Here is a 230686-nt window from a genome sequence, read left to right as displayed (position 1 = left end):
GCGGCCCTTGTTGACCAGGCGCAGCGTCCGGCCCTCGAAGCCACGGAAGTCGGCCAGCAGGTCGAAGCGCTCGGCCGGGGCCGCGGTCAGCGCCGGCAGGATCTCGTCGAAGTCGACCGGGACGGGGCGCGGCAGCAGCCCGCCGTCGCTGCCGATCTGGTGGAGGACGCCCGGGACCGGGTTGTTCTCCTCGTCGACGAGGACGAGGTCGTAGATGCGCGCGTTGGAGGCGTTGACCATCCGGAACCTGTACCAGCCGGCCTCGACGCCGGCGTACGGCCAGATACGGCCGTTGACCGTGGTGTACGGGCCGGTGAACGGGATGGAGACCGGCTTGCCCGTCTCCGGGTTCGCGTCCTGGACGATGACCGTCTTGTGCAGCAGCCGGCCGTTGAGACGGCCGTCCTCGTCGGTGTCGAGGTTGCGGTCGGCGAGCAGCAGCGGGATCTCCCGCTCCCCGGACGGGAGGTGCAGGGCGTCCTCCTCGTCGTCACGGACGAGGTAGGTGCCGTACAGGCCGGCCATCACGTTCCACCGGGTGATGTTCATGGCGTGGTCGTGGTACCACCACTGCACCGCCGGGTGGTCGTTCGGGTATTCCGAGAGCTGGGCGTCGCCGAAGGCGACCGCGTTGTCGGCCCAGCCGTCGTTGCCGCCTCCGGTCTGCGCGCCGTGCAGGTGGGTGACGGACCAGGCGGGCAGGGCCGTGACGTCCTTGTTCGGTTCGACTCCGTCGCGCCCCGGCTCGGTGCTCGACTGCGGGCGGCCGTCCCGGCGCAGCTTCACCTCGACGGAGGTGACCGGGTACTCGCTGTCCTTCGGGATGCGGTTGGTCCAGGCGATGCGCACCCGCTGTCCGCGCCGGACCTCGATGGTCGGGCCCGGCACCTGGCCGTCGTAGCCCCACATCAGGGTCGGCGGGAGCTGCGGGTGCAGGCGCACCCAGGTGGGGCGCAGGGCGATCTCGGTCTCGCGCAGGACGTCGCCGGAGGCGGGTCGCAGGACGGGCGGGACGGGCAGCGGCGCAACGTACGGCGTCAGTTCGGCCGGTGCGGGTGCCGGTGCCTGGTCCCCCGTGTCCATGGCGTCGGCCGGCTTGTCGATGATGTCGGTCAAGGTGAAACCCCCGTGTGGTGCGTTGTCTGTTCCTCTCCCTCAGGAAGACCCCCGGCGCACCACCGGGGGTTCCGTCATGTCCCGTTCCGAGTAGATCTGGCCGGAAAGTGCCGCCTCAGCGGAAGGCGGGCACGGGCACGGCCGGAGGCCGGTCCGGGAGGAAGCCGTGGGCACGCCGGGACAGCCACTCGTCTTTGTAGCGGTCCACCTCGCGGTGCCAGTTGAGGATGCCGGCCATCCAGTTCCGCAGGTCCGTCACATACGTCCCCATGGCCGCGCGCGCTTCCTCCGTGAGCTGGAAGTCGTCGTACAGGATGGGCAGTTCGTGCTCGACGACGTGCTCGAACTGGCGCATGCGCTGGCTCATCAGGTCGTGGACGATGCCGAGCCCGGTCGGGTAGTCGCAGCCGAAGAAGGTCTGCACGACGAGGATCGCGTTGTGGATCTCGCCCTCGAACTCGATCTCCTTCTGGTACGAGAAGACGTCGTTGAGGAGGCACGCGAAGTCCATCGCGGCGTTCTCCAGGGAGCGGACCGGGCCGCTGCGGTAGACCTCGGGCGGGACGGCCGGGCCGTGTCCCATCCGGCACAGGCTCAGCGTGAGGTCGGAGCCGAAGGTCGCGCGGCGCATCTCCAGGTAGTCGACCGGGTCGGGCACGCGGTTCTGGAGCTGGTTGGACAGCTCCCACACCCAGCTCTCGGTCATGACGTTGATCGCGTCCTTGAGCGTGCGCCGCGCGCCGGGCGTCATCTCCGCGGTGGTGCGCACCCACAGGTCGAGCAGGCCGCGCTCCATGGCGTTGACCGGGAGCAGCGGCTCATCACCGTCGATGGGCATGCAGTCGGACAGGCGGGCCGTGGTCAGCCGGGCGGCGGCCAGGTCGCGGCGGTGGCCGTAGACCAGCGGGTAGTAGTCGTCGCCGTAGGTGCCCCATGCGAGCCACTGCGCGCTGAGGTCGAGGGCCTCGGGGGTGGCGTCCGGGTCGAGGCCCGCCGAGCAGAGCGGAAGGTCGTAGGCCCTGAGCTTGTCCTCGTCCCAGACACCCTCGGCGAGGATGCCCATCCGCTCCACCCAGTCGCGCAGACTCCGGCGGGAGTTGTCCAGGTGCGGGCTGAGCTCCAGCGGGAACGGCATGCGGATGTCGGGGATCCGCGACGGCCCGACCTTCTGGTACGGCACGTGCGTGTAGGAGCGCAGCCGCTCGGCGCCGGCCGTGGCGAGCAGGGCGCGGACGTCGGCGGCCGAGGTGCCGATGCCGGTGCATCCCGGCCATGGGCTGCCGCCGCGCACCGCGTTCTCGTTCATGTAGCGGCTGGAGCGCAGATGCCACTCGTGGCCGCCGGACTGCCAGTCCTGGAGTCCCTTGGTGTACGCCGCCACGGCCGCGACCTCGCCGGGGGTGAGGCCGTTCTCCAGGGCCACCGCGGGCACTTCGGTGAACGCCGTGTGCTCGAACTGCTGGAGGCGGGAGGTGAGGATGTCGTTGACGGTGTCGGCGGCCTCCTGGGTGGTGCAGCCGAAGAAGGTCTCCAGGACGAGCACGCCGTTGCTGTTCTCGCCCTCGTCCTCCACCTCCCGCTGGTAGGAGAACAGGTCGTTGCGCAGGTGCACGGCGTCGGAGAACGTCTCCATCAGCACCCTGAGCGGCCTGGACTCCGCGACGGACGCGGGCACTTCGGCCGTCGCGTACTCCACGAGGCCCGCCGACCAGGGGGCGCCGCCCACCTTGCGGCGCATCTCGATGTACTCGACGGGGTTGGCGATCCGCCCCTCGTTGATGTTGGACAGCTCCCACAGGGACTCGTTCAGCAGGTGTTCGGTCGCCACGGCGAAGCGGCGGCGCCAGTCCTGCGACATCTTCGGCACCGTGCGCGCCCACAGGTCGGCCAGGCCCGCCTCGACCGGGTTCTCCGGCTCCGGTACGGGAGTCGAGAGGTCCAGCGGCATGAAGAGGGGCAGCCGGTCCAGGTGGGCCTTGCCCGCGACGCGGTCCTGGCTGCGCTTGTACTTCTCCAGGAAGTGGTCGTCGAAGAAGAAGACCCACACATACCAGTCGGTGATGAGGGAGAGGTCGGGGCCGTCGCAGTCGGGGTGGGTGTAGGCGCAGAGCAGGCCGTAGTCGTGCGCGTCGAGGTCGGCCTGGTCCCAGACGCCGGAGCCCTCCAGCATGCCCATATCGCGCGCCCACTCGGTCGAATGGGCCCGGGCCTCGTCGAGATGGGGGTTCAGCCGCGCGGGATGCGGCATGTAGAAGTGCGGGAGTTCGAACGGCTGCGTCATGGCCGGGCCCTACCCGGCGCCTCGCGGCGGCATCCGCCGGGCCGGACATGATCACACCATCGCGTGAATCGGGGCTGAATGCGGGTGTTCTCGCGGGAGGTTGTGTGACGCTGTGGGACCTCCTAGGGCGTCCGCAGCTGGATCAGCGCGTGCGTGCCGCTGGTGCGCCAGCGCTGGTCCTCCGCCGCGACGAGTTCCGCCTCGGTGCGGGCGTCGAGGCCGGTGATCACGTCGGACTTGAGGGTGCGCAGGGCGGCGACGGGGCCGGGGAAGTACGCGGTGACGTCCGGGAACGGCGTGGTCGGGGCCCAGAGGCGGTCGCCCACCAGGCGGCGGTAGTTGAGGTCGCCCTTGACGACGGTGAGCGTGGCCGAGGCGAAGTCGGCACGCAGGTCGGCGGGCATCTCCTCGTACGGCAGCGGGGCGCAGGAGAAGGGGTGGGCGCGGAGGGTCAGGCGGCCGTCTGCCAGGGCGGACCACAGGCGCTGTCCGTACGCGGCGGCCGCTCCCCCGGCACCGGTCAGCCGGCGCAGTGCGTCGACGACGTCGGCGGTGGTGGCGTCGGAGACGTAGTACGGATAGGGCTTGACGTGCAGGACGGCCCGTCCGATGCGCCCGTTAGCCAGGAGATGGGCGATGAGGAGCAGGTCGGGGACGAGTTCACGGCCCGCGTTGTCGGCGACGAGGCACAGGGTGCCCGTGCCGGTGCCGCCGAGCAGGGCCCACAGGCGGTCGCTGTCGTCGGCCACCAGTCCGGGGGCGGCGTCGGCGGCTCGTGCGCCCTCGGCGGAGAGACGGAAGCCGAGGTCGGCGCGGTTGCCCCAGAGGGAGCCGTGCAGCAGGGCCTGTGCCTGTTCGGCTGCGGGCAGTCCTGCGAGGTCGTCGAGCGCGGCGAGTTCCTCGTCGGTCTCGCGGGAGTCGAGTTCGGCCAGTTTGAAGGGGCGGAACGGGTCGATGCCCTGCCAGGGGCCCGGGCCGAAGTAGCCGACGGCCTGGAGCAGCCGGCGGTAGAACCAGCTCTCGGACCAGAGCCACGGCACGTCGAACCAGGACCGGCCGGTGTACTCGCGAAGCCCCCAGGTCTCCCAGAGGTCGCGGTCGTGCGCGTCGGCGGGGAGCGGTTCGATCTCGCCCTTGGTGCAGTTCGCCAGCAGGTCGTCGAGCGCGCGGTGCTGCCAGGGCTCGTAGGGGAAGGCCTCGCGCACCTGCCGGATGATGGCCGGGTGCCGCTCGGCGAGCACGCTGTGGGGGAAGGAGCCCGGCTGGTCGCCGAGGAGCACGGGTGCGGATGGGGTGTCGGGCATGCGGCTCACGGTAGCGCGCGGGCGCCGTGTCCCGGCCGGCCCGGTCGGGGCCGTGGCTCACCCGGAGCGCACTGTCCCGCCCGGGACCGTCAGACCGGTGCCAGTTCGCGTTCCAGGCGGGCCGCCAGGCTCAGGTAGCGGGCGCGGCGGGTCACCGGGACCAGGCCGCGGATGAGTATGTTCCACATCTCGGCCGTCCGGCGGGGCTGTCGCGCGACGGGCTCGCGGGAGCGGCCCACGACCCGGGTGCCGACGAAGAAGCAGACCAGGGAGTGGGCCACGACGTCGACATCGACGTCCGGGTGGACGTCGGCCTCCTTGACCGCGCTGACGAGCCGGGCCGTGACGATGTCCAGCCATTCCGTGAACGGATGGCTCAGCGGCGGACGGGGCCGGATCCCTCCGGTGGCGAGTCGCAGTCCGGCCCTGAGGACCGGATCCTCGACGGACATGCGAGTGATGCCGAACGTGAGGCGCATCAGCGCCTCGAGGGACGTGTGACCGCGATGGTCGGTCTCCGCCGCCAGCCGGCGGGCGGTGTGCGACTGGAGTTCGAGGATCGCGTGGGCGAGGTCCTCCTTCGCCGCGAAGTGGAAGTACAGGGCGCCCTTGGTGACCTGAGCGTGCTCCACGATGTCGCTGAGACTGGTCGATTCGTAGCCGCGACGGTCGAACAGGTCAGCGGCGGCCGTGATGATCGTCGAGCGGGTCTGCTCGGCTCGCAACTGCCTCGCCATCGACTGAACTCTCCCGGGACCGAAATGAACGGGTCATGCCGTTTGTTTTTACCCCGTGTACACGATAACTCACCCTCAGACGGTGTTCACCACACCAGTGTGCCGGAGTGCGGGTGCACATCCGGCAAAACAATCGCAACTGGTGAAAGAAAACAGCGCGTTCGGTATCTAACTGTGGGGGTTGTGCGGCCGCACGTAAAGGCGGGCCGGCCGGTGCCCCATCCGCACCGGCCGGCCCGCCCGCTTGTGAGCTGCCCGTTCAGCGTCCTCTTCGAGGGAGGACCAGGAGATTCAGAAGGATCAGAAGGTCAGCTTCCAGCCGTTGAGCGTGCCGGTGTCCTGCGCCGCGGTGTCCTGGACGCGCAGCTTCCAGGTGCCGTTGGCGCTCTCGCCGGAGGCGTTCACCGTGTAGGTGGTGTTCACGTTGTCGGCGGAGTCGGAGGCGGCGGACTTCAGACGGTACGCCGAACCGTCCGGCGCGACCAGGTCGATGACGAGGTCGCCGCGGTAGGTGTGGGTGATGTCGACGCCGACCTGGAGTGCCGACGGCGCGTTGCCGCTGCGGCCGGTGACGCTGATCGGCGACTCGATCGCCCCGCCGTTGTCCGGGATGGCGACGGCGGTGGTGCTGGAGAAGGTCGTGCCGGTGGACGTACCGCCCTTGACGGCCTGGACCGTCTTGGCGGCGTCCGCGAGACCGGCGCCGCAGCCGCCGGAGCAGGTGCCGGGCAGCGGACGGGCGTTGGCCTTGATGGCCGACTCGATCTGCGCCGGGGTGAGGGCGGAGTTGGCCGACTTCATCAGGGCGGCGAGGCCCGCGACGTGCGGGGTGGCCATGCTGGTGCCCTGGTAGTAGGCGTAGTTCTCGCTCGACGGCGTCTTCGTGCCGGAGTTCAGCGTGGACAGGATGCCGTTGGCGGTGGAGGTCCGGGTCTCGCCGCCGGGGGCTGAGATGTCGACGACCGTGCCGTAGTTGGAGTACGACGCCCGGCTGCCCGCGCGGTTGGTCGCGGCGACCGTGATGACGTTGTTGCAGTTCGCCGGCGAGGAGCTGCTGGCGTTCTGGTTCTCGTTGCCGGCCGCGACGACGACCGAGGTGCCGCGGTTCACGGCGCCGTTGATGGCGCTCTGGGTGGCGGTGGAGCACGCGCCGCCCCCGCCGAGGCTCATGTTGATGACCTTGGCGACGTTGGTGTTGGCGGGGACGCCGGAGACGGTGCCGCCGGACGCCCAGGTGATGGCGTCGATGATGTCGGAGTCGTAGCCGCCGCACTTGCCGAGGACGCGGACCGGGGAGATCTTCGCGCCGTGGGCGATGCCGGCGATGCCCTTGCCGTTGTTCGTGGCGGCGGCGATGGTGCCGGCCACGTGCGTGCCGTGCCAGGAGGAGTTGGAGGCCGGGATGCCCGCGCCGCACTCGCCCGCGTTGTACCAGTCGCCCGGGTCGGCCGGGTTGCTGTCACGGCCGTTGCCGTCGACGGAGACGGCGGTGTCGGAGATGAAGTCGTACCCGCCGACGATGTTCGCGGCCAGGTCGGAGTGGGTGACGTAACCGGTGTCGATGACGGCGACGGTGACGCCGCTGCCGGTGGTCGTGTCCCAGGCGGCCGGGACGTTCATGCCCGCGGTGGACTCGAACAGGTCCCACTGCTTGCCGTAGTCGGTGTCGTTCGGCGTGACGGCCGTCGGCTTGTTCAGGCGGTCCGGCACGACGTAGGCGACCTGCGGGTCGGCCTGGTACTGGGCGACGACGTCGGCGACGTCCGCCCGCGCGGGGTTCGTGCCCAGGTCGACGAGGGCGGCGCCGGTGCCGAGGCGGCGCTGGAAGTCGACGTCCTCGCCGGTCTTCTCGGCCTTGGCCGCGGCGTCGGCGGCGGCGGCCTTGTCGGACTTCGCCTCGGTCGCGCCGGACTTGTAGCCGACGATGAGCCGCTCGGCCGGGGTGCCGGGGGCGGCCTCGGTCTGGGCGGCCGGAACGGGGGCCGGCCGGGGTGCGGTCTCCTGGGCGACGGCGACCGAGGCGGGGGCGGCGGTCAGCAGGGCGGCGGAGACGGCGGTGACGGATATCAGCTTCCGTCTGAACTCTGGGGAGATACGCACGGTCGTTGCCTTTCGTGGCCGGACTCCGGGCTGGGCGGAGCGGCGGTGGATGCGCTTCCTCGCTGAAGCGGAGGGGGGTGGTTCGAAAGAGCGACGCGGTGGCCGGCCAGGCGTGTGGGGAGCGGACCCGTCCGGGGTTACCTGTGGGTCAGCTGTGGTCGAACGATAGGCAAAGTGAAGGTCATCGGGATACGGGGGAAACCCTCGATCGAGCCGGAAACCCACCCTCTATGGCGGGCAGTTGGCGGCGGATGACCCCCTTTTCGAACAGGTCGTGGCGCGGTGAACGCGCCGGGCCGGTTGCCCGTATTGCACTACCGACCGCTCCGGCCCGGCCGAGGAGACGCAGACGGATGCCCCGTACCACCGCACACCGCGCCGTGCTCACGGCCGCCCTCGTGACCCCGTTGCTGCTGCCGCTGTGGGCGGCGGGTCCGGCGCGGGCGCACGGCGCGCCGACGGATCCGGTGAGCCGGGTGGTGGCCTGTTCCCCCGAGGGCGGCGGGCGAGCGGGCTCGGCGGCCTGCCGCGCGGCCGTCGCGGCGAACGGAGCGCCCTTCACGGCGTGGGACAACCTGCGGGTGGCGAACGTGGACGGCCGGGACCGGCAGGTCGTCCCCGACGGGAAGCTGTGCAGCGGGGGCCTGCCCGGCTACAAGGGACTCGACCTCGCCCGCGCCGACTGGCCGGCGACCCGGATGACGCCCGGCCAGACGCTGACCATGCGGTACGTCTCGACGATCCCGCACACCGGCACGTTCCGGATGTACCTGACGAAGCCCGGCTACGACCCGGCCGGGCCGCTGTCGTGGTCCGACCTGCCCGAGAAGCCGTTCGCCGAGGTGGCGGACCCGGCCCTGACGGACGGCGCGTACCGCGTCGAGGCGACCCTGCCGTCCGACCGGACCGGGCGGCACGTGCTGTACACGGTCTGGCAGAACAGCAGTACGCCGGATACGTACTACTCCTGCTCGGACGTGGTGTTCCCGGAGAAGAAGGACAGGGCGCTCCCGGAGGAGAAGCAGGAGAAGGAGGCGTCGCGGGGAGGGGAGAAGCAGGCGTCGCGGGGAGTGGGGAAGGAGAGCACGCCGTTGGCCTCGAACTCCGGACCCGCCTCCGGACCCACCTCCGTGCCCACTCCCGGATCCGCCTCCGAATCCGCCTCCGGCCCGTCCACCCCCATGCTGGCGGGCGGCGCCGCGGCGGTGCTGTTGCTCACCGGCGGCGCCGCCCTGGCGGTACGGCTGCGTCGGCGCTGAACCGACGCTCGTCAGCGGTCAGTTGACGTTGACGGCGACGCCTCCCTTGGTCACCGGCGAGTACTTGGCGGTGAAGAAGGCGTTGGCGAAGCACAGCGACGAGCCGGACGCCTTCGTGAACTGCTGGTTGGTGAAGGAGATGCTGTTGTCGGCGTTGCTCGACTTGCCGGTCAGGCTGGGTGCCCGGTAGACGCAGTTGATGGTGCCGAGCAGGGTGCGCAGCCGGACCGTGGACTGGATGGCGGAGCCCGCGCCCGGGGTCACGGAGACCGTGCCGTCCGAGGACACGCTGGTGGTGTAGGGCAGGTTGTCGACGGTGATGCCGCTGACGCCGAGCACTCCGACGACGTTGGCGGTGCAGCCGCTGGTGTCGAAGCTGTGCGAGGTCAGGGACTCGGTGGCGGTGCCGGGAGCGGCCGGGTTGTCGTTGACGGTGGCGGCGAACGCCGACGAGGTGCACGAGATGCCGCTGGTGCCGGTCGCGCTGGAGTAGAAGGTGGCGGCGGTGCCGCTCGCCAGGGACGCGTCGAGGACGTCGCCGACCGCGACGGCCGCGCCGTCCGCGGTGGTCAGGACGGGGGTGTCGGCCGCCGAGGCGGGGGCGGTGAGGCCCAGGGCGGCGACGGCGGCGGTGAGGGTGAGGAGGGTGCGCGTACGCATGCGGGTGTACCTCTTCTCTGAAGCGGGGTGAGGTGCGGGGACGCGGTTCGGCGTCCGCCGTCGCCGGCCCGTTACGCCTTCTCCGTACGTGACGGACCGGCAACGGCAGACCGGTGACCGGCCGGAGGCGCGCAACGGGGACAGGCCTCGGGCCGGGCCGGGCGGGGGGTGGCTGGTGGCACGGCGCTCTGGGAGGGGCCCGTGCCGGTGCCGTGGAGGAGCGGACTCGGGCGGTGGAAAGCCCGTGCGGACACGCCGGGCGGCGAGCTGCCCGTACGGGACGAGCGGTCCGGGACACGCGGACGGTGCCGCGCGGCGGATCCGGCGCCACGGATCCGTTGAGACGAGGAGAGTTGTAGACCTGGGCGTCAGCCAACGTCAAGGGTTCGCAAGGGAGTTGTGCGTTCGTTGCGACTTTCCGAAGGGTGATGACTCACACGCGGCGCACATCCCGCACTCTTTGTTCACACTTCCCTTGACCCTTCATGTAACCCCCGGTAACTTCCGAGTCGGCTACTGCGGCGTAACGAGAAAGCCCTTGCAACCGCCGGGAGTTGCGGGGAGACGTGCGTACGCGGTCGGTGTCCGCGCCAGGGCAACCTGCCACCGAAGTCCGATCCGCACCGACACGCACCTGGAGCAGACATGACCTCCTCCGCCGAGCACACCTCCGAAAGACCGGAAGGCCCCGCCACCGCCGACGTCGGTGACGTTCCCGCGCGACGCGGGCGGGTCCGGGCACGCCGGGCCGCGGTGATGGCGGTGCCGGCCGCCGTGGTCGCCGCCGGCCTCGCGGTCCTCACCGCCGAAGGGGCGCTGGGCGTGCAGTTCGCCATCTCCGGCATGCCGTTCACGGTCACCGCCACCGAGCTGAACGGCACCGGCTTCGCACAGTTCGGCGGCCTGGACGAGATGGCCGAGGGCAGCCCGAACGCGGGTGACACCGGCGGTCAGGTGCTGGTCGTCACCTCCGTGATCAAGGACGCGACGCTCACCAAGCTGTGCCAGAGCGTGGACCTGGGCGGCACGAACCTGGTCATCAGGGCGGGTGGCGGCGCGCAGAAGGTCCGGGCCAGCGATCTGACCACCGACTCCACGGAGCTCTCGGGCGACGCGGCCTTCAAGAACATCGAGATCGGCAACGACGCCAGCACGCTCGACAAGGCCGGGCCGCTGGGCCGCGGGCCGAAGGGCGTGTTCAGCCAGCAGTCGGACACCGTGCGCATCGCCAACCTGCGGCAGACCAACTACGCCACGACGGCCGGTGTGTTCAAGCTGCCCGGGCTGAAACTGGGCTTCAGCGGGTCGGGTTGCTGATGCCCGGCGGACCGCGCGGGAAGGTCCGGCCCGCCTTCCGCCGGTGGCGGGCGGGCCGTCCCTTCTGGGGCGGGCTGCTGCTCGCCCTGGGCGGGGCGGAGGTCCTGCTCACCCTGAAGGCGTCGCTGGACGTCATCCTCCACGTCGGCATGCAGGGCCTGGCCGGCTACCTGCTCCCGGCCGTGATGCTGCTGTGCGGCGTGCTGATCCTCTTCAACCCCTCGCAGCGCCTGTTCTACTCGGTCGTCGGGGTGCTGGTCTCCCTGGGGACCTGGCTGACCTCGAACCTGGGCGGCTTCTTCGTGGGCCTGCTCCTGGGCGTGGTCGGCAGCTGCCTCACCTTCGGGTGGCTGCCGGACCAGGAACCGCGCGTCAGCCGGCGGCAGCGCAGGAAGCAGGCACGGGCCGCCAAGGCGACGGCGCGGCCCCTGGAGCGGGAAGCCGGCCACGCCGCCTGAATCCGGCCAGTGATTCCCCACCCTCTGGCGCCGCCCGGCCGCGGCCACTTGGCTGGACGTGTCGCGCACCCGCCCACGAGGCGCCCGCGTGCCATGCGAACCGCCGCCAGACCAGGGAGAGTCCATGCAGTTCACACACCCGATAGTGATCGACCCGACCGGCCGCGACATCCACGGCGAGGCCGACCGGATCCGCGAGCGCGGCCCCGTCACCCCCGTCGAACTCCCCCACGGTGTCCCGGCCTGGGCGGTCAGCAGCGCCCCGCTGCTGAAGCGGCTGCTCACCGACCCACGGGTGTCGAAGGACGCGCGCCGGCACTGGCACCGCTGGCTCGACGGCGAGGTCTCACCGGACTGGCCGCTGTACACCTGGGTCTCGGTGCGGAACATGTTCACGGCCTACGGCACCGAGCACAAGCGGCTGCGCACCCTCGTCTCCAAGGCGTTCACCGCCCGCCGCACCGCCGCGCTGCGGCCCCGGATCGAGGAGATCACCGCGACGCTGCTCGACCGGGTCGCCAAGGCCGGGGCGGGTGGTGGGGCGGACGGCCACGCGGTCGATCTGCGGGAGGAGTTCTGCTATCCGCTGCCCATCCAGGTCATCGGCGAACTGCTCGGATTACCCGATGAGTTGGGCCCCGAGCTGCGGGTCGTGGTGGACGGTGTCTTCCACACCTCGGCGGACGCCGCAGAAGTCGCCGACATCTACGCCCGGTTCTACGCCGTCCTCGGTGAGCTCGTCGCCGTCAAACGGGCGGCGCCGGGCGACGACCTGACCAGCGCGCTGATCGCGGCCCGCGAGGAGGAGAGCGGCACCCGGCTCAGCGAGCAGGAGCTGCTCGACACACTGATGCTGATGATCAGCGCCGGCCACGAGACGACGGTCAACCTGCTCGACAACGCCGTCCACGCCCTGCTCACCCACCCCGACCAGCTCGCGCACGTCCGGGGTGGCCGCGCCTCCTGGGACGACGTGATCGAGGAGACCTTGCGGGCCGAGGCACCGGTGGCCAGCCTGCCGCTGCGGTACGCCGTCGAGGACCTGCCCCTCGGTGAACTGGGCGGCCCGGACGGCCAGGTGATCCGCAAGGGCGAGGCGATCCTCGCCGCGTACGCCGCCGCCGGACGCGACCCGGAGCAGCACGGCCCGGACGCCGGCGCCTTCGACGTCACCCGCGCCGTGAAGGACCACCTGGCCTTCGGATACGGCGCCCACCACTGCCTGGGCGCTCCGCTCGGCCGACTGGAGGCGCGCGTGGCCCTGCCCGCCCTCTTCGAACGGTTCCCCGGACTCACCCTCGCCGTGCCGGCGGACGAGCTGCGGCCGGTGGACTCGTTCATCTCCCACGGCCATCGGACGCTGCCGGTCCTGACGGGCTGACGGACTGCGCGGCGGGCCCGGCCGGATCACCGGAGGCCGGGTCCGCGGCGTTCTCGTCCTCTTCCGGACCGCACCGTCAGCCGGCGTCCGAACCGCACGGACGGTACGGAAAACCAGGGGGTGACCTCGGACGTTCGACCTGTCGGACAGATCATCACGATGCGGCAGCGGTAACTCACTGCATGTGGCCGCTCACTTGACGCCCGGTGGTCACACAAGGTTGGCTCCGGGCCAGCGAGAGTCATCCGGTCCGTGCTCAGGCGCGGTCCGTGTGTGCTCTCCCCCCTGCTCTTGCTCGGCCGCACAGCGAGGTCCGCCCCTCATGAACACTCCTCCCCCGCCGCACACCTCCGCGAGACTCACCCGGGTCGCGGCCCTGGTGTCCGCCGTGTGTCTGCTGGTGGCCGGCTGCTCCGTCCTCGGCGCGAGTGACGACGGGTCGGACGCTGACCCGGTGGGCGGGCCGGGCGGTGGGATGAAGGTCGCCCTGATCACGCACGGCGGCAAGGGCGACGCCTTCTGGGACCTGGTGCGCAGGGGCGCCGAGGCGGCGGCCGCCAAGGACGGCATCGACCTGACGTACGCCAGCGACTCCGACGCGGCCGCGCAGGCCGCGCTGGTTCGGGACGCGGTCGGCGACAAGGTCGACGGCATCGCGGTGACGCTGGCCAAGCCGGCGGCGATGCGGGGCCCGATCGCCCGGGCCAAGGCGGCCGGCATACCCGTCGTCGGGCTCAACTCCGGCATCGACGCCTGGCGGCCGGCGGGCCTGCTGGAGTACTTCGGCCAGGACGAGTCCGTCGCCGGCCAGGCCGTCGGCGACAAGCTGGACGAGGTCAGGGCCAAGCACGCCCTGTGCGTCGTGCACGAGCGGGGCAACGTCGCGCTGGAGGCCCGCTGCGCCGGCGTACGGAAGACGTTCGACGGCGACACCGACAACCTGTACGTGGACGGCAGCGACATGAACGCGGTGACCGCCACGATCGCGTCCCGGCTGCGGCAGGACTCCAGCATCGACGAGGTCGTCACCCTGGGCGCCCAGTACGGGCTCAGCGCGGTCGAGGCCGTCGAGCAGGCCGGCAGCAGGGCCAAGGTCGCCACGTTCGACCTCAACAAGGACCTGGTCAAGGCGGTCCGGGGCGGCGACGTGCAGTTCGCCGTGGACCAGCAGCCCTACCTCCAGGGCTACCTCGCGGTGGACGCCCTGTGGCTTTACCGGACCAACGGCAACGTCAGCGGCGGCGGGACGGCTCCGGTGCTCACCGGCCCGGCGTTCGTGACCAGGTCCAACGTGTCCGCGGTGGCACGGTTCGCCGCCGCCGGGACCCGGTGACCGGGCACGTCCTGTGACGGTGTCGCCAAAGATTCGGTCAGGCCCGGCCCGCGCGGTCACTTGTACGGATAACATCCTGCGCATCCCATGTGCCGTAACCGGCACCCCCACACCCCCGCGTTCGTCCCCCACCCCCCGCCTCCACCGATCCGCCTCCCCGTTCCTCCCTCCCCGCTGATCGCCCTAGGACGACGATGTCTCGACGGACAGGTGCCCGGCGCCGTCTCGGATCCATACGCCTCTCCCTGGTGCTTCTGGCCCTGGTGCCCAGCGTCACCCTCGCCGCCATGTGGGGCGTGACGACCATCCAGATGTTCTCGGAGGGGCTCCGGCTGCGTGACCAGACGGAGCTGAGCCGGTCGACGGGTGCCATGGGCACGGACGCGACGCTCGCCCTCCAGCGGGAACGCAGCCTGTCGGCGGCCTGGCTGGCCTCGCCGCACGGCTCCCGGGCCGCCCTCGACGCGCAGCGCGAGGAGACCGACGCGGCGGTCGCGAAGCTGGTCGGGCAGGCGGACGCGATCGAGAAGGCGCCCTCCCGCGTCTCGGACCGGCTGTACTCGGTGCTGGGCTCGGTGGGCAGCCTGGAGTACTACCGGGACCAGGTCGACGACCCGACCGACATCACCCCGCAGCAGGCGCTGGACCAGTACTCCTCGATCATCGACGACCAGATCCACGCCTTCCAGGAGCTCTCCCAGGTCGACGACGGCGACCTCACCTCGCAGGCGGGGCCGCTGGTCGGGCTGGAGCACGCGGCGGAACTGGTCTCCCGGGAGGACGCTCAGCTCACCCTGGCCTGGCCCTCCGGGCATCTGGACGACAACGCCTGGACGCAGTTCACGGAGCTGGTGAACACCCGGCGCTGGCTGGTCAAGGACCAGGTCGTGCCCCAGCTGACCGGCACGGCCAAGGCACAGACCGAGCGGATCCTGGCGAGCCCGGAGTGGCAGACGCTCCAGGCGATCGAGGACCAGGTGCTGGCGGCCCGGAACGCCGGCGCCGCCGCGGACCGGATCGCCCTGCCCGACGCCCGGAAGCGGTGGAACGCCGCCATGGACAAGCTGTCCGAGCAGTACGCGAGCCTGATCCAGCGGCAGACCACGGGCCTGCTCGAACGCAGTGCCGACAAGGCGGACGGGCTGCTGCTCAAGGCGGGGATCCTGAGCGCCGGCGGACTGCTCGCGCTGCTGGTGTGCGTCGGCATGTCCTGGCGGATCACCCGATCGCTGTCCCGGCGGCTGCGCGGCCTGCGCCGGGCCGCCGTCAGCCTCGCGCAGGAGCGGCTGCCCGACGTGGTGGCGCGGCTGGAGCGGGGCGAGACGGTCGACCCGGAGTCCGCGACGCCCCCACTGGACTACGGGCACGACGAACTCGGCCAGGTGGCCCAGGCGTTCAACACCGCCCAGCGCACGGCCGTGCACACCGCGGTCGAACTCGCCGACACCCGGCGCGGCTTCCAGAAGATCATCCTGGGCATCGCCCGGCAGAGCCAGAACCTGGTCAACCTCCAGCTCAGCAGGCTCGACACGCTGGAACGCGAGCACTCCGACCCGGACATCCTCAAGGGCCTGTACGAACTGGACTCCACGGCCAGCCAGTTGCGCCGCTACGAGGAGAACCTCGTCATCGTCAGCGGCGAGCGGCCCGGCCGCAGCTGGAGCGAGCCGGTCGCGCTGATCGACATCCTGCGCAGTGCGGTCGGCGAGGTCGCCGAGTACCAGCGGGTGGAGGTGCACACCGAGGAGGAGGTGTACCTCGCGCCGCCCGCGGTGGCCGACGTCATCCATCTGCTGGCCGAGCTCATCGACAACGCGACCGCCTACTCCCCCGCTCCGAGCGCCGTCACGGTGCGGGCCGGGATGGTCTCCAAGGGCCTGGCCGTCGAGGTCGAGGACCGCGGCCTCGGCATGTCGGAGGAGGACTACGCGTCCTTCAACGAACAGCTCGCGGTGCCCCCGCAGTTCGACGTGGTGGCGCTCGCCGACGACCTGCGGCTCGGCATGTTCGTGATCGCCCAGCTGGCCCACCGGCACGGCATCGCCGTCACCCTGCGCGCGTCGCCCTACGGCGGGACCACGGCGATCGTGCTGGTACCGCACGACATCGTGGTGCGGGAACTCCTCCAGGCCGGTGCGCCGGGCGCGCGGGACGCCGGGGACGTGGCCGGCCCGAGTGGCCTGGCCTCCTCCGTCGGTCCGAGGGGGGCGGGCGGCAGCCCGCGGACCGGTGACGCTGGGGAGGACGGGCGGAGCCCGGCGGACGACGGGCGGAGTGCTGTGGACGTACCGGCTCCGGTCGGCGGGCGGAGCCCGGTGGACGCCGAGAGCGCCGAGAAGCCCAAGGACGCCGACGAGCCGGACGGTGTCGCGGGCACCGCCGGGTCCGCGCGCGAGCCCCTGCCCCTCGCGTCGGCCCGGACCACCCCCGACGCCCGCGCGGTCGTCCCCCGCCGGGACGGTCTCGCCCCGCTTCCCCGCCGGGTGCCGCAGACCAGCCTGGTGGAGGAACTGCGCGAGGAGCCCGCGTCCGCCGGCGACGACGGCTCCCCCGACGACTTCACCGCGGAAGCGGCCGCCTCCTCCCTGGCCGGCTTCCAGCGCGGCACGCTCCGGGCCCGTGACGACGACGCCGAACCGCCGTGCGACGAGGAGGCGGCCGCACCACCCCGCCAGGCCGCCGCCCCCGTCCCCTCGACTCCGCCCGCCGACCGCTGACTAAGGACACCGCAATGACACGCCCCATCCCCGCCACGCACACCCAGCTCGACCAGCTGCTGACCGGACTCGTGGAGCGGGTCGCCGATGTGAACCAGGCCGTGGTGCTGTCCGAGGACGGCCTGGTGGTCAGCAAGTCCACCGGATTCCTGCGCGACGACGCGGAGCGGCTCGCGGCGACCGCGTCCGGGCTGATGAGCCTCAGCAAGGGCGTCAGCATGGACTTCCGGGGCGGTCCGGTGCGCCAGGCGCTCATCGAGATGGCCAACAGCTATCTGATCCTCACCTCCGCCGGCCCCGGCGCCCACCTGGTCGTGCTCACCGGGCCGGGCGCGGACGTCGGTGTGGTGGCGTATCAGATGAACATGCTGGTGAAGAAGATCGGCGAGCACCTCAGCGCGGCACCGCGGGGCATGGCCGGGCCCGTCGTCGATCCCGGCGTGTGAGGTGGGCGGAGGCGACTCGGCGGGGCGGCTCGTACGGCCGTTCACGCTGACCGGTGGCCGGACCCGGCCCAGCCGCGCCGACTTCACGCTCATCGCGACGGTGACCGCGGTCGATCCGCAGCCCGATGCGGCGGCCCGGTGCCAGCCCGAGCACACCCGGATCCTCCGGTTGTGCGCCGAGCCGATGGCCGTGGCCGAGCTGGCCGCCCGGCTCGACCTGCCGGTGAGCGTGGTCGCCATCCTGCTCTGCGACCTGCTGGAGGCGGGCCGGATCACCGTCCGTCCGCCGCGCCTCGTTTCCCGTACCGCTCCGGATTTGGACCTGCTGAAGAAAGTGAGGGACGGCCTTGGCCGGCTCTGACGTCGCCACCGACGCGTCCTCGGCACCCGACACGGTCAAGATCCTCATCGCCGGGGGCTTCGGCGTGGGCAAGACCACCATGGTCGGGTCGGTCAGTGAGATCGTCCCCCTGCGCACCGAGGAACCCCTGACCATGGCCGGTCTGGGCATCGACGACCTGGACGGTATCGAGGCGAAGCGGGCCACCACCGTGGCCCTGGACTTCGGCCGGATCACCATCAGCCGGGACCTGGTGCTGTACCTGTTCGGTACGCCGGGGCAGCAGCGGTTCTGGTTCATGTGGAACGACCTGGCCCTCGGCGCGCTCGGTGCCGTGGTCCTGGTCGACGTCCGCAGACCCGAGTCCAGCTTCGCCGCGATCGACTTCTTCGAACGCCGGGGCATCCCCTTCGTCGTCGGGGTCAACGGCTTCCACGGCGAACACCCGTATCCGCCCGAGGACATCAGGGACGCCCTGGCGGTGCCGGAGCACGTGCGGGTGCTGCTGTGCGACGCGCGGGAGAGGGAGTCGTGCCGGGACTTGCTGATCGCCCTGCTCGACCAGCTGATCGCGACGGCGGTGCAGGGCTGAGCCAGGGATGTCTCAGCTCCGGCCGGGTGTCGGCCCGGGCCACTCGGTGTACGGCACCGGGCGGCCCGTGAACGCGTCCAGGACGACGCGGTCGCCGACCGGCCGGTCCAGCTTCACCGTCACCTTCTCGCCGCGCAGGTCACTCGTGCAGGGACCGTCGTCGGTGCCGGTCACGGAGGCGGACAGCACGACGCTGCCGCGCGTCTCCAGCGCCGTCACGACGGGGCCGTCGTCGCAGGATCCGTGGTGCGCCACCACGGTGACGGACCGGCCGTCCTCCGCCACCCCCGTCAGGCCGCCGAGCGGCGCCAGCACGTCCGTGGGTACGTCCTGCCCGAGCGGCGCGACGGGCGGCGCGGGCGGCTCCGAGGGGGTGACGGCGGCCGTCTTCAGGGGAGCGGCATAGCCCTCCAGGGTGAACAGCCAGGCCGGTACGGTCGCCGGCCCGCGACCGGTGAGCACGGTCATGTCCCCCAACTCGGCCTTGGTGACGGTCAGTCGGGGACCGGGGCCGCTGTTGCTGTCCAAGGTTCGGTAAGCCTGCTCGGCCGCCACGAGGGGCCTGGTGAGCGAGCCCCCTTCCTTCCACGTCACCCGGCCGCTCTTTCCCCGGGTGGAGGGGAGCGGCGCCTTCAGGTCGAAGGTGCCGGTCGCGTACGCGCGCCGGTCGGCGTCGTCGCGGAGGCCGCCCGCGGGCAGTTGGACGACCGGTGCGACGGGGTGGTAGCCCGCGCGCCACTGCGCGGCCGCGCGGGAGCCGTCCCAGGCTTCCGCGACCCGATGGGCGCGGTCCTTGGAGCGCGGGGACGGGGCCGGATCGGTGCGGCCGGCTTCCGCCGTGCCGCACCCCGCGGCGGCACCGGCTCCGGCGGCGGACAGGACGAGGACGAGGAGCAGACGGGCGGTGCGGGTCATGTCGGTACGCATGACTCTCCCAGGGGTTCGCGGTGACCGGGGATGGTTCCGTCCCTGTGACGCCCCACCCCCGGCCCGCGTTCGATCCACTGGGGATCCGCCCGAACCGTTACCGCATCGTGCCGGGCAGCCGGCTCGGACTCAGACCAGGCCCGCCGACTTCAGCCACGCCTTGGCCACGTCCAGCGGGTCCTTCTTCTGGAGCTGCACCTGTGCGTCCAGGTCGAGCAGCGTCTTCGTGTCGAGCTTGGCCGAGACCGCGTCGAGCGCCTCGGCGCCCTCCTTGGACAGCTCGCCCTTGCGGACCAGCGGCTGCACGTTCTGGAAGCCGAAGAGGTTCTCCGGGTCCTTCAGGACGACGAACTTGTCCCGGGCGATGGTCGGGTCGGTGGTGAAGAGGTCCGCGGCCTGCACGGTGTTCTTCTTCAGCGCCGTCTGGGTCAGCGGCCCGCCCGCGTCGAGGGACTTGAAGGACTTGAACTCCAGCCCGTACACCGACTTCAGGCCCACCAGGCCCTGGTGCCGGGTCTGGAACTCCGGGGAGCCGCCGAACACTATGTCCTTGGCGACGTCCTTGAGCTCCCCGATGGAGGAGTCGGAGGTGAGCTCGTACCTCTTCGCGGTCTCCGCGTTGAGGGTCACGGAGTCCTTGTTCTGCGCGGCCGACGGCTTCAGCAGCTCCAGCTTGGAGTCGAGCTTGCCGTTGATCGCGGTCGTGGTCTCCTCGACCGTCTTCGGCTTGGCCTTGGCGTCGAGGTACGCCAGCAGGGAGCCGTTGTACTCCGGCAGCAGGGTGATGGCGCCGTTCTTCATCAGGCCGTACGTCGTCTCACGGCTGCCGATGTTGGGCTTGTAGGTGACCTTGATGCCCTTGGCCTTGAGGGCCTCGCCGTAGATGTCGGCGAGCAGGATGCTCTCGGCGAAGTTGTTGGAGCCGACCACGACGGTGCCGCTCTCCGCTCCGCCGCCCTTGAGCGGGTCGTCGGAGGTGCCGCCGGAGGAACAGCCTCCGAGAAGAGCCGCCGCCGCGGCGAGCGCGACCGCTGCCGCGCCGGGGTGCCTCGTGATGGACCGGGTGCTGCTCTTCGCCGTAGTAATCACCCACTGATCCAAGCCAGCCGCTGATCGGTCAGTCAAGAGCAGCCTGGTTACAATCAGTGTCGATCTGCGGCAGATTGCGGCACTCCGTCTCTCATCTCCTGCGCACTCCGGGCGACACCGCGACCCGCGCGACCGCCCAGAACAGCGCGAGCGTGACCAGCGCCAGGACGGCGACCAGCGTCGCGCCGCCCACCACCTTCTCGTAGTTGCGCTGGTAGAGACCGTCGACGATGTACCGTCCGAGGCCGCCCAGGCTGACGTACGCGGCGATGGTCGCCGTCGACACGATCTGGATGGCCGCCGAGCGCAGGCCGCTCAGGATCAGCGGCAGGGCGACCGGCAGTTCCACCTGCAAGAGGATGCGGGACTCCTGCATGCCCATGCCCCGGGCGGCGTCCACCGGTGAGGGGTCGACGGAGCGCATCGCCTCATAGGTGGTGACGAGGATCGGCGGGACGGCGAGGACGACCAGCGGGATCATCACGGGCAGCATCCCGAACCCCAGCAGGGTCGTCATCAGCACCAGCAGGCCGAAGCTGGGCAGGGCCCGCCCGGCGGTGGCGACCAGGGACAGGGCGTTCCCGCCGCGCCCGTAGTGACCGGTGACCAGGCCGACCGGCAGTCCGATCGCGGCGGCGAGGGCGAGCGCCTCCAGGGTGTACTGCACGTGTTCCCCGAGGCGGGCCGGGATGCCGTCGTAGCCGTGCCAGTGGGCGCTGTCGCTGAAGAAGGCGTTGACGAAGTCGAGTACGTTCACCGGGCTGCGTCCTTGAGGGCGGGCGCCTGCTTGCGGCCGGCCGTGCCGCTGGGCATCCACGGCGTCAGCAGCACGCGCACGAGGACCAGCAGGGCGTCGACGAGAATCGCCAGGAGGGCCGTGGTGATCACGGAGTTCCAGGTCAGTTCGGGCCGGTTGTAGATCTGCGCGTCGTGCAGCAGGTTGCCGAGCGCGCCCTGGTTGCCGATCAGCATGCCGACGCTGACGAGGGAGATGCTCGACACGGTCGCCACCCGCAGACCCGCGATGATCGCCGGGACCGCGATCGGCAACTGCACCTGGAAGTACCGCCGTACGGGACCGAAGCCCATGGCGGTGGCCGCGGACAGGGTCTCCGGGGGCACCGAGCGCACCCCGTCGACGATCGCCGGGACGAGCACCACCAGGCTGTACACGGCCAGCGGGATCATCACGGTGAGTTCGGTCTGCCCCGTGTAGTTGATGAGGACGACGAAGAACGCCAGCGACGGGACGGCGTACAGCACGGTCGTGACGCCGAGGACGGGCGGGTAGAGCCAGCGGAAGCGCACGCAGAGCTGGGCGATCGGCAGCGCCAGGAGCAGTCCGGCCACGACCGGCAGCAGAGCTTCCCTCAGGTGCAGTCCGACCAGTCCGATCCAGCTGTGCTGGAGGTCGCTCGGCATGTCGAAGAAGTCGTGCAGGTAGTCGCTCATCCGGCGACCTTCTCGTCGTCGCGCCCCGCGGCGTGGGCGCTGCGGATCGCCTCGCCGATGGTCTGCTGCGAGACCACGCCGGTCACCCGCCCGCCGGTGTCCACCGCGACGGCCCAGCCGGCCGGCGACAGCACCGCGCAGTCGAGGGCGTCCCGCAACGAGTCGGTGCCGGGCACGAACGGCCGCCCGTAGGAGAGCAGTCGCTCCGGCCGGATGTCCCCCGCCACCAGGTCCCGCGGCTCGCTCCAGCCGAGCGGCCGGCCGTCGGCGTCGGTCACCAGGAGGTAGGGCGCGTCGGGGGCGGCGATCTGCTCGGCGGTGGCGTCGAGCGGTATCACCGGGTCGCTCGTCAACTCCAGCCGCGCGGAGGGGAAGAACGACAGGCGCCGGATGCCGCGGTCACCGCCGAGGAAGTCCTCGACGAAGGCGTCGGCGGGGCGGGACAGCAGCTCGGCCGGGGGCGCGTACTGGGCGAGGTGACCGCCGGTGCGCATCACGGCGACCATCGTGCCGAGCTTGATCGCCTCGTCGATGTCATGGGTGACGAAGACGATGGTCTTGCCCAACTCGTCCTGGATGCGCAGCAGTTCGTCCTGGAGTCCCTTGCGCACCACCGGGTCGACCGCCGAGAACGGCTCGTCCATGAGCAGCACCGGCGGGTCGGCGGCGAGCGCCCGGGCCACGCCGACGCGCTGCTGCTGGCCGCCGGAGAGCTGGTACGGGTACCGCTTGGCGAGCGCGGCGTCGAGCCCCACCCGCTCCATCAGCTCCGCGGCCCGCGCCCGGGCCTTCTGCTTGCCCCAGCCGAGCATGCGGGGCACGGTCGCGATGTTGTCGACGATCGTGCGGTGCTGGAAGAGGCCGGCGTTCTGGATGACGTAACCCATGGACCGGCGCAGGGTGGTGACGGGCTGCCGCAGGATGTCCTCGCCGTCGAGGAGGATGGTTCCCTCGCTCGGTTCGACCATCCGGTTGATCATCCGCAGGGTGGTCGTCTTGCCGCAGCCCGACGGTCCGACGAGGACGGTGATCGAGCGGTCGGGTATCTCCAGCGACAGCCGGTCGACCGCCACCGTGCCGTCCGGGTACCGCTTGGTGACTGAATCGATCCGTATCAAGACGCCGGGCCCTTCGGGTTGGCGGAAACTTTGGCCATGGTCGTACGGGCTGTTGCCGGTCGAGTCTAGACGGCGGTCGTTTCCGGCCCCGGGGCGGCCGGGAGCGCCGCCCCGTTCAACGGCAGGCGCACGGTGAACACCGTCGCCCCCGGTTCGCTGTCCAGCTCGATGCGGCCGCCGTGGGCCCGGACCAGGGAGTGGGCGACCGCCAGGCCGAGGCCGCTGCCCCCGCGGTCGCGGCTGCGGGCCTTGTCGACGCGGTAGAAGCGGTCGAAGACGCGCTCCTGGTCCTCGGGCGGGATGCCGGGGCCCGCGTCGGCGATCCGGACCACGGCGGTGTGGGAGGCGACGGTGACGTCCACGGACACCGGGGTTCCGGGCGGGGTGTGCACGGCCGCGTTGGCGAGGAGGTTGTCCAGGACCTGCCGGACGCGCTGCGGGTCCAGGCGCACCTTGAGCGCCCCCGGGCCGGCGGTCACCGTCAGCGGGTGGTCCGGCCGGCTGGCCCGGAAGGCGTCGGCGGCCTGCTGGACCAGCCCCGCCAGGTCGGCGTCCTCACACCGCAGCGGCGCCTCCACCTCCGCCGCGTCCAGCCGGGCGAGCAGCAGCAGGTCGTCCAGGAGGATTCCCATCCGGGCGGCCTCGGCGCGCAGCCGGGCCAGGTGCCGGTCGCGTTCCTCGGGGGCGTTGGCGGCGGCGTACTGGAACAGGTCGGCGTAGCCGCGTACCGACATCAGCGGGGTGCGCAGCTCGTGCGAGGCGTCCGCGACGAACCGGCGCAGCCGCTGCTCGGCCTCCGCGCGCACGGCCAGGGAGTCGTCGATGTGCTCCAGCATCGTGTTGAAGGCGGTGCGCAGCTCGTCCACCTCCGGGCCGCCGTCCCGGCCGTCGGCGCGCAGCGGCAGCCGGGCCGCCGACTCGGTCAGGTCGTGCGAGGCGATGCCGTGCGCGGTGGACGCCATGTCGCTGAGCGGCTTCAGCCCGCGGCGCAGCATGCGGCGGCCGAAGACCACCAGGGCGAGCAGCGCGAGCGCGAAGGTGACGACCTGGATGGTGATCAGCTGCCCGACCGTGTCCTCGATGTCCTCCATGGGCGCGGCGCTCACCAGGATCACCCCGGGTTCGACCTCGCAGGCGCGCAGCCGGTAGGTGCCCGCGCCCCTGAGGTGCTCGGTGCGCAGCAGCTCCGTGTGCGCGGCGCTCTGCGCCGAGGCCAGGGCGGTGAAGTCGTCGACGTCCTCGGGCAGGTCGGCGGGGTCCTCGGGCCTGCGGAGCTCGGGCGTGCCGTCCGAGACGTCGTACACGGCGTAGAACCAGCTGTAGTACTTCTTGCCCGAGAGCGTGCCGTAGTCCGCGATGCTCTTGGACTGGGCGATCTGGGCCTGCGCCAGCTGGGTGTCGAGCTGGGCCGACAGGTAGTCGCGCATGTAGGTGGTGAGGGCCGTGCCGACGACGGCGAAGACGACCAGCGACAGGGCGCCGAGGCCGAGGGCCAGCCGGGTGCCCAGGCGCATCCCGCGGTAGGCCCGCCGCAGCCGGGCGATCACTCGGAGGCCTGTCGCAGGACGTACCCGAATCCCCGCACGGTGTGGATCAGCGGCGCACCGCCGTCGTCCGTCTCGTCGAGCTTGCGGCGCAGCCTGCTGATGACCAGCTCGACGACGTTGGAGCGGCCGCCGAAGCCGTACTCCCACACGTGGTCGAGGATCTGCGCCTTGGTGAGGACGGTGGGCGACTTGCGCATCAGGTAGCGCAGCACCTCGTACTCGGTCGGGGTCAGCGACAGCAGTTTCTCGCCGCGCCGCACCTCGCGGGTGTCCTCGTCCATGGTCAGGTCGCCGACCTGGAGCACGGACCGCTGGAAGGCGGGGCCGGCGCTGCGCCGCAGCACGGTGCGCAGCCGGGCCATCAACTCCTCCACGGCGAACGGCTTGACCAGGTAGTCGTCACCGCCCCGGGTCAGGCCCGCGACCCGGTCGGCAACGCCGTCGCGCGCGGTGAGGAACACCACCGGCACCATCGTGCCCGAGGCGCGCAGCCGGTCCAGGACGCCGAAGCCGTCGACGCCGGGCAGCATCAGGTCGAGCACCACGATGTCCGGGTGGAACTCGGCGGCCCGCTTCAGTGCGTCCTCGCCGGAGTACGCCGTGACCGCTTCCCAGCCCTCGTAGCGGGCGACGGTCGCGACGAGGTCGGCGATGGGCGGGTCGTCGTCGACGACGAGGAGTCGTACTTTTTCCACCCGCTCATAGTGCTTCACCCGTCCCGTGCCGCCATAGCCGCCCGGGCCTTCGCCGCCGGATCGATAAACACTTGAAAGTCGGGCGACAGTATTCCGACAGCTCCCCCGCGACAAGCTCGGTGTCCCAGGATCCGATCAAGGAGCTGCCGATCGTGACGACCCTCCAAGAACCCCCCGCGGCGACCCGGCCGGGCGTGCGCCCGAGAGTGGTGGGCCGCTCCGGCCTGTACGCGTTGCTGCTCGCCAACGCGGTCGTGGTGACCGTCTTCTTCGTCCAGGCCGGTTTCGCCTCGAACACGCTGATCGTGCTGGGGCGGCTGGCGGGGCTGTACGGGGCGCTGCTCATGGCGTTCCAGCTGCTGCTGGTGGCGCGGCTGCCGTGGTTCGACCGGCGGATCGGCATGGACCGGCTGACGTCCTGGCACCGCTGGACGGGCTTCTCGGTGCTGTGGCTGCTGCTGGCGCACGCCGTGTTCATCGTCTTCGGCTACGCCCGGTCCTCGTCGCTGGACCCGGTCAACCAGCTGGTGGATCTCGCGGAGACCGTCGAGGGTGTGCTGCGCGCGATCGCCGCCCTGGTGATCATCATCGTGGTCGGCGCGGTCTCGGCCCGCTACGCCCGGCGCCGGCTGGCGTACGAGACCTGGCACTTCATCCACCTGTACACGTACGTCGCGGTGGTGCTGGCGTTCACGCACCAGGTCGCGGCGGGTACGTCGTTCACCTCGTCGTCCGTGGCGCGGACGTACTGGTACGGCGTGTGGGGCGTGGCCCTCGCCTCGGTGTTCCTCGGCCGCCTGGTGCTGCCGCTGTGGCGCAATCTCCGCCACCAGCTGCGTGTGACGGCCGTGGTCCCGGAGAACGACGACGTGGTCTCGGTCTACATCACGGGCCGCGACCTGGACCGGCTGCCCGCCCGGGCGGGACAGTTCTTCCTGTGGCGGTTCCTGACGAAGGACCGCTGGTGGCAGGCCAACCCGTTCTCGCTGTCCGCCGCGCCGGACGGTCGTACCCTGCGCCTGACCGCCAAGCGGGCGGGCGACGGCAGCGCGGCCCTGCGGCACCTGAAGGTCGGCACGCGGGTCTTCGCCGAGGGCCCCTACGGCGCCTTCACCACCCTGCACCGCACCCGCCCGGACGCCCTGCTCATCGCCGGCGGCGTCGGTGTCACCCCGATCCGGGCCCTGCTGGAGGAACTGCACGGCCACGCGGTCGTGATCTACCGGGTCGCCACCGACCAGGACGCCGTCCTCTACGACGAGCTGCGCGCACTCGCGCTCGCCAAGGGCGCCGAGCTGCACCTGGTCACCGGGCCGGCCGTGCCCGACCGGCTGGCGCCGCGGGAACTGGCGCGTCTGGTCCCGGACATCACCGGCCGGGACGTGTACCTGTGCGGCCCGCCGCCGATGATGAACGCGGTGCTCGGCAGCCTGCGCGAGCTGGGCGTGCCCAGGACGCAGACCCACTTCGAGCGCTTCAGCCTGGCCGGATGACGAGGAGAGATTCGTGAAGCGAGCCATACCCGTCCTCGTCCTGAGTGTCGCGGGCCTGATCCCGCTCTGGCGGTACGCGCCGTCGCCCGACACCGGGCCGGCGTCGTCGTCCGCCGCCGGGGCCGCCGCGCCCGCGTCGACACCCTCGGTCTCCTCGTCGGGCGGCACGACGACCACGGTCGTGTCCGGCTCGGCCATCGACACCGAGAAGGGGCCGGTGCAGGTCGAGGTCACGTTCGACGGCGACGAGATCGCCTCGGTGCGGATGCTCCAGCAGCCGAACCATCCGCAGACCACGGCCGCCGTGCCGAAGCTGATCGAGGAGACGCTCCAGGCGCAGAGCGCCGACATCGACACGGTGTCCGGTGCCACGATCACCAGCGACGGCTACAAGGAGTCGCTCCAGGCCGCCATCGACGCGAGGGGCTGACGGCATGCGGCGCGTGGAGCACGTCATGGGGTTCCCGGTGTCGGTACGGATCGACGACGAAAACTTCCCCGAGGCGCCGGTGGACGGCCTCTTCGCCTGGCTGCACGAGGTCGACGCGCGGTTCAGTCCGTTCCGGCCGGACAGCGAGGTGTCACGGCTGGACCGAGGCGAGGTGCGCGACCCCGGCCCGGAGCTCCGCGAGGTCCTGGACCTGTGCGAGGAATACCGGATCGCGACCGGCGGCGCCTTCGACGTCCGGCCGCCCGGCCGCGGCCTCGACCCGTGCGCCGTGGTGAAGGGCTGGTCGGTGCAGAAGGGGGCGGAGCTGCTGTGGGCGGCCGGCGCGCGGCGCTTCTGCCTCAACGCGGGCGGCGACGTGATCGCCTCCGGCGGCCCCTGGCGCGTCGGTGTACGCCACCCCGAAAACGCCGACCGGCTCTGTACGGTCCTGGACCTCACGGACCGGGCCGTCGCGACCTCCGCCCGCTACGAACGCGGCGACCACATCCTCGACGCCCGCACGGGCCGCCCGGCGACGGGCCTGGTCAGCATGACCGTCGTGGCCCCGACCCTGACCGAGGCGGACACGGTCGCGACGGCGGCGTTCGCCCTGGGGGCCGAGGGCGTCGAGTGGGCGGCGGCCCGTGAGCACTGCGAGGTGTTCGCGGTGGACGCGGACAGGCGCGTGCTGCGGAGTCCGGGGTTTCCGGTGGCGGGGGCGGGGGCGGGGTCCGTCGCGGCGTAGACACATTCGCTCATGGAACCGGCCGTGTCGCTCTCCCGCCCTTCTCGCTTCCGCTGCCTGACACCCCCGCGTCACACCGGCCGGGCACGTTTCCGGCGTCCCCCTGACTCGCCCTGCATCGTCCGCCCCGTCCCCGGGTGTGACGCGGAAGGACGACGTACGCCGTGTCCCAGCCCCGGCTCGAAACGCTCCCCGCCCCGCTCCCCGCCACACCCCGCCGCCCCTCCCTCACCGCACGGCTCGTGCGGCCGGTCCTGGCCCTGCTGCCGCTGTTGCTGGTCGGGGGGTGGGCCCTGGCCGACCGGCGGGCGGTGTACGAGGGGGCTGCCCGGCTGGCCTCGGCCGACCCCGGGTGGCTGCTCGTCGCGTTCGTCTGCACCTGCCTGACGTGGGTGGCCGCCGCCTGTGTCCGGCAGGGCGCCCTGCCGGAGCGGCTGCCGCCCGGGCTGCTGGTGGCCTCGCAGTTCGCCGCCGGTGCCGCGAACCAGGTGCTGCCGGCGGGCATCGGCGCGCACGCCGTCACCCTGCGCTTCCTTCAGCGCCGCGGCATCCCCCTGCCCCGGGCCACCGCCTCACTCGCCCTGTACTCCCTGGTCAAACCGGTCGCCAAGACGGTGGTGCTGCTCGCGTTCCTGGTGGCGTTCCCGGACGTCCTGCGTCTCGGCGCGCTCGTCCCGGACGACCGCACGCTGCTCCTCGCGGCGGGCGGCGCGCTGCTCGCGCTCGCCGCGACCGCCGTGACGCTGGCGACCGTAGGGGCACTGCGCCGCCCGGTCCTCGGCTTCCTGCGCACGGCGCTGACCGACGCCCGCGAGCTGCACACCCGGCCCCGCCGTGTGCTCGCCCTGTGGGGCGGGGCGGCCGCCACCCCGCTGCTCCAGGGCAGTGTGATCGCCACGGTCGGTTTCTCGCTCGGGCTGCCGCTGTCCTGGGCGCAGGTGGTCCTCGCGCTGCTGGTGGCGGGCACCGCGGTCGGGGCCGTGCCCGCGCCGGGCGGCATCGGCCCCGTGGACGCCGCACTCGTCTTCACCATGGCCGCGTTCGGCGCCCCGGTGGCCACCGCCACGGCCACCGTCATCGGCTACCGCGTCCTGACCGTGTGGCTCCCTCTCCTGCCGGGAGCCCTCGTCCTGTCGGCCCTTCTGCACCGCAAGGTGCTCTGACGGCAGCCGGGGTGGTCAGCTCTCCGGCAAGGCCTCCAGGAAGCCCGTCGGCGGCACGAAGAAGAGGCTGCCGGTGACGGCCCGCGAGTAGTCCAGCAGCGGGTCCGGGCCCGAGCCCGGACCGCCGAGGAACATCTTGCGCAGCATCGTCTCGGGGATTCCGGGCGTGCGCGCGTAGGCCACGAAGTACGTGCCGAACTCCCCGTGGCCGGGCCTGCCGAAGGGCATCGCCGCCCGCAGTATCTTCTGCTCCGAGCCGTCCGGGCCCAGGACGGTGTTGACGTCCTTGTGCGAGCCGGGCGCGTCGAGTTCGAGGTTGGTGAGCTTGCTCCGGCCTATCACCTTCTCCTGCGCCTCGACGGCGAGGGCCTCCCAGGCGTCCACGTCGTGCAGGTACTTCTGCACGAGCGCGTAACTGCCGCCGCGGAAACCGGGATCCTCCGCGCCGACCAGCGCCGCGTCGGCCGCCGCCGGGCCGACGGGGTTCTCGGTGCCGTCGACGAAGCCGAGGAGGTTGCGCGAGTCGAAGTACGAGAACGCCTGTGTCTCGTCCCGCACGGTGATCGTGCCGCGCAGCCGCCGCACCAGCTCGGCGGCCAGCGCGAAGCACAGGTCGGTGCGGGCGGCCTTGATGTGGAAGAACAGGTCGCCGGGGGTGGCCGGGGCGTGGTGCCGGGGCCCCGCCAGCTCGCGGAACGGGTGCAGTTCGGCGGGCCGCGGCCCGCCGAACAGCCGGCCCCAGGCCCGGGATCCGACCCCGGCGACGCAGCCGAGGCCGCCGTCGGGGCTGGGGAAGCCGACGGACCGTACCAGGCCCGCGAGGGAGCCCAGCACCTCGCGTACGACGGCTTCCCCGCCGGAGTCGATCGTGGCGACCAGGAACACCGCGACCGACGCCGGCGGATTCAGCACCGGCTGCGACAGCGTCTCTCCCGGGGGCAGCGGTGACGTCATGGCTTCCCATCCCTTCGCCGGCCGAACGGCCCGCCCGCTCCCCCTCCGGGGCGGCGCGGCCCACGCCCCTGACACGATGCCCAGCGAACGGGCGGCCGGAACTTTCCGGCTGGAAGCGACGGTTGCTAGATCTGCTCCTCCAGCAGGACCTTCACGTCCCACGGCCCGAGCGGCACCGCGTCGCCGTACACGGTCTCCGACAGCACGTCCCGCAGGGCGGTGGGTACCGGCACGGACACCTCCTCCCACGACCAGTTGTGCAGGAAACGCACGCGGCGGCCGTCCCGGGCGGTCGCCGAGGTGGCCGTGACGCTCGGGTGCGCGGGGCGCCAGACGCCCTCGGGGGCGTACCGGTCGAACAGGGCCCGGGCGAAGACGGGGTCGGGGACGGTACCGACGTAGGTGACGCGCCCGGCGCCGTGGCGGCGTGTGGTGACCGCGGGCCAGCGTCCGAAGTGCGGATGCGTGTACGCCGCGAGCGTCTCGGCGCCCTGTGGCCGCAGCCCGTCCGCCCAGTGCAGGGCGTGTGCGTCGGCCGGGAGGGGGAGGGAGTCCGTGCCGGTGACGGGCAGCGGCTCGCCCAGGTTGCCGAACTCGTCGTACGTCACCCCGGCCGCCTCGGCCAGCCGGCCCGGCTGGAGGTCGGTGCGGGCCCTGGCCTCGGTGTCGGCGTAGCCGGTGCGGGGGCCGAGCACGAGATGGCCGCCGGCCTCGGCGTAGGCGCGGAGCCGGTCCAGGACGGAGTCGTCGGCGGCGTAGTAGGCCGGGACGACCAGGAGGGGAGGCAGCTCGGCGTCCGGGAGCTGCCCGGGGTGCAGGACGCGGGCCTGGAGACCGGCGTCGAAGGCACCGCGGTAGAAGGCGTCGAAGATCCTCTCGTACGACCGCCCGTCCGGGCCTCCGTCGGGGGCGGCGAGCGGCGGCTGGCCCTGGAGCGCCCACTTGCTGGGCCCGTCGTAGAGGAAGGCGACGTCGGCGTCCGGGGTGAGGGACGCGACGAGATCACCGGCCCTCTCCAACTCCCCTCCCAGAGCCGCCAGTTCGCGGTAGACGCGGCCGGGGCGCCCGTTGTGCGGGAGGATGCCGCCCCAGTAGGTCTCGGTGCCGAAGTGCAGGGTGTGCCAGTGCCAGTACTCGATCATCGAGGCACCGCGGGAGATCAGCGCCCAGGCCGCCTGCCGCCACTGGCCGTCGTAGGCGGGGCGGTTGTCCCACGGCCCGCCGATGGCCTGCGCGTTGGTCTCGGTGACCAGGAACGGCTCCTGGCGTGAGGAGTACATGCGGTCGGCGCTGCGGTACAGCGCCCAGGTGCCGTTGGTCGTCCAGTCCTGCCCGGCGGCGCCCCTGTCGGGCAGGGTGAGGGCGTCCTGCATCGTGTAGTACGGGTTGCCCGCGGTGACGTCGAGGCGGTCGGTGAGCCGGTCGTCCTCGACGCCCTGGCGGTCGTAGGAGATGCAGGTTGTGACGAACTGGCCGGGCCGGGCGTACTCGCGGACGATGTCGGCCTGCCAGGCGATGAACTCGGTGGTGAGCCGGGCCTGGAAGCGCCGCCACGCCAGGTCGTACTGCGGCTGGGCGTTGCCGTCCGGGGTCCACAGGTCGGCCCAGGTGGACAGCCGGTGCGACCAGTAGACCAGGCCCCACTCGCGGTTGAGGGTCTCCACGTCGCCGTACTGCTCGCGCAGTTCGTCGGTGAAGCGCTGGAAGACGCCGTGGTTGTGGAAGAGGTGCAGGCCCGGTTCGTTGTCGACCTGGTAGCCGATGACCGCCGGGTGGCCCGCGTACCGTTCGGTGATCCTGCGGATGATCCGCTCGGCGTGGAAGCGGAACGCGGGGTGGGTGAAGTCGACCTCCTGCCGGGCGCCCCAGCCGATGCGCTCGCCGGTGCGGGTCTCTCCCGTGATCTCCGGGTACTGCCGGGCCAGCCAGGGCGGTACCGCGTACGTGGGCGTCCCGAGGATGACCGAGATGCCCCGCTCGTGGGCACCGTCCAGGACGGGCTGGAGCCAGTCGAGGTCGAAGCGGCCGTTCTCCGGTTCCCAGGTGGACCAGACGGACTCGCCGACCCGGATCACCGAGAAGCGGGCCTCGGCCATCAGGTCGAGGTCGTCCTTGAGACGTTCGTACGGCTGGTACTCGTGGTAGTAGGCGGCACCGAACAGGACGCGCCGGGGCAGCTCGAACATGCTTCTCCTCAGGTGAGTTGATGGTGCGTCAGCCCTTGACCGCGCCCGTGGACAGGCCTTCGAGGAGCTGTTTGCGCAGCAGCACGAAGAGGGCGACGGCGGGCAGGACGGCGAGGACGGCTCCGGCGAGCACGAGGTCGTACTGCCGTTGCTCCGACACGAACAGGGTCTGGAGCCCGAGCGGCAGGGTGTACTGGGAGCTGTCGGAGACCAGCACCAAGGGCCACAGGAAGCTGTTGTAGCTCTGGAGGAACTGCCAGACGGCCAAGGCGCCCAGTGAGGGCCGCAGCAAGGGCAGCACGATGGTCCGGAAGATGCCGAACTCGCTCGCCCCGTCGATCCGGGCGGCCTCCAGCACCGAGTCCGGGATGGACTGCACGATGTACTGCTGCATCATGAAGATCCCGAACGCGGGCGCCACCCAGGGCACGATCAGCGCGAACCACGGGCTGCCGAGCCCGGTCTTGACGAGGATCACGAACAGCGGCACGAGGATCACCGCGAACGGGATCGACAGGGAGCTGAACATGACGTCGAACAGCAGCCGCCTGCCCGCGAAGCGGAACTTGGCGAAGCCGTAGCCGGCGAGCGCGCACACGAAGACGGACACCGTGGTGGCGACGACGGCGACGACCGTGCTCATCAGGAACCAGCGGCCGAAGGGCTGGTCGGTGAGCAGGGTGCGGTAGTTGGCGAGGGTGAACGGGTCGGGGACGAGCCTCGGCGGGTAGCCGAAGATGTCGCCGCGCGGTTTGAACGAGCCGCTCAGCGCCCACACCAGCGGGGCGAGGAAGCCCAGGAGCAGCAGGACCAGTGCGCCGTACAGAGGTACGCGGGTGCGGGTCATCAGGCGGCCCTCCCGATGCCGAGGAAACGGTTGAAGAGCCGGCTGAGACCGAAGACCAGCACGAAGAGGACGACGGCCGCGGCGGCGGCGTAGCCGAACTGCTGGCGCTGGAAGGCCGCCCGGTAGATGAACATGGTCACGGAGAGGGTGGACTCGGCCGGCCCGCCGCCGGTCAGCAGGTACGGCTCCTCGAAGATCTGGGCCGCGCCGATGAACGACGTGACGACCACGAACGCCGTCACCGGCTTCAGCGCCGGCAAGGTGACGGTGACGAAGGTGCGCAGCCGCCCGGCCCCGTCGAGGGCGGCGGCCTCGTACAGCTCCCTGGGCACGTTCTGGAGTCCGGCGAGGAAGAAGACGGTGAGGTAGCCGGTCCAGCGCCACAGCATCACCAGCGCGATGCTCACCTTCGCCAGGCTCGGATCGCCGAGCCAGTCGACGCCGCCGGTGCCGAACAGGGCGCGCAGCACCGCGTTCGCCAGCCCGAACTGCCGGTCGAAGACCAGGCCGAAGACGAGGGCGACGAGGATGGGCGAGACCACGATCGGCACGAAGTAGGCGGTGCGCCACAGGTCCCGTACGCGCAGGCCGCGGGTGTTGACGGCCTGGGCGATCAGCAGCGCCAGCGGGACGACGACGCATACCGCGACCAGCACGAACACGGCGGTGTTGCCGAGGGCCCGGTGGAAGCTGATGTCGGTGGCGAGCAGCCGGTAGTTGCGCAGCCCCACCCAGTGCGGGGTGCCGAGTCCCACCCACTCGGTGAGGCTCAGCCACACCGAGGCGCCGACCGGGATCAGCATGAACAGGACGTAGAGGATGTAGAAGGGCGAGACGAAGAGGTAGGGCGCCCAGGACTTGCGGGGGCGGTGTTCTTCCCGGCCCGGGACGTTGTGCGTGCGTGCGGTGCCGGGCGGCCCGGCAACGGTCGTGGTCATGGTGGGTTACTCCTGATCCGCCGAGTTCGGCAGCGCCCTCAGGGGCGCGGGGAACTGCGCGACAAGCCACAGCGGCGCCGCGGACGAATTACCGCCCGGCCTGGTCATGGAAGTCCGCCGCGGTCTGCCGCAGCGCCTCCCGCGGCGACAGAGCCCCGCGGTACGCGCGCAGCAGGTTGCCGGCGAGGACGTCGTAGAGGATCGACTGGTCGGGGCTCTGGTGGAACGGCGGTACGTCCGGCAGCAGGGAGCGGTAGAGACGGAAGAGCCGCTGTCCGCCGCAGAAGTCGTCCGCGTAGCCGCCCAGGCGCGGATCGTCGTACACGGACCGGCGGGTGGGCAGGTAGCCGGTCTCGGTGAAGCGGCGGACCTGGCCGTCGTGGGTGAGCCAGGTCTTGAAGAGGAACTCCGTGGCCGCGCGGGTGTTGGCCTTGTCCTCGACGACGCCGAAGCCGGTGCCGCCGAGCGCGGCGGTCACCCCGCCGCCCTTGGTGAACCGCGGCAGGGAACGCACCCGCCACTTGCCCTTCTGCTCGGGCACGTTGGGCACCAGGCCGTAGTTCTTGTACCAGATGGCCATGGGCAGGCCGATGACCCGGCCCTGTTTCAGGGCGGTCTGCATGGCGGCCCCGTAGTAGTCGGAGACATCGACGACGAAGCCGTTGCGCAGCCCCTCGCGCAGGAAACGCAGCACCTCCTCGGCCTCCGGCGAGTCGAGGAGCAGTTCCCCGTCGGCGCCGAAGAACGCGCCGCCGCGCTGGTAGAGGAGCATCTGGAAGGACTGCACGACCTGGGTCGGGTCACTGCCCGCCGTGGAGACGACGCACAGCGAGGCGCGGTGGTCCCGGTACACCCGGGTGCCGGCCTCGGCGAACTCCTCCCAGGTCGCCATGTCCGCGGGGAGGTTGTATTCGTCGAAGAGGTCGTCGCGGTAGAAGTAGACGACCATCGGGGTGTCCGAGTCGAAGGCGTAGACACGGCCGTCCTTGCTGAAGGGGGCGGTGCGGGCCGGCAGCAGGTCGTCCTTCAGGCCGGGTACGGCCTCGATGTCGGGGGTGAAGTCGTGCAGCAGCCGTTCGGAGATGTCGCCGCGCAGCATGCGCGGGAAGCTGCCGATCTCGAAGCCCACCAGGTCGGGTGTGCCGCGTCCGGCGACGGCCTGCGCGAGCAGCTTGGTGACGATGTCCGGGGGGCCGGAGCGGGTCACCTTCAGGTGGTAGCGGAAGTCGGTGGCGCGGTCGGCCTCCGGGACGCCCTTGACGAAGAAGTCCTCGTATCCCGGGTCGTGGGTCCACAGGGAGAGGGTGACGTCGCCGGAGGTGCGGGGCGTGGTGCTGCCGCCGCCGCAGGCGGAGAGTGCGGCGGCCGTACCGAGGCCGAGGGCACCGCGCAGCAGGGTGCGGCGGGTCGGGGGGCTGGGGGACACGGAGGTGGACACACGTGACTCCTCACGTGGTGCGGCTACGGGTGGGCGGGGCGTGCGGCGGCCGTCCCGGACGGCGCACGCGGGCAGGGCGGACCGCACCGGCCGGCGGGGGTGCCGTGGCGGTGGGACTCTGGCGGTCGTAGGGGCGGGCGGTCAGGGAGCAGGCACGGGGTGGGGTGCGGGGCCCTGGTCGCGTACCGGCCCGGTGGAGGCCCGTACGGTCAATTCGACTGCCCGGCCGGGTGGTCCGGCCGGGGCGGGGCAGCCCTCGATCAGGGCGATCAGTACGTCGACGGCGCGGTCGGCGACGGCGGCGAAGTTCTGCCGGACGGTGGTCAGCGGCGGGGAGAGATAGGCGGCGGCGGGGATGTCGTCGTAGCCGACGACACTCACGTCGCCGGGGACGGCGCGGCCCGCGTCGGCGAACGCGCGCAGGGCGCCGATGGCCATGTCGTCGTTGGCGGCGAACACGGCCGTGACGTCGGAGAGTTCGGCGAGCTGCCGTCCGGCCGCGTAACCGGAGGCCGGACTCCAGTCGCCCGGTGACGGCAGCGGTGGCTCGGGTGCGCCGGCGGCGGCGAGGGCCTCGCGCCAGCCGCGCAGACGGTCGCGGGCGGCCCACCAGTCCTGCGGGCCGGGCAGGTGCCAGACGGTGCGGTGCCCCAGGGAGAGCAGGTGCTCGGTGGCCATCCGGGCGGCCGCGACACCGTCGCCGCCGACCACGGCACTCGTGCCCGGCGTCAGCTCCACGCCCTCGCCGAGGCTGACCACCGGCACGTCGGCGCTCAGTCTGAGCGGAGTGCCGTCGTCGATGGGCTCGGACAGCACGATCCCGTCCACGCCCTGCTCCAGCAACGCGTCCACGGCGGCCGAGACCTTCTGCCCTTCCAGGGTGCTGGCCAGGGCGACGGAGTACCCGGCGCGCTGCATCGCCCGCTCCAGGGCGATGAGCAGGGTCGACGGGCCGTAGAGCGAACTGCCCAGCGAGACCACGCCGATCCGGCGGTAGCGGCCGAGGAGCAGGGCGCGGGCGGCGGTGTTGGGACGGTAGTCCAGTTCGCGGATGGCCCGCAGGACGCGGTCGCGCACCTCCGGGCTGACGTGCGGTTCGCCGTTGACGACCCGCGACACCGTCTTCTGCGACACGCCGGCGGCCCGCGCGACCTCGGTCATCCCGGGGCCACGCCGGCGTCGCCCGCCGGCGGCCGGGAGGCCTCCTTCGGCTCCGCTGGCGGACATGCGCGCCTCCCGGCTCTCTGACGGTCGTGGACTACGTAGTCACCGGAGGCCGCCAGGCGGGCGGGCGGCTCATGACTACGTAGTCAGGCCAGTGTGTGAGTCCTCGGGGGGCGCGTCAATGGTCCGGACGGAAACGGTTCGCCGGCTGCCGGGCCGGGCTCACGGCAGCGGCTGCTCCGTCACGCCCTGGGGGGCGCGGAAAGCCGGTCCGGCTCAGCTCGCCGTGCGACGGATCCGGCCGGCGTACTTCTTCTCCAGCTCCAGGTTGCCCTCGAAGCCGCCGGGCACGTTGGCCGAGACGTAGACCGGCGGGCGCTCTCCGGCGGCGAGGAGGCGGCCGGCCGCCTCGGCGACCGTCATCTGGACCAGCATCACGCCGGTGAGGGTGGACAGGGCGCAGACCGAGCCGCCGCCGGGCAGTGCGAGCAGGGAGTCACCGGGCGGGGCCGCGTTGTCGAGGACGACGTCGGCGATGTCGGCGAGCTTCCGGCCGCTGGGATGGGCGGCGGGGACGGCCCGGGTGTGGGCCAGGGAGGTGAGGGCCAGGACGCGGTGGCCGTGTTCCTTGGCGTGCAGGGCCATCTCCACGATGACGCTGTTGACGCCGGAGTTGGAGATGACGACGAACAGGTCCTGGGGGTTCGGGGCGGCCAGGTCGTAGAGCCGGGCGGCCACCCCGGCCCGGCGTTCGAGGAGCGGGTCGTCGAGCACGGCCGGGTCCTCACCGCCGTAGAGGACGAGATCGGCGATGCTCAGCCGGTTGGTGGGGACCAGTCCGCCCGCGCGGCCCGCGAGTTCGAGGACGAGGGCCTGCGAATGGCCCGTGCCGAAGGCCTGGACGACACCGTCCGCGCGTACGCACTCGGCGACCAGGTCCGCGGCGGCGGCCACGTCGCCCCGGGCGGATTCGATGACCTGCTGGAGGAGGGCGAGGCTCTCCCGCGCGAACCCCTGGGCGCTCACAGACTCGACGGACACGCGACACACTCCTCACTGATGGATTGAATCACCCTACACTTCCCTGTCGGTGAATCAATAAATCACACCTCGCCCAGGCTGTCCGTCGGGTCCTGGTATTCAATCCGCGTGCGCAAGGGTGGCTGCTACCTTCTCCCCATGCCTCCCACGGACGTCACCACACTGATCCGCACCGAACTGCCCCGGCTGGCGGGGTCCCTGCGGAAGGTCGGCGAGCTGATCCTGGAGGATCCGGCCGCCGTCACCCACTGCTCGGCCGCCGAGCTGGGTCGCCGCACGGGCACCTCCCAGGCGACCGTGACCCGCTTCTGCCGGGCCGTCGGGCTGGACTCCTACCAGCACCTGCTGATCGAACTGGCCCAGGAGCGCGGCCGGGGCGAGGTGTCCGACTGGGGGACCGCCGAGATCGGTCCCGACATCTCCCCGGACGACAGCCTCGAACGGGTCGTCCAGGTCGTCGGCACGGCGGACCTGCGCGCCATCCAGCAGACCATCGACCGGATCGACCTCGACGCGCTGGAGCGCGCGGCCCAGGCCCTGGCCCGCGCCCGGCGCATCGACGTCTACGGCGTCGGCGGCAGCGGGGCGGTGACCCAGGAGACCGAGACCCGGCTGTTCCGCATCGGCTGCGCGGTCCGCGGCTGGACCGAGGTGCACGCGGCCGCCACCTCCGCGGCCCTGCTCACCCCGGCGGACGTGGCCATCGGCATCTCCCACTCGGGGGCGACCCGCGAGACCCTCGAACCGTTCGAGACGGCCAAGGAGCGCGGCGCCACGACGATCGCCCTGACCACCGATCCGCGCTCGCCGCTGTCCAGGTCCGCCGACATCAGGCTCATCTCGTCCTCCTCGGAGACCAGCTTCCGGGCCGAGAGCATCAGCAGCCGGCACTCCGTCCTGATGCTCGTCGACTGCCTGTACGTCCGGGTCGCCCAGCTCACCTACCAGCGTGCGAGCGCGTCGCTGGCACTGACCGACCACATCACCCCGCAGCACGCGGTGAAGTCCCGGCGAGCCAGGTGACCCGACCGGCCGTGCATGGATGAACCACCAAGTTGACGTGAAGATGGTTGTTTGAATCACTCCTGCCGTGCAGGATGGGGCTCCCCAGAGCACTCGTAGGAGCCCCATGCGCGTCACCTCTGTCGAGTCGACCGAGCTCTTCACCGGGACCACCGAGCAGCCGCGACAGGTGGTGGCCGTCGAGCTGAGCCACACTCCGGGCCGGACCGTGCGGCTCACCGTCGAGGGCCCGGGCCTCACCGGCACCACGGAGACCGCCGTCGGCGAGGACGGCACCGTACGCGCCGAGATCCCCGTCACCGGCGAGGACCTGGTCCCCGGCGACCGCCGCGCGATCACGGTCACCGCGGCCGACGGCGACGAAGTCACCTCCCGCACGGGCGAGTTCACCGCGGCCGAGCCCGGCTGGACCATGTTCATGGTCAGCCACTTCCACTACGACCCGGTCTGGTGGAACACGCAGGGCGCCTACACGGAGACCTGGGACGTCGCCGACGACCCGGGGAGCAGCGGACTGCCCGCCCGCACCTTCGACTCGCGCGGCCAGTCCGGCATGAGCCTGGTCCGGGCCCACTGCGACCTGGCACGGCGCGACCCGGCGTACACGTTCGTGCTCGCGGAGGTCGACTACCTCAAGCCCTACTGGGACGCCTTCCCGGAGGAGCGCGCCTTCCTGCGGCAGCTGATCCGCACCGGCCGCGTCGAGATCATGGGCGGCACCTACAACGAGCCCAACACCAACCTCACCGGCGCCGAGGCGACCATCCGCAACGCCCTGTACGGGGACGGCTTCCAGCGCGGGATCATCGGCGCCTCCCCGGAGACGGCCTGGCAACTGGACGCCTTCGGGCACGACCCGCAGTTCCCGGGGCTGATGGCGGACGCCGGGGTGAGCTCCAGTTCATGGGCGCGCGGGCCGTTCCACCAGTGGGGGCCGACCCTGTCGGTGTTCGGCGAGGAACCGAGGGACCCGGGCCGGATGCAGTTCCCGGCCGAGTTCGACTGGATCGCCCCGTCGGGGCGCGGCCTGCTGACCGCGTACATGTTCAACCACTACGGCGCCGGCTGGGCCATCGACAACGCGCCCGCCCTGCCCGAGGCGGAGGCCGCCGCGTACACGCTCTTCCAGCGGCTCAAGCAGGTCGCCCTCACCCGCAACGTGCTGCTCCCGGTGGGCGGGGACTACGCGCCGCCGTGCCGCTGGGTCATGGACATCCACCGCGACTGGAACGCCCGGTACGTCTGGCCGCGCTTCATCAGCGCGATCCCCCGGGACTTCTTCGCCGCCGTCCGCGCGGAACTGGAGGCGGAGGGCCGCAGGGCATCACCCCAGACCCGCGACATGAACCCGGTCTACACCGGCAAGGACGTCTCCTACATCGACACCAAGCAGGCCCAGCGGTACGGCGAGACCCTCCTCGCCGACGCGGAGGCCTGGGCGACGCTCGCCTCCCTCGTCACCGGCCGGCCCTATCCGGACGCGGCCCTGGACAAGGCCTGGCGGCAACTCGTCTACGGCGCCCACCACGACGCCATCACCGGCTCGGAGTCGGACCAGGTCTACATCGACCTGATGACCGGCTGGCGGGAGCTGCACGATCTGGCCGTGAGCGTGCACGCCGACGCGACCCAGGCCCTGGCCGACGAGGTCGCCCCGGGCGACGGCCCCGACCTGGTCGTCTTCAACTCCGCGACCTGGGAGCGCCGTGACGTGCTGACGGTCGACGACCCGGGGCTCGTGCCCCGGGGGCTCCCCGCGGTCCGCGAGGACGGCCGGCTCCATGTCGTCGTCCCGGAGGTGCCGGGCATGGGCCTCACGGCGCTCCCGCTCACCGAGGGGTCCGCCCCCGGCTGGGCGCCCGGCGAGGGCCTCACCATCCGCAACGAGTTCTACGAGGTGACGGTCGACCCGGCGCGCGGCGGTGGCGTCAGCAGCCTGCGCGCACTGGCCGAGGGCGGCCGGGAGCTGCTGCGCCCCGGGGACATCGGCAACGAGATCGTCGTCCAGGAGGAGTACCCGAGGCATCCGCGCTTCGGCGAGGGCCCCTGGCACCTCACCCCGACCGGCACGACCGCGGCCCGCGGCCGGGACGTGACCGCCGAGGTACGCGTCGAGCACTCCCCCGCCGGTTCCCGTCTCACCGTCACCGCCGACCTCGGTCTCTTCCGCTGCACCCAGCGGCTGACGCTGTGGCAGGGCGTCGACCGGCTCGACCTCACCACGACCGTCGACGGGTACGACGGCGCCGACCGGCTGATCCGCGTGCGCTGGCCCTCGGACGTTCGGGGCGGGCTGCCGGTGCACGAGGTGGCGGACGCGGTGATCGGGCGCGGGTTCGGCTTCGTGGAAGTGGACAGCGAACGGTTCCCCTGGACGCTGGACAACCCCGCCAACACCTGGTTCGGTCTCGGCTCCACCGCCCGCGTCGCCGTCCACGACGACTCCGGCGTCCTCCTCGGACACCGCTCGATCGGCGTCGCCGAACTCATCCATGCCGACTGGGACATCGCGGGCGACCTCGGCACCCCGCTCGCGGCGGCCCTGGTCCGCGCCGGGGTCACGGCCACCTCGACGATCGCGGACGGCCCGCGCTACGGCGACCTGGAGGTCGACTCCAACCTCCCGGACCTCCGGATCGCCGTCGGCGGCCCCGACCGCAACGCCGTGGTCGCCGAGGCGCTCGGCTGGGACCCGGCGGCCGGGCGGGAACTGAAGCGCCAGTTGGCCGAACGGGGCGTGGCCGCCGTCTGGGTCGCACCGCGCGCCTGTCTGCGCGAGGAGTGGATCCCCGGGGCCGATCTGCGCGATCTGGAGCGCCTGCCGCTGCTGGTGGTGGCGGGCGCCCGCCCCGAGGACGACGCCGAGGCGGTCGACGCGCTGATCGCCGACCTGGACGACTTCACGGTGAGCGCCACGGCCGCCGGCGGCGGCGAGGCCCTGCCACCGGGTGACGCCTGGGACGGCCGCAGTTTCGCGATCCTCAACCGCGGCACGCCCGGCTGCGTGGTCACGGCCTCCGGCGACCTCTACATGTCCCTGATGCGCTCCTGCACCGGCTGGCCGTCCGGCGTCTGGATCGACCCACCGCGCCGTACGGCCCCCGACGGCTCGGGGTTCCAGCTCCAGCGCTGGTCGCACACCTTCGAGTACGCCGTCGTCGCGGGCACGGGCGACTGGCGCGCACTGCGGCTGCCGCAGGCGGGTCACGCGTACAACCGTCCGCTGACGGCACGGCTGCGGCAGTCCTCCGGTGCCCTGCCCCGGGAGGCCACCCTGCTCGGTCTGGAACCCGCCGGCGAGGTGCTGCTCGACGCGCTCAAACCGCTCGGCTCCCCGCTGGCCCGGGGCAGCGAGGCACCCGTGGATCCGGGGCGGGGTCTCGTCGTCCGCGTGCACGAGGTCGACGGCCGGCCGGTACGGGCACGGGTGGCCGGGCCGGTGGCATGGGCGGCGGGCGCCCGAGCCGACGTCCTGGAGAGGCCCGGGGCGCCCCTCGTCCCGGAGGAGACCGGCGGCCTCGGAGTCGACCTGACCGGCTTCGAGGTCGCCACCCTCCTCGCCACGCCGGCCCACGCGCCGGAAAGCGCGGTCGGCCCCGGTATCGCCGCCCACGAGCCCGCCCAGCCCGTCGCCACCCGCTACTGGCTGCACAACTCCGGCCCCGCGCCCCGCGGCAACATGCCGGTCGCCGTGTACCTCTCCCCCACCGCCCTCACCGCCGACGGCCCCGTCACCGCGACCGTCCGGGTCTCCTCGGAGCTCACCGACGCGCCGGTGTCGGGCACGGTGGCCTTCGAGGTGCCGCCCGGCTGGAGCACCGAGCCCGCCGAACTGCCGTACGCGCTCGGCCCCGGCGGCTTCACCCTCACGGACATCACGGTGACACCCCCGCCGGACGCCGCCCCCGGCCGGCACTGGCTCGCCGCCCGGCTGTCGTACGGCGGGCAGACGTACGAGGACGTGGTGGCCCTGGACGTCGCGGGCGGGCACAGGGGCCCGACTCTGGTGACAGAACTGGGAGTTCAGCGCGTGTCCGTGCGCCGGGGCGAACGGGCCCGGGTCCCCGTGACCCTGCGGAACCCCACCCGCGGCCCCGTCGACGGCACCCTGTGGGCCGTGTCCTCCTGGGGCACCTGGCCCGGGGTCACGCCAGGCTGCCAGGGCTTCACAGTGCCGGGTGGGGAACAGATCGAGTCCTTGATCGAGGTGAACGGCGACGCGATCCCACCGGGTTCGTACTGGCTGATGGCAAAGACGGCCTGGCACGGCTGCGTGGCCTACACGAGGGCAGTGGAGCTGGAGGTGACGCCATGAGGGAGGAGTACGCGGCTCTTGTTCGGGACAATCCGATCCCGAAGCAGCACGTGGAAACCTTCCTGAGCACCGTTGCCCCCAGGGGCGCGGGGCACTGCGCGACCAGCCACGACGCCGCCGCACAAGCAAGACGACACCGCCAACAACGACGCTGGGCAACCCAGGTCATCATCACAGACGAACTCGCCCGCCAAGCCTGCGCGGAACGCGGCCTGCCCCCACCGGACGACGTCCTGCCGATGCACCTGCTCACCATCCCGGAAACCGACGTCGCCGACCTGGGCAGCATCATCGCCGCAGCACTCGCCCACTCCCCCGCCGCCCGAGCCCTGCTGGCCGACCTGGAACGCGAGCAGCACATCCCGGAGACGGCCGTACGGGACTACTACGTCCGCAACCGGGACCGCTTCCTCACTCCCGACGCCCTGCGCCGCGGCGTCGACCCCTACGACGATCCGGCGCCCTCGGACATCCAGCCCTACGCGCACGTCCACGACGGCGTCGCACAGAGGCTGCGGCACGCCGCAGCCCGGCGCGCGTTCTTCAACTGGCTCGACCGGGCAAGGGCGGACGTCGTGTACGCCGAAGGCCACGAACACCCCGGCGACCCCTCCCATCCGGACCACGAACACCGCCACTGATCGCCGTACGCAACCGAACAGCAACACGGCAAACCATTGACCTCCGATGAATTCTGGTCCACATTTTCATCAATCAAAGTCCAACTTGGTGATTTGATCCAGCATGACTGGTCCCAGGAGGGCAGCAATGCGCGCAAGAAGACTCACCGGATCCCTGACCTGTCTGGTCGTCCTGACGCTGACGGCCGCCGGCTGCGGCCTGGCCGGCGGCGGTTCGGACGGCGGCGACGCCACCGCCGGCGGCTGCAAGGTCGACAAGGGCAACGTCGGTTCCGGGAAGCTCTCCGGCGAAGTCAAGGGAAAGATCACTTTCCAGACCACCAACCTGAAGAAGGACTTCGGGAAGTACTTCAACGGCGTCATCGACGCCTTCGAGCAGGCCCACCCCGGCACCGAGGTCAACTGGATCGACGACCCGGGCGACGCCACCTTCACCCAGCGCCTGGTCGCCGACGCGCAGGGCTGCACGCTGCCGGACGTGGTGAACATCAACGTCAACACGGCGGTGGCGCTGACGAAGAACGGCTACCTGCTGAACCTGGACGACAAGGCACCGGACGCGGGCAAGCCGTTCGCGCCCGCGCTGTGGAAGTCGAGCATGTACGCCGACGCGGACGGCAAGAAGGTGCACAGCGTGCTGCCCTGGTACTCCGGCGGCATCGTGCAGACCTTCAACACCGACCTGATGAAGAAGGCGGGCCTGGATCCCGCGAAACCTCCGACGACCGTGCTCGGCCTGTTCGACGACGCGGAGAAGATAGCCAAGGCCTCCGGCGGCGAGTACTACGCGTTCCTCGCCAACCCGCAGCTGCGCATCCCCGCCGACTGGCAGCAGATGGGCATCAAGATCCTCTCCCCGGACGGCAAGAAGTTCACCTTCGCCGACGATCCGAAGACAGCTCAGTGGGTCGAGGCCATGACGAAGCTCTACAAGGCCGGCGGCATGCCGAGGGACTCCCTGTCCTCCACGCAGGACCCGGCCAACGTCTACGGCCAGGGCAAGCTGGTCTACGGCCCCACCAACCCCAACTTCCTGCGGTTCATCCAGCAGAACAACCCGAGCGTCTACAAGAAGACGGGCGTGGCCCCCTTCATGCTGGACGCCCTCGGCCACACGGTCGGCGCCCCTCAGTACATCGGCACCGCGTCCACCAGCAAGAACGCCTCGACGGCGCTGGCCTTCGGGCGGTTCCTGACGAACGCCGAGAACCAGCTCGCCTGGGCCAAGGACCCGAACGTCGTCATCTTCCCGTCCACCACGGCCTCCCTGAACGACCCGTTCTTCCAGTCGGTCAAGGGCGATGACCCGTTCGCCGAGGCACGCAAGATCGTCGCCAGTGACCGCAAGACCGCCACGGCCGACGAGATCGCGCTGACGCCCGGTGAGCTGAACGCCATCTCGGCCCAGATCCAGCTGGCGATGCAGGGCAAGAAGAGCGCCGAGGACGCTCTGAAGGAGGCGCAGTCCAAGGCGAACCAGCTGATCGAGCAGGGCAGTTGAGGATGACCCAACCGACCGTCCACAAGGCGCCCGTTCCCGCTCCCCCGGGTGCGGGCGCCCGGCGCCCCGGCGCTTCCCCCTCGCGCGGCACGCCGGGGCCCCTGCGCCGCGCCCTCCGCTTCGTCACGCCCGGCGCGAGCGCCGACGCCGGGGGCGCGGCGCTCTACCGCCGCTGGTGGCTGCCCTGGCTGTGGATGACCCCGGCGATCATCGGCGCGACCGTGTTCGGGGTCTTCCCGTTCCTCAACACGGTCGTCGTCTCCTTCACCGACGCCAAACCGCTCGGCGGTGCCTACGACGTCGTCGGCCTGGACAACTACCGCCGGATGCTGGGCGATCCGGACTTCTGGGTGGCCACCCGCAACAGCCTGCTGTACGCGCTGTTCGTCGTTCCGCTGATGGTGCTGCTGCCGCTGCTGCTCGCGATCCTCGTCGAGAAGAACCTGCCGGGCATCGGCTTCTTCCGCTCGGCGTTCTACACGCCGGTCATCGCCTCCAGCGTGGTCGTCGGCCTGAGCTGGCAGTGGCTGCTGAGCGACCAGGGACTGGTCAACACCTGGCTCCAGAAGGCGCACCTCATCCGCGAGGCCATCCCGTTCCTGTCGGACTCGTGGCTGATCCTGCTGTCGGCGATGGGCCTGACGCTGTGGAAGGGCCTCGGCTGGTACATGATCTTCTACCTGGCGGCCCTGGGAAACGTCCCCAGGGAGCTGCACGAGGCGGCGGCCGTGGACGGGGCGGGCGCCGCGCGCCGGTTCTGGCACATCACCGTGCCCGGCGTCCGCCAGTCGATGATGCTGGTCGGCACCCTGACCGGCATCGGCTCGCTGCGGGTCTTCACCGAGATCTACATGCTCGGCGGTGCCACCGGCGGCCCCGGCGGCGCCGACCGCACGCTGCCGTTCTACATCCGCGACGTCGGCCTCGACCCGCTCACCGGCAACGCCGGCTACGGCGCGGCCGTCAGCGTCGCCCTGTTCGCACTGACCCTTGGCCTCACGCTGCTCGCCCAGCGCCTGACGAAGGAGGACGAGGCATGACGACCGCCGTCGACAAGCGCCGACGTCTGACGCCCCGCTGGCGCGACTACGGCCGCCCGCGCGAACTGGTCGTCCGCTACCTGCTGCTGGTGTTCGTCCTCTTCATCACCGTCGGCCCGCTGCTGTGGCAGCTGCTGTCGTCCCTCAAGGGCGCGGGCGAGGACGTCTTCGGCGCGGGCGCCTCCCTGATCCCCCGCGATCCGTCGCTGCGGGCGTACCGCGAGGTCTTCGACCAGGTGCCGGTGTGGACGTACATCAGCAACAGCGTGGTCATCGCCCTGCTGTCCATCACCAGCCAGCTCGTCTTCTCCACCATGGCCGGCTACATGCTGTCCAAGCCCGGCTGGAAGGGCCGCAAGCTGGTGTGGATCGTGCTGCTGGCCTCCATGATGTTCCCCTTCGAGTCGATCATGGTGTCGCTGTTCCTCAGCATCCGGGACATGGGCCTGGTCGACCACCTGGCCGGGGTCTGGCTGCCCGGCTTCGTCGCCGCGATCAACGTCCTCATCATGCGGGCCGCGTTCCTGGCCGTGCCGCGCGAGATCGAGGACGCGGCGATGCTCGACGGAGCGGGCGAGTGGAAACGCTTCCGGTACCTGTACCTGCCGTCCGCCTACGGCGCGATCCTCGTCGTCACCATCAACACCTTCATCAGCGCCTGGGACGACTTCCTGTGGCCGCTGATCGTGCTGCGCACCGAGGACCACTTCACGCTGACGCTGGGCCTGGCACGGCTTCAGACCTCGTCCTTCGGTTACGACCAGCGGATGGTGATGGCGGGCTCGGTGATCTCCGTGATCCCCGTGCTGGTGCTGTTCGTGATCACCCAGCGGTGGTTCTACAAGGGGGTTTCCTCGGGGGCCGTGAAGCTCTGAGTCGGTACGGCGGTCAGGGCGGCCCGCGCGGACGCGGCGACCCGGAACTCGACCACCGTGCCGGGCGGCACGGCGGTACGGAAGTCGGCGCCGAGCGGGAACGCGACCGTGCGGGTCTCGCCCGGCGCCAGGTCGACCGCCCGGAAACCGCACAGTTCCAGCGTGCGCGGCCAGACGGGGGTCCGCAGCCGGCGCAGGTAGAGCTGGACGACGGAACGGCCCCGGCGCCGGCCCGTGTTGGTGATGCCGGCCTCGACGCCGTGCCCTGACAGGCGGGGCGGGCCGTACGCGAAGCTCGTGTACGACAGTCCGTGCCCGAAGGAGTGGAGAGACCCGGCGCTGCCGTCCACGTAGCCGCCGTACTCGGTGTCCTTGTGGTTGTAGTGGACGGGGAGCCGGTCCGCGGAGCGGGGGACGGAGACCGGCAGCCGGCCGACGGGCTCGGCGAGCCCGAGCAGCACCTCGGCGATCGCCTCACCGCCCCACGGGCCGGGGTACCAGGCGGTGAGCAGCGCGGCCGCCGTGTCGGGCACGACGTGCGGGCGGCCCTGGATCAGCACGACCGCCGTCGGCGTCCCCGTCGCGACGACGGCGTCCAGGAGCGCGTACTGGGCGTCGCCGAGCCGCAGTCCGGCCAGGTCGACGCCCTCGCCACAGGTCATCTCGGACACGGCGGTGCGCGCGGCCCCGTTGGCGTCGAAGCCGGTCCCGGCGGAACGCGCGCTGCTGCCGCCCAGCACCAGGACGGCGACATCCGAGGCGGCGGCGTGGGCGATCGCCTCGGGGAGGCCCGACAGGTCGCCGCCGGTGAGGGCGCAGCCCTGGGCGTGGCGTATGTCGATGCCGGGCGGGGCGAGCTCGCGCAGCCCGTCGAGGACGCTGGTGCCGGTGCCGGGCCGCTGCGGGGCGGTGTAGTCGCCCAGTTGGTGGGCGACGGTGCCGGAGTGCGGGCCCAGGACGGCGATCCGGGAGACGGTCGCCGGGGATATGGGCAGCAGGTCGTCGTTGTGGAGGAGGGTGACGGCGGCGCGGGCGAGGGCGGTGCTCAGGTCGCGTCCGACGGCGGGGAGTGGTGACGGGCAGGTGCTGTAGGGCTGTTCGAACAGTCCCAGGCGGAATTTCAACCGCAGGACGCGCGCCACGGCCTCGTCGAGAGCCGCCTCGCTCACCAGCCCCCGCTCGACCGCCGCCTCCAGATGCGTGAAGCCCTCGTCCCACAGGCTCAGATCCACACCCGAGTCGAGTGCGAGGGCTCCTGCGGAGACCTTGTCCCCGGTGATCCGGGCCAGCCGGTCCACAGCCAGTCCGTCCGCCATGACGAGACCCTGGAAACCCCAGCGCTCCTTGAGCAGTTCCCGGAGCAGGGCGCGGTTCCCGGAGCAGGGCAGGCCGTCCACCTCGTTGTACGCGGCCATGACGGCTGCGGCCCCGGCGCGGACCCCGGCACGGGCGGCGGGGAGGTGGATGTCGTGCAGTTCCCGGAGCCCGAGCTCGGACTCGGCGGAGTTGCGGCCGCCTACGGTCGCGCCCTGCCCGGCGAAGTGCTTGAGGACGACCGGGGCCTTGTCGGCGGGGAAGTACTCGGCGGGTGCGCCCTGCATGCCGCGCACCAGCGCCTCCGTCAGCCGTGCGGCCAGGTACGGGTCCTCGCCGAAGCACTCCTCGGTCCGCCCCCAGCGCGGGTCACGGGAGATGTCGAGGGCCGAGACCAGGGCGACGTGCCCGCCACGGGCGCGCAGTTCGGCGGCGGCGTGGGCGGCGGCCCGCTCGTACAGCCCGGGGGCCCACGTGGCGCCGACGGCCAGGTTGACGGGCATGACCGTGCCGTCGAGGGCCATGTGGCCGTGCGGCACCTCCTCGACGAACAGGGCCGGGATGCCGAGCCGGCTGCGCGCGACGACGTGGCGCTGGACGAGGTGCGCCAGTTCGGCGCCGTCGGACGCGCCGGAACCGGTGGCGTGGTCGACCCCCGACCAGGTGTCGGCGCGCAGCAGTCCGTACAGCGCGCCGAGTCCGGCGAAGCGCTCGGTCTCGGCGTACAGGGCGTCGGTGAGCTCGAAGCCTCCGTCGGAGGTGCGGCGGTAGGCGTCCCAGCCGTACATCCGCTGGTTGAGCTGACCGGCCTTCTCGCGCAAGGTCATACGGGAGAGCAGGTCGCGGACGCGGGCGTCGACCGGGGCGGCGGGGTCGCGGTACGGGGGCGTGCCCTGCCGGGTGGCGGTCACGTACGGCCGCCGTGGGCGAGGCGGGCCAGGGCGACGGCGCCCCGGCAGCCGTCGGGGACCCAGTCGAGGGTGAGGCCGAGGGCACGGAGGCGGGTTTCGAGGCGGTCGGTGAGCGGCCCGTCCGGCCCGAGCAGTCCGCCGGTGGCGACCACCCGCTCGCCGGGGCCGGGATCCAACGCCCGTACGGTCTCCGTGAGTTGATCCGCCGCCTCGTCGAGGATGGCCAGGGCGACCGGGTCCTCGGCGTCCCGGGCCGCCGCGACGACCAGCGGTGCGAGCCGTGCCAGGCGGATGGGTGGCTCGGCCATGACGGCGGGGAGCAGGTGCCTGCGGTAGGCCTCGCGCCGGGGGCGGGACCAGGGGGTGTCGTCGTGGGGCGGGAGGGGGCGCCGGCCGACAGCCGGAGAACCGGCCACGCCGCCGATCGCGGCCGCTGCTGGTCCGGACTCCCCCGGACCAACGGGCCCCCGCCCGCCCGCGGCTCCAACTCCTGGGGACTGCCCCGAACCGGCCGACGGCCCGCCCACGGCTCCAAATCCTCCGGACTCCCCCGAACCGGTCGACCACCCGCCCGCACCGGACTGCTCAGGACCGGCCGACCGCCCGCCCGCGGCCCCAGCCCCTCCGAACCGCCCCGAACCAGCCGACTCCCGCCCGCCCTCGCCGCTCGGCCCCGGGCCGGCCGGCCGGCCACCCGCACCTTCAGCCCCTCCCGACTGCCCCGGCCCGGTCACCCGCGGCACCGCCTCGTGCCACCCGTCACCCGACGCGCCCTCCGCGCCGCCGGGGACCACGTCGGGGGACAGTCTGCGCACCGCGCCACCGGCTGCGGCACCGCCGGGCAGGGCGTCGCCCGGCACCCCGAGTTCCCGGCCCACCGTCTCCGCCAGCACGGTCGGCGCGCCCCTGCCGTCGGCCATGCGCAGCGCGGCCCGTACCGCCGCGCGGCCGATCCAGAAGCCGCTGCCGTCGTCGCCGAGGAGCCAGCCGTCGCCGTCCACGGTGACGGCGCCGCGGCGGCCGGTGATGCGCATGGCCACCGCGCCCGTGCCGGCCACCAGGGCGAGACCGTCGGCCGGGGTGCCCGGGGCGGAGGCGAAGGCCGCCTCGATGTCGCTGCCGATGACGGGCGGGCCGGCGTCGATGCCCAGCCGGCGCAGGGCGGCGGTGAGGGCCGCCAGGGCATTGCGCCGCCCCGGCTCGTCGGCGGCGGCGCCGGTCGCGCCCGCGAAACCGCCGGCCACGGCCACGACCCGGTCACGGACCGCCTCCGGCACGGCCCGCCCGACGGCCTCGGCGAGGTGCTCGGTGAGCTGCGGCACAGGCACGGTCAGGGCGTTGCCGGGCCCGGCGGCGCCCTCGCCCACCGGACGCCCGTCGTCCGCCGTCGCCAGAACCGCCCGGGTCCGCGTGCCGCCCGCGTCGAGACCGACCACCAAGTCTCGGCACTCCTGGTTCAATTCATTACCCATCGCCGACTATGGTGATTGATGCATTCACCCAGGGCAAGACCCGACCCGAGGAGGATCCCATCCCTACGCTCCGCTTCGGCGTCAACTACACGCCCCGCCGCGGCTGGTTCCACTCCTGGCACGACTTCGATCCGAAGCACGCCCGCGAGGACCTGGACCAGATCGCCGCCCTCGGTCTGGACCACGTCCGGGTCTTCCACCTCTGGCCGCTCCTCCAGCCCAACCGCACACTCATCCGCACCGCCGCCGTGGACCAGCTGGCGCACCTGGTCGACCTGGCGGCCGAGGCCGGTCTCGACGTCCTGGTGGACGGTGTGCAGGGTCATCTGTCCAGCTTCGACTTCTACCCGGAGTGGACCCGCGGCTGGCACCACCGCAACGTCTTCACCGACCCGGAGGCCGTCGCCGCCCAGGCCGGACTCATGCGGACCCTCGCCCGCGCCCTCGCCGGACGCCCCAACCTCATCGGCCTCCAGCTCGGCAACGAACTCAACAACCTGGTCGAGCACAACCCCGTGACCCCGGACGAGGTGGACCACTACCTCGACACCCTGCTGGACGCCACCCGCGAGCACCTGCCCCACGGCCGGCTCGCGACCCACTCCGCCTACGACGCGGCCTGGTACGGCGACGACCACCCCTTCACCCCGCAGGCCTCGGCCCGCAAGGGCGACGTCACCACCGTCCACCCCTGGGTGTTCTCCGGCGACTGCGCCCGCCGCTACGGCCCCCGCTCCCCGCAGGTGCTGCACCTCGCCGAGTACGGCACGGAACTCGCCAAGGCCTACGCCGAGGATCCGGCCCGCCCGGTCTGGGTCCAGGAGACGGGCGCCCCGGAACCGCACATCCCGGCGGCGGACGCGCCCGACTTCGCCCGGGCGACCGTACGGAACGCGGCCGGGTGCGAGGGACTGTGGGGCGTGACGTGGTGGTGCTCGCACGACGTGGACCGCTCGCTGGCCGACTACCCGGAACTGGAGTACACCCTGGGCCTGTTCGACGCGCGGGGCGTCGCCAAGCCGATCGCGACCGCCCTCGCCGAGACGGTCGCCGAGGTCCGCGCGGGGCACCACCCGGCACGCCCCCGCGAGACGGCCCTGGTCCTGGACTGCACGCCGTCCACGCGTTCCGTGTCCGGCCCGGGCGGTGCCTACTTCGACGCGTGGATGGACCTGCGCACGGAGGGCGTCCGCCCGGCGGTGGTCCTGGCGGCCCGGGCGGACGACGCCGCGTACCTGGCGGCGCGCGGCGTCAAGGAGGTCGTACGGGTGCCGTAGGGCTCAACTGCCCGCCAGCACCTCGGCGACGGCCCGCAGGTTCACCCGCCCCCGCCCGTAGGAGCACAGCGCGCCGCCCTCCGGCAGCCCGGTGTCGACCCGTACGGCATCGGGCCGCCGGGCCAGCAGGGCGGCGCGCAGCCGTCCCTGCCAGGGGTGCAGCCCGGCGTCGCAGGTGGCGACGACCAGCGGTGCGTCACCGGACGCGCGCAGGACGGCGTCCACGACGGCGGCCGGATCCGCCGGCTCCCCGGTGACCGCCGTCCCGGTGGCCGCGGGGTCGGCGGCGCGCACCTCGGTCAGCAGGTCCTCGCCGCCCCAGTTGAGGGCGGGGTGCGGCGGCGGGAACAGGTCGACGACATGGGCGCCGCGCACGGCCGGCGGCACCGGCCGGCCGCGGACAGCCCGGCGCGCCGCCTCCAGCCCGGCCCCCGCGTCCCAGCCGTCGACCGCCCCGGACGGAACCGCGTACCGCCCGGCGAGCCGCCGCACCCGCCCGGCGGCCTCCCACAGCCGCTCCCCGGACAGCGCGCCGGAGCGCAGTGCGCCGAGCACCGCGTCCCGGCAGGCCAGGGTGACCTCCAGGTCCGGCACGGCCACGATCACCTGGTCGGCACCCGCCGCGAGGGCGATCCGCGCCCCGGCGGCCTCGCCGTAGCGGTCGGCGATCGCCTTCATCTCCAGCGCGTCACTGACCAGGACCCCGTCGAAGTCCAGCTCGTGCCGCAGCAGATCGCCCAGGATGCGGCGGCTCAGGGTGGCGGGCCGCTCGGGGTCCAGCGCCGGGAACACGACGTGCGCGCTCATGATCATCGGCACGCCCGCGTCGACGGCCGCGCGGAACGGTTCGAGGTCGGCCCGCAGTTCGTCGTACGGCCGCGGATCGACGGCGATGCCGTGGTGGCTGTCGGTCTCGGTGCCGCCGTGGCCGGGGAAGTGCTTGGCGCAGGAGGCGATGCCGCGCGCCTCGGTGGCGGCGATCCAGGCCCGCAGATGCCGGGCGGCGAGCGCGGGTTCGGCACCGAAGGAACGGGTGCGCACGATCGGGTTGCGCGGATGGTGCTGGAGGTCGGCGACCGGGGCGTAGGAGACCGTGATGCCGAGGGAGGCCAGGTGCCCGGCCAGGGCGTCGGCACAGCGGGCGGTCAGTCCGGGTTCGTCGACGACACCGAGCGCGAACGACCCGGGCACCTCGGGAGCGCCGGCACCCGCCAGGTGCCCGATTCCGCCGCCCTCGTTGTCGATCCCCACGAGCAGGTCCGGCCGGACGGCCCGCAGCTCCTCGGTGAGCCGCCGCACCTGCTCCGCGTCCCGCACGTTGCGGGTGAACAGGATGACCCCGCCGAGCCCCCGGTCGACGAGCCGCTTGAGCTCGTCCGGAACACCCGTGGTCCCGGCGAACCCCGCGACGAGACAGCGGTGGGCGGCCTCGTCGAGGTCGGCGGTGAGGCCGGCGGGGCTTGCGGAGGTGCGCGTGGAGGAGGTCACCCCGCACATCCTCTGGCTCACTCAGCCGTAAGTCAACGGCTCTACGGTTCAGCAATTCAGCATCCGAACGCGCGTCTGTCGGTCACCGGAAGGCGACAGCGCAGAAACCCACGAGGTAGGAGACGGCGAAGATGACCGGTACCCATTGCTCGACGTGCGTCAGGGGCATGTACTTGCGCCAGTCACGCCCCTCTCCGGACGCCTTCCACTCCGCCCGGGAGTACGCGTAGGCCGGGAGCCGCTCCTCCAAGGCCCCGATCACCGCCCACTTGGCGAAGTTGAGCTGCCGGTACGAACGCACCATGACGTACCACGCCGCGCACTGGGCGAGCAGGATGACCAGTCCGGCCAGCAGCAGCAGGACCGGAAGGCCGGCCACGCCCCGGGCCGCGACCGCCGCCAGGGCCGCCACGACCGCGCTGTTGAGCGACAGGAAGAAGGTGTTGGTCAGAGCGCGCCGCGAACTGACCCGGTCGGCCATCTCCACACAGAGCTTGTACTGCTCCAGTACCGCCTGCCGGTACCTGTCCTCCGCCTCCGTGTAGCCGGACGGCCCGACCGCCTCGTTCCACAGCACGTCCCCGATGTCGCTCATGCCACCAGCATGACGAAGGAGGTGAGCCGCTCACCCACGGCTGGCTCCTTCCGGCCACACCACGTCCACCGGGATGCCGGCCTCCCGGGCCGCGAGCACCGCGTCGGCGGTGCCCCCGCCCCTGCCGCTCGGGGGCTCGCCGTTCCATACGGCGACGAGCCGGTCGGCGCGTGCCAGCAGTACGGCGTTGGCGGCGTCGTACGCCTGCCGGCCGGCCCTCTCGTAGGACAGCGCGAGCACCTCGTCAGCGGCTTCGACGAGCCGGTCGAACAGCCGCGCATGGCCGGCCTCGGCGTGGATCCGGCGGTAGTCCCCGGAGGGGATGACCACGACCAGGCGTCCGCCGACGGCGAGGACGGCCTCGGCGAACAGGGAGTCGGCGCCTTTGGCGATGCAGGAGACACCGACCAGTTCGTCCGCGACGGCACGCCGCCCGAGCAGGTCGTCCAGGGCGGTGCGCACCAGAGGGACGCTGTCGTCGGTCAGGTCCATGTGCCCGGTCACGGCGAGGGTCGTCACGGTCCTCTTCCCATCGGTGCGTCAGCGGATCGTGGCTCACCCTGGCACGATCCGGTCACCTCGCACAGGCCGGGCGGCGCTCGTCGTCGACGCCTCGCCGACGGCGAGCCCGGTTCCGGGGTACGCCTCACGGGGGAATCGAATCCGGCCATGTCGTTCCCAGTGCCCCCAACTGGTGTGGATCGCCTCCAGGTTGCGCTCGAACCCCCCTAGAATCGGCGCGACATCACGGCCGCACACGGCCGTCCTGAGCCGAGTAGGACTGCGTCGAGCACGAGCCTCCCAGCCTTGTTCCTCGGCGCGCGGCGTTCGCGAACGGGGGATGTTGGGATGCCCGCTGCCAATGAGGCCGACGGGGCGCTGTTCGCGTTACCCGTGGTCGTCCCCAGGACGACCGAGTACACGCGCCTGGGGGCGCCGCCCGAAGCGACGGCCGACGAGATCCGCGCCGCGGCCAATCGCCACGACGCCCGGCTGAGGGCCCGGGGCGCGAGCGACGAGGAGATCGCCGCCGCGCACGCCGCCAGTATCGAGAACGCCGAGGCCCGTGCCGCTCACGACGCCCGGTTCCCACCGCTTGAGCTGCTGCGCCTCGTGCCGACCTGGGAGCCGATGTTCGACGCGGACGAGAAGGCGATCGGCCTGGCCGTACTGCGCAGGGAGATCGAGGCCTTCCTGACAGCGGCAGGCGAGTCCGTCCATCACCCCATGGACACCACCCGTACCGACTTCACCGGCGACTTCGCCCGCACCCATCTGCTCGACGGCTTCGCCGGCGAGTGAACCCCGGAGGTCCCCCATGGAAGACGAGCTGCACCGGGTCGTCGGCATCGACCTGGGCACCACCTACTCGGCCGTCGCCGCCTACCACGCCGACGACTACGCGCCCAAGATCCTCGCCGACCCCGAACGCGAGGGGGCCGCCGCCGTCGCCATGCCCTCGGTCGTCCGGCTCGACCCGGCCACCGGCGTCCTGGTCGTCGGGCACGACGCCAAGGACGCCATCAACGAAGGGCCCGGCACCGAGGGCACCTTGGTGGAGATCAAGCGCGAGATGGGAGCGGTGTTCGACGAGAAACTGCTCGACCGCTTCGGCGCGCGGGGCGTCTACCAGGTGGAGGACCCGGTGCGGGCCCGGCTCGGCGACGAGTGGCTGCGCCCGCAGGAGATCAGCGCCCTGGTGCTGATGAAGATGAAGTGGATCGCCGAACAGTCGCTGGGCGGAGAGATCCACGACGCGGTGGTCACCGTGCCCGCCTACTTCATGGAGCGGCAGAAGAAGGCCACCGAGGAGGCCGCGCTGCTGGCCGGCCTCTACCCCCGTCAGCTCATCCCCGAGCCCACCGCCGCCGCCATCGCCTACGGCGTCGACCGGGCCGAGTCCGAGCGGCAGGTCTACCTGGTCTTCGACCTGGGCGGCGGCACGTTCGACGTGTCGATCATCGAGACCCGGGAGGACGAGATCGAGGTCATCGCGACCGCAGGCGACCAGCGGCTCGGCGGCGGCGACTTCGACGACGCCGTCGCGGAGTGGATCAAGCGGGAGCTCGGCGACACCCTTCCGAAGGACGTCGAACCGCTCCAGATCAAGGCGGCCGCGGAGGCGGCGAAGCGCGAGCTGTCCCTGCGGTCCACGACCAGCATCGACCTCGGCGGCGGAACCACCGCGCTGGAGCTGAGCCGGGACACCTTCGAGGCACTGATCCAGCCGATCCTCGACCGGTCCCTTAAGCAGGTCGACGAGGCGCTGAAGTTCGCGCGGAGCGCCAAGGGTGTCCTGCCCGAGCACGTCAACGCGGTGCTGCTCGTGGGCGGTTCGACGCGTATCCCGCAGGTCAAGCGGATGCTCCTGAACCACTTCGACCGGGACGAGGGGTTCGTGCGCGGCGACGCCAACCCCGACACCCTGGTCGCGCGGGGCGCGGCGATCGTCGCCAACCGGTTCGAGGCCTCGCCCGCCTTCGACCTCGCGACCCGGCCCACCGCCGAGCGGTCCGCGGACGACCAGGACTACGCCGTCACGCTGATCACGGAGCACACCCTGGGCGTGGGCGTGCAGGACGGCGAACTCAGCGTGCTGATCCCGCGCGGCACCAAGATCCCGGCCCGCCAGGTGCGGACGTACACCAACCCCGATCAGGCCCCCCGCATCGAAGCGGTCATCTACCAGGGCGAGGACAAGTACGTCTACAACAACACCCTGATCGGCACGATCCACCTCGACGACATCGAACGCCGCCCGCAGGGCTACCACGAGTTCGAGGTCGAGTTCAGGCTCGATGTGAACGGGCTGCTCGGGGTGCAGGTCACCCACACCAACACGGGGCGGGAGTACCAGGCGACCTTCGACCAGAGCACCACCATCGGCAAGCTGGACGAGCTGGCGGAGCGGCGGGCGGCACTGGCGCGGCTGTTCGCGACGGTGCTGCCGGCCGGCACGGCGGAACCGGCGGGAGAACCGCAGGACGGCGGATCAGCGGAGTTCGCGGTCCCGTCACCGGTGGCCGCCGCGGTGCCCGGACCGGTCGCCGCCGGCCTGCCGGGCCCGGTCACCACGACAGTGCCCGAGCCGGTCGCCACCTCGGTCCCCGGACCGGGCACCACCACGGTGCCCGAGCCGGTCACCACGGCAGTGCCCGGACCGGTCACCGCCACGACCCCCGCCTCCGTCCCCGCTCAGGGCGGCCCGGACCCGTCCGTGGACGCGCCCGCCACCGGCATCGATCCCGCCGCCGTCCCGGCCGAGTACCGCCGCATGGTCAAGAAGGCCCTGCGCGCGGGACGGGACGGCCAGGCTCCGCCCGCTCTCACCGCAGCCCTGGGCGCGTTCTGGGAGGCTGTGCGCGCCGGTGCCGACGAGGACACGCTGGACGAGCTCGCCGACGTGCTCGAGGACGAGCTTTGACCACGACCCTGGAGGCCTCCCAGGCGGCCGTCGCCGCGGAACTCGACGCCGAGTACGTCGGCGTCGGCTGGTGGGGCACGCTCCACCGGGCGCCGCACCGCCGCCGCTGGTACCGGCTGATCCCGGTCGAGGAGATCGACGGCGACCAGCGCTCCGAACTGCTGGCCTGGCACACCCGGCCGCGCCGGCCCGAGCTGGTTCCCGTGGTGCCCGGTGAGCAGGGCGAGCAACGGCAGCTCGGCGGGCGCTGGTTCCAGGTCGTCAGCTACGAGACCGACGCGCCCCGCTCTCTCGCCGACGCCCTCGCCGAGCGGGCGGCGGCCGCACGGCTCGCGTCCGTGGCCGGGGCGCTGCGCGCGCTCCCGGCCTGGCGTGCGGCGATCGGCCCCGAACTGGTCGCCCTGCCCGGCGACATCGTGCTGAGCGGACACGGCCCGCTGCTGCTGCCGCTGCCCGCCTGGGGAGCGCCGTCCGTCGGGCAGCTCTTCGCGGAGCCGGAGCGGCTCGCGTACCTCGCGCCGGAAGCGGCTCGCGGTCTCCCGGCCGGTGACCGGGACTCCGGTCTGCACGCCCTGGGCGTCGCGGCGCTGCGCTGCTTCGAGTCACCGCCGGACGCCGGCACGGAGCGGCTCCTCCAACGGGCGGCCTGCGCCGCGGTGTTCGCTCCCCGGCCGCACGACAGCCGGCTGCCGTCCTGGACGCGGCGCGTGGAGCCGGTCCGCGCGGCACACGAACAGCTGCGGACCCTCGTCACGGGCCCCGGGAGCACCGATCCGGTGCGGCTGGCCGACGCCCTCGACGAGGCACGCCGCGCGATGGACCCCCTGGTCGCGGTGCGTTCCCTCCGTACCGCGGGCCGGCCTCGCAATGCCGTCGGACTCGCCCACGCCGCGCTGGTCGACAGCCCGGGCTACCCGCTGCTGATACTCGCCGCGGAGATCGCCCACCAGGATCTGCGCGACCCGCTGGAGGCGCTGTCCCTGCTGGAACGCGCGGTGCAGGCGGACCCGGGGCGCCCCGAGGCGTACGCGGCACAGCTGTCGATCATCGGCGGTCTGTGGGCGGTCGTGCAGGGGCGGCTCGCCGGGGCCACGGACGGCTCGTTCGCCCACCGGCTCCTGACCACGGCCCGCACGGCGTTCGACCGGCTGCCGTCCGACCGGCGCCGGGACCACGCCCACGAGATGGCCCTCTGTCTCATCGGCCAGGGCGAACTGGCCGAGGCCAACGCCTTCGTGCACCGGTGGCTGCACGACGGCACCACGCTGATGTGGTGGCGTCTCGACCTCATGCTCGACTACGCCGAGACCTTCCTGCTGCTGGGCCGCCTGGACGAGGCCGAGCAGGTCGCCGACCAGGTCCAGGCGGGGCTCCGGCGCCTCCGGGAGAACGGCCAGATGGCACAGCGCGACATCCATGAACACGGCATGAGGTACGCGGACCTCGTCCGGGATCTGCACCACAGGCGCGGCGGGGGGTCCGGGGCGTGATCACGATTCTGCTGGCGGTCGTCCTGCCCCTGCTGCTCCTTTCCGTCCTGGCCGGCGCCGGGTACTTCCTCCTGGTGCTGCCGAGCCGCTGGCGGTTGCCGTACGAGCGGTCACTGGTCCTGCTCGACAGCGACGACCGCGACGAGCTGGAGCGGGCCGACCAGCTGCTCGGGCAGGCCGTCAACGCGGGGCCGAGGGGGCGGGCGCTCGACCGGATCCGGTTCGCGCAGGCCTATGCGCGGGCGATGCTGGGGCGGCACGATCCCGCCCGCTACGGCGCCGCCGCGACCGTCCTCGACGAACTGATCGCCACCGAGGGCCGCACGGCGGACACCGCCTACCTCGAACTGTGGGTGCGGGCGCAACTGAAGAACCACGACCGCGTCACCGACCTGTACGCGGAGCACGCGGAGCTGCTGGACGCCCGCCCGCAGAGCCGTCGTATCGCCGCCGTCTCCCACCTCCAGCTGGCCGTCGAGCACTGGCGGCGGCGGGAGACCGAGGGGGCGCTGCACCACTTCGACCGGGTCCGGGAGCTCGGTGAACTCACCGACCGGATCCCGCCCGAGGTGAACGACCTCCAGCTCGTCAAGGGCGTCCAGTCGGTGTTCGACGGGCGCACCGACGACGCCCGCGACGCGTTCACGGGAGCGCGCGAGCGTGCCGGGCAGCGGGGACTGCCGACGGTCGAGGCCGAGTTGGGGATTCTCGTCTGCGACTGGGCGGACGGCGATCCCGCCGAGCTGGGGGAACGGCTGGCCCGGCTGTCCGGGCAGGTGGCGGAGCTCCCCGCCGACGAACCCACGACGGAACTGCTGCGCACCGGCGTCGAGGTGCTGCGACTGGTCGCGCTGGTGCGGGAGTGGCTCGGCAGGCCCGCCCTGTCCGGGGCACCGAGCCCGTCCGACTTCCTGGAGCTGGAGCGGCGGGCGGCCGCGGTGCGCGAGGCGGACCCCGACCTCGGCGACGCCGCGCTGGTCGAGGGCCTGGTCCGCTACTACTTCGCCCTGAGCCAGCCCGAGCGCCGGCAGGCTCTGGACGTACTGGACGAGGGCAGGAACCTCTCCAAGGGCATCACACTGCCCGAGGTGCTGGACCTGATGGAACGCGAACGTGCCCTCGGTGACGAGGGCGATGCCGTCTCCCGGTACCTCGTCCTCGTGGGCGAGTTCCTCGACGATCCGGACCGCTCCCCCGAGGACCGGGCCCACTACCGACGGCTGAAGGACAGGTTCCGGCAGTTCGGCGACCCGGGCGACCTCGACACGAGGGCCGTTCCCCGGCAACGGGCCCCGCAGGACGACGTCCGGCGCCGCAACGAGGCCCTGCGCCGCCGTGTCGAACTGATCGTGTACCCGCGACTGCGCGACCTCGCCGAGGACGCCCCCGCCAAGGTCGCCCTGCGGGCGCTGCTGGAGGAACTCGAGGCCGCCTCCCGGGTGTACGGCGACGGCGCGTCGGTCCTGCACGAAGCGGAGCACAAGCTGATCACCACCACCGGAGAGATCCTGCTGCCCGAGGAGACCGATGACCAGGATCGTGCCTAGGCGGCTCGCGCCCGGGCGACGGACCGGCGCACCCACGACCGGGCGGCTGGCCGGACTGCTGCCCGGGCGGGGCCGCACGACCGACCGTGCCGCGTTGCTCGACCGGCTCCCGGCCGTGGAGAGCCGGCCCGCGGCGGACGAGAAGCAGCTCTTCGAGCAGGCCGGACTGGCCCGGGTGTTGCTGCTGATGGCGAAGGTCGACCAGGAGTCCGAGTACCTGCTCTGCCGACGGCTGGCCGAACACGCGCTGGGCACGGTGCCCGATCCGGGCGAGGTGTCGGAGCTCGGGGAGTCGCCCGAGCCCGGAGGGGAGTACACGTGACCGGTACGTCGGAGAGCCGCCACTCGTTCCGGGACATCGACCCCGTCCAGTCGCTGCGGACGCCGTCGTTCGAGTTCGCGGAGATCGGCCGCCAGGCGGACCTCGCCGAACACGACCGGCGGCTGGACGAGCTGGCCCGCAGGGCGAACACCGCACCCGTCGCGGACCGCCTGCTGGACCTGTCCCCCGTCGCCGCCAGTGCCCTCGAGGAGATGTCGCTGGTCATCGGCGACGACGGCGAGGACCTGCTGGAGGACGGCCGGGCGAACGCCCACGCCGGTGAGTACGCCACGGCCCTGGAGCTCCTGACCGAATACCTGCGCGGCAGGCCGGAGCACCAGGAGGCCCGCTACCTGCGCGCGTTCTGCATGTACCGCCTGGACGGGCAGGACCAGGTGGAGGCCCTGCGCATCCTGCTGCCGCTGCGCGACGAGCCGATGGACGACGGCCTGCGCGAGCAGGTCCTCGAGCTCCGCCGCGAACTGCGCCGCCGTGTCACCCCACTTGAGGTCGGCGCCTACGCCCGCACGGCCCGCTCCGACCCCGAGGGAGCGCTGGAGCGTGCGGAGGCGTTCCTCGAACTGGTCCCGGAGGAAGGTTCCCTGTCCTGTCTCGTCGCCCTCGGCCAGGCCAAGGCCGGCGACCTGGAACGGGCCCTGGACACCGCCACCCGGGGCGCCGCGGACGCGGAGGTCGACAAGGAACAGGTCGCGGCGCTGGCGCGCAAGCTGCTCCTGCCGTATGTGCGCCCCGCCGCCGCTCGCGCCGTCGCGGCGTTCAAAGCACACGACCCGCGCCTGGCGCGGGTCGAGCTGTCCCGCATGGATCCGCGTTGGCGGCACAACGCCGTCATCGAGGATTTCGACGCCTACCTCGCCCTGTGCGTCACCGGCTGGAACCACACCTCACCACCCGCGCCGCGGCTGCCCGACGACCGCGCCGACGACCTCTACTCGCTGATCGCCGAGGCGGACGGCCAGCAGGCCGCGGCGCTGATGCAGGCCGGCCTCGTGGACGTGGCGGAGCAGGTGCTGTCCCTCGTACTGCCCCTGGTCCCGGGCTTCCGCTGGCTCAACTTCCTCTACGCCGCCTGCCTGTTGCGGCTGGGCCGCGATCCGGAGCGGGCGGCGGCGTGTGCCGAGATCGCCGTGCGGGACGCCACCATCGCCCAGGCCGGCGAACTGCTGGAGGCGATCAGGGGCTGGCAGGAGGCGGCGGTCATCAACCCGGTGGTCGAGGAGTACCTCGCCGCCATGAAGTCGGTGAGCGGCGGTGTGTCGCCCGATCGCCTGGCCAGGCTGCGCACCCGGCTGACCGTCCTGGAGCGGGGGCTGCCCGCGGTACGGGCGGCGGCGCGGAGCGAGTCGGGCAGGCAGGTCGTGCAGGAGCTGGAGAAGGCGATCGGCCGGCGGCTCGCCGAGATCGCGGACGCCGTCGTCGTGGCCGAGCTCTACGAGAGGTACGACGCCATCATGGCCCCGGTACAGGGCGGTGTCACCGGCACCGCGGCGGCGGACCGGCTGCCCCGGTCCCTCGACGACCTGGCCGCGCGGATCAAGGACAAGCGCCGGGCGGCCGGGAAGGGCGCCGGGCAGGAGCCGTTCGAGAAACTGACGGAGCTGGTCACCGCGCGCCAAGCGGAACTCGACCGGGTGCGGACGGGGTTGCGGGTGTCGGACCTCGTCAAGCGGTTCAACGAGCTGGTCGAGCCCCCTCGGACCCCGGATCCGTACACGGCGCGCACGAAGCTGGCCGGGATCCGCGAGGAGGCCCGCGGGCTCCGCCGGAGCCACAAGAAGACCCTGGACCCCCGGGAGACCGCACTGCTCGACGAGCTGATCACCACCATCACGAAGGTGCTGGGCCGATGACGGACACCACGGGGGCCGCGTCCGGCACCGACTGGGACGTGTTCATCAGTTACGCCCGCGAGGACTACATCCAGGCCAAGGACCTGTACGACGCGCTGAGCGGCTTCGTGACCGCCGACGGTGCGGCGCCCAGGATCTACCTCGACGTGTCCCGCACCAGCGGCACCCCGCTCGGCGCGGACTGGCAGACCTTCCTGGAGGAGGCGCTCCCCCGCAGCCGGCACATCGTGGCGCTCTACTCGCCGACGTACTTCGACAAGGACGTCTGCCAGTGGGAGCTGCACGAGGCGTACAAGCTGAACCCCCCGGAGGGCGGCCGGCTCATCCCGCTGCTCATCCACCCGGGGGCGGTGGCGAAGGTGCCGTACATCGTGCACCGGATCAACTGGATCTCCACGACACGGCCGCGCTGGATCGACGAGGTGTGCAAGGCGGTGGGGCTGCACCCGGCCGAGACCGGCGCCGTCCTCCGCTTCGACACCCCGGTCACCGGCGCGGTCGCCGGTCACACGCTGCCGTCCGTGAAGGTGACCGGCTCGGCACCGGACGGCATGTCCCCGTGGCCGTCCGGGGCGACGGTCACCCTGACCGCGCAGCCGGACACCGCCGAACTGACCGGGACGCTCTCCACGCCGGCCGCCGGCGGCACGGCGGTCTTCGGTGACCTCGCGTTCCGTACGCCCGCCCCGGAAGTACGGCTCGTCGCGACCGCCCCCGGCTGCGAGCCGGTGCTGACCCCGCCCTTCGAGGTGCGGGCCCCCGAGGAACAGCCGCCCTGGGACGACGAGCCCGACCGTCCCGTCCTCGCGGCGCGCGGGCACCCGGTCTTCTTCCCCGACGGCCGGGCGCTGGCCGTGCGCGACGGGCGGACCCTGACCGTCCATACGGCGGAGCACGAGGCCGCCGGCACGGCGGAACTCAGGGAGCGGCCGCGGCTGTGGGCGCGCGGGGAGAGCTGCGTCGCCGTCGCCGACTGGTCGGGGCGCGTCGTCCTGGCGGCGCCGGACGGGCGGACCCGGGTCGTGGACCTCCCGGCGTCCCACGGTGGGCGGCTCAACGTGCCGGGGGCGCTGGCCTTCGCCGGGGACGTGCTGTACGCGGGGACGTGGGGCGGGAAGGTCTGGTCGGTGTCGCTCGACACCGACGATCCGGAGCCGGTGCTGGAACACCGGGCAGGCGTCCAGGTGCTGGCGGCGGACGGCTCGGGACTGCTGGTGGGCGGCCTGGACGGCACACTCGCCCATTACACGGACGGCCGGGCCGGCGCCGAGCACCTGCTGGAGCCGGTACTCCTCGCCCTCACACGCGTACGGAACTTCGCCCTCGTCGTCGGGGAGCGCCACGTGTACCGGCTGGACCTGACCAGTGGACGGCTGCTCAAGGTCACCCAGCCGGTGAGGGCGGTCACCGGGACCCTGCCGGGCGGTGAACTCACGGCGATCGTGGACGCGTCCGGCCAGGGCGTGTGCTTCGACGCCGAGCTGGCGGTACGGGTCGGATTCGGCACGGTGCCGGGTGCGCGGCCGGTGGGTTCCGGTGCCGGGGGGCGGCTGCTGGTCATGGAGTATCCCGACGGTTCCCACGCCCTGGTCCGCGACGGCCGCACCACCTATGTCGCCGGGCATCCGATGACCGTCTCCCCGGACGGGTCGCGGGCGGCGGTGTCGGACGGCGAGCGGCTGCTGATCCTGTCTCCCGAGGAGCTGGAGGAGCCGTCGTGACATCCCGTACGGCGCTGGAGAACCGGCCCGAGGTGCTGCGCCGCCTGGCCGACGGGCTGTGGTCCGACCTGGAACAGGGACAGCCCCTCCCCCAGGGCCAGCTGGACGCGGCCGTCGAGGCCTGCTTCCGGATCGGCGTGCATCCCGCCACCGACCCGGCGACCGCGCTGACCATGCTGACGCGCGCCCACCGGCTGGACGACACGAACCCCAAGCACCCGTATCACGTGGGGCTGCTCTACCTGCGTCACGGCCTGCCGGAGGCCGCCGTCCCCTGGTTCAGGACCGCGGCGGCCCTGTCCCCCGGCAACCACCGCGTCTGGGCCCATCTGAGCCTCGCGTACCGCGCGATGGACCACCAGGGGAAGAGCGCGGACGGCGGCCATCGCGCGCGTGCCGAGGCCATCGCGGGCAAGATCCGGGAGGGCCGCCACGACTTCGCCCCGGAGGACGCGGAGGAAGGCGCGGAAGGCGGGAAAGGCGGGGAAGGCGAAGAAGTCATGGCAGGCGAGAAGGGCACGGAAGGCGTGCCGCCGACCGCCCAGCCGCTGCTCCGCCCCGGCGCGTGCAGGTGGACCGGCGTCCACGACATGACGGCAGACAGCAGGCTGCGCGGCAACACCACCACGCACACCCGGGACGTACTCGCCGCCGAACTGGAGAGCATCGCCGAACTGGCCGGCCGCCGCCGGGGACGGACGGCCGCGTTCACCGTCCTCGCCGTGCAGTGGATGGTGTACGGCTATCCGGTGACGACCGTCCGCCGCCTGGCGAAGCGGCTCCCGCCGGACGACGGCCCCGCGACACGGATGCTGCACCTGGTGTGCGACCTCTTCGAGACGGACGTCCACGAGCTGCCGGACCGGCTCGCCACCTGCCTCGCCGACCGCTCCCTGCCCGACGTGCTCATCGCGCTGATCCACCGCGGGCGCCTGTTCCGGCGCCCGCTGGTGTTCCCGGACCTGGGTGCCCACGCGGCGGCACGGGAGTTCACCGACGGCGATCCCGAACGGCACGAGAAGGCGCTGCGTTCGGCGGCGGAACAGCTCGCGGCCGCCCCGGCCGAGCCGATGGCGGACGTTCCGCGGGCGACCGGTCCCGCCGAACAGGACGCGCCCGGTCCCGACGAGCGGCTGGCCTTCTTCGAAATGGCCGCCGCCGGTCTGACCGACCTCGCGAAGGACGTCCAGGCGCATGCCAAGAGCCTGGCCGGGGCCACGGTGACGGACACGGCCGGCTACGCCCGCGTCGCCGGCGACCGGGACGTGCTGACGGATCTCGTCAAGCGCCTGGAGACCGTACGGCAGGCCCGGCTGGAGGAGCTCCAGCGGTTTCAGGAGTCCGAGCCGTCGGGTCTGGTGATGGCCTTCGAGGAGTTCCAGCGGCGGATCGGCGCGTGCCAGGCCTCGTTCCAGGAGCCGCTGGGCAGCCTGCGGACCATCCTGAACAAGCGGGTCGCCAAGCGGCTGGCCGCGAAGGAGAAGGATTTCGGGGCGGCCGAGCCCGCGCCGGGCGACCAGGTGCTGGAGCTGCGGAACCGCCTGTCCGCCCTGGAGACGGAGCCCGCCGGCACCCTCACCCCCGACGACCGGCTGGCCCTCTTCGAGGAGACGGCCACCCGGCTGGCCGGCATCACGCAGGACGCCCTCGACCACGCCAAGGCTCTCGCCAAGGCCACCGTCGCGCAGGAACCGGACTACGCCCGCGTTCTGGGAGACCAGCAGCTCCTCATCCACCTGGTCGACCGGCTGGAAGCCGTCCGGCTGGACCGGTTGGATGCGTTGCAGCAGCTCAAGGCCCCCGAGGCGTCGGCGTCCGGCCTGCTGATGTCCTTCGCGGAGTTCCACCGGCGGGTGGAGGAGTGCGAGACTCGCTTCCAGGAAGGCCCGGGCGGTATCCGCAACATCCTCAACAAGAGGGTCCGCAAGCAGCTGGCGCCGAAGCAGGCGGAGTTCGCGACCACCGCCCCCGCGCCGTCGCCGTCCGCCCTTGCGCTCGCGGAGCGCCTCGCCGGCCTGGACACGACGCCCGACGCCCCGGCGGCGACCGGGGCCCCGGTGTCGACCGACGCGTCGCCCCCTGCCCGGCGTCCCTCACCGCCGCCACCGGACGCCCTGGCAGGTCCCCGCGAGCGGGTGCGGCACGCCCTCGCCGTCGCCGAGCAGGCCCTCGACGAGAACTTCGCCGAGGCCTGGCGGACCCTGGAGGCCTATCCGGCCGAGTTGAGGCACCGGGACGCGGTCGTCCTGTTGCGGACCTACCTCGGCGGGAAGCAGGCGGAGGCCGACCAGCGGCTGGGCCGGTCGGCGGCGGCCCGGCGGCGCTGGAACGCCATGCTCGCCGACGACCCCCTGAGGCCGGCCGTACTGCGCAACCTCGCGGTGGCGCACACCACCGCGGGTGACCTGGGCCAGGCCGCGCACGCGTGGCGGCGCCACCTCGAAGCGCTGTACCTGGAGGCCGTGCTCGACGGGGACCTGCGCCGCGGCGCCGCCGAACGCGCCGAGCTGCATCGGGTGCTGGCCGCGTCCTTCGGTACGGCCGCGCTCTGTCCGCGCGCCACGGGCGACCGGGAGACCGAAGAGGACACGGCGCAGGTGGTGCCGCTGTTGGCCAGTGCCGGCAAGGTCACGGCCGCTGTCGCCCACCTGCGGCTGGAGGAGCTCAACCACATGCTCACCCAGCGCCGTCCGACCCTCCTGCTCGGCGTCGGCCGCTCCGTCGAGGACACCGCCCTGGCCGCCGCCCGGGACCGTCGCAAGGCCGCCGTCGAAGCGGCGGTACCGCTGCTCCCGCCCAGGGTCAGAGCGGTCTTCCGGAAACTGTGCGACGAGATGATCGACGCCGCGTACGGCGAGGCGTCGCAGACGCGGGGACGCACCCGGCGGGCCGGAGACGAGGCCGAGGACGAAGCGCACCTGGAATGGGCGCGGGACCGTCTCCTGTGGAAGCTGCGGCTCGACAACGCCGTGCGGGGCCAGAGCGCACAGTGGCCGCTCACCGAGTACTCGGGCGACGTCCTGGCGGGCCTCGACCGCGTCGACTCGCTGCTCCTGGACCCGGCGGACCCGGGGCTGCTGATCAGCGCCCAGAAGCTGGGCGTCCAGGGAGATGCCGCGCAGGTCCTCGAGAAGTACAACCAACTCGCGCGGCATGCCGCCGACTTCGCCCTTCAGTTCATCTACGAGGCCGCCGAGGAGGCGGCGTCCGGCCACGCGACGCGGAACTTCTCCGACCGGTTCCGGCGGACGACCCGCTCCTGGGGGCGCAACGACGACACCATCCCTGAGCGCTACTCCGGCCTCCTGGACGATCCGCAGAGCCTCTACCACCCCTCGGTGGAGTCGGCGTTCGCGCTTCTGGAGCGGTTGAGGCAGACCGGCCGCCCCGCCGACGAGAAGGAACACGGCATCCTCACGGCTGCCGTGACCGCTCTGGAACGCTGGGTGGAACGGCTCCCCGGAGCCACCGGCCCCGCCCGCACCCTGGCGGTGGTCCTCGGCGCCCTCGACCGGTACGACGAGGCCCACCGGGTGCTCGCCCAGGCCCAGCGGGAGGCGTTCAGTGCGCGCGGGCGACGGCAGGTCGCCCTGTCGCTGGTCCGGCTCGACATCACCCGCGAAAGGTTCGCCGAGGCCGTGCAGCAGGTGCGGGAACTCCTGCTCCGGGAGCCCGACGAGGAGTCGCTGCGCGCTCTTCTCATCGAGGCGTACGACAACTGGATCGCCTCGGGAAGGAATGTTCCCGGAACGTCGGACATCACCGGCGCGTTCGCGCGGTGGACGGACGCCGAGACTGTCAGGAGCCGCCGCCGGCTGGTCGTGAAGGCGGTCATGGCCAAGGACCGAAGCGGACAGGACCCCGAGAGCGCCGCGCGTTCGGTCGTCGACGACCTGCATGGGGTGTGCGCGGGCGACCCCGAGAACGTGGACGGCCGCGAACAGCTCGTCGTCGCGCTCTACCAGCATGCGGTGGCGGTCCGCACGGCGATGCGGTCCACCACGGGCAGGCAGCGCGCAATCATGGGCGAGCGGCTCAGGGAGATCCGCGACGAGTGCGCGGAGTCCGCGACCGGTCTCCTGGACTCCGGGCTCCTCGCCGACGAGGAGCGGCGCGAGCAGATCCGGAAGTTCCTCCGGGCCGTACGCCCGGAGGAAGCTCCAAAGCCGAGCACCTGAGACCGTGCCGTGTCATCGGCCGGGACGGTCTCGGTCCCGGTCCGGCCTCAGCCCCCGACCGGCGTCAGCCGCAGCGCGATGCTGTTGATGCAGTACCGCTGGTCGGTCGGGGTCGGATACCCCTCACCCTCGAACACATGTCCGAGGTGGGAGCCGCAGCGGGCGCAGCGCACCTCCGTGCGGACCATGCCGTGGGTACGGTCCTCGATCAGTTCCACCGCGTCGGTGTCCTTCGGGTCGAAGAAGGACGGCCAGCCGCAGTGGGACTCGAACTTCGTGTCCGAGGTGAACAGCTCCGCTCCGCAGGCGCGGCAGGAGTAGACGCCCCGCGTCTTGGTGTCGGTGTACTCACCGGTGAAGGCGGGCTCCGTGGCCGCCTGGCGCAGGACCGCGTACTCGCCCGGGGTCAGCTCCGCGCGCCACTGCTCGTCCGGCTTCTCGACGTCGTACGGCATGAGCCTCCAGCCCCTCAGTTCGACAGACGGTCCAGGATGTGCGGGCCGAGGTCGGTGACGTCGCCCGCTCCCATGGTGAGAACGAGATCCCCCGGCTTCGCCATTCCCGCGACCGCGGAAGGGACGTCCGCCTTGTCGTGCACCGGCGTCACGTCGGCGCCCGCCGCCCGGGCCGCCTCGATGATCAGCTCGCTGGTCACGCCGGGGATCGGGTCCTCACGGGCCGGGTAGATGTCCAGCACGACCGAGGCGTCCGCCAGGGCCAGGGACTGGCCCATCTCCTTGCCCAGCTCCTGCGTCCGCGAGAACAGGTGCGGCTGGAAGACGACCAGGATCCGGGCGTCGCCCGCCGCCGCGCGCATGGCCTCCAGGTCGGCGGTCATCTCGGTGGGGTGGTGCGCGTAGGAGTCGATGACCTGCACTCCCGCGGCCTCGCCCTTGAGCTGGAGCCGCCGCTTCACGCCCGTGTAGGCCGCCAGCGCCGCGGCCAGCTCGTCGGCGGGGACGCCGAGCGCCACGCCGGCCGCGAGCGCGGCCACCGCGTTGTGCGCGTAGTGGCGGCCGGGCACGGAGACCGTGAAGGTCAGCTCCTCGCCCTCCAGCACCACCGTGACCTCGCTCTTCAGCCCCTGCGGCACGACCGACAGGATGCGCACGCCGGCGTCCTCCGACTCGCCGTACGTCACCACCCGCACACCGCGTCCCGCGACCCGGCGCGTCAGCTCCCGCGCGCCCTCGTGGTCGGCGGTGATCACCAGCGTGCCGCCCTCGGTGACGCGGTCCACGAACGTCTCGAACGACTCGTAGATCTCGTCCATCGACGCGTAGTTGGCGTGGTGGTCGAGCTCGACGTTGAGGACGATCGCGACCTCGGGCGCGTACTTGTGGAAGCTGCGGTCCGACTCGTCCGCCTCGGCGACGAAGATCTCGCCCTCGCCGTGCAGCGCGTTGGAGCCGGGCGCGTCCAGGTCCCCGCCGATCGCGTACGACGGCTTCAGGCCCAGCTCGCTCAGCGACACGGCCAGCATGGAGGTCGTGGTCGTCTTGCCGTGCGTACCGGCGACGGCGATCGGGCGCAGGCCCTCCATCAGGGCGGCGAGGGCGTCGGAGCGGTGCACGACCGGGATGCCGAGCTCTGCCGCGCGGGCCAGCTCGGGGTTGTCCTGCCGGATCGCCGAGGACACGACCACACAGCTCGCGTCGTCGGCCAGGTGCCGGGCCGCGTGCCCGATGTGCACCGTCACACCCAGCGCCCGCAGTGCCTCGGCCGTCGCCGACTCCTTGGCGTCACTGCCCGCCACGACGGCCCCGCGCTGCGCGAGGATCTTCGCGATCCCCGACATCCCGGCCCCGCCGATGCCGATGAAGTGCGGTCGGTCCATGGCGGTGGGAAGGCCGGGTGCCATGCGTGTCTCCCTGTGCGTGTGCGGAACGTTCAGCGGCACAGCCTATGCCGAAGCGTTCACCGATGCCGCCACCGCGGGCGGCTACGCCTTGCTGTGCGAGAACAGCTTCAGCACCGGCACGCCGACCTTGTGCCGTGCCCTCGACGCCCAGTCCCGGTGGAAGAACTCCTCCACGTAATGGGGGTCGGTCAGCACGATGACCTCATCGGCCCCGACCTGCTCCACCAGGGACTTCAGCGCGTCCAGCGGGTGATCCTCGATCAACCGTCCTCCGGCCTCGCTCCCGGACGCCCGCAACGCCGCGAGCGAGACCTCCAGCGCCCGCTGCCCGACGCTCAGCGCCTCCTCGCCCTCCGGCGTCTCCCCCTCGCGTACGGCCTCGTCGAGCTCGCCGAGCGCGACGTCGTCGATGGCCCGCAGCAGCCGGTCCGCCTGCTCGCCGCGCGGCTGGAGCAGCACCTGGAAGGAGACCTGCTCCTCGCCGTGCAACGTCGTGACGAACTCCACGTCGGCGGATGTCAGGGCCTTCTCGATCATCAAAACGCTTGTGAACACCAGGCGCCCCTTCTGCTCCCGGGGGCCTGCGGCCCCACTCCTCCGTGGGCCGTGCCGGGCCCTGCGGAAACCATCCTGCCCCGTGTTCGCACGGGTACTGCCGGATCCAGTGTGCCCTCCGGAAAGCAAACGGAATGGCACATTTCACCGATTACCGGACCGGCGGTGACCACCGTACCGATTCCGGGCCTACCGACCGGTTCGGCATCCCGGCCGCCGAGACCTGTACCCCGTGCCGCGCGGTTCAGTACGTCAGGACCGGCCGTACCGCGTGAACAGGAAGCCGTCCTCCTCCAGCATCGACACCAGCCTGAAGCGCTGCGGCACCGCGACGGCGGGCCCCCCGGCGATGCGCTGCGCGTCGCCCGCGGTCAGCATCGGGGAGACGGTCAGGCACAGCTCGTCGAGCACGCCGGCCGCCACCAGCTGCCCGAGCAGCCGCGGGCCGCCCTCGGTCAGCAGTCTGGTGTACCCGAGGCCGGCGAGGGCCTGGACGGCGCGGGCGGGGTCCACGCCGATGCCGTCCCCGGCGGTGACCACCCGGGCGCCCGCCTTCCCGGCGGCGGCGACGCGGTCCGGGGCGGCCGAGGCTCCCGTGAGGATGAGGGTGGGCACCAGGGGCGAGGTGAACAGCGGCAGCGAGAAGTCCAGGTCCAGGCTGGCGGAGACCACCGCGATCGCGGGTGCGGGGCTCTGTCCGGCCGCCTCCCTCATCCCGGCGAACTCGGCACGCGCGCGTGCCGGCCGGTACCCCTCCTGGCGCACCGTCTGCGCGCCGACGACCACGACGTCCGCCAGCGCCCGCAGCGTGCCGAAGATCCGCATGTCGGTCGCGCTGGAGATGGGCTGCGAACGGCCGTCGTGCTGGGCGGCCCCGTCCAGCGTGGACACCATGTTGGCGCGCAGCCACGGCAGCGGCCCGCCGGGCCCCACCTCGGGATAGGCGTACGCGGCGGCGAGCTCGGCCAGGCTCCACTCCCCCCCGGCCCCCTCACGCACGTCCTCCCCGGGCATCCCACCCGAGTCCGGAGCTGCTGTTTCATCGGTCACAGGGAACAGACGTCGCATGCCGTGCAGTGTTCCACGCCCCGTAGCATGGTGAACCGTGTCCTCCTCCCCTGCCCCCTCCGGAACCGGCCCCGTGACCGACCCGGCCCCGCTGTCCCTGTGCGCCCGTGAGCCGCGCGTTCCCGCGGACCGGCTGGTCGCCGAGATGGTGCCGCCGCCGCGGTTCGACTCGGTGCGCTTCAGCACGTACATACCGGACCCCGGCCAGCCCAGCCAGACGGAGGCCGTCCGGGTCCTGGAGGGCTTCGCGGCGGGTCTCGGCCAAGGCGCGGGCGACTCCGGCAAGCGGCGGCTCTTCGGATTCGGCAGGGCACCCAGGAAGGCGGTCCCGGCCGGCCCGCGCGGCGTCTACCTCGACGGCGGTTACGGCGTCGGCAAGACCCACCTGCTGGCGTCCCTGTGGCACGCCACCCCGGCCGAACCCGACCGCAAGGCGTTCGGCACGTTCGTGGAGCTGACCAACCTGGTCGGCGCCCTCGGGTTCCAGCAGACCGTCCAGACACTGTCCGGCCACCGGCTGCTGTGCATCGACGAGTTCGAGCTCGACGACCCCGGCGACACCGTCCTGGTCTCCACCCTGCTCGGCAAGCTCGTCGACGCGGGCGTCGCGCTCGCCGCCACCTCCAACACGCTGCCCGGAAAGCTCGGTGAGGGCCGGTTCGCCGCGGCCGACTTCATGCGCGAGATCCAGGGCCTGTCGGCCCACTTCCGCGCCCTGCGCATCGACGGCGAGGACTACCGCCACCGCGGCCTGCCCGAGGCGCCGCCGCCGTACTCCGACGAAGCGGTGACCAAGGCGGCGCACGCCACCGAGGGCGCCTCCCTCGACGCGTTCTCACCCCTCCTGGACCACCTGGCCCGTGTCCACCCCAGTCGGTACGGCGCGCTGACCGACGGAATCAGGGCCGTCTGCCTCACCGGCGTGCGGCCGGTTCCCGACCAGTCGACGGCACTCCGGCTCGTCGTCCTCGCGGACCGGCTCTACGACCGTGAAGTGCCCGTGCTGGCCTCGGGTCTGCCCTTCGACCAGCTCTTCAGCGACGAGATGCTGAACGGCGGCTACCGCAAGAAGTACTTCCGGGCCATCTCCCGGCTCACCGCCCTGGCCCGCGACGCGGCCAAGTTGACGAACGCGCGGTAACCACAACCCCAATATCGTGCCAACTGCCGTAGGGCAAGACTTGGTTCAAGCCAAGCCACCTACGGTTTTCAGGCTCTCTTCAGCTTGAAACGTTAAGTTAACCCTGCAAATGACTTTGCGGGGTTAACGTGTTTCTTGACCAGCCATTGACTAAGTGTTGGTCAGCGCTAGATGTGCGAATCACCTGAAGGGGGGCGCATGTACCGAGGTACGACGGTACGGACCGTGGTTTCGATCCTCGCCGCCGTCCTGCTCGCCCTCCAGTTCTTCGCACCGACGGCATCCTTCGCATCCGCGCACACCCCCCGTGAAGCCGAGGCCAAGGCTCAGCCCGGAACTGAACCCTCCGGCAAGTCTTCGCGCCCCGTGACCAAGCACTCCGGGAAGGCTCTGCGCGACGAGATCGCGACCTGCCGCGCCGGACACCACGGGGGCCCGACCGGCCCCCTGCGGACCCGCGACCGGTTCCACAGCACCGACCCCGCGCCCTCGACCGAGCGGCCGCTGCTGAGGCACATCCCGCCGACAGCACCGGAACCGGTCACCCCCGGCGTCGCACACGAACGCACGTCGAGATCCTCGACATCGCACACTCCGGCAGCACTTCAGGTCTTCCGCTGCTGAGGAACAGAGCAGTTCCGTCCCCCACCTCTGTCATGCCCGTCCGACGCGCCCCCACTGCGCGCCAGGAGGAGTCACCACACTCATGCAACCCCTCATCGACAACGCCCGCATGTTCGGACAGCGCCCTGAGGAGTTCGCCCGCCTCGCCGAGGGTCAGTCCCCCGACGTCCTGTTCATCACCTGCTCCGACTCCAGGGTCGTACCGGCCCTGATCACGGGCGCCCGGCCCGGCGAGCTCTTCGAGCTGCGCACCGCCGGCAACATCGTCCCCCCGCACGCCTTGGAACACCCCACGTCCGAGGCGGCCACCATCGAGTACGCCGTGGAAGTCCTCGGCGTCAAGGACATCGTGGTCTGCGGCCACTCGCACTGCGGTGCCGTGGGCGCGGTGGTACGGGGCGACGACCTCGCCGCCGTACCGGCGGTGCGCGACTGGCTCGCGCACGCCGCCGAAGAGCCCAAGTGCGAGGACCCGGCGGACCCGACGGTCGCCGAAGCCGTGCAGAACCACGTCCTCACCCAGGTGCTGCGACTGCGGTCGTACCCGTACATCGAGCGCCGGCTGGCGGAGGGCCGACTCGGCCTGCACGCCTGGTTCTACGAAGTGCACACCGGAACCGTGTGGCAACACCACGCGGAGACCGACACCTTCGAGACCCTGTGAGGGACGCCATGACCAAGTTCCCTTACTTGAGGCAGGACTTCCTCGCCTCCATCGTCGTCTTCCTCGTCGCCGTGCCGCTCTGCGTCGGCGTGGCCGTCGCCTCCGGCGTCCCGGCCGAACTCGGCCTGATCACCGGCATCGTGGGCGGCCTCGTCACCGGTCTCATGCGCGGCAGCAGCCTCCAGGTGTCCGGGCCCGCCGCCGGCATGACCGTGCTGGTCTTCGAGGCCGTCAGCGAGTTCGGCGTGGCCGCACTCGGCGTGATCGTGCTGATGGCCGGTCTGCTCCAGCTCGCCATGGGCTTCCTCGGCATCGGCCGCTGGTTCAGGGCCATATCCGTCTCCGTCGTCGAGGGCATGCTCTGCGGCATCGGCCTGGTGATCATCGCCGGGCAGATCTACGCGGCGGCGGGCCTGAAGGCCCCGGAGACCGGCATAGGCAAGATCGCGGGGCTGCCGGGGGCGTTCACCGACGCCCTGGGCAGCACCGAGGCTCTGATCTCGCTCGCGATCGGCGCGGGCACCATCGCCGTCATCGTGCTGTGGAAGAAGCTGCCGAAGGCCGTGCAGTCCGTGCCGGGCGCCCTCGCGGCGGTGGTCCTGGCCACGGTCGCCGCGCTCGCCTTCAGCCTGCCGGTCGCCACCGTCGAGGTGGAGGGCCTGCTCGGCGTCATCCAGCCGCCCGGGACCGAGGCCCTCAGCCAGCTGGCCGGTCCGGCCATCTGGGGCACGATCATCGCGTTCGCGCTGATCGCCTCCGCGGAGAGCCTGTTCAGCGCGGCGGCCGTGGACCGGCTGCACGACGGTCCGCGCACCCAGTACAACAAGGAGATGATCGCCCAGGGCGCGGGCAACACCGTGTGCGGTCTGCTCGGCGCGCTGCCCATGACCGCGGTGATCGTCCGCAGCTCGGCCAACGTCAACGCGGGTGCGAAGACCAAGGCGTCCCGTGTGCTGCACGGCGTGTGGCTGCTGCTGTTCGCCGCCGCGATGCCGTGGGCCCTGGCCCTGATCCCGCTGCCCGCCCTCGCCGGCATCCTGGTGCACGCGGGCTGGAAGCTGATCCCGTTCCGCCAGGTCGTGGCGCTGTGGCGGGCCCACAAGGGCGAGGCGCTGATCCTCGTGGTCACGGCCGTGTCGATCGTCGCGGTGAACATGTTCGAGGGCGTCCTGATCGGTCTGGCCCTGTCGGTCGTCAAGACCGCCTGGGAGGCCTCGCACGTCAAGCTGGAGGTCATAGACAAGGGCGCCGGTCCGATCCAGGCGTACCTGTCGGGCAACGCGACCTTCCTGCGGCTGCCGAAGATCCTCGACAGCCTCGAGGCGCTGCCGCAGGACCGTCCGGTCGAGCTCGACCTGTCCGGGCTGCACCACCTCGACCACGCCTGCCGCACGGCCCTGGAGAGCTGGGCCGAGCGCCACAGCGCGACGGGCACCGAGCCGGTGAAGGTCACGGAGCCGGAGCTGTCACCGGAGGCCGAGAAGGTCACGGTCGCGTAGCGACGTAGCCGGAACGCCGACACCCCCTGGTCCGGGGCGCGCCTGAGAGGCGCGCCCCGGACCTTCGCGTTGTACGGCCCCCCGGCCCCCTGGTCCCTCGGCCCCGGTCCCCCTGCCCCAGGCCCCGGCCCCGAGGCATGGCCCCGACCCCGAGTCCGGGCATATCGTTGCAGGAACAGACGAAACGGGACCTCTGGACGGGGAGGTCGGCATGGTCGAAGAGCTGATCGGGGCGGTGGCGGCGGCCGGGACCGCGGGGCTGGTGTATCTGGCCACGGCGGCGCGGGTCGTCAAGCAGTACGAGCGCGGGGTCGTGTTCCGGCTCGGACGGCTGCACGGGGAGGTGCGGCGGCCCGGGTTCAACCTCATCGTTCCCGCGGTGGACCGAATGCGTAAGGTCAACCTGCAGATCGTGACCATGCCGGTGCCCGCGCAGGAGGGCATCACCCGCGACAACGTGACCGTGCGGGTCGACGCGGTCGTGTACTTCAAGGTCGTGGATCCGGCGGCCGCGGTCGTCAACGTCGAGGACTACCGCTTCGCCGTCTCGCAGATGGCACAGACCTCCCTGCGCTCGATCATCGGCAAGAGCGAACTGGACGACCTCCTGTCCAACCGGGAGAAGCTCAACCAGGGCCTGGAGCTGATGATCGACAGCCCGGCCGTGGAGTGGGGCGTGACCATCGACCGCGTGGAGATCAAGGACGTGTCCCTGCCGGACACGATGAAGCGCTCCATGGCCCGCCAGGCCGAGGCCGACCGCGAGCGGCGGGCCCGGCTGATCAACGCCGACGCGGAGTACCAGGCCTCCAAGAAGCTGTCCCAGGCGGCCCAGCAGATGGCCGACACTCCCTCGGCCCTCCAGCTCCGCCTGCTCCAGACCGTGATGGCCGTGGCGGCGGAGAAGAACTCCACGCTGGTGCTGCCCATCCCCGTGGAGCTCCTGCGGTTCTTGGAAAGGGGCCACCAGGAGGGGGCTCAGCAGGCTCCGGCGCCGACGGAACGCTCCGTCGACACCGCGGAACACCCCGTCGCCGTCGACACGACAGAACACCCTGTCGACACGACGCAACAGGCCATCGACGAGCTGCGGCGCGCGGTCGAGAAGTGACCCGCGCTACGCGCGTGGTTCCCGCGACCCGCACCAGGTGATAGACACAGCGGGATCACAGTTCCTGTCCGCCAGCAGGAAGGTTTCTTCATGACCAAAACCGGTCGGTCCTCCACACGCCGTCAGATGCTCGCTGGGACGGGCGCCCTGGGCGTCGGGATCGCGTTCTCCGGCGCCCTGTCCGAACTCTTCGCCGGCACCGCCGCTGCCCGGACCCTCGGCCACGACGGTTACGGCCCGCTCGTCTCCGACCCGGAGGGCCTGCTCGACCTGCCGGAAGGTTTCAGCTACCGGGTCCTCTCCCGCGAGGGAGACCCGCTCCGCTCCGGCGAGGGCGAGGTCCCCTCCAATCACGACGGCATGTCGGCCTTCGCGGGCAGAGGCGGCCGGGTCCATCTGGTCCGCAACCACGAGAACCGCGCCGACGGCAAGGTCCCGGTCCCGGTGATCGAGGGCCTCACCTACGACCCGGCCGGCAAGGGCGGCTGCACGGCCCTGACGCTGGACTCCCGCAACAGGGTCCTGTCGGAACGCGTCGCCATCGCCGGCACGGCCGTGAACTGCGCGGGCGGTCCCACCCCGTGGGGCACCTGGCTGACCTGCGAGGAGACCGAGGACAGGGCGGGCACCGCCGGGTACGCCAAGGACCACGGCTTCATCTTCGAGGTCGACCCGGTCGACCCGCGCCGCACGGGAGCCGTACCGCTGACCGCGATGGGCCGCTTCCAGCACGAGGCGATCGCCGTCGACCCCCATCGGGGCGTGGTGTACGAGACCGAGGACGCCTTCCAGAAGCCCTTCGGCCTCTTCTACCGTTTCCTGCCGGACAGGCCGCTGGGCGGTCGGGGTTCGCTGCGCGCGGGCGGCCGGCTCCAGGCCATGCGCGTGCCCGGCGTGCCGGACCTGTCCTCGATCCAGGACATCGGCGCGGAGTTCGACCGCGTCGAGTGGGTGGACGTACCGGACCCGCAGGCCGCGCAGACGCCGATCCGGCTCCAGGACTTCGGCCCCAAGGGCATCACGCACGCGCAGAAGCTGGAGGGCTGCTACTGGGGCGGCCGGTCGGTGTACTTCGTGTCGTCGTTCGCCCGCAGTGCGGAGGGCTCGGCGGCCGACCACTTCGGGCAGGTGTGGCGCTACGACCCGGACCGGCGCAGGCTGACCCTGGTGATCGTCTTCGGCCCGGACACCGACATCCAGAAGCCGGGAGAGTCGCCGGACAACATCTGCCTGGCGCCCAGCGGCGGTCTGATGGTCTGCGAGGACGGCGAAGGCGCCCAGCACGTCTACGGCGTGACGCGGCGCGGCGAGGTGTACGCGATGGCCCGCAACCGGCAGAACATCGGCACCCCGGAGGAACCCGAGTGGGGTGAGTTCGCCGGGGTGACCTTCTCGCCCGACGGCGACACGATGTACGTCAACTGCTACCGGCCCGGCACCACGTTCGCGGTGACGGGCCCCTGGCGCCGGTAGGCGCGGCGCTGTTCCCGTCGGGCGCCGGGTGCGGAACCCGGCGCCCCGGCGCACGATGAGGCTCGGGGAACGGAAGGAGCCCGGTGGCGGCGAAGGACAAACCGAAGAGGGACGGACCGAAGAGGGACGGACCGGAGAAGGACAAGGCGGCGAAGGACTCGGCGGCGAAGGACGAGAAGGCCGAGCGCGGGACCTCGCTGCGGGAGCGGCTGCGCCTCCCCGGCGGCGAGCCGGTCGACCTGTCCCGGCACGACGCCGCCGCCACTCCCGGCGGTCCGGACGGCAAGGCGGCGGGCAAGGCCGCCACGGCCCGGATCGGCGAGCGGCTCGCCGGCCTTCAGGAACGGCTGTGGGCGGCGAGCACCGCGGGCGACCGGCGCCGCGTCCTGCTGGTCCTCCAGGGCATGGACACCAGCGGCAAGGGCGGCACGGTCAAGCACGTCATCGGTCAGCTGAACCCGGCCGGCTGCCGGATCACGGCGTTCAAGGCACCCACCGCCGAGGAGCGCGCGCACCCTTTCCTGTGGCGCGTGGAGAAGGCGCTCCCGCTCCCCGGTGAACTGGGCATCTTCGACCGCTCGCACTACGAGGACGTCCTGGTCGCCCGCGTCCGGGACCTCGCGCCACGCGCCGTGATCGACGGCCGCTACGAGCGGATCAACGATTTCGAGCGGTCCCTCGCCGACGACGGCGTGATCCTGATCAAGTGCTTCCTGCACATCTCCTACGAGGAGCAGCGCCGCCGCCTGCTCAGACGTCTCGACAGGCCGGAGAAGCGCTGGAAGTTCGCCCCGTCCGACATCGACGACCGTGCCCTGTGGCCCGCGTACCAGGAGGCCTACGGGGTGGCCCTGGAGCGCTGCGGCACCTCGTACGCGCCCTGGTACCTGGTCCCGGCAGACCGCAAGTGGTACCGCAACTGGGCGGTCAGCGCGCTGCTCCACGAGCATCTGCGGGAGCTGGATCCGCGGTATCCGGAGGCGGATTTCGACGTGGCGGAGTGCCGGAAGCGGCTGCTGCGGAAGTCCTGACCGGGGCGGCCGGGCCTGATGTGGACGGTCCGTCCTGATCCGGGCGGTCAGGCGGCCAGCAGGGCGTCGATCTGGCCGACGGCCTCCTTCAGGCCCTCCTCCATGCCCATGGTGATCAGCTGCTCCATCTGTTCACGGGAGTCGAACAGGGAGCGCATCTCCATGCGGGTGCCGCCGCCGTGTTCGCTGAGCCGCACCGCCACGGACATGGTCGGCATGTCGTCCTTGGGCTTTCCGTCGTCGTCGGCGAAGCCGTCGGTGAACTCCAGGGAGGTCGGCTCGGCGACCGAGGTGATCCGCCACCAGCCGCGGTGCCGGTCGCCCTCCGGGCCGGTCATGAAGTACGTGACCTCGCCGCCGGGGGTCAGGTCGTGCTCCTCCACGGTCGCGGGGTAGGTCGGCGGGCCCCACCAGCGCTCCAGCTGCCGGGGGTCGGCCCACAGCCGCCACACCCGCTCCACGGGGGCGGTGAAGTCGGCGATCAGGGTGAGGGTGAGGTTGTCGAGGTCCTTGTCGACACTGGTGACGCTCATCTCTCGGGTCCTTCCGGGGTGTCGTTCTCTGCGGTACCGAGGCCCTCCGGCTCTTCGGCAGCACTCGGGTCCTCCGCGAGCAGCCGGGCCATCCGGTCCACGCGTCCGCGCCATGCCGACTCGAGCTCGTCGAGGGCCTGGCGGGCGCGGCCCACCGCGTCGGGGTCGGTGCGCACGAGCTGCTCCCGTCCGCTGCGCTGCTTGCTGACGAGACCGGCCCGTTCCAGCACCGCGACGTGCTTCTGCACCGCCGCGAAGCTCATCGGATAGGCCTCGGCCAGCCGCGAGACCGACAGCTTCCCGCGCACGCAACGGCGCAGTATGTCCCGGCGCGTGGTGTCGGCCAGGGCGTGGAACAGCCGGTCCACCGTCTCGTCGCTCAACTCATCTACAACCATTTGGTTGTACGTTAGCCCTGCCGGCCCCTTCTGTAAAGCGGCACACCGGATGCTGAAGCCGGGCAGTCGGGGGTACTCGGTGGCTCATGAGCGAGAAGCAGCAGGTCAGCAGCTCCTACTGGATGGAGACCGCACCGGACGGCCGCCATCCGGCCCTGACGGAGGACCTGGACGTCGACGTGGCGGTGATCGGCGCCGGGATCGCCGGGCTGAGCACGGCGTGGGAACTGACACGGGCCGGGCGGAGCGTGGCGGTGCTGGAGGCCGGGCGGGTCGCGGCCGGGGTCACCGGGCACACCACCGCCAAGGTCACCGCCCTGCACACACTCGTCTACGACAAGCTGCGCCGCACCCGCGGCCCCGAGGGCGCGCGGCTGTACGCCCGCTCCCAGTCGGAGGCGATCGAGCGCGCGGCCGGGATCGCCGGGGAACTGGGCATCGACTGCGACTGGGAGGCCAGGGACGCGTACACGTACGCGTGCGACCCGGGCCGGGTCGACGAACTGCGGGCCGAGGCGCGGGCGGCCGCCGAAGCCGGACTGCCCGCCGCGTTCGTGGAGGAGACCGGGCTGCCCTTCCCGGTGGCGGGCGCGGTCCGGGTCACCGGCCAGGCCCAGTTCCACCCCCGTAAGTACCTGCTGGCCCTCGCCGCCGACCTCGTCGAGCACGGTGGGCGGATCTTCGAGGACACCACCGTCCTCGGCCTGGACGAGGGCGAGCCGTGCCGGCTGTCGACCAGGGCCGGGGCGACGGTGCGGGCCCGGGACGTCGTCGTCGCGACGCACTACCCGATCTTCGACCGGGCCCTGCTGTTCACGCGGCTGACGCCGAAGCGCGAACTGGTCGTCGCCGGGACGATCCCCGCGGACCAGGACCCGGACGGCATGTTCATCACGCCGGACGAGAACACCCGCTCGGTGCGCACGGCACCGTACGACGGCGGCCGGCGTCTGCTCATCGTCACCGGTGAGCACTTCACGCCGGGCACGGGTGACCCGCGGGCCGCTTTCGAACGCCTCACCGCCTGGGCCGTCGAGCACTTCCCGGATCTGGACGTCACCAACCGGTGGGCCACCCAGGACAACAGCCCGACCGACACCGTGCCGATGGTCGGCCCGCTGCATCCGGGCGCCCGGCACGCCTACGTGGCCACCGGCTTCGGCGGCTGGGGCATGACCGGCGGCATCATGGCGGGCAGCCTCCTCGCCGCGCAGATCACCGGCGAGCAGCGCGAGTGGAGCGGGCTGTACGACCCGCGCCGGCTGAAGCCCGCCGTGCGGGAGGCGCCGTCGTTCCTCAAGACCCAGGCCAAGGTGGCCGGCCACTTCGTCGGGGACCGGCTGCGGCCCGCGCCGCCGGTGGAGTCCCTGCCGCCCGGCGAGGGCGCTGTCGTCCGCGCCGACGGGCACCACCGCCTCGCGGTCTACCGGGACGACGACGGCAACCTGCACTCCTTCTCCGCCCGCTGCACCCACCTGGGCTGCCTGGTCGCCTTCAACTCCGCCGAACGCGCCTGGGAGTGCCCCTGCCACGGCTCCCGCTTCGACACGGACGGCAAGGTGATCCAGGGCCCGGCGACCAAGCCGCTGGAGCAGCGGGACCTCTGACGGCCGGGTGACACCCGCGGCCGTCGCGCATAAGAGGACGATTCCGTTCATATCTTCATACGGTGATCTTCCTCCTCCGCCGCGCCGCCGCCGTGTCCGCCCTGATTGCGGTCCTCGCCGCCTGCGGGACCGGCCGGTCCCCGCGGGCGGCCCCGCCGCCGGTGGCCGCACCACCGTCGCGCCCTGCGACCCTCGCGCCCGGCCCCGCCGGCCTGACCCCGGTCTTCGAACACGGTCCCCGCACCCGCAGGGCCGTCGCGCTCACCTTCGACGCCGACATGACCGCCGGTCAGGGGGCACGGGCGGCGGCGGGTGAGCGGTTCGACCATCCGCGGCTGATCTCCACGCTGCGGGCGCTGAAGGTGCCCGCCACCGTGTTCATGACCGGGCGGTGGGCCGAGCAGTACCCGGACCAGGCCCGCTCCATCGGCCGGGACCCCCTCTTCGAGGTCGCCAACCACTCCTACAGCCACTACGCCTACACGCGGGACTGCTACGGCCTGCCGACCGTGACCGAGGGGCGGATGCGGTCGGATGTGGAGCGGGCGTACGCCGCCTTCCGGAAGGCCGGCGTGGCGGATCCGCTGCCGTACTTCCGTTTCCCCGGCGGCTGTTACGACCGGCGGGCGCTCAAAGCGCTGACGCCGGCCGGTGTGACCGCCGTGCAGTGGGACGTGGTCGGCGGCGACGCGTTCGAGTCGGACCCGGACGTGGTCGCCCGGCAGGTGCTGGACGGGGTGCGGCCGGGGTCGGTGGTCGTGCTGCACTGCACGCGCAGCGCCGCCCCGGCGACCGAACGGGCGGTGCGCGCGATCGTGCCCGAGCTGCGCCGCGGGGGCTACAGGTTCGTGAAGGTGTCCGAGCTGATCGCGGCGGCGGGCAGCGGTGCGCGGACCCGCCCGGAGCCACGCTGACCGGCCTACGCTGGACGTATGAGCGAGAACGACTACTGCCTGATCGACGCGACCAGGCCGCCCCGGGCGGACGGACCGCCGTACGCGGAGTGCGTGCTGTGCCGGGAGCCGACGGAGTACCCGGAGTCGTACAAGGGCATCACCCTCTGCCCGGTCTGCGAGTGGCAGGAGGCGCAGCGCACCGCCTGCTCAGGGTGATCTGCGGGCGGCGAGCGCGCCGGCCAGGGCCAACGCGGCGACCGTGAGGAGGGCTGCCGCGGCCAGGGGCAGCAGCGGCAGCGGGACGGTCCCCGACCGTGAGCCGGTCACCAGGCCCTGCACCGCCGCCTGCGCCGGGGAGCCGGTGGCCACCAGGGACAGCAGCGCCGCGAGCAGCAGGGCCAGGACGGCACGGCCACGCGACCGCAGCAGCGGCGGGCTGGTGAGCGCGCCGACGGCCGTGCCGAGCAGGGCGCAGGCCAGGGCGGCGAGCAGCCCGGCCCCGCAGGCGGCGGCGAGCGGCACCGGGGTGCGGTGGTCCGAGGCGACCGGAGCGCTCAGCAGCGTCACGCCGAGGGTCGCGGCCGTGCCGAGCGCCGCCGCGCCGGACAACGCCACCAGCAGGCAGGCCACATGGGCGCGTGCGGGCCCGACGGCCGCCGCCACGCAGCCGCGCGCGGCCTGCGGCTCGGCCGTGACACAGATCCGCGCCAGCCAGGCGGCGACGGGCAGCAGCGCGGCAGCGGAGTAGCCGAGCGAGTCGAGCACCGGCTGCCCGGCCTGCACGCTGACGGCGAGGAAGGCGGCGTAGAGCAGGAACGGCGGCAGCCAGCGCTGCGAGCGCAGCAGCAGGGCGGCGTGGTAGCGCAGGAGGGCGGTCATCGGCGGCTCCCCGGGGCGTCCGCCTGCCGCGCCACGCTCACCACATGCCAGGGCGGGCGGGCCGTGAGCAGGGCGCGGAGCAGGACGTCGGAGTGCGGGGCGGGGACGGTGAGGCGGTGGCTGCCCGGCGCGGTCTCCTCGGCGAAGGTGACGGTCCGCCGCACGTCGTCGGGAAGCCGTCCGTCCGGCGGGCCCTGGACCTCGACCGTGACCTGCGGTCCGGGCGGCAGCGGTCCCGGCCCGGCGCGCTCGACGAGGCTCCCGTCGCCCACGGTGTACGTCGCGTCCGGCAGGCCCGCGAGGCGGCGCGGGTCGTGGTCGACGAACACCACGGATCCGCCGGCCGCCGTGCGCTCGGCGACCGCCCGCTCCAGCTCGGCGCGGGCGTCGGTGTCCAGGCCGGTCCACGCCTCGTCCAGCACGAGCAGCTCCGGCTCCGCGAGCAGGGCCTGGGCGACGGCGACCTTCTGGCTGCTGCCCTTCGACAGCCGCGCCATGGGCGTGTCGGCGTAGGCGGCGGCGCCGAGGCGCTCCAGCCACTGGGCGGCGGCACGGGCGGCCGCCGCGCGGGTCAGGCCGTGCACGGTGCCGAGGTGGGTGAGGTAGCCGGCGGCGGTGAACGGCAGGGCCGGCGGGAACCGCTCGGGGACGTACGCGGTGCGCGGGCGGCCGGTGATCCGGCCCTCGCTGGGGGCGTCGATGCCGGCGAGCAGCCGCAGGAGGGTCGACTTGCCGGTGCCGTTGGCGCCCTCGACGCGGACGAGCCGGCCGGGTGCCACCGTCAGGTCGACACCACGTAACACCCAGGGGCCGCGCAGGCCGTAGCGGCGGCCCGCGTTCTCCAGGCACAGGTCGGGTCGCATGGGCCCATCCTCCACGATCTTCCGGCTGGCACACTGGGATTCGTGAGCGAAGACCCGACGCCCGTGAGTGACAGTCCCTTCCGTTCCGAGCCCTCGGACCGTGACACGGCACCGCAGTTCGTGCTGCCGCTGGTCGTGCGGATCGAGCGGGCGGACCCGCCGGCGCGTACGGACGCGCTGGAGACGGCCGCCCGGGCCGTGCTGACGATCCTCGGCGACGAGCGGTCGGCCGGCGACGGCGCGTGGGCCGAGGCGATGCGGGACTGGCAGGACGCGCGGATCCGCAAGGTGGTGCGGCGGGCGCGCGGCGCCGAGTGGCGGCGGGCCGAGGCCCTGCCCGGCATCACCGTCACCGGCAAGTCGGCACAGGTGCGGGTCTTCCCGCCGGTCCCGCTGGACGGCTGGCCAAAGGACCTGGCCCGGCTCCAGGTCTCCGGCACCGACCTGGACGACCCGGAACCGCCGGTGGAAGCGGACCTCACCGCCCCCGTGCTGTGGCTGAACCCCGACCTCGGCATGTCGGCCGGCAAGGCGATGGCGCAGGCCGGGCACGCCGCGCAACTGGCCTGGTGGGAGCTGCCCGACGAGGAACGGGCCGCCTGGCAGGACGCGGGCTTCCCGCTCTCCGTACGCACGGCCGACCCGGCCCGCTGGCCCGAACTGACGGGCAGCGGCCTGCCGTTGGTCCGCGACGCGGGGTTCACGGAGATCGCGCCCGGCTCGTGCACGGTGGTCGCGGACCACCCGGCGCTGCGCCGGGAACCGTACGCGCCGGGCGGTTCGGCGCCCACCCGTTCGGAGTAGCCGCAGGCGCGCCGGTCGCGGCCGGGTGCTCCAGTGGGGTTACCAGACAACCCGACCAGGAGGCAGCCATGACCAGCGCCGCGCCCCCTCCCCCCGCTCCGCCCGCCCCCGACCGGACGCCCGGCGGGTCCGGCTCCGGCGGCACCGGCGATCCCCTGGCGACCGGGGGCCTCGCTCTCGGCGGCACCCTGATGGTCGTCTACGGCCTGTTCGCGGTGCTCCAGGGCATCACGGCCATCGCCGACGACGAGGTGTACACGAGCTTCGGCGAGTACGTCTTCGAGTTCGACCTGACCGCGTGGGGCTGGATCCACCTGATCGTCGGTGTGCTCGTGGTGGCGGCCGGGTTCGGCCTGTTCACCGGGGCCGCCTGGGCCCGGGTCGTGGGCGCGGTCGTGGTCGGACTGGCGCTGATCGCGAACTTCATGTGGCTGCCGTACCAGCCGTTCTGGTCGATCATCATGATCCTGACCGGTCTGTTCGTGCTGTGGTCGCTGTTCAACTACCGCTCCACCCGCGCGGTGTAGGCGCCGCCCCTGCCGCCCCCGGCCGCCCCGGGTCAGGTGGGCGGCGGGCGCCGGTCGCGCGCGGCGACCACCGTGTGCAGCCGGCGCGTGAGCGCGGTGGCCGCCGCCGTGAGGAAGACGAACGTGTACAGGATCTGGGCGACGGCCACCAGGCGGGCCTCCTGCCCGCTCGGGGTGATGTCCCCGTAGCCGACGGTCGCGAGCGTGACGACGGTGAAGTACAGCGCGTCGACGCGGGTGTTCAGGCCGGTGAACTGGCCCGGCCGCTGGGCGAGGGCGTAGTACCCCGACGAGAAGACCAGCACGGCCAGGCACATCAGCAGCGGGATCATCACGCCCGGCCGGGTGTGCGGCTTCTCCAGCACGACGTCGCGCACCTGGCGCAGCAGCAGCGCGGCCAGCAGCCCCAGGCACAACGCGAACAACGGCCAGCCCAGCCAGGGGCGGTCGCCGCCGAGCCCCTCCAGCGGGAGCAGGAAATAGGCCGTGCCGACGGCGGCCACCAGTCCCCCGGCCCCGGCCCACACCCGCCGGGTCGGGGCCGGGGCCGACTGTTCGCTGCCCTCGCGCATACGTCCGGTCTACGGCGCATCACGACGTGGCGCGACCCCGGCGCCTCCGTCGGTGGAGCCGGGGAACCTTCGGTGATTCGCCGGTGGGCCGCCGGTGGGCCATCGGTGGGCCGAACCTCAAATGTTCCTCTGAAGGTGCCCGTGGCGGGGTTCGGGGACGGGCGGCTGGGCCATACCCCCCTCACGTTCGAGGAACCGGCGGTGCGGAGGAGGGGACGATGGAGCGACTGGGGACGGGCATCGGCTGGCGACCGGAGATCGCGGACGCCGTGGAGCGCATGCCGGGCATCGACTGGGTCGAGGCCGTGGCCGAGAACGTCTGCCCCGGCCATCTGCCCGACCCGCTGCGGCGGCTGCGCGAGCGCGGCGTCACCGTGGTGCCGCACGGCGTCTCGCTCGGCCTCGGAGGTGCGGACCGCCCCGACGAGGGCCGCCTGACCGCACTGGCCGAACGGGCCGAGGCACTCGGATCGCCGCTGGTCACCGAGCACATCGCGTTCGTACGGGCCGGCGGTGCTCTGACGGCGACCCCGCACCTGGAGGCGGGCCATCTGCTGCCCGTCCCCCGGACCCGGGACGCGCTCGACGTGCTGTGCGAGAACGTGCGCATCGCGCAGGAGGCGCTGCCGGTGCCGCTGGCCGTCGAGAACATCGCCGCGCTGATCTCCTGGCCCGGCGAGGAGATGACGGAGGGCCAGTTCCTGTACGAGCTGGCCGACCGCACGGGCGTCCGGCTCCTCATCGACGTGGCCAACCTGCACACCAATCACGTCAACCGCGCCGAGGACCCGGCCAAGGCCCTCGCCGAGCTGCCCCTGGAGGCCATCGCCTACGTCCATGTCGCCGGCGGCTTCGAACGCGACGGCGTCTGGCACGACAGCCACGCCCACCCCGTCCCCCGTCCGGTCCTGGACATCCTGACCGACCTCGCGTCCCGCGTCTCCCCTCCGGGAGTCCTCCTGGAACGCGACGAGAACTTCCCGGAACCGGCGGAGCTGGAGGCCGAGCTGGCCTCGATCCGGCGGGCCGTGGAGGCGGGGGCCGTCGAGCGGGTGAAGGCGGAGGTGCGCGCGGCGGGCCACGCGGTCGCCGCGCGGCCGACCGCCGCGCCGGGAGGCCGGAGCGAGGCGCGGTGGCCGGGGAGCGCGCCCGGAGGCGGGAGCGAGGTCCGCGCCGACGCCCCCGCGCGCGGCGACGCAGCCACGCCGAGGGCCGGCGGCACGCTGACGCCGGACGTGCCTGACGCGGGGTCCCGGGGCGAGCAGCGCGACACGCTCGTGGCCGCCGGGACGCCGCAGGGCCACGAGACCGGGGCGGCCGGGGCGACACGGGGCGCCTCCGGCCGGCCCGAACACACGGGCGTCGACGAGGCCCGGCAGCGGCTCGGGCTCGCACAGGCCGCGCTGCTGTCGGCGCTGGTCGCGGGGACGCCCGTGCCCGAGGGGTTCGACCGGGCGCGGGTCGGCGTACAGGCGCGGGCCCTGGCCGCCAAGCGGGCGGACGTCGTGGCGAAGGTCGCGCCCGAACTGCCCGAGATCCTCGGGGCGCAGTACCGTACGGCCTTCCTCGGGTACGCCCAGACCCAGCCGATGACCGGCGGCTACCGGCGCGACGCGCTCACCTTCGCCGAGCACCTGCTGTCCGCCGGGCGGCCCGGGGACGCGGCGGCGCGGCGGGAGCTGCGGGAGTGGTGGCTGGAGCGGTCGGGACCCGCGCCCCGGTCCCGGCGCCCGGTCCACCGGCTGGCCCGGGCCACCCGGAAGGTGCTGCTCCGGCGCTGACCGGGGACGTCAGTTCTTCGATACGGCCTCGTCCTTCGGCACCGCGTCACCGGCGGCCGCGCCACCACGGCCGTAGTGATGGGTGGTGAACATGTACAGCACGCCGGTGCCGACCACCACCGCACCGCACAGCAGGACGATCCAGTTCTCGTACCACGGCTTCTCCGGGCTGCGGGCCCAGCAGATGTTGATGATGGCGAAGATGCCGTAGGCCAGCGCCCCGATGTTCACGGGAAGGCCCCAGCGGCCCAGGGTGAACTCCCCCGCCGGACGCCATCCCTTGAGCCGGGCGCGCAGCGCGGCCAGCACGACCATCTGGAAGGAGCCGTAGATGCCGAGGATCGCGAACGAGACGATGTTGGTGAGGGCGTCCTCGGAGAACAGGGAGGCGAAGGCGATGAGCAGCGGCACCGCGGCGGACACGAACAGCGCGTAGCCGGGCACCGCGCGGGCGTGGGCGAATCGCCGCAGCAGCCGGTGGCCGGCGATCATCTCGTCCCGGGCGTAGGAGTAGATGAGCCGCCCGGCCGCGGCCTGGAGGCTGATCGTGCAGGACAGGAAGGAGATCAGCACCACGGCCATCACCATCCGCGCCCCGGTCTCGCCCATGGCGTCGTACAGCACGTCCACCACCGGGTCCGCCACCTCGCCCGAGATGATCGCGTCGAAGTCCGTGACCGACAGCAGCAGTGACATACAGGTGAACGTGGCCGCGGCACCGCCGATGTAGATGGTGCGGCGCATCGCGCGCGGGATGACACGGCCCGGGTGGGCGACCTCCTCGGCGGTGTCGCCGCATGCCTCGAAGCCGTAGTACTGGTAGAAGCCGATGATCGCGGCCGCGAGGAACGCCGGCAGGTAGGAGCCGTCTCCCTCGGTTCCGTAGGTGTCGAAGATGACGCCGATGCCGTGGTGGCGGTGGGTGGCCAGCAGGTAGATGCCGACGACGAGGGCGCCGATGAGCTCGCCGCCGAAACCGATGATGGCCGCCAGCGAGAGCGCCTTGGTGCCCATGTAGTTGATGAGGATGGCGACGACGATGAGCACGGCGGTGCACAGCACGGTGGTGTGCACGGTGGCGTCGAAGCCGAAGAGGATGGCGATGTAAGGGCCGGCGCCGTAGGCGACGGAGGTGATGGTCACCAGCAGCGCCCACATGTACACCCAGCCGGTCATCCACGCCCAGCGCTTGCCCCACAGCCGCCGGGCCCAGGGGTAGACGCCGCCGGCGATCGGGTACTGGGCGACGATCTCGCCGAAGATCAGCGCGACGAGGAACTGCCCGCAGCCGGCCAGCACGAACGCCCAGATCATCGGCGGTCCGCCGTCGACGATCGCGATGCCGAAGAGGGTGTAGGTGCTCACCACCGGGGAGAGGTAGGTGAAGCCGAGCGCGAAGTTGGCCCAGGGGCCCATGTCCTTGCGGAACTCCGAGCCGGGCTCTCCTGAGGGTGTGCCGGCCGCCGGGGCGGGGGGCGTCGGGCTGGTCACTTCCGGGCCTCCTGTTCCGCGGGGCCGGGCCGGTCGAGGATCAGGTCGGCGGCTCGTTCGGCGGCGAGCAGGACGGTCACCATCGGGTTGATGGTGGGCATCGTCGGGAACACCGACGCGTCGACGATCCGCACTCCCTCGACGCCGAGCAGTCTCAACTCCGCGTCGCAGACGGCCATCGGGTCGTCCGGGGCGCCCATGCGGCAGGTGCCCGCCGGGTGGTAGACGGTGTGCGCCGCGCGGCGGCCGTACTCCGACAGGTCGGCGTCGGAGACGACGTCCGGGCCCGGCGCGACCTCGCGGACGAGCCAGTCGCGCAGCGGGTCGGTGGCGGCGACCTCGCGGGCGACCTTCAGCCCCTCCACGATGGTGCGTTCGTCGTGCCCCTCGGGGTCGGTGAAGTACCGGAAGTCCAGGGCGGGATGCTCGGCGGGGTCGGAACTGCGCAGCCACATGCGGCCGGTGGAGCGGGCGCGCGGCACGTTGGGCGTCATGCACACCCCGTACGGCGGCACGGGATAGCCCAGGCGCTCGGTGTTGACGGTGAACGGCACCTGGTAGAAGTGGAACATCAGGTCGGGGCGCGGCTGGCCCTGGTCGCGGCGCAGGAACAGGCCGGCGTCGGAGTCCATCGCGGAGTTGGGCGGCAGTGGCCCCTCCGTCTCCCAGACGATCACGGACTCGGGGTGGTCCAGCAGGTTCTCGCCCACGCCGGGCAGGTCGGCCCGGACGTCGATGCCCAGGCCGCGCAGGTCGTCGGCCGGTCCGAGGCCGGAGAGCAGCAGCAGGCGGGGGGTGTCGATGGCGCCCGCGCACAGGAGGAGTTCGCGCTCGGCGCGCACGGTGGCGGGTTCGCCGTCGGCGCCCCGGACGGCGACGCGGGTCAGCCGGCCCGACTCGTCCGGGAGCAGCCGGTGCGCCCAGGTCTCCAGCAGGAGCGTCAGGTTGGGCCGGTCCAGGACGGGGTGGAGGTAGGCGACGGACGCGGAGGAGCGCAGGTTGCCCTCCGGCTGGTAGGCCAGCGAGAAGAAGCCGGTGCCGTCGGCGAAGGGCTCGGCGTTGAAGTCGTCGACGACGGGGACGCCGAGGGCACGGGAGGCGGCGGTGACGAAGTCCTCGGCGATGGGATTGCGGTCGGCCTCGGCCACCGGGACGATCCGGGTGAGCAGCCGGTCGCGGTAGGGGAGGATCGTCGCCGGGTCCCAGCCGGAGCAGCCCCCGCTCACCCAGTCGTCGAGGTCCTGCGGCAGCGGCAGGAAGCTGATCAGGGTGTTGTGCGAGGAGCAGCCGCCGAGGACGCGGGCCCGTGAGTGCAGGATGTGGGAGTTGCCGCGGGGCTGCTCGACGGTGGTGTAGCCGTAGTCGAACTCCGATCCCAGCAGGTTGATCCAGTTGCGCAGACGCAGGATGCGCTCGTCGCCGACGTCGCTGGGGCCGCCCTCGACGACGCAGACGCGGCAGTCGGGGTCCTCGCTCAGACGGGCGGCGAGCACACAGCCGGCGGTGCCGCCGCCGACGATGACGTAGTCGTAGGCGGACTCGGCGCCGTGCGCGGTGGTGGGGGCCATGCGGTGCCCTGCTTTCTGTGTCGTTCAGCCCTTGAACCAGCCGGAGGGGGCGGGGGCGAGGTTCTGGTAGATGTGCTTGGCCTCCTGGTACTCGCGCAGCCCGGTGGGGCCGAGTTCGCGTCCGACGCCGGAGCGGCCGAAGCCGCCCCACTCGGCCTGCGGCACGTAGGGGTGGAAGTCGTTGATCCAGACGGTGCCGTGCCGCAGCCGCTGCGCGACGCGCTGGGCGCGGCCCGCGTCGGAGGTCCATACGCCGCCGGCCAGGCCGTAGCGCGTGTCGTTGGCCCGTTCCACCGCCTCGTCCTCGGTGCCGAAGCGCTCGACGGTGACCACCGGGCCGAAGACCTCCTCCTGGACGATCCGCATCGACCGGTCGCAGTCGGCGAAGATCGTCGGCAGCAGGAAGAAGCCGCGGCTCAGGGCGGGGTCGTCGGGGCGGGTGCCGCCGGTGACGAGGCGGGCGCCCTCCTCCTGGGCGATGGCGATGTAGCGCTCGACCTTCTCGCGGTGCTCGGCGGAGCTGAGCGGGCCGCTCTCGGTGCCTTCCGCCATGCCGTTGCCGAGCCGGATGGCCTGCGCGCGGCGGGCGAGCGTCTCGACGAACCGGTCGTGCAGCGAGTCCTGGACCAGCAGGCGCGAACCGGCCGAGCAGACCTGCCCGGAGTGCAGGAAGGCGGCGTCCAGCGCGTAGTCCACGGCGGCGTCGAAGTCGGCGTCCGCGAAGACGATGTTGGGGTTCTTGCCGCCCAGTTCGAGGGCGATGTTCCGCGGGCCCTCGGCGGCACTGGCCATGATGGACCGCCCGGTGGTCAGGCCGCCGGTGAAGGACACCAGGTCGACCTCGGGGTGGCTGGTCAGGGCCGCGCCGACGGTCGCGCCGGAGCCCAGCACCAGGTTGGCGACGCCGGGCGGTGCGCCGGCCTCCTCGATGAGCCGGATCATGGCGATCGTGGTGAGCGGTGTGGTCTCACTGGGCTTGAGGACGAAGGTGTTGCCGGCGGCCAGCGCCGGGGCGACCTTCCAGGAGGCCTGGAGCAGCGGGTAGTTCCAGGGGGCGATGAGCGCGCAGACTCCGACCGGCTGGTAGACGACGCGGCTGAGGACGTCCGGGCCGACGTCCACGACCCGGCCGCCGTCCTTGCCCGCGAGTTCGGCGTAGTAGCGGAAGGCGTTCGCCACGTCCTCCACGTCGATGCGGGCCTCGGCCAGCGTCTTGCCGGTGTCGAGGGTCTCGGTGCGGGCGATGTCCTCCTGGTCGCGCAGCAGGAGGTCGCGGACGCGCAGCAGGAGGTCGGCCCGGTGGCGTGAGGTGGCGTTCGCCCAGTCCTCCTCGTCGAAGGCGCGCCGGGCGGCGCGCACGGCGCGGTCCACGTCGGTGGCGTCGGCCTCGTCGACGGTGGTGACGACGGAGGCGTCGTAGGGGTTGACCACCTCCCGCCGGCCACCGGCCGCCGCCTGTGTCCACTCGCCGTCGATGTACAGCTCGCCCACCGCGGGGCCTCCTTCGCATCCGGCCGGTGCCGATCGGCTCGACGGTCAGCAACATGGCCCATCGGGCGGGCAGCGGCCACGGGGCGCACCGCCCCGGCGGCGTGCCGGTGGTCCAGAGGACCCGGGTGGGCTAGTCACCCGGCCGCGCCGGTGCGCACGCGAGTGTGCCGGGGCTAACACCCGGGTCAGGCCCGCCCGGAACCACGGAGTGATTTGAACGTCTTTACCCCGGTGAGTCCCATGTCGCTCCTCCCCCAGTCGTCCCGTCCTGCCCCCGTTACAACCATTCACCCCTGTACGGCAGTTGACGTAGACCCCGCAGTAACATGTCAACTCCGCACCTGAAGCCCATTAGCGTGCGGTGCCGTACCAGGAGGCACCACCATGCGACCGCGACCCCCCGTCAAGGGCCGAGGCATCGTCAGCGGCACGGGGCTCATCGTCACGTGTCTGGCGGCGACGTTCGCCGCACTGGTCTTCTCCCTCTGGCCGTACACCGACCGGCCGGAGACGGGACCGGATGTGCTCAGCGCCCAGACCCTGCGCACCAGCTACGGCCCGTTGTCCGCGCTCGACCAGGACTTCCTCGTCAAGGTCCGGCTGGCCGGACTGTGGGAACTGCCCGCCGGGCAGCAGGCGCGGGCCAAGGGGACCACCCCGGCCGTCCGGACGGCTGGCCGGCATCTCGTCGACGGGCACAGGTTCCTCGACGAACGGGTCCGCGGTGTCGCCGCACGGCTGAACCTCGCCCTGCCCGACGAGCCCAGCGACCAGCAGAAGCAGTGGCTGGAAATCCTGGACGAGACACAGGGTGCCGAGTACGACCGCCAGTTCGCCACCATCCTGCGGCTGGCACACGGCAGGGTCTTCTCGGTCGTCGCCCAGGTCCGCGCGAGCACCCGCAACTCGCTGGTGCGCGACCTCGCCGACGACGCCAACACGACCGTCCTCGACCACATCAGGGTCCTGGAGGCCACGGGCTGCGTCGACTTCGACGCCGTGGCCCGCGATCTGGTCACCGGGAGTACTCCCCCGACGGCGGTCCCGGCTCCGGCCTCGCCCACGACTCCGGTCCCGGCGCCGGACCCGGCCTTCACGCTTCCGCCGCCCACCTTCCGCCCGCCGCCGGAGCAGTGAAACGGAACGTCACATACCGACAACACTCCGTCCGGATCGTGAACAAGGCATGGTGTTTCCGAGACCGTGTCACATACAAACAACATATGCTCTGGGTTCTTTTCCTGCTGGCGGCCTGGGTGGTGGCCGGCACGGCGTGCACGCGCCTGTGCCTGGCCGCCGTACGCGCCGCGGCCGCCGACGCAGACACCGGCCGCGTCCATGAACTCACGCTCTACGAGGCCGCGTTCCTCTCCGGCGGCCCCCGGCGGGTCGCCGACGTGACCCTCGTGGCCATGGCGCGCCAGCGCCGGCTGCTCCTGGCCCACACCGGCTGGGCGACGGTCGTCGATCCGCGCGGGCGGGACGAGATGGAGCGGTCGGTCATCGGGGCCATCGGCCCCGAGGGGCAGTCCCGGATAGCGCCGGTGCGGGCCACCGCCGCCACGGCGGACGCGGTGCGCGGCATCGCCGACCGGCTGGTGCGCGCGGGACTCGCCGTGCCCGACAGCGCCCGTACGACGGTGGCGGCGGCCGTCCGGCAGGTGCGCTCGGCGGCCGTCGCCGTACTCGGTCTCGGCGGGGCCGCGCTGCTGACGCCCCCTCCGCCGGACATGCCGCGTCATCTGGTGGCCCTGTGGTTCGCGCTGCCGCTCACCCTGACCCTGAGCTGTCTCGGCATCGCCCGCATCGAGGTCCACCCGTACTCGCGCTGGGCCTCCCCGGCCGGCCAGCGGCTGCTCGGCGCACTGACCCGGAACGCGGACGGCACCGCCGACGACCGCACGTACCTCACCTCCGTGGCCGTACGCGGCGTCCGCGCGATCGGCGAGCCGGACCTGCGCGCCGCCTTCACGCGCCGCTAGGGGCATCCTCCAGGCACACGACTGACAGACCGGGGGCACACAGGGGCATTGAGGCCGACACCGGCGGACGGTGCTTGCCTTCCCCAACCACCCCGCGAAACATCCCTTTTGTCACCACCGTGCATTGAAGGGATTCGCGATGAGAGCCGCCCTCCTCTACTCGGCAGCAGGGTCCTTGCTGCTGAGCGCCCTCACCGCCGCCCCGGGCTCCGACAGCTCGCGGGCGACGGCCGAGCTGCGCGGCACCGCGGTGGCCGCCGCGCGGGCGAAGGCGGCCGGCATCGACTTCGGCCCGTGCCCCGACGCGGAGGACCTTCCCGGCAGCATGCGGTGCGGCACGGTCACCGTCCCGCTGGACTACGCACAGCCCGACGGCAAGCAGATCGAGCTCTCCGTCGGCCGCGCCCGGGCCACACAGAAGGACCCGCACAACAGCAAGCGCAAGGTCCGCCGCCAGGGCGCCCTGGTCTACAACCCGGGCGGCCCGGGCGCCTCCGGCCTGTACTTCCCCCTCGTCGGCCTGCTGCCCGAGTGGAAGCGGCTCGGAGCGGCGTACGACCTCGTCGGCTACTCCCCGCGCGGAGTCGGCCGTTCCGCGCCGCTGTCCTGCAAGGACCCCAAGCAGTTCTTCACGGGGCCCACCCAGTCACCGACGCGCCCCTCCGAGTCGTACAAGAAGGAACGCATCGCGCAGGCCAAGGCGTACACGCGCGGCTGCGCCGAGCGGGCCGGCGGAGCGCTGCGCCACTACCACTCGCTGAACAACGCCCGCGACCTCGACGTGCTGCGCGCCGCGCTCGGTGAGGAACGGCTGACCTTCGTGGGCTCGTCGTACGGCACGTACTTCGGGGCCCTGTACGCGACGCTGTTCCCCGCGCACGTGCGGCGGATGGTGTTCGACTCGGCGGTGGACCCGGACCCGGAGGAGATCTGGTACCGCAACAACCTCGACCAGTCGGCGGCGTTCGAAGACCGCTGGAAGGACTTCCGCAAGTGGATCGCCCTGCACCACGACGTGTACGGGCTGGGCAGGACCGCGCGGGAGGTGCGGCGCAGCTACGAGCGGGCGAGTGCCCGGCTGGCCGTCGAGCCGGCCGGCGGGAAGGTCGGGCCGGGGCAGTTGCAGGGGGCGTTCCTCCAGGCCGGGTACTACGACGACCAGTGGCCGCACCGGGCGCACGCGCTGTCGGCGTACCTCAAGGGCGATCCGGGGCCGCTGGTCGAGCAGGCGGCACAGCACCCGGAGGCCGCCGTCGAGGCGGAGAACTCACGCGCCGTCTATGTGGCCGTCGAGTGCAACGACGCCCCCTGGCCGACGGACTGGGAGGTGTGGGACCGGGACAACACCCGGCTCGCACGGGTGGCGCCCTTCGAGACGTGGGACAACGTGTGGATGAACCTGCCCTGCGCCTACTGGGAAGGGCCGCGGCAGCGCCCGCTCGACGTCGGCACCGGGCCGGGCGAACTGCCGCCGACGCTGATCCTGGCCGCCGAGCGGGACGCCGCCACGCCGTACGACGGCGCCCTCGAACTCCACCGCCGCCTCGCGGGCTCCGTCCTGGTGACGGAGCGGGACGCGGGCACGCACGGCCTGGCGGGCGGGCCGAACGCCTGCGTCAACGGCCACATGGAGGCGTATCTGCTGGAGGGCCGGCTGCCGGGACGGGGTGCGGACTGCGCCGCGCGTCCGGAACCGAAGCCGAAGCCGAAGCCGCGTTCGACGGCCCCGGGGAAGCCCGGGGCCGGACGACCGCTCCGCTGATCAGGCCAGACCCGCGACGAGCTCCGCGATGTCCTTGCGGCGGCCCGTGAAGAACGGGACCTCCTCGCGGACGTGCCGACGCGCCTCCGAGGCGCGCAGGTGGCGCATGAGGTCGACGATGCGGTACAGCTCGTCGGCCTCGAAGGCGAGGATCCACTCGTAGTCGCCGAGGGAGAACGAGGCGACCGTGTTGGCGCGCACGTCCGGGAAGCCGCGGGCCATCTTGCCGTGGTCGGCGAGCATGCGGCGGCGGTCCTCGTCCGGCAGCAGGTACCAGTCGTAGGAACGCACGAAGGGGTAGACGCTCACGTAGTTCCGGGGCGTCTCGTCGGCGAGGAACGCCGGGATGTGCGAGCGGTTGAACTCGGCGGGGCGGTGCAGCGCCATGTTCGACCAGACCGGCTCCAGGGCGCGGCCCAGCTTGGTGCGGCGGAAGAGGTTGTACGCCTCCTGGAGCGCGTCGCTGGTCTCGGCGTGCCACCAGATCATGAGGTCGGCGTCGGCGCGCAGGCCCGAGACGTCGTACGTGCCGCGGATGGTCACGTCCTTGGCGGCGAGCTGGTCGAACAGCTCCTGGACCTCGTCGGCGTACCCGGCGCGGTCCTCGGGGAGGACGTCCTTCAGCTTGAAGACGGACCAGAGCGTGTAGCGGATGACCTCGTTGAGGTCCTTGGCCAGCTTGCCCTTGTTCGCGATGCGGTCGGGCGTGGCGCTGGAGGCCGTGGTGGAGGCGTCGTCACTCATGCTCCTCATTCTCCCGCTCCGCCGTGCAGGCTCTGCACCGGGTGGGCGGTGAGGTCCTGCACACCTCGCAGGTCGCCGTGGATCTGGTCCACGGCCGCGTACGCGCTCGCGATGCACGCCGGGATGCCGACGCCGTCGTACGGCGCGCCGCACACGGCGAGCCCCGGGAGCTTCGCCACGTGCTCGCGGACACGGGCCACGCGCGCGTGGTGGCCGACGGGGTACTGGGGAAGGCCGTCGTCCCAGCGGGTGACGCGGGTCGCGACGGGTGTGGCGTCCAGGCCGGTGGCCGCCTTCAGGTCGTGCCGGGAGACCTCCACGAGCCCGTCGTCGTCGCGCTGGAGGATCTCCGTCTCGCCGTACCGTCCGACGGAGGTGCGCAGGACGACCAGGTCCGGGTTCTCGTCGGCGATCCAGCCCCACTTCTGCGAGGCGAAGGTGGACGCCTTGATGGTGCGCCCGTCGACCGGCGGCACGAGGAAGCCGCTGCCCTCGGGGAGGGCCGTCCCGGCGCGGCGGTAGGCGAGGGTGACCAGGGCCATGGAGGCGTACTCGACGCCGCCTAGCTCGGCGGCGGCCTCGGGGGACTCGGTGCGCAGGAGCCGGGCGGCCGCGGGGGCGGGCACGGCGAGCACCACCGCGTCCGCGTGCAGCACCCGCTCGCCCGTGACCACGCGCCATCCGCCGCCGTCCGCCGCGCTGTGGCTCAGCTCCGTCACCGGCGTCCCCGTCTGGATCTCGCCCCCGCGTGCCCGCACCGACTCCGCCACCGCGCGGGGCAGCGTGCCGACACCGCCCTGGATGCCCATGAAGACCGGGCCGGTCTGCCGGGCGGCGGCCGCCTTCGCCTGGATCTCGCGGACCCCTGCCGTCAGGGAGGTGTGGCTCCGGGCGGCCTGGAAGAGCTGCGGGACGGCCGAGCGCATCGAGATGCGGTACGCGTCGCCCGCGTAGACGCCGCCCAGCAGGGGTTCCACCAGGCGGTCGACGACCTCGCGGCCGAGGCGCGCGGCCACGTACTCCCCGACGGCCACGTCGTCGCCGACCTCCGTGCGGGGCAGGTCGGCGTCCCGGTCGATGCGGGCGAGGCCCTCGTCGGACAGCACGCCGGACAGGGCCGCTGCGGTGCCGGGCACGCCCATCACGTGTCCCTTGGGCATCGGCCGCAGCGCACCCCGGGTCCAGATCGAGGCCGTCGCCGTCGCGGGCGGCAGGAGCCGGTCGGCGAGGCCCACCTCCCGGGCGAGCGCCACCGCCTCGGGGCGGCGGGCCAGCATCGACTCGGCGCCGAGGTCCACGCGGGCGCCCGCGATCTCCCCGGGCAGCAGCTTGCCACCGACCCGGTCGGAGGCCTCCAGCACCGTCACCCGCGCCCCGCGCTCCAGCAGCCGGTGCGCGGCGGCCAGTCCCGCGATGCCCGCCCCGATGACGACGACCTGCCCCGTGCCCGCACGGGCTTGAACTTCGCGCATGCCCCCAGCCTCTCAGACCCCACAGACAGCGCCGCCGCGCCCCGGTGTCCTTCACGAGTCCCGACCGTGACCGCATCGGAACCGTCCCGGACCAAACGTCCGGCCCCTCCCGGGCGTCGAAGAAACGTCAGCCGAACCGATCCCCGGGGGAAACCACATGCGCACAACAGGACCCGTCCGCCACCCCGTCCCGACCCCAGGGGGCGTCCGCACGATCCCGCTGGCCCCGCGACGCCCGGTACGCCCTCTCGCCGCGCTCCTGCTGGCCGCGGCCCTCGCGCTCACCGGATGCAGCGGCGCGGGCGAGGACTCCGCAGGCAGCAGCGCCGCCGACCGGGGAGTCGTCGCCCCGGACGCCGACGACAAGGCCGGCGCGAACGAGGCCGCCCCCGGCGGCGCCGGAAGCGGAGCCAGGGCGACCGCGCCCGCGAAGCTCCCCACGGCCCACATCATCCGCACGGCCTCACTGACCGTGCAGGTCAAGGACGTCCCGAAGGCCCTGGAGGAGGCCCGCACCGGCACCGAGAACGCGGGCGGCTACGTCGGCAACGAGACCACCACCCGGGACGGGGAGGGCCACGAGCGCACCCGCGTCGTGCTGCGCGTGCCCGTCGAGAAGTACGACGAGGTCCTCACCGAGCTGGAGGGCGCGGGCAAGCTCCTCGACCGCAGTGCGAAGGCGGAGGACGTCACCGACCAGGTCGTGGACGTGGAGAGCCGCATCAAGTCGCAGCGCGCCAGCGTGGCCCGGATCCGCGAGCTGATGGACCAGGCCACCAAGCTCAGCGACGTGGTCACCCTGGAGGGCGAGCTGAGCACCCGCCAGGCCGACCTGGAGGCTCTCCTCGCGCGCCAGGAGACCCTGAAGGACCGCACGAGCCTGGCCACCATCACCCTGTCGCTGTCCGAGACGCCGGTGAAGAAGGAGGCGAAGGACGACGACCCGGGGTTCGTGGACGCGCTCGCGGGCGGCTGGAACGCCTTCGTGACGATGCTGCGCTGGCTCGCTGTGGCCCTCGGCGCGGTCCTGCCGTTCGCGGCGGTGGCCGCCCTGCTCGCGCTGCTGTGGCTGCGCGTCGTACGCCCCCGCCTCCCGCGCCGCCCGCGCCCCGCGCCCGCCACGAGCGCCCTGGGCCCGCTGCCGACGGCCCGTCCGGCCCCGCAGTCCCCGCCCGCGCGGACCCCTGACGAGCAGGACTGAAATGCCGTGCTCCCGTAGCGTGTTCGCATGAACATGAGCCGTACGCGCAGGGAGCGACTGGTCGTGATCGGCGGCGACGCCGCGGGGATGTCCGCGGCGTCGCAGGCGCGCCGTCTGAAGGGCCCCGACGAGCTGGAGATCGTGGCGTTCGAACGCGGCCACTTCACGTCGTACTCGGCGTGCGGCATCCCGTACTGGGTGGGCGGCGACGTCCCGGACCGGGACCGGCTCATCGCCCGCACGCCCGAGGAGCACCGCGCCCGGGACATCGACCTGCGGCTGCGCACCGAGGTCACGGAGCTCGACCCCGACGGGCAGCGGGTACGCGCGCGTGACCTCGAATCGGGCGCCGAGTCCTGGACGTCGTACGACAAACTCGTGATCGCGACCGGCGCCCGGCCGATCCGGCCGGACCTTCCGGGCATGGACGCCCCCGGGGTGCACGGTGTGCAGACACTGGACGACGGCCAGGCGCTGCTCGACACGCTGGCACGCACGCGTGGCCGCCGCGCGGTGGTCGTCGGGGCCGGCTACATCGGCGTGGAGATGGCCGAGGCGCTCATCAACCGCGGCTACGAGGTGACGGTCGTCAACCGCGGCAGCGAGCCCATGTCGACCCTCGACCCGGACATGGGCCGCCTGGTGCACGAGGCCATGGAGGGCCTGGGCATCACGATGGTGAACGACGCCGAGGTCACCAAGATCCTGACGGCTGACGACGGACGGGTACGGGCGGTGGCCACCCAGGACCGCGAATTCCCGGCGGACGTCGTCGTGCTCGGCATCGGGGTCCGCCCGGAGACGACCCTCGCGCGGACGGCCGGCCTCCCCCTCGGTGCCCACGACGGGCTCCTCACGGACCGCTCGATGCGGGTGCGCGGGCACGAGAACATCTGGGCGGGCGGCGACTGCGTCGAGGTCCTCGACCTGGTCTCCGGCCAGGAACGGCACATCGCGCTCGGCACCCACGCCAACAAGCACGGCCAGGTCATCGGCACCAACGCCGGCGGCGGCTACGCCACCTTCCCGGGCGTGGTCGGCACGGCGGTCAGCAAGGTCTGCGACCTGGAGATCGCGCGCACGGGACTGCGCGAGAAGGACGCCCACCGCGTGGGCCTGCGCTTCGAGGCGGTCACCATCGAGTCGACCAGCCGCGCGGGCTACTACCCGGACGCCTCCCCCATGACGGTCAAGATGCTCGCCGAACTCCGCACGGGCCGCCTCCTCGGCGTCCAGATCGTCGGCCGGGAGGGCGCGGGCAAACGGGTCGACATCGCAGCGGTCGCCCTCACGGCGGGCATGACGGCGGAACAGATGACCACCCTGGACCTCGGCTACGCCCCGCCGTTCTCCCCTGTCTGGGACCCGGTTCTGGTAGCGGCCCGCAAGGCGGCGGCAAAGGTCCGCGGTTCCTTGTGAAGGACGGTAGGGAACCAGGGGCGCGGGGCTGTATCGATCTGCGGCTCCGCCGCGTGGGCGCGACCAGCCACAATGAACCCGCACCCGGCAGCGGACCCGCGCCCCTGCGGCGAAACCCTACGCAGTCCCGGCAGTGCCGTTGATCCGGTCGATCGCCTGCCTCGCCTGCTCCGCCGGCGGCCGGGACGGCAAGGACGACACCGACGCCGAAGCCGCCGTCACCGCCGGCGGCGGCTGCTCCCCCGCCGGCTTCGCGTGCGCGGCGATCCTGGACGACCGCAACCGGTGGCTCACCGCCTCGTCCAGCGTCACGGGCCGCCGCATCTGGGTCGCCAGCCGCCCGGCCTCCTGGCCGAGGCGGGCCACGTCCTCCCACGGCAGCCGCACCACCAGCGTCAGCTCCGCCTCGCCGTCGGGCAGGGCGTGCATCGGAGGAGTAACTCGGTCGTTCATCGCCTGTTCCTCACGTCGGCCCCGCGACCCGCCTTCCCCGCGCCGCGGGCGGTTGCCGACACATACGCACGCCCGGACGGCTGCGTTCACCGGCGGGACCGATTCACCGGCGGCGCCCCGGGCACACGTGTGGCGTGGTCATCCCCGTTCATGACGTGAACCCCGCGCGGCGCACCGCCTGGGTGACGTACGCGCTGCTCGCCGCCAACATCGTCGTGTTCCTGCTCACTCCCGGCATGGCCGGTTCCGTGGTGGGCGAGGGCAGCCTGGCCCAGCTGTGTCACCTCCAGGCGTTCCTGGACCAGTACGCGGCGGTGCCACGACAGCTGATCCACCATCAGATGCCCCGGCTGGTGCCCACGGGCGAGATCGGGACGGGCCCGCAGGGAGCCGGCTGCGTGGTCGGCCCGCCGCCCTACGACAAGTCGCCGGAACTGAGCGTGCTGACCGCGATGTTCCTGCACGGCGGCTGGCTGCACCTGCTGGGCAACATGCTGTTCCTGTGGATCTTCGGCAACAACATCGAGGACCGGATGGGGCACCTGCGCTTCCTGCTCTTCTACGTCGCCTGCGGCTACGCGGCGTCGTACGGTTTCGCGGTCCTGAACAACGCCTCGGCCGACCCGCTGATCGGCGCGTCCGGAGCGATCGCCGGGGTGCTGGGTGCCTATCTGGTGCTGTATCCGAGGGCCCGGGTCTGGGTCCTCGTCCCGTTCCTGGTCTTCCTGCCGCTGCGGCTGCCCGCCTGGACCGTGCTGGGCCTGTGGTTCGTGCTCCAGGCGGTGTACTCCTCCGGCGGCGGCCTCTCCGACGCCGGCACGGTGGCGTACGCGGCGCACATCGCCGGCTTCCTCGCCGGCATGCTGATCGCCTGGCCGCTGCGCCCCGGCACACCGCCGCCGCCGGAGCCGCGCGGCATCGTCTTCGGCAGGCGGGCGAGGCCCCGGCACACCTGGTGAGTCAGCGGGCGGTGTGCGTGTGCACGTACTCCACGAGCCGCGTCAGCGCGTCCGGGTCCGTCGACGGCATGACGCCGTGGCCGAGGTTGAAGACGTGCCCCTCCAGCCCCGCCGCCGAGTCCAGGACCTCGCGGGTCTTCGCCTCGACGGCCTCCGTCGTGGCGAACAGCACGGTCGGGTCGAGGTTGCCCTGGAGCGCCTTGCCGGGGCCGACGCGGCGGGCGGCCTCGTCCAGCGGGACGCGCCAGTCGACGCCGACGACGTCCGCGCCGGCCTCGCCCATGAGCCGCAGCAGCTCACCGGTGCCGACGCCGAAGTGGATGCGCGGGACGCCGTAACCGGCCACGGCCTCGAAGACCTTCGCCGACGCCGGCAGCACCGAGCGCCGGTAGTCGCCGGGGGCGAGGGCGCCGGCCCAGGAGTCGAAAAGCTGGACCGCCGAGGCGCCGGCCTCGATCTGCACCTTCAGGAAGGCGGCCGTGATGCCGGCGAGGCGGTCGAGGAGGTCGGCCCACAGCCCCGGGTCGCCGTACATCATCGCCTTGGCGTTCTCGTACGTGCGGGACGGGCCGCCCTCCACGAGGTAGCTGGCGAGGGTGAAGGGGGCGCCGGCGAAGCCGATGAGGGGCGTGGCGCCGAGCTCGCGGGTGAGCAGGCCGATGGCCTCGGTGACGTAGGAGACGTCCTCGGGGGTCAGGTCGCGGAGCTGGGCGAGGTCCGCGCGGGTGCGGATCGGGCGCTCGACGACCGGGCCGACGCCGGGCTTGATGTCGAGGTCGACGCCGATGGCCTTGAGCGGGACGACGATGTCGCTGAAGTAGATCGCCGCGTCGACGCCGTGCCGGCGCACCGGCTGGAGCGTGATCTCGGTGACCAGCTCGGGACGCATGCAGGACTCCAGCATCCCGACGCCCTCGCGCACCTTGCGGTACTCCGGGAGTGAGCGCCCGGCCTGCCGCATGAACCACACCGGCGTGTGCGGCACGGGCTCGCGCCGGCAGGCCTTGAGGAAGGCTGAGTCGTACGGGGCGGACGGCTGCTGGGCCCGGGGGGCGTCGTTGGCACTCACGGGCCAAGTTTCGCACGCCCCCGATGGGCGGGATTCAGCCCCTGGAGAGGCGCGGGGTGTCTAGCCCGGCACCCGGGCTCCGGTCCCCGTAACCTTCCGGCATGGCTGCGGCTCAGGGACCACTGTCGGACGGCACTGGCGGAATGGACGAAGCGAAGGACACCGAGAAGGACCGGCGGGAGGCGGACACCACCCCGCTGCCCTTCCGGGCCGCCGTCGACGCGCTCAGGGCGGCGCGGCTGCGGCCCCAGATCGAGGTCGAGCCGACGCGCCCGCCGCAGCGGCTCGCCCCCCACGCCTACGCGCTGGAGGCCGCGGTCGTCGACGGCGACCAGGACCTGGCCGACGGCCGGCTGGTGCTGCTGCACGACCCGGCGGGGCACGAGGCCTGGCAGGGCACGTTCCGGCTGGTGACGCTGGTGCGCGCGGAGCTGGAGGCGGAGATGGCCGCGGATCCGCTGCTGCCGGAGGTGTGCTGGTCCTGGCTGACCGGTGCGCTCCAGACGCGCGGGCTGACGTACGGGGAGCCGAGCGGCACCGTCACGCGGGCGAGCTCGCACTACTTCGGCGGTCTGTCCGCCCGTCCGGCCGCCTCGCAGATCGAGATCCGTGCCTCGTGGACGCCGCGCGAGGGCCTGGGCGGGGTCCCGGACACGGCCGCGCACCTGGCGTCCTGGTGCGATCTGCTCGCCCAGGTCGCGGGGCTGCCGCCGGCCGGACCGGGGGACGCGTCGGTGGTGACGCTCCCCCAGCGGCGAGGCCCGCAGTCCCGCTGATCGAACCTGTTCCGACCCCGTACTGATCGAACCTGTACGGGGCGGTCAACGCTGCCCTGCCGACGATCACACCTGCGTCCCCCTCTTGGCCGAATCACTTTGTCGATACGGCCACTTTCGACCGCGTACCGACGCAGACCGAAACCGTTCGACCTTCGAATGATCGACCGCGTGTCCGAATTGTACGGATTGTTATCACCGATTCGTGATCATTCTCTAAAGGCGGACGGGTTGGGTGCCGAAGACGACTGTGACCTTGAAAGCACGGTTCGTCCCGGCTTCACCCCCACGAGCCGGCCCCGTCCCGCACCCCAGGAGGCCTGGTGTCCGTTCTCCTCGAGCAGCCCGCAAGCCTGGTCGCCTACCGCCCGAACAAGCCGACCGCCATGGTGGTCGTGGCCGACCCGCGCGTCCGCTCCACCGTCACCCGCCATCTGTGGGCGCTCGGTGTGCGCGATGTCATCGAGGCCTCGTCCATCGCGGAGGCTCGTCCCCGCATCGGCAACCCCCGCGACATCTGCGTCGCCGACGTCCACCTGCCCGACGGCTCCGGCCTCACCCTGCTGTCGGAGACCCGTGCCGCGGGCTGGCCCAACGGGCTCGCCCTCTCCGCCGCCGACGACATCGGCGCCGTTCGCAACGCCCTCGCGGGCGGCGTGAAGGGCTACGTCGTCACCGGCACCCGCACCAACGTCGGCCTCCCCACCCGCCCGGGCGCCGCCCCCATCGGCTCCGCCGCCGCCCGCCTGCACCGCCGCCCCCCGGGTGCCCCGAGCCACCCGGGCGGCTATCGCGAACTCTCCGGCCGCGAGGTCGAGGTGCTGCGACTGGTCGCGGAGGGCCAGTCGAACAAGGCGATCGGCGTCTCGATGGGCCTGTCCGCACTGACCGTCAAGAGCCACCTCGCCCGCATCGCCCGCAAGCTCGGCACGGGCGACCGCGCCGGGATGGTCGCGGTGGCGCTGCGGACCGGAATCATCCACTGAACCACTCCACGGTGACCCTTTGTGATCATTCACTCACGTGAACGGGACCGGCCGCGGGTCCCGTGCATGTCACTCATGGTTCGTGAACCCGCCGCTTCCCCGGCCTGACTGGTTTGCGACCCTCGGGCGCCCGCCGACGGAACGTTCCGTCGGCGGGCGCTGTCCATACATGGATACCCTTGACATGTGACCGACGCCCACGAGACCGCAGCAGACAGCTCACTGCGAACCACCGGAGGCGCTCCTCCGGACGACGACGGATCTTCTGCTACGGAGGCGCCGATCCCCTTGCTGGAACCGCGTGAGGGCATTCCGCCCGTGATCGCGGACGAGTCCGCCCTGGCCCGGATGATCGCCGCCTTCGAGGCGGGCTCCGGCCCGGTCGCCGTCGACGCCGAGCGCGCGTCCGGCTACCGCTACGGCCAGCGCGCCTACCTGGTCCAGCTGCGCCGCCAGGGCGCCGGGAGCGCTCTGATCGACCCCGTGGCCTGCCCCGACCTGTCCGCCCTCGGCGAGGCCCTGTCCGGCGCCGAGTGGGTGCTGCACGCCGCCACCCAGGACCTGCCCTGCCTGCGCGAGATAGGCATGGTGCCGACGCGGCTGTTCGACACGGAGCTGGCCGGGCGGCTCGCCGGGTTCCCCCGGGTCGGCCTCGGCGCGATGGTCGAGGGCGTCCTCGGTTTTGTCCTGGAGAAGGGGCACTCCGCCGTCGACTGGTCGACCCGGCCGCTGCCGGAGCCCTGGCTGCGGTACGCGGCCCTGGACGTCGAACTGCTCGTCGACCTGCGCGACGCGCTGGAGAAGGAGCTGGACCGGCAGGGCAAGCTGGAGTGGGCCCGCCAGGAGTTCGACGCGATCGCCTCGGCCCCGCCGCCGGAGCCGCGCAAGGACCCCTGGCGGCGTACGTCCGGCATGCACAAGGTGCGCCGGCGGCGGCAGCTGGCCGTCGTACGGGAACTGTGGCAGACCCGGGACCGGATCGCGCAGCGGCGGGACGTGTCGCCCGGCAAGGTGCTCGGGGACGCTGCGATCGTGGAGGCCGCGCTGGCGATTCCGGCCAACGTGCACGCGCTGGCCGCGCTGAACGGCTTCGGACACCGGATGAGCAAGCGGCAGCTGGAGCAGTGGCAGGCGGCCGTGGACCGGGCCAAGGGGCTGAGCGAGGCGCAGTTGCCGCAGCCGGGGCAGCCCGTGACCGGGCCTCCGCCGCCGCGGGCCTGGGCGGACAAGGACCCTGTGGCCGCGGCCCGGTTGTCCGCGGCCCGGGCGGGGGTCTCGGCGCTGGCCGAGCAGCTCACCATGCCGCAGGAGAATCTGATCGCGCCGGACACCGTGCGGCGGGTCTGCTGGGAGCCGCCGGCGGTGGTGGACGCCGAGTCCGTGGGGGCCGCGCTCGCCGGGTACGGTGCGCGGCCGTGGCAGGTGGAGCTGGTGACGCCTGTGTTGGTGGAGGCGTTGTCCGCGAAGGAGGCCTAGCCGCCGTAGAGCTTGCGTCGTACGGCGGCTGCGGGCTGGTTGTGGTTGTTCGCGCCCACGCGGCGGAGCCGCAAATCGACACAGCCCCGCGCCCCCGGGTCCGCTACTTCGTGGCCCCTCGCGTGAAGCCGTTGTAGATGAACCGCTGGAGGAACAGGAAGACGACCAGCGTCGGCACGATGACGAGGATCGCGCCTGCCGAGATGGTCTCCCAGTGGGCTCCGAAGGGGCCCTTGAAGCGGAACAGGGACGTCGAGATCACGCCAAGATCTTCGGAGGGCATGTAGAGGAAGGGGATGTAGAAGTCGTTGTAGACATTGATCCCTTTTACGATCACGACCGTCGCGATCGCGGGCTTGAGCAGCGGGAAGATGATCTTCCGGTAGACCGTGAAGGCGTTGGCGCCGTCGATGCGGGCCGACTCGTCCAGTGAGACGGGGATGGCCCGTACGAACTGCAGGAAGATGTAGATCGACACGATGTCCGTGCCCATGTAGAGCGCGATCGGCGCCCAGAGGCTGTCGAACATCCCGAGGCTGTTGACGATCTGGAAGGTGGCCACCTGGGTGGTCACCCCGGGGACCAGCGCGGCGACCAGGAACAGGGCCAGGACCAGCTTCCGGAAGCGGAACCGGAAGCGGTCGATGGCGTACGCCGTCATCGAGCCGATGAGGACCGTGCCCCCGATGGCGACGACCAGGATCAGCGCCGTGTTGCCGAACGCCGAGAGCATCCGGCCGTCCTGGAACGCCGTCACGTAGTTGCCGAAGTTGAGCGGGTCGTCGGGCAGCGTGAGGGCGCCGCTGTCGTCCGCCATCTCCCCGGAGGTCTTGAGCGACGTCAGGAAGACCACGGTGAGCGGCAGGAGCACGACCAGCGTCGCGAGGACCAGGGACAGGTACACGAGGGCACGGGCCACGGCACGGCGCGTCATACGAGGTCCACCTTGTCGTCCGGGACGAGGCGCCGCTGCACCCAGGTCACCGCCAGGATGATCAGCAGCAGCACGACGGCCGCCGCCGAGGCGAGGCCCGTCTTGTTGAACTGGAAGGCCAGCTTCACGGTCTGGATCACGAAGGTCTCGGTGCCGGTCGCACCGCCGGTCATGATGTACGGGATCTCGAAGACGGACAGCGACCCGGAGACGGACAGGATCACCGACAGGCTCAGCACGGGCCGGATGCCGGGCGCGATGATGTGGCGGAACTGCTGCCAGCGGTTCGCCCCGTCCAGTTCGGCCGCCTCGTACAGCTCCCCCGGGATGGACTGGATCGCTCCGAGGAAGAGGACGAAGTTCAGGCCCATGTAGCGCCATACGGAGACGCCCGCGAGGGAGACGTTGGCCGAGGCGGGCGTGCCGAGCCAGGCGCGGTCGCCGTCGTAGCCGAACAGGCTCAGGATCGCGTCGAGGGTGCCGCCGTCCTGGAAGAAGTACAGGAAGACGAAGCCGATCGCGACGCCGTTGATCAGGTACGGGAAGAAGAGCACCCCCTTGAAGAAGTTGCGGAAGCGGACGTTGAAGCTCAGGACGGTGGCGAAGTAGAGGGCGGCGGCGATCTGCACCACGGACGCGGCGAGGTAGTAGCCGCTGACGAGGAACACCTCGAACAGCTCGGGCCGGGTGAAGAGTTCGGCGTAGTTCTCGGCACCCGTGTAGCGCAGCTCGGGGCTGACGCCGTCCCAGTCGGTGAAGCTGTACGCGACCATGTTGACGATCGGCGCGTAGGTGAAGGCGATCAGCAGGACGATCGGGCCGATCAGGAACAGCCAGGGGGTCACGCCCCGCCACCGCCGCGCCCGGCGCGCGGCGGACGGCGGTGTCGGCCCGGCGGGCGCGGCCGGCGGCACCGGCCGCGCCGCCTTCCGGGTGGTGTCGGTCATCAGGACCCCGAGTTCTTCTGCGCCTCGGTCCACTTCTCGCCCAGTCCGGTCAGGAAGTCGTCCAGGCTGCCCTTGCGGGCACCGCGGGCGAGGTCGACGAGCTCCTGGCGGTAGTCGGGCTTGTAGATGCCGACCTCGGACTGGTTGTCGATGGACTTGACCTGGGCGCCCTTGGTGTCGTCGATGTCGAGGAGCTTCACGCCCGCCTCCTCGTACGGCTTGAGGACCTCGGGCAGCGGGCCGTCCTTGAGGGGCGAGAGAGCCAGGTTGGCGTCCGCGTAGCCGGACTTGTCGGTGAACCAGTCGATCCAGGCGCGGGCGGCGGCCTTGTGGTCGGAGTTGACGTTGACGGCCTGCTGGTAGTCGGGCGACGTCACCGCGCAGAACGTGCCGTCCTTCTGGGCGGGGAACGGCATGAAGCCGATGTCGGCCGGGTCGGTGCCCGCCTGCTTCGCCGCGTCCTGCATCTGGACGATCGCCCAGGAGCCGAGCCACATCGTGGCGATCTCGCCCTTCGCCAGCTTGGGCTTGGACGCCTCCCAGTTGGTGGTGGTCGGGTCCTTCTCGATGAGCTTCCGGCGCACGATGTCGTGGAGCAGCGTGTCACCGACCCGCAGGTCGGCGCCCTCCGCCCAGGGGTTTCCCTCGGCGAGCCTGGTGGTGGCCCGAGTGTCGCAGCCGACCGAGCCGTTGACGTTCGTCCACTGGGTCAGCGGCCACATGTCCTTGAAGTTGGTGTAGTACGGGACCGCGTCGGACTTGGACTTGATGGCCTCGAGGTCGTCGAGGAACTCGGCCGGGGTCGTGGGCCAGTCGGTGACGCCGGCCGCGTTCCACACCTTCTTGTTGTAGACGAAGCCCGGGACCACGCCGAGCGGGCTCTGGCCGTAGACCTTGCCGCCGACGGTGGTGTAGTCGGTGAAGCGGTACTTCTTGCCGCGCTCGGCCTGGGTGCCGAGGGAGGCGAAGAACTTCGGGTAGTCCTTCTTCTCGATCACGGCCGGGATCATCAGGACGTCGCCGTAGTTCTCCGTGTTCATACGGATCTTGACCTCGCCCTCGTAGTCGGTGAGGCCCTCGAACTCGACCTTCACCTTGGGATAGGTCTTGTTGAACTCGGCGGCGTACTTCTTCATCGTCCCGTCCTGCACGAGGTCGGTCCGATGGGTGAGGACGGTGATGGTCCCGTCGACCTTGGCGGGATCGTCGGGCGCGTCGGCGTCCGCGCCCTTCGAGGTGCCTCCGGTGCCGGTACAGCCCGAGGCCAGCAGGGCTGCGCCCACGGCGAGGGCGAGGACGGTACGGCGGTTCATGTGCATCAGCTCCGTTCGCGGAGAGGAACTCGGGACGGAAGAGCACGTGCGGTATGGCTGGTTCGGCACTCTGACAGCGCTTTCTCAACCGGTAAAGTCCCATTCCCGCCAACGCTGTGAAACCTGTACACCACTCTTCACTGGACCGGTTTAGGGAGTGCGCATGCTGGAGGCCACACCGCTCGGCGACGGATGGATCCTGCGGCACGGGCCGGAAGCGCTCCCGGCCTCGGTGCCGGGCTGCGTGCACACCGACCTGATGGCGGCCGGGGTGATCCCGGACCCGTTCCTGGGCCTGGGCGAGTCCGAGGTGGCGTGGGTGGGGCGCCGGGACTGGACGTACGAGCGCGAGCTCACCGGCGCGTCCCCGCGGGAGCAGACCGACCTGGTCTTCGACGGGCTCGACACGGTCGCCGAGATCTCCCTGGACGGGCGGCTGCTGGGCAAGGTGCGCAACATGCACCGCTCGTACCGGTTCGACGTGACGGGGCTGTCCGGGCGGCTGTCGGTGCGGTTCGTCTCGGCCTACGCCGAGGCCGAGGCCGTGCGGGGGCGGCTGGGCGAGCGGCCCGCCGCCTACTCCGAGCCCTACCAGTACCTGCGCAAGATGGCCTGCTCCTTCGGCTGGGACTGGGGGCCGACCCTGGTGACGGCCGGGATCTGGCGGCCGGTGCGCCTGGAGCACTGGTCGACGGCCCGGATCGCCCGGGTGCGTCCGCTGGTCACCGTCGACGAGGGCGTGGGGGTCGTCGAGTTGGCCGTGGACGTCGAGCGGACCCGGGTCGAGGCGCCGCTCGCCCTGGAAGCGACGGTGGGCGGGGTGCGGGCCCGGGCGGAGATCGACGGGGCGGGCGGGGTGGTACGGCTCCGCGTGCCGGACGTCCGGCTGTGGTGGCCGCGCGGCTACGGCGAACAGCCGCTGTACGACGTCGAGTTGCGGCTGCTGCACGGCGAGGACGCGCTGGACGTGTGGCGCCGGCGGATCGGCTTCCGGACCGTGGGACTGGATCAACGGCCCGACGCGCACGGCACCGGCTTCACGCTCGTCGTCAACGGCGAGCGGCTCTTCGCCCGGGGCGTCAACTGGATCCCCGACGACGTCTTCCCGTCCCGGATCACCCGCGAGCGCTACCGCAGGCGCCTGGAGCAGGCGGCCGGAGCCGGCGTGGACCTCGTAAGGGTCTGGGGCGGCGGGATCTACGAGAGCGAGGACTTCTACGACGCCTGCGACGAACTCGGGCTGCTGGTCTGGCAGGACTTCCCGTTCGCCTGCGCGGCCTACCCGGAGGAACAGCCGCTGCGCGGCGAGGTGGAGGCCGAGGCGCGGGAGAACGTCGTACGGCTGATGCCGCATCCCTCGCTCGTGCTGTGGAACGGCAACAACGAGAACCTGTGGGGCTTCCGGGACTGGGGCTGGGAGCCGCGGCTGGCCGGGGGTTCCTGGGGCGAGGGGTACTACCTGGGCGTACTGCCGCGTGTGGTGGCCGAGTTGGATCCCACACGGCCGTACACGGCGGGGAGTCCCTGGTCCGGGTCGTGGGACCGGCATCCCAACGATCCGGCACACGGCACGCACCACTCCTGGGAGGTGTGGAACCGTGAGGACTACGCCGACTACCGGCTGAGCGTGCCCCGGTTCGTCGCCGAGTTCGGCTGGCAGGCGCCGCCCGCGTACGCCACGCTGCGGCGTGCGCTGCCCGGGGAGGAGCTCGCGCCGGACTCCCCCGGCATGCTGCACCACCAGAAGGCCGACGACGGCAACGGGAAGCTGGAGCGGGGGCTGGCGCGGCATTTCGCCGTGCCGGACGGGGACTTCGACCGCTGGCACTACCTGACGCAGGTCAACCAGGCGCGTGCGGTCGCCGCCGGGATCGAGCACTGGCGGTCGCACTGGCCGGTGTGCGCGGGCACGGTCGTCTGGCAGCTCAACGACTGCTGGCCGGTGACCTCCTGGGCGGCGATCGACGGGGACGGGCGGGAGAAGCCGCTGTACCACGAGCTGAAGCGGCTGTACGCGGACCGGCTGCTGACGCTCCAGGCGCGGGAGGGCGGGCTGGTGCTGGCCGCCGTCAACCAGGCCGCCGGCAACTGGACGGCGACGGCGACCCTGCGGCGGATGTCCGTCGAGGGCGAGGTACTGGGGCAGGTGGCGGTGGAGGTGACGGCCGGGGGGCGGAGCGTGGCACGCGTGGACGTCCCTCGCGAGCTGACGCCGACCGGGCCCAAGGAGTTTCTCGTCGCGGATGCGGGCGGGGACGCGGGAGCGGATGCGGGCGGGGACGCGGGAGCGGGAACCGGCGGGAACGCGGGAGCGGACGGGAACACGGGCCCGGTGACCGGCGGACACGCAAGCGCGGACACGGGCCCAGACCGGAACACAGGCCCGGGAACCGGCGGGAACGCGGGCACGGGCGCTGGAACGGGCGGGAACGCGGACGCGAGCGGGAAGGCGGGCGGGGACGCGAGCGGGAAGGCGGGCGGGGACGCGAGCGGGAAGGCGGACGCGAGCGGGAACGGGAACGCGAGCGGGAACGCGGAGGGGAACGGGAACGCGAGCGGGAACGCGGAGGGGAACGGGAACGCGGGCGGGAACGGGAACGCGGGCGGGAACGCGGGCGCGGCAGCGAGCGGGGACGTGGGCCCGGGCAGGTTGCGGGCCCTGTACTTCCCGGTGCCGGACCGTGAAGTCCCTTTCCCCGCCCCCCGATTCGATGTCGCCCTCGCTCCGGGCGGCATCACCGTCACCGCCCGCACCCTGGTCCGGGACCTGCTGCTCCAGGCCGACCGGCTGGATCCGGGGGCGCGGGCCGACCGGGGGCTGGTCACGCTGCTGCCGGGCGAAGAGGTGACCATCGGGGTGCGCGGCTGGAAGACTCCGGACGCGGAGAGCGCTCGTTCGGCCCTGTACTGCGTGGAGCCCACCCGATGACGGCGACGCCGATCCCCCGCGTCACCATCAAGGACGTCGCCGCGCGCGCCGGCGTGTCCAAGGGTGCCGTCTCGCTCGCCTTCAACCACAAGCCCGGCCTGTCGGAGTCGACCCGGGACCGGATCTTCCGGGCGGCGCGGGAGCTGGGCTGGGCGCCGAACCTCACGGCGCGGACGCTGGCCGGTTCGCGTGTGGACGTGGTGGGGCTGGCGGTGTGCCGGCCGGCGCGGGTGCTCGGGCTCGAACCCTGGTACATGGAGTTCGTCTCGGGCGTGGAGAGCGTGCTGGCCGAGCACTCCTGCTCCCTGCTGCTGAGACTCGTACGGAATATGGACGAGGAGGTGGGGGTCCAGGCGTCGTGGTGGCGTGGGCGGCAGATCGGCGGGTCGATCCTCGTCGACTTCCGGGCCGACGATCCCCGGGTGGGCCTGGTGGAGCGGCTCGGGCTGCCGGTGGTCGCCGTGGGGCATCCCTCGCTGACCGGAGGGCTCACCTCCGTGTGGACCGACGACGCGACGGCCGTGACGGAGGCGGTGCGGTATCTGGCGGCGCTGGGGCACCGGCGGATCGCCCGGGTGGGCGGGGCGGCGGCCCTCGGGCACACGGCCATCCGGACGGCCGCGTTCGACGAGGCGGCGGGAGCGCTGGCGCTGGCCGGGGCGTGGCAGGTCGCGACCGACTTCTCGGGCGACGCGGGGGCGCGGGCGACGCGGTCGCTGCTGACGGCCGCGCCGCCGGACCGGCCGACGGCGATCGTGTACGACAACGACATCATGGCGGTGGCGGGGCTGTCCGTGGCGGCGGAGATGGGGTTGCGGGTGCCGGACGACGTGTCACTGCTGGCGTGGGACGACTCGCAGCTGTGCCGGCTGACGCATCCGACCCTGTCCGCGATGAGTCATGACGTGCACGGGTTCGGGGCGGAGGTGGCTCGGACCTTGTTCGGGGTGATCACCGGGGACGGATCGGCCGGGTCGCATCCCGTGCCGACTCCGCTGCTGACGCCGAGAGGGTCCACAGCGCCACCCCGATGAGATGTGACGTTCAACGCTCGCCGTGTCAGGACTGGGCAGCTACGTTACTCATAAGTAGCATGGGATGAGCAAGCGCTCAGCGTCCTGGACCCTGGAGGAGAGCCATCGTGCCTCGTACCGTCAGGGACGTCGTCTTCGTAGACGGCGTCCGCACCCCGTTCGGCAAGGCGGGCCCGAAGGGCATCTACCACGAGACCCGTGCCGACGACCTCGTCGTGAAGGCGATCCGGGAGCTGCTGCGCCGCAACCCCGGTCTCGACCCGAAGAAGATCGACGAGGTCGCCATCGCCGCGACCACCCAGATCGGCGACCAGGGCCTCACCATCGGCCGTACCGCGGGGATCCTCGCCGGCCTGCCGCAGTCGGTCCCGGGTTACTCCATCGACCGCATGTGCGCCGGCGCCCTGACGGCCGTGACCACGGTCGCCGGTTCCGTCGCCTTCGGTGCCTACGACGTCGCCATCGCCGGCGGTGTCGAGCACATGGGCCGTCACCCCATGGGCGAGGGCGTCGACCCGAACCCGCGGTTCGTCAGCGAGAAGCTGGTCGACGAGTCGGCCCTGTTCATGGGCATGACCGCGGAGAACCTGCACGACCGTTACCCGCAGATCACCAAGCTGCGCGCCGACGAGTACGCCGTGCGCTCCCAGGAGAAGGCCGCCAAGGCGTACGCCAACGGCAAGATCCAGGCCGACCTGGTGCCGGTCTCGGTGCGCCGCACCTCCCCCGAGGCCGGTGAGACGGGCTGGGGCCTGGTCACCGCCGACGAGCCGATGCGCCCGGGCACGACGCTGGAGAACCTCCAGGGCCTCAAGACCCCGTTCCGTGTGCACGGCCGGGTCACCGCCGGTAACGCGGCCGGTCTGAACGACGGCGCCACCGCCTCGGTCATCGCCTCCGAGGACTTCGCGCGGGAGAACGACCTCCCCGTGAAGATGCGCCTGGTCTCCTACTCCTTCGCGGGTGTCGAGCCGGAGGTCATGGGCTACGGCCCGATCCCGGCGACGGAGAAGGCGCTGGCCCAGGCCGGCCTGTCCATCTCCGACATCGGCCTGTTCGAGATCAACGAGGCCTTCGCCGTCCAGGTCCTGGCCTTCCTCGACCACTACGGCATCGCCGACGACGACGAGCGCGTCAACCAGTACGGTGGCGCCATCGCCTTCGGCCACCCGCTGGCCTCCTCCGGCGTCCGTCTGATGACGCAGCTGGCCCGCCAGTTCGAGGAGCAGCCGCACGTCCGCTACGGCCTGACCACCATGTGCGTCGGCTTCGGCATGGGCGCGACGGTCATCTGGGAGAACCCGCACTTCGAGGGGGACAAGTGAGCACCACCGCCGAGCTTCTGAAGCAGGCTTCCGAGCTGTTCCCGGACGAGGTCGTCACGCAGGCGCACGTACGCCACTTCGACCTCCCCGCGGGTGCCGGGCGCTTCGCCCTCATCACCCTCGACAACGGCCTGGACCACACCAAGCCGACCACCTTCGGCCCGGCCTCGCTGGCGAACCTCAACGCCGCCATCGACCAGGTCGAGAAGGAGGCCGCGGACAGCGAGATCGTCGGCGTCGGCATCACCGGCAAGCCGTTCATCTTCGCGGTCGGCGCCGACCTCAAGGGCGTGGAGATCCTCAAGGAGCACGAGCACGCCCTCGCCATCGGCAAGGGCGGCCACGAGGTCTTCAAGCGGCTGTCCAAGCTGGCCGTGCCGACCTTCGCGTACTACAACGGCGCCGCGATGGGCGGTGGCGTCGAGGTCGGTCTGCACTGCTCCTACCGGACCGTCTCCGCGGCCCTCCCGGCGTTCTCGCTCCCCGAGGTGTTCCTCGGCCTGGTCCCGGGCTGGGGCGGCTGCACGCTGCTGCCGAACCTGATCGGCGCCGACAAGGCCGTCTCGGTGATCATCGAGAACAGCCTGAACCAGAACAAGCAGCTCAAGGGCAAGCAGGTCTACGAGCTCGGGATCGCGGACGCGATCTTCGAGGGCGCGGACTTCCTGGAGCAGTCGCTGATCTGGACCGCGTCCGTCCTCAAGGGCGAGATCGAGGTCGAGCGCCCGGTGATCGACCGCGGCGAGGGCTGGGACCAGGCCGTCGCCAAGGGCCGTTTCATCGCGGACTCCAAGGTGCACGGCGCGGCCCCGGCCGCCTACCGCGCGCTGGACATCATCGCCGCCGCCAAGAACGGCGACCTCCAGCAGGGCTACGACGCCGAGGACAAGGCGCTCGCCGACCTGATCATGGGCGGCGAACTGCGGGCCGGCATCTACGCCTTCAACCTGGTGCAGAAGCGCGGCAAGCGCCCGGCCGGTGCCCCGGACAAGAACCTGGCCCGCCCGGTCACCAAGGTCGGTGTCGTCGGCGCCGGTCTGATGGCCTCCCAGCTCGCGCTGCTGTTCCTGCGCCGCCTGGAGGTGCCGGTCGTGCTGACCGACATCGACCAGGAGCGCGTCGACAAGGGTGTGGGCTACGTCCACGCCGAGATCGACAAGCTGCTCGGCAAGGGCCGTATCAACCAGGACAAGGCCAACCGCCTCAAGGCGCTGGTGACCGGTGTCCTGGACAAGGCCGAGGGCTTCGCGGACGCGGACTTCATCATCGAGGCCGTGTTCGAGGAGATGGGCGTCAAGCAGAAGGTGTTCGCTGAGGTCGAGGCGGTCGCCCCGGCGCACGCGATCCTGGCCACCAACACCTCCTCGCTGTCGGTGTCGGAGATGGCCTCGAAGCTGAAGAACCCCGAGCGGGTCGTCGGCTTCCACTTCTTCAACCCGGTCGCCGTGCTGCCGCTGCTGGAGATCGTCCGCGGCGAGCAGACCGACGACGCCTCTCTCGCCACGGCGTTCGGCGTCGCCAAGAAGCTGAAGAAGACCGCGGTGCTCGTGAAGGACGCCCCGGCGTTCGTCGTGAACCGCATCCTGACCCGCTTCATGGGCGAGATCCAGAACGTCATCGACGAGGGCACCCCGGTCGAGGTCGCCGAGAAGGCCGTCGAGCCGCTGGGCCTGCCGATGTCGCCGCTGGTCCTGCTGGAGCTGGTCGGCCCGGCGATCGGCCTGCACGTCTCCGAGACGCTCAACAAGGCGTTCCCGGAGCGCTTCACGGTCTCCCCGAACCTCAAGGCGGTCGTCGAGGCGGGCAAGCGCGGCTTCTACGTCTACGACAGCGGCAAGCCGGAGCTGGACCCGGAGGTCGCCGCGCTGCTGAAGCAGGGCGACAGCGTGCTGACGGAGGAGCAGGTCCGCGAGCGGGTGCTGGACGCGGTGGCGCAGGAGATCGGGCTCATGCTCGACGAGGGCGTCGTCGCCGAGGCGCAGGACATCGACCTGTGCCTGATCACGGGCGCCGGCTGGCCGTTCCACCTGGGCGGCATCACGCCGTACCTGGACCGCGAGGGCGTCTCCGAGCGGGTCAACGGCAAGAGGTTCCTGGCGCAGGGCGTGGCGAGCGTCCCCGCGTAACACGTAACCGCTGAGGGGGGCGGGGCGACCGGTAACGATCCGGATGCCCCGCCCCCCCTTCTGTACGCCGCCACGGACAGGGCCCTCCCCAGCGACGGCAGAACGGGGTGTCAGATCTCCCGCCAGGCCTCCAGCGCGAGCCCCGGTTCGTCCTTGCGGCGGGTGAGCAGCAGCTTCCCGGTCGACGGGGAGAGGGAGGCAGCGACGACCTCGTCGTGCTCGTCGAGCGCCAGCGACACCGTGGCGTCGACGGGCAGTTGGGGGCCTGACTCGGTCCACCAGGCCCCGGCGGACTCCAGTTCGGTCGGATAGGCGGCGAAGGCGACCCGGCCGCTCGACGACCGCTGGGCGAGCACGGTGCAGTCGTGCCCCTCGATCTCACAGCGCACGGCGGACACGGGCCCCGGCCCGGCGGAAGCGATGAGCGTCACCGGCTTCTCCCCCGGGCGCCAGGCGCACAGGTCGCCGGAGACGTCCGTGAAGAAGAGGGTGGTGTGCTCGGCGGACGTGGAAAGGGCCCGGAGCGTCCCCGCCCGGACCGCCACCTCCACGCCCTCGGTCCGCACCGGCGTCTTTCCGTGTTCCTCCTGCCGCCAGTGCACGATCCCGCCCGGCCCGGACGCGTACACCTCGACCATCCCCGACTCCCCCGTCACCGCGGCCAACTCCCCCTCGACCTCGCGCCCCTCCAGGTCCTGCCAGGGCCCCCAGCCGCCCTTCACCTTCTGGTTGCGCAGGCTCACCCCGCCGCCGTTGTTGCGCACGAAGACGTAGGCGCGCCCCGCGGAGTCCACGGCGACGGCCGGCGGGCCCGTCCGGTCGCCCTTCTTGTCGGGGTGGCCGATCGGGACCCAGTCCAGGGGCGCGAGCCGGGGCCGGAAGTGGGTGGAGTGCACCAGTCCCGACTCGCCCGGCACGGTGGGCCGCCAGGCGGCCAGATGGGCGTAGCCGTCGGCACCCTGGCCGACCGCGACACCCGGGTGCAGCTTCTGGGTGCCGCCGACGGTTCGGGGCGCGTCCCAGGAGCCGGCGGGGCCGCGTTCCGCACGGCACAGGACGGCGTCGCCGGAGGGCAGGTAGACGGTGAGGCGGCCGTCGCGGCCGCGGATGAGCCAGTCGCCGTTCACCAGTTCACTTTACGCGGGCGGGGTGGCCGGCCGCCGCGCCCGCCCCCTGCCTGGCCGAGATCCGCCGTGCGACCCTGACCACATGAACAGCAACGCTCCCCTGCTTGTCGTCGTCGACGCCGCGAACGTCGTCGGGTCGGTGCCCGACGGCTGGTGGCGCGACCGGAAGGGGGCGGCGGAGCGGTTGCGGGACCGGTTGGCGTCGGACGGGGTGCAGGGGGTGGACGGGCCGGTGGAGGTCGTGCTCGTGGTGGAGGGGGCGGCGCGGGGGGTGGAGTCCGTGGCCGGGGTGCGGGTGGAGTCGGCGGCGGGCAGTGGCGACGACCACATCGTCGACGTGGTCGCGGGGGCGGGTGCGCGTCCGGTGCTGGTGGTCACGGCGGACCGCGAACTACGGAGGCGGGTCGGGGAGCTGGGGGCGGAGGTGGCGGGACCGCGGTCCGTACGGCCGTAGGTACGGACGGTTTCTGCCGGGGCGGGCTGTGTCGCAACTCGGCACTACGAGGTGCCGTCGGCGGCTGCCGGGGGCCTGCGCAACCCGGCGCCGCGGCATGCCGCCAACTGCTGCCGGGAGCGGGGCGCTGCACAACCCGGCGCTGCGGCGTGCCGCCGGCGACTGCCCGGGGCCGGGCGCTGGCCCACCCGGCGCCGCGGCATGCCGCCAACTGCTGCCGGGAGCGGGGCGCTGCGCAACCCGGTGCTACGGCGTGCCGCCGGCGACTGCCCGGGGCGGGGCGCTGCACAACCCGGCGCTGCGGGGTGCCGCCAGCTGCTGCCGGGGCGGGGTGGGTGCGCAGCCCGGCGGAGCGGGGTGCCGCTGCGCCCACCCGTGCCGCCCTGGGGGTACCTCCCAGGCCCTTAAGGCACTGGGGGAGGCACGACTGCCCGCAGCTAAGGCCCCGGTAGCCGCAGGCAACCCCGCTCCACCGCCGGAGGCTAGAGCGTCTGCTCGGGCCTGGTTTCCTCGCCCTTCGCGAGGCGGCTGTGTGTGCGGCCGTACAGGAAGTACACGACGAACCCGGCGGCCATCCAGATGCCGAACCGCACCCACGTCTCGGCGGGCAGGTTGATCATCAGCCACAGCGAGGCGCACACCGACAGGATCGGGATGACCGGCACCCAGGGGGTGCGGAAGGCCCGGTGCAGGTCGGGGCGGGTCCTGCGGAGGACGAGCACACCGATGGCGACCACGACGAAGGCGAACAGCGTGCCGATGTTGACCAGGGCGGCGAGCTCCGTCAGCGGAGTGAAACCGGCCAGGATCGCGATGACCACGCCGAGCAGGATGGTCGGCCGGTGCGGGGTCCTGAACCGCGGGTGTACGCGGGAGAAGAAGCGGGGCAGCAGCCCGTCGCGGCTCATCGCGAAGAACACCCGGGTCTGCCCGAGCAGCAGGATCATGCACACCGTCGTCAGACCGACCGCGGCGCCGAAGCTGATGAACCCCGCGTACCAGGGATGCCCGGTGGCCTTGAACGCGTCGGCGAGCGGCGCGTCGACGGACAGCCGGCTGTAGTGCTGCATGCCCGTGACGACGATCGACACGGCGACGTACAGCGCGGTGCAGATGAGCAGCGAGCCGAGAATGCCGCGCGGCATGTCGCGCTGCGGGTTCCGGGTCTCCTCCGCCGCCGTGGCCACGACGTCGAAGCCGATGAACGCGAAGAACACGACCGAGGCGGCGGTGAAGATGCCCATCACACCGAAGTTGGAGGGCGCCCAGCCGAACATGAGCTGGATCAGCGGGGAGTCGAGACTTGCCCCGGCCTCCACCGGCTGCTCCTTCGGGATGAACGGGTCGTAGTTCTCGCCCTTGATGAGGAACGCGCCCGCGATGATCACGACGAGGACGACCGTCACCTTGATGGCGACGACGAGCGACGTGATCCGCGCGGACAGCTTCATGCCGAGGACGAGGATGCCGGTGAGGACGAGGACGAGCGCGGCGGCGAGGATGTCGAAGCCGAAGACGTCGGAGCCCTCTCTGCTGCCCAGGGCCGCGGGCATCGCCCAGCCCGCGTTGTCCATGAGCGACTGGACGTAGCCCGACCAGCCGACGGCCACCACCGCCGTACCGAGCGCGAACTCCAGGACCAGGTCCCAGCCGATGATCCAGGCGGGCAGCTCACCGAGGGAGGCGTACGAGAACGTGTAGGCGGACCCGGCGACCGGGACCGTCGACGCGAACTCGGCGTAACAGAGGGCGGCCAGGGCGCAGGCGACGCCGGCCGCGACGAACGCCAGAGCCGTCGCGGGCCCGGCGTTGTTCTTCGCGACTGTTCCGGTGAGGACGAAGATGCCGGTGCCGATGATCACGCCGACGCCGAAGACGGTCAGATCCAGCGCGGACAAGGATTTCTTGAGCGCGTGCTCTGGCTCCTCGGTGTCGAGGATGGACTGCTCGACCTTCTTCGTCCGGAAGAGGGTACTGCTCACGGGGTACCTCCCACGCTTGTCGTCCTCGACATGATCGAGAGGGGGCACCATCCGTATGCCCCGGCACAGACGCATTCACGCCAATGGGCCGATTCCACCACCCTTCACGGTGGTCGAACCGGCCCATTCAGCGGTACCGGGACGTCAGTCAGTCCCGCGCGGGCTCCACGGAGTCGACGGCGTCGGCCGCGGAGCGCTCGTACCGGCCGTCCAGCTTGGCGACCAGCCCGGTCACCTGGCGGGCGATGTCCGGCGCGGTGAGGCCGATCTCGGCCATGACCTCGGCGCGCGAGGCATGGTCGAGGAAGCGCGGCGGGATGCCGAAGTCGCGCAGCGGCACGTCGACGCCCGCGTCACGCAGCGCCTGCGCGATCGCCGAACCGACACCACCGACCCGGCTGTTGTCCTCGACGGTGACGACCACGCGGTGCTGCTCGGCGAGCGGGGCCATGGCCTCGTCGACGGGTTTGACCCAGCGCGGGTCGACGACGGTGGTGGAGATGCCCTGCTTGTCGAGCAGGCCGGCGATCTCCAGGCACATCGGCGCGAGGGCGCCGACGGAGACCAGGAGCACGTCGGGCCGGTCGGTGCCGGGCTCGCGCAGCACGTCCATGCCGCCGACGCGGCCCACGGCGGGAACGGCGGGACCGACGGCGCCCTTGGAGAAGCGGACGACGGTCGGCGCGTCGTCGACCGCGACGGCCTCGCGCAGTTGGGCGCGGACCTGGTCGGCGTCACGCGGCGCGGCCAGCCTCAGCCCCGGCACGACCTGGAGGATCGACATGTCCCACATGCCGTTGTGGGACGCCCCGTCGGTGCCGGTCACACCGGCCCGGTCCAGGACGAAGGTCACCCCGCACTTGTGCAGGGCGACGTCCATCAGCACCTGGTCGAAGGCGCGGTTGAGGAAGGTGGCGTACACCGCGAACACCGGGTGCACGCCGCCCGTCGCCAGGCCCGCGGCGGACACGGCGCCGTGCTGCTCGGCGATGCCGACGTCGTAGACGCGTTCGGGGAAGCGCTTGGCGAACCTGTCCAGGCCCACCGGCTGGAGCATGGCGGCGGTGATGGCGACGATGTCCTCGCGCTCCTCGCCGAGCTTGACCATCTCCTCGCCGAACACGGACGTCCAGTCGGCGCCGGAGGAGGCGATCGGCAGACCCGTGTCGGGGTGGATCTTGCCGACGGCGTGGAAGCGGTCGGCCTCGTCCTGGAGGGCGGGCTGGTAGCCGCGGCCCTTCTCGGTGAGGCAGTGCACGATGACCGGCCCGCCGAAGCGCTTGGCCCGCGCGAGCGCGGACTCCAGGGCCTCCAGGTCGTGTCCGTCGATCGGGCCGACGTACTTCAGGCCGAGGTCCTCGAACATGCCCTGCGGGGCGATGAAGTCCTTCAGGCCCTTCTTGGCGCCGTGCAGGGTGTCGTAGAGCGGCCGCCCCACGACGGGGGTGCGCTCCAGCACCTCCTTGGTGCGGGCGAGGAACCGCTCGTAGCCGTCCGTCGTCCGCAGCGTCGCGAGGTGGTTGGCGAGGCCGCCGATCGTCGGCGCGTAGGACCGCTCGTTGTCGTTGACGACGATGACGAGGGGCCGGTCCTTGGCGTCGGCGATGTTGTTCAGCGCCTCCCAGGCCATGCCGCCGGTCAGTGCGCCGTCACCGATCACGGCGACGACGTGGCTGTCACGCTGGAGCAGCTCGTTGGCCTTGGCGATGCCGTCGGCCCAGCCGAGGACGGTCGAGGCGTGCGAGTTCTCGATGATGTCGTGCTCGGACTCGGCCTGCGAGGGGTAGCCGGACAGGCCGCCCTTCATCTTCAGCTTGGAGAAGTCCTGACGGCCGGTGAGGAGCTTGTGCACGTAGGACTGGTGTCCGGTGTCCCAGAGCACCTTGTCCTTGGGCGATTCGAAGACCCGGTGCAGGGCGATGGTGAGCTCCACCACGCCGAGGTTGGGGCCGAGGTGACCGCCGGTCTTGGAGACCGCTTCGACAAGGAAGGTCCGGATCTCCTCCGCCAGCTGGTTCAGCTCCTCCAGGCTGAGCCGGTCCAGATCGCGCGGTCCCCTGATACGGGTCAGCAGCGGCACCCGTGCCTCCTTGCAGTAGAGCTGTTGCCGGGCTTGTCGAGTCTAATGTTCCGCCTTCGCGGGCGGCGCCGAGGCCATGCGTCGTACGTCACGCGTTCGGCTGTACCCAAGTTGTGCCACACCTACGACATGACTGTGCCCGGCACCCCCAGGGGCACCGGGCACAAAGCCGGAACGCTACGCGCGACCCGCGGTCTTCTGCGTCTTGCGCGTCACCGCGTCGATCACCACCGTGGCCAACAGCACACCACCGGTGATCATGTACTGCACCGGAGAGGCGATGCCCTCCAGGGCGAGCCCGTACTGGATCGACACGATCACCAGCACACCGAGCAGCGCGTTCCACGTCCGCCCACGACCGCCGAACAGCGACGTACCGCCGATCACCGCGGCGGCGATCGCGTTCATCAGCAGGTCACCGCCACCAGCGCCCTGGTTGGCCGCGGCGATCTTCGACGCGATGAACAGGCCGCCGACCGCCGCGAACGTCCCGGAGATCGCGAAGACCGAGATCCGGACCATCTCCACGTTGATACCGGCCCGGCGCGACGCCTCGACGCTGCCGCCGAGCGCGAACACCTTCCGCCCGTACGCCGTGCGCCGCAGCACGAAGTCCGTGACCAGCAGCACCACGATGAAGATCACCACGGCCAGCGGCAGGCCCTTGTACTGGTTGAAGACGATGGCGACGGCGAACGCGACGACCGCCAGCAGCACCGTCCGCACGATGGTCTCGCTCAGCGGCCGCGACGGCACCCCGGCGGCCTCCCGGCGCCGGTTGCCCAGGAAGGAGCTGAGGAAGAACCCGGCGGTCACCACCGCGGCCAGCCCGTAGGCGGCGGCCACGTCCGAGAAGTAGTAGCTGGTCAGCTGGGCCACGACCCCGTCCGGGTCGAGGTTGATCGTGCCGTTGTCACCCAGGATCTGGAGCATGAAGCCGTTCCAGAACAGCAGTCCGGCCAGGGTGACGGCGAACGCGGGGACGCCGATCTTCGCGAAGAAGAAGCCGTGCAGCGCGCCGGCGACCGTGCCGGTGACGATGGCCAGCAGGAAGGCGAGCCACTCGTTCATGCCGTTGGTGACGTTGAGCACGGCGAAGCTCGCACCCGCCACACCGCTGACCGAGCCGACCGACAGGTCGATCTCGCCCAGCAGCAGCACGAACACGATGCCGACGGCGATCATGCCCGTGCCGACCATGGCGACGGACATGTCGGACAGGTTGCCCGCGGTGAGGAAGTTGGAGTTCAGGCTCGTGAAGATGATCCAGATGATCGCCAGCCCGATGACGACCGGGATGGAGCCCAGGTCGCCGGACTTCATCTTGCGCTTGAACTCGGTGACGTAGCCGGCGAGGCCCTGCTCGCGCACCAGCAGCCGGGGGTCGACGACCGTCACGGCCGCCTTGGCCGCCTCGGGGTTCTCCACGACGTGGTCTTCGGGGGCTCCCGTAGCCGCGGAGGTCTTGTCGATGCTCACTTGGAACCCTCCCCGTTCGTGCGCGCCGCACGGCGGGTCACGGCGTTGTCGGTGGCGCCGGTGATGGCGGAGATGATCTCTTCCTGCGAGGTCGACTTGACCTCGAAGATGCCGTTGTTGCGCCCGAGGCGCAGTACGGCGACCTTGTCCGCGACGGCCTTGACGTCAGCCATGTTGTGGCTGATGAGGATCACGGCGTGGCCGCGCTCGCGCAGCCGCTCGACCAGGTCGAGGACCTGCGCGGTCTGCTCGACGCCGAGGGCGGCGGTGGGCTCGTCGAGGATGACCAGCTTGGGCTCGCCGAGCATGGACCGGGCGATGGCCACGGTCTGGCGCTGGCCGCCGGACAGCGAGGCGATCGGGATGCGGACGCTCGGGATGCGGATCGACAGCGTGTCGAGGAGCTCGCGGGAGCGGCGCTCCATCTCCACCTCGTCCAGGACACCGCGCTTGCGGATCTCCCGGCCCAGGTAGAGGTTGCCGACGACGTCGATGTTGTCGCACAGCGCGAGGTCCTGGTAGACGGTCGCGATGCCCAGGTTCTGGGCGTCGTGCGGTTTGTTGATCTGGACGGACCTGCCGTCCCATTCGATGACGCCCTCATCGATGGGGTGCACGCCGGCGATCGTCTTGACCAGCGTGGACTTTCCGGCTCCGTTGTCGCCGACCAGGGCGACCACCTCACCGGCGTGGACCTCAAGCTCTACGTCGGTGAGCGCCTGTACGGCACCGAACCGCTTGGAGACCCCGCGCAACGCCAGCACGGGCGTAGCGGACACGTGAACCATCTCCTTCGCCGCCTGACCCGGCGGGAGGTTGTGCAGAAGTGTGGGAGGAGTGATCACTCCGGCGCCCCGCGGAGCTTGCGGGGCTGGTGTGGCGGGGCGCCGGAGGAACTCGGGGGCAGCTGGTCCCGCACGGGGGTCACGGGAGTCCGGACACGGACTCCCGTACTCCCTCAGGGGACCTGGCGACTGCCTGCTTGAGACCGATTGCCTACTCGAGGCCGATCCCGATCGCCTACTTGAGGCCGATCTTGTCGCAGGCGGCCTTGTACTTGCCGGAGCAGATCTCGCTCACGGTGTAGATCCCGTCCTTGATGACGGTGTCGTTGATGTTGTCCTTGGTCAGCGAGACGACCGGGACCAGGACGGACGGGATGGCCTTGGTGGTCGGACTGTCGACCTTGTCCTTGGCGATCGAGTCGAGCGACTTGCCCTGGGCGAGGTTGACGGCCATCTCGGCCGCGACCTCCGCCTCCTGCGGGTAGGGCTTGTAGACGCTCATGTACTGCTCACCGGTGACGATGCGCTGCACGCCCGCGAGTTCGGCGTCCTGGCCGGTGACCGGGATGTCGGCGATGCCGGCGGCCTTCAGGGCGGTGATGATGCCGCCCGCCATGCCGTCGTTGGCGGAGTAGACGCCGACGATCTTGTCCTTGCCGAGGGCGGAGATGGCGCCCTCCATGTTGGAGTTGGCGTTCTCCGGCTTCCACTCCTTGGTGTCGTACTCGCGGCCGATCTTCACCTTGCCGTCGAGGACGGAGTGGGCGCCCTTCTTGAACTGGGCGGCGTTCGGGTCGGTGGACGACCCGTTCATCATGACGATCTGGCCGTCCTTGGCCTTGTCACCCAGGGCCTTCAGCAGGGCCTCGCCCTGGGTCTTGCCGACGGTCTCGTTGTCGAACGAGGTGTAGGCGTCGATCGGGCCCTCGGCCAGGCGGTCGTAGGCGACGACGGGGATGCCCGCGTCCTTGGCCTTTTTCACCGAGCCGGCGATGGCCTTGGAGTCCACCGCGTCCACGATCAGCACGTCGACCTTGTTGGTCACCATCGTGTCGACCTGCTGGTTCTGCGTGCTGGCGTCCTGCTTGGCGTTGGCGTAGACGACCTCGCCCTTGCCGTTGGTGAGCTCCTTGACCTTGTCCTCGATGAGCGGCCGGTCGAACTTCTCGTAACGGGCGGTCGCGTTCTCCGGAAGGAGCAGGCCGACCTTGATGTCGTCGCCCTTCTTGGCGGACCCGGTGGAGTCGGCGCTGTCGCCCGACTCCTTGGCGCTGCCACAGGCAGCAAGCGAAACGGCCATCGCACCGGCGGCAATCGCAACGGCGGCGCGACGCATACGCGTGTTCACTTCAGAAACCTCCCTGACGAGGCCGCGACATTGCGGCCGAGGTGGCTGGAAGTCAACTCGGCCACACGTGCGACGTCAAGAAGTAAATCCTTAACGAGATGGCAACGGTGCCATCCGTTCTCTAAGTGAAGGCAGGGGTCGCCGCCGGCAGCGCCCCTACGGCAGTGCCGTCCAAAAGTGTTGAATCGCCCATCTCGCTGAGGGCCAGCGCGAGCGCTCCGAGCACCTCCGCACGGCCGCCGAGAGCGCCGGGGAGAACGGAAAGCTGGCGTGCCGCACTGGGAATGGCGTAGCGGCCCACGGACTCCCGGATCGGCCCGAGCACCAGCTCACCGGCCTCGGCGAGATCACCGCCGAGGACCACACGGCTCGGGTTCAGCAGGTTGCAGAGATTGGCGACTCCACTGCCGATGTGGCGGCCGACGTCGGCGATCACCCGACGACAGCCCGGGTCACCGTCCCGCGCGAGCCGTACGACGCCTTCCATCGTCAGGTCGGTGCCGTGGCTGGACTGGAGGAGCGGCAGCACGTAGCGCGCGGCCGCGAAGGTCTCCAGGCAGCCGCGGTTTCCGCAGCGGCAGACGGGGCCGGATTCGTCGAGTGTAATATGTCCGATTTCTCCGGCGGTACCGCCCGGACCCCGGTAGATCTTGCCGTTGATCACCAAGCCCGCACCGACACCGCTGGCGACCTTGATGTACGCCAGGTCGCGCACGCCGCGGCCGCTGCCCCAGACCATCTCACCGAGGGCGCCGAGGTTGGCGTCGTTGTCCACGTGCACGGGTACGCCGAGACGGCCGTGGAGCTCCTCGGCGGGCTTGGTCCCCGTCCAGCCGGGGAGGATCGCGGTCGAGCCGAGGGTGCCGGACTCCACGTCGATCGGGCCGGGCACGCCGAGGCCGACGCCGGCGATCTTGGTCCGGTCGACACCGGTGGCCTCGATCAAGCGGCTGACCAGCTGTTCCGCCCGGTCGAAGCCCTGGGTCGACGAGGCGTCGACGTCGAGTGGCTCGGACTCCTCGGCGAGCACCTGGTGGGCGAGGTTGCCGATGGCGACGCGGAGGTGGGTGTGGCCGAAGTCGACCCCTATGACGATGCCGGCGTCCCCGCTGAGGGACACGCTGCGGGCCCTGCGGCCGCCCGCCGAGGTGGGTGTGACCTCGACCGTGCCGCCTTCCTTCAACTCCCGGACGATGTTGGACACCGTCGCGGCGGACAGGCCCGTCGTCCGCGCGATCTCGGCCTGGGTGAGGGAGCCCGCCAGGCGCACGGCTCGTACGACCCGCTCCAGGTTGGCTCGGTGCAGCGACGACTGCGACCCCGGAGTCTCCACGACGACCTCCTGCGCGCGGGGCCGCTTCGATGAGACCCCGTCCATGTCCAACTAGTGAACTCTAAGCTGAGCCGTTCGGGTTGCCTCCCGTCAAGAGGTTGAACCGATTCAGGGTGTGTGCATGTGGTTGCGCAGGGCTACGTGAACCTCCGGTGGTCGGGCGGGATGCCTGCGGCGGCATGGGCTGCTTCGGTGGGGGTGCGCGGATTCGCCCAGCGTTTCGTCGTGGGTCGGGGCCGTGCCGGGAGGTGTCCGTCCTCGCCGGTTCCGCGTAGCTGCGGGCAGTCGTGCCTCCCCCAGTGCCTTAAGGGCCTGGGAGGTGCCCCCAGGGCGGCACGGGTGGGCGCGGCGGCACCCCGTAGCGCCGGGTTGCGCAGCCCCCCGGCCTCAGCAGCCGCCGGCGGCACCTCGCAACGGGCTGCGGACCCACCCGGCAGCCGTTACTTCAGCGCACCCGCCGTCAGCCCCTGCACCACCTGGCGCTGGAAGATGATGTACGCCGCGAGGACCGGGAGCATCGCCATCACCAGGCCCGCGAAGAGGCCCGACCAGTCGCCCTTGTAGCCCTGGCTGACCGCCAGCTGGACGAGGCCCTGGGTGAGGACGCGCTTGTCGGGGTCGGTGTTCAGGACCGTGGGCAGCATGTACTGGTTCCACTGGCCCAGGAAGTTGAAGATGCCGACGCTGATCAGGCCGGGCTTGGCCATGGGGAGCATGATCTGGAAGAACGTACGGCTGTGCGAGGCGCCGTCGACGAAGGCCGCTTCGGCGATCGACGTCGGCAGCGTGCGGAAGAACGCCGTAAGGAAGAACACCGTGAAGGGGAGGGAGTAGGCGATGTAGACGAGGATCAGGCCGTGGATGGTGTTCAGCAGGCCCATGTTGTTCACGACGTAGAACAGCGGGACCAGCGCCAGCATGATCGGGAAGCTCATGCCGCCGATGAACAGGTAGTAGATGAAGCGGTTGCCCGGGAAGTCGAAACGGGCCAGGACGTAGGCCGCCATGGAGCCGAGGACGAGCGTGCCGATGAGCGAACCGCCGACCACGAGGACCGTGTTGAGGAAGTAGTCGCTCATGTTGGCCTGGGTCCACGCCCGCGACCAGTTGTCGAAGTGCAGCGTGTCCGGCAGCGACCATGGCGAGGAGAAGATCGAGCGGTCGTCCTTGAAGGACGTCATCACCGCCCAGAGCAGGGGCATCACCACCATGAACGCCCAGATGACGAGGATGCCGTGGGAGAAGGCGTTGAGGACCGTGCCCTCCTTCTTCTCCTTCGGGGGCCGGGGCGGTGGCGTGTCCGTCTTGGTGATCGGCGCGCCGGACTCGGCCGGGAGGGGAGCGGGGGTTTCCGTCGTCTTCATCTGATCAGTACTCCAGCCGCTCGCGACGGCCCAGCCGCATCACCACGGCGGCGAAGGCCAGCGTGACGACGAGCAGGGCGACACCGATGGTGGTGGCGTAGGCGGCCTGCCCGTCACGGAACGCCTTCTGGTAGACGTACAGGACCATGACGGTGGTCGAGTAGTCGGGACCGCCCGGCCCGGTCGTCATGATCTGCACGACCGCGAACGACTCGGCGCCCAGGGCGAGGATGCCCATGTACACCCAGCCCGACTGCACGGTGTCCCAGAGCAGGGGCAGCGTGACGCGGAAGAACGTGGTGACCCGGTTCGCGCCGTCGAGGAGCGCCGCCTCGTACATCTCCGCCGGGATGGAGGCCATGCCGGCGGAGAAGAGGACCACGAAGAAGCCGACCGTGGACCAGACGAGCACCGCCATCACGGCCCACAGCGCCAGGTCGGGGTCGCCGAGCCACAGGGGCTGGACGTCGTCGAGACCGATTCCGCGCAGGACCGAGTTGATCGCGCCGCTGTCCGGGTTGTACGCGAACGCGAACAGCAGCGCGACGATGGCGATCGAGAGGACCTGCGGGAAGAAATAGACGATCTTGTAGAAGGAGGAGCCCCGGACGCCGGAAACGACCGGACCGTTCTTCCTCTTTCTGCCGCCGACATTGATCATGAAGGCGAAGAACAGTGCCAGGCCGATCGTCACGACCGGCAGCAGGAGCGCGAACAGCAGGCTGTGCTGCAACGACTTCCAGAAGATCTCGTCGTCGAGCATCCGGCTGTAGTTGTCGAAACCGACCATCTTGAATTCGGGACTCAGGCCGGTCCAGTCCGTGAACGAGTAGTAAATGGACTGGATGAACGGCCAGATCACGAAGAGCGCGTACAGTCCCAGGGGCAGCGCGAGGAAGCCCACGATGAACCGGTACTTGCCGTGCTGCATCGCCACTCCGGTGCCGTTGCGGAAATTGGGTTTCCGGTGCCGTTACTGGTGCTTGTAGTGCTTGATCGAGTCGTCCTTGGCGACCTCGTCGGCGTAGGCCTGGATCTTCTTGATGGCCTCGGCCGGTGTGAGGCGGCCGGCCATCATCTCGCCCAGGCCGGAGACGCCGATCTTCTCCTTCTGCAACTGCACGTACCAGTCCTGGAGACGGGGATTCACCACGTTCTCGCCCGCCTTGTCCAATGCCGCGACACCCGATTTCAGACCGGGGGTGAGGGCGATGCCGTCGGTGCCGCCGTTGTACGCGGTCAGCGACTTCACCTTGCCGGTGAAGTTCTTCGAGGACGCCTCACTGAGCATGATGCGCAGTTGCTCCATACCGCCCTCGGCGTTCTTCGCCTTGGACGGGACGATGAAGGGCTCGCCGCCGGAGGCCCAGATGGTGCCGAAGGGCAGCTTGTCGGAGGAGTCGATTCCGGTGGGCGCGGAGACGGCCAGGCCGAAGTCCTTCGGGATGACGTTGGCCGACTCGTTCTCCACCCAGGAGCCGTTCGGGATGAACAGCGCCTTGCCCTGGGCCCACGCGGTCTGCGACTGGATGTGGTCCAGGCCCGGGGTGCCCTTGAGGACGTAGCCCTTCTTGTAGAGCTCGTAGTACGCGTCGAAGCAGGCCTTGACGGCCGGGTGCTTCCAGGCGTTCGGCTCCAGGTTGTCGATGGCGTCGAGGACCTCGCGGCCGCCGACCTTGCCGATCATCGGGTAGAGCGAGAAGGGGAGGTAGTACGGGTATTTGCCCGCGTATGTCCAGCCCGCCATGCCCTTCTTCTTGGCCTTCTCGCAGACCGCGAGCATCTGGTCCCAGGTCTCCGGGTACTGCTCGTCGAGCGAGTCCAGGGCCTTCTGCGAGTACCAGACGCCGTAGACCGTGTAGGCGTAATAGAGGATCCAGACCTTCTCGCCGTCGAACTGGCCCATCTCGACGATGCCGGGGCGCAGCGTGTCGCGGACCTTCTTGTTCGGGTCGTCGTAGGAGGGCGCGTCCAGCAGCGGGGTGAGGTCGGTGAGCTGGTCCTTGCCGACCAGGACGCCCATGTCCATCTGCTCGGCGCCGGAGTTGTCGATGAGGTCCGGCGGGGTGCCCTGGTTGAAGCGGGGCTGGAGGGTGGACTGGATCTTCTGGGTGGCGGAGAACTTCACCTTCGCCTGCGGGAAGTTCTTCTCGTAGATCTTCACGGCGTCCTCGGCGTACTCCTTGCCGAAACCGCCGTCGAACAGGACGAATTCCATACCCGCGGTGTCGTTGACGCCGAGCGGGTTCTTCGCGGTCTTCTTACCGGCCTTGGCCTTGTCCCCGCTGTCATCGCCGCCGCTGCTGGCGCAGGCGGACAGGAAGCTCATCGTGGGAACGGAGATCAGCCCGAGCGCGGCGGACCTTTTGATCAGATCACGGCGGCCGACACCCTCGGTGCCGCGGTTCTCGGCGGAAGTGGATCCCATGCTCAAGTCCTCGCCTTCTCCAGGACTCAGGCGGTGAACCGGATCCTTCCGGCACCGCGATCGGGTCAAGCTGGGTCGTGCAGGGAAGTGCGGGTGGTGACGTGCGGATCGTGTGAAGCGTGCGACAGGTATAGTCCACTTCCCGCCAGCGGATCAAGATCGAACACAGGGTTGGCCATGGGTCTTATCCGAGTTGAGACCTGGCGGAAAGTCAGGCGCTCCGTCTGTTTCTCGGCGGAAATATCCCGGTCATCACCCACGAACGCCACAAGCAACACCCTTGACACTCCCGGACACTTGGGCAACTACTGGTCCTTGCGCATCGAAGTTGACAACGTTGTCCACTGCGCAGGGAGGGTACCCGTAGATGCAGCGGAAAGCTCGGCACAGATGGGGTTCGGCGGTCGTGTCGGCGACCGCCTTCGCTTTGGCCCTGGGATCCCAGGGCGTCGCGGTCGCACTGCCCGAAGCCCCCGAGAAGACCGACCGGAGGTTCGCTTCCTCGTTCGAGGCGGACGACCCGGTTCCGGACTGGCTGAACACCGTCGACACGGGCCCCGACGGCGGCAAACGCGCCTCGGGCGTCGATGGCGGCTACAGCAGCGGCATACCGGGCAATGTGACCGACCACGTCACCGACGTGCGGGCCGGCGGTGAGAACACGGGCGGGGGCGAGGTGAAGGAGAACCTCGTCGACGGCGAGCCGAGCTCCAAGTGGCTCACCTTCGAGCCCACCGGCTGGGTGGAGTTCGACCTGGACAAGCCGGTCAAACTGGTGCGATACGCACTGACGTCGGCCAACGACCACGACGAGCGCGACCCGAAGGACTGGACCCTGAAGGGCTCGGCCGACGGCAAGGAGTGGAAGACACTCGACACCCGCTCCGGGGAGTCCTTCTCCGAACGGTTCCAGACGAAGACGTACGACCTGGCGGAACCGGCCGAGTACCAGCACTTCCGGCTCGACGTCACGGGCAACAACGGCGGCGACATCCTCCAGCTCGCCGACGTCCAGTTCTCCACGGGCGGCAGCGACGGACCCGTCCCGCAGGACATGCTCTCCCTCGTCGACCGGGGCCCGACCGGCTCCCCCACCGCCAAGGCGGGCGCGGGATTCACCGGAAAGCGCGCCCTGCGTTACGCCGGCCGGCACACCGCCGACGGACGGGCGTACTCGTACAACAAGGTCTTCGACGTGAACGTGGCCGTGGGTTGGGACACGCGGCTGGCCTATCGCATCTTCCCGTCGATGGCGGACGGCGACCTCGACTACGACGCGACGAACGTCTCCGTCGACCTCGCCTTCACCGACGGCACCCACCTGAGCGACCTCAGGGCGACGGACCAGCACGGCTTCCCGCTGACCCCGCGGGGGCAGGGCGCGGCGAAGGTCCTCTACGTCAACCAGTGGAACAACGTGGTCGCGCGGATCGGGTCGGCGGCGGCCGGGAAGACCGTGGACCGCATCCTGGTGGCGTACGACTCCCCCAAGGGCCCGGCGAAGTTCCGGGGCTGGCTGGACGACGTGACCATCGAGTCCGTCGCCCCCGAGCGGCCGAAGGCGCATCTGTCCGACTACGCGGTGACGACGCGCGGCACCAACTCCAGCGGCGGCTTCTCGCGGGGCAACAACTTCCCGGCGACAGCGGTGCCGCACGGCTTCAACTTCTGGACGCCGGTGACCAACGCGGGCTCGCTGAGCTGGCTGTACGACTACGCACGTGCGAACAACGCGGACAACCTGCCGACGATCCAGGCGTTCAGCGCGAGCCACGAGCCGAGCCCCTGGATGGGTGACCGGCAGACCTTCCAGGTGATGCCGTCCGCCGCCTCCGGCACCCCGGACACCGGCCGGGAGGCCCGGGAGCTGGCCTTCCGGCACGAGAACGAGACCGCGCGGCCGTACTACTACGGGGTGCGGTTCGAGAACGGGCTGAAGGCCGAGATGGCGCCGACCGACCACGCGGCGGTCCTGCGCTTCACCTACCCGGGCGACGACGCGAGTGTCCTCTTCGACAACGTGACGGATCAGGCGGGGCTGACTCTCGACAAGGAGAACGGGATCGTCACCGGCTACTCGGACGTGAAGTCCGGCCTGTCGACGGGCGCGACCCGGCTGTTCGTCCACGGCGAGTTCGACAAGCCGGTGACCGAGGGCGACTCCAGCGGCGTCAAGGGCTATCTGCGCTTCAAGGCCGACGACCGGACCGTCACCCTGCGCCTGGCGACCTCGCTCATCAGCGTCGACCAGGCGAAGGCCAACCTCCGCCAGGAGATCCCGGACGGCACCTCCTTCGAGGCGGTGAAGCGGAGCGCCCAGCGGCAGTGGGACCGGCTGCTCGGCAAGGTGGAGGTCGAGGGCGCCACCCCCGACCAGCTCACGACGCTGTACTCCGGCCTGTACCGGCTGTACCTGTACCCGAACTCCGGTTTCGAGAAGGTGGGCGGTAAGTACCAGTACGCCTCGCCCTTCTCCCCCATGCCGAACCCGGACACCCCGACGCACACCGGCGCGAAGATCGTCGACGGCAAGGTGTACGTCAACAACGGCTTCTGGGACACCTACCGGACGACCTGGCCGGCGTACTCGTTCCTCACACCCGGCAGGGCGGGCGAGCTGGTCGACGGGTTCGTGCAGCAGTACAAGGACGGCGGCTGGACCTCACGCTGGTCTTCCCCCGGCTACGCCGACCTCATGACCGGCACCTCCTCGGACGTGGCGTTCGCGGACGCGTACGTCAAGGGCGTCGACTTCGACGCGAAGGCGGCGTACGACGCGGCCGTGAAGAACGCCACGGTCGTGCCCCCGAACTCGGGCGTCGGCCGCAAGGGCATGGCCACCTCCCCCTTCCTCGGCTACACGAGCACCGAGACGCACGAGGGCCTGTCCTGGGCGCTGGAGGGCTACCTCAACGACTACGGCATCTCCCGCATGGGACGGAAGCTCTACGAGGAGACCGGCGAGCGGCGCTACAAGGACGAGTCGGAGTACTTCCTGGACCGCGCCCGCGACTACGTGAACCTCTTCGATCCGAAGGCCGGTTTCTTCCAGGGCCGCGACGCCGAGGGCGACTGGCGGGTCGAGTCGTCGAAGTACGACCCGCGGGTGTGGGGCCACGACTACACCGAGACCAATGGCTGGGGGTACGCGTTCACCGCCCCGCAGGACAGTCGCGGCCTGTCCAATCTGTACGGCGGCCGGAAGGGTCTCGCCGACAAGCTCGACGCGTACTTCTCCACGCCGGAGACCGCCTCCCCGGAGTTCGTCGGTTCCTACGGCGGTGTCATCCACGAGATGACCGAGGCGCGGGACGTGCGGATGGGCATGTACGGGCACTCCAACCAGGTCGCCCACCACGCGATCTACATGTACGACGCGGCCGGGCAGCCCTGGAAGGCCCAGGAGAAGGTCCGCGAGGTGCTGTCCCGGCTCTACACCGGCAGCGAGATCGGGCAGGGGTACCACGGCGACGAGGACAACGGCGAGCAGTCGGCCTGGTACCTGTTCTCCGCCCTCGGCTTCTACCCGCTGGTGATGGGCAGCGGCGAGTACGCGATCGGCTCCCCGCTGTTCAAGAAGGCGACCGTCCATCTGGAGAACGGACGCGAGCTGGTGGTGAAGGCGCCGGAGAACAGCGCGCGGAACGTGTACGTGCAGGGGCTGAAGGTCAACGGCCGGACGTGGACGAAGACCTCGCTGCCCCACTCGCTGGTCGCCAAGGGCGGTGTCCTGGAGTTCGACATGGGTCCGCGGCCGTCGTCCTGGGGCACGGGCGGGCACGCGGCGCCGGTGTCGATCACCCAGGACGACGAGGTGCCGACGCCCCGGGCGGACGTGCTCGACGGTGAGGGCGCCCTGTTCGACGACACGTCGGCGACGGACGCGGCGGTGACCTCCGTGGACCTGCCGGTCTCCGAGGCCGCCAGGGCGGTCCAGTACACGCTGACGTCGTCGTCGGACCGTGCGAAGGCGCCGGGCGGCTGGACGCTCCAGGGCTCCTCCGACGGCACCACCTGGCGGACGCTGGACCGGCGCTCCGGGGAGTCCTTCGCCTGGGACAGGCAGACACGCGCGTTCAGCGTGAGGTCACCGGGTACGTACGAGAAGTACCGCCTGGTCCTCGACGGCGAGGGCACGCTGGCGGAGGTCGAACTGCTCTCCTGAGCAGCCGAGTTGGGGGGTCTCATGCCGCTTCCCGTGCCCGTCCTGCCCGAGGGTGTCGACCCGGCCTGGCTGCCGCCCGCCGCCTTCCGTGCGGTCGGCAGCCGGCGGACGCTGATCCGTGGCTCGGGGCCGCCGGCGGAGACGGTGCACGGGGAGGTGGCGGAGGCCTGCCGGCGGTTCGGGGGCCGGGTCGTGCGGGGTGCCGTATCGGACGGCACCTACGACCTGGTCCTCGACCTCGGCGACGACCGCCTCGGTGAAGAGGGCTTCACCTGCGCGCGTGAGGGCGGCACGACGGCCGTCACCGCCTCCGGCGGGCGGGGGCTGCTGTACGGGCTGTTCCACGTCGTGCGGCTCGGCGAGGCGGCGTTCACCGGCGCGTGGGCGCGGGAGACGCATCGCCCCGCGCTCGCCCTGCGCATGCTCGACCACTGGGACAACGTCGCCGTGCACCCGGTCATGGGCCAGGTGGAGCGCGGATACGCGGGCGGCTCGCTGTTCTGGGAGGACGGGCGGGCGCGCGGCGACCTGGAGCGGGTGCGGGCGTACGGCAGGCTGCTCGCGGCGTGCGGGGTCAACGCGGTCGCCGTCAACAACGTCAACGTGCACGAGACCGAGGCGCACCTGCTGACCGACCGGATCGGCGAAGTGGCCGCCATCGCCGATGTGTTGCGGCCCTACGGCGTCCGCACCCACCTGTCCGTGTCCTTCGCCGCGCCGGTGGTGCTCGGCGGGCTCCCCACGGCCGATCCGCTGGACGAGGCGGTGCGGGGCTGGTGGGCCACGGCGACACGACGGGTGTACGAGGCGATCCCCGACTTCGGCGGGTACGTCGTGAAGGCCGACTCGGAGGGTCAGCCGGGCCCGTTCGCGTACGGCCGCACGCACGCGGACGGAGCGAACATGCTGGCCGCCGTGCTCGAACCGTACGGCGGCACCGTCCACTGGCGGGCGTTCGTCTACGACCACCGCCAGGACTGGCGGGACCGCACGACGGACCGGGCCCGGGCCGCGTACGACCACTTCGTGCCGCTGGACGGGGAGTTCGCGCCGAACGCCGTGCTCCAGGTGAAGCACGGGCCGATGGACTTCCAGGTGCGCGAGCCGGTCTCACCGCTGATCGGCGCGATGCCGCGCACCCGGCTGGCGGTGGAGTTGCAGGTCACCCAGGAGTACACCGGGCAGCAGCGGCACGTCTGCTGGCTGGGGCCGATGTGGAGCGAGGTGCTGCGCTTCCGGCACGGACCGGAGTCGTCCGTGGGGGAACGGGCGCGGGGCGGGCTGGTCGCGGTGTCCAACGCCGGCGACGACCCGTTCTGGACCGGGCATCCCCTCGCCCAGGCCAACCTGTACACCTTCGGACGGCTGGCGTGGCAGCCGGACGCCGAGCCCCGTGAGGTGCTCGACGAGTGGATCGGACTGACCTTCCCGGAGGCCTCGGAGCGCTTGTCCGACGGGCTGCGGGCGGTGCTCGCCGGCTCGTGGCGAACGTACGAGAAGTACACCGCTCCGCTCGGCGTGGGATGGATGGTGCAGCCGGGCCACCACTACGGGCCGAGCGTCGACGGGTACGAGTACAGCCCCTGGGGCACCTACCACTTCGCCGACCGGGACGGCATCGGCGTCGACCGCAGCGTGGCGAGCGGGACCGGGTACGCCGGGCAGTACGCCAAGCCTTGGGCCGAGCTGTACGAGTCGCCGGACACCTGCCCCGACGAGCTGCTGCTGTTCTTCCACCACGTGCCCTACGGCCATCCGCTGAAGAGCGGGAAGACCGTGATCCAGCACATCTACGACACGCACTTCGAGGGGGTGGAGGAAGTCGAGGAGGCCCGGGAGGTGTGGGCCCGTCTGGCCGGGCTGGTGGACCCGGCGCGCCACGCGCGGGTGGCGGAACGGTACAAGGAGCAGCTCCGCAGCGCCCGCGAGTGGCGCGACCAGATCAACAGCTACTTCTTCCGCAAGTCGGGGATGCCGGACGAGCGAGGGCGCCGGATCTACTGAGAGAGCGAGACCCTACTGGAGGATCGCGACGCCCAGGGGGTCGAGGACCAGGGGGTCGCCCTGCTCCACCCGCTTGCCGGTGAGCAGGTCGCTGGCCGTGGTGCGGGCCGTCAGACGGGCCGGTTCGGGGGCGTGGTTGAGGAGGAAGAGGAGGGGGGTGCCGTCGGGGGTGACACGGGTGGCGGTCTCCACCGCGGGGTGGTCGGCGTAGGGGCCGAGCAGGTCGTGGCGGGCCAGGATGCGGCGGACGACCTGGTCGACACCCGGCTGGTCGAGGGCGGTGGCGACGTACCAGGCCTCGCCCTCGCTGAAGCGGTTGCGGGTGACCGCGGGGGTGCCGGCGTAGAAGTCGGTGCCGTAGGTGGCGACCGGTTCGGCGCCGCGTGGCAGCACGAGCTCGAAGACGAGCCGTGCCTCGGCCCGCAGTTCGGGAATGGGCTGGGTGAACTCCGGTGGGCGGGCGTCCCATTCGTCCACGCGGATGCCCATCAGCGCGGCGAGCGGGCCGGGGACGTCGGTGAGGAAGGCGCGGTCGTGCTCGTCGACACGGCCGGAGAGGAAGGTGGCCAGGACCGTGCCGCCGCGTGCGGCGACTTCTTCGAGGCGGGTGGCGAGGTCGCCCTTGACCATGTGGAGGGCGGGGGCGAGCACCACGTCGTAGGGCGTGAGGTCGACGGTCTGCGGGATCACGTCCACGTCGGCTCCGGCTTCGCGGGCGGCCCGGTAGTAGGCGTGGACTACCTCCAGGTACTTGACCAGCCGGGACGGGCCGTCGGAGATCTCCAGGGCCCACCAGCTGTCCCAGTCGAAGAGGAGGGCGGTGCGGGCCGGGGTGCGGGCGCCGAGGGTTTGGTCGCCCAGGGACTCCAATTCCCGGCCCAGTTCGGCCACTTCACGGAAGACGCGGGTGTCGTCGCGGCCCGCGTGGCCGATGACCGCCCCGTGGTACTTCTCGCAGGCGCCCCGTGAGGCGCGCATCTGGAAGTAGAGGGCCGCGTCCGCGCCGTGGGCGATGGCCTGGAAGGTGGCGAGGCGGAGCTCGCCGGGGCGCCGCAACGGGTTGACGTCACGGCAGGCCGTCGTGGACGGGGTCTGCTCCATCAGCCAGAAGGGGGCGCCGTCCTTCAGGCCGCGCATCAGGTCGTGGGCGAGGGCGGGCCGGGTCGGCGGGGCGTCGAGGGGCGGGTAGTTGTCCCAGGAGGCGAAGTCGAGGTGGGGCGCCCAGCGGTGGTAGTCGAGGGGGCGAAAGGTGCCCATGAAGTTGGTGGTGACGGGCGTGTCCGGGTCGTGGGCGCGGATCACCTCCTTCTCGGCCAGGAAGCAGCCGAGGAGGGCGTCGGTGGTGAAGCGGAGGTAATCGAGGGTGATGCCCTGGAAGGCGGTGTGGTCGGGGCCGCGCCAGTGTTCGGTGAGGGCGTTGGGCGGCTCGATCTGGTCCCAGTCGGTGTAGCGGTGCGACCAGAAGGCGGTCCACCAGGCGTCGTTGAGGGCGTCGAGGGTGCCGTGCCGGTCGCGGAGCCACGCGCGGAACGCCTCGGCGCACAGCTCGCAGTAGCAGGCGCCGCCGTACTCGTTGTTGATGTGCCAGGCGAGCAGCGCGGGGTGGTCGGCGTACCGTTCGGCGAGGCGGGAGGCCAGCGCGGTGGCGTGTTCGCGGTACACCGGTGAGCTGGGGCAGAAGTTGTGGCGCTGGCCGTAGCGGTGGCGGCGGCCCTCGAAGTCGGTGCGGTTGACCTCCGGGTGCCGCTTGGCGAGCCAGGGCGGGAGGGCGGCGGTGCCGGTGGCCAGGCAGACCTGGCGTCCCTCGGCGGCGGCACGGTCGAGGATGCCGTCCAGGACCGTGAAGTCGTAGGTGCCCGGGGCCGGTTGGGTGAGGGACCAGGTGAACACGCCGACGGTGAGGGTGTCGATGCCGGCCCGGGTGAACAGGCGGTGGTCGTCGTCCCGGACGGTCTCGGGCCACTGCTCGGGGTTGTAGTCACCGCCGTACGGGATCTTCGGCGTGCGGGGCGCGGTCATGCCGTGAAGTCCTCCTGGGTCTCGGTGATCACCGTGCGGCTGCCGTGCAGCAGGGACAGCAGCAGCGGAGCGGCCAGCAGGGCCACAAGGGCCTCGGTCAGCAGGACCGTCATCGCTGCCGTCAGGACGAGCAGGGAGGCGGCGGCGAGGGTGGCGCGGCCGTGCCGGAACAGGAAGTACCCGGCGAGACGGGCGGTGTCCCGGGCGCGGAAGGCGAACAGCGAGGTGAGGACGAGGGCGTGCGCGCCCCAGAGCAGGGAACCGGCGCCGATCGCCGCGAGCAGCAGCGCCCACCAGGCGGGCAGGCCGGTGGCGGAGAAGTGGGTGAGGGTGAAGGCGATGACCGTCAGCCAGGCCAGCAGGGGTGCCCACAGCTTCAGCGCCGGTACGGCGTTGAGCCGCCAGCCGCGCAGGTAGGCGCGGGCCGGGTGCAGTTCGGTGAGGTCGCGGCTGCGGTGGTGGAGGGCGTAGAGGGCGGCGGACAGGGCCGGCCCGAGGGGCAGCAGGCACAGGGCCGCGAGGGGGAGGTTGGCGGGGTGGGGGCCGAGCAGGAGCAGTCCGGCCAGGCCCGGCGAGGCGGCGAGGAGCAGCAGCGCCTCGACGGTGAGGACGGTGTGGATCAGTGCGGAGGCGCGGGAGAGGGCACCGGTGCCGAAGTCGGAGGCGCGTGCGGTGCTCATGCCGCCTCCCGGCCGGGCAGGCGCCACTCGTCCCACCAGGGCGGGGTCTCGTCGGCGACCGGGGTGAGCTCGACGAGGGTGACCTCGTGGCGGCCCAGGGGCAGGGGCAGATAGACGCGGCCGGCGTCGGCGGTCGGTCGCCGGTGGGTGCGCGGGGGTTCGCCGGAGCCCGGGACGCCGCGACGCAAGGCCACACCGACACCGCCGACGCCGGCGGCCGACCGCCGACAGGTACGCGCAGGCTCGGCGGAGCCCGGGACGCCGCGGCGCAGGGCGAGGTCGTGGTGGCCGGTGTCGGCGTGGTGGCGCCGGGTGCCGGTCCGCCGGCCGGTCGGTGCGTCGGGGACGCGGATCACCCGTTCTCCTTCTTGAACCGCTCGTACGCCTTGTTGTGCAGGTCGACGAGCTGCTGCATGTTCTTCGACTTCAGTTCGGCGAGGTAGGCGTTCCATTCGGACAGGGGCCGCTTGCCGAGGACGAACTGGAGGGTGTTCTGGATGACGTGGTCCTTGAGCGGGGTGTCCCAGAGCGTCGACTGTTCCTGCTCGAAGGACTGGAGCGGGTGAGCCGGGTCGATGGGCAGCTGCTCACGCTGGGACATGGCGTCCTGGAACCGCTTCTCGTCCGGGCTGAACGAGGAGGAGACCAGGGCCCAGCTGCCGCCGTAGGTGAAGACGCCGTTGAAGAAGCCGTAGTCCTTCTGGAGGTCCTTCGGGGCGTCCGGATCGGAGCCCATCAGGGAGATTCCGGGCTTCAGCTGCGGACGGCCGCCGGACTCGGTGTAGGTGACGCCCTCGACGCCCCACTTGCAGAACTTCTGGCCCTCGTCCGAGTACCAGAGCCAGTCGAGGAACTGCATCATCGCGACGAAGCTGTCGCTCTTGAGCGCCTTGCTGGAGACCATGACGCCGTTCTCCAGACGGGTACCGCCGAGCACGACCGGGCCGGCAGGTCCGAGGGGCACCGGGACCATCTCGATCTCGGCGCCGTCGACCTGCTTCTCCAGGTTGTAGCGGTAGTTCTGCACCAGCTCCTGGGGGTTGGCGCTGATCGCGTAGGACTTCTCGGCGAGCAGCTTCTGCACGGCCTGGTCGTCGGTCTGGCTGAAGCTCTCGGGGTCCATGAGCTTCTCGGCGACGAGCCCCCGCAGGTACTCCACCATCCGGCGGTAGGCGTCCTGGGCGCCGGTGAAGACGAACTTCTGCGCCTTGTGGTCGAAGCTGATGTTGTCGTACGCCCATCCGGCCCGGACGCCGAAGGCCTGGCCGAGGTAGCCGAACAGGGCGCCGCAGGGGAACGGGGTGTTGGTGCTCCAGCGGTCGGAGAAGGGGTACGTGCCGGGGTACTCCTCCCTGAGCGCCTTGAGGACGTCGTGGACCTCGTCCCAGGTGGTGGGCAGGCTCAGGCCGTGCTTGTCGAGGACGTCCGTGCGGAAGGACAGTGAGTAGCCCGCCTTGGCCTTCTCGTGCAGTCCGGGCAGCAGGTAGTACTTGCCGTCGGACTGGCGGATCGAGTCGAGCTCGGGCTCCAGCTTCCACTTGCGCACCTTGTCGCGGAAGTTGGGCATCAGGTGCACGTAGTCGCTGACCGCGAGGACGGCGCCCGACGAGACGAACGCGACCTCGGAGGGGTGGTACGTCTTGGGGATCAGGAACGGGGCGTCGCCCGCGCCGATGAGGACGCTGCGCTTCTTCTCGTAGTCGGCCAGGGGAACGTCGACGGGCTTGAGGGTGACGCCGGTGCGCTGGGTGAGCTCCTTCCAGAACAGCCAGCCGTCCTTCATGGGGTAGACGGGGTTGTTGTTGTGCAGCACCGAGAAGGACAGCGGCTTGGCCGCCTTGAACTGCTGTCCGGCGCGGTAGTTCTTCATCGCACCGTTCTGCTTCTTCGACAGGTCCTTCCCGTCCCCGCCGTCGTCTCCGCTGCCGCACCCGGTGAGGGTGGCGAGGCCGATGAAGCCGGCGGCGGCGAGTATCTGACGCCGGGAGAGCTGTCCTGCGTTCTGCACGGAGACTCCTTTGTTCCGTAAGCGAGCTGGTCCGTGGGCGAGTTGAGGAGGCGGCGTCAGCCCTTGACCGCGCCGAGCATCACGCCCGAGACGAAGTAGCGCTGGACGAACGGGTACACGCAGAGGATCGGCAGGGCGGTGAGGACGATGGTCACCGACTGGATGTTCGCGCCGACCTGGCTGAGCTGCTCCGTGCCCGCGCCGGCGTTGCCGCCGCCGGTGGCGCCCTGGATGAGGTTGCGCAGATAGACGGTGACCGGCATCAGGTCCGTCCGGTCCATGTAGAGGAAGGCGCTGAACCAGGAGTTCCAGAAGGACACCGAGTAGAACAGCACCATCGTCGCGACGACCGCCTTGGACAGCGGCAGCACGATCCTGAGCAGGGTGCCGTACGTGTTGAGGCCGTCGATCTGCGCTGCCTCCTCCAGTTCGGTCGGCAGGTTCTCGAAGAAGGCCTTCATGACCAGGAGGTTGAAGACGCTGATCGCGTTCGGCAGGGCGATCGCCCAGACGCTGTTCTTCAGGCCGAGGCTGGTGACCAGGATGTAGTTCGGGATCAGGCCACCGGTGAAGAACATGGTGAACACGGCGATCCCGACGAGTGCGCCACGGCCCTTGAGGTGCTTCTTCGACAGCACGTAGGCGTAACAGGTCGTCAGCACCATGGCCACCGCCGTCGCCACGACCGTGTACAGCACGGTGTTGCCGTAGTTCCGCCAGAACATCGAGTCCTGGAACACGATCTCGTACGTGGTGAGGTTGAACCCCTTGGGCAGCAGGGTCACCTCACCGGCCCGGATCTGCCGCTCCCCGCTGAAGGACCGCGCGAGGATGTTGACGAAGGGGTACAGGGTCACCAGCACGACGAGGGTGAGGACCACCCCGTTGACGCCCTGGAAGACCCGGTAGGAACGACTCGGCTTCACCACAGGCTCGTCCCCACTGTGCGGCGCGAGAGCTGGTTGGCGGACGTGATCAGGATCAGGCCGATGACCGCCTCGAACAGGCCGATGGCGGCGGCGTAGCTGAAGCTGTTCGACTCCACGCCGGAGCGGTAGACGTACGTCGAGATCACGTCGGCGGTCGGATACGTCAGCGGGTTGTACAGCAGCAGGACCTTCTCGAAGCCGACCGCCATGAACGCGCCGACGTTGAGGATCAGCAGTGTGACCATGGTGGGCCGGATGCCGGGCAGGGTGACGTGCCAGATCTGCTGCCAGCGGTTGGCCCCGTCGATGCGCGCGGCCTCGTACAGGTCCTCGTCGATCGTGGTGAGCGCGGCGAGGTAGAGGATCGTGCCCCAGCCGGCGGTCTGCCAGATCTCCGAGCCGACGTAGATGGTGCGGAACCACTCGGGTTCCTGGATGAAGCGGATCGGCTCGTGGCCGAACCAGCCGAGGATGTGGTTGACCGGGCCGTCGCTGGCCAGCATCTGCATCGTGATGCCCGCGACGATCACGATCGACAGGAAGTGCGGCAGGTACGACACCGACTGCACGAACCGCTTCAGGGAACGCCGGCGCACCTCGTTGAGCAGCAGCGCCAGCACGATCGGGACCGGGAAGCAGAACAGCAGCGTGAGCCCGCCGATCCACAGGGTGTTGCGGAACACCTGCCAGAAGGTGGGGTCGTTGAGGAACATCTGCACATAGCGCAGCCCCACCCACTCCTCGCCGAAGAGCGACCCGCCCGGCTCGAAACGCCGGAAGGCGATGACGTTGCCGATCATCGGCAGATAGCGGAAGACCAGGAAGAACAGCAGCGGCAGGATCGCCAGCGAGTACAACTGCCAGTCGCGGCGCAGTGCCCGCCGCCAGCCGGTCCGGGCGGGGTCCCGCTTGCCGCGACGGGGTGCGGCTGGGGCCGGAGGCGGATCCTCGGTGCCCGGCGGGGCCGACGTGGTGGACGTGCTCATTGCTCGGGCCTCCCGGGGCATGGGACGCGGAACCGAAACTTTCGAGCTCTTACCGGTAACTTCGCGGCAACTTAAGGGCAGCAGAAAGCGCTGTCAATGGGGGCGACGGCAGTCGGTGAGGCGTCTGTGCCGCGTTGGAATCGCGTCGAACCTGGGTAGACCGCAGAGATCTGCCGCCCATCGTCCACCGCAAGTTTCTGGATGACCACCGATTCCTGCGAGGTGCCGCCGTGCCCGCTTTCGACCTGCCGCTGACGGAACTGGAACGCCATCGCCCGGACGTGGCGGAGCCCGCCGACTTCGACGCCTTCTGGCTGCGCACGCTGAAGGAGGACGGCCAGGCGGACCCGCTGGTGTCGGTGCGGCCGGTGGAGACGGGTCTCCGGCTGACGCGGACCTGGGACGTGACGTTCCGGAGTTTCGCGGGCGACCCGGTACGCGCGTGGTTCAGCAGGCCGGCCGGGATCGATGCCCCCCTGCCCGCCGTCGTCGAGTTCGCCGGGTACGGACGCGGCCGGGGCCTGCCGCACGAGCGCCTGACGTGGGTCAACGCCGGGTTCGCGCACCTGCTCATGGACAATCGCGGCCAGGGCGACGAGTACGGCTGCGGCGGCGATACGCCCGACCCGCACGCCACCGCCCCGGGCGGCCCCGGCCCGGCGGTGCGCGGCCTGCTCGCTCCCGAGGACTACCACTACCGGCGCCTGATCACGGACGCGGTGCGCGCGGTCACGGCGGTGCGGGAGCTGCCCGGCGTCGACCCCGCGAGGACCGTGGCCGCCGGCAACAGCCAGGGCGGCGGGCTGGCTCTGGCCGTCGCGGGGCTCGTCCCCGACCTGGCGGCGCTGGTCGTCACCGCCCCGCTGCTGTGCGGCATCCGCCGCGCGCTCGACCTCACGGACGCGGGACCGTACGGCGAGATCGCCTCGTACCTCGCCGTCCACCGTGGCGCCGAGCACGACGCCTACCGCACGCTCTCCTACGTCGAGGGCGTCTCCTTCGCCCGTCGCGCGCAGGCCCCCGCTCACTTCGGCGTGGGACTGCGGGACACGGTGTGCCCGCCGAGCGGGGCGTACGCCGCGTTCAACCGCTATGCCGAACTGACCGGGACGGACCCGCGCAAGGAGATCCACGCGTATCCGTTCAACGGGCACGAGGGGGGTGACGCGGTGCAGGTGAGGCGACAACTGGCCTGGGTGCGAGAGGTGTTGGTCGGACCGGAGTGGTGACTTCGCGACCGGCATGAGGAGTTGACGTCCGAGAAGTACTCAGGTCTCCTGCTGCGATGTCTGATCTTCGGTTCCAACAGCCTGACGGCGATGCCGCTCTCCGAGACTGGCAGCATGTCCACAATGTGATCATCCCGACCCACGTCCTGTCTCTGGAAGAGGTACGGGAACGTTCCGAGCGCCACCACCTGGAGATCGCGTATCTCGATGACGCACTCGTGGGCTGCAGCACGGTGCGCCCGCCGACGGACGACACTCTGACGGCGACAGTGATCGCCCGGGTGCTTGCCCCTTACCGTGGACAGGGATTCGGCGAAGCGCTCTACAGGCGTGGGCTCCACCGGGCGCGTGAGCTGGGTGCCAGGGTGATCGAGACCGTCGTCCTGTCGTCGAACGAGGACGGTTTGCGGTTTGCGCGGAAGCACGGGTTCATCGAGACCGAGCGCTACCTGTTGCCGGGCGACACCATCCCCTGGATCGACTTGCGGCTTTCCTGACCACGACTGGCCCGAAGAGAAACGTCCGGATCGACCACGAGTGCCGGCGTAGCCGGCCCATCGGGCAGCGGTATCGCCATCCCCTGCCTCCCGTCGCGGAAGACGTCCAGATGACCATGGCAGGTCGGCGGACAGGGCCACAGGGCCATCACCTCAGGCCACATGTACCGATCGAGACGACCCCAAGGCCCCGCGCTTCGGAGTTACTTCCCGCGCGGGTCACCTCCCGATCGGGGACTCCGCGGTGCAGCCTCCGGCGGTCACCAGGCCATCGGCACTCTGCTCCTCGAGAACCTTGCCCTTGTGGATGATCTTGCAGGTGACCTGGGCGCCTTCGGGGTCCGCGGCGACCGGCATGACCGCAGCGGGCATGATGCCGCGCAGCGTGACCGTCTTCTTCCAGGGCAGTTCGGGCTTCGACACCGACTCGACCTTGGGCTCCATGGCCTTGCCACCGCCGCCGTGGAACTCGATCGAGTCGACGTTCTTCCCCGTGACCTCGTAGGTGACTTGGTACGTCTCGTCCACTGCCTTGTCGACCTGGTCGACCGCCTCGGAACAGGAGCTGAGACCGAGCGCGAGACCGGCGGTGGCGACGGCACAGACGGCTGCACGGATGGTGCGGTTCAAAGGATCCCCCCGGATCATGAAAGGTCGGATCCGCAGCCAACCGTGAGGGGGGAGCAAAGTCAACTTCATAGAGGCCGACGCCAGTTCGGTCAGGCGGGCGGTGATGCCGTAGCGCTCCGGCCGGCGGCAGCGGCCCCCGAGAGCGGCTGAAACCAGCCTGCCCGCGGCCGGGAAGTGGATGGCGCCGCGCTACTTCGGTGCCTCGATCCAGTGGAGGCAGCGGGTGTAGTCGAAATTCCATTTCAGGCAGAGCTGCATCCTGATCACCGACTCCCGATCCACGAACTCAGTGATGATCTTGCCGTCCTCGACCCGGGAGACTCCGACCTTCTTGTCGAAATCGATCCCCATCTCGTCCTCCAGCGCGAGGCTGGACAGCGCGTATCTGCGCTGGGCCTCCGGATACTTGAGGAACACTTCCTTGATCGCGTTGTGGAACTCAACGTCCTCATCGGGCATGCATGTCATGACTGCCTCCTGGTTTCCGGATGATGTGCCGTCCGCTTACGCATTGTGCGAGCACCGCGGTGAAAGCGCGCGTCGTTCGTCACCCGAACGGGCCCCTGCGCACGTCCCTCCTGACCGGCGCTCTCCCGCCGCAGCCGTAGACAACTGCGCCGCCCGGCGCTAACTTCCGCAACAGCGGGATGGGAGCGCTCCCATAACGGTGGACCGGAACCCGCCCTCGAGTCGCTCCCATCCCGCGCATTCGCGCACACGCATCCACAGGCCCGTACCTCGAGGAACGGACGATGCTGTCATGATCCTGACAAGAAACGCGGGGGGACCCCCCACGCCCCGATCAGCGCTCTCCACCCGGACCAAAGCCCTCTTCCTGGTCCTGCTCTCCCTCCTCGTCACCGTTCCGGCCCTCGGCCTGGTCATGACGGCCGGCGGTGAGGCGGAGGCGCACGGCACCCCCATGAAGCCCGGCAGCCGCACCTTCCTGTGCTGGCAGGACGGTCTGACCGACACCGGTGAGATCAAGCCGGTCAACCCGGCGTGCCGGTCCGCTCAGCAGGTCAGCGGCACCACGCCGTTCTACAACTGGTTCTCGGTGCTGCGCTCGGACGGCGCCGGCCGCACCCGGGGCTTCGTACCGGACGGCGAGCTGTGCAGCGGCGGCAACACCAACTTCACCGGGTTCAACACGCCCAGCAAGGACTGGCCGCTCACCCACCTCACCTCGGGCGCGACGGTCGACTTCTCGTACAACGCCTGGGCGGCGCACCCGGGTTGGTTCTACGTCTACATCACCAAGGACGGCTTCGACCCGACGAAGACGCTCACCTGGAACGACATGGAGGAGCGGCCGTTCCTGAGCGTCGACCACCCGCCGCTGAAGGGCTCCCCGGGCACGGTCGAGGCCAACTACTCCTGGACCGGCAAGCTCCCCGAGGGCAAGTCGGGCCGCCACATCATCTACATGGTCTGGCAGCGCTCCGACAGTCAGGAGACCTTCTACTCCTGCTCGGACGTCGTCTTCGACGGCGGCAACGGCGAGGTGACCGGCATCAAGCAGCCGGGCACCCCGTCCGAGCCGGTGCCCGGCACCTGCACGGCCACCCGTAAGACGACCGGCAGCTGGAACGGCGGCTACCAGTCCGAGGTGACCGTCACCAACACCGGCACCGTCCCGATGCTCGGCTGGATGGTCGACTGGACGCTGCCGTCCGGCCAGAGGATCGAGAGCCTGTGGAGCGGCAGCGCCACCTACAACGGCCAGTCGGTGATGGTCCACAACGCCGGCTGGAACGGCTCCCTCGCTCCGGGCAAGAGCGCGACGTTCGGGTACACCGTCTCCGGATCGGGCGGTGACAGTACGACGAGCCTGCCCTGCCGGGTCGGCTGAACGACCGCTTCGGGCGGGCCCGGTGGGCGTCGGTCACCGGGCCCGTTCCGGCCCCGGCTTCGGTGAGCGGAGGGACGGGTGCGCTCGCCCGGTGCGGCGAGTGGGCGTCCCCCTGCTCGAAGCGCTCGGGGAGCGTGCCGGCTCAGGAACGGGCGGGTCCTGAAGGGAGGAAGGCGACGACGGCGGCGGCGATGCAGACCGCCAGGGGGACGGCGAAGGCGAAGTGCGCGCCCAGGGGGAGCAGGGCGGCGATGGCGAAACCGGCCAGGCCGTACCCGGCGCCGTTGGCTGCGTACAGGGCGGAGAACCCGGCGCTCCACGCCGACTCCGGCAGGTCCCGCTGCAGGGTCAGGGAGCGGGCGGTGAGCTGCGGCGCGGCGAACAGTCCCGCCGCCACGATGCTCACCGCGATGACCGGCAGGCTGGGCACCAGTGCCGCCGGCAGCAGGGCCAGGCACAGGGCCGCCAGCAGCGCCGCCGCCTGGCGGTGGATCCTGCCCGGCCAGTGCCGCAGCCCGTAGATCAGCCCGCCCACGACGCTGGTGATGGAGTAGCCGGTGAACAGGACCCCGGCGAGCGAGGCGGGGGAACCGGAGGCGTCCAGCACGGGTGGCACCGCCGTGTCCAGGACGCCGCCGGCGAAGCCGCCGACCAGGGCCAGTGCCAGGGAGGGCAGGGCCGCGCGCAGCAGGACCGGGCCCAGCGCCAGCCCCGAACGCCGGGCGCCGTCGGCCCCGTCGCCGTCGGACGGTGCCGCCGGCAGGCGCAGCGAGGCCAGTGCCGCGGTGGCGGCCAGCACGGCCATGGTGGCCACCGCCAGCCGGGGGTCGCCTACGGCGACCAACACGGACACGCCGACCGGGGCCACGGTCCAGGCCAACTCCAGCAGCGTGGTGTCCAGACTCATCGCCGGGTGCAGCAGCGGCGGGTCCATGGTGCGGGCGAGCAGCGCTCTGAGCTGTCCGGGCACTCCGGCCCCGATGCCGCCCGCCACGCCCGCCAGGATCACCAGGGCAGCGGCGGGCAGCACGGTGGCGGTGGCGGCCAGCAGGGTGTAGGCGGCGGCGCGGACGACCAGCGCCACCCGCACGTAGCGGTGGCCGCGCCACCGGTCGGCGAGTGCGCCGAGCCACGGCGCCAGCGCGGCCTCGGTGATGGCGTGGGCGCCGGAGGCCAGTCCGCCGACGGTGAACGATCCCGTCTGATGGCCCAGCAGCACCAGCGCCAGCGGCGCCATCGCGTCGGGGATCCGGCTCAGCAGTGTGGTCAGCGCCCAGGGACGCCACCCGGGCACCGACATCACCTGCCGGTATCCCGCCGGTCGTGCGGTCACCTCCGTACCCAACAGGGCACTCCCTTCCACGAATGCGGCCAGGGCCCGCACCGGCCCCCGTGGGCGCGTCGGGTTCCCCCGCGGACGTCCGTCATGGGTGCCTCACCGCGCGCAGCCGGGCGGCGAGCGCGCCGACCGTCGGGTGGCGGAACAACTCGGTCGGCGGCAGGTCCGGCGCCAGCGCACTCATGGCGCGGATCGCCCGGAACGAGTCACCGCCCAGGGCGAAGAAGTCCGCATCCGGCCCCGGCGGCGGGACCTGCAGCACCTCGGCCCACACCGCCGCCACCCGCTGCTCCTCCGGATCCGCGTGTCCGCCGTGCCTCCCCGGCTCCCCGTCCGCCGTCCGCCCGGAGCGGGCCCCGGGCGGACCGGGAGGTGCCTGGGCCAGCCGCCGCCGGTCGACCTTGCCGTTGGGGCTGAGCGGGAGGCTGTCGGTGACGATCACGGTACCCGGCACCAGCGCCGCGGGCAGCCTGGCTGCCAGTTCCGCGCGGACCGCCTCGGGACGCACCGTGTCCCCCGGGCGGGGGACGACGTATCCGACGAGTTGCCGGCCGGTGCGTCCGCCGGTCGCGACGGCGACCGCGTGCCGTACGCCGGGCACCTGCCTCAAGTGGTGCTCGATCTCCCCGAGTTCGACCCGGACCCCGCTGATCTTCACCTGGAAGTCGAGCCTGCCGAGGAGTTCCACGAGCCCGTCCGGGTGGTAGCGGGCCAGGTCTCCGGTGCGGTAGAGCCGCTCCTCGCCCACCGCGGGATGGCGCCAGGTCCAGAACCGTTCGGCGGTCAGTTCCGGCCGGCCGGCGTATCCGCGGGCGAGCCCGGTCCCCGCGAGGTGCAGCTCACCGGGCACACCGACGGGGACCGGCTGCCCGCCGGGGTCGAGGATGTACAGACGCTGGTTGGCCAGCGGACGGCCGTACGGCACGCTCGGCCAGTCGGGTCGGCCCGTGGGCGGGACCTCGTACAGCGTGGAGTGGATGGAGGATTCGGTGGCACCGCCCAGCGCGGCCACCCGCACCCGCGGGGCGAGCGCCCGCAGCCGGTCCGGCAGTGTGACGCCGACCCAGTCGCCGCCCAGCATCGCCAGCCGCAGTCCCGGCAGCCGCAGTCCGGTCCGCTCGGCGTGTTCGACGAACAGTTCGAGCAGAGCGGGGGCCGAGTTCCACACCGTGACGCCGTGGGCGCGCATCAGCTCCGCCCAGTGCACCGGCCGCCGCACGCCTTCGGGGTCGGGCACCACGACGGTCCCGCCGGCGATCGTGACGCCCAGGAACTCGTACACGGACATGTCGAAGCCGGGTGAGGACAGGGCGAGGACCGCGTCGCCCGGGCCCACACCGAAACGGCCATTGAGGTCGGTGAGGTTGTTGACCACGCCCCGGTGCCGCAGCTCGATGCCCTTGGGTTCGCCCGTGGTGCCGGACGTGTGGATGACGTAGCACAGGTCGTCCGGGCCGGCGCGCCGCGGCAGGTCGTCGGCCGGTTCCGCCTGGTCGTCGCCGGTGTCGTCGACCAGCAGGACGCGGCCGGGCCCGTCGGGCAGCGCGGCGGCCGTGACGGCGGAGGCGAGAACGGCGTCGCAGTGGCCGTCGCGGCGCAGGAGGGCGAGCCGCTCGGCCGGGTAGTCGGGGTCCATCGGCAGATAGCAGCCGCCGGCCTTGAGCACGGCCAGTACGGACACCAGCAGGTCGGCGGAGCGCGGCAGGGCGATGCCGACGACGGATCCGGGAGCCGCGCCGAGGCCGACCAGCCGGCGGGCGAGCCGGTTGGCGCGCCGGTTGAGCGCGGCGAAGGTGGTGGGCCTGCCGCCCTCCCACACGGCCACCGCCTCCGGCTGGGCGGCGGCCCGGTCCTGGAAGTGCTCGTGCAGGCAGCGGTCGTGGGGCAGATCGGCGGCCGTACGGTTCCACTCCCCCAGCATCAGCCGCTCCTCGGCCGCGGTGAGCAGGGGCAGGCCGGCCACCGGGGCGTCCGGTGCGGCGGCCGCGGCTGCCGCCAGCACACCGAGGTGGCCCGCGAGCCGCCCGGCCGCGTCCGGCCGCAGCGTACCGGGGGGCGCGAGGAGGACAGCGGTTTTGGGCCCGTCGGCGGCGGTGACGGCGAGGGTGAGCCGGCCGGCGTCCGCGGCATCGGTGTCCGGCCCCCGGCAGACCGTCACCCGGACCGGCAGCAGGCCGCTGCCCGGACCGGGCTCGCCGAGGCCGCCGCCGGCCGGAGCGCCGCCCGGGTCCCACGGGGAGCGCAGGGCGGCGCGTACGTGCGTCAGCAGCTGCCGGAACGTCGGGTTCCCGGTGAGGTCCACGGGCACAGCGGCCGGCCGGGCCGGAGGTCCCGCGGGCAGCACGGGCAGCACGAAGCCGTCGGCGCCGGCGTGGCGGGCCAGCACCACCGCGCAGACCGCCGTGGCCTCGGCCAGCCCCGGGACGCCCGTGCCGTCCTGTGCCGGCCGCAGCCACTGAGCCGGCAGGCGCACGGGGTGCACCGAGGCGGTGCCGGGCGGGCCGGCGGCGGTCGCCCGTTCGCGGGCCACCGGGAGCAGCAGGGGTTGCATGGTGACGTCCCTTCTCAGCGGACAGCGGGGTACAGGGGCACGGGGAAGCGGTCGCACAGCTCCCGCACGGCGGCACGCACCCGGTCGCGGACCGCCGGTTCGAGCCGGTGACCCCCGCCGCTCCGCGCGCGCAGGCCGCGTACGACGGTGTCGACCAGTTCGGCGCAGACGGCCATCTCGGACGGGCCCATGCCGCGTTGGGCGAGGATGTTGGTGCCCAGCCGCAGCCCACTGGTGACCAGGGGCGGCCTGGTGTCGCCCGGGACGCGGTTGCGGTTGGCGAGGATCCCGCAGTCCTGCAGGGCCTCCTCGGCGGCGGCTCCGGTCACCGTGCCGCCGGACAGGTCGAGCAGCACCATGTGGTTGTCGGTGCCGCCGCTGACCAGCCGGTGACCGCGCGCCGACAAGGCGTCGGCCAGGGCGCGCGCGTTGGCCTTGATCCGGTGGGCCAGCGTGGTGAACCGCGGCTGTGCGGCCAGGGCCAGGGCCCGCGCCTTGGCGGCGATGGCGGCCGCGTCGGGGGTGCCCTGGGTCCGTGGGAAGACGCCCCGCTGGATGCGCTCGGCCAGCGGCGTACGGCCGGCCGCGCCCGGTGCCGTGTCCGCCGCCGCTCCGAGCAGGATGAGGCCGCCGCGTGGTCCGGCGAGCTGTTTGTAGGTGCTCGTGGTGGTGACGTGGGCGACGTCGACCGGACTCGGGTGGGCCCCGGCCGCCACCAGGCCCGCGATGTGCGAGATGTCTGCGAGCAGGTAGGCGTCCACCTCGTCGGCGACGGCCCGGAAGGCGGCGTAGTCCCAGGTGCGGGGGTAGGCGCTGGCTCCGGCCACGATGACCTTGGGCCGGTGCCTGCGGGCCAGGTCGGCGACCTGCTCCAGGTCGACGCGGCCGTCGGGGCCCAGGCCGTAGTGGACCGCGTGGAAGCAGCGGCCGGTCACCGAGGCGGGCGCGCCGTGGGTGAGATGGCCGCCGGCGTCGAGGTGGAGGCCGAGCAGCGTGTCCCCGGGGCGCATCAGGGTGAACAGCACGCTCAGGTTCGCCGAGGAGCACGAGTGCGGCTGGACGTTGGCGTACCGGGCGCCGAACAGCGCCGCCGCCCGGTCGGTGGCGAGCCGTTCGACCTGGTCGAACCAGCGGCTGCCCGGGTGGTAGCGGGCGCCGGGGTAGCCCTCGGCGGTGACGTTGGACAGCGCGCTGCCCGCCGCCGCCAGGACGGACGGGTGGGCGAGGCTGGCGTAGGCGACCATGGCGAGGTTCTCCTGCTGGTACCGGGCTTCGGCGTCCAGCAGGCCGGCCAGTGCGGGGTCGTCGTCCGGCAGGGTGCCGAGGCCCTGGTCGAGGAGCCGGCGGTGGGCGCACGGGGCGGTGACGGGGGGTGCCGTGGAGGCGGGACGGACGGGAGACGGGCTTTTGATGGTCATGGCTGGTTTCCCGGGTGGTCATGGGGGGCGGCGGTACGGGGAGTCGCGGACGTGGGGCAACGGGCGGACGGCGGACGCCGCCCCGGTGGCCGGAGGACGTCAGGGGCCGGGTCGTGGCGCGCCGGTGCCCGACCCGGCCGTGGTGAGGAGTGCCTCTTGGTGCCAGCGGTCCGCCAGCGAGGTGAGCCGGTCCGCCCAGAGGGATCGGGAGGGTGCCTGCAGGACACCGTGCACGGGGCCGTGGCCGTCGTCGTACAGCTCCAGCAGCACCTCTGCCTGCGGGGCGGACGGTGGTACGGGAATCGTGCGGACGGTGACCGGTCCGGCGTGGTGGGCGTGGCGCGGCCAGTTCTGTAGCAGGAACGTGGCCTGGTACAGCGGCATGCGCCGGCCGCGCCCGGCGCCCGCCGCCCGGACGATGTTCTCCAGCGGGAGCCCGGCGTGCAGGACGCAGTCCACGACCGCCTGCCACAGCCGCGGCACGCAGTCGGGGGCGAGCGGGTCACGGACCGGGACGGGCACCATGGTGAACAGGCAACCCACCTCCTGCTCCGTACCGGCGCGGCGGTCGGCGACCGCGGTGCCGACGGCGAAGTCCCGCACCCCGGCCAGCGCCGACAAGGCACGCGCGTACGCCGCGAGCAGGACGGCGAACGGCGTGGCGGCAACGGACCTGGCCCGCTCGCGCAGCGTCGCCGCCTCGGCGGCCCCGAGCCGGACCGACCGCTCAACGAGCGTGTCCCGCAGCAGCTCGCGCCGGGTCAGGCCGCGGCCGCCGTCCGGCAGGTCGGCGAGGCCTGCCAGGGCGTGCTGCCAGTACGCCTCGTGCTCGGTGCGCCGGGCCGGGGCCAGGGGCTGCGCCCGGTGGCGAGGGGCCGGGGCCGGCCGTGGCCGCTCGCCGGCGAGGGCATGGGCGTAGGCGTGGGCCAGATCGGCGGCGAGCACCTCACCGGACGCACCGTCGAACGCGATGTGGTGCACGGCCAGATACAGATCGGCACCGTCCGGGAGGGGCACGAGGGCCCAGCGCAGCAGGTCGGCCCGAGTCGCGTCCGGCGCGGGCCCGGCGCGCAGGAGGCGTAGCGCGTCGCCGGGAGCGGTCCCCGACGGCAGCACCAGCGGCTCGTGCTCCACAGGCCGGTCGACCACCTGCGCGAGAAGCGTCCCGCCCCGCACCGTGTAGGCGGTCCGCAGGCCCTCGTGGCGCTCGCGCACCGCGCGCAGTGCCACCACCAGAGCGGGCAGGTCCACCGGCCCGGTGAGGCGGAACCGGCCGAAGGTCAGGGCGGCGGCCGGATGACCGGCTGTGTGCTGCAGCGCCCAGAACCGGCGCTCGGTCGCGGTCGCGGGCTCCCCGGCCGGCTCCCCCGGCGGTGGCGCCGATGACGGCGTTCGAGGTGTGGGGGGCGGACCGGGTCGCTCGGCGCCGGGGTGGGGTCCGGCCCGTAGGTCGGCCTGCGGACCGGGCGGTTGCGCGGGTACGGCTGTGCGTGCTCGGGTTGCTTCGGCGGGGCGGGGTGTCGTGACAGCCGGCCGGGTGGTGTCCGGTGTGGCCGGTTCGGTCCCGGGCGGCGTCGGCGCCGTCGACGCGTCACGCATGGCGGGGCTCCCGGAGTGCCGCGGCGATGCCCGCCGGTGTGGACGCCTCGAACAGCAGGGCCAGCGGGAGGTCTTCGCCGAGCCGCTTGCGGAGCCGGTTGACGAGGCGGGCGGCCTGCAGGGAACTGCCGCCGAGGTCGAAGAAGTCGTCGTCGGGGCCGACCGAGGGGCGGCGCAGCACCTCGCGGAAGACGTCCACGACGACCCGGGTCGTCTCGTCGTCCGGCGCGTCGGGGCCGGCGGCCTCGTCCTCGCCGCCGAGCTCCGGCGCCGGCAGGGCCGAGCGGTCGGTCTTCCCGGTCGGGCCGAGCGGCAACGCGTCGAGGACCACGAGGTGCGCCGGGACGAGCTGGGCGGGTGCCCGCTCGGCCAGTTCCCGTCGCAGGCCGCGCGGATCCGCACCGTCCGGCCCGGGTACGACGTAGCCGACCAGCACGCTGCCGTCCCCGCCGGGGTCGTCGACCGTACCGGCCGCCGCCGCCCGCACTCCGGGCAGCGCCAGGAGCTGCGCCTCGACGTCGCCCAGTTCGATCCGGTGGCCCCGGATCTTGACCTGGTCGTCCTGCCTGCCGAGGAACTCCAGGGCACCGTCGGGACGGCGGCGCACCACGTCTCCGGTGAGGTACATGCGGGAGCCGGGCCGGAAGGGATCGGCCGGGAAGCAGCGGGCCGTCAGTTCCTCATCGCGGTGGTAACCGAGGGCGAGCTGGTCACCGGCCACCGCAAGCTGTCCCGGCCGGCCGTCGGGAACGGGCCGCAGAGCGTCGTCCAATACGTAGAGCTGGGTTCGGTCCAACGGGAAGCCGATCGGCACCTCCTGGCCGGGCGGCAGCGGACGGCAGGTCCAGCAGGTCGCGTCGATGGCGTACTCGGTCGGCCCGTACATGTTGTGCAGGCGCGCCGTCGCGTGTCGCAGGAAGCGGTCGTGCAGGAGGCGGTCCAGGCGCTCGCCGCCGCAGAACACCTCGCGCAGGTGCGGGCACGACCGCAGCCCCTCGTCCTCGTCCAGCAGGGCGCGCAGCAGCGACGGCACCAGCGCCAGGGTGGTAACCCGCTCACGGGCGAGCAGGCGCACCAGCTCGGCCGGGTCCCGCTGTCCGTCGTCGTCCGCGACGACGACCCGGGCGCCGGCGGCCAGTGGCGGGAGGATCTCCTGCAGGGAGATGTCGAAGCCCAGGGAGGTGCGGTGCAGGACGCTGTCGCCCGGCCCGCTGGGGAAGGCGGCCGTCTCCCACACGACGCGGGAGCGGATGGCGCGGTGCGGCACCACGACGCCCTTGGGCCGTCCCGTGGAGCCCGAGGTGTGGATGACGTAGGCGGGCGACTGAGGGGAGACCCCGGCCCCGGCGGTGCGCGTGTGCCTGCCCGGAACCGGTGCGGCGGGTATCGAGCCGAGCTCCGCCAGGGGGACGTCCGCACCCAGCAGCCGGGCGGTCTTTTCGCGGTCGGCGGCGAGGACCAGCCGCGGGCGGGCGTCGTCGAGCACCGCCCGCAGGCGCTCGGCGGGGTAGCCGGGGTCCAGGGGCACGTACGCGGCACCGGCGTTGAGGACGCCGAGGACGGCGACCAGCGCGTCGGCGCTGCGGTTGAGCGCAACGCCGACGAGGGTGCCCGGACCGCAGCCGGCGCCGGCCAGCCAGTCGGCCGTGGCGTCGGCCCGGTCCTGGAGTTGCCGGTAGGTCAGCGTGGTGCTGCTGTCGGTGACGGCGGGCGCGTGCGGGGTGCGCCGGCTCTGGTCGCGGACCAGGTCGTGCAGGAGGCCGTTCGGTTCCTGCCGTACCGGAGGCAGGCCAGGTGAGGGGTGGGTGAGGCTGGTCATCGGCTACGTCCTTGGGTAAGCGGCTCGTACGGGTGGGGCGCCGGCCGGGCGAGCGCGGTGTGGAACAGCGCGCGGCGGTACAGGAGCTGCGCCGGGGACTGTTCGGTGAGTCCTTGGGCGCCGTGCAGGTGGAGCCCGCACCAGGTGGCGTCCAGGGCGAGATCGGTGGTGTGCCGGACGAGGTCCTCCACCCGTTCGGCGAAGGGGCGCTTGTCCGTGTCGTTGGCGTCGTCGGCGTTGCTGGATCCGTCGTCGGGACGGGCGCGGTGGTCGGCGAGCGCGGCCGTGCAGCGCGTGAGCAGGCGGGCCGCGTGCAGGCGGGCGGTGAGAGCGGCCAGCGGAAAGGCGACCGCCTGGTGGCGTCCGATCGGTGTGCCGAACTGCCGGCGGTCGCGGGCGCGCCGGACCGCGGCGTCCACGGCGGCCTCGGCGAGCCCGCACAGGTAGCCGGCACGACGGATGCCGTCGAGGTCGGCGAGCGCCGGAGTGCCGTCGCCGGTTCCGGCGCTGTCCCGGGTGAGTCGGTCGCCGGTGGTGATGTGCTGGGCTGCGGTCCGGGCGGGCAGGTCGAGGCGGTGGCGAGGTTCGGCGTGCAGTCCGGCGTGCGGCCGCCAGGACGCCGCGTGCAGCGGCACGAGCGCGAACCGCTCGCCGCCGCCCGGGATCCGGGGCAGCCGCAGCAGCGCCGCGGTGGCGGGCAGTCCGCTGACGAAGTCGCGGTGCCGCGGCGTCGGAGCCTCCTCGGGTCGTTCGTCCGGCCCGGGGCACAGACTCACGGCCAGTCCGGCCCGCCCGGACAGCAGATCGCGCAGGGCGTCGGCCGCGGGTCCCTCGTCAGCGGCGGCGAGCGCTTCGGCGGCGGCGGTCAGGTCGAGCAGGGTGCCGTCGCGTCCGGCCCGGCCGGTCTCCTCCGCGACGAGCACGGCTTCCATCTGGCCCAGTGCGTGGCCGCCGCGCGCCGCGGGCACGGTCAGTCCGGCCCAGCGGGGCACGGCCGAGGCGACCGCGTCCTGCGACCTGGCCAGGGACCGCCGGAACTCGGTCACCAGTTCCCGCTGTGCGGCGGTGGGCTCAGTCAGCATCGCCGGCCTCCAGTCCGAGTTCACCGGCGATCACCAGGAGCATCATCTCGGCAGTGCCCGCCGACAGGCTCAGCCCCGGTGCCTCGCGGTCCAGCAGCAGCGCGCTCGGGTCGGGCGGCGCGCCGGGATCGTCGACCGTCAGCAGGTCGTACGGCGAGGACAGCTCCCGGCCCAGTCGCCATACCTCCCGCATCAGCTCACTGTTGAACCACTTGGACTGCGCGGCCTCCGCGGGGTCGAGATCGCCGTCCTGGAGCCGGCCGGCCATGGACCAGGCCAGCAGGCGTCCGGCCTCGGCCGCGGTGGACAGCCGGCGCAGCCGGCCGGCGAGGGCGGCGTCCTGCCCGCCCCGTGCCGCCCGCCGCCGCAGCCACTCCAGGTGGGCCCGCACCCGGGCGCTGTAGTCCATGCCCACCCGTTCGACGGCCAGTCCCTCGGTGATGACCAGCCATCCCTCGTCGACGCGGCCGACGGCATCGTCCGGACCGACCCGTACCGCGTCGAGGATCACCTCGTGGAACGGCTCGTGGTTGACGCCGGCGACGGGGCGGACGGTGACGCCGGGAGAGCGCAGGCCGACCGCGAACAAGGTGATGCCGAGCAGCGGCTGCGGATGCCGCGAGGTGCGGGCCGCGACGATCGCCAGGTCGCAGTGGGCCGTCTTGACGCTGTGCACCTTGGTGCCGTGCAGCTCCCAGCCGTCGTCGCGGGGCCGCGCCGTGGTGGTCAGCGACGCCAGGTCGGAGCCGGCGTCCGGCTCGCTGTACAGCACGGCGGCGAGGACCTCACCGCGGGCCATCGGGGGCAGCAGGCGGGTCCGCTGTCGTTCGTCACCGCACAGCAGCAGGCACCGGCCCGCGTTGCGGACACTGTTGACGTGGGCGCTGTCGGGGATGCCGTGGGCGGCGAGTTCCTCGGTGAGGATGCTTGCCGTCGCCGCGTCCAGCCCGGCACCGCCCAGTTCGGGCGGCCAGTCGGGGGCGAGCCAGCCGCGCCGGCCGAGCAGGCGGTAGGCGGGCCGGGGGTCGGGATCGTCCGGGTGGTCCCGGCTGCCCTCGCGCAGGGCGCGGCGCATCGCCTCCCCGGCCAGCAGCTCGCGCAGGTGGTCACGGAAGGCCATGTGTTCGGGGCTGAAAAGGAAGTCCACGGTCACGCTCCGGTGCGGGCACGGTCCACCGCGGCGGCGACGGCGGTGGCCGGTGCCGCGCCCATGAGGCCGAAGTGGTCGGTGGGCAGGCGCAGACGGTGCACGGGGCCGGCCAGATGGGGCAGCCAGGCGTCGCCGCGCCCGCCCGCACCGCCGACCGGTTCGGTGTCCACCACGAGAGCCGGGCCCGGGTGGGGGCGGACGGGGCGGTGACCGGTCAGGCTGCGGGCGTGCCGGCGAAAGGCCTCGAAGCGCCGGTACGTCTCCTCCTCGTCGGCGTCCGGATCCACGGCCGCCATCTCGCGCACCGCCGCGCCGAGGGGATCCGCTGCGAGCCCGGCGCGAGCCTCGGCGTCGGACACGCCGCTCATCCGGCGCACCTCGTAGAGGAACTGCCGGGCCAGAGTGTCGTCGTCGAGCGGGCCGGTCCAGCTGCCCGGCGGCGTCGCGTCGAGCAGGACGAGCAGGTCCACGGTGCGGCCCCGCGCGGCCAGTCGTGCGGCCGTCTCGAACGCCGCCGCGCCGCCGAACGACCAGCCGCCGACCAGGGAGGGACCGCGCGTGTCGGCGGCGATCCACCCGGCGTAGCGCTCGGCCAGCTCGGACAGTTCGTCGGGTGCCGGACGCCCGGACAGCAGGGGTGAGGCGATGCCACGCACCGGATGGCGGGCGGCCAGCGCCCGGGCCAGCGGCAGGTAGCACAGCAGGCTGCCGCCGACCGGATGGACGAGGTAGACCGGCGCCGCGCCCGCGGGCCCGGGTAGCAGCCCGGTGATCGTGTCCGCGTCGCGGCCGGTGTCGCCGGTGTCCGCGGGGCGCGGACCGTCCGGGACGGGGGCGGAGGGTGCGGGACGGCCACGGCGTGCCGCCGAGGCGGCGGCCGACCCGGAGGCCGGGACCTCACGGGGGTGGTTCGCGTCGGTCTCCGGGATCATGCCGGAACTCCCTTCGGAGATGTCGGGCCAGAGGAGTCCGGAGGAGCGGCGCGCCACGGGACGGGGTGCGGCAGCAGCCGGCCGACGGCCGCCAGCACCGCGTCGGCCTGCAGTGCGGGCACCGTGGCGGCGTCCGTGCGCAGCACCAGGCGCAGGGAACCGTCACCGATCCGGGCCTCCAGGTCGAGGGGGTACTGCACGGAGCCCGGCTCGACGTGGACGGCCTCGCTGACGCAGCCCCACAGCGGCAGCGCCGGTGGTTGCTCGTGCCGTACGTCGATGACAGCCTGGTACGGCGACTCCAGTACGGCGGTGCCGGCGGCACGGGCCAGGGCGGCGGCCGGCACCGCGCGGTGCCGTTGTGCCTCCAGACTGCGCTCCCGGACCTGCCGCAGCAGTGCTGTACGGTCCCGCCCGGCAAGCTGCACACGCAGCGGGAGCAGCGTGACGAGGCAGTCGACGAGGTCCGCTTCGCCCGAGGCGCGCAGTGACACGGGTGTGCCGAGGATGACGTCGTCCCGGCCGAAGACCTCACCGAGGGCCGCGGCGTACGCGGCGGTGAGAACCATGTGCGGGGTCGCGCCGGCCGCGCGGGCCGTCTGCCGCAGCACACGCACGGTCGCGGCACCGCGTCGCAGCTCCCTGACGCGGGCGGGCCGGCCGGTGGGGGGCACCCGCCCGGCCGGAGCGGGCAGGAGGGGCGGGGGCGGTGCGGCGAGCCGGTCCGCCCAGTAGGCGGCCGACCGCGCGTCGTCGCCGTCACGGGAGGCGGGCGCCTGCGCCGGTGCCGGGGCGCGATCCCGCCCGGTGGCAGGCGCGGGAGTGGCGCGGACGCCGTCCGGTGATGTCTCGGCACGGTAGGCGTCGGCCAGGTCCAGGCAGAAGACGACGGCCGAGACGCCGTCCATGGCGATGTGGTGGAAGCAGAAGGCGGCCAGCGTCGTCCCGTCGTGGCCCGGACGGCTGATGCCCGCGCGCACCGGCGGCTCCGTCTCCAGGTCGAAGGGACGGCGGTGGAAGGCGGCCAGCTCCCGGTCCGAGCCGGTGCCGAGGTCGTGCCAGCACGGGGTGCCCGATGGCGGCTGGACACGGCGCACCGGACCGTCGGGGCCGTCGCCGGGATGCAGGGAGCGCAGCGCGGGGTGACGGTACGTCACGCGGGCCAGCGCCCGGGCCAGCGCCGCGCGGTCCAGCGGGCCCGAGATCCGGAAGGCGCGCAGGACATGGAGGTCGGTGTCGCCCGGCCGCATCTGGTGGGCGAGCCACAGGCCGAGCTGGGCGTCGGTGAGCGGGCGGAGCGTGGGATGGTCGGCAGCCGGTGCTGCCGGATCGCGCAGGGTCATGGCGCTGTCCTGACGTTCGCGCGGGGAAGGGGCCGACGGGGTGTCCGGGCAGGCGGGCCACGGGCCCACGGGGATGCCGTGCGCGGCCGGGCCCGCCGTCCGGTCCGTCAGTGACGGGGCTTCACCGCTTCTACGAGCAGGTGGTAGCCGAGGTGATTGAAGGGCGGGGTGTCGCAGAGGGTCCGCTCGAAGGACTGCACCGCGAGAGCCACGGCGGGGTCGCTGAGCACCTCGTCGGCCAGCCATACCGCCAGGGGCGAGTTGCCCCGCAGCTGCGTGACCACCATGCCCTCGGTGGCGAACAGGGCGTTGAGGTCCTGCGGGCTGAAGCTGTACCAGGGGGCGGTGTACTCCTCACCGGTACGGGTGCGGGTGAAGACGAGTTCCTTGGCGGTGACGTCGGTAACGTCCACGGACGCGAACCGGTCGGCCTTGAACAGCCGCTCGATCAGGCTGTTCTTGACGCCGAGCAGCATCCGCCCGCCGGGCCGCAGCACCCGCCGGACCTCGGCGAAGACCTTCGGCCGGTCCTCCAGGGGGATGTGCATCAGGGCCAGCATGCTGGTGACGACGTCGAAGGACTCGTCGGGGAAGGGTAATGCCGCCATGTCGCCCTCGCGCAGTTCGGCGTGCAGCCCGCGCGCCGCGAGCTTGCCGCCGAGCACGTCGAGCATGGCCCGGGACAGGTCCAGGCCCGTCACCTGGGCGCCGCGCTCGGCCATCGGCACGGTGAACCGTCCCGTGCCGCAGCCCATGTCCAGGACCCGCTGACCGGCTTTCACCTTGTTGAGCAGGAAGCTCCGCTCCGCCGCGGTGAACATGTCGTCGGAGGGGCCGGCGCCCGGTATGCGCTCGTCGTACTCCTCGGCGACGCGCTGGTACACCGAGCGGACCGTGTCCTTGACGTCGGCGGCCTCGCGCGGCGGCGCGGTGGTGTCGGCGCTCAGGTTCTGGTCGTAGGTGGTCATGGTGTTCTCCTCGTGACTCGTGACTCGTGACTCGTGACTTGGAACTTGGGACTTGGGACTTGGGACTTGGGACTGGAGTCGAAGCGGGGGACGTGAGGTGGGATCAGTCCCGGCGGCTGGGGTGCGGCCGGTCTCGGCGGCACGGAGGCGCGGGGCGCGGACCGGACGCACGTGCCTCGCGGGTCGAACGGCGCACGGGCCCGGGTACGGGCCGGGGGCGAGGGATGTGCCGGGGATCAACGGACGTGCCGGTGTCGAGGCCCGTGCCGGGAGTGTGAATCTGGCCGGAGCCCGGCGGCGGGCCGTGCCGGGACGTTGGTTCTGGCCGGAGTCCTCGCCGGGCCGGCCGACGGCTCAGGCCGGGTCGCGCACCAGAGGGCAGGACAGGCAATGGGGGCCGCCGCGCCCTCGGGCCAGTTCGGAGCCGGGGAAGGTGATCACCTCGATGCCGGCCCGTTCCAGGCGCTCGTTGGCGGTGGTGTTGCGGTCGTAGGCAACCACGAGCCCGGGGCGCAGGGCGAGGACGTTGGCGGAGTCGCTCCACTGTTCCCGGCGTACCGCGAAACCGTCGTCGCCGGTGTCCACCACACGGACGGCCGGCAGCCCCAGGGCGTCGGCCAGCAGGGCGAAGCCGTCGTCGGCCGGACGCGCGCGCACCTCACCGCGGCGGTCGAGGACCAGTTCGTGCCAGCGGCAGGTCTGGTGGTGGGCTCTGCTCACCAGGAAGGTGTCGTGGTCGACCATGGTCATCACCGTGTCCAGGTGCATGGTCTGCCGGTCCCTCGGCAAGGACACGGCCAGCACGCGCCGTACGTCGCCGCCCGTGAGCAGGGACCGTGCCAGCCCTTCGGCCGCCGCGGCGCTGGTGCGCTGACCGACGCCGACGACCACGCAGCCAGGGCCGGCCACCATGACGTCCCCGCCCTCCAAGGGGGCCGCTGCGGCATCGCCCGCGGGCAGGACCCCGGCGACGCGCGCGGTGTTCAGCAGCGCTTCGGTCAGGACGCCCTCGCGGGCCCTGGCCGGGGTGGCCATGCGGCCGGCCGTGCAGTGTCCGCCGATCCAGCTGAGCGTGTCGCGGACGAACATGGCGTTGGGCAGCGGGGGCAGTGCCGGCCAGTCGGACTGCCGGTCCCCGGCGTCGAGGCTCTCCCGCAGGACGGCGCGGTGCCGGTCGGGCAGCTCCGCCAGGGTGGCGCCGAGCAGCAGCCGCTCGGCCAGCTCCGCGGGGGGCAGGTCCCGCAGCCAGTCGCGCAGTTCGCGTCCGGCCAGTCCGCCGAGTCCCGGTGCGGCGGCGGAGCGCGTCGTACCGTCGATGAGCAGTCGCCGGCCGACGGGCAGGGCCGCCGCCGCGGTCAGCAGGTCGGCCAGTTCGACCACGGCCACGCCGCGATCGCGCAACAGGCAGCTGAAGGCGTCGTGTTCGCGCCGGGCCGCGCTGAGCCAGGGGATGTCGTCGAAGAGCAGCGTGTGCAGGTTCTCCGGGACCAGACGGCCCAGTTCGGAGCCGGGCCGGTGCAGCAGCACGCGTCGCAGGGGTGAGGTCTCGGAGTCCACGGCACAGTCGCCCAGCGCCGCGTCGAGGAAGGCCGCGGAGGATCGGGCCGCCTCGGCGGCGGGCGTGGACGGGGCAGAGGAGGGGCGTACGGCGGGGGCGGGCCCAGCCGGTGGGCCGGGCAGCGGGCGCGGTCGCGTGCGCACAGGACCGCGGACCGTCGATGAGATCGCTAACGCGTCATCCACGAGTTCATCCGGAGTGAGGTGTGGGGGGAAGTGTGGGGGAGGCCGGAAACGGCCAGGGTGGCCCTGACGGGCCGTCGGCTCAGGTACTGGTCCGGTCCTCGGCGAGCGCCCGCAGGGCCGGCAGGCCGTCGCTCGTGAGAACGTCGAGGTAGTCGACTTCGATGCCAGTGGCTTCGTAGAGACGGGTGGACAGCAGGACGGCGTGGAAGGAGTCGCCGCCGTTGTCGAGAAAACCCCGCAAGGGGTCGGCGGCGGGGCCGAGGATTTCTCGCCACAGACTTTCGGCAACGTACGGGGAAGGCCGGGAATTTACGGGACCCGGGCTCTCATCAGTGGTCATTGCGTCCTCCCAGGACACAGGGATGGAGAGCACGCCCAAGAAACCGGAGGAATGGCACCGGTCGGCGAAACCCGACGCTAAGGACGGGATGAGTGCAGTGTCAACCCACTGGATGAGGCGACCCGCTTACGCGTGCCGCATGCGGAGTGGGCGGTGATGCCTTCCTGACCTGTTCATAGGCGGCGTGGACGTCACCGGGCAGTACTTTTCGCAGTACCCAGGCACCTAAATGGAACCTGGCCATCCGGTCTGTTCGATTGCGAAGAAACGTCGCCCACCTGCGACGACGCAGGATTCGAAAGAATTCCGTTTGGCCATGGGAGGCTCGGGTACGCGTCAACCGGTCGCCTCTGGAATCGAGATCGACCCCGCCCTGGAAACGGCCGGGCGTCAGCGTCTGCACGCATTCCGATTACCTCCCCCCTTCCCTTCAGGTTTCCATCCACCGGATCTCGCGGAGCCTTTCCATGCCTTTTTCGCGCCCGTCCTCCCTGTCCGGCCTCTTACAGGCCGCGGCCCACCGGTATGCCCGGGAACCAGCTCTGGAAATTTCGGGCGACTCCTTCACCTACCGGGAAATGCACTCGACGGCCGCGAGCATCGCCGACGCCCTGGTGGCGACGACGGGCCGCCTGCCGTCGGTACTGGCACTCTGCGCGGCTCGCAGCCTGCCGGCCTATGCCGGATACCTGGCCGCGGTCCGGCTGGGCTGGACCGTCGTACCGCTCAACCCCGCCTTCCCTGCCGAGCGCAACGCCGCCGCGGCCGCGGCGGCCGGTGCGCGGGTGGTGCTCGCCGACGGCTCCGGCGCCGGACAGGCGGCCGTGGTCGCCGACCGCGCGGGAGCCCGGCCGCTCGTCCTCGACGACTCCTGCGCCGAGCTGCCACCGACGGATCCGGACACGCTGCCGGCCGCACGCACGGGTCCGGACGACGTCGCGTACGTGATCTTCACCTCGGGCACCACCGGCCGCCCCAAAGGCGTGCCGATCCGGCACCGGCACCTGTTGCCCTTCCTGCGGCACTGCGTGCGCGCCTACGCGATCGGACCCGGCAGCCGGCTCTCCCACACCTATGACCTGACGTTCGACCCGTCGGTGTTCGACCTGTTCAGCACCTGGTCCGCCGGCGGCACACTCGTCGTGCCGGACCGCAACGCCACGCTGCGGCCGTCCGTGTACGTCAACGAGCACCGGCTCACGCACTGGTTCTCGGTCCCGTCCGTCGTCTCGGTCGCCGAACGGCTCGGGGACCTGGCGGAAGGCAGCATGCCCGGCCTGCGCTGGACGCTGTTCGGTGGGGACCGGCTGACCCGCCGCCAACTTGAACGCTGGTCGGCCGCGGCGCCGGGCAGCGCCATCGACAACACCTACGGCCCCACGGAGATGACCGTCTTCTGCACCGCCCTACGGCTCGCGGCCGGGCAGCGGTGCATGGACACCTCCAACGGGACCGTTCCGATCGGCACACCGCTGCCGCACCTCGAACACGTCGTCGTCGACCCGGCCGGGCGCCCCGCCGACCAGGGCGAGCTGTGCCTGCGCGGCCCGCAGCGCTTCGACGGCTACCTCGACCCCACCGACAACACCGGCCGGTTCGGCCTCGGCAGCGCGGCCGGTGGACTGCGCCCCGCGCCCGCGGGCCCGCCTCCGCCCGACGCCTGGTACCGCACCGGCGACCTGGTCGTCCGGGAGCAGGGGCAGCTGGTGCACCTCGGACGGCTCGACCACCAGGTCAAGATCCGCGGCTACCGCATCGAGACCGGTGAGATCGAGTCGGCGCTGCGGTCGGACCCGGCAGTGACCGACGCGTGCGTGGTGGCGGTCGGCCCGCCCGGGGCACGGGAACTGCACGCGGCCTACGTCGGTCCCCCGGGCCGGGGCCCCGCCCTGTCCGCCCGGCTGCGCAGCCTCCTCCCGCCCTACATGCTGCCCCGACGCATCGTGCACCGCGACGCTCTCCCCCTGACCGCCAACGGCAAGATCGACCGCATGCGGCTGGCCGAGGAACTTCGAGCACAGCCCGTCCCCGCCACCACCGGCCCGGCTCCCCGACGGCACGATCCGGCACCGGCCGGTCAGACAGCCGGCCGGTGACGCTGCCTGCACGGCGGGCGCAGGGGCACCCCCGACCACCCAGGGCGCGGCCGGCGCACGCCGCCGAAGGGGCCTGCCCTCCCCCGCGCGACATCACCGTCCGCCGGCGAGGCGGTCCGGCAGCGGGACGAGCGCAGAACGCGGTCAAGACCATGGTCGTCACGGACGAGGACGGCCGCATCCTCTCCTGCCAGCCCGACCAGGCCCGGCAGCTGCCCGGACATCCCCCACACTCGCCAGTCGGGGCTGGAACGGGCCTCTGGCCGACGGCCGGCCGTGGAGAGTCCCGCCGGTGCCGGTTACCGGGGCGTGGGTTCCCAGACCGGTGGGTGGTCACGCCACCACGGCGCGGCATCAGGGCCGCGATTCCCGAGCGGATGGACCAGATCAGTGGCCGTATCCGGCACAGCGCGGCGAGAGCCGTTGCCGGCTCGACCGGACGGCCTACCGGCGCCGCACCGTGGTCGAGCGACCCAGGGGCGGGGGGCGGGGGCACGGTCGGCGGACGCGTCCTGCACCCAGGTGGTGACGATCCAGGGCCGCGGGAAGCGCTCGGGGGCTCGGTGAGGCGCTGCGGGACGGGCCCGCGCGCGCCGAGCCGTAGAGGGAGATCGGCCAGGTCGGGGTGCTGGTCGCACGGCAGCTCCCGGATCAGGGCCGCCGTGATCCCGGTGTGGGCAAGCGGCGCAACTCAGCGGGGCGGCGGCTCGTGGGAGACCGGGTGGCGGCTCGCCGGACACGCGAGTGGCCGGAAAACGCGGGGTGCGCCGACCGAGTCGGCCCGTCGATCCCATTTGGTCCCATATGTCGCTGTTATCCAGGTGTGCGATTCTGATGTGTGGGTGCCCTGCCGCTCATGTGGGGCGTGGATCCGCCGCGTCGTCGTCGCCTGAGTTCCGGGGACTCCCACCTGCCGGTAGCTGCGGCATGGACGGGAGGTGGATGCGGACATGCCCCATTTCGGCGATGCCCGGGCCGCGGCCCCCGGCCTTCGGGTGCCGGGGCACGCGGGCACCGGTTCGCCTCGTCGCACGCCGGAGTCCGCCGCACGGGAGCGGGTCCTGGCGTTCGCCGGGGTGGCGCTGGCGGCGGTGTACGTACGGAGCGAGCACGGTGCGGAGCTCCGGCTGGTGGAGGCGGCCGGCGGCGAGCCGGAGCGGTACGGGCTGCCGAGTCGCGTGCGGCACGGCGGGGGCACCTCGCCCGCTCCGGAGCCGGGCTACGCGGCGGCGTCGGGAGACAGTGGGCCCGCCGTGGTCGAGGCCTTCCGGACTGGGCGGCCGCTGTGGCTCGCGAGTCGGCAGGAAGGCGGAGTCGCCGGTGCGCCGCTCGGGGCGGTGCCGCTGGGGGCCGCCGGCGGGTGGCTGGGGTGTCTGGTCGTGGTGGGAGAGGCCGGGGAGGGGTTCGGGGCCGAGCAGCGGGAGTTCCTGGAGCGGTATGCGGAGGCGGTCGCCGGACGGCTCCGGGGGGAGGCCGACCGGTCCGCCCCCTCCCCCCTGCTGGATTCCGCCCTGCGGGCGCTGGGGGTCGGTTCCTTCGCCCTGACCCCTGGCACCGGGCTGGTCGAGACCGACCCGGCCCTGCTCGAACTGGTGGGCGTCCCCGAGGGCGGCTTCGACGGCAAGACCGACTCCCTGCTCTCGTACAGCGTCCCGGAGGACGTCCCGGCCCTGATGTCGGTCATCGAACCGTCCGCGCAGACCCCCGGGCGCCGGGAACTGGAGTTCCGTACCCGCCGGGCCACCGGTGAACTGTGCTGGCTGCGCCTGAACTGCCGCGTGCTGAAGAGACCCGACGGCTCCCCGGAGCGGGTGCTGGGTGTGGTGACCGCGGCACCCGTGCTGCGCCGGAGCGCCAGCGACGTCGCCCGGATCCAGTGGCTGACGGCCGCGCTCGACGACGCCACGACGGTCCGGGACGTCAGCCGCGTGGTCGTCGCTGCGCTGCGCGAGCCGCTGGGTGCCGACCGGGTGGCGCTCGCCGAGCTGCTGGAGGACCGGCTGGCGGTCACCGTGCTCGATCCGCCGGGGGCCGGTGCCTGGCCGGAGCTGTGGCGTTCCGAGTGGCGCTCGGAGTGGCCCGACGCGCCGGTCACCGCCCTGCCCACGCTCCAGGCGGCGCTGCGGGACGGGCGGATGAGCCTGTGGCCGGCGGGTGCCGTGCTGGAACCCGGGCTCGCGGGGATCGGCCCCGGCGGGCTCGCGGTCCTGCCGCTGCCGGCGAAGGGCAGGGTGGCCGGGGTGTGCCTGGTCGGCTGGGACGCGCCGCACGAGTTCGCGCCCGAGGAGCGGGCCCTGCTGACGGCGACCGCGGGGCTGGTGGGGCAGGCCCTGATCCGCGCGCACGCCTACGACGCCGAGCAGGAACTCGCGACGATGCTCCAGCGCAGCCTGCTGCCGCGCCGTCTCCCCCAGTTGCCCGGGGGCACCGCCGTGGCCCGTTATCTGCCCGCCCGGCGCGGGCTCCAGGTGGGCGGCGACTGGTACGACGTGATCGCGCTGTCGGAGAACAAGGTGGCCCTGGTCATCGGTGATGTGCAGGGGCACAGCGCCGGAGCCGCGACGATCATGGGCCAGATGCGCACGGCGGTCCGGGCCTACGCCGTGGAGGGTCATCCGCCGGACGTGGTCGTCGCGCACGCCAACCGGCTGCTCGTCGGCATGGAGACCGACCTGTTCGCCACGTGCTGCTACGTCGAGCTGGACATGGAGGAGGGCAACGCGCTGTTCGTGCGGGCCGGGCATCTGTCCCCGCTGGTGCGTCATCCCGACGGCGGCACGGAGGAGATCGCGGTCGAGGGCGGGCTTCCGCTGGGCGTGCTGGAGGACGCGGAGTTCCCGCTGACGGCGTCGGCGCTGGCGCCCGGGTCGGTGCTCGCGCTGGTGACGGACGGGCTGGTCGAGTCGGCCGAGCTGGACGTGGACGAGGGGATGCGGATCGTGCGCGAGGCGCTCGCCGCGGCCGATCCCTCCGACCCGGGGCGGATGGCCGACGAGCTGCTCGGCGAGGCCGGCCGCCGGGAGGACGACGTGGCGTTGCTGCTGCTGCGCTACGACGGGATGCGGGTGCGGCCGGTGCGGGCGGGCTGGGTGGTGTGGCGGCTGCCGGACGCGGTCATGCACGCCCGCCGGTTCAGCGCGCGCACGCTGCGTTCGTGGGACGTCGTGGACGAGGCCGACACCGTTCTCCTCGTGGTGTCGGAGCTGGTCACGAACGCGCTCGTGCACACGCAGGGTGCGCTCCGGCTGGACCTGACGCTGGCCGCGGACCGGCTGCGGGTGACCGTGAGCGACTCCTCGCCGCGGGCGCCGGCCAAGCCGGTGGTCGTGGACTGGGAGTCGACCGGTGGCCGGGGGCTCTTCCTGGTCGAGGCGCTGTCGGCGGCCTGGGGGTCGGTGCCGGTCGGCGGTGGCAAGCAGGTGTGGAGCGAGATCGTCGTCTCACGCAACGAGCCGGAAGCGGACCTGGAACCGGAAGCGGAGCCGACGCCTGAAGCGGCACCGTGGGTCGAGCCCGAAGAGGAACGGGAGCCAGGCCGGGGCTGGGGCATCGGCCGCAACCGGAGCTGGGGCATCGGCCGCATCCGCGACCGCGACCGCAGCGGAGGCAAGTCCTCCGGCCGAACCCGGAGCCGAGACCGGAAGCCGGGCCCGGACGAGAACCAGACCCCCGACACGAGCAAAACCCGGCCCCTCGACCCAGCCCGGAGCCCGGACCGGGCCCCGGACCCGGACGAGAACCAGAACCCGGACACCAGCAAAACCCGGACCCCCGGCCCAACCCGGAGCCGAAACCGAAACCCGGCCCCGGACGAGAGCCAGACCCCCGACACGAGCAAAACCCGGCCCCTCGACCCAACCCGGAGCCCGGACCGGGCCCCGGACCCGGACGAGAACCAGAACCCGGACACCAGCAAAACCCGGACCCCCGGCCCAACCCGGAGCCGAAACCGAAACCCGGCCCCGGACGAAAACCAGACCCCCGACACCACGAACAAGACCCAAGGCTCGGGCCGAAGCCGGGACCGCGCTCAGTCGCGGAGCCGAGACCGGAACCCGGGTCCCCGCCCGAACGCGGGCGAAGGCCGAACCGGCCGGAACCCGGACGCGAGCGAGGGCCGGGCCCGGGCCGGCACTGGGCGCCGGGCCGGAGTGGCCCCCGGGGACCGGGGCGTTCCCAGGAGGGAGGTCCGGGATGAGGAGCCGTAGGTGGGGGCTGGGCGCCGGGCTCGTCGCGGCCGTCATGGCGGTGTCCCTGGCCGGCTGTACCGAGGACGGCGGGCAGGGCGAAGGCGGGTTCACCGTCGGGCTGCTGCTGCCGAGCCGCGCGGTGCCCCGCTGGGAGCAGTCCGACAAGCCCTTGATCGAGAAGCGGGTCAAAGAGCTGTGCGCCGACTGCACGGTCGCCTACGCCAACGCGGAGAACGACGCGGCGAGCCAGCGGCAGCAGATGAACTCCATGATCACCAAAGGTGTGTCCGTCCTGATCCTGGACGTCGTCGACCCCAAGGCGCTGCGCTCCTCGGTCCGCGCGGCGGACCGCGCGGGCATCCCGGTCGTCGCCTACGACCGGCTCGCCGAAGGCCCGATCTCGGGTTTCGTCAGTTTCGACGGCGGCCGGGTCGGCAGGCTCCAGGGCGAGGCACTCGTGAAGGGCATGGAAGCCAGGGCCGACGACGGCGGCGGCGTCGTCATGGTGAACGGCGATCCCTCCAGCCCCAACGCCGCCTGGTACGAGGACGGCTCCCGGTCCGTGCTCCAGGACAAGGTGCGGATCCTCAAGTCGTACAACACCATCGGCTGGCGCACGGAGAACGCGCACGACCACATGTCCGCCGCGATCAATGCCCTCGGCCCGAACCGGATCGACGGCGTGCTCGCGGCCAACGACTCGATCGCCGCCGGCGTCATCGCGGCGCTCAAGAGCGCCCGCGTCTCGCCGCTGCCCCCGGTCACCGGCCAGGACGCCGACCTCGACGCCGTGCGGCGCATCGTCAAGGGCGAGCAGTACATGACCGTCTACAAGCCCTTCCGGCAGGAGACCGAGGCGGCCTCCGCCATGGCCGTCGCCCTGGCCCGCGGCAACGACCTCGACGCCCTCGTCACGACGACCATGGACAGCCCCACCACGAAGGACGTGCCGGCCGTGCTGCTCGACCCGGTCTCCGTGACGGCCGAGAACATCGGGCGGACGCTCGTCCGGGACGGCATCTACACGATCGACCAGATCTGCACCCCGAAGCTCCGGTCTGCCTGCGACCGGATCGGGCTCACCCGGTGAGGGAGGTATCCCGTGGCCCATCCACCCGTCCTGGCGTTGCGCGGCATCTCCAAGCGGTTCGGCGGCGTGCAGGCGCTCGTGGACGTCGACCTCCAGGTCCGGGCCGGTGAGGTCGTGGCCCTGGCGGGCGACAACGGCGCAGGCAAGTCCACGCTGATCAAGGTGATCTCGGGCGTGAGCCCCGCCGACCGGGGCGTCATCGAGTGGGAGGGGCGGCTCGTGCAGATCAAACGCCCGCACGACGCACACTCCCTGGGCATCGCGACCGTGTACCAGGACCTCGCCATGTGCGACAACCTGGACGTCGTGGGCAATCTCTTCCTCGGCCGGGAGATCGACCGGGTGGGCATCCTGGACGAGGTGGAGATGGAGCGCCGTGCCCGCGACCTGATGCGGACGCTGTCGATCCGTATCCCCGACGTGCGCATGCCGGTCGCGGCGCTGTCCGCCGGGCAGCGGCAGGCCGTCGCGATCTCCCGCTCGCTCATGGGCGCGCCCAAGGTGCTGCTGCTCGACGAGCCCACCGCCGCCCTGGGCGTCGAGCAGACGAGCCATCTGCTCGACCTCATCGAGGAGGTCCGCGACCGCGGTATGGCGATCATCCTCATCAGTCACAACATGGGTGACATCAAGGCCGTCGCGGACCGGGTCGCCGTGCTGCGGCTGGGCCGCAACAACGGCCTGTTCGACGTCAGCACCGTGACGCAGGAGCAGATCATCTCGTCCGTCACCGGGGCGGCGGACAACGCCGTGGCGCATCGTACGAAGGGCGACGAGGAGGCGTGGCCGTGACCGGGGGCGGACCGCCCGGGGGCGGCGGCGCCGGGCCGGTCGCGCCCGGCCGCGGGCCGCGCACCCGCGGCTGGCCCGGCGGCCTGCGCGACTACGCCCTGGAGATGCGCGGCAGCGTGCGGGACGCCGAGCGCGGGCCGCTGCTGGTGGTCGCCGGGCTGATCGTGATCTGGATCGTCTTCCAGGCGCTGGACGACAAGTTCCTCTCGCCGCGCAACCTGTCCAACCTGAGCGTGGACATCGTCGGGACCGGGCTGGTCGCCGTCGGCATCGTGTTCGTGCTGCTGATCCGGGAGATCGATCTGTCGGTCGGCTCGGTCAGCGGCCTGGCGGGGGCCGCGTTCGCCGTGCTGAACGTGAACCACGGGATGCCGGAGGGGCTCGCGGTGATCGTGGCGATCGCCGCGGGCATGGCGGTGGGCGCCTTCCACGGGTTGTTCTTCGCGTGGCTCGGTGTGCCCGCGTTCGTCGTGACCCTCGCGGGGCTGCTGATCTGGAACGGCCTGACGCTCGACCTGCTGGGCGCGAGCGGCACCATCAACATCGACGAGGAGGGCTTGGTCGCCTCTCTGACCAGCCGGCACTTCGGTGACGACGTGGCGGCGTACGCGGTGGCGGCGCTCGGCACGGCCGGGTACTTCCTGGCCGCCCACCGCAAGCGCGCCCGGCACCGGGCCGCCGGGATGCCGTACCGGCCGACGGGCGAGATCGGGCTGCGCACCGGTCTCCTCGCCGTGCTCGCCTTCGCCGCGGCCCACACGCTCAACCGGTTCCAGGGGCTGCCGCTCGCGCTGCTGATCTTCCTGGTGGTCCTCGTCGTCTCGGACTACGTGCTGCGCCGCACCCGCTACGGGCGGCGGGTGTACGCGCTCGGCGGCGGGGTCGAGGCGGCGCGGCGGGCGGGCATCAGCGTGGAGCGGGTGCGGGTGGCGATGTTCATGGTGTCGGGGACACTGGCGGCGATCGGCGGACTGTTCGTGGCCTCCGGCCTGACCTCGGCGAGCCCCACGACGGCCCGTGCCGCGGGCTCCGGGATGCTGCTGATCAACGCGATCGCCGCGGCCGTCATCGGCGGTACGAGTCTGTTCGGCGGGCGTGGCTCGCCCTGGTCCGTGCTGCTCGGCGTGCTGGTCATCCAGTCGATCGCCTCGGGCATGGGGCTGCTGGGTGTCGAGGACGCCGTGCAGTTCATGATCACGGGTGGGGTGCTGCTGGCCGCCGTCGCGGCCGACGCGCTCTCCAGACGGGCGGCGGCCCGGCGGGGCCGCCCATGAGCCATGCTTTTGTCCCGAAATGCCTAAGAAACGGCAAAGGTGGGTAAGGGCCGGAGTGCCATGAATCGCAGCCGCCTCGTCCGGGCGGCCGTGGCCGCCACGGCCGTCGCAGGCCTGGTCCTCGTCGGATGCGGTGACACGGACCCGCCCGGCGGCGAACAGGCCGACCTCAGTGTGCTCGCCACGGACGTGCCCCAGATACAGACCCTCAAGAAGCTCACGAAGAAGTACTTCACCGCGGAGACCGGCATCACGGTCGACTACACCCTGCTTCCGGAGAACGAGGCACGGGAGCGGATGAACCGCGAGTTCGCGACCCAGGCCGGCACCCACGACGTGGCGAGCGTGAGCGCGTACGAGGTGCCGATCTACTCGGACAACGGCTGGCTCGCCCCGCTGGACCCCTATGTGAAGGCCGACAAGGACTTCGACCAGGACGACGTCTTCCCCAACCTGGCGTCCTCGCTGACCGGCGAGGACGGCAAGCTCTACGCCGAGCCGTTCTACGGCGAGGGCTCCTTCCTGATGTACCGCAAGGACCTCTTCCGCAAGGACGGGCTGACCATGCCGCCGGACCCGACCTGGCAGCAGGTCGCCGACCTCGCCGCCCAGGTCGACGGCACGGACGGCGCGAGCGGCATCTGCCTGCGCGGCCTGCCCGGCTGGGGCCAGAACCTCGCCCCCCTCAACACGGTGGTCAACACCTTCGGCGGCGCCTGGTACGACATGGACTGGAACGCGCGCCTGACCTCACCGGAGTTCAAGAAGGCCGTCGCCTTCTACGTCGACCTGCTCCGCTCCCACGGCCAGCCCGGCGCCGAACGGATGGGCGTGCTGGAGATCCTCGACAGGTTCGTCGCGGGCAAGTGCGCCATGATGTACGACGCCACGTCGCTGGCCTCGTCGATCGAAGCCGACGGTTCCTCGGTCAAGGGCAAGGTCGGCTACGTCCCGGCCCCGCACGACCGGACCGAGAAGGCCGGCTGGCTGTGGACCTGGGCGTGGGGCATCCAGCAGGCCTCCGACAACAAGGACGCCGCCTGGGAGTTCATCTCCTGGGCCTCCTCCAAGGAGTACCAGGAGCTGGTCGGGCAGGAGGTGGGCTGGACCGCGGCACCCGCCGGGAACCGCAGGTCGCTCTACGCCAACCCCGAGTACCAGCAGGCGGCCGACGCCTGGTACCGGCAGGAATACACGGCGGCGACCGACTCCGCCGACCCGAGGAACCCCGGCGTCGCCCCCCGCCCTTACGCCGGCATCGGCTTCCTGGGCATACCCGAGTTCGCGGTACTCGGTACGGCGGTCTCCCAGCAGATCGCCGCGGCCATCGCGGGGCAGCAGTCGGTGGACACGGCCCTGGACAAGGCGCAGGACCTCGCTCAGGCCGCGGCGGCGAAGTACCGGGGCGAGTGACCCGGCGGTCCCCGCCGCTCGGAGAGTGCCGGCACCCCGCCGTGCGACTTCCGGGCCCGCTGAGGGAACCCCGTGTTCAGCCTGAGCGCGGCCGATGGCCCCGTGCCGTCGGCCCCCCCGGCCCTGGCGTCAACGGCAGCGGGCCGCGCTCCCGGTCACCCGGGAACGCGGCCCTCGAACTGCCGTGAAGCGCCTTGCCGGTCCGCTTACTTGCGGATCAGGCTGCGCAGCACGTACTGCATGATGCCGCCGTTGCGGTAGTAGTCCGCCTCACCGGGGGTGTCGATGCGGACGACCGCGTCGAACTCGACGCCGGTGTCGGTGGTGACCTTCACCGTGCGCGGGGTGGTGCCCTCGTTGAGCTCGGTGACGCCGGAGATGGAGAAGGTCTCCTCACCGGTCAGACCGAGGGACTCGGCGGACTGGCCCTCCGGGAACTGGAGCGGGAGGACGCCCATGCCGATGAGGTTCGAGCGGTGGATGCGCTCGTACGACTCGGCGATGACGGCCTTGACGCCGAGGAGCGCGGTGCCCTTGGCGGCCCAGTCGCGGGACGAGCCGGAGCCGTACTCCTTGCCGGCCAGGACGACCAGCGGGATGCCGGCGGCCTGGTAGCTCTGCGAGGCGTCGTAGATGAAGGAGACCGGGCCGCCCTCCTGCGTGAAGTCACGCGTGTAGCCGCCCTCGGTGCCCGGCGCGATCTGGTTGCGCAGGCGGATGTTGGCGAACGTACCGCGGATCATGACCTCGTGGTTGCCTCGGCGCGAGCCGTAGGAGTTGAAGTCACGACGCTCCACACCGTGCTCGGTGAGGTACTTGCCGGCCGGGGTGTCGGCCTTGATCGCACCGGCCGGGGAGATGTGGTCGGTGGTGACCGAGTCGCCCAGCTTGGCCAGCACGCGGGCGCCGGAGATGTCGGAGACCGGGGTGGTCTCCATCGTCATGCCCTCGAAGTACGGGGGCTTGCGGACGTAGGTGGACTCGGAGTCCCACTCGAAGGTGTTGCCGGTCGGGATCGGCAGCGCCTGCCACTGGGCGTCGCCCGCGAAGACGTCCGAGTAGGACTTGGAGAACATGTCCTCGCCGATGGCGTTGGCGACGACCTCGTTCACCTCGGCCTCGGAGGGCCAGATGTCCTTCAGGAAGACCGGGTTGCCGTCCTGGTCGGTGCCCAGGGCGTCACGGGTGATGTCCACCGTCATGGAGCCGGCGAGCGCGTAGGCCACGACCAGCGGCGGGGACGCCAGGTAGTTCATCTTGACGTCGGGGTTGATACGGCCCTCGAAGTTCCGGTTGCCGGAGAGGACCGAGGTGACCGCGAGGTCGTGGTCGTTGACGGCCTTGGAGACCTCCTCCGGCAGCGGGCCGGAGTTGCCGATGCAGGTGGTGCAGCCGTAGCCGACGAGGTTGAAGCCGACCTTGTCGAGGTACGGGGTCAGGCCCGCCTTCTCGAAGTAGTCGGTGACGACCTTGGAGCCCGGGGCGAGCGTGGTCTTGACCCACGGCTTGCGGGTCAGGCCCTTCTCCACCGCCTTCTTGGCCACCAGCGCGGCGGCGACCATGACGTAAGGGTTGGAGGTGTTGGTGCAGGAGGTGATGGCCGCGACCGTCACGGCGCCGTGGTCGATCTCGTAGGTCGAGCCGTCGGGGGCGGTGACGGTGACCGGGTTCGACGGTACGGCGGCACCGGTGCCGTCGGCGTGCTGCGGGGCGCCGGCGCCGTTCTCCTGGCTGCCGTAGGCCGGGGCGTCGGAGGCCGGGAAGGACTCGGCGCTCGCCTCGTCCACCGGGGAGGCCGAGGCTGCGGCCTGCTGGGCGACGGGCGCGTCGACGTAGTTGAGGACGTCCTTCGCGAACTGCTGGGCGGCCTCGGCCAGGACGATACGGTCCTGCGGGCGCTTCGGGCCGGCGATGGACGGCACGACCGTCGACAGGTCGAGCTCCAGCTTCTCGGAGAAGTCCGGCTCGGCCTTCGGGTCCAGCCAGAGGCCCTGCTCCTTGGCGTACGCCTCGACGAGCGCGAGCTGCTGCTCGGAGCGGCCGGTGAGCTTCAGGTACTTGATGGTCTCGTCGTCGATCGGGAAGATCGCGGCGGTGGAGCCGAACTCCGGCGACATGTTGCCGATGGTCGCGCGGTTGGCCAGGGAGGTGGCGGCGACGCCCTCGCCGTAGAACTCGACGAACTTGCCGACGACACCGTGCTTGCGCAGCATCTCGGTGATGGTCAGCACGAGGTCGGTGGCGGTGGTGCCGGGGGTGAGCTCACCGGTGAGCTTGAAGCCGACGACGCGCGGGATGAGCATGGAGACCGGCTGGCCGAGCATGGCGGCCTCGGCCTCGATGCCGCCGACGCCCCAGCCCAGCACACCGAGGCCGTTGACCATGGTGGTGTGCGAGTCGGTGCCGACGAGCGTGTCGGGGTACGCCTGGCCGTTGCGGACCATGACCGTACGGGCCAGGTGCTCGATGTTCACCTGGTGGACGATGCCGGTGCCGGGCGGGACGACCTTGAAGTCGTCGAAGGCGGTCTGGCCCCAGCGCAGGAACTGGTAGCGCTCCTTGTTGCGGCCGTACTCCAGCTCGACGTTCTGCGCGAAGGCCTCGTTCGTGCCGAACTTGTCGGCGATGACGGAGTGGTCGATGACCAGCTCGGCCGGGGAGAGGGGGTTGACCTTCGCCGGGTCGCCGCCCAGCTCCTTCACGGCCTCACGCATGGTCGCGAGGTCCACGACACAGGGAACGCCCGTGAAGTCCTGCATGATCACGCGGGCCGGCGTGAACTGGATCTCCTGCGACGGCTGGGCCTGCGAGTCCCAGCCGCCGAGGGCGCGGATGTGGTCGGCGGTGATGTTCGCGCCGTCCTCGGTGCGGAGGAGGTTCTCCAGCAGCACCTTCAGGCTGTAGGGGAGGCGCGCGGCGCCCTCGACCTTGTCCAGCCGGAAGATCTCGTACGACTCGTCGCCCACCTGCAGCGTGCTGCGGGCGTCGAAGCTGTTCGCCGACACGACAGTCTCCTTCATTGATGTGCGCGTACCACCACGATCCTGCCGCCACGGCCTCTCGACCGATCCGCTAAGGTAAGGCTAAGTTAGGTAACCCTTACCGTTGGACTCGTTGACGGCTTGCGTCTGCGGTGCTCCTCGGCAGATATCTCGATGTCGAGATAACTCTAGTACACCGGGCGCGGTTGGTCATGCCCCGGCGTCCGCCATGCGGTCATGCACGCCCCTCTCCGGGGTATCCGAACCAGGTATCCACGCCACGAACGGAGAGGAGACAGGCATGCCGCTCACGTTCCGCAAGAGTTTCCGGATCCTTCCGGGGGTGCGCCTGAACATCAACAAGCGCTCTTGGTCCATCACGACCGGCGGCGGGAAGAACGGCCCGCGCTACACGCGCAGCAGCACGGGACGTCGTACGACATCGATGGATTTGCCCGGACCTTTCGGATGGCGACGCACGCGTACGAGTCGCCGACCGTGAAGCGACCGGGGAGGATTGACTCCCCGTCACCCGAATGGACCCCCTGGCGGGCGCCATCTCATATCTGAGATAGCCTCAACCTCATGGCAGACGATTACCTCGTACGCATCGGCAAGCTCATCCGTGACGCCCGGCAGCACCGGGGCTGGACTCAGTCACAGCTTGCCGAGGCGCTCGGAACCAGTCAGAGTGCCGTGAACCGGATCGAGCGCGGCAACCAGAACATCAGCCTTGAGATGATCGCGCGGATCGGGGAGGCCCTCGACAGCGAGATCGTGTCCCTCGGTTACGCCGGTCCGATGCACCTGCGGGTGGTCGGCGGGCGCCGTCTCTCGGGCGCCATCGACGTCAAGACGAGCAAGAACGCGTGTGTCGCGCTGCTGTGCGCCTCACTGCTCAACCAGGGGCGCACAGTGCTGCGCCGCGTCGCCCGCATCGAGGAGGTGTACCGCCTCCTGGAGGTGCTGGGCTCGATCGGCGTGCGCACCCGGTGGATCAACGACGGCGTCGACCTGGAGATCGTGCCGTCGGCCGAACTGGACCTGGCGTCGATCGACGCGGACGCGGCCCGCCGCACCCGCTCCATCATCATGTTCCTCGGTCCGCTGCTGCACCGCATGGACCACTTCAAGCTGCCCTACGCCGGCGGCTGCGACCTCGGTACGCGCACCGTCGAGCCGCACATGATCGCCCTGCGCCGGTTCGGTCTCGACATCGCCGCCACCGAGGGCCAGTACCACGCGATGGTCGACCGCTCGGTCCGCCCCGACCGCCCCATCGTGCTGACCGAGCGCGGCGACACGGTGACCGAGAACGCGCTGCTCGCCGCCGCCCGGCACGACGGCATCACCGTCATCCGCAACGCCTCCTCCAACTACATGGTCCAGGACCTGTGCTTCTTCCTGGAGGCCCTCGGCGTCAAGGTCGACGGCATCGGCACCACCACGCTCACCGTGCACGGCGTGCCGACCATCGACGTCGACGTGGACTACTCCCCCTCCGAGGACCCGGTCGAGGCGATGAGCCTGGTCGCGGCGGCCGTGGTCACCGAGTCGGAGCTGACGGTGCGCCGGGTGCCGATCGAGTTCCTGGAGATCGAGCTGGCGGTCCTGGAGGAGATGGGCCTCGACCACGACCGCACGCCCGAGTACTTCGCCGACAACGGCCGCACCCGGCTGGTGGACCTCACCGTCCGGCCCTCCAAGCTGGAGGCGCCGATCGACAAGATCCACCCCATGCCGTTCCCCGGCCTGAACATCGACAACGTCCCGTTCTTCGCGGCCATCGCGGCGGTCGCCCAGGGCAAGACCCTCATCCACGACTGGGTCTACGACAACCGCGCGATCTACCTGACGGACCTCAACCGCCTGGGCGGCCGGCTACAGCTGCTGGACCCCCACCGTGTCCTGGTGGAGGGCCCGACCCGCTGGCGCGCCGCCGAGATGATGTGCCCGCCCGCCCTGCGCCCCGCCGTGGTCGTCCTCCTGGCGATGATGGCGGCCGAGGGCACGTCGGTGCTGCGCAACGTGTATGTCATCAACCGGGGTTACGAGGACCTGGCGGAGCGGCTGAACTCGATCGGGGCGCAGATCGAGATCTTCCGGGACATCTGACACGGCCTGCCGCCGACGCGAGGAACCGATGACCACCATGGAACCGCTGGATCAGTCCATTCAGCGCATATCTCAGTGGATGCAATCCCAGCCACTCGTCGCACCGCTCAACACCCCGGCCTCCGAAGCGGACATCACCGCCCTCGGCCAGGCGATCGGTCGTGACGTCCCCCCGCCCTTGGCGGCACTTCTCCGCTTCTCGAACGGCCTCGACCGGTACAAGCTGTTCCCCACCGGCGAAAGGCTGCTGAGCTGTGCGCAGATCGAACGCGCCCACACCAGGTACGTGGAGATCGCCCGGCAGAACGAAGACCACGACTGGTGGCGGCCCGAATGGGTCCCCTTCGCTGAACAGCGCGACGGACACGAAGGGTTCCTGATCGATACGGGACACCCGGTGCACCCGGTCCTGAAGTACACGGAAACGGATTATCCGCGTCCCTATGCCCCTTCGACGGCGCGGCTGCTGCACGCCCTCGCCGCCGCCCTCCACGGCACGCAGAACGATCCGGAACTTCCCTTCTGGGGACGTTCCGTGTCCGTCACGGACGGCGTGATCGAGTGGTCCTGACGGCCGAGACGGGTGTGGTGCCGACGCGTTCCGTCGGCACCACACCCGTCTCTTCACCCGCTCAGCTGGGCTTCTGCGCTTCCAGCCAGTAGGCGTCACCCTCGATCACGCGGTTCTTCGCGCGCCAGTTCGGGAACGGCTGCATCGACTGCGTGTTCTGGTATTTCGACATGCTGGACCGTCCGCACGGCTCATCCCACGTCGGTACGTGGTACCGCGAGTCCGGGACGAGACGCCACCTGCCGTCCGCCCCCTTCTTCGCGATGGTGTTCACGCACTCGTCGCCGGAGCTGACCTGCTTGGAGTTCTTACCGCCCCACGACGGCGGAGTGGCGGCACTCTGCCAGGAACGGGCGAAGGGGAACTCGTCACAGCTCGACTCGTCGTCCGGCCAGATGTCCGTACTCAATGTCGCATCCGGGCTGCGCACGTACTTGGGGGAATCCGGGCAGATGGTGTCCCGGTTGTGGTCGTAGACCGACTTGCTGGAACCCGGCACGAGGACGTCGTCGCTGAGGTACGTCAGCGGCTCGCCACCCTTGACGCCGTATTTCGCGCTGGTCTTGTTCCGGAGCAGCCAGATGTGCGCGGTGGCTGCGGGGAACTTCTTGTCGTTCATGGCGTAGGTGGGCTTGTACCAGGAGAAGACGCAGCCTGCTCCGACCGTGTTGAACTCGTTGTCGCAACGGACGTCGAGGCCCGTCTTCTCGACCGTCATCGGGTTCTTGATGACGTCGCCGTTGGTGCTTCCGCCGAACGTCCAGTAGGGGACGATGGGTCCGCTGTCTCCGGTGGATTCGATCCACTTCATCTTGGTGGTGACGATCGCGGTGTGCGTGTCGCCCAGGACCCACTTGTCGCTGCCGGTCCAGGTCACGCTTTCCACGGAGCAGTAGCCGCGGCACAGGTATCCCAGATCGAGGTCGACCGTGTTCATGACGCCGGCCATGCTGTTCAGCTTGATGGTCGTCGTCTGGGTGAACGTATCGCTCTTGACGTCCGTGTCGATCTCGTTGCGGTAGTCGAACAACGCCTGTCCGTCAGGCGATCCGGTCCGTCCGTCGACGTGCAGCACGCTGAGTTCGGAATGGATGCAGGCATCGGTCCGGTTGTAGGTGACGGACTTGTCCGTCACCGAGCACGCCGCGGTGTCTCCGGCCGAAGCGGAACTCGCCGCGAGCGCCATCGCGGAGGACTCGTACGGGAAGAATCCCCCCTCGACCGTGTCCGGTGTCTCGTTCGGCACCGGGTCCGCGGCGTTCGGGTCCGGATCGGAGAAGGTGAGATCGGTGGGGATGCCGGAGTAGTCGCCGGGCACGAAGGCGATGGCGTCGTAGGCGATGTCCGCGCTTCCGTTGCCGCCGTTGAAGTTGTGCAAGTTGACTTCGGGCGTCATGCCGCTGAAGAAGTACGCGCCCAGGTCGACCCACTTGTTGGACTGATTGGCGTCCTGGGAGATCGCCTTGACGGTGGTGCCGTGCGCGTGAGTGATGCGGTATTCGGCCTTGGAGGTCTGCGCCCCGTGATCGGGAACGTGCGCGTACACCTTGGCCTGGCCGTCATAGGAGGTGATCTGGCTCCCGAGCTTCCACGTTCCCGTCACCTTCATGCGGTCCCCGGGTGCCGGATAGGACTCGGGCGAACGGGTGTGGGTGAACCAGAAGTGGTTTCCGTACCCCGCACCGATCTGATGGGTGTCGATCTTCCCCGGATAAGTGGTGATCGTCTGGCCGGTATCGGTATCGACGACGTCGGAGGGCTGGTACGTGAAGGTGAACGTGCCGTCCGACTTCGCCGCCCCGCATCCGCGTGAAGCGGATCCCGCCGGGGTCGTGCCGCCCGGCACATCGTCCACGATCAGCGCGTTCGACGGCAGGCCGCTGCTACAGCGCGGCGGGTAGGAGTTGGCGTCCGGCTGTTCCGGATACGACGTGCTGAAGCGGTGCACCTGGTTGCCGCACTCGGCCAGCCGGTCGCAGTCCTTCCACTGGGCCGACTTGTCCCACCAGCAGTGCAGCCAGTGCGGGTTGGTGTCGGAGTCGCCCGCGTCGAGCTGGCAGGCGCCCATGCCGGGGTCGTTGGAGTCGTTGTCGCCGATCTTGGACGGCACGCAGTCGTTGGACGCGTCACAGAACCGGTCGATCGGCGGCTTGACGGTGCTGCGGTACGCGTTGCTGTTCCACCAGGCGGCCAGGTAACCCGGCTTGAAGTCGCCGGGAGCGAACATCGCCGAGATCGGGCGGGCGGCCCAGCCGAGGACCTTCTCCTCATAGGGCCAGTCCTGCGGGTGCGCGGCATGGCTGTAGTCGTCCTTGGACGGGTCCACGGCGTTTTGCAGGAAGGGGACCCGGTTGGCCTTCCACAACGGGTTGGCCGGGTTGTTGGTCCAGCCCAGTCCCTTGTGCCCGGCGGAGTCAGCCGTCTCGTAGAAGCCGGAGTTGTACGCCCACAGGGCGAAGAACCAGTTCTCGATCCACTTCGGATGGCCGTCGTTGACCTTCATGCCGGCCCTGTAGGTCTGGTTCCACTTGTCGGAGAGGATCTGCACGCCGTAGGCGATGTTGGCGGTGTAGTCCAGCGCGACGGCATCCTGGGTGAGCGGGGACAGGGCCGTCTCACCGTCCTTCTCCTTGCCGGCCAGCCGCATGCCGTCGGTGGCCTGGGTGATGCCGTAACCGCAGTCCGCCTCGGAGAAGTTGATGCGCCACGGGTCGGCCTGCGTACCGTCGGAGGTGTACTGGGTGCCGTAGTAGTTGCCTACGAGGCTGTTGGCGGTGACACCGGGGACGGCGAACCGGGTGGCCTGCCACATGTTGGATTCCTGCGCGGTGACGCCGAGCATCACCTGCGAGGGTATGTGCCAGCGGTCGGTGACGTCGGGGTCCTCGTTGTCGAGGGTGCCGTTGGGGTCGCCGGCCAGCACGATCGGCGGGAACAGGCCCTGGGGCTGGTAGCCGCCCATGCCGGTGTTCTTCCAGTTCGGCGAGCGGTAGAAGTCCAGCTCACCGACGACGGCCTGGTCCACGGCCCATTCCACCTGACGGGGCGTGGGCTGGAACGCCTGCTTCTTGACGTCGTTGCGGGCGACCGCGCAGTAGCGTTCGCCGGTGCCCTCGGACGGGCTGTCCGTCGTGCCGGTGATGAGCTGGGTGCGCATCGTCTGAGTGGACATGCCCTCGCTGTCACCGCTGACCGACGGCTTCGCGGACGAGGCCTTCCCCGTCGGGAGTCCCAGCGCCGGGGAGAGCCGGCTTCCGGCCTCGGCGCGCTCGGCGGACAGCTGAGGTGTCGCGTCCAGCTCGGTGTGCTTGCCGGTGGCGACCACGTCCAGACTGATCCGCGCATCGCGGACCTGCTTGGCGTCCTCGGGTGTGATCAGGCTGGTCTTGCCGTCCGCCCAGGAGGTGGACACGCCCGCGTGGCCCAGGCTCGACATGCGGGCACCCTTGGCGAGATGCCCCGGGTTCCTCACCGGTCCCGGCAGGGTCCCCGTGTTCTTGGCCTTACCCGTGAGGAACACCGTGCCGCCGGGGGTGGCGGACAGCTCCCAGTCGGTGAGCTTTCCTTCGGCCACCGTCTTCGGGGTGGTCTTCCTGCCCTTGACCTGGGTGGCGTTCAGCCGCTTGGCCCAGGACTTCGCCTTGGTCTTCTTCGAGTCGGTTTCCCGGTCGATGAAGGTCACGCCGTCGCCGCTGTCGGCCGCGATCTGGAACGGCACGTGCTTCGTCACGGCGAGGACGGTTTCCTTCCGCCCGTTGATGCGGACGAGCCTGTTGCCGTGGCCGGCCACGATGCCGTGCCGGGTCGGGACGGCCGAGGTGACCTGGCCGGGGAAGGCGGCCGGCTTGGACTGTTCGCCGGTGGCCGCGTCCACGGTGATCAGACGGGTCTTCTGCTCCTCGTCCCCGTCGTGGGTCAGCTGGGTGAACACCGCGTCGTCCCCGGTGCCGCAGCCCGGGGAGAAGTAGGCCAGCGACGCGGTGAACGGCAGCTTGGTGACCTTGCCGCTGCCCAGGTCGACGACGGCGGTGAACGCGCCGCGCACCATCAACTCGGGCTTGTTGGTGAACGTCCGGGGTGCGTAGGCGATGGCCGCGTACTTCCCGGACCCGGTCACGCAGGCGTTGCCTATCCAGGAGTCCGCGTCGAATCCGTCTTCGCGCAGGGTGGCTACGGTGGTGAATTTGTAGCCGTCCTTCTCCTTGCCGGTCAGGACATGGAATCCGGTGCCGTCGCCGGACGTGGACAGGGCCACGTCCTTGGAAGAGGAGTGGTTCTTGCCCAGGACGGTTGCGCGGTCCTTCCGGCCGACCTCGCGGGGCTTGCTCGTGACTTTCGGCAGGCTCTTTCCGCCTTGCACGGCGTTGTCGGGCACCTTCGGCCCCTGAGCCTGAGCGGAGATGGACAGCGACGAGGCGAGAAGCGCAGTCGCTGCCGCTATCACCACCGCGCGTTGCCTCTGTCTTATACGCACAGTAGAGGTGTTCTCTCTTCTATTTCCGGTCGACGACGGGAGTGAACTCGTCGACGTAGATCTTCGGAGTCTGCGGAACCGGGCCCATGTCCGCCGAGCCGATCACCGCATCGTCCCGTCGGGTCTTTCCGGGCGGGACGTCCTGAAGCCAGAACCGGTCGTACGCGGTCCAGCCCTTACCGTCAGCGATGCTGATCTGGACCGAGTACGTCGCTTTCCGCTCGTCGGTATTGGCTACCTCGATCTCGGTACGCACACCGCTCTTTTCGGGCGTGGCACGCACGGTCAGGTCTCCGTACTCCAGGACACGCGTGCGGCCTTCGGAGTGCACCGAAGGCACAGGCGATGGACGCACCGGCGGACTGCTCTGCTCGGCGCTCGGAGTCGCCGGCCGCTGGGAGGCGGGGGCCGGATCAGCGCCGCCGACCGTACACCCGGCGGCCAGCGCACACGCCGCCATCAGGCACAGTGCCCGGACCGTCCTCGATCCGGGCATTGCCGCACCGGCCTTCACCGGGCGGAAGCCGCCATCTGCTTGCGCGCGGCCGCGATTTCCTTGCCGCGCTGCTCCTTGATGGCGTTCAGCCGGCTCTTGTTGTCGGCGATCTGCTTGTCCTGGATCGCGGACTCCACGTCAGACCAGATCTTCACCAGGTCCGTCTGCTTCTTGCAGTCGATGTCGTCGACCGCCAGAGCGATGGACTCCTGCGACGGCTTCCCGTCGTCGGTGACGCCCTGGTCCATCGCCTTGTACGGATCGGCAAGTCCCTTGTGCCCCTTGCCGTCCATGCACGAAGACCACGCGGCGATGGCCTTGACGACCTTGTCGTCCTTCATGGACCGCACCAGGCTGTCCCCGGCGAGCTGCGCCACGACGACCGGGTCGGCCGCCTGCACGCCGAGCTGCTCCTTGGACCAGCCGACGCAGCCGCCCGTCTTCAGCTTCTTTCCGTTGTACTCCGACCGGGCGGGCTTCGTCTGGCCCAGGCCGGCGAACGCGCCTCCCGCCTTGACTCCCTCGGGGGCCTTGGGCAGTTCGGGCTTGGTGTGGCCGGTCAGGACCTCGACCTCGACACCGGACAGATCACGCATGGGCTGCTTGGTGTGCTCCCGCAGCGCCGGGGGGAGCTCGTAGCCGTACTTCTCGGCCTGGGCCCGGTCGGTGATGCCGTAGCGGCGTTCGATGTTGGCATCGTTGTCGCTGGGAGGCGGGTTGGCGCCCGCCTTCGGCAGCGTCAGGTCGATGCCGTACTCCTTCATGCAGGACTGCTGGAGATCGTTGGCGGCCTGCTCGATGGTGACCTGGTCCTCGTAGGAGGCCATGTAGGCCTCCAGCGGAAGGGTCAGATCCTTGGTCAGGCCGCTGGTGGGGGTCTTCTCGGGCCAGTTTTCCTTGTTCACGATCGGTTTGCCGTCAGCCGCATTCTGTGCGGTGTCCGGAGTCGTGCCGGAGGAGCAGGCGCTTACCAGGAGAGCCGAAGCTGCCAGGGCTACGGCGGCGGCTGTCTGCTTGATGCGCTTCACGGGGTTTCCTTCTTAAGCGAAGTGGGACGACGCGTTGTTGTTCTTCAGGGCGGAGATCAGGTTGGTGATGTTGCAGTCTCCGTAGGGCCCGTTCTTCGCGAAGTACTGAGATGTGCCGCCGTAGCCGGAGCTGTAGTACACGCGATAGTTGTCGTCCCGGGCACAGTTCTGCACGGACGCCGAATTGTTCTTCATGTACGCGCCGTTGCCATTGCCGCCGTTGCCGAAGACATACCGGTAGGTCGTCAGCGAGGACCCCTGGTACTGGCTCGTGCCCCAGTGGTCGTACACGTTGCCGTAGAACGTCGTGAAGGCCGACTTGATGTAGCCGTCCTGGACGGCTATCTCCTTGGAGTTGTAGAACAGCCACAAGTCACCGTACGAGCACGTGATCCACGGAACGTCACAGTTGTCGGTGACCTTGTACTCCGCCGCATTCGCCGGAGCAGCGCTCGCCATCACAGCCGCCACTGCCGCGAATGAGGCCGCACAGGCGGCCATCTTCTTGCCGACGCGGAAGCTCCTCATCAGATCTCCATCGATAGGTCATTAATGCGAGGGAGATCTTCACACCCGGGTGAGTGTCATGGCCATGAAAGATGCGTGATCGAGACCTGGCGGGGCTCGCGGAGGTCGGCGAGGTGGATGGAGCTCTCCAAGTCAGGCGCGGATACTCGTGAGTTCTCAAGAGTCGGTGGCAGCGCCCAGCCAGGAAAACGACCGCTCGAAAGCCCAACGGCGCGGAAAAACAGCCGAGTTGCAGGCCAGAAACCGGAAGTAGCCTTCAACGGCCTCGGGGTTGTCGATGACCAGCGGATCCGCCGTCGTGGTGAGCGGCTGGAAGGTGTGAGGCAGGGCACGTCGGAGTCCGCTACCGGCCCGACGGTTTTTTTCCTGCCTGAGCTTCCGTCAGGCGGCCGGGTAGTCGGCGCCGACGGTGACGTCCCGCCAGGTGTCGAAGCCGGCCCGGAGCGTGTCGAGCCGCGCGGTGGCGATGTCGTACGCGGCCTTCCCCAGCAACAGACGCAACGGGGGCTCGGACGACTCGACGGCGTCGATGACGGCCGCGGCCGCCCGCAGCGGATCGCCCGGCTGGTGGCCGTGGGTGGCCAGCGTGGCGGCTCGCCGCGCGCCGGCGGTCGCCGCGTAGTCCTCGATCACGGTGGCCGACTGGCGCATGGAGGGGCCGGACCAGTCGGTGCGGAAGGCGGCGGGCTCGACGAGCGTCACCCCGATGCCGAGCGGGGCGACTTCGGCGGCGAGCGACTCGGACAGCCCCTCCACCGCGAACTTGGTGGCGTGGTAGTAACCGGTGGCACCGAAGGCTGCCAGGCCTCCGAGGGAGGAGATGTTCACGATATGACCGGCCCGGCGGGCGCGCATACCCGGCAGGACGGCACGGGTGGTCTCGACGAGCCCGAAGACGTTGGTGTCGAACAGGGCCCGGACCTCCGCGTCCTCCCCTTCCTCGACGGCGGCGAGATACCCGTAGCCGGCGTTGTTCACCAGGACGTCGATCCGCCCGAACTGTGCTTCCGCCCGCTCGACGGCTTCGGCGACCTGAGCGGGATCCGTGACGTCGAGGGCCAGGGCGAGGGCCCGGTCGCCGTGGTCGGCGGCCAGGCCGGCGATGGTGCGCGGATCGCGTGCGGTGACCGCCGCCCGGTGGCCGCGTTCGAGGAGGGTGGCGGCGAGGGCGCGGCCGAGGCCGGTGGAGCAGCCGGTGATGAACCAGACGGGCGTGCTGTCGTTCATGTGCGGAAGTCCTTGGTCGATTCTGTAGTCGATTCGGTGGGGTGCTGCTCGCCAGCTCCGAGGCTGCCCAGCAGGGTGAGCGCCTGTTCGGACGGGCTGCCCGGGGCGGCCTGGTAGACGACGAGTTGCTGGCCGGGGGCGCTGTTGACGGTGAGCGACTCGTAGTCCAGCGTCAGTTCACCGACCTGCGGGTGCCGGAACCGCTTGGTCTCACGGGCCTTCTGGCGGATGTCGTGGCGGGCCCAGAGTCGGCGGAACTCCTCGCTCTTCAAGGACAGTTCGCCGACCGTCGCGATGAGCTGCGGGTCGTCGTGGCCGGTCCCGGCGGCGGCCCGCAGCCCGGCCACCGTGTTGACCGCCACGCGGTCCCAGTCCGGGTAGAAGTCCCGCGCGTCCGGGTCGAGGAAGACCAGTCGCAGCAGGTCCCCGCTGTGGGTGTGACCGGCGAACAGCCCGCGCCCCAGGGCGTTGTGGGCCAGCACGGTCAGGCAGCGGCCCAGGACCACCGCCGGAGTGCTGTGCCAGCCCTCCATCATGCGCAGCAGGACCGGGCTCACCGGCTCGGGCCGGTTACGGCCACGTGGGCGGGCGGCGACGGGGCGGGCCAGCCGGTGCAGGTGGTCGACCGCGTCGTCCTCCAGCCGCAGTGCCCGGGCCAGCGCGTCGACCACCTGCGCCGAGGGGTGCCGTTCCCGGCCCTGTTCCAGGCGGACGTAGTAGTCGGAGCTCACCCCCGCCAGCATCGCGACCTCTTCCCGGCGCAGGCCCGCCACCCGGCGCCGGCTCCCGGTCGGCAGCCCCGACTCCTCGGGGCTCACCAGGGCACGCCGGGCACTCAGGAACCGGCCGAGCCGGTTGTCGCTGTCCATGTCGTCCACCGTAGGTCCGGCCGCGGGACGGCGGGAGCCCGCAAGGTGGCCGCGCCACTCCTACGATCCGCTCTCCTCGGGACGGTGCGGCCTGGTCACCGGTGCGCGGCGGACGCACGGTGGACGGCATGACACACACCGCCGAATCACTCCCCCACACCTCCGACTCCCTCCCCCTCACCGGCCGGGTCGCGGTCGTCACCGGCGCCTCCAGCGGGATCGGTGCCGCGACGGCGCGCCGCCTGGCGGACGGCGGTGCGAGCGTCGCGCTGCTGGGCCGCCGCGAAGACCGCCTCGAGGCGCTGGCCGGGGAACTGCGCCGCGACGCCCCCGGAGCCGTCCTGCCGGTCGCCGTCGATCTCACCGATGGCGAGGCCGTGCCGGAGGCCGCCCGCGCCGTCGCCGGGGCGCTCGGCACCGTCGACCTGGTCGTCGCGAACGCCGGGGTCATGCTCGGCGCACCCTTCGAACGCGCCCCGTCCGACGAGTGGGACCGCATGATCGACGTCAATCTGCGGGGCCTGCTGCACACCTCCCGCGCCTTCGCCGACGACCTCCTCGCCGTGGGCGCCCGCGGCGGCCCGGCGGACCTCGTCCACGTCGGCTCCGTGGGCGGGCACGCCCTCTTTCCCGACTGGTCCGTCTACTGCGCCACCAAGGCGGCCGTCGCCCATCTCACCCGCAACCTGCGTGCCGAGCTCGGGCCGCGCGGTGTCCGCGTGAAGAACATCGAGCCGGGCGTGACCGGCACCGAACTCGGGGCGGACATGCAGGACCTCGGGATGCGCGAGACCCTGTCCCGCCTGCGCTCCGGCGTGGGGCCCCTGGCCGCCGAGGATATCGCCGAGGCCATCGCCTTCGCGGTGTCGGCGCCGCCGCACGTCAATGTCGCGGAGATGGTCGTGGTACCGGTGCGGCAGGGGTGATCCGCGCCCCGTACAGCGCGCGGAGCTCGGGCACGCGGTTCTCCTCGTCAGGTGTGGATCCGCGAGAACGGGAAAGTCCGGCGATGTGGACGCGCTTCTGCTGACCTTCGGGCACAGCACCGCCGATCGGGACCGGATCGCCGATCTGCTGGACCACGCCGGCGTCACGGCCGTCGTGGACGTGCGGACCGCTCCCGGCAGCCGCCGCGACCCCGACCTGTCGCGGCGGCGGCTCGCCGAGTGGATGCCGGGCCGCGGCATCGCCTACCGGTGGGAACCCGCCCTCGGCGGGTTCCGCACACCTCCCGTGGACAGCCCGGACACCGTGTGGCGCAACACCTCGTTCCGGGGCTACGCCGCCCACACCCGGTCCCCCGAGTTCGTCACCGCGATGGACCGGGTGCTGCGCGAGGCCTCACACGGCCGCACCGCCGTGATGTGCAGCGAGGCGGTCTGGTGGCGCTGCCACCGCCGGCTGATCGCCGACTTCGCGGTACTCGCCCGCGGCGTACCGGCTCACCACCTCATGCACGACGGGCGCATCAGCGTCCATGCGCCGACGCCCGGCGCCCGACTGCGCGACGACGGGCTCCTCGTGTACGACGGTCACGACGGCGGCACGGGGCCGGGTCGCGGCTGAGCCCGTCAGTACAGCTTGTTGACCGCGGTGACGGTGGTGGCCTTGAAGTCGGACACCTGGGCGTGCTGGAAGTTGCCCATCTGGCCCCACAGGACCACCGTCACGGTCCTGCCGTCGCGGCCGACCGAGAACAGGCCGATGTCGGAGGAACCCCACGCCGAAGCGGTGTGGAGGCCGTAGACATGGGCGCCCTCCTCGACGTTCAGCCGGCCGTAGTTCTTCTGTGTCGCCGTGATGTCGGGGTCCTGCTCCATCAGCTTCTTCGCGCAGCCGGCGATGTCCTTGCGCAGCAGCGCCGCGAAGTCCTTGGCGCGCTGCACGTCGCGCTCCACGACCGTGATCTGCTGGGCGTTGGTGTCGTACTCGGTCCAGTACGAGCGGTGGGAGGCGATGGACGGCAGGGCCTCGCCCACGCACACCGGCAGCGGGTCCGGCTGACCGGCGGTGACCGGACCGGCGTACCAGGGCGAGGTCGGGTGCGGCGGCAGTTCGGCCGGCTCCAGGAACCGGGGCGTGTCGGCAGCCGGTGCGGCGGCGGCCGGGACGGCGACTGCGGCGACACCGGCGGCGGCCGCCAGCGCGGCCACGGTGGTACGGATGCCTCGGGTACGGACCTGCATGTTTCCCCCATGGTCTTCAGTGTGAATGCGCGGGCTTCAGCCCTTGCACCCACTAAGACCCGTCACCCCCCGCATTCGTTGTCCTGCACACCTGCTACGGGTTCGTCCCGAATGTCACCGGCCCGCTACAGGCGTCGGGACGTGGACCGACAGGGCGAAGAAGATCATGGGGTTGTCCGTGCTGTCCTTGACGGAATGCCCCAGGGCGAGGCGCCGCTTGACGTCGTTCAGCCGGTCGTGGATCTCGGGCGCGTGCGCCCGGGACGCCGTGAAGTACCGGTTTCCCCGATCGGTGAGCCAGCGCAGCACCACCGCCCCCTCGGTGAACGGCAGCGCCCGGCGCCCGTGGAACACGTCGTGGACGCACACGGGTATGCCGGGCCGCATGCGCGGCAGCAGGTGCCGGACGTACCAGCGGGCGAAGCGCGCCGAGTGCGCGGCGTCGATGAACAGGAAGTCCGCCGCGTCGGGGACCTTCTCCAGGTTCTCCCGCACGTTCCCCTGCATGAACGTCCAGCGTCCCTCGGCGAGTTGGCCCGGCACCTCGCGCAGGACGTGGTCCACCACGTCGTACGAGTACAGGTGGCCCGTGCCGTTGTCCCGCAGGGCGCGCAGGATCCAGGTGGTGGACCAGCCGTGGAACGTGCCGATCTCCACCACCGTCTCCGGCCGGGCCTCGCGCAGCAGCAGATAGGTGATCTCCGCCTCGATGTCGTCGAGTTGGGCCTTCATCGCGTGGGGCGGTGCGAGCAGCACGCGCTGTTCCTCGCGGACCCGGTCGAGGTCGTCGGCGTAGGTGCGGTAGAGGCGGACGACGTGGTCGATGTCGAGGGGCTGGTGCATGTGGCGCTCCGTGCGTACCGGTCCGTGGTCAGGGCGGGGCGACGGTAGGGCGCGGGAGGCGGGCCGCACGTCACGCCCGGGTGCCAAGTGCGGTGTCGCACCTGGGTATGACCCGCACGCGGGGCCTGTGGACTCAGTCGGCCGATCCGGGCACGACAAGCCCCGACTCGTAGGCGAAGACCACCAGTTGGGCTCGGTCCCTGGCACCCAGCTTGGCGATCAGCCGGGTCATGTGGGTCTTGACCGTCTGCTCGGCCACCACCAGCGTCCCGGCGATCTCCGTGTTGGACAGGCCCCGCGCGACCAGCCCGAGGACCTCCGTCTCCCGGGGCGTGAGGCCGTTCAGCCGCAACCGGGCCTGCCGCCCGGCCCGGGGGCGGCGGCGGGTCATGTCCTCGATGAGGCGGCGCGTGACGGAGGGGGCGAGCAGGGCGTCACCGGCCGCGATGACCCGGACGGCCTGGACGAGTTCGGCGACCGGGGCGTCCTTGAGCAGGAAGCCGCTGGCGCCGGCCTGGAGGGTCTCGTAGACGTAGTCGTCGAGGTCGAAGGTGGTCAGCATCAGCACCTTGGGCCGGTGCGTCACGCCCGGCGGCGGATCGAGCAGCCGCCGGGCCGCTTCGAGGCCGTCCATCTCCGGCATCCGGATGTCCATCAGCACCACGTCGGGGTGGGTGCTGCGGCAGACCTCCACCCCGCGCCGGCCGTCGGGTGCCTCCCCCACGACGTCGATGTCGCTCTGCGCGGACAGCAGTGCGGCGAATCCCGAGCGCACCATGTCCTGGTCGTCGACGACGACCACCCGTACGGCCATGTTCACTTCTCCCGTTCCGGCACGCGAACCCGTGCGGCTCGGCCACCCGTTGCCGGGGACGGCGGACCGCGGCCCACTCTGCGCCGCGGCGCGGGGCCGCCGCCTCGGCCGAACGGCCAGAGACTCCGGCCCGGCCTGCGAAGGCTCGGCCGAACGACGGATGCCGCCGTCCCGCGCCGGGCGCGCGCCTCCCGGCCGGACCGTGATCCGCTTCACACCGGCGCGGGGACGGGCCCAGGCCTTACAGGGCGTAAAGCGACCGAAGAATGGATATGGGCTATACGGCGAAACGCGGGGAGTGTCGGACGTGCCCGGATGCCGGGCGCGTGCGCTACAGGGGAGGGAGCGCGCATGGACGGCCGGCCCTTGTATCTCGAACCCCGACTGGAACCACGGCTCAGGTCGCTCCTGGCGGCGGCCGGGACGCTGCACTCGCTGACCGACGGGCTCGGTTCGCCCCTGCACGTCGTGGTGCCGGACCAGATCGCCGAGAACCTGGAGCGGTTCCGGTCCGTGTACCGGGCACACCACCTGTCCGGCCAGGTCTACTACGCCCACAAGGCGAACCGGTCCAGCGCGCTGCTGCGCCGGCTCGCCGCCACGGACGCGGGCGTGGACGTCGCGTCGCTGGGCGAGTTGCAGCACGCGCTGGGGGCCGGTTTCACCGCCGACCGGATCACGGCCACAGGGCCGAAGAACCCCGAGTTCCTGTGGCTCGCGGCCCGTACGGGCGTCACGGTCGGCGTCGACGGCGTCGCCGAGCTGGACCAGCTCGCCGCACTGGTACGCAAGCACGCGCTCGCCCCGGTGCGGGTGCTGCTGCGCCTGTCGGGGTTCGAGACGTCGGGGGTGAAGGTGCTGAGCCGGCGCAGCCGTTTCGGCACGCCCGTACGGGAGTTGGAGCCCCTGCTGGAGGCGGTCGAGCGGCACGGCGACGCGGTCGAGCCGACGGGGGTGGCCTACCACCTGGACACGACGAGCGTCGCGGAGAAGGCGACCGCCCTCGAAGGCTCCCTGGCGGCCCTGGAGGCGTGCCGGAGCCGGGGACTGCGGCCCCGGGCCGTGGACATCGGGGGCGGGTTCGGCGTCAGTTACCTCGCCGAGCGGGAGCAGTGGGAGGCGTACACGAGCGCGCTCACGGCCGCCGTCCTGGGCCGCCGCCCGCCGCTGACCTGGGGCGGGCACGGCTACGGGCTGCGCAACGAGTCCGGCACCGTGCGCGGCGTGCTCGGCCTCTACCCGGCGCACCGGTCCGTCGCCGGCGCGGCCTATCTGGACGAGCTGCTGGCCCAGCCCGCCGCCTCCCTGGGCGGCCGCCCGCTGGCCGCGCTGCTGCTGGAGCACCTGTACGACCTGCACAGCGAGCCCGGCCGGGCGCTGCTGGACCAGTGCGGTCTGACCCTGGCGAGGGTGCTGGAGGTCCGTTCCCAGGAGGCGGGCGGCGCACTGCTCGTACGGCTGGCCGCGAAGGCGGACGACATCGCCCTGGAGGATCACGGAGTGCTGATGGACCCGGTCGTCATCCCCAGAAGCGGAGCCGGGCCGGGCGGGGGGCCCGTCGCCGTGCACCTCTTCGGCGGCCTGTGCCTGGAGACCGATCTGATCACGCGGCGCACGGTGTTCCTGCCGCGCCGCCCGGTCCCCGGCGACCTGCTGGCCTTCGCCAACACCGCCGGTTACGCCATGGACTTCCACGCCACCCGCGCCCAGCGCCAGCCCGCCGCCCGCAAGGTCGCCGCCTGGCAGGACGGCGACGCCTGGCGCTGGTGCCTGGACGACCAGTTCTGGCCGATCACGCCCTCGGGGGGAGCTCAGTGAGGTACGACAGCATCACCGATGCGATAGGCAACACCCCGCTGGTACGGATCGACCCGGCCGTGCACGGCCTGCGCAACATCGACCTGTTCGCGAAGCTGGAGATGCTCAACCCCTTCGGTTCGGTCAAGGACCGGGCGGCCTGGAGCATGGCGCGCCCGCTGCTGGACGAGGCGGTCGAACACGGCAGCCAGGTCGTGGAGTTGTCCAGCGGCAACACGGCGAAGGCGCTGGCGGTCGTCGCGGGCATGCACGGCCTGGGCTTCAAGAGCGTCACCAACCGAATGCGGGTGCCGGAGATCAAGGACCTTCTGCTGCTGCTCGGCGCGGAGATCGAGGAGCTGCCGGGGCAGAGCGAGTGTCTGGACCCGACCGCGACGGACGACCCGCTGACCCTTTTCCACCGCACGCTGTCCGCTTCCGGCAGTACCTACCTCCACACCGACCAGTACTTCAACCCGCGCAACACCGAGGCGCATCTCACGGGTACCGGCCCGGAGATCGTCAAGGACCTGGACGGCCGGGTGCCGGACTGGTTCGTCGCCTGTGTGGGCACGGCCGGTTCCTCGACGGGCGTGGCCCGCGCGCTGCGGGAGGAGGATCCCTCGGTGCGGGTGGTCGGGCTGGTGGCGGCCAAGTCGGACTTCATCCCCGGGATCCGCACGATCGACGAGGTGCAGGAGGTCGGCCTGTTCGACCCGGAGACGTACGACACGATGGAGTCGGTGAGCTCCGACGAGGCGATCGAGGGGATGCTGACACTGAACCGCCGCTGCGGCATCCTGGGCGGGCCCACGGGAGGCGCCGCCTACCACGGTGCCGTCCGTCATCTGCGCGCTGTGGACGAGGAGTCGACCGAGCGCCGGACCGCGGTGTTCATCGTCTGCGACCGTGTGGAGAGCTATCTGAGCTACGTCCGGCAGCGGCGGCCCGACCTGCTGGGCCGGCCGCCCCGGAAGAACTCGCCGGCCGACCTGACCGACGCCGAGGTCGGCGGGGCGCCGTCGGTCACGGTGGCCGAGGCCCGGCGGTGGATCGACGCCGAGGGACCGCTCGTGGTCGACCTGCGCAGCCCCTTCGCGTACGCGGCGCTGCACATCGACGGTTCGGTCAACATCGTCGACGAGCTGTTCGCCGAACTCCTCCAGGGCGGCCTGCCGTTCAGCCGGAGCCGGCCGGTGCTGCTGGCGTGCCCGGTGGGCGAGCAGTCCGCCCGGTACGCGGCGCTGCTGACCCGGATGGGCCATCCCGACGTGCGCAGTCTGGCCGGCGGCGTCATCGCCTGGCGGGACGCGGGCGCGCCCCTGGTACGGGACTGACCGCCGTGACCGCACCCGCGATCCGCGAGGATCTGCGCCAGTGGCAGCAGGCGCTGCGCGCCCAGTTCCCCATCGTCACCGGCCACCCGGAGCTGGCGTACCTGGACAGCGCGGCGACGGCCCAGAAGCCGCAGGCCGTCCTGGACGCCGTGCAGACGTATCTCACCACCAGCAACGCCAACGCGGCACGCGGCACCTACACGTGGGCCAACCGGACCACCGAGCTGGTCGAGCGCACCCGCGAACGCGTCGCCCGGTTCCTCGGGGATCACCAGCCCGAACGCTCCGCCGTCCACTTCACGAGCGGCACGACCGAGGGGCTGCGCACGATCGCCCGCGACTGGCTGCCGGGGTTCCTGCGCGACGGCGACGAGATCGTCGTACCGGACGCCGACCACCAGGCCAACATCGAGCCGTGGCGGGACGCCCAGCGACTGCTCGCCCGCGAGGGCACGCACATCCGGGTGGTGCCGATGCCGTACCAGAGCGGTTCCGGGGACTACGACCACCGCGCGCTGGCCGAACGGGCCGGCCCGCGCACCCGGTTCGTCGCCACCACCCATGTGCACCATGTCTACGGCGGCGACATGAACGTGCAGCGCATCCGCCGGGCGGTCGGACCGGACGCGGTCATCTGTCTGGACGCGGCGCAGAGCGTCGGGCATCTGCCGGTGTCCGTGGCCGAGTTGGACGTCGACTTCGTCGTCTTCTCCGGGCACAAGGCGCTGGCCCTGCCCGGTACCGGGGCGGTGTGGGCCCGGCAGGAACGCGGCCCGGCGTTCACGCCCGGCGGGTGGAGCGGCACCCCGAACACGGTCGGCATCGCCTCCCTCGAAGCGGCCCTGGACTGGCTGGACGCCGCCGGTGTGGAAAGCGTCGAGCGCTGGACGGTCGCCCTGGCGGCCCGGCTCACCGAGGGACTGCGCCATCTGGACGCCTACGAGATCCTGGGCTGCCCGCTGAGCCTGGCCGCCGACTCGACCGTGCAGCGGCGCCAGGGCATCGTCACCCTGCGGCACCGCGCCATCGACTCGGGCGACCTGGGCTTCATCCTCTTCAGCCACGGTTTCATGGTCCGCTCGGACAACCACTGCCAGGGCGACGCGGGCGAGAGGACCGGTTCGGTCCGGGTGAGTCTGCATGTGTACAACACAGTTGAGGAGATCGACAGGCTGCTGTCCGTCCTCGCTTCACTCCAGTGACTCCCCCAACTAGGCATAATGGGAACCGTTTCCACCTGTAGGCTCGGGCGGGAAAGAGTCAGGTGCGAGACGGCAAGGTGGCGCGACCGGATGGGACTGAGTCTGGCGACGGCGGAGCGGTGGGTGGAGCGCTGGGAGCTCCAGCAGCAGCGGTACGCGGTCGACCGCGAGGAGCGGTTCACGGTGATCGCCGATGTCGTCGAGCACGTCACGGCCGGGCAGGGCTCCCGGCCCCTCGTCGTCGACCTGGGCTGCGGACCCGGCTCCCTGGCCGCCCGGCTGGTCCGGCGGCTGCCGGACGCGGAGATCGTCGCCGTGGACCGGGATCCCGTGCTGCTGGAGCTGGGCCGGACCCACCACCCGGACGCGGCCCGCTACGTCGACGCCGAGATCGGCGCACCCGGCTGGACCTGGGCACTGGACCTGGACCGGCCCCTGGACGCGGCCGTCTCCACGACGGCCCTGCACTACCTCGACCGTGACACCCTGCTGCGCGTCTACCGGCAGCTCGCCGCCCTGCTGCGGCCCGGTGGTGTCCTGGTCAACGGCGATCACCTCCCCCAGGACGACACGGGACCGGCCGGGATCGCCGCCCACGTCGGGCAGTGCCGGGCCGACCGGCAGCGGGTGTTCGCGCACGAGGACTGGGGCTCCTGGTGGGCCGCCGTCGCCGACGACCCCGAGCTGACGGACCTGCTCGCCGAGCGCCGCCGCCGCGAGGCACCTCCCGGCACCGGCCGCCCCGCGGAGCTCCCCCTTTCCGCCCATCTGGAGCTGCTGCGGCAGGCCGGCTTCGCCACGGCGGGCCCGGTCTGGCAGTACGGCGAGAGTTGCGTGGTCGTCGCGGTTCGCTGACCCGGCGTCGCCCCTGCGCCGCCCCCAACTGGCGGGCGGCGCACTGCACCCGGACAATACATGCAGGAATCGCTATATGTTAATGTCGCCATCACAGCCCGGCCGAAGCGCCACGGGCAGCACCAGCACACGCAAGGAGCCACCCCCATGACCACCGCCCAGCACATCACGCACGAGAACCACGCGCACACCCACGGCGACGACTGCGGCCACGCCTCTTTCACGCACGGCGACCACACCGACTACGCCCACGACGGCCACATCCACCGGATGCACGACGGCCACGTCGACGAGTGCGCGAACGGCGGTCACGCGGTGCACCAGAACCACGACCACCAGCACGGTGACGACTGCGGCCATCTGGCCGTGCGGCACGACGACCACACCGACTACGTGCACGACGGCCACCGTCACGCCGCGCACGAGGGACACTGGGACGATCACTGACGAGCCCCGCCAGGAGGCGACCGTCCCGGGCAAACTGGAAATCGTTGTCATATGCTAATGTGTGCATATGACAACGACGCCCCCTCCCTCGACGGACGACCCGGACCAGACTTTGCAGGCGGCCAGCGAGCTGCTGCGCGCGCTGGCCTCGCCCGTACGGCTGGGCATCGTGCGGGAGCTGTCCGTTGGCGGGAAGTACGTCCATGAGCTGGTGACGGCTCTGGGGGTGAGCCAGCCGCTGGTCTCCCAGCATCTGCGGGTGCTGCGGACCTCCCGGATCGTCACCGCCCGGCGTCAGGCCCGCGAGACGCGGTACACCCTCACCGACGACCACGTGGCGCACATCGTGCTGGACGCCATCCGGCACGCGCAGGAGTAGCGCACCGGGTGCCGCTCCTCGCGGGGTTACGGGACGAGGGCTCGGACGTCCTCGGCCACGAAGCGGACGAAGCCCTCGGGGTCCGGCTCGTCGCCGGTGGGTTCGAGGACGACGGTGTCGGCACCGGCGGCGACCAGACGCTGAACGGCCTCCGCCACCGCGGCGGCGTCGCCGGCGACTCCCAGGCCGGGGATCGTGTCGGTGCCGGAGGCGGTGCGCTCGGCCCGGAGGCGGGCGGCGGCGTCCGGCCCGGTGGCGGTGAGGAGATAGACGACCACCCGGTGGGAGCCGGTGCGACCGGCCGCCGCGCGACCCTCGTCGATGAGCCGGCGGGCCTCTCGCACGCCGTCCGGCGGGATGGCCTCACTGAGCAGCGTGCCGTCGGCGGCCTCGCCGGACAGGCGCAGCGAGCGGGGGCCGGTGACGCCGGCGAGCACCTCGGGAGCGGTGTGCGGGGGCCAGTCGAGGCCGACGCCGTCCAGTTTCACGTACCGCCCGTCAGTGGTGACCCGCTCGCCGCGCAGCAGCGCCCGGAGCGCGTCGAGGTACTCGCGCAGCAGCGTGACCGGCGACTCGGCCCGCGCTCCGACCTGCCCCATCCAGTCCTGCACGCCGTGCCCGACGGTCAGCGTGAAGCGCCCCGGGAAGAGCCGGTCCAGGGTGGCGGTCTCCATCGCGGTGAGGGCGACGTTCCGCAAGGGCACGGGCAGCAGTCCGATGCCGACCCGCAGCCGTTCGGTCCAGGCGAGCGCGGCGGACGCGGTGGCGACCCCGCCCTCCAGGAAGCAGTCCTCCCAGAACCACAGCTCCTCCAGCCCCGCCGCCTCGGCGGTGCGGGCTGTGTCACGCAGCTTCTCAGGGGGCAGCTGTGGCCGGAAAACAGCACCAAGAGTCGTCATGGGTCCTTACCTACCCTTGATGCTCCGGGATGAACAACTGCTCTATGCTGCTTGGCTCTTGACGCCGTGAGACGCCTTGCCGACGGCAGCGCACGTCACCGCCCCGAACCGGTGAGCGCCCCGCGAACCCGGGCCGCTCACCGGTCCGCTCAGCGTGGTGCTCAGCCCTTGGCCAGGGTGATGGCCTGCTCCTGCACCGCGTGGAAGTGGGGCAGCGCCAGGACGCCGGAGGTGCGCAGCTCCATCAGGGTGGCCTCGACGTGGGCCGCGCCGGGCACGAGGGCGCCGGACATGGGGCGACCCTTGTTCACCCAGCGGTGCTTCGCGCCGTCGCACACGGCCCGGGTGCCGCCGATGCCGTAGCTGGTGGTGGAGTCGCCCTGGCTCACGGAGGAGCTGACGAAGACCGGGCCGCCGGAGCTCTGGCAGCGGTAGGTGCCGGAGAGGGTGACGGTGCCGTCGGCGGCGATCTTGCCCACCTTGTCGACCGTCACGGCCTCGTGCGGGGTGGGTGCCGCGGTGGCGGGCGCAGCGGCGGTGCCGGTGAGCAGGAGCAGCGCGGCACCGGCCGCCGCGCCGAGAAGGGGACGTAGACGCATGGGGGAACCTCCCGATAGGAGTGGAATGGCGACCTCCACTCGTACCGGGCCTCCGGCCCGACACCGGTGACCCTCACCCCTTCGGTGGCGAGTCCGCCCCGCCCCTACGGCAGCACCGCGAAGCCGTCCAGTTCCACCAACGCCTCCTCGTCCCACAGCCGGACGACCTCGACGACCGCCATGGCCGGGTAGTCGCGGCCCGCCAGTTTCCGCCAGAGGCGGCCCAGTTCGGGGGCGTGCGCGCGGTACGCGGCGACGTCCGTGGCGTAGACGGTGACGCGGGCCAGGTCGGAGGGCGTGCCGCCGGCCGCCGTGAGGGCGGCCAGCAGGTTGGTGAGGGCCCTCTCGAACTGTTCCGGCAGGGTCGCCCCGGCCACCTTGCCGTCGCCGTCGAGGGCGGTCTGCCCCGCCAGGAACACCACCCTGGACCCGGAGGCCACGACGGCGTGCGAGAAGCCGGCAGGCGGGGCGAGGCCGGGCGGGTTGACGCGTTCGGTGGTCACCGGGCCTCCTGGTGGGCTGCGTACAACTCCCTGGCGATGATGCCGCGTTGGACCTCGCTGGCCCCTTCGTAGATGCGTGGGGCGCGCACCTCCCGGTAGAGGTGTTCGAGCAGGTGACCGCGTTGCAGCGCGCGGGCGCCGTGCAGCTGGACGGCCGTGTCGACGACGTACTGCGCGGTCTCGGTGGCGAGCAGTTTCGCCATGGCGGCGCGCCGGGGCACGTCCGGGGCGCCCTCGTCGTACGCCGTCGCCGCCGCGTAGACCATCAGCCGGGCCGCCTCCGTGCGCAGGGCCATCTCGGCGACCTGGTGGGAGACGGCCTGAAGGTCCCTCAGCTTGCCGCCGAAGGCGTCCCGGCCGGCGGTGTGCGCGAGGGTCGCGTCGAGCGCCGCCCGGGCCATGCCGACCGCGAAGGCGCCGACACTGGGGCGGAACAGGTTGAGCGTCCCCATGGCGACCCGGAACCCCCGGTCCACCTCCCCGAGCACGTCGTCGGCCGTCACCGGCACGGCGTCGAAGTCGAGCGCGCCGATGGGATGCGGGGAGAGCATGTCGAGCCCGGCACCGGTCAGCCCCGGCCGGTCGGCCGGCACGAGAAAGGCCGTGACGCCGCGCGCCCCTGCCCCCGGGGTGGTCCGGGCGAAGACGGTGTAGAAATCGGCCTCGGGAGCGTTGGAGATCCAGCACTTCTCACCGGTGAGACGCCAGCGGGTGGGGCCACCTCCGGACGCCACCCCCAGGGGGCCGTCCCGCTCCGCCCGCAACCCCAGAGCCGCCGCGTCCGACCCCGCTCCCGGCTCACTCAGCGCGAACGCCGCCACCGCGCTGCCGTCGGCCACCCGGGGGAGCCAGCGGGCGCGTTGGGCCTCCGTTCCGTGGGCGTGGACCGGGTGGGCGCCGAGACCCTGGAGGGCGAGGGCCGTTTCGGCTTCCGTGCAGGCGTAGGCCAGGGACTCGCGCATCAGGCACAGGTCGAGCGCGCCGGAGGTGAAGAGCCGGCCGAGCAGGCCGAGGCTGCCGAGTTCGGCGAGCAGGGCACGATTCACCCGGCCCGGTTCGCCCTTGTCGGCCAGCGGGCGGAGCCGCTCGGCGGCGAGGGCGCGCAGCTCGGCACACCAGGCGAGTTGTGCCGGTTCGAGCGAGAATGCGGTCATCGCCGGTCCCTTCTCCGCCACCCCTGCCTCCGGGCCGGGCCACTCCGAGGCTATCGCGGACCGTTGACTGTCGTCACCAACACGATACGCTCCAGAGGCGAGCCCACCACGCCAAGGGGGCGAATCGTATGAATCCACGGGGTACGGCCCACGTCGACACCTTCGCCCGTGACCATCTGCCACCCCCGGACCAATGGCCCGAGCTCCGATTCGACCTGCCGGAGCTGCGCTACCCCGAACGGCTCAACTGCGCCGCCGCACTGCTCCACGGCCCGCCCGGCGACCGCCCTGCGTTCCTCACCCCGACCGGAGAGACGTGGACGTACGCCGATCTGCGCGCCCGCGTCGACCGCGTCGCGCACCTGCTCACCGGCGAACTCGGCGTCGTCCCCGGCAACCGGGTGCTGCTGCGCGGCCCCACCACACCGTGGCTCGCGGCCTGCTGGCTGGCCGTGCTGAAGGCGGGGGCCGTCGCGGTCACCGTGCTCGCCCAGCAGCGCCCGCACGAGCTGAGCACGATGTGCGAGATCGCCCGCGTCCGGCACGCGCTGTGCGACATCCGGGCGGTCGACGACCTCGCCAAGGCCGAGATCCCCGACCTGCGGATCACCACCTACGGCGGCGACGCCCCGGACGACCTCCTCAACCGGCCGGCGCCCGGCACTCCGTACGAGGCCGTCGACACGGCGGCCGACGACGTGGCGCTGATCGCCTTCACCTCCGGCACCACCGGCCGCCCCAAGGGCTGCATGCACGTGCACCGGGACGTCCTGGCCATCGCCGACACCTTCTCCCGGCACGTCCTGAAGCCCGAAGCGGACGACGTGTTCACGGGCAGTCCCCCGCTCGGATTCACGTTCGGACTCGGCGGGCTGGTCGTCTTCCCGCTGCGGGCCGGGGCGAGCGCACTCCTGCTGGAGCAGGCGGGTCCCCGGCAACTGCTGCCGGCCATCGCCCGCCACCGGGTGTCCGTGCTGTTCACGGCCCCGACGGCATACCGCGCGATGCTCGACGAGCTCGACGGACACGACGTCTCGTCCCTGCGCCGCTGCGTCTCGGCCGGCGAGAACCTGCCGGCATCCACCTGGCAGGCCTGGCACGACCGCACCGGCCTGCGCGTCATCAACGGCATCGGCGCGACCGAGTTGCTGCACATCTTCATCTCCGCGGCCGACGAGCGGATCCGGCCCGGCACGACGGGCGTTCCCGTGCCGGGCTGGCACGCACGCGTACAGGACGAGCACGGCGAGCCGGTGCCCGACGGGGAGCCGGGGCTGCTCGCGGTGCGCGGACCGGTCGGCTGCCGCTACCTCGCCGACCCGCGGCAGCGTGAGTACGTACGCGGCGGCTGGAACGTCACCGGCGACACCTACGTCCGCGAGGCCGACGGCTACTTCCGGTACGTCGCCCGCGCCGACGACATGATCATCTCGGCCGGGTACAACATCGCCGGGCCCGAGGTCGAGGACGCGCTGCTGCGGCACCCGGATGTGGTGGAGGCGGCGGTCGTGGGACGGCCCGACGAGGACCGCGGGCAGGTCGTGGTGGCCTTCGCCGTCCTCAAGGAGGGCGCGGAACGGGACGCCGGGGCGCTGCGCGCCTTCGTGAAGAGCGAGCTGGCGCCGTACAAGTGCCCGCGCGAGATCGTCTTCCTGGACGCGCTGCCGCGCACGGCCACCGGCAAGCTCCAGCGGTTCAGGCTGCGCGCGGGCGGGCTCCCGGACGGCCGCACCGAAGACGACCGGGAACGACCGGGAGTGACCCGAACGACCTAAGATGATCAACGTGTCCGACCAGCATGCACCACGGTCTCTCATCGTCACGCTCTACGGCGCGTACGGCCGCTTCGCGACGGGTCCCGTGCCCGTCGCCGAACTGATCCGGCTGCTCGCGGCGGTCGGGGTCGACGCCCCGTCCGTACGCTCCTCGGTGTCGCGGCTCAAGAGACGCGGACTGCTCGTGCCCGCCCGCACCGCCCAGGGCGCGGCCGGATACGAACTGTCTCCGGACGCCCGCCAGTTGCTCGACGACGGCGACCGGCGCATCTACGCCACGGCCCCTCCCGAGGACGAGGGGTGGGTGCTCGCCGTGTTCTCCGTGCCGGAGTCGGAGCGGCAGAAGCGGCACGTGCTGCGCTCCCGGCTGGCCGGTCTCGGTTTCGGCACGGCCGCACCGGGCGTGTGGATCGCGCCCGCGCGGCTGTACGAAGAGACCCGGCACACCCTCCAGCGGCTGCGGCTCGACGCGTACGTCGACTTCTTCCGCGGCGACCACCTCGGCTTCGCCCCGACCGCGGAGGCCGTCGCCCGCTGGTGGGACCTGGCCGCCATCGCCAAGGAGCACGAGGCGTTCCTCGACCGCCACGCGCGCGTGCTGCACGCCTGGGAGAAACGCGAGGACACCCCGCCGGAGGAGGCCTACCGCGACTACCTCCTCGCCCTGGACTCCTGGCGCCACCTCCCCTACACCGACCCCGGCCTGCCGTCCGAACTGCTCCCGGAGGACTGGCCGGGCACCCGCTCGTCGGCGGTGTTCCAGGGGCTGCACGAGCGGCTGCGGGACGCGGGCGCCGAGTTCGTGGGGCTGCTCAGCTCCCCAGAGTGAGGCGCGGCTTCGGCGCGTCCGTGCGGCCCGTCTGCGGGCGGCGGCCGCCCGCGCGGTAGGGGGCCGGCCAGACGGCGCCGGGGCCCGTGTAGCCCTGTTCGGCCGCCGCGTGCAGCGTCCAGTGCGGGTCGTAGAGGTGAGGGCGGGCCAGGGCGCACAGGTCCGTACGGCCCGCCAGGATCAGGGAGTTGACGTCGTCCCAGGAGGAGATCGCGCCGACAGCGATCACCGGGATGCCGGTGGCGTTGCGGATCCGGTCCGCGAACGGAGTCTGGTACGACCTCCCGAACTCGGGCCGCTCGTCCGCCACGACCTGCCCCGTCGACACGTCGATCGCGTCGGCGCCGTGCGCGGCGAAGGCCCGGGCGATCTCGACGGCGTCCTCGGCCGTGGTCCCGCCCTCGGCCCAGTCGGTTGCGGAGATCCGTACGGTCATGGGCCGCTCCCCCGGCCAGACGTTCCGTACGGCGTCGAACACCTCCAGCGGGAAGCGGAGCCGCTTCTCCAGTGAGCCACCGTAGGCGTCGGTGCGGCGGTTGGTCAGCGGGGAGAGGAAGCCGGAGAGCAGATAGCCGTGGGCGCAGTGCAGTTCGAGCAGGTCGAATCCGGCCCGGGCGGCACGGCAGGCGGCGGCCGCGAACTGCTCCCGTATGTCGGTGAGTTGCGCGCGCGACAGCTCGCGCGGGGTCTGGCTGAACGGCTTGTACGGCAACGCGGACGCGGCCACGAGCGGCCAGTTGTCCTCCTCCAGCGGCTCGTCCATGCCCTCCCACATCAGCTTCGTGGAGCCCTTGCGGCCGCTGTGGCCGAGCTGCACGCCGATCGCGGTGCCGGGCGCCCGGTCGTGCACGAAGTTTGTGATCCGCTTCCAGGCCTCGGCCTGCCGGCCGGTGTAGAGGCCGGCGCAGCCGGGCGTGATCCGGCCCTCCTCGCTGACGCACACCATCTCGGTCATCACCAGCCCGGCCCCGCCCATGGCCCGCGCGCCCAGATGGACGAGATGGAAGTCGCCGGGGACGCCGTCGGCGGCCGAGTACATGTCCATGGGTGAGACGACGACCCGGTTGCGCAGGGTCAGACCGCGCAGCCGGAACGGGGTGAACATCGGGGGTGTGCCGGGCGGGCAGCCGAAGTCGCGCTCCACCGCCTCGGTGAAGCGGGCGTCGCGCAGCCGCAGGTTGTCGTGGGTGACGCGGCGGCTGCGGGTGAGCAGGTTGAAGGCGAACTGGCGGGGCGGCTGGTCCAGGTACAGGGCGAGGTTCTCGAACCACTCCAGGCTGGCCCGGGCCGCGCGCTGCGTCGAGGCGACGACGGGCCGCCGCTCCGCCTCGTACGCGGTCAGGGCCTCCTCCAGGGTGTCCTGTTCCTCCAGGCAGGCGGCCAGGGCCAGGGCGTCCTCGACGGCGAGCTTGGTGCCGGAGCCGATGGAGAAGTGGGCGGTGTGGGCGGCGTCGCCGAGGAGCACGACGTTGCCGTGCGACCAGCGGTCGTTGACGACCGTGCGGAAGGTCGTCCAGGTGGAGTTGTTCGACGTCAGGGGGCGGCCGCGGAGTGCCTCCGCGAAGATCTTGGCGCAGCGTTCGACCGACTCGGCTTCGCCGAGCTCGTCGAAACCGGCCGCGTGCCAGACCTCTTCGCGCATCTCGATGATCACGGTGGAGGCGTCCGGCGCGTAGGGGTAGCCGTGGAGCTGCATCACGCCGTGCTCGGTCTCGGCGATCTCGAAGCGGAAGGAGTCGAAGGGGAAGTCGGCGGCGAGCCAGATGTAGCGGCAGCGGTGGGTCGTGACGTGAGGGCGGAAGACGTCCGCGTGGGCCTCGCGTGTGGTGCTGTGGATGCCGTCCGCCGCGATGACCAGGTCGTGGGTTTGCGGGAGTTCTTCCGGGGCCTCGGTGTGGAAGCGGAGGTCGACGCCGAGTTCGCGGCATCGGGTGTGGAGGATCTCCAGGAGGCGTTTTCTGCCGAGTGCGGCGAATCCGTGGCCGCCCGAGGTGTGCCGTACTCCTCGGTGGACGATGTCGATGTCGTCCCAGCGGATGAAGTGTCTCTGGAGGGCCTCGTAGACGTGGGGGTCCGCGTGTTCTATGCCGCCGAGGGTTTCGTCGGAGAGGACCACGCCGAAGCCGAAGGTGTCGTCGGGGGCGTTGCGTTCCCAGACGGTGATGTCGCGGGTGGGGTCGAGGCGTTTGAGGAGGGCGGCGGCGTAGAGGCCGCCGGGGCCTCCGCCGATGATGGCCACGCGTAGGGGGTGGCTCTTGTCGGTGGGCGGCTGCGGGCGCGTTGTGGCTTGTCGCGCAGTTCCCCGCGCCCCTGAGGTACCTGAACTCACCGTCCGCTCCATTTCGGGGGGCGCTTCTCCGTGAACGCCGCGTGGAACTCTGCGTAGTCCTCGCCTGTCATCAGGAGGGCCTGCGTCGAGGCGTCGAGTTCCACCGAGGCTGCCAGGGGCATGTCCAGTTCTGCCGTGAGGAGGGCCTTGGTCTGGGCGTATGCCAGGGCCGGGCCCTGTGCCAGGCGGTGGGCCAGTTGGTGTGCTGTCTCGTCGGCCCGGCCCTCCTCCGTCAGTTCGCTGATCAGCCCGATGCGCTCGGCCTCGGGGGCGCGGACCGGGTCGCCCAGCATCAGGAGGCGGGTGGCGTGGCCGAGGCCCACGACCCGGGGCAGGAGGTAGGCCGCGCCCATGTCGCCGCCGGAGAGGCCGACCCGGGTAAAGAGGAAGGCGAAGCGGGCCGTGGGGTCGGCGACGCGGAAGTCGGCGGCCAGGGCGAGGACCGCTCCGGCACCGGCCGCCACGCCCTGGACCGCCGCGATCACGGGGAAGGGGCACTCCCGGACGGCGCGGACCACCTGGCCGGTCATCCGGTTGAAGTCGAGGAGCTGGGCGGTGTCCATGCCGAGGGTGGCGCCGATGATCTCGTCGACGTCGCCGCCGGAGCAGAAGCCGCGGCCCTCGCCGGCCAGCACCAGGGCCCGTACGGACCGCTCCCGGGACAGCTCCGCGAGCAGGTCGCGCAGGTCGGCGTAGGCACCGAAAGTGAGCGCGTTGAGCTTCTCGGGGCGGGCCAGGGTGACGGTGGCGACGCCGTCGGCCACGTCGACGCGCAGGTGCTCCCAGCTCGGGGTGCGGGCGGCGGAGCCGGTGAAGGGACTCATGACGTGCGGCCTCCTCGGGCGGGCACTGCCTCACTGAGCTCTACCCCACGAAGTTATCACCCATTCGTGACTGTCGTCATGAGTGCGCGATAGGCCGTCCGGGTAGGACTTCCCGGGGAGCCGGGTGTGAACCGGGCCGGTCACATCCGTCACAGATCGTCCACACCGGCGTAACGGCGGGAGCAGCTGTGCGCGGCACGGCGTTCACCTGGGTAAGCCGTGCGGCAAGGGGGCCGCAGGTCCCCCGGCAGTGCCCCTCGGACGCCACGGAAGAGTGGCGCCGTACCATTCATAAGGTTGAAAGCAGGATGTCCTGCTCCATGAACGGACCCGCCTTGTACGAACTCCCCTCAGCCCCCGCCTCCTGGCGCATCGCACTGCCGCACACCGCCGCGGCGGTGCCCGTGGCCCGTGCCCTGGTCCGTACGGCGCTGACCGAGTTGGAGCACGGGGCGGACCGCGACACGGCGGAGCTGCTCACGGCGGAGCTGGTGGCGAACGCCGTGGAGCACACCTCCGGCGAGACGCCGATAGAGCTGGTGGTGGAGCTGATGCCGTCGGGCTGCCAGGTCGAGGTGCACGACACCGACCCGCAGCCGCCCGGCGACCTGACCTGTCCGTCCGGCGGGATGCCCGACCCCTGGCAGGAGCACGGGCGCGGCCTGCTGCTGATCCGCACCCTGAGCTCGTCGTGCGGTCACCGGCCGACCGAGTCCGGCAAGGCCGTGTGGTTCCGGCTGCCCGTGGTGCCGGCCCAGCGGCGCCCGTCGGCCTGACACGGTTCAGCCGAGGGTCGCGACCAGCACCGCCTTGATCGTGTGCAGACGGTTCTCCGCCTCGTCGAAGACGACGGAGTGCGCCGACTCGAAGACCTCGTCCGACACCTCCAGGTACTCCAGGCCGTGGGCGGCGTGGATCTCCTGGCCGACCTTGGTGCCCAGGTCGTGGAAGGCGGGCAGGCAGTGCAGGAACTTCACATCCGGGTTGCCGGTGGCGCGCAGGACGTCCATGGTCACCGCGTACGGGGCGAGGGCGGCGATGCGCTCGGCCCAGACCTCCTTCGGCTCGCCCATGGAGACCCAGACGTCCGTGGCGACGAAGTCGGCGCCCCGGACGCCCTCGTCCAGGGTCTCGGTGAGGGTGATGCGGGCGCCGCTGGTTTCCGCGAGGGCGCGGGCCCGGTCGACGACCTCCTCGGCCGGCCAGTAGTCCTTCGGGGCGACGAGACGTACGTCCATGCCGAGCAGGGCGCCGGTGACGAGGTAGGAGTTGCCCATGTTGAAGCGGGCGTCGCCGAGGTAGGCGAAGGTCATCCCGGCCGGCGGCTTGGCGCAGTGCTCGGTCATGGTGAGCACGTCGGCGAGCATCTGCGTGGGGTGCCAGTCGTCGGTGAGCCCGTTGTAGACGGGCACACCGGCGTGCGCCGCCAGCTCCTCCACCTTCTCCTGGCTGTCGCCCCGGTACTCGATCCCGTCGTACATCCGGCCCAGCACCCGCGCGGTGTCCCGCACCGACTCCTTGTGGCCGATCTGCGAGCCGGAGGGGTCGAGGTACGTCGTCGAGGCGCCCTGGTCGGCGGCCGCGACCTCGAAGGCGCAGCGGGTGCGGGTGGAGGTCTTCTCGAAGATCAGCGCGATATTCCGGCCCCGCAGGTACTGCGTCTCGGTACCGGCCTTCTTGGCGGCCTTCAGCTCGGCGGCCAGCTCGACCAGACCGCGGAACTCCTCCTCGGTGAAGTCCAGCTCCTTGAGGAAGTGGCGGCCGGCGAGGGCGGTCGGGACTGTCGCCATGGGGCGCTCCAGGGATACGACGGTACGGGGGGGGACGGGCAGGGACTCAGGACTCCTGAAATACTATACGAAGCTCAGCATGTCTATACGTCGACGTCGGGTGCCTACACGGGCTCCCGTTCGACCGGGCAGCTCATGCACCGCGGCCCGCCCCTCCCCCGCCCGAGTTCGCTGCCCGGGATCTCTATCACTTCGATGCCCTGTTTGCGCAGGTGGGTGTTGGTGGTGGCGTTCCGCTCGTAGGCGACCACGACGCCGGGTTCGACGGCCAGGACGTTGCAGCCGTCGTCCCACTGCTCGCGTTCGGCCGCGTGCACGTCCTGGGTGGCGGTCAGCACCCGGATCTCGTTCAGGCCGAGCGCGGCGGCGATCGCGCGGTGCATGTGCTCCGGCGGATGGTCGGTGACCTTGAGTTCCTTCTCGCCGACGCCCGGTTCGATGGTGTACGAGCGGAGCATGCCGAGCCCCGCGTACTGGGTGAAGGTGTCGCCGTCGACCATCGTCATCACGGTGTCGAGGTGCATGAAGGCCCGCCGCTTGGGCATGTCGAGGGCCACGATCGTCTCGGCGGAACCGGCGGCGAACAGCTTGTGCGCGAGCATCTCGACGGCCTGGGGCGTGGTGCGCTCGCTCATGCCGATGAGCACCGCCCCGTTGCCGATGACCAGGACGTCCCCGCCCTCGATGGTGGACGGGTAGTCGGCCTGCCCCTCGGACCAGAGGTGGAAGTTCTCGTCGCGGAACAGCGGGTGGTGCCGGTAGATCGCCTCGAAGTGCACCGTCTCGCGCTGCCGGGCGGGCCAGCGCATCGCGTTGATGGAGACGCCGTCGTAGATCCACGCGGAGGTGTCGCGGGTGAAGAGGTGGTTGGGCAGCGGGTCCAGCAGGAAGTCGTCCAGTTCCATGACGTGGAAGCGCACGGAGGTCGGCTCCGGGTGCACGTCGAGGAACTCGCGCTTGGTCATACCGCCGACCAGGAGCTCGGCCAGCTCCGCCGCGGGCAGGTTCTCGAAGGCGGCTCTCAGATGGTCGGTGGCCAGCGGGCCGTACTCCTTCTCGTCGAAGACCCGGTCCAGGACGAGGGCCCGGGCCGCCGGGACCTGAAGGGCCTCGGCCAGCAGGTCACCGAAGAGGTGGACGGTGACGCCCCGGTCGCGCAGCACGTCGGCGAACCCGTCGTGCTCGGCGCGGGCCCTGCGCACCCACAGCACGTCGTCGAAGAGCAGCGAGGTCTTGTTGCTGGGGGTGAGCCTTTTGAGCTCGAGATCGGGCCGGTGCAGGATGACGCGGCGCAGCCGCCCGGCCTCGGAGTGGACGTGGTAAGCCATGCCTCCATCCTGACCACCGGAACGCCTGTTGACGCGCTGCTCGCGCGTTTCGGCGAACTCTTGTTTGCGTCTGCCTGACGACAATCAGACCCGGGCCGGGACGCCCGCCGGTCAGCCGCTGGGCAACGGCTGGAGCAGCTCCGGCCGGGCCAGCATGCGCCGCGTCTCCCGGCCCGGGTCGAGCACGGCCCGGGCCACGATCCAGCCGGCCAGGGCGTGCGGCTCGGCGGGGTCGGCGGCAAGCTGTCCGGCGTACCGGGCGAGCGCGGCGGCCGCGTCCCCGGCGGCGAGGTGCTCGTCGGCGGTGCGCGGGACGACGGGGCGGGTGGCGAAGGAGTGGGTGCGGACGTCGGGCCAGACGGCGCGGTCGGTGCGGAAGCGGGGGCCGTCCGACGGTATCTCCACCGCGGGGTCGACGTTGCGCAGCCGCCACTCGGTGCGGTGCAGCGCGGCGGCCGTACGGGCCCGGGTGAGGGCGGCGTGCGGGACCGGCTCGCGCAGCCAGCCGTCCAGGGTACGGGCGAGGCCGGAGACGAGGGCGCGGCCCTGCACGGTCAGCCGGCCGCTGGTCAGCAGGGTGCGCACGGCCAGGCGGCTCTGCAGGCGGCGCAGGGCGAAGAAGTAGGCGGCCCGCTCGGCCTCCTCGCCCTCCTCCGCACCGGCCAGCCGGTCCCGCCAGAAACCCGCGACGCCGGTGAAGGCGTACGCGCCGTGCAGCAGGCCGGTGAGGTGGCGGGGGTCGGTGCGCCAGGGGGCGTAGTAGCGCTCGGCCCGGTCGTCCTCCAGCAACGGGAACAGGTGCAGGAGGGCGGCCAGTTTGCTGTGCTGGAGCTCGTGCACCAGGGTTTCGGCGAGGGCGAGCGCGGAGGCCGGACGGACGATGAGCATGCCGCCGAAGGAGTCACCGCTGGAGGCCGACACCTGCACGAAGGGGGGCGGGGGCGGGCTGGCGGCGGTGCGCCCGAAGGGCACGATCGCCCGGATCATGGCGGGGTCGACCCGCCCGGGGCCCGGCGTGCCCGGGCGCGCGAGGATCCGCGCGGCCTCGCCGAACAACCGCTGCCATTCCTGTGCCTCGTCCGCGTCGAGCCGGGCCGGGGGCAGGTGGTCGTCGAGATCGCGGTAGGGATCGAGGTCTTCGAGTACGACGGTGAAGGGGGCCGTACCGTCGGGGCCGGTGTGGCTGAGGGTCCGCAGCGCGAGCCAGGTGCCCCCTTCCGCGTCGGCGCGCTGCGTCAGCGGATGGCAGGTCACCCGCACCGAGCCGGTCGTGCGGCCCGGCCCGGTGACCGTCAGCTCTCCCCCGGCCGTCGTGGCCCGGCCGACCGCCAAGCCCTCTCTCGCGTCGGGGAGTCCGACCATGCCGAGACCGGGCAGGGGCAGCCGCCCGCTGGTGAGGGGAACGTCGAGGGTGGCCTCCGTGCCCGCGTGCAGGGAGGCCGAGAGGGCCAGCGCGCACAGGTGGCCCGCCTCCGCCCACAGCGGCGGGCCGGTCGCCGTGCCCCGCACCCGGCGCAGCATGTGGGAGATCCAGCCGCCGGTCGCCGGGGCCAGCAGCAGGTGTTCGACCGGCTCGGGCGACTTCTCGGCCGCCTCCTTGAGGACCCGCCAGGCTTCGGCGGCCGGGGTGAGGGGGGTGGGCAGGGCGTCCAGGTGGTCGAGGAGGGTGCGCAGGAGCAGCAACCGCCGCGCCCGTTCTGCTCGTTCGAGGAAGGCGACGGCCGCTGCCGAGCCACCTCCGGCGGCCAGCTCCGCGAAGAGCCGGTCCGGCATGCGGAAGGGAGCGAGGTGCTGCTCGCTGGTCATCGTCGCGGGCCTCCGGTCGCTTGGCGGACATGCGCAGGACCCGGTGCGCGTGCGGGTGTCGCACCGGGCTCTGCCGTCGGGACAGTCGGCGGCTAGTCGGCTCGGGCGCCCGAGCCTTCACCGCTCCTCATGCTGCTGCGGGCGCGCAGTACCTCGGTCAGCAGGCGCGTGCCGGGTGGCAGGGCGGGGAGACCGTCCACGGCACTCAGGGGCAGCGCCGCGAGGTCCGCCAGATCGGATTCCCAGACATCGGTCCCCGCGGTGGCGACGACCGGATCAGGTGCGGCGGCGGCTCCGGCGTGGTGCAGAACGGGCGGCTGGTCCAAGATGCTCCCCCTTCTCGCACGGTGGCACGCGATGCCCCGTGTTTTTCCATCATGGCCAATACCCCCCGGAGCGAAAACCGTACGATCACGCCACTGATCATCGCCGATCACGCCGCTGCCCCGGTGCGGTCGCCAACTCGGTCAGAGCGGAGGCCAGTTTCTCCTTCAGGTCCGGATCGTCATCGAGAACCACCACGGCGTCGAACAGCTCCCACAGTGCCTCCGGGCCCCTTCGGGCGAGGCCGTCGAGGATGTTGACGACGTCGGTGCGTGCCCTGCTGTGCCGACGGAGTACGGCTGTGACACGGGGGTTCAGCGCGGCGACGACCGTCTGCCGTTCGTCCGGGTCGTTCATCAGGGGGTAGGCGAGGAGGGCCTCCACCGCTCGCTGCATAGCCGTGAGGGAGCGCGGCGCGGCGTGCGGTCCGGCTGGGGGCAGGGTCTCGGTGCGGTCGGGGCCCTGGAGCCGAATCTCGGGATGCTGCAGAGTACGGCCCTCTTCCCTGAGGGCCGCGATGCGCGCTCGAACGGCCGGAAACAGTTCCTCCGGATCGGGCGGCGCGGGCAGAACGGCCGCCCGGTCGGCCAGCAGACCGAGCAGGACGTCGGAGAACAGGCCGGTGGCGCGGACCGGGTCGTTGGCCGCCGCCCTGCCCCGGCCGGCGGCGCGCAGCACGGTCTGCCGGTGCGCATGGGTGGGCCGCCCCACGGGCAGGGCGTCGGCGGGCAGCGCCTCCCGAAAGGCCAGGTCCTCCTCGAAGGTCTCGCAGGCGTCCACGATCCACATCTGCTCCCGCAGTCCCGGCACGGCGTCACCCGCGTACCGGGCGAGCGCGCTGTCCAGGTCGATGCCCACCTTGTCGGCGACGCCCGCGTCCGCGCAGAACAGCCGGAGCCGCCCGGCCCGGTCCAGCACACCGTGCCCGCCCCACCACACCCACAGGACATCGCCCTCGGCCAGGGAGAGTTCGCGGACGAGGACCCGGCGCAGGGTCGCCTGGTCCGCACGCTCGTACGGGACCCGCGGGTCGTACGACGGCAAAGGTGCCAGGTGCAGCCGCAGTCGGGCCCCCGGCACCCCGGCGTCTCGCAGCAGCCGCCAGAACCGTACGGCGTCCCGGGCGGGCCCGGGCAGCCGCCAGGCGTCGCCGGCCTCGTACGCCTCGATCCCGACGATCAGGGCGTGCACCCGGGCGGGGTCGACGGGCGGCATCCGGCCGGTCACGGCAGATGGTCCACGATGTGGCGGTACACGGCCGGGTTCGTCCAGTAGGCGCTGTGCGCGGCGGGGAACGGCTGGCCGCTGTCGACGGGGACGTCGGTGACGCGGCCCGGGAAGAGTTCCGCGCCGACGTAGCCGAGCAGGTCGCGCGGGTCGTACAGGTTGAGCCAGGCGGGGACGTGCGGTGGCAGGGGCGCAGGATGTTCGAGGGAGGGCAGGGACCCCGATTCGTAGAGGAAGGGCCCCTGGGAGCCCGCCGTCACCAGGAGGCCGACCTGCGGCAGCGGGGCGGAGACCAGCGTGTCGAGGGCGATGATGCCGCCGAGGCTGTGGCCGACCACGGCGACGGGCGGCTCCAGGCCGGCGATGAGGGTGCGCAGACAGTCCCGGAAGGCCGCGCCCCGGCTCAGGTAGCGCAGGATGTCACCGGCGGCTGGGTGGGTGGCCTCGGTGAGGGCACGCCGGCGGCGCTCCACGGCGCGTGAGGCCACGGCTCCGGCCGTCCGCAGCAGGTAGGAGCGCAGCCCTCGCTCCGCGCCCCGGGGCGGTGCGCCGAGGGCCTCGGCGATCCGGTCGGTGACGGCGTCACGCGTCGTGCCGACGGGAACGAGCGGGGAGTCGGCGTCGAGGGCGTCGGCGATGAGGCGCGCGGTCAGGGAGCGGGCCGCGACGACGGCGAGGTCCGCCGGGTCGAGGGCGTCGGCCGCGGGCCCGAGCAGAGGGTGGGCGGCCAGGTCGGTGCAGGCCCGGGGTAACCCGGGGCCCAACTCGGCGGCCGGAGCGTCACCTTGGCCGGCGAGTGCCGTGAGCAGCGCCCGTATGGACTGCTGCGGCGATTCGGAACCGGGCGGTCGTTCGGCGACCGGGCCGGACCCGGCGGCCGCCCGGGCCAGCTCGGCGTACGGGTCGTCGTAGAGGAGGGCCCAAGCCGAGGCCGCCTCGTCGCGAGGGTCCGGCTCCGCCGGGCCCTCGCGGAGGCCGCGCGTGGTGCCGGATCGGGGTGGCAGGCTCGCTCCGCCGGCCGCGAGCGTGGCACCGTGTGCCGCGCCCCAGTAGCAGGGCAGGACGTGAAGTCCGTCGCGCTGTGCGGCCAGTCCGGCCCTCACCCGCTCCAGCAGCGCGGTGAAGCCCGGCTCGCGGACCCCGGTCCCATGGACGAAGACGACCGCCGTCATGCGTCCCCCCGTGACCCGATCGCTCCTGTGGAAATCAACTTACCCACATGACGGAGGAGTTGAAGCCTGATGAACAGAAGCGGCCCGCCGTCGGGAGGTCCCGGCGGCGGGCCGTCGTCGGGCGCTCCGCGTCACATGGGCATGGGAGCCACGTCGCACTCGATGCGCCGGCGCTGGCGGGCGGCCTGGAGCCAGGGGTGGTCGTTGCGCAGCACCGCGGCGAAGCCCTCCACCGCCTTGCGCTGAAGGACGTCCGCCTCGTCTCCGCGCCCGAGGCCCCGCAGATCGAGGGCGAGGTTGGACGTGCAGGAAAGGGTGAGGGGGTGGTCCTGGCCCGCCACCTCGGTCAGCAGCGGCAGGTTGGCGGAGTCGATCGCGTGCGCCCGCTCGAAGTCGAGCCGCGCGTAGGCGGTGTTGGCCTGGCCGATGCCCACGGTGAGGGCGATGATGTGACGCGCCCCGACCGTGTCGCTCAGCCGGCGCACCACGTCGTCCTCCAGCTCCTGCGCGGCATCCAGCGAGCCCAGGGCACGCTGGGTGGCCGCCAGGTTCGCCCGGGTCACCAGGGTGTGCGCGTGGTCACCGCTGAGGCGCCGCACCAGCCTGGCCACGGTGGACTCCGCGATCCGGAGCGATCCTTCCAGGTCCCCTGCCAGACGCCGGTCGACGCAGGCGTTGGTCGCCGTGGTGAGCGAGTCGAGGTGCTCGTCGCCGTAGCGGGACTTGAAGTTGAGCAGCGTCTCCTCGGTGAGCTTGGCGCCCTCGGAGAGATCCCCGTCCCGGCGGCGGCAGACTCCGAGGGAACGGGCGATCCGCAGGGTCAGGGGGTGCTTCTCGCCCAGCGCGCTGAGCGCCTGGCGGTAGACGTCCTCCTGCCACTCTCGCGCCTCGGAGTAACGGCCCGCCTCGCGCATGTCGATGCCGACGCAGTGCATGGTGTTGAGCGTGAAGAAGCTGGCACCGCCGAGCAGCAGGTCGCGCTGGCGGGCGGTCTCCTGGTCCAGCGACAGCGCTTCTGTGAACTCCCCGCACAGTCTCAGGTCGACGCCCCAGCTGTGGCTGGCCCGCAGAGTGGCCGGGTCGTCGGGCCCGAACAGTGAGCGAGCCAGCTCGGTGGCCTCCTTGCCCAGGTCCCGCGCCTCCTGGAAGCGGCCCTGGTAGCGGTGGGCGTCGGACATCTCGCACAGGGAGTCGATGAGTTCCTCCGGTTCCACCTCCATCCGGCGGGACACTCCCAGCGCCTTCTCGGTGAGCGGGATCGACTCGGCGATCTGGCCGACCTGGCGCAGCAGGAAGGCGAAGCCCTTGGTCATCCGGACGACATAGATGTCCTCCTCACCCGAGGCGGCGAGCCAGGCGCTCCATGCCTGCCGGCCGAAGGACGCGGCACCTTCGTGGTCGCCCCAGTAGTAGAGGAACCACATGGTGTCGTAGACGAGGTCGCGCACGTAGGGGTCGGTGCTGGTGACCGCTTGGGAGGCGAGGACGTGGGGCAGCAGCGCCTGGTAGTCGCGCCATTCCTGGGAGGATCCGAAGGGGCCGCGGTTGGCGGCGGACAGCAGCTGGTGGGCGGCGTCCCGCATCCGCTCGCGTTCCTCCTCGCTGAGCTTGGCGAGGAGCACGGTCTGGAGCAGGCGGTGCATCTGCAGGGTGCCCGCGCGCGGGTCGACCCTGATCAGGGAGAACTGGCTGAGGTCGCGGATGGCCCGGTTCAGTTTGATCGGCTCGCGCAGCATCGGGTCGATCTCGGGCGTGATGTTGACGCCTCGGCTGCTGCGCAGGATCGACCTCGGGATCGGCTCGGGAGCCATGCTGGCGCAGATGTCGAGAAGCTGACGGGCGCCCGGATTGTTCTCCCTGATCCGCTCCAGGGAGATGTCCCAGGCGGCGGCGACGGACACCGGGTAGTCGGGGCTCTGCTCGATCTCCAGGATCTCCGGGCTGCGCTGGGCGAGCAGTTCGAGGTACTCGTCGACCTCCATGCCGGTGACGCCGAGCCAGGCGCCCGCCTGCTCGACGGCGAGCGGCAGGTCGCCGAGGGCCTCGGCCAGCCGGTCTGCGTCCTCCCGGGGCAGGTCCTGGGCGCGCTTCTGGAGCAGTTCGATGGACTCGTCGCGCTCGAAGACGTTGACCGGCAGGGAGGTGGCCACCCGTTCCCAGCCCCGGTTCCGGGAGGTGACGATGACCTTGCCCGGCCCGTTGTGCGGGAAGTAGCCGCGCACCGCCTCGATGTCCTCGGCGTTGTCGAAGACCAGCAGCCAGTTGTCGTACGGCGTCCCCGTGCGCAGCGCCTCCAGTACGGCGGGCACGGCGGTGTTGGCCGCGGCGGCGCCGAGGCTGTCCTGGCCGGCCGGTGCGACGCCCAGCTGGGAGGCGAGGGAGGACAGCGCGGCCAGGATGAGGCTCTCGCGTTCGGCGGGGATCCAGCAGATGATCCGGTAGTCGCGCTGGTGGGTGTAGATGTACTCCAGCGCGAGCTGGGACTTGCCCACACCACCGAGGCCGTGCAGGGCGTTGGGCAGCACGGCTGCGGTGTCCTGGGCGGCGAGCTGCTCCTCCACGGCCCTCAGCAGCGCCTGGCGGCCGACGAACGATGTGTTGCGCATGGGCACGTTCACCAGTAGGGCCGGCGTTGCGGTCGTGGTGCGCTGCATGAGCGGCTCTGCCTCCGGGGTCTGTGGTCGGTGCGCCTCGGCCGTCTCCGACGGCGCGGATTCTCCAGTCGGATCGGAGATTCCCGAATCCGGGTTGATGCCCGCTGGGCTGGATGGAGTCGTTTCGCCCGGGATATTCACCTGTGGGGGTGGGTGGGCGGACGCTTTGTTCTCCACCTGTGCGGCCGCGGCGGGCGGGTTCCTTGACAGGTTCGGTTCGATGCGCCGCGCCCGGTCGGCGTAGGGTCCCGACAAGGCGCGCATGACGGCCAGTTCGCTGCGCGCCCAGCCACGTTCGGCGGGGTCGGGGAGCCTGGTCCGCAGCGGGTCGTGCAGGGCGGCGCGCAGGGCCACGCCCCGCTCCCCGGCGGCGGGCAGCTCGCCCACCAGGCTGACGGTGCGGGCGAGTTGACTGCGCGTGGTGGTCGCGAGCAAGGCCTCTCGAACGCCCTCGGCGAACTCGGGACGCCCCTCCCCTGCCCCCTCCCAGTCGATCAGCCCGCCCATGAGGATCTCGGCGAGGTGATCGGGACCGGTCTCCGGCATGACGCGTCGCCGCAACTGCTCGACGAGGTCGAAGTCGAACGGGACGGCGGCGAGTTGGGCGGCGAGGCGGCGGGCGGAGGGGGTGGCCAGACTGAAGAAGCGCCGTACGGCGGCGGTGGCGGCCCGGGGCAGGCGTGGCGCGCGCAGGCCGGGAGCGGGCGCGCCCTTGCGCAGGGCGCCGGCCAGCACCACGGGCAGCGAACGCCGGACACCGCGCCCGCCGGTGACCAGATCGGACCAGGCGGCGAGGGAGGCTGGTTTCAGGGAGAGCACCGGGACGGCGACGGAGCCGTCGCCCGCTTCGGGCAGGGGCCGCATCGGATCGGGGCCGCCGGGCGGCGCCCAGTGCCCGAGGCCGCTGTTGGGGGCCCCGAACCCGCCGGCCTCCAGGACGGCCGGGTACGGGTAGAGCGAGGAGCGGTGGCGCAGGTGCGGCGGCAGCAGGTGGACGAGGGCGGTGGGGCCGGCGTGGGCGAGCCGGCCGAGGAGTTCGTCGGCGGCGGGGGCGGCCCAGCCGTGGGCGAGTCCGTCGGTGACCACGAGGAAGATCCGGCTGCCCCGGCCGTCGAGCAGTTCGGCGGGGTCGGCGACGGCCCGTCCCGTGGACCAGCGCAGGGTGGCGGTGCCGGTGCGCGGCACGGTCGCCCGCAGCGTCCGCACGCTCCGGAAGGCCCCGCTGTGTTCGGCGGCACGGGCCAGACGTGCGGCGCTCTCCTCCCAGATGCGCATCGTGGGCGCGTCGTCGAGCAGCAGCACCAGGTCGAAGGCGGAGACCCGGGCGGGCCGCAGGAACGGCATCCACAACCCGTCGACAAGACCCTGTTCGGCCGTGGTCTCCTCGTCCAGCTCCAGGCTGTCGCGGGACGGGATGCGGCGGGCCAGTTGGTGCAGGGCGCGCGCGAGCAGGGCCGTGAAGCGGCCGGGTCCCGACGGGTCGGGTTCGGCCTGGGGCAGCAGCGGCGGCCCGAGGTGCAGGGTGAAGCCGCCTTCGGGGTGGGGTAAGACGCGGTCGTCGGCCCGGGTGGCCGGGCGGCCGCCGGGAGGGTCCGACGCGGCGGGGCCGCGGTGCGCGGGCGGGGGCTGAGCGGGGACGTCCTCGTCGGCCTCGGGGCGGCCGGGGAGTCCGTCGTCGTCCGCCGGTGGCCCGGACGGTGGTCCGGCCTCGGCATCCTGCGGGAGTGCCGACCGCGCGGCGGGGGTCTGCGGGGCCGCTTCGCCGGGACCGCCGTACCGGCTCCGGTGCGCGGCGAGCCATACGGCGTCGGCGAACTCCTGCCAGCGCGGTACGAAGGGTTCGGGAGCGGCGGGGCCCCGGTCTCCGCGCTCGCTCGCGCGCGCGAGCGGCTCGGGGGACACCGAAGGAGGCGGCGACGATCCCGATGCGGGATCCCCGTCGCCTGGTCCGGATGCGCGCTCCCGGGTCATCAGCGGCCCTTCGCGAGGTCGCGGAGCAGCAGTTCGACGAGCTTACGCCCGTCACCGTCAGCCTGAAAACCACCCGCGGTAGTCATCTGGACAGCGTTGAGCAACTGGTCGAGGGAGTGGACGCCGCCCGCCTGGACCCGCTGAACGAACAGGTCGACGAGGTCTTCGGTGCCTCGCGGCCTGAGCCCCAAGTGCCCTTCCACCATGGCCAGTAGTTGCTCCCGGGTGGGGGTGTGCATCTCCATCGGAAGACAGCGGCGGCGGAAGGCGGCGGGGAATTCCCGCTCCCCGTTGCTGGTGATCACCACGACCGGGAACTCCCGGCACTCGACGCGCCCGTCGCGCACCACGGCCCGGCCTCCCGGATCGCTGGTGTGCACGCTCGCCGCGTCGGCGGCGTCGCGCACCAGCTCGGGAACCTCATAACTTCCATTCTCCAGAACGTGCAACAGGTCGTTCGGCAGGTCGATGTCGCTCTTGTCGAGTTCGTCGACGAGAAGCACCCGGGGCCGTTCGTAGGGCAGCAGGGCGGTGCCCAGCGGCCCCAGTGTAATGAACTCGCCTATAACCGGCGCAAGTTGACGATCTTTTGACATGGTCGTGGGGTTGACGGTCTGTTCGCCTTCTTCGAACACCGGCTCTGCCCGTGCCGCGTCGCGCAGTCCCGCCTGCCAGGCGGCGATGGCCTGGGCGCGGCCCATGGCGTCGTGGACGTACAAGCCGTCACGCAGGCTGGTACGGCTCACGATGTTCCATTCGAGTACCCGGCCGAGGCCCAGCTCACGGGAGATCAGGTAGGCGAGCGTCGACTTGCCGACGCCGGGAGGGCCGGTGATCAGCAGCGGGCGGCGCAGCAGCAGGGCCGCGTTGACCGTCTCGATCTGCTCCTCGTCGAGCTGGGGGGTGAGGCCTCCGGGTCCCAGGCGGCGCAGCGCGGCCTCCGCGTCGTCCGGGGGCGGGGTCTGGAGGGGACCGCCGCGGAACCTCCGCCAGGGCGGCGGGTCCGGCAGCACGGGTGGGGCGTCCTGCGGGCTTCCGGTGGCGTGGAACACCTTCCAGTCGTCCGCTGCCGTCCGTTCCTGTGCGCTCATGCCGAAGCCTCCTAGCTCAGCTGGCGAGATCGCCGGGGTCGGTGGTCTGGATGTCGACGACTCGGGTGGGGTCGTCCCACAGGAATCCGACGTTCCGGGCCAGATACTGGACCGCGTCCTCCGCGCCACTCTCGGCGTTCCGACGCATGCGGTGAATGACGGAAGGAAGCTGCACGGGCATCGTGACGGCCGCGAAGACCGCGGTCACCACTTCGCGCCTCTCCTCTATGAACACGCCTCTGCGGTCCCAGACGGCCAGCCCGATCCCCTCCGCGATCGCCGCTTTGAGCGCCTCCAGGGCCGACGCCCCGGTCGGCGCGTCCAACAGCACTGCCGTACTCCTTGATTCCCCGGCGAGCGCGATCTGCCACGCGCGCAGCCGCCGGGCGTCCGCTGCCCTCCAGGCGTGCACCGTGATCCCATGCTGCTTCAGAGCCGCCCAGCGCCGCTTCCACTGCTGCCGGACCACGGCGTTGTCCGTACGCATGCGTTCGAGGCTGCGTAGATGTACCCCGTACCGCAGGCCGAGCGGAGTGGGCTCACCGTCGCCGATGGCGAACGTCAACCCCGCCACATCGTGGTTCAACAGATCGTACGGAAGGATGAACTCTATGTACGCAGGCGGCTCCTGGAGTCCGCCCGAGCCCGGTTCGCGCGGCACCAGCCATAGCCGGGTGCCGCGCCGGAGCGCCTTGTCGACCGCTCGGCCGAGGTCGTCCAGGGGGATGGTGTCCGGTTCGCCGGGGCGCGGGTCCCACCGGCCCGGGGTGGCGTTCGTCCAGGTCCGCACGACCACGTCCGTGCTGCCGTCCCGGGCCGGTTCGACGGCGACGACGAGGGTGCGGGGTATGTCGGGCGACCACACCACCGCGACGCGTGTTTCCCGGCGCCTGGCCAACTCCGCGGTCAGGCCCTCGCGCCCGGCCCAGTCGTCGACCCATCCGCTCAGCGTGAGGCGGTGTTCGACGGTCCGGGCGAGACGGGCCGCGTGATCGAGGAGGACGACGACGGGCGGCAGGCCGTCCTCCTGCGCGTTCCATTCGAGAAGGTGCGCGAAGAGCTGCTCGGGGGTGAGTCCGTCGGGGAGGTCCACGCCGACGAGTTCCTCGGCCAGACCGTCCCGTAACCGTGCGGCGGGCAGGTCGCCGCGGGTGAGCGCGACGCGGGCGCTCTTCTCGTCGTCCTTGGACAACGGCCCGGCCAGGGCGGGAACAGGAGCGATCAGCCGTTCGAGTTCGTCTCCGGCCGGGGCTCCTTCGAGGATGCGGACCACCCCGACAAGTACGTGTTCCCCGCCCGCCACGCTCAGCGCGGCGGTCACCAGACTCGCCACGTCCTCACGGAGCCTGACGCCGCGTATGTCGACCTGCCGGCCGAGCTGCCCTCCCAGCAGACCGGCGAACTGCACCCGGCTCGGCGCGTCTTCCACGCAGCCCAGCTCGCAGAGGACCTCGGTGAGCTGTAACAGCAGCTCGAAGTCCGGCTGATGTCCCCAATCGCCGCCGGACTCGCCGGGCGCCGCACCTGTCCGCACCGACTTTCCCCCTGAGTCGGTTCACATGCCTGACCGACCAGCGAAGTTAGCACGGCAACCAACGGTTAACCAGGGACGGTTGGGACCCGGATCACGACTTCCGGCCAGGTTCGCGCCGCGGTGGCGCACCCCGGCCGGAAGTCGGCTCCGCGGGTCACAGCCTCGGGTCCACCGGCTCCGACTCCAGCGCCAGCACCCCGAACACCGCCTCGTGCACCCGCCACAGCGGCTCGCCCTCGGCCAGCCGGTCCAGGGCCTCCAGACCGAGCGCGTACTCGCGGATCGCCAGGGACCGCTTGTGGTTGAGGAACCGCGAGCGCAGGCGGGCCAGGTTCTCCGGGCGCGTGTACTCCGGGCCGTAGATGATCCGCAGGTACTCGCGGCCGCGGCACTTGATGCCGGGCTGCACCAGGCGCCCCTGGCCGTCGCGGACCACAGCGCCGACCGGCTTGACCACCATGCCCTCGCCGCCGCGGCCGGTCATCTCCAGCCACCAGTCGACACCGGCCCGGACGGACTCGGGGTCGCCCGTGTCGACGTAGAGCCGCCGGGTGGTCTGGAGCAGGCCGCTGCCGTCGTGCTCGACGAGCCGGTCGAGCAGGGTGAGCTGCTCGTCGTGCGGCAGTCCGGCGAGGCTGCGGCCCTGGACCGCGAGGATCTGGAACGGTGCCAGGCGGACGCCGTCCAGGCCGTCCGTGGTCCAGCAGTAGCGGCGGTACGCCTCGGTGAACGCGGCGGCGTCGGCGGACCGTTCACGGGTGCGGGACAGCAGTCCCGTCACGTCGACGCCCCGTGCCGCCGCACCCTCCAGCGCGGCCAGCGCGCCCGGGAGCACCGCGCCGGACGCGGCGCCCACAGCGGCGTACTGCGACCGCAGCAGCCCGGACGCCTTCAGCGACCAGGGCATCAGCTCGGCGTCGAGCAGCAGCCAGTCGGTCTCCAGGTGGTCCCAGAGGCCGGCCTCGCCGATCGCCGTGCGCACCCGGTCGAGGATCTCCTCCGTGAGGGTGTCGTCGTCGAGGAACGGGCGGCCGGTGCGGGTGTACAGGGACCCGGTGGGGCCGTCCACACCGAAGCGCTTGTGGGCCGTCTCCGCGTCGCGGCACACCAGGGCCACCGCACGCGAGCCCATGTGCTTCTCCTCGCACACGACCCGGGTGACACCGTCCGCCGCGTACTGTGCGAAGGCCTCGGCCGGGTGCTCGAGGTAGCCGTCGACGTGACTCGTGGCCGTCGGGGCCATCGTCGGCGGGAGGTACGGCAGCAGCCGCGGGTCCACCGCGAAGCGGCTCATGACCTCCAGGGCAGCGGCCGCGTTCTCCTCGCGGATCGAGATCCGGCCCTGGTGCCGGGTCTCCACGACCCGGCGGCCCCGCACGTCCGCCAGGTCCAGCGGGCGGCCGTCCTGCCCGCCGGGGGCCTCGGAGCGCAGCGGCCTGGCCGGCTCGTACCAGACCCGCTCGGCGGGGACGTCGACCAGCTCGCGCTCCGGCCAGCGCAGCGCGGTGAGCTTGCCGCCGAAGACGGCGCCGGTGTCCAGGCAGATGGTGTTGTTGAGCCAGGTGGCCTCCGGAACCGGGGTGTGCCCGTAGACAACAGCCGCCCGGCCCCGGTACTCCTCCGCCCACGGGTAGCGCACCGGCAGGCCGAACTCGTCGGTCTCGCCGGTCGTGTCGCCGTACAGGGCGTGGCTGCGGACCCGGCCGGAGGTGCGGCCGTGGTACCTCTCGGGCAGCCCGGCGTGGCAGACGACCAGCCGGCCGCCGTCGAGGACGTAGTGGCTGACGAGGCCGTCGATGAACTGCCGTACCTCGGCGGCGAACTCCTCGCTCTCGCCCGCCATCTGCTCGATGGTCTCGGCGAGGCCGTGGGTGTGCTGGACCTTGCGGCCGCGCAGGTACCGGCCGTACTTGTTCTCGTGGTTGCCGGGCACGCACAGGGCGTTGCCGGACTTCACCATCGCCATCACGCGGCGCAGCACGCCCGGGCTGTCGGGGCCGCGGTCGACCAGGTCGCCGACGAAGACGGCGGTCCGGCCCTCGGGGTGGGCCCCGTCCGTGTAGCCCAGCTTGTCGAGCAGCGACTCCAGTTCGGCGGAGCAGCCGTGGATGTCGCCGATGATGTCGAAGGGGCCGGTGAGGTGGGTCAGGTCGTTGAAGCGCTTCTCGGTGACGACGGTGGCCTGCTCGACGTCCTCCACGCCCCGCAGGACGTACACCTTGCGGAAGCCCTCGCGCTCCAGGTGCCTGAGGGAGCGGCGGAGTTCGCGGATGTGGCGCTGGATGACCCGGCGGGGCATGTCCGCGCGGTCGGTGCGGGCCGCGTTGCGCTCGGCGCACACGTTCTCGGGCACGTCGAGCACGATGGCTATCGGCAGGACGTCGTACCGCCTGGCCAGCTCGACGAGCTGGCGGCGGGCGTCGGGCTGCACACTGGTCGCGTCCACGACGGTACGGCGGCCCGCGGCGAGGCGCTTGCCCGCGATGTAGTGCAGGACGTCGAAGGCGTCCCTGGTGGCGCTCTGGTCGTTCTCGTCGTCCGAGACGAGACCGCGGCAGAAGTCGGACGAGATGATCTCGGTCGGCTTGAAGTGCCTGCGGGCGAACGTGGACTTGCCGGAGCCGGAGGCGCCGACGAGGACCACCAGGGAGAGGTCGGTGACGGGCAGGACGCGCCCCTCGCGTGCGTCGGTCATGCCGCCTTCGCCTCCTTCGGGGTCGTCAGTGTGAACACGGCCATCTGGGTGGGCGGTCCCACCTCCGGGTCGTCCGGGCCGACGGGTACGAACTCGGCCCCGTAGCCGTGCCGTTCGGCCACCGCCTCCGCCCAGGCCCGGAACTGCGCGCGAGTCCACTCGAAGCGGTGGTCGCCGTGCCGGACGTGGCCGGCCGGGAGGCTCTCCCAGCGCACGTTGTACTCGACGTTCGGGGTCGTCACGAGGACCGTCCGGGGCCGTGCGGCACCGAACACGGCGTACTCCAGGGCGGGCAGCCGGGGCAGGTCGAGGTGCTCGATCACCTCGCTGAGCACGGCGGCGTCGTATCCCTTGAGCCGCTGGTCGGTGTAGGCGAGCGAGCCCTGGAGGAGTTTGACGCGCGCGGCCTGCCGCTCCCCCATGCGGTCCAGCTTCAGCCGGCGGGAGGCGATGGTGAGGGCGCGCATCGACACGTCCAGTCCCACGATCTCCGTGAACGCCGGGTCCTTGAGCAGAGCCTGCACCAACTGACCCTGGCCACAGCCGAGATCGAGCACCCGGGCGGCTCCGGACGCCTTGAGGGCGGCGGTGATCGCCTCCCGGCGCTGTACGGCCAGCGGAGTCGGCCGCTCCTCGGTCTCGGTCTCCGCCTCGACCGCGTTGTCGATCTCCTCGACCTCGCTGTCGTCCGCCTCGGCCAGCCGCACCAGCTCCAGCCGCTCCGTCGCCTGCCGGGTCAGCGACCAGCGGCGCGAGAGGTAGCGGCTGGTGATCAGCTTCTGCTCCGGGTGGCCGGGCAGCCAGCCCTCACCGGCGCGCAGCAGCTTGTCGACCTCGTCGGAGGAGACCCAGTAGTGCTTGGCGTCGTCCAGGACCGGGAGCAGGACGTAGAGGTGGCGCAGGGCCTCGGCGAGGGTGCGGTCCGCGGACTCCAGTTCGAGCCGGACGTAGCGCGAGTCGCCCCACTGCGGGAACTCGGTGTCCAGCGGCACGGGCTCGGCCGTGACCGTCCAGCCCAGCGGTTCGAAGAGCCGCCGTACGAGCCCCGGGCCGCCACGGGCGGGCAGGGCAGGCACCTCGATGCGCAACGGCCGGGGTACGCCGGGCAGTTCGGGCCGGGCGTTGCAGACGCCCTTCATCGCGCTGGAGAACACGCCGCTCAGCGCCACGGCGAGGAGGGAGGAGGCGGCGTACGGGCGGTCGTTGACGTACTGCGCGAGTGCCGCGTCCGGGGCGCCGCCCCGGCCCTTGCCCTTGCCGCGCCGGACCAGGGCCACCGCGTCGACCTCCAGCAGCAGCGCCGCCGTGCAGCGCTCGGCGTCCGCCTCGGGGTAGAGGACGTGGGCCGTGCCGTAGGACGTGGAGAACGCCTGCGCCTTCTCGGGATGCTTGTGCAGCAGGAAGCCGAGTTCGGTGGCGGGGCGCTCCGGGGTGCCGGTGGTCGTGATGGTCAGGAACACGGTGGATCGACCTTTGATCAGTGGTCTGAACTGCGGATACGCCCACCGTACAGAGCCATCACCGGCAGCACCCGGGAATTTTCGCTAGCCTCACGATCGACCGGGCGTTCGAGGGGGATTCAGGAGGAGCGCCCACGCACGCGGAGATGCGGAGGGCTCACGTGACAGAGGCCGGGACCAGTGCGGGACAGATCGACACCGGCAGACCCCACTCGGCACGCATGTACGACTACTACCTCGGCGGGAAGGACAACTACCCGGTCGACGCGGAAGCGGCCGAGCAGGTGATATCCCTCTTCCCCGCCGCCAGGGAAATGGCGCTGACCAACCGCCTGTTCATGCACCGCGCCTCCCGGCTGCTGGCCGGGCGAGGCATCCGGCAGTTCCTCGACATCGGCACCGGCATTCCGACCGAGCCGAACCTCCACCAGATCGTCCAGGGGATCGTCCCGCAGGCCCGGGTGGTGTACGCGGACAACGATCCGATCGTCCTCCGGCACGCCCAGGCCCTGCTGCACAGCACGCCGGAGGGAAAGACCGCCTACGTCCACGGCGACGTACGGGAACCGGGAAAGATCATCGCGGCGGCGCGGGAGACCCTGGACTTCACCCAGCCGGTCGCGCTGTCCCTGGTGGCCCTGCTGCATCTGGTGGGGGACGAGGACGAGCCCGGCCGGATCGTCCGCGAGCTGCTCGAACCCCTGCCGTCCGGAAGCTGCTTGACGCTCTCGCACGCGACGGGCGACTTCGACCCGGAGACCTGGGAGCGGGTCGTCGAGGTGTACCGCAAGGGCGGGACGGCGGCGCAGGTGCGCTCCCACGCCGAGTTCTCGGCGTTCTTCACGGGCCTTGAGCTGGTGGAGCCGGGGGTGGTCCTGGCCGCTCGGTGGCATCCCGAGCTCGGTGAACAGCGCGTGGGCGGCGACGGGGACGACGAGATCCCCCTCTATGTGGGGGTGGGCCGCAAGCCGTGACGGACGGCTGTCCGGCGGACCGCGCTCCGCGTCGGTCCGCCGGACGCTCATCCTGCGTACGGTTTGCTCATCCTGCGTACGGTTTCACGACAGCTGGGACTGCACCTGCGACGAGATCAGCTCCAGGTGGTCGAGGTCGTCCAGGTCGAGGACCTGGAGGTAGACGCGGCTGGCGCCGACCTCGGCGTAGCGGCCGATCTTGTCGACGACTTCGGCCGGGGAGCCGGCCAGGCCGTTGAGCTTCAGCTCGTCGACCTCGCGGCCGATCGCGGCGGCCCGGCGGGCGACCTCCTGGTCGTCCCGGCCGACGCACACGACGAGGGCGTTGGAGTAGGTCAGGTCGTCGCCCTTGCGGCCGGCCTCCTCGGCGGCGGCGCGCACCCGGCCGAACTGGCGCTCGCTGTCCTCGACGGAGGCGAACGGCATGTTGAACTCGTCGGCGTACTTGGCGGCCAGCCGCGGGGTGCGGGTCGGGCCGTGGCCGCCGACGAGCACGGGGACCTTCTCCTGTGCGGGCTTGGGCAGCGCGGGAGAGTCCGTGAGGTCGTAGTAGGTGCCGTGGAAGTCGTAGGTCTTGCCGAGCTCCGTCGACCACAGGCCGGTGACGATCTCCAGCTGTTCCTCGAGGCGGGCGAACTTCTCCTTGGGGAACGGGATGCCGTAGGCCTTGTGCTCCTCCTCGAACCAGCCCGTGCCGAGGCCGAGTTCGACCCGGCCGCCGGACATCTGGTCGACCTGCGCGACCTGGATGGCGAGCACGCCGGGGAGGCGGAAGGTGCCGGCGGTCATCAGGGTGCCGAGCCGGATGCGCTTGGTCTCGCGGGCGAGTCCGGCCAGCGTGATCCAGGCGTCGGTGGGGCCGGGCAGGCCGTCCACGGAGCCCATGCGGAGGTAGTGGTCGGAACGGAAAAATGCGTCGAAGCCGAGCTCTTCCGTGGCCTTGGCCACGGTGAGCAGAGTGTCGTAGGTGGCCCCCTGCTGGGGCTCGGTGAAGATGCGAAGGTCCATGCTTCCCATCCTGCACGCCGGGCCGTGGGACGACACGATCGGACCCCCGTGCCGCCCGGTCCCCGGTCGGGTGAAATTACGTCCATACCGCGGGTCCCGCGTGACCGGGCCAGTGACCGGCCCCGTTGGTGATCGTTGGCTCGGGCGGAGCCGGAGCCCCCGGCTTCCGCACCGGCCGGTGAGCGCCGGGGCGTCACCCGCGTCGGCCTCCCCGGGGGGCCAGGGGCCGAGGAGGCCGTCATGTCCGAAGAGACCGTGCCGCAGCAGGGCGGGACCGGGCAGCCGAAAGGGCTGTTGCAGCAGATGGAGGAGCTGATGGCGGCGTTGAACGCGGACCTGTCGGCGCTGGACGCGGATCTCCAGGCGGCGGGGGACACCGACCGGAGGTCGAGCGAGGAGGAGCAGGTCGGCTGAGGCGCTCCCCCGGGGGGCGGCCGGGGCCGGTCTGCGTTGGCC

The 230686-nt window shown here is 71.8% G+C and carries 183 protein-coding genes and 1 pseudogene (1 of these 184 running past the window's edge); 82 read left to right on the top strand and 102 right to left on the bottom strand.

Annotation, left to right across the window (positions count from 1 at the left end):
* The 5 genes from phsA to ABFX81_RS01910 all read right to left on the bottom strand — a co-directional run.
* Positions 1-1083: the 5' portion of an O-aminophenol oxidase PhsA gene (gene phsA / locus ABFX81_RS01930; RefSeq protein WP_086854034.1), read on the bottom strand. Its footprint begins 768 nt before the window's first position; the window shows 1083 of its 1851 coding nt (coding positions 1-1083); its start codon is at positions 1081-1083; the stop codon falls past the left edge of the window.
* A gap of 148 nt (positions 1084-1231) precedes the next feature.
* The gene (gene cyc2 / locus ABFX81_RS01925; protein ID WP_086854015.1) at positions 1232-3397 is read right to left on the bottom strand and encodes a germacradienol/geosmin synthase Cyc2; all 2166 of its coding nucleotides are present in this window, start codon (positions 3395-3397) and stop codon (positions 1232-1234) included.
* A 122-nt stretch (positions 3398-3519) separates the two neighbouring features.
* Positions 3520-4701: an ARMT1-like domain-containing protein gene (locus ABFX81_RS01920; protein WP_086854013.1), complete on the bottom strand. Its 1182-nt coding sequence runs from the start codon at positions 4699-4701 to the stop codon at positions 3520-3522.
* 89 nt (positions 4702-4790) lie between these two features.
* Positions 4791-5438 carry a ScbR family autoregulator-binding transcription factor gene (locus ABFX81_RS01915; RefSeq protein WP_086854011.1) on the bottom strand — a complete coding sequence of 216 codons (648 nt, stop codon included), beginning with the start codon at positions 5436-5438 and terminating at the stop codon, positions 4791-4793.
* 300 nt (positions 5439-5738) lie between these two features.
* Positions 5739-7538, bottom strand: coding sequence for a S8 family peptidase (locus tag ABFX81_RS01910; protein WP_346137533.1), 1800 nt, complete (start codon positions 7536-7538; stop codon positions 5739-5741).
* 353 nt (positions 7539-7891) lie between these two features.
* On the opposite strand from ABFX81_RS01910, the gene ABFX81_RS01905 reads away from it, so the two are divergent.
* Positions 7892-8797, top strand: coding sequence for a lytic polysaccharide monooxygenase (locus ABFX81_RS01905; RefSeq protein WP_086855606.1), 906 nt, complete (start codon positions 7892-7894; stop codon positions 8795-8797).
* A gap of 18 nt (positions 8798-8815) precedes the next feature.
* Here ABFX81_RS01905 and ABFX81_RS01900 read toward each other — a convergent pair whose 3' ends face one another.
* Complete coding sequence (locus tag ABFX81_RS01900) at positions 8816-9457, bottom strand: Tat pathway signal sequence domain protein (protein WP_346137532.1); 642 nt, start codon at positions 9455-9457, stop codon at positions 8816-8818.
* A gap of 645 nt (positions 9458-10102) precedes the next feature.
* Between ABFX81_RS01900 and ABFX81_RS01895 the strand changes: the two genes are divergently transcribed.
* The 8 genes from ABFX81_RS01895 (at position 10103) to ABFX81_RS01860 (ending at position 18041) form a co-directional block, all read left to right on the top strand.
* Positions 10103-10774: a DUF6230 family protein gene (locus ABFX81_RS01895; protein WP_086854822.1), complete on the top strand. Its 672-nt coding sequence runs from the start codon at positions 10103-10105 to the stop codon at positions 10772-10774.
* On the top strand, positions 10774-11232 hold the full coding sequence (locus ABFX81_RS01890) for a DUF6114 domain-containing protein (RefSeq protein WP_086854821.1): 459 nt from the start codon (positions 10774-10776) through the stop codon (positions 11230-11232). Before ABFX81_RS01895 ends, ABFX81_RS01890 begins: the two co-directional genes overlap by 1 nt.
* Before the next feature lie 124 nt (positions 11233-11356).
* Positions 11357-12613 (top strand): cytochrome P450, encoded by a 1257-nt coding sequence (locus tag ABFX81_RS01885; protein ID WP_086854820.1) that lies wholly within the window; start codon positions 11357-11359, stop codon positions 12611-12613.
* 322 nt (positions 12614-12935) lie between these two features.
* The gene (locus ABFX81_RS01880) at positions 12936-13946 is read left to right on the top strand and encodes a substrate-binding domain-containing protein (protein WP_346137531.1); all 1011 of its coding nucleotides are present in this window, start codon (positions 12936-12938) and stop codon (positions 13944-13946) included.
* Between the two features lie 194 nt (positions 13947-14140).
* Positions 14141-16663: a sensor histidine kinase gene (locus tag ABFX81_RS01875; RefSeq protein WP_346137530.1), complete on the top strand. Its 2523-nt coding sequence runs from the start codon at positions 14141-14143 to the stop codon at positions 16661-16663.
* Positions 16664-16677: 14 nt separating this feature from the next.
* On the top strand, positions 16678-17109 hold the full coding sequence (locus ABFX81_RS01870) for a roadblock/LC7 domain-containing protein (protein ID WP_020271575.1): 432 nt from the start codon (positions 16678-16680) through the stop codon (positions 17107-17109).
* Position 17110: 1 nt separating this feature from the next.
* Complete coding sequence (locus ABFX81_RS01865) at positions 17111-17470, top strand: DUF742 domain-containing protein (protein ID WP_086850557.1); 360 nt, start codon at positions 17111-17113, stop codon at positions 17468-17470.
* A complete protein-coding gene (locus tag ABFX81_RS01860; RefSeq protein WP_086850555.1) occupies positions 17457-18041 on the top strand; it encodes an ATP/GTP-binding protein in 585 nt (194 codons plus the stop codon). The genes ABFX81_RS01865 and ABFX81_RS01860 overlap by 14 nt, the downstream gene beginning before the upstream one ends.
* Before the next feature lie 12 nt (positions 18042-18053).
* Here ABFX81_RS01860 and ABFX81_RS01855 read toward each other — a convergent pair whose 3' ends face one another.
* From ABFX81_RS01855 to ABFX81_RS01825, 7 genes are all read right to left on the bottom strand, one after another.
* Positions 18054-18968, bottom strand: a complete 915-nt coding sequence (locus ABFX81_RS01855; protein WP_086850553.1) for a hypothetical protein — start codon at positions 18966-18968, stop codon at positions 18054-18056.
* A 129-nt stretch (positions 18969-19097) separates the two neighbouring features.
* Positions 19098-20054 carry an ABC transporter substrate-binding protein gene (locus ABFX81_RS01850; protein WP_086850567.1) on the bottom strand — a complete coding sequence of 319 codons (957 nt, stop codon included), beginning with the start codon at positions 20052-20054 and terminating at the stop codon, positions 19098-19100.
* A 94-nt stretch (positions 20055-20148) separates the two neighbouring features.
* Positions 20149-20814 carry an ABC transporter permease subunit gene (locus ABFX81_RS01845; protein WP_086850551.1) on the bottom strand — a complete coding sequence of 222 codons (666 nt, stop codon included), beginning with the start codon at positions 20812-20814 and terminating at the stop codon, positions 20149-20151.
* Entirely contained in the window at positions 20811-21497 is a 687-nt protein-coding gene (locus ABFX81_RS01840; RefSeq protein ID WP_086850565.1) for an ABC transporter permease, read from the bottom strand. Before ABFX81_RS01840 ends, ABFX81_RS01845 begins: the two co-directional genes overlap by 4 nt.
* An 8-nt stretch (positions 21498-21505) precedes the next feature.
* Positions 21506-22627 carry an ABC transporter ATP-binding protein gene (locus tag ABFX81_RS01835; RefSeq protein WP_346137528.1) on the bottom strand — a complete coding sequence of 374 codons (1122 nt, stop codon included), beginning with the start codon at positions 22625-22627 and terminating at the stop codon, positions 21506-21508.
* 65 nt (positions 22628-22692) lie between these two features.
* Positions 22693-24174 (bottom strand): ATP-binding protein, encoded by a 1482-nt coding sequence (locus ABFX81_RS01830; protein WP_086850549.1) that lies wholly within the window; start codon positions 24172-24174, stop codon positions 22693-22695.
* Positions 24171-24869, bottom strand: coding sequence for a response regulator transcription factor (locus ABFX81_RS01825; protein ID WP_086850548.1), 699 nt, complete (start codon positions 24867-24869; stop codon positions 24171-24173). Before ABFX81_RS01825 ends, ABFX81_RS01830 begins: the two co-directional genes overlap by 4 nt.
* Before the next feature lie 152 nt (positions 24870-25021).
* On the opposite strand from ABFX81_RS01825, the gene ABFX81_RS01820 reads away from it, so the two are divergent.
* The 4 genes from ABFX81_RS01820 to ABFX81_RS01805 all read left to right on the top strand — a co-directional run bounded on the left by ABFX81_RS01820 (position 25022) and on the right by ABFX81_RS01805 (position 28700).
* Complete coding sequence (locus tag ABFX81_RS01820) at positions 25022-26362, top strand: ferredoxin reductase family protein (protein WP_346137527.1); 1341 nt, start codon at positions 25022-25024, stop codon at positions 26360-26362.
* 13 nt (positions 26363-26375) lie between these two features.
* Positions 26376-26792 carry an FMN-binding protein gene (locus ABFX81_RS01815; RefSeq protein ID WP_086850547.1) on the top strand — a complete coding sequence of 139 codons (417 nt, stop codon included), beginning with the start codon at positions 26376-26378 and terminating at the stop codon, positions 26790-26792.
* A 4-nt stretch (positions 26793-26796) separates the two neighbouring features.
* Positions 26797-27537: an FAD:protein FMN transferase gene (locus tag ABFX81_RS01810; RefSeq protein WP_346137526.1), complete on the top strand. Its 741-nt coding sequence runs from the start codon at positions 26797-26799 to the stop codon at positions 27535-27537.
* A gap of 164 nt (positions 27538-27701) precedes the next feature.
* Positions 27702-28700: a lysylphosphatidylglycerol synthase transmembrane domain-containing protein gene (locus ABFX81_RS01805; RefSeq protein ID WP_346137525.1), complete on the top strand. Its 999-nt coding sequence runs from the start codon at positions 27702-27704 to the stop codon at positions 28698-28700.
* A gap of 15 nt (positions 28701-28715) precedes the next feature.
* Here ABFX81_RS01805 and ABFX81_RS01800 read toward each other — a convergent pair whose 3' ends face one another.
* The 7 genes from ABFX81_RS01800 to ABFX81_RS01770 form a co-directional block, all read right to left on the bottom strand.
* On the bottom strand, positions 28716-29654 hold the full coding sequence (locus ABFX81_RS01800; protein WP_086853957.1) for a Dyp-type peroxidase: 939 nt from the start codon (positions 29652-29654) through the stop codon (positions 28716-28718).
* A 125-nt stretch (positions 29655-29779) separates the two neighbouring features.
* A complete protein-coding gene (locus ABFX81_RS01795) occupies positions 29780-31840 on the bottom strand; it encodes a beta-galactosidase (protein WP_086853955.1) in 2061 nt (686 codons plus the stop codon).
* Positions 31841-31868: 28 nt separating this feature from the next.
* Positions 31869-32687 (bottom strand): ABC transporter permease subunit, encoded by an 819-nt coding sequence (locus ABFX81_RS01790; protein WP_086853953.1) that lies wholly within the window; start codon positions 32685-32687, stop codon positions 31869-31871.
* Complete coding sequence (locus ABFX81_RS01785) at positions 32687-33625, bottom strand: ABC transporter permease subunit (RefSeq protein WP_086853951.1); 939 nt, start codon at positions 33623-33625, stop codon at positions 32687-32689. The genes ABFX81_RS01790 and ABFX81_RS01785 overlap by 1 nt, the downstream gene beginning before the upstream one ends.
* 88 nt (positions 33626-33713) lie before the next feature.
* The gene (locus ABFX81_RS01780) at positions 33714-35063 is read right to left on the bottom strand and encodes an ABC transporter substrate-binding protein (RefSeq protein ID WP_346137524.1); all 1350 of its coding nucleotides are present in this window, start codon (positions 35061-35063) and stop codon (positions 33714-33716) included.
* A gap of 141 nt (positions 35064-35204) precedes the next feature.
* Positions 35205-36224, bottom strand: coding sequence for a LacI family DNA-binding transcriptional regulator (locus ABFX81_RS01775; RefSeq protein WP_346137759.1), 1020 nt, complete (start codon positions 36222-36224; stop codon positions 35205-35207).
* A gap of 279 nt (positions 36225-36503) precedes the next feature.
* The gene (locus tag ABFX81_RS01770; protein WP_086839465.1) at positions 36504-37268 is read right to left on the bottom strand and encodes a sugar isomerase domain-containing protein; all 765 of its coding nucleotides are present in this window, start codon (positions 37266-37268) and stop codon (positions 36504-36506) included.
* A gap of 138 nt (positions 37269-37406) precedes the next feature.
* Between ABFX81_RS01770 and ABFX81_RS01765 the strand changes: the two genes are divergently transcribed.
* The 6 genes from ABFX81_RS01765 to ABFX81_RS01740 all read left to right on the top strand — a co-directional run bounded on the left by ABFX81_RS01765 (position 37407) and on the right by ABFX81_RS01740 (position 46663).
* Positions 37407-38291 (top strand): SIS domain-containing protein, encoded by an 885-nt coding sequence (locus tag ABFX81_RS01765; RefSeq protein ID WP_086839463.1) that lies wholly within the window; start codon positions 37407-37409, stop codon positions 38289-38291.
* A gap of 106 nt (positions 38292-38397) precedes the next feature.
* Positions 38398-42606 (top strand): glycoside hydrolase family 38 N-terminal domain-containing protein, encoded by a 4209-nt coding sequence (locus ABFX81_RS01760; protein WP_086839461.1) that lies wholly within the window; start codon positions 38398-38400, stop codon positions 42604-42606.
* Positions 42603-43247: a malonyl CoA-ACP transacylase gene (locus tag ABFX81_RS01755; protein WP_086839459.1), complete on the top strand. Its 645-nt coding sequence runs from the start codon at positions 42603-42605 to the stop codon at positions 43245-43247. Before ABFX81_RS01760 ends, ABFX81_RS01755 begins: the two co-directional genes overlap by 4 nt.
* Positions 43248-43374: 127 nt before the next feature.
* A complete protein-coding gene (locus tag ABFX81_RS01750; protein ID WP_346137523.1) occupies positions 43375-44748 on the top strand; it encodes an extracellular solute-binding protein in 1374 nt (457 codons plus the stop codon).
* 2 nt (positions 44749-44750) lie between these two features.
* A complete protein-coding gene (locus tag ABFX81_RS01745) occupies positions 44751-45788 on the top strand; it encodes an ABC transporter permease subunit (protein WP_086839457.1) in 1038 nt (345 codons plus the stop codon).
* Entirely contained in the window at positions 45785-46663 is an 879-nt protein-coding gene (locus ABFX81_RS01740; RefSeq protein ID WP_086839454.1) for an ABC transporter permease subunit, read from the top strand. Before ABFX81_RS01745 ends, ABFX81_RS01740 begins: the two co-directional genes overlap by 4 nt.
* On the opposite strand, the gene ABFX81_RS01735 is transcribed toward ABFX81_RS01740, so the two are convergent.
* On the bottom strand, positions 46627-48804 hold the full coding sequence (locus ABFX81_RS01735; protein WP_346137758.1) for a glycoside hydrolase family 3 N-terminal domain-containing protein: 2178 nt from the start codon (positions 48802-48804) through the stop codon (positions 46627-46629). The genes ABFX81_RS01740 and ABFX81_RS01735 overlap by 37 nt on opposite strands.
* Before the next feature lie 80 nt (positions 48805-48884).
* Entirely contained in the window at positions 48885-50324 is a 1440-nt protein-coding gene (locus ABFX81_RS01730) for a BadF/BadG/BcrA/BcrD ATPase family protein (protein ID WP_346137757.1), read from the bottom strand.
* A 44-nt stretch (positions 50325-50368) separates the two neighbouring features.
* On the opposite strand from ABFX81_RS01730, the gene ABFX81_RS01725 reads away from it, so the two are divergent.
* Positions 50369-51637: a cellulase family glycosylhydrolase gene (locus tag ABFX81_RS01725; protein ID WP_086841345.1), complete on the top strand. Its 1269-nt coding sequence runs from the start codon at positions 50369-50371 to the stop codon at positions 51635-51637.
* A 3-nt stretch (positions 51638-51640) separates the two neighbouring features.
* Here ABFX81_RS01725 and ABFX81_RS01720 read toward each other — a convergent pair whose 3' ends face one another.
* The 3 genes from ABFX81_RS01720 to ABFX81_RS01710 form a co-directional block, all read right to left on the bottom strand.
* On the bottom strand, positions 51641-53125 hold the full coding sequence (locus ABFX81_RS01720; RefSeq protein ID WP_428837130.1) for a glycoside hydrolase family 3 N-terminal domain-containing protein: 1485 nt from the start codon (positions 53123-53125) through the stop codon (positions 51641-51643).
* Between the two features lie 82 nt (positions 53126-53207).
* Complete coding sequence (locus ABFX81_RS01715; RefSeq protein ID WP_346137522.1) at positions 53208-53720, bottom strand: RipA family octameric membrane protein; 513 nt, start codon at positions 53718-53720, stop codon at positions 53208-53210.
* A gap of 30 nt (positions 53721-53750) precedes the next feature.
* Positions 53751-54239 (bottom strand): hypothetical protein, encoded by a 489-nt coding sequence (locus ABFX81_RS01710; RefSeq protein ID WP_086841343.1) that lies wholly within the window; start codon positions 54237-54239, stop codon positions 53751-53753.
* Between the two features lie 330 nt (positions 54240-54569).
* On the opposite strand from ABFX81_RS01710, the gene ABFX81_RS01705 reads away from it, so the two are divergent.
* Genes ABFX81_RS01705 through ABFX81_RS01670 form a run of 8 tightly spaced genes read left to right on the top strand, consistent with a single transcriptional unit; the run spans position 54570 to position 68273 of the window.
* Complete coding sequence (locus tag ABFX81_RS01705) at positions 54570-55022, top strand: hypothetical protein (protein WP_086841342.1); 453 nt, start codon at positions 54570-54572, stop codon at positions 55020-55022.
* A gap of 16 nt (positions 55023-55038) precedes the next feature.
* Positions 55039-57144 (top strand): Hsp70 family protein, encoded by a 2106-nt coding sequence (locus ABFX81_RS01700; protein ID WP_086841341.1) that lies wholly within the window; start codon positions 55039-55041, stop codon positions 57142-57144.
* Positions 57141-58634: a tetratricopeptide repeat protein gene (locus tag ABFX81_RS01695; RefSeq protein ID WP_086841340.1), complete on the top strand. Its 1494-nt coding sequence runs from the start codon at positions 57141-57143 to the stop codon at positions 58632-58634. The genes ABFX81_RS01700 and ABFX81_RS01695 overlap by 4 nt, the downstream gene beginning before the upstream one ends.
* On the top strand, positions 58631-60181 hold the full coding sequence (locus tag ABFX81_RS01690; protein WP_086841339.1) for a hypothetical protein: 1551 nt from the start codon (positions 58631-58633) through the stop codon (positions 60179-60181). The genes ABFX81_RS01695 and ABFX81_RS01690 overlap by 4 nt, the downstream gene beginning before the upstream one ends.
* Positions 60162-60503: a hypothetical protein gene (locus tag ABFX81_RS01685; RefSeq protein ID WP_086841338.1), complete on the top strand. Its 342-nt coding sequence runs from the start codon at positions 60162-60164 to the stop codon at positions 60501-60503. Before ABFX81_RS01690 ends, ABFX81_RS01685 begins: the two co-directional genes overlap by 20 nt.
* Positions 60500-62374 (top strand): hypothetical protein, encoded by a 1875-nt coding sequence (locus tag ABFX81_RS01680; protein WP_086841337.1) that lies wholly within the window; start codon positions 60500-60502, stop codon positions 62372-62374. The genes ABFX81_RS01685 and ABFX81_RS01680 overlap by 4 nt, the downstream gene beginning before the upstream one ends.
* The gene (locus ABFX81_RS01675; RefSeq protein ID WP_346137521.1) at positions 62371-64095 is read left to right on the top strand and encodes a TIR domain-containing protein; all 1725 of its coding nucleotides are present in this window, start codon (positions 62371-62373) and stop codon (positions 64093-64095) included. Before ABFX81_RS01680 ends, ABFX81_RS01675 begins: the two co-directional genes overlap by 4 nt.
* Complete coding sequence (locus tag ABFX81_RS01670) at positions 64092-68273, top strand: hypothetical protein (RefSeq protein ID WP_346137520.1); 4182 nt, start codon at positions 64092-64094, stop codon at positions 68271-68273. The genes ABFX81_RS01675 and ABFX81_RS01670 overlap by 4 nt, the downstream gene beginning before the upstream one ends.
* A gap of 47 nt (positions 68274-68320) precedes the next feature.
* Here the strand turns inward: ABFX81_RS01670 and msrB are convergent, their stop codons facing one another.
* The 4 genes from msrB to ABFX81_RS01650 all read right to left on the bottom strand — a co-directional run bounded on the left by msrB (position 68321) and on the right by ABFX81_RS01650 (position 71757).
* A complete protein-coding gene (gene msrB / locus ABFX81_RS01665) occupies positions 68321-68728 on the bottom strand; it encodes a peptide-methionine (R)-S-oxide reductase MsrB (protein ID WP_086850719.1) in 408 nt (135 codons plus the stop codon).
* A gap of 14 nt (positions 68729-68742) precedes the next feature.
* A complete protein-coding gene (murC, locus tag ABFX81_RS01660; RefSeq protein ID WP_086850721.1) occupies positions 68743-70134 on the bottom strand; it encodes a UDP-N-acetylmuramate--L-alanine ligase in 1392 nt (463 codons plus the stop codon).
* A gap of 81 nt (positions 70135-70215) precedes the next feature.
* Positions 70216-70689, bottom strand: a complete 474-nt coding sequence (locus ABFX81_RS01655; protein ID WP_346137519.1) for an indole-3-glycerol phosphate synthase — start codon at positions 70687-70689, stop codon at positions 70216-70218.
* A 252-nt stretch (positions 70690-70941) separates the two neighbouring features.
* Positions 70942-71757: a pyrimidine reductase family protein gene (locus tag ABFX81_RS01650; protein ID WP_346137518.1), complete on the bottom strand. Its 816-nt coding sequence runs from the start codon at positions 71755-71757 to the stop codon at positions 70942-70944.
* A gap of 37 nt (positions 71758-71794) precedes the next feature.
* Here ABFX81_RS01650 and zapE point away from each other — a divergent pair, with 37 nt between their 5' ends.
* The 7 genes from zapE (at position 71795) to ABFX81_RS01615 (ending at position 79300) form a co-directional block, all read left to right on the top strand.
* Positions 71795-72898, top strand: a complete 1104-nt coding sequence (gene zapE / locus ABFX81_RS01645) for a cell division protein ZapE (RefSeq protein WP_346137517.1) — start codon at positions 71795-71797, stop codon at positions 72896-72898.
* A 198-nt stretch (positions 72899-73096) separates the two neighbouring features.
* Positions 73097-73522: a hypothetical protein gene (locus ABFX81_RS01640; protein WP_086849581.1), complete on the top strand. Its 426-nt coding sequence runs from the start codon at positions 73097-73099 to the stop codon at positions 73520-73522.
* 82 nt (positions 73523-73604) lie between these two features.
* Positions 73605-74186, top strand: coding sequence for a carbonic anhydrase (locus ABFX81_RS01635; RefSeq protein WP_086849579.1), 582 nt, complete (start codon positions 73605-73607; stop codon positions 74184-74186).
* 8 nt (positions 74187-74194) lie between these two features.
* Entirely contained in the window at positions 74195-75685 is a 1491-nt protein-coding gene (locus tag ABFX81_RS01630; RefSeq protein WP_346137516.1) for a SulP family inorganic anion transporter, read from the top strand.
* Between the two features lie 211 nt (positions 75686-75896).
* On the top strand, positions 75897-76796 hold the full coding sequence (locus ABFX81_RS01625; protein ID WP_086853503.1) for an SPFH domain-containing protein: 900 nt from the start codon (positions 75897-75899) through the stop codon (positions 76794-76796).
* 90 nt (positions 76797-76886) lie between these two features.
* The gene (locus ABFX81_RS01620) at positions 76887-78269 is read left to right on the top strand and encodes an alkaline phosphatase PhoX (protein WP_086853501.1); all 1383 of its coding nucleotides are present in this window, start codon (positions 76887-76889) and stop codon (positions 78267-78269) included.
* Between the two features lie 197 nt (positions 78270-78466).
* Entirely contained in the window at positions 78467-79300 is an 834-nt protein-coding gene (locus ABFX81_RS01615) for a PPK2 family polyphosphate kinase (protein WP_086853505.1), read from the top strand.
* Positions 79301-79347: 47 nt separating this feature from the next.
* Here ABFX81_RS01615 and ABFX81_RS01610 read toward each other — a convergent pair whose 3' ends face one another.
* Positions 79348-79833 carry an SRPBCC domain-containing protein gene (locus ABFX81_RS01610; protein ID WP_086853498.1) on the bottom strand — a complete coding sequence of 162 codons (486 nt, stop codon included), beginning with the start codon at positions 79831-79833 and terminating at the stop codon, positions 79348-79350.
* Positions 79830-80231, bottom strand: coding sequence for a metalloregulator ArsR/SmtB family transcription factor (locus ABFX81_RS01605; protein ID WP_086853496.1), 402 nt, complete (start codon positions 80229-80231; stop codon positions 79830-79832). The genes ABFX81_RS01610 and ABFX81_RS01605 overlap by 4 nt, the downstream gene beginning before the upstream one ends.
* 86 nt (positions 80232-80317) lie before the next feature.
* Here ABFX81_RS01605 and ABFX81_RS01600 point away from each other — a divergent pair, with 86 nt between their 5' ends.
* The 3 genes from ABFX81_RS01600 to ABFX81_RS01590 all read left to right on the top strand — a co-directional run bounded on the left by ABFX81_RS01600 (position 80318) and on the right by ABFX81_RS01590 (position 82950).
* Positions 80318-81838 (top strand): FAD-dependent oxidoreductase, encoded by a 1521-nt coding sequence (locus ABFX81_RS01600; protein ID WP_086853494.1) that lies wholly within the window; start codon positions 80318-80320, stop codon positions 81836-81838.
* Between the two features lie 62 nt (positions 81839-81900).
* The gene (locus tag ABFX81_RS01595; protein WP_346137515.1) at positions 81901-82752 is read left to right on the top strand and encodes a polysaccharide deacetylase family protein; all 852 of its coding nucleotides are present in this window, start codon (positions 81901-81903) and stop codon (positions 82750-82752) included.
* Positions 82753-82770: 18 nt separating this feature from the next.
* The gene (locus ABFX81_RS01590) at positions 82771-82950 is read left to right on the top strand and encodes a hypothetical protein (protein WP_086603996.1); all 180 of its coding nucleotides are present in this window, start codon (positions 82771-82773) and stop codon (positions 82948-82950) included.
* Here ABFX81_RS01590 and ABFX81_RS01585 read toward each other — a convergent pair.
* The gene (locus tag ABFX81_RS01585; RefSeq protein WP_086855653.1) at positions 82942-83613 is read right to left on the bottom strand and encodes an ABC transporter; all 672 of its coding nucleotides are present in this window, start codon (positions 83611-83613) and stop codon (positions 82942-82944) included. The two genes, ABFX81_RS01590 and ABFX81_RS01585, sit on opposite strands and share 9 nt — an antisense overlap.
* Positions 83610-84476: an ATP-binding cassette domain-containing protein gene (locus ABFX81_RS01580; RefSeq protein ID WP_086855652.1), complete on the bottom strand. Its 867-nt coding sequence runs from the start codon at positions 84474-84476 to the stop codon at positions 83610-83612. The genes ABFX81_RS01585 and ABFX81_RS01580 overlap by 4 nt, the downstream gene beginning before the upstream one ends.
* A gap of 42 nt (positions 84477-84518) precedes the next feature.
* On the opposite strand from ABFX81_RS01580, the gene ABFX81_RS01575 reads away from it, so the two are divergent.
* Together ABFX81_RS01575 and ABFX81_RS01570 are read left to right on the top strand one after the other, a co-directional pair.
* On the top strand, positions 84519-85280 hold the full coding sequence (locus tag ABFX81_RS01575; RefSeq protein WP_346137514.1) for an aminoacyl-tRNA hydrolase: 762 nt from the start codon (positions 84519-84521) through the stop codon (positions 85278-85280).
* 68 nt (positions 85281-85348) lie between these two features.
* Positions 85349-85807 carry a DUF7144 family membrane protein gene (locus ABFX81_RS01570; RefSeq protein WP_346137513.1) on the top strand — a complete coding sequence of 153 codons (459 nt, stop codon included), beginning with the start codon at positions 85349-85351 and terminating at the stop codon, positions 85805-85807.
* A 32-nt stretch (positions 85808-85839) separates the two neighbouring features.
* Here ABFX81_RS01570 and ABFX81_RS01565 read toward each other — a convergent pair whose 3' ends face one another.
* Positions 85840-86379, bottom strand: coding sequence for a potassium channel family protein (locus tag ABFX81_RS01565; protein ID WP_346137512.1), 540 nt, complete (start codon positions 86377-86379; stop codon positions 85840-85842).
* A 218-nt stretch (positions 86380-86597) separates the two neighbouring features.
* Here ABFX81_RS01565 and ABFX81_RS01560 point away from each other — a divergent pair, with 218 nt between their 5' ends.
* On the top strand, positions 86598-88160 hold the full coding sequence (locus tag ABFX81_RS01560; protein ID WP_086853687.1) for a multinuclear nonheme iron-dependent oxidase: 1563 nt from the start codon (positions 86598-86600) through the stop codon (positions 88158-88160).
* A gap of 9 nt (positions 88161-88169) precedes the next feature.
* On the opposite strand, the gene ABFX81_RS01555 is transcribed toward ABFX81_RS01560, so the two are convergent.
* Genes ABFX81_RS01555 through ABFX81_RS01545 form a run of 3 tightly spaced genes read right to left on the bottom strand, consistent with a single transcriptional unit; the run spans position 88170 to position 92710 of the window.
* Complete coding sequence (locus tag ABFX81_RS01555) at positions 88170-89651, bottom strand: amino acid permease (RefSeq protein WP_086853689.1); 1482 nt, start codon at positions 89649-89651, stop codon at positions 88170-88172.
* Positions 89648-91219 carry a GMC oxidoreductase gene (locus ABFX81_RS01550; RefSeq protein ID WP_086853691.1) on the bottom strand — a complete coding sequence of 524 codons (1572 nt, stop codon included), beginning with the start codon at positions 91217-91219 and terminating at the stop codon, positions 89648-89650. The genes ABFX81_RS01555 and ABFX81_RS01550 overlap by 4 nt, the downstream gene beginning before the upstream one ends.
* Positions 91220-91243: 24 nt before the next feature.
* Entirely contained in the window at positions 91244-92710 is a 1467-nt protein-coding gene (locus tag ABFX81_RS01545) for an aldehyde dehydrogenase family protein (protein ID WP_346137511.1), read from the bottom strand.
* Positions 92711-93094: 384 nt separating this feature from the next.
* Here ABFX81_RS01545 and ABFX81_RS01540 point away from each other — a divergent pair, with 384 nt between their 5' ends.
* The 3 genes from ABFX81_RS01540 to ABFX81_RS01530 all read left to right on the top strand — a co-directional run bounded on the left by ABFX81_RS01540 (position 93095) and on the right by ABFX81_RS01530 (position 96454).
* On the top strand, positions 93095-93847 hold the full coding sequence (locus ABFX81_RS01540) for a DUF4142 domain-containing protein (RefSeq protein WP_086854734.1): 753 nt from the start codon (positions 93095-93097) through the stop codon (positions 93845-93847).
* Positions 93848-93933: 86 nt separating this feature from the next.
* On the top strand, positions 93934-94692 hold the full coding sequence (locus ABFX81_RS01535) for a TIGR04222 domain-containing membrane protein (RefSeq protein ID WP_086854733.1): 759 nt from the start codon (positions 93934-93936) through the stop codon (positions 94690-94692).
* Positions 94693-94831: 139 nt separating this feature from the next.
* Entirely contained in the window at positions 94832-96454 is a 1623-nt protein-coding gene (locus ABFX81_RS01530; protein WP_086854732.1) for an alpha/beta fold hydrolase, read from the top strand.
* Here the strand turns inward: ABFX81_RS01530 and hemQ are convergent, their stop codons facing one another.
* Positions 96455-97198, bottom strand: a complete 744-nt coding sequence (gene hemQ / locus ABFX81_RS01525) for a hydrogen peroxide-dependent heme synthase (protein WP_086854731.1) — start codon at positions 97196-97198, stop codon at positions 96455-96457.
* Between the two features lie 5 nt (positions 97199-97203).
* On the bottom strand, positions 97204-98670 hold the full coding sequence (gene hemG, locus ABFX81_RS01520) for a protoporphyrinogen oxidase (protein ID WP_086854730.1): 1467 nt from the start codon (positions 98668-98670) through the stop codon (positions 97204-97206).
* Between the two features lie 157 nt (positions 98671-98827).
* On the opposite strand from hemG, the gene ABFX81_RS01515 reads away from it, so the two are divergent.
* Together ABFX81_RS01515 and ABFX81_RS01510 are read left to right on the top strand one after the other, a co-directional pair.
* Positions 98828-99871 carry a DUF4349 domain-containing protein gene (locus tag ABFX81_RS01515; RefSeq protein ID WP_346137510.1) on the top strand — a complete coding sequence of 348 codons (1044 nt, stop codon included), beginning with the start codon at positions 98828-98830 and terminating at the stop codon, positions 99869-99871.
* Between the two features lie 27 nt (positions 99872-99898).
* A complete protein-coding gene (locus ABFX81_RS01510) occupies positions 99899-101290 on the top strand; it encodes an FAD-dependent oxidoreductase (RefSeq protein ID WP_346137509.1) in 1392 nt (463 codons plus the stop codon).
* 117 nt (positions 101291-101407) lie between these two features.
* On the opposite strand, the gene ABFX81_RS01505 is transcribed toward ABFX81_RS01510, so the two are convergent.
* Positions 101408-101743, bottom strand: coding sequence for a hypothetical protein (locus ABFX81_RS01505; RefSeq protein WP_086855375.1), 336 nt, complete (start codon positions 101741-101743; stop codon positions 101408-101410).
* 134 nt (positions 101744-101877) lie between these two features.
* Between ABFX81_RS01505 and ABFX81_RS01500 the strand changes: the two genes are divergently transcribed.
* Positions 101878-102702, top strand: a complete 825-nt coding sequence (locus tag ABFX81_RS01500; RefSeq protein ID WP_086855376.1) for a rhomboid family intramembrane serine protease — start codon at positions 101878-101880, stop codon at positions 102700-102702.
* Position 102703: 1 nt separating this feature from the next.
* On the opposite strand, the gene hemE is transcribed toward ABFX81_RS01500, so the two are convergent.
* Positions 102704-103771 carry a uroporphyrinogen decarboxylase gene (hemE, locus tag ABFX81_RS01495; protein WP_086855377.1) on the bottom strand — a complete coding sequence of 356 codons (1068 nt, stop codon included), beginning with the start codon at positions 103769-103771 and terminating at the stop codon, positions 102704-102706.
* 101 nt (positions 103772-103872) lie between these two features.
* On the opposite strand from hemE, the gene ABFX81_RS01490 reads away from it, so the two are divergent.
* The 3 genes from ABFX81_RS01490 (at position 103873) to ABFX81_RS01480 (ending at position 107009) form a co-directional block, all read left to right on the top strand.
* Complete coding sequence (locus tag ABFX81_RS01490; protein WP_086855378.1) at positions 103873-104547, top strand: DUF3000 family protein; 675 nt, start codon at positions 103873-103875, stop codon at positions 104545-104547.
* Positions 104548-104870: 323 nt separating this feature from the next.
* Positions 104871-105533: a response regulator transcription factor gene (locus tag ABFX81_RS01485; RefSeq protein WP_189715754.1), complete on the top strand. Its 663-nt coding sequence runs from the start codon at positions 104871-104873 to the stop codon at positions 105531-105533.
* A gap of 186 nt (positions 105534-105719) precedes the next feature.
* Positions 105720-107009 (top strand): HRDC domain-containing protein, encoded by a 1290-nt coding sequence (locus tag ABFX81_RS01480; protein ID WP_086855594.1) that lies wholly within the window; start codon positions 105720-105722, stop codon positions 107007-107009.
* A gap of 103 nt (positions 107010-107112) precedes the next feature.
* Here the strand turns inward: ABFX81_RS01480 and ABFX81_RS01475 are convergent, their stop codons facing one another.
* The 3 genes from ABFX81_RS01475 to ABFX81_RS01465 are packed head-to-tail and all read right to left on the bottom strand — an operon-like array spanning position 107113 to position 110203.
* Positions 107113-107943 (bottom strand): ABC transporter permease subunit, encoded by an 831-nt coding sequence (locus ABFX81_RS01475; RefSeq protein WP_086855595.1) that lies wholly within the window; start codon positions 107941-107943, stop codon positions 107113-107115.
* On the bottom strand, positions 107940-108890 hold the full coding sequence (locus ABFX81_RS01470; protein WP_086855596.1) for an ABC transporter permease subunit: 951 nt from the start codon (positions 108888-108890) through the stop codon (positions 107940-107942). Before ABFX81_RS01470 ends, ABFX81_RS01475 begins: the two co-directional genes overlap by 4 nt.
* Positions 108890-110203 (bottom strand): extracellular solute-binding protein, encoded by a 1314-nt coding sequence (locus tag ABFX81_RS01465; protein WP_086855597.1) that lies wholly within the window; start codon positions 110201-110203, stop codon positions 108890-108892. The genes ABFX81_RS01470 and ABFX81_RS01465 overlap by 1 nt, the downstream gene beginning before the upstream one ends.
* A gap of 163 nt (positions 110204-110366) precedes the next feature.
* On the opposite strand from ABFX81_RS01465, the gene ABFX81_RS01460 reads away from it, so the two are divergent.
* From ABFX81_RS01460 to ABFX81_RS01445, 4 genes are all read left to right on the top strand, one after another.
* The gene (locus ABFX81_RS01460) at positions 110367-113132 is read left to right on the top strand and encodes a glycoside hydrolase family 2 protein (protein ID WP_346137508.1); all 2766 of its coding nucleotides are present in this window, start codon (positions 110367-110369) and stop codon (positions 113130-113132) included.
* Positions 113129-114166, top strand: a complete 1038-nt coding sequence (locus tag ABFX81_RS01455; protein ID WP_086852155.1) for a substrate-binding domain-containing protein — start codon at positions 113129-113131, stop codon at positions 114164-114166. The genes ABFX81_RS01460 and ABFX81_RS01455 overlap by 4 nt, the downstream gene beginning before the upstream one ends.
* A gap of 107 nt (positions 114167-114273) precedes the next feature.
* Positions 114274-115491: an acetyl-CoA C-acyltransferase gene (locus ABFX81_RS01450; RefSeq protein WP_086852156.1), complete on the top strand. Its 1218-nt coding sequence runs from the start codon at positions 114274-114276 to the stop codon at positions 115489-115491.
* Complete coding sequence (locus ABFX81_RS01445) at positions 115488-117617, top strand: 3-hydroxyacyl-CoA dehydrogenase NAD-binding domain-containing protein (RefSeq protein WP_086852158.1); 2130 nt, start codon at positions 115488-115490, stop codon at positions 117615-117617. The genes ABFX81_RS01450 and ABFX81_RS01445 overlap by 4 nt, the downstream gene beginning before the upstream one ends.
* Before the next feature lie 110 nt (positions 117618-117727).
* Here ABFX81_RS01445 and ABFX81_RS01440 read toward each other — a convergent pair whose 3' ends face one another.
* Complete coding sequence (locus tag ABFX81_RS01440; RefSeq protein WP_086852160.1) at positions 117728-118744, bottom strand: PLL family lectin; 1017 nt, start codon at positions 118742-118744, stop codon at positions 117728-117730.
* Positions 118745-118826: 82 nt separating this feature from the next.
* On the opposite strand from ABFX81_RS01440, the gene ABFX81_RS01435 reads away from it, so the two are divergent.
* Entirely contained in the window at positions 118827-119198 is a 372-nt protein-coding gene (locus ABFX81_RS01435; RefSeq protein WP_346137507.1) for a PIN domain-containing protein, read from the top strand.
* Between the two features lie 482 nt (positions 119199-119680).
* Here ABFX81_RS01435 and ABFX81_RS01430 read toward each other — a convergent pair whose 3' ends face one another.
* From ABFX81_RS01430 to ngcE, 9 genes are all read right to left on the bottom strand, one after another.
* Complete coding sequence (locus ABFX81_RS01430) at positions 119681-121180, bottom strand: amino acid permease (protein ID WP_086854990.1); 1500 nt, start codon at positions 121178-121180, stop codon at positions 119681-119683.
* Positions 121181-121328: 148 nt separating this feature from the next.
* Positions 121329-123260 (bottom strand): 1-deoxy-D-xylulose-5-phosphate synthase, encoded by a 1932-nt coding sequence (gene dxs, locus ABFX81_RS01425; protein WP_086854989.1) that lies wholly within the window; start codon positions 123258-123260, stop codon positions 121329-121331.
* Between the two features lie 177 nt (positions 123261-123437).
* Entirely contained in the window at positions 123438-124739 is a 1302-nt protein-coding gene (locus ABFX81_RS01420; RefSeq protein ID WP_086854988.1) for a sugar ABC transporter permease, read from the bottom strand.
* The gene (locus ABFX81_RS01415) at positions 124736-125527 is read right to left on the bottom strand and encodes an ATP-binding cassette domain-containing protein (protein ID WP_086854987.1); all 792 of its coding nucleotides are present in this window, start codon (positions 125525-125527) and stop codon (positions 124736-124738) included. Before ABFX81_RS01415 ends, ABFX81_RS01420 begins: the two co-directional genes overlap by 4 nt.
* 232 nt (positions 125528-125759) lie before the next feature.
* Positions 125760-126860: an ABC transporter substrate-binding protein gene (locus ABFX81_RS01410; protein ID WP_346137756.1), complete on the bottom strand. Its 1101-nt coding sequence runs from the start codon at positions 126858-126860 to the stop codon at positions 125760-125762.
* Between the two features lie 133 nt (positions 126861-126993).
* Entirely contained in the window at positions 126994-128205 is a 1212-nt protein-coding gene (locus tag ABFX81_RS01405; protein ID WP_059420732.1) for an ROK family transcriptional regulator, read from the bottom strand.
* A 440-nt stretch (positions 128206-128645) separates the two neighbouring features.
* Complete coding sequence (locus tag ABFX81_RS01400; protein ID WP_086854985.1) at positions 128646-129569, bottom strand: ABC transporter permease subunit; 924 nt, start codon at positions 129567-129569, stop codon at positions 128646-128648.
* 4 nt (positions 129570-129573) lie between these two features.
* A complete protein-coding gene (locus ABFX81_RS01395; protein ID WP_086854984.1) occupies positions 129574-130500 on the bottom strand; it encodes an ABC transporter permease subunit in 927 nt (308 codons plus the stop codon).
* A 42-nt stretch (positions 130501-130542) separates the two neighbouring features.
* Complete coding sequence (ngcE, locus tag ABFX81_RS01390; RefSeq protein ID WP_086854983.1) at positions 130543-131997, bottom strand: N-acetylglucosamine/diacetylchitobiose ABC transporter substrate-binding protein; 1455 nt, start codon at positions 131995-131997, stop codon at positions 130543-130545.
* Between the two features lie 367 nt (positions 131998-132364).
* Here ngcE and ABFX81_RS01385 point away from each other — a divergent pair, with 367 nt between their 5' ends.
* Positions 132365-136162 (top strand): GH92 family glycosyl hydrolase, encoded by a 3798-nt coding sequence (locus ABFX81_RS01385; RefSeq protein WP_346137506.1) that lies wholly within the window; start codon positions 132365-132367, stop codon positions 136160-136162.
* A gap of 21 nt (positions 136163-136183) precedes the next feature.
* Positions 136184-138166 carry an alpha-glucuronidase gene (locus ABFX81_RS01380; protein ID WP_346137505.1) on the top strand — a complete coding sequence of 661 codons (1983 nt, stop codon included), beginning with the start codon at positions 136184-136186 and terminating at the stop codon, positions 138164-138166.
* Between the two features lie 12 nt (positions 138167-138178).
* On the opposite strand, the gene ABFX81_RS01375 is transcribed toward ABFX81_RS01380, so the two are convergent.
* The 6 genes from ABFX81_RS01375 to ABFX81_RS01350 are packed head-to-tail and all read right to left on the bottom strand — an operon-like array spanning position 138179 to position 144788.
* Positions 138179-140185, bottom strand: a complete 2007-nt coding sequence (locus tag ABFX81_RS01375; RefSeq protein ID WP_346137504.1) for a beta-galactosidase — start codon at positions 140183-140185, stop codon at positions 138179-138181.
* Positions 140182-140865, bottom strand: a complete 684-nt coding sequence (locus tag ABFX81_RS01370; RefSeq protein WP_346137503.1) for a hypothetical protein — start codon at positions 140863-140865, stop codon at positions 140182-140184. The genes ABFX81_RS01375 and ABFX81_RS01370 overlap by 4 nt, the downstream gene beginning before the upstream one ends.
* Entirely contained in the window at positions 140862-141221 is a 360-nt protein-coding gene (locus ABFX81_RS01365) for a hypothetical protein (protein WP_086850589.1), read from the bottom strand. Before ABFX81_RS01365 ends, ABFX81_RS01370 begins: the two co-directional genes overlap by 4 nt.
* Positions 141218-142873: an extracellular solute-binding protein gene (locus ABFX81_RS01360; RefSeq protein WP_086850587.1), complete on the bottom strand. Its 1656-nt coding sequence runs from the start codon at positions 142871-142873 to the stop codon at positions 141218-141220. Before ABFX81_RS01360 ends, ABFX81_RS01365 begins: the two co-directional genes overlap by 4 nt.
* Before the next feature lie 56 nt (positions 142874-142929).
* The gene (locus ABFX81_RS01355) at positions 142930-143802 is read right to left on the bottom strand and encodes an ABC transporter permease subunit (RefSeq protein WP_086850585.1); all 873 of its coding nucleotides are present in this window, start codon (positions 143800-143802) and stop codon (positions 142930-142932) included.
* Positions 143796-144788: an ABC transporter permease subunit gene (locus ABFX81_RS01350; protein WP_086850584.1), complete on the bottom strand. Its 993-nt coding sequence runs from the start codon at positions 144786-144788 to the stop codon at positions 143796-143798. The genes ABFX81_RS01355 and ABFX81_RS01350 overlap by 7 nt, the downstream gene beginning before the upstream one ends.
* Before the next feature lie 230 nt (positions 144789-145018).
* Here ABFX81_RS01350 and ABFX81_RS01345 point away from each other — a divergent pair, with 230 nt between their 5' ends.
* The gene (locus tag ABFX81_RS01345) at positions 145019-146017 is read left to right on the top strand and encodes an acetylxylan esterase (protein WP_086850582.1); all 999 of its coding nucleotides are present in this window, start codon (positions 145019-145021) and stop codon (positions 146015-146017) included.
* Positions 146018-146073: 56 nt separating this feature from the next.
* Positions 146074-146514 (top strand): GNAT family N-acetyltransferase, encoded by a 441-nt coding sequence (locus tag ABFX81_RS01340; RefSeq protein ID WP_086850580.1) that lies wholly within the window; start codon positions 146074-146076, stop codon positions 146512-146514.
* 219 nt (positions 146515-146733) lie between these two features.
* Here the strand turns inward: ABFX81_RS01340 and ABFX81_RS01335 are convergent, their stop codons facing one another.
* Both ABFX81_RS01335 and ABFX81_RS01330 read right to left on the bottom strand, forming a co-directional pair.
* On the bottom strand, positions 146734-147144 hold the full coding sequence (locus ABFX81_RS01335; protein WP_086850578.1) for an MmpS family transport accessory protein: 411 nt from the start codon (positions 147142-147144) through the stop codon (positions 146734-146736).
* Between the two features lie 189 nt (positions 147145-147333).
* Positions 147334-147612 (bottom strand): hypothetical protein, encoded by a 279-nt coding sequence (locus tag ABFX81_RS01330; protein ID WP_086850576.1) that lies wholly within the window; start codon positions 147610-147612, stop codon positions 147334-147336.
* Between the two features lie 292 nt (positions 147613-147904).
* Between ABFX81_RS01330 and ABFX81_RS01325 the strand changes: the two genes are divergently transcribed.
* Positions 147905-148996 (top strand): lytic polysaccharide monooxygenase auxiliary activity family 9 protein, encoded by a 1092-nt coding sequence (locus tag ABFX81_RS01325; protein WP_346137502.1) that lies wholly within the window; start codon positions 147905-147907, stop codon positions 148994-148996.
* A gap of 142 nt (positions 148997-149138) precedes the next feature.
* Here ABFX81_RS01325 and ABFX81_RS01320 read toward each other — a convergent pair whose 3' ends face one another.
* The 12 genes from ABFX81_RS01320 to ABFX81_RS01265 all read right to left on the bottom strand — a co-directional run bounded on the left by ABFX81_RS01320 (position 149139) and on the right by ABFX81_RS01265 (position 165280).
* A complete protein-coding gene (locus tag ABFX81_RS01320) occupies positions 149139-150329 on the bottom strand; it encodes an MFS transporter (RefSeq protein ID WP_346137501.1) in 1191 nt (396 codons plus the stop codon).
* Between the two features lie 91 nt (positions 150330-150420).
* On the bottom strand, positions 150421-152886 hold the full coding sequence (locus ABFX81_RS01315; RefSeq protein ID WP_086850570.1) for an amino acid adenylation domain-containing protein: 2466 nt from the start codon (positions 152884-152886) through the stop codon (positions 150421-150423).
* 14 nt (positions 152887-152900) lie between these two features.
* Positions 152901-154304, bottom strand: coding sequence for a serine hydroxymethyltransferase (locus ABFX81_RS01310; protein ID WP_346137500.1), 1404 nt, complete (start codon positions 154302-154304; stop codon positions 152901-152903).
* Between the two features lie 99 nt (positions 154305-154403).
* Complete coding sequence (locus tag ABFX81_RS01305) at positions 154404-155903, bottom strand: condensation domain-containing protein (RefSeq protein ID WP_346137499.1); 1500 nt, start codon at positions 155901-155903, stop codon at positions 154404-154406.
* A complete protein-coding gene (locus ABFX81_RS01300) occupies positions 155896-157722 on the bottom strand; it encodes an amino acid adenylation domain-containing protein (RefSeq protein ID WP_086850407.1) in 1827 nt (608 codons plus the stop codon). Before ABFX81_RS01300 ends, ABFX81_RS01305 begins: the two co-directional genes overlap by 8 nt.
* The gene (locus ABFX81_RS01295; RefSeq protein WP_086850408.1) at positions 157719-158804 is read right to left on the bottom strand and encodes an acyl-CoA dehydrogenase family protein; all 1086 of its coding nucleotides are present in this window, start codon (positions 158802-158804) and stop codon (positions 157719-157721) included. Before ABFX81_RS01295 ends, ABFX81_RS01300 begins: the two co-directional genes overlap by 4 nt.
* A complete protein-coding gene (locus ABFX81_RS01290; RefSeq protein WP_086850409.1) occupies positions 158794-159951 on the bottom strand; it encodes an acyl-CoA dehydrogenase family protein in 1158 nt (385 codons plus the stop codon). The genes ABFX81_RS01295 and ABFX81_RS01290 overlap by 11 nt, the downstream gene beginning before the upstream one ends.
* A gap of 2 nt (positions 159952-159953) precedes the next feature.
* Positions 159954-160886: a thioesterase domain-containing protein gene (locus tag ABFX81_RS01285; protein ID WP_346137498.1), complete on the bottom strand. Its 933-nt coding sequence runs from the start codon at positions 160884-160886 to the stop codon at positions 159954-159956.
* Positions 160883-162229: a condensation domain-containing protein gene (locus ABFX81_RS01280; RefSeq protein ID WP_346137497.1), complete on the bottom strand. Its 1347-nt coding sequence runs from the start codon at positions 162227-162229 to the stop codon at positions 160883-160885. The genes ABFX81_RS01285 and ABFX81_RS01280 overlap by 4 nt, the downstream gene beginning before the upstream one ends.
* Positions 162230-162336: 107 nt before the next feature.
* Positions 162337-163197 (bottom strand): methyltransferase domain-containing protein, encoded by an 861-nt coding sequence (locus ABFX81_RS01275; protein ID WP_086855164.1) that lies wholly within the window; start codon positions 163195-163197, stop codon positions 162337-162339.
* A 354-nt stretch (positions 163198-163551) separates the two neighbouring features.
* Positions 163552-164898: an arginine deiminase gene (locus tag ABFX81_RS01270; RefSeq protein ID WP_346137496.1), complete on the bottom strand. Its 1347-nt coding sequence runs from the start codon at positions 164896-164898 to the stop codon at positions 163552-163554.
* 121 nt (positions 164899-165019) lie between these two features.
* Entirely contained in the window at positions 165020-165280 is a 261-nt protein-coding gene (locus tag ABFX81_RS01265; protein WP_346137495.1) for a phosphopantetheine-binding protein, read from the bottom strand.
* Between the two features lie 467 nt (positions 165281-165747).
* Here ABFX81_RS01265 and ABFX81_RS01260 point away from each other — a divergent pair, with 467 nt between their 5' ends.
* From ABFX81_RS01260 to ABFX81_RS01230, 6 genes and pseudogenes are all read left to right on the top strand, one after another.
* Entirely contained in the window at positions 165748-167376 is a 1629-nt protein-coding gene (locus ABFX81_RS01260; protein WP_346137494.1) for an amino acid adenylation domain-containing protein, read from the top strand.
* A gap of 950 nt (positions 167377-168326) precedes the next feature.
* Positions 168327-170831, top strand: a pseudogene (locus ABFX81_RS01250) (SpoIIE family protein phosphatase); the annotation flags it as partial.
* A gap of 739 nt (positions 170832-171570) precedes the next feature.
* A complete protein-coding gene (locus tag ABFX81_RS01245) occupies positions 171571-172656 on the top strand; it encodes a substrate-binding domain-containing protein (RefSeq protein ID WP_086843415.1) in 1086 nt (361 codons plus the stop codon).
* Positions 172657-172668: 12 nt separating this feature from the next.
* The gene (locus ABFX81_RS01240; protein ID WP_086843413.1) at positions 172669-173448 is read left to right on the top strand and encodes an ATP-binding cassette domain-containing protein; all 780 of its coding nucleotides are present in this window, start codon (positions 172669-172671) and stop codon (positions 173446-173448) included.
* On the top strand, positions 173445-174722 hold the full coding sequence (locus tag ABFX81_RS01235; protein ID WP_381033819.1) for a sugar ABC transporter permease: 1278 nt from the start codon (positions 173445-173447) through the stop codon (positions 174720-174722). Before ABFX81_RS01240 ends, ABFX81_RS01235 begins: the two co-directional genes overlap by 4 nt.
* Positions 174723-174782: 60 nt before the next feature.
* Entirely contained in the window at positions 174783-176135 is a 1353-nt protein-coding gene (locus tag ABFX81_RS01230; protein WP_086843409.1) for an extracellular solute-binding protein, read from the top strand.
* A gap of 206 nt (positions 176136-176341) precedes the next feature.
* On the opposite strand, the gene ABFX81_RS01225 is transcribed toward ABFX81_RS01230, so the two are convergent.
* Positions 176342-179140 (bottom strand): aconitate hydratase AcnA, encoded by a 2799-nt coding sequence (locus ABFX81_RS01225; protein WP_086843407.1) that lies wholly within the window; start codon positions 179138-179140, stop codon positions 176342-176344.
* Positions 179141-179417: 277 nt separating this feature from the next.
* Between ABFX81_RS01225 and ABFX81_RS01220 the strand changes: the two genes are divergently transcribed.
* From ABFX81_RS01220 to ABFX81_RS01210, 3 genes are all read left to right on the top strand, one after another.
* A complete protein-coding gene (locus tag ABFX81_RS01220) occupies positions 179418-179618 on the top strand; it encodes a DUF4236 domain-containing protein (protein WP_086602445.1) in 201 nt (66 codons plus the stop codon).
* A gap of 83 nt (positions 179619-179701) precedes the next feature.
* A complete protein-coding gene (locus tag ABFX81_RS01215; protein ID WP_086843405.1) occupies positions 179702-181231 on the top strand; it encodes a helix-turn-helix domain-containing protein in 1530 nt (509 codons plus the stop codon).
* A 28-nt stretch (positions 181232-181259) separates the two neighbouring features.
* Entirely contained in the window at positions 181260-181802 is a 543-nt protein-coding gene (locus tag ABFX81_RS01210) for an SMI1/KNR4 family protein (protein ID WP_086843403.1), read from the top strand.
* 61 nt (positions 181803-181863) lie between these two features.
* Here the strand turns inward: ABFX81_RS01210 and ABFX81_RS01205 are convergent, their stop codons facing one another.
* The 6 genes from ABFX81_RS01205 to ABFX81_RS01180 form a co-directional block, all read right to left on the bottom strand.
* Positions 181864-186249 carry a golvesin C-terminal-like domain-containing protein gene (locus ABFX81_RS01205; protein WP_086843401.1) on the bottom strand — a complete coding sequence of 1462 codons (4386 nt, stop codon included), beginning with the start codon at positions 186247-186249 and terminating at the stop codon, positions 181864-181866.
* A 46-nt stretch (positions 186250-186295) separates the two neighbouring features.
* Positions 186296-186559, bottom strand: a complete 264-nt coding sequence (locus tag ABFX81_RS01200) for a hypothetical protein (RefSeq protein ID WP_346137492.1) — start codon at positions 186557-186559, stop codon at positions 186296-186298.
* Positions 186560-186786: 227 nt separating this feature from the next.
* Positions 186787-187800, bottom strand: coding sequence for a hypothetical protein (locus ABFX81_RS01195; RefSeq protein WP_086843397.1), 1014 nt, complete (start codon positions 187798-187800; stop codon positions 186787-186789).
* Between the two features lie 12 nt (positions 187801-187812).
* Positions 187813-188328: a hypothetical protein gene (locus ABFX81_RS01190; RefSeq protein WP_086843395.1), complete on the bottom strand. Its 516-nt coding sequence runs from the start codon at positions 188326-188328 to the stop codon at positions 187813-187815.
* A 381-nt stretch (positions 188329-188709) separates the two neighbouring features.
* Positions 188710-189555: an oxidoreductase gene (locus ABFX81_RS01185; protein WP_086843393.1), complete on the bottom strand. Its 846-nt coding sequence runs from the start codon at positions 189553-189555 to the stop codon at positions 188710-188712.
* Entirely contained in the window at positions 189552-190424 is an 873-nt protein-coding gene (locus tag ABFX81_RS01180; RefSeq protein ID WP_086843425.1) for an MmyB family transcriptional regulator, read from the bottom strand. The genes ABFX81_RS01185 and ABFX81_RS01180 overlap by 4 nt, the downstream gene beginning before the upstream one ends.
* 128 nt (positions 190425-190552) lie before the next feature.
* Between ABFX81_RS01180 and ABFX81_RS01175 the strand changes: the two genes are divergently transcribed.
* Together ABFX81_RS01175 and ABFX81_RS01170 are read left to right on the top strand one after the other, a co-directional pair.
* Entirely contained in the window at positions 190553-191350 is a 798-nt protein-coding gene (locus ABFX81_RS01175) for an SDR family NAD(P)-dependent oxidoreductase (RefSeq protein WP_086843423.1), read from the top strand.
* A gap of 85 nt (positions 191351-191435) precedes the next feature.
* Entirely contained in the window at positions 191436-191990 is a 555-nt protein-coding gene (locus ABFX81_RS01170; protein ID WP_086843391.1) for a DUF488 family protein, read from the top strand.
* 5 nt (positions 191991-191995) lie between these two features.
* Here the strand turns inward: ABFX81_RS01170 and ABFX81_RS01165 are convergent, their stop codons facing one another.
* The 3 genes from ABFX81_RS01165 to ABFX81_RS01155 all read right to left on the bottom strand — a co-directional run bounded on the left by ABFX81_RS01165 (position 191996) and on the right by ABFX81_RS01155 (position 194267).
* Entirely contained in the window at positions 191996-192610 is a 615-nt protein-coding gene (locus ABFX81_RS01165; protein WP_086843389.1) for a hypothetical protein, read from the bottom strand.
* Between the two features lie 114 nt (positions 192611-192724).
* Positions 192725-193453, bottom strand: a complete 729-nt coding sequence (locus tag ABFX81_RS01160; protein WP_086843387.1) for a class I SAM-dependent methyltransferase — start codon at positions 193451-193453, stop codon at positions 192725-192727.
* A gap of 133 nt (positions 193454-193586) precedes the next feature.
* Complete coding sequence (locus tag ABFX81_RS01155) at positions 193587-194267, bottom strand: response regulator (protein ID WP_086843421.1); 681 nt, start codon at positions 194265-194267, stop codon at positions 193587-193589.
* Between the two features lie 351 nt (positions 194268-194618).
* On the opposite strand from ABFX81_RS01155, the gene ABFX81_RS01150 reads away from it, so the two are divergent.
* From ABFX81_RS01150 to ABFX81_RS01125, 6 genes are all read left to right on the top strand, one after another.
* Positions 194619-196085, top strand: a complete 1467-nt coding sequence (locus ABFX81_RS01150; protein WP_086843385.1) for an alanine racemase — start codon at positions 194619-194621, stop codon at positions 196083-196085.
* Positions 196082-197401 carry a pyridoxal-phosphate dependent enzyme gene (locus ABFX81_RS01145; RefSeq protein ID WP_086843383.1) on the top strand — a complete coding sequence of 440 codons (1320 nt, stop codon included), beginning with the start codon at positions 196082-196084 and terminating at the stop codon, positions 197399-197401. Before ABFX81_RS01150 ends, ABFX81_RS01145 begins: the two co-directional genes overlap by 4 nt.
* A complete protein-coding gene (locus ABFX81_RS01140; protein WP_086843419.1) occupies positions 197398-198603 on the top strand; it encodes an aminotransferase class V-fold PLP-dependent enzyme in 1206 nt (401 codons plus the stop codon). The genes ABFX81_RS01145 and ABFX81_RS01140 overlap by 4 nt, the downstream gene beginning before the upstream one ends.
* 90 nt (positions 198604-198693) lie before the next feature.
* The gene (locus ABFX81_RS01135) at positions 198694-199458 is read left to right on the top strand and encodes a methyltransferase domain-containing protein (protein WP_086843381.1); all 765 of its coding nucleotides are present in this window, start codon (positions 198694-198696) and stop codon (positions 199456-199458) included.
* 147 nt (positions 199459-199605) lie between these two features.
* Positions 199606-199905, top strand: coding sequence for a hypothetical protein (locus ABFX81_RS01130; RefSeq protein WP_086843379.1), 300 nt, complete (start codon positions 199606-199608; stop codon positions 199903-199905).
* A 67-nt stretch (positions 199906-199972) separates the two neighbouring features.
* Positions 199973-200284, top strand: coding sequence for a metalloregulator ArsR/SmtB family transcription factor (locus ABFX81_RS01125; protein ID WP_086843377.1), 312 nt, complete (start codon positions 199973-199975; stop codon positions 200282-200284).
* 26 nt (positions 200285-200310) lie between these two features.
* On the opposite strand, the gene ABFX81_RS01120 is transcribed toward ABFX81_RS01125, so the two are convergent.
* From ABFX81_RS01120 to ABFX81_RS01105, 4 genes are all read right to left on the bottom strand, one after another.
* Complete coding sequence (locus ABFX81_RS01120; RefSeq protein WP_086843375.1) at positions 200311-201183, bottom strand: LLM class flavin-dependent oxidoreductase; 873 nt, start codon at positions 201181-201183, stop codon at positions 200311-200313.
* Between the two features lie 161 nt (positions 201184-201344).
* The gene (locus ABFX81_RS01115) at positions 201345-201782 is read right to left on the bottom strand and encodes a DUF6299 family protein (RefSeq protein WP_086843373.1); all 438 of its coding nucleotides are present in this window, start codon (positions 201780-201782) and stop codon (positions 201345-201347) included.
* A 104-nt stretch (positions 201783-201886) separates the two neighbouring features.
* Positions 201887-202285, bottom strand: coding sequence for a RidA family protein (locus ABFX81_RS01110; protein ID WP_086843371.1), 399 nt, complete (start codon positions 202283-202285; stop codon positions 201887-201889).
* Positions 202282-203439, bottom strand: coding sequence for an acyl-CoA dehydrogenase family protein (locus ABFX81_RS01105; protein WP_086843417.1), 1158 nt, complete (start codon positions 203437-203439; stop codon positions 202282-202284). Before ABFX81_RS01105 ends, ABFX81_RS01110 begins: the two co-directional genes overlap by 4 nt.
* A gap of 128 nt (positions 203440-203567) precedes the next feature.
* Between ABFX81_RS01105 and ABFX81_RS01100 the strand changes: the two genes are divergently transcribed.
* Positions 203568-205214, top strand: coding sequence for an AMP-binding protein (locus ABFX81_RS01100; RefSeq protein WP_086843369.1), 1647 nt, complete (start codon positions 203568-203570; stop codon positions 205212-205214).
* Between the two features lies 1 nt (position 205215).
* The gene (locus tag ABFX81_RS01095; RefSeq protein WP_086843366.1) at positions 205216-206043 is read left to right on the top strand and encodes a PaaX family transcriptional regulator C-terminal domain-containing protein; all 828 of its coding nucleotides are present in this window, start codon (positions 205216-205218) and stop codon (positions 206041-206043) included.
* Here ABFX81_RS01095 and ABFX81_RS01090 read toward each other — a convergent pair.
* Positions 206027-208384 (bottom strand): bifunctional salicylyl-CoA 5-hydroxylase/oxidoreductase, encoded by a 2358-nt coding sequence (locus ABFX81_RS01090; protein WP_086843364.1) that lies wholly within the window; start codon positions 208382-208384, stop codon positions 206027-206029. The genes ABFX81_RS01095 and ABFX81_RS01090 overlap by 17 nt on opposite strands.
* The gene (locus tag ABFX81_RS01085; RefSeq protein WP_086843362.1) at positions 208369-209196 is read right to left on the bottom strand and encodes an enoyl-CoA hydratase family protein; all 828 of its coding nucleotides are present in this window, start codon (positions 209194-209196) and stop codon (positions 208369-208371) included. Before ABFX81_RS01085 ends, ABFX81_RS01090 begins: the two co-directional genes overlap by 16 nt.
* Before the next feature lie 308 nt (positions 209197-209504).
* Here ABFX81_RS01085 and ABFX81_RS01080 point away from each other — a divergent pair, with 308 nt between their 5' ends.
* Positions 209505-209972, top strand: coding sequence for an ATP-binding protein (locus tag ABFX81_RS01080; RefSeq protein WP_086843360.1), 468 nt, complete (start codon positions 209505-209507; stop codon positions 209970-209972).
* Positions 209973-209978: 6 nt separating this feature from the next.
* On the opposite strand, the gene argF is transcribed toward ABFX81_RS01080, so the two are convergent.
* The 11 genes from argF to ABFX81_RS01025 form a co-directional block, all read right to left on the bottom strand.
* Positions 209979-210986, bottom strand: coding sequence for an ornithine carbamoyltransferase (gene argF, locus ABFX81_RS01075; RefSeq protein WP_086843357.1), 1008 nt, complete (start codon positions 210984-210986; stop codon positions 209979-209981).
* A 104-nt stretch (positions 210987-211090) separates the two neighbouring features.
* Positions 211091-212314, bottom strand: coding sequence for an arginine deiminase (locus ABFX81_RS01070; protein WP_086851574.1), 1224 nt, complete (start codon positions 212312-212314; stop codon positions 211091-211093).
* A gap of 111 nt (positions 212315-212425) precedes the next feature.
* Positions 212426-214120 carry an HEXXH motif domain-containing protein gene (locus ABFX81_RS01065; RefSeq protein WP_346137491.1) on the bottom strand — a complete coding sequence of 565 codons (1695 nt, stop codon included), beginning with the start codon at positions 214118-214120 and terminating at the stop codon, positions 212426-212428.
* A gap of 92 nt (positions 214121-214212) precedes the next feature.
* Complete coding sequence (locus tag ABFX81_RS01060) at positions 214213-214446, bottom strand: hypothetical protein (RefSeq protein ID WP_059417882.1); 234 nt, start codon at positions 214444-214446, stop codon at positions 214213-214215.
* Positions 214447-214543: 97 nt separating this feature from the next.
* Positions 214544-215671: an effector-associated domain 2-containing protein gene (locus tag ABFX81_RS01055; RefSeq protein ID WP_086855027.1), complete on the bottom strand. Its 1128-nt coding sequence runs from the start codon at positions 215669-215671 to the stop codon at positions 214544-214546.
* The gene (locus ABFX81_RS01050) at positions 215668-216843 is read right to left on the bottom strand and encodes a serine/threonine-protein kinase (protein WP_086855028.1); all 1176 of its coding nucleotides are present in this window, start codon (positions 216841-216843) and stop codon (positions 215668-215670) included. Before ABFX81_RS01050 ends, ABFX81_RS01055 begins: the two co-directional genes overlap by 4 nt.
* A gap of 131 nt (positions 216844-216974) precedes the next feature.
* Entirely contained in the window at positions 216975-221468 is a 4494-nt protein-coding gene (gene fxsT / locus ABFX81_RS01045) for an FxSxx-COOH system tetratricopeptide repeat protein (RefSeq protein ID WP_346137490.1), read from the bottom strand.
* Positions 221468-222559, bottom strand: coding sequence for an AAA family ATPase (locus ABFX81_RS01040; RefSeq protein WP_086850069.1), 1092 nt, complete (start codon positions 222557-222559; stop codon positions 221468-221470). The genes fxsT and ABFX81_RS01040 overlap by 1 nt, the downstream gene beginning before the upstream one ends.
* 16 nt (positions 222560-222575) lie before the next feature.
* Positions 222576-224093 (bottom strand): VMAP-C domain-containing protein, encoded by a 1518-nt coding sequence (locus ABFX81_RS01035; RefSeq protein ID WP_086850067.1) that lies wholly within the window; start codon positions 224091-224093, stop codon positions 222576-222578.
* Positions 224094-224247: 154 nt separating this feature from the next.
* On the bottom strand, positions 224248-226788 hold the full coding sequence (locus tag ABFX81_RS01030) for a polynucleotide kinase-phosphatase (protein WP_086850065.1): 2541 nt from the start codon (positions 226786-226788) through the stop codon (positions 224248-224250).
* Positions 226785-228248, bottom strand: coding sequence for a 3' terminal RNA ribose 2'-O-methyltransferase Hen1 (locus ABFX81_RS01025; RefSeq protein ID WP_086850063.1), 1464 nt, complete (start codon positions 228246-228248; stop codon positions 226785-226787). Before ABFX81_RS01025 ends, ABFX81_RS01030 begins: the two co-directional genes overlap by 4 nt.
* A gap of 161 nt (positions 228249-228409) precedes the next feature.
* On the opposite strand from ABFX81_RS01025, the gene ABFX81_RS01020 reads away from it, so the two are divergent.
* Positions 228410-229222 carry an SAM-dependent methyltransferase gene (locus ABFX81_RS01020; protein WP_346137489.1) on the top strand — a complete coding sequence of 271 codons (813 nt, stop codon included), beginning with the start codon at positions 228410-228412 and terminating at the stop codon, positions 229220-229222.
* 84 nt (positions 229223-229306) lie between these two features.
* Here the strand turns inward: ABFX81_RS01020 and ABFX81_RS01015 are convergent, their stop codons facing one another.
* A complete protein-coding gene (locus tag ABFX81_RS01015; RefSeq protein WP_086850059.1) occupies positions 229307-230230 on the bottom strand; it encodes a TIGR03560 family F420-dependent LLM class oxidoreductase in 924 nt (307 codons plus the stop codon).
* A gap of 240 nt (positions 230231-230470) precedes the next feature.
* On the opposite strand from ABFX81_RS01015, the gene ABFX81_RS01010 reads away from it, so the two are divergent.
* Complete coding sequence (locus tag ABFX81_RS01010; protein ID WP_346137488.1) at positions 230471-230644, top strand: hypothetical protein; 174 nt, start codon at positions 230471-230473, stop codon at positions 230642-230644.
* The last annotated feature ends 42 nt before the right edge of the window (positions 230645-230686 follow it).

This window comes from Streptomyces coeruleofuscus (assembly GCF_039532725.1).
Lineage (GTDB): Bacteria > Actinomycetota > Actinomycetes > Streptomycetales > Streptomycetaceae > Streptomyces > Streptomyces coeruleofuscus.
Note: the sequence above shows the minus strand (reverse complement) of the source record. Positions and strands in the feature narration are given on the sequence as shown.

Bases quoted from the DNA above. Each gene is read 5' to 3' on its own strand.
- cyc2 (WP_086854015.1), bottom strand. From the start codon at position 3,397: ATGACGCAGCCGTTCGAACTCCCGCACTTCTACATGCCGCATCCCGCG.
- ABFX81_RS01920 (WP_086854013.1), bottom strand. From the start codon at position 4,701: ATGCCCGACACCCCATCCGCACCCGTGCTCCTCGGCGACCAGCCGGGC.
- ABFX81_RS01915 (WP_086854011.1), bottom strand. From the start codon at position 5,438: ATGGCGAGGCAGTTGCGAGCCGAGCAGACCCGCTCGACGATCATCACG.
- ABFX81_RS01905 (WP_086855606.1), top strand. From the start codon at position 7,892: ATGCCCCGTACCACCGCACACCGCGCCGTGCTCACGGCCGCCCTCGTG.
- ABFX81_RS01900 (WP_346137532.1), bottom strand. From the start codon at position 9,457: ATGCGTACGCGCACCCTCCTCACCCTCACCGCCGCCGTCGCCGCCCTG.
- ABFX81_RS01895 (WP_086854822.1), top strand. From the start codon at position 10,103: ATGACCTCCTCCGCCGAGCACACCTCCGAAAGACCGGAAGGCCCCGCC.
- ABFX81_RS01890 (WP_086854821.1), top strand. From the start codon at position 10,774: ATGCCCGGCGGACCGCGCGGGAAGGTCCGGCCCGCCTTCCGCCGGTGG.
- ABFX81_RS01885 (WP_086854820.1), top strand. From the start codon at position 11,357: ATGCAGTTCACACACCCGATAGTGATCGACCCGACCGGCCGCGACATC.
- ABFX81_RS01880 (WP_346137531.1), top strand. From the start codon at position 12,936: ATGAACACTCCTCCCCCGCCGCACACCTCCGCGAGACTCACCCGGGTC.
- ABFX81_RS01875 (WP_346137530.1), top strand. From the start codon at position 14,141: ATGTCTCGACGGACAGGTGCCCGGCGCCGTCTCGGATCCATACGCCTC.
- ABFX81_RS01870 (WP_020271575.1), top strand. From the start codon at position 16,678: ATGACACGCCCCATCCCCGCCACGCACACCCAGCTCGACCAGCTGCTG.
- ABFX81_RS01855 (WP_086850553.1), bottom strand. From the start codon at position 18,968: ATGCGTACCGACATGACCCGCACCGCCCGTCTGCTCCTCGTCCTCGTC.
- ABFX81_RS01810 (WP_346137526.1), top strand. From the start codon at position 26,797: ATGCGGCGCGTGGAGCACGTCATGGGGTTCCCGGTGTCGGTACGGATC.
- ABFX81_RS01800 (WP_086853957.1), bottom strand. From the start codon at position 29,654: ATGACGTCACCGCTGCCCCCGGGAGAGACGCTGTCGCAGCCGGTGCTG.
- ABFX81_RS01795 (WP_086853955.1), bottom strand. From the start codon at position 31,840: ATGTTCGAGCTGCCCCGGCGCGTCCTGTTCGGTGCCGCCTACTACCAC.
- ABFX81_RS01790 (WP_086853953.1), bottom strand. From the start codon at position 32,687: ATGACCCGCACCCGCGTACCTCTGTACGGCGCACTGGTCCTGCTGCTC.
- ABFX81_RS01785 (WP_086853951.1), bottom strand. From the start codon at position 33,625: ATGACCACGACCGTTGCCGGGCCGCCCGGCACCGCACGCACGCACAAC.
- ABFX81_RS01775 (WP_346137759.1), bottom strand. From the start codon at position 36,224: ATGACCGAGGTCGCGCGGGCCGCCGGCGTGTCGCAGAAGACGGTGTCG.
- ABFX81_RS01765 (WP_086839463.1), top strand. From the start codon at position 37,407: ATGCCTCCCACGGACGTCACCACACTGATCCGCACCGAACTGCCCCGG.
- ABFX81_RS01760 (WP_086839461.1), top strand. From the start codon at position 38,398: ATGCGCGTCACCTCTGTCGAGTCGACCGAGCTCTTCACCGGGACCACC.
- ABFX81_RS01755 (WP_086839459.1), top strand. From the start codon at position 42,603: ATGAGGGAGGAGTACGCGGCTCTTGTTCGGGACAATCCGATCCCGAAG.
- ABFX81_RS01750 (WP_346137523.1), top strand. From the start codon at position 43,375: ATGCGCGCAAGAAGACTCACCGGATCCCTGACCTGTCTGGTCGTCCTG.
- ABFX81_RS01745 (WP_086839457.1), top strand. From the start codon at position 44,751: ATGACCCAACCGACCGTCCACAAGGCGCCCGTTCCCGCTCCCCCGGGT.
- ABFX81_RS01740 (WP_086839454.1), top strand. From the start codon at position 45,785: ATGACGACCGCCGTCGACAAGCGCCGACGTCTGACGCCCCGCTGGCGC.
- ABFX81_RS01735 (WP_346137758.1), bottom strand. From the start codon at position 48,804: ATGACCTTGCGCGAGAAGGCCGGTCAGCTCAACCAGCGGATGTACGGC.
- ABFX81_RS01725 (WP_086841345.1), top strand. From the start codon at position 50,369: ATGGTGATTGATGCATTCACCCAGGGCAAGACCCGACCCGAGGAGGAT.
- ABFX81_RS01715 (WP_346137522.1), bottom strand. From the start codon at position 53,720: ATGAGCGACATCGGGGACGTGCTGTGGAACGAGGCGGTCGGGCCGTCC.
- ABFX81_RS01705 (WP_086841342.1), top strand. From the start codon at position 54,570: ATGCCCGCTGCCAATGAGGCCGACGGGGCGCTGTTCGCGTTACCCGTG.
- ABFX81_RS01700 (WP_086841341.1), top strand. From the start codon at position 55,039: ATGGAAGACGAGCTGCACCGGGTCGTCGGCATCGACCTGGGCACCACC.
- ABFX81_RS01685 (WP_086841338.1), top strand. From the start codon at position 60,162: ATGACCAGGATCGTGCCTAGGCGGCTCGCGCCCGGGCGACGGACCGGC.
- ABFX81_RS01675 (WP_346137521.1), top strand. From the start codon at position 62,371: ATGACGGACACCACGGGGGCCGCGTCCGGCACCGACTGGGACGTGTTC.
- msrB (WP_086850719.1), bottom strand. From the start codon at position 68,728: ATGCCGTACGACGTCGAGAAGCCGGACGAGCAGTGGCGCGCGGAGCTG.
- murC (WP_086850721.1), bottom strand. From the start codon at position 70,134: ATGGCACCCGGCCTTCCCACCGCCATGGACCGACCGCACTTCATCGGC.
- ABFX81_RS01650 (WP_346137518.1), bottom strand. From the start codon at position 71,757: ATGCGACGTCTGTTCCCTGTGACCGATGAAACAGCAGCTCCGGACTCG.
- ABFX81_RS01640 (WP_086849581.1), top strand. From the start codon at position 73,097: ATGTACCGAGGTACGACGGTACGGACCGTGGTTTCGATCCTCGCCGCC.
- ABFX81_RS01635 (WP_086849579.1), top strand. From the start codon at position 73,605: ATGCAACCCCTCATCGACAACGCCCGCATGTTCGGACAGCGCCCTGAG.
- ABFX81_RS01630 (WP_346137516.1), top strand. From the start codon at position 74,195: ATGACCAAGTTCCCTTACTTGAGGCAGGACTTCCTCGCCTCCATCGTC.
- ABFX81_RS01625 (WP_086853503.1), top strand. From the start codon at position 75,897: ATGGTCGAAGAGCTGATCGGGGCGGTGGCGGCGGCCGGGACCGCGGGG.
- ABFX81_RS01620 (WP_086853501.1), top strand. From the start codon at position 76,887: ATGACCAAAACCGGTCGGTCCTCCACACGCCGTCAGATGCTCGCTGGG.
- ABFX81_RS01610 (WP_086853498.1), bottom strand. From the start codon at position 79,833: ATGAGCGTCACCAGTGTCGACAAGGACCTCGACAACCTCACCCTCACC.
- ABFX81_RS01605 (WP_086853496.1), bottom strand. From the start codon at position 80,231: ATGGTTGTAGATGAGTTGAGCGACGAGACGGTGGACCGGCTGTTCCAC.
- ABFX81_RS01600 (WP_086853494.1), top strand. From the start codon at position 80,318: ATGAGCGAGAAGCAGCAGGTCAGCAGCTCCTACTGGATGGAGACCGCA.
- ABFX81_RS01590 (WP_086603996.1), top strand. From the start codon at position 82,771: ATGAGCGAGAACGACTACTGCCTGATCGACGCGACCAGGCCGCCCCGG.
- ABFX81_RS01585 (WP_086855653.1), bottom strand. From the start codon at position 83,613: ATGACCGCCCTCCTGCGCTACCACGCCGCCCTGCTGCTGCGCTCGCAG.
- ABFX81_RS01580 (WP_086855652.1), bottom strand. From the start codon at position 84,476: ATGCGACCCGACCTGTGCCTGGAGAACGCGGGCCGCCGCTACGGCCTG.
- ABFX81_RS01570 (WP_346137513.1), top strand. From the start codon at position 85,349: ATGACCAGCGCCGCGCCCCCTCCCCCCGCTCCGCCCGCCCCCGACCGG.
- ABFX81_RS01565 (WP_346137512.1), bottom strand. From the start codon at position 86,379: ATGCGCGAGGGCAGCGAACAGTCGGCCCCGGCCCCGACCCGGCGGGTG.
- ABFX81_RS01560 (WP_086853687.1), top strand. From the start codon at position 86,598: ATGGAGCGACTGGGGACGGGCATCGGCTGGCGACCGGAGATCGCGGAC.
- ABFX81_RS01550 (WP_086853691.1), bottom strand. From the start codon at position 91,219: ATGGCCCCCACCACCGCGCACGGCGCCGAGTCCGCCTACGACTACGTC.
- ABFX81_RS01540 (WP_086854734.1), top strand. From the start codon at position 93,095: ATGCGACCGCGACCCCCCGTCAAGGGCCGAGGCATCGTCAGCGGCACG.
- ABFX81_RS01535 (WP_086854733.1), top strand. From the start codon at position 93,934: ATGCTCTGGGTTCTTTTCCTGCTGGCGGCCTGGGTGGTGGCCGGCACG.
- ABFX81_RS01530 (WP_086854732.1), top strand. From the start codon at position 94,832: ATGAGAGCCGCCCTCCTCTACTCGGCAGCAGGGTCCTTGCTGCTGAGC.
- hemQ (WP_086854731.1), bottom strand. From the start codon at position 97,198: ATGAGTGACGACGCCTCCACCACGGCCTCCAGCGCCACGCCCGACCGC.
- hemG (WP_086854730.1), bottom strand. From the start codon at position 98,670: ATGCGCGAAGTTCAAGCCCGTGCGGGCACGGGGCAGGTCGTCGTCATC.
- ABFX81_RS01515 (WP_346137510.1), top strand. From the start codon at position 98,828: ATGCGCACAACAGGACCCGTCCGCCACCCCGTCCCGACCCCAGGGGGC.
- ABFX81_RS01510 (WP_346137509.1), top strand. From the start codon at position 99,899: ATGAACATGAGCCGTACGCGCAGGGAGCGACTGGTCGTGATCGGCGGC.
- ABFX81_RS01505 (WP_086855375.1), bottom strand. From the start codon at position 101,743: ATGAACGACCGAGTTACTCCTCCGATGCACGCCCTGCCCGACGGCGAG.
- ABFX81_RS01490 (WP_086855378.1), top strand. From the start codon at position 103,873: ATGGCTGCGGCTCAGGGACCACTGTCGGACGGCACTGGCGGAATGGAC.
- ABFX81_RS01475 (WP_086855595.1), bottom strand. From the start codon at position 107,943: ATGACGCGCCGTGCCGTGGCCCGTGCCCTCGTGTACCTGTCCCTGGTC.
- ABFX81_RS01470 (WP_086855596.1), bottom strand. From the start codon at position 108,890: ATGACCGACACCACCCGGAAGGCGGCGCGGCCGGTGCCGCCGGCCGCG.
- ABFX81_RS01465 (WP_086855597.1), bottom strand. From the start codon at position 110,203: ATGAACCGCCGTACCGTCCTCGCCCTCGCCGTGGGCGCAGCCCTGCTG.
- ABFX81_RS01460 (WP_346137508.1), top strand. From the start codon at position 110,367: ATGCTGGAGGCCACACCGCTCGGCGACGGATGGATCCTGCGGCACGGG.
- ABFX81_RS01455 (WP_086852155.1), top strand. From the start codon at position 113,129: ATGACGGCGACGCCGATCCCCCGCGTCACCATCAAGGACGTCGCCGCG.
- ABFX81_RS01435 (WP_346137507.1), top strand. From the start codon at position 118,827: ATGAACAGCAACGCTCCCCTGCTTGTCGTCGTCGACGCCGCGAACGTC.
- ABFX81_RS01415 (WP_086854987.1), bottom strand. From the start codon at position 125,527: ATGGTTCACGTGTCCGCTACGCCCGTGCTGGCGTTGCGCGGGGTCTCC.
- ABFX81_RS01410 (WP_346137756.1), bottom strand. From the start codon at position 126,860: ATGCGTCGCGCCGCCGTTGCGATTGCCGCCGGTGCGATGGCCGTTTCG.
- ABFX81_RS01400 (WP_086854985.1), bottom strand. From the start codon at position 129,569: ATGAAGACGACGGAAACCCCCGCTCCCCTCCCGGCCGAGTCCGGCGCG.
- ABFX81_RS01395 (WP_086854984.1), bottom strand. From the start codon at position 130,500: ATGCAGCACGGCAAGTACCGGTTCATCGTGGGCTTCCTCGCGCTGCCC.
- ngcE (WP_086854983.1), bottom strand. From the start codon at position 131,997: ATGGGATCCACTTCCGCCGAGAACCGCGGCACCGAGGGTGTCGGCCGC.
- ABFX81_RS01385 (WP_346137506.1), top strand. From the start codon at position 132,365: ATGCAGCGGAAAGCTCGGCACAGATGGGGTTCGGCGGTCGTGTCGGCG.
- ABFX81_RS01380 (WP_346137505.1), top strand. From the start codon at position 136,184: ATGCCGCTTCCCGTGCCCGTCCTGCCCGAGGGTGTCGACCCGGCCTGG.
- ABFX81_RS01375 (WP_346137504.1), bottom strand. From the start codon at position 140,185: ATGACCGCGCCCCGCACGCCGAAGATCCCGTACGGCGGTGACTACAAC.
- ABFX81_RS01370 (WP_346137503.1), bottom strand. From the start codon at position 140,865: ATGAGCACCGCACGCGCCTCCGACTTCGGCACCGGTGCCCTCTCCCGC.
- ABFX81_RS01350 (WP_086850584.1), bottom strand. From the start codon at position 144,788: ATGAGCACGTCCACCACGTCGGCCCCGCCGGGCACCGAGGATCCGCCT.
- ABFX81_RS01340 (WP_086850580.1), top strand. From the start codon at position 146,074: ATGTCTGATCTTCGGTTCCAACAGCCTGACGGCGATGCCGCTCTCCGA.
- ABFX81_RS01330 (WP_086850576.1), bottom strand. From the start codon at position 147,612: ATGACATGCATGCCCGATGAGGACGTTGAGTTCCACAACGCGATCAAG.
- ABFX81_RS01325 (WP_346137502.1), top strand. From the start codon at position 147,905: ATGATCCTGACAAGAAACGCGGGGGGACCCCCCACGCCCCGATCAGCG.
- ABFX81_RS01315 (WP_086850570.1), bottom strand. From the start codon at position 152,886: ATGCAACCCCTGCTGCTCCCGGTGGCCCGCGAACGGGCGACCGCCGCC.
- ABFX81_RS01310 (WP_346137500.1), bottom strand. From the start codon at position 154,304: ATGACCATCAAAAGCCCGTCTCCCGTCCGTCCCGCCTCCACGGCACCC.
- ABFX81_RS01305 (WP_346137499.1), bottom strand. From the start codon at position 155,903: ATGCGTGACGCGTCGACGGCGCCGACGCCGCCCGGGACCGAACCGGCC.
- ABFX81_RS01300 (WP_086850407.1), bottom strand. From the start codon at position 157,722: ATGACCAGCCTCACCCACCCCTCACCTGGCCTGCCTCCGGTACGGCAG.
- ABFX81_RS01295 (WP_086850408.1), bottom strand. From the start codon at position 158,804: ATGCTGACTGAGCCCACCGCCGCACAGCGGGAACTGGTGACCGAGTTC.
- ABFX81_RS01285 (WP_346137498.1), bottom strand. From the start codon at position 160,886: ATGATCCCGGAGACCGACGCGAACCACCCCCGTGAGGTCCCGGCCTCC.
- ABFX81_RS01280 (WP_346137497.1), bottom strand. From the start codon at position 162,229: ATGACCCTGCGCGATCCGGCAGCACCGGCTGCCGACCATCCCACGCTC.
- ABFX81_RS01275 (WP_086855164.1), bottom strand. From the start codon at position 163,197: ATGACCACCTACGACCAGAACCTGAGCGCCGACACCACCGCGCCGCCG.
- ABFX81_RS01265 (WP_346137495.1), bottom strand. From the start codon at position 165,280: ATGACCACTGATGAGAGCCCGGGTCCCGTAAATTCCCGGCCTTCCCCG.
- ABFX81_RS01260 (WP_346137494.1), top strand. From the start codon at position 165,748: ATGCCTTTTTCGCGCCCGTCCTCCCTGTCCGGCCTCTTACAGGCCGCG.
- ABFX81_RS01245 (WP_086843415.1), top strand. From the start codon at position 171,571: ATGAGGAGCCGTAGGTGGGGGCTGGGCGCCGGGCTCGTCGCGGCCGTC.
- ABFX81_RS01230 (WP_086843409.1), top strand. From the start codon at position 174,783: ATGAATCGCAGCCGCCTCGTCCGGGCGGCCGTGGCCGCCACGGCCGTC.
- ABFX81_RS01220 (WP_086602445.1), top strand. From the start codon at position 179,418: ATGCCGCTCACGTTCCGCAAGAGTTTCCGGATCCTTCCGGGGGTGCGC.
- ABFX81_RS01215 (WP_086843405.1), top strand. From the start codon at position 179,702: ATGGCAGACGATTACCTCGTACGCATCGGCAAGCTCATCCGTGACGCC.
- ABFX81_RS01210 (WP_086843403.1), top strand. From the start codon at position 181,260: ATGACCACCATGGAACCGCTGGATCAGTCCATTCAGCGCATATCTCAG.
- ABFX81_RS01190 (WP_086843395.1), bottom strand. From the start codon at position 188,328: ATGAGGAGCTTCCGCGTCGGCAAGAAGATGGCCGCCTGTGCGGCCTCA.
- ABFX81_RS01185 (WP_086843393.1), bottom strand. From the start codon at position 189,555: ATGAACGACAGCACGCCCGTCTGGTTCATCACCGGCTGCTCCACCGGC.
- ABFX81_RS01180 (WP_086843425.1), bottom strand. From the start codon at position 190,424: ATGGACAGCGACAACCGGCTCGGCCGGTTCCTGAGTGCCCGGCGTGCC.
- ABFX81_RS01175 (WP_086843423.1), top strand. From the start codon at position 190,553: ATGACACACACCGCCGAATCACTCCCCCACACCTCCGACTCCCTCCCC.
- ABFX81_RS01165 (WP_086843389.1), bottom strand. From the start codon at position 192,610: ATGCAGGTCCGTACCCGAGGCATCCGTACCACCGTGGCCGCGCTGGCG.
- ABFX81_RS01160 (WP_086843387.1), bottom strand. From the start codon at position 193,453: ATGCACCAGCCCCTCGACATCGACCACGTCGTCCGCCTCTACCGCACC.
- ABFX81_RS01155 (WP_086843421.1), bottom strand. From the start codon at position 194,267: ATGGCCGTACGGGTGGTCGTCGTCGACGACCAGGACATGGTGCGCTCG.
- ABFX81_RS01150 (WP_086843385.1), top strand. From the start codon at position 194,619: ATGGACGGCCGGCCCTTGTATCTCGAACCCCGACTGGAACCACGGCTC.
- ABFX81_RS01135 (WP_086843381.1), top strand. From the start codon at position 198,694: ATGGGACTGAGTCTGGCGACGGCGGAGCGGTGGGTGGAGCGCTGGGAG.
- ABFX81_RS01130 (WP_086843379.1), top strand. From the start codon at position 199,606: ATGACCACCGCCCAGCACATCACGCACGAGAACCACGCGCACACCCAC.
- ABFX81_RS01125 (WP_086843377.1), top strand. From the start codon at position 199,973: ATGACAACGACGCCCCCTCCCTCGACGGACGACCCGGACCAGACTTTG.
- ABFX81_RS01120 (WP_086843375.1), bottom strand. From the start codon at position 201,183: ATGACGACTCTTGGTGCTGTTTTCCGGCCACAGCTGCCCCCTGAGAAG.
- ABFX81_RS01115 (WP_086843373.1), bottom strand. From the start codon at position 201,782: ATGCGTCTACGTCCCCTTCTCGGCGCGGCGGCCGGTGCCGCGCTGCTC.
- ABFX81_RS01105 (WP_086843417.1), bottom strand. From the start codon at position 203,439: ATGACCGCATTCTCGCTCGAACCGGCACAACTCGCCTGGTGTGCCGAG.
- ABFX81_RS01100 (WP_086843369.1), top strand. From the start codon at position 203,568: ATGAATCCACGGGGTACGGCCCACGTCGACACCTTCGCCCGTGACCAT.
- ABFX81_RS01095 (WP_086843366.1), top strand. From the start codon at position 205,216: ATGATCAACGTGTCCGACCAGCATGCACCACGGTCTCTCATCGTCACG.
- ABFX81_RS01090 (WP_086843364.1), bottom strand. From the start codon at position 208,384: ATGGAGCGGACGGTGAGTTCAGGTACCTCAGGGGCGCGGGGAACTGCG.
- ABFX81_RS01085 (WP_086843362.1), bottom strand. From the start codon at position 209,196: ATGAGTCCCTTCACCGGCTCCGCCGCCCGCACCCCGAGCTGGGAGCAC.
- ABFX81_RS01080 (WP_086843360.1), top strand. From the start codon at position 209,505: ATGTCCTGCTCCATGAACGGACCCGCCTTGTACGAACTCCCCTCAGCC.
- argF (WP_086843357.1), bottom strand. From the start codon at position 210,986: ATGGCGACAGTCCCGACCGCCCTCGCCGGCCGCCACTTCCTCAAGGAG.
- ABFX81_RS01070 (WP_086851574.1), bottom strand. From the start codon at position 212,314: ATGGCTTACCACGTCCACTCCGAGGCCGGGCGGCTGCGCCGCGTCATC.
- ABFX81_RS01065 (WP_346137491.1), bottom strand. From the start codon at position 214,120: ATGACCAGCGAGCAGCACCTCGCTCCCTTCCGCATGCCGGACCGGCTC.
- ABFX81_RS01050 (WP_086855028.1), bottom strand. From the start codon at position 216,843: ATGACGGCGGTCGTCTTCGTCCATGGGACCGGGGTCCGCGAGCCGGGC.
- fxsT (WP_346137490.1), bottom strand. From the start codon at position 221,468: ATGACCCGGGAGCGCGCATCCGGACCAGGCGACGGGGATCCCGCATCG.
- ABFX81_RS01040 (WP_086850069.1), bottom strand. From the start codon at position 222,559: ATGAGCGCACAGGAACGGACGGCAGCGGACGACTGGAAGGTGTTCCAC.
- ABFX81_RS01030 (WP_086850065.1), bottom strand. From the start codon at position 226,788: ATGACCGACGCACGCGAGGGGCGCGTCCTGCCCGTCACCGACCTCTCC.
- ABFX81_RS01015 (WP_086850059.1), bottom strand. From the start codon at position 230,230: ATGGACCTTCGCATCTTCACCGAGCCCCAGCAGGGGGCCACCTACGAC.
- ABFX81_RS01010 (WP_346137488.1), top strand. From the start codon at position 230,471: ATGTCCGAAGAGACCGTGCCGCAGCAGGGCGGGACCGGGCAGCCGAAA.